Below are 230,686 nucleotides of genomic sequence, written 5' to 3' on the forward strand. Positions count from 1 at the left end.
CTTTAACAGCAAAAAGATGGTTCTTAAATGAGCAGGGATTTATTCAACTTGCTTGACTTGGGGAGTCATACCAACGCCGCAAGCAGCGGCGAGCGTTAGCGAGTCCAGCACCGAAGGTGCGTTGCTGACTTGCCTTGTTAGTTGCTTGCATGACGACGAAACTCGCTGATTAATAATGTTATTAAGGCTATAGGAACCAAGATGGTTACTGCTAGGCCAATTTTGTCGTAATGATAATAAGTGACGCCAGTTTGAATACTCATAATTGGAGCAAGCAAGCCTGCAAGATTAAGCTTCCAGAATTTGGCGCTGCATTTACCAGATTTGCTAAGTAGAAACAGCCAAAGTGTGGTAACTACAATAACTGGTGTAGTTACGAAAACGTGCATAAGCAATTGCATGCCGCTTGGCTCATGTTGAACGAGCCAACCATGAAGAGACAGATAAATTACAGCAGCATAAGCCATATTGATGATTGTTAATAAGACTGCTGAACTAAGGTTTAGCATGATGCTCCGTGCAACTAACGCCCGGCTCACCGGGTAAATTTTTGTTGGCGGCTTTTGTGCGGCTTAATGCACAAAAGATGACAGCGGAAATTTATCCGGTGCAGCCTATTGTTATGCGCCCGCCCACTATGCCTTACCAGTTCTCCTTTTCGGGGCCAGCCTTCACGCATTCAGCAACCTTATCAGACACTCCGCTCAGTGCTTTCTCCGCATCTTTCCACCCCGAACCAAACCATTTCCCAACACGGGAGTATCCTGAATTTCTCATAGAACCGGTACTTTTCTGGAGATACTCTATATTGGTATGACGAATTTTGAACTTTCCATCTTTGGCAAGGAATGTCATGGTGCTCTTGACGTTGTGCGCGAGCATCTTCGACCTATAGTCCACGCGATTATTTGCAGTAATTGACCCATGCTCTACGTCTGCACTTACGATAACAGAGCCTCCCTCGACCTGATCTGACTGTCCTGGGCCAGAGCCAACTCCAAAAAGCCCGTTCCCGGCTGCACTGTCACTAATTCTGACACCTTCATTTCTGACGTTCTGAGCAATGCAAGACTTCGCTATTAACGATATCTCCGCAACAGTTCCTTCCACCTCATGTACTTCACTTTCCACTTCCTCCAAGTATTCCTTTGCAGCAAAACTAACGCAGGGAACAAAAGCCATGAGTGCTATTACTAAGATTTTTTTCATGCGACCCTCCTAGGTCAGCTGGTAAACCGGTGAACTAAGCGCATAACGCTTATTGGGCGGGTCGACCCGCACTTAAACACGGGTTAACCCGTACTTGTAAATTTTATGTTTGCTACATTACCGATCATTTATAAAAAATACAATGATTTGAACCATCACTGTGCTTTGACTTAGCAGAAAGTACGGGGTAACCCGCCTAACAAGGCAAATTTGACATTTCTAAAATAACTGTATACTTAAACAGTGTTTATTTGGAGGTGCTTAATGCAAGAATCATCACCGTTTTTGCAATTCATCGCTGATGAAATGTATACCCGACGCTATGCAAAGCGCACTATAGAAACTTATCTGCATTGGATTAAGTTTTTTATTTTATTTCACAAAAAGCAACATCCAAAAGATCTGATTGAGCAGCATGTAGAGCAGTTTTTGACGCACTTGGCCGTAACCAGAAATGTTGCAGTGCAAACTCAGGCACTTGCGCTTAATGCGTTAAGTTTTTTGTATAAAGAGATTCTTAAGAGACCACTGGCATTAAATCTTAACTTTAATCAGGCAGCTAAACCGCGAAAGTTACCCGTTGTTCTTACTAAGCCTGAGGTTACACAGCTTTTTGCTTGCATGGACCCACAATATTTACTCTTGACACAGCTGCTGTACGGTAGCGGCTTACGGTTAATGGAGGCCGTCAGGTTAAGGGTCAATGCTATCGATTTCGACTATTTGTCTTTGATGGTGTGGCACGGCAAAGGCGGTAAACATCGCAGAGTAACTTTAGCCCCGGAATTAATTGAGCCATTACGCCGCCAAATTACGCTGGTACAAGCGTTTTACCAACAAGATATCCAGACAGCGGAATTTGCCGGGGTATGGTTACCTTTTGCGCTGGCACGTAAATACCCAAGCGCACCAAAAGAGCTTGGATGGCAGTATCTGTTTCCTTCTACCCGTTTAAGTATCGACCCTCAATCTAATGTATTACGCAGACATCATATTGATGAGACGTCATTACAAAAAGCCGTAAGAACCGCCAGCAAAAAAGCAGGCATCTGCAAACAGGTAACGTGTCACACACTGCGGCATTCGTTTGCGACTCATTTACTTGAAGCAGGTATGGATATTCGCACGGTTCAAGAGCAGCTTGGCCATACCGATGTTAGAACAACCCAGATTTACACTCACGTACTTAAACAAGGCGCCAGTGGTGTCAAAAGCCCACTATCACAACTGCTATAAAAAAAGGCGCCGAAGCGCCCTGTTTTACTAACTATTTCTGATTAAAAGCAGTCGCCGGGTATGCGTACCCAGCCTTCCATCAGCACCCGCGCGCTGCGGCTCATTATGGCTTTGGTAACGGTCCATTCTCCATCTACCTTTTCAGCTGCGGCACCTACTTTTAAGGTACCTGACGGGTGGCCAAAGCGCACGGCCTCGCGTGCTTCGCCGCCGGCGGCCAGGTTAACCAACGTACCCGGAATAGCAGCGGCAGTGCCAATGGCCACGGCAGCGGTGCCCATCATGGCATGATGCAGTTTACCCATTGATAATGCCCGTACCAGCAAGTCGATATCTGTCGCTGCTACTTCTTTACCACTGGACGACACATAGCCTTTTGGCGGGGCAACAAAAGCGACTTTCGGGGTATGCTGGCGAACGGCAGCCTGCTCAATGTTATTAATTAAGCCCATTTTAAGCGCACCGTGGGCGCGGATAGCTTCAAATCGATTTAATGCTTTTTCATTGCCGTTTATTGCACCCTGTAACTCGGTGCCGCTATAACCAATGTCAGCCGCATTAACAAAAATAGTAGGAATACCGGCGTTAATCAGGGTCGCTTTAATCCGGCCAATGCCCGGTACTTCAAGCTCGTCGACCAGATTGCCGGTGGGGAACATCGCCCCGCCATCCTCACCTTCGTCGGCTGCCGGGTTTAAAAATTCAATTTGCACTTCAGCAGCCGGGAATGTTACGCCGTCCAGCACAAAGTCGCCGGTTTCCTGTACTTCGCCATTGGTTATTGGTACCCGGGCAATAATGGTTTTACCGATATTGCCCTGCCAAATCCGCACGGTACAAATGCCATCTTCCGGAATGCGATCTTTATCGACCAGGCCGTTGCTAATAGCAAAGGAGCCTACTGCAGCACTTAAGTTACCGCAGTTGCCACTCCAGTCGATAAAAGGGCTATCTATCGCTACCTGGCCGAAAATATAGTCAACGTCGTGGTCGGCTTTGCTGCTTCTGCTTAAAATAACCGCCTTGCTGGTGCTTGACGTTGCGCCACCCATGCCATCGGTATGTTTACCATAGGGGTCTGGGCTGCCAATTACCCGCAGCAGCAAACTGTCGCGCGCGGCGCCCGGCATCCGGGCCGCTTCTGGTAAGTCGTCCAGTTTGAAAAATACCCCTTTCGAGGTTCCGCCCCGCATATAGGTGGCAGGGATTTTGATTTGTGGTACAGACATGAGTACTGACCTCTTTTTACGAAATTTGCTTAGTCCGGGTCGACAACCTCTTTCTGCTCATCACAGCAACTCGCCCTAATGCCTTCGGCAGGGCTCAGACACTCTGTGATGACATAAAGAGGCATCGGCCCTCCCTTGTCAATGTCAGCTTAGCTTGATAGCGAAGGTTGGAATCCCCGACAAGTCGACACAGAGTGTCTGAACGAGCGCGCCAGCAGCGAAGTGACAAATTCGTCTGGAACGAATTTGAACAGCCTCTGGCTGGCCTCCGGCGATGGGCAGGATTGACCAGCGTAATTGCTGTGGCGAGCTTTTCGGGGAGTTGCAACCGAAGCCCCAAAGGGACTATAGCTATCTGTTACCGTTAAACCGCGCCCTGCAAAAAGTCCTGGGCAAAGCGCTGCAGTACCCCACCGGCTTCGTATATCGACAATTCTTCGCCCGTATCCAGGCGGCAGGTTACCGGCACCTGCAGGGTTTCGCCGTTGGCACGGTGAATAACCAGGGTAAGCTCGGCCCGTGGCTTACGCTCACCTGTAACGTCATAAGTTTCTGTGCCGTCAAGCTTAAGCGTTTCACGGGTAGTACCTGGTTTAAATTCCAGTGGCAATACGCCCATACCAATTAAGTTAGTACGGTGAATACGCTCAAAGCCCTCTGCAGCAATAGCTTCTACCCCGGCTAAGCGCACGCCCTTAGCCGCCCAGTCCCGTGATGAACCCTGACCATAATCAGCACCGGCGATGATTATCAGTGGCTGCTTGCGCTGCATGTAAGTTTCAATCGCTTCCCACATCCGCATAACCTTGCCTTCGGGCTCCAGCCGGGTTAACGAACCCTGCTTTACCTTGCCATCCACTATTGCCATTTCATTAATCAGCTTGGGGTTAGCAAAGGTGGCGCGCTGCGCCGTTAAGTGGTCGCCGCGGTGGGTAGCGTAAGAGTTAAAGTCTTCTTCCGGCACCCCCATTTTATGCAGATATTCACCCGCTGCACTGTCCAGCATAATGGCGTTCGACGGTGATAAATGGTCAGTGGTAATGTTATCGCCCAGCACCGCCAATGGCCGCATACCGGTTAAGCTGCGCTCGCCGGCAATAGCACCCTCACCTTCTGTCGCCCAGTATGGCGGGCGGCGAATATAAGTACTTTGCGGTCGCCAGTCATACAGGGGGGAAACCTTGTCACCGTAATCAACATCTACCGCAAACATTGGCTCATACACCCGGCGAAATTGCTCTGGCTTCACGCTTTTTGCCACTACTGCATCAATTTCAGCATCATCAGGCCAGATATCCTTTAAGGTAATAGCGTTGCCTTTATCGTCATAGCCCAGAATATCTTTTTCAATATCAAAGCGGATAGTACCGGCAATGGCGTACGCCACTACCAGCGCTGGCGACGCTAAAAACGCCTGCTTGGCGTATGGATGAATACGGCCGTCAAAGTTACGGTTACCCGACAACACTGCCGTAGCGTATAAATCGCGCTCTACCACTTCTTTTTGAATAACCGGATCCAGCGCACCGCTCATGCCGTTACAGGTGGTGCAGGCAAAACCAACTATACCAAAGCCCAGCTGTTCCAGCTCAGGCAATAAATGCCCTTCTTCCAGATACAACTGCACTGCCTTGGACCCCGGTGCCAGTGACGTTTTAACCCAGGGTTTACGGGTTAAGCCTTTAGCGTTGGCGTTACGGGCCAGCAGGCCGGCAGCGATAACGTTGCGGGGGTTAGAAGTATTAGTACAGCTGGTAATGGCGGCGATAATTACCGCACCATCCGGCATTTTGCCCTCTTCAATCTCGTATTTACCGGCAATACCGCGCTCGGTTAAATCACTGGTCGCCAGCCTGGCGTGCGGGTTGGACGGCCCGGCCATGGTACGGCCGACACTGGATAAATCGAATTTCAGTACCCGTGGGTATTCTGCTGTTGCTAAACTGTCGGCCCACAAACCTGCTGTTTTGGCATAGGTTTCAACCAGTTGCACCTGCTTAGCATCACGACCGGTCAGGGTTAAGTAGTCCAGAGTTTGCTGATCAATTGAAAACATGGCAGCGGTAGCACCATATTCCGGTGTCATATTGGAAATGGTGGCCCGATCGCCGAGGCTTAAACTACGGGCACCCTCGCCGTAAAACTCCAGATAGCTGGATACCACTTTTTGTTTACGCAAAAACTCAGTCAGCGCCAGCACAATGTCAGTGGCCATAATGCCAGGCTGTGCTTTGCCGGTCAGCTCTACCCCGATAATATCGGGCAGGCGCATCCAGCTGGCCCGGCCCAGCATCACACTTTCAGCTTCCAGGCCACCCACGCCAATGGCAATTACGCCCAGTGCATCAACATGTGGGGTGTGGCTGTCGGTACCCACTAAAGTATCAGGAAACGCCACGCCATCCAGTGAATGCACCACCGGCGACATCCGCTCTAAATTGATCTGGTGCATAATGCCGTTACCCGGTGGGATAACATCGACATTTTTAAAAGCTTTTTTGGTCCAGTTAATAAAGTGAAACCGATCGTCATTGCGACGGTCTTCTATAGCCCGGTTTTTTTCAAAGGCATCAGCCTCAAAGCCGGCATGTTCAACCGCCAGCGAGTGGTCAACAATTAACTGGGTAGGCACCACCGGATTTACTTTGGCCGGGTCGCCACCTTTTTCTGCGATGGCATCACGCAGGCCGGCTAAATCTACCAGTGCGGTCTGGCCTAAAATGTCATGGCAAACTACCCGCGCCGGATACCATGGGAAATCCAGGTCATTTTTGCGGTAAATAAATTGCTTTAAAGAGTCGGTTAAGGTTGCAGGATCACACCGGCGCACCAGATTCTCAGCAAATACCCGTGAGGTATAAGGCAGTTTGGCATAGGCGCCGGGTTCAATTGCATCAACAGCGGCCCGGGTATCAAAGTACTCCAGGTTGGTGCCGGGCAGTTTTTTACGATATTCACTATTCATGTTAATTACCGTTCATTAATTGGCTTAACGCTGCGCGGCTCCACACCTACATAATCGGCACTTGGCCGGATGATCCGGTTATCGGCGCGCTGCTCCATTACATGGGCGGCCCAGCCGGTTAAGCGGCTGCAAACAAAAATTGGCGTAAATAATTTAGTGGGAATACCCATATAGTTGTAAGCCGAGGCGTGGAAAAAATCGGCGTTACAAAACAGCTTTTTCTCACGCCACATTACTGCTTCACAGCGCTCTGACACATCATACAAACGGGTGTCACCATTAGCCTTAGCCAGTTTCTCTGACCAGGCTTTAATCACCGCATTGCGAGGGTCTGATTCTGAGTACACGGCATGGCCAAAGCCCATAATTTTTTCTTTGCGCTCCAGCATACCCAGCAGTTTTTGCTCGGCGTCGGCCGGATCTTTCATATTTTCAATCAGCTCCATTGCCGCTTCATTTGCGCCGCCATGCAGCGGGCCGCGTAACGAGCCAATAGCGCCGGTAATACAGGAATGCATATCGCTAAGGGTAGATGCACAGACGCGGGCGGTAAAGGTAGAGGCATTAAACTCGTGCTCCGCGTATAAAATCAATGACGCTTCCATTACCTCGGTGTGCAGGGCTGTCGGCTTCACACCATGCAGCGTCCATAAAAACTGCTCTGCTGTAGAGTTTGCGTCAGTTTCTACCTCAATCCGCTTGTTATGGTGGCTGTAGTTGTACCAGTAGTTCACCATACCAGGGAATATTGCCAGCATCCGATCAGTAATATCCTGCTGCTCAGCAAAACGTTGCTCAGTTTCCAGGTTACCCAGCATAGAGCAACCGGTACGCATCACATCCATCGGATGCGCCGACGCCGGGATCCGCTCCAGTACATCTTTTAATGCCTGTGGTAATGCCCGCATGTTTTTCAGCTTGGTTTTATACTGTGCCAGCTCGCTTTTATTGGGTAATTCGCCTTTCAGGATAAGAAAAGCCACTTCATCAAATTCACAGTTGGCCGCTAAATCTTTTACATCATACCCGCGATAAGTTAAGCCGGAACCGGTTTTACCCACGGTAGAGAGGGCCGTTTTACCTGCCACCTGGCCACGCAGGCCTGCTCCTGATAATGTTTTTGCATTTGCCATTGTCTTGCTCCAATTCTTTACAAAGTCTGTTTAACGCATTTTGCTATCGGGTGCGCCCGCTTTTACTTATTTTTGCCATCACTAAACAGCGCATCCAGTTTCTGCTCAAAACTGTGATAATTTAAAAAGTCGTACAGCTCAGCCCGGGTTTGCATGGTATCAACCACGGCTTTCTGATCACCATTTGCCAGAATAGACTGATAAACATTCAACGCGGCTTTATTCATTGCCCGGAACGCACTTAACGGATACAACACCATCGCCACCCCAACACTGGCCAGCTCGTCTTTGTTAAACAGCGGTGTCTGACCAAACTCGGTAATATTGGCCAATACCGGAATGCTTAATGCGTTAGTAAATGCCTGATATTGTTCCAGGGTATGCACTGCTTCGGCAAATATAGCATCGGCGCCGGCAGCCTCACAGGCTAATGCCCGCTCCAGCGCCGCATCTAACCCTTGCTGAGCTAAGGCATCGGTGCGCGCCATAATAAAAAAGTTTTCATCATCGCGGGCATCAACACTGGCTTTCACCCGGTCAACCATTTCATTTAAGGTGACAATTTCTTTATTTGGCCGATGGCCACAACGCTTTTGCGCCACCTGATCTTCAATATGAAAACCCGCTGCACCGGCCCGGCTCATTTCTTTAACCGTACGAGCTATATTAAAGGCCCCACCCCAACCGGTATCCGCATCAACCAACAGCGGCACGCTGGTCGCGCCGGTAATACGGCGAATGTCTTCACATACGTCATTTAATGAGGTCATACCCAGATCCGGCAAACCAAAAGACGCATTTGCCACGCCGGCACCCGATAAATATATAGCCTGATGGCCACAGCGCTCAGCCATCATTGCCGTGTAAGCGTTAATGGTACCGACTATCTGTAGTGGTTTATTTGCAGTGATAGCGGCGCGGAACCTGGCGCCGGCAGTTTGTGTGTTAGCCATATCAGCTTCCCATTTGTTGAAGTTTTAATTCTATGTTGCGACGCGATGCGGCAATGTGCCGGCGCATCAGTAAATCAGCCAGCTCACCGTCACGGTTTGCAATGGCATTAATAATAGCTTTATGCTCGTCGAACGCCCGCGATACCCGTGGCCCGTTCATACCCAGTTGCACCCGGTACATTCGTACCAGGTAATACAGCTCATCACATAAGATATTAATTAAATAACTGTTTTTGCTGCCCAGAATAATCCGGTAATGAAAGTCCAGATCACCGGCTTCCTGATAATAACTCTCGCCTTCCCTTACCCGTTGTGATGATAAGTGCTGATCGAGCAACTGCCGTACTTCGGCTATTTCTGTATCGCTCATCTGCTCGGCAGCCAACTTGCAGGCCAACCCTTCCAGGTTCTCCCTAAGCTGATACAACGCCAATAAGCCTGCTACAGACAACTTTACTACTCTGGCACCGGCATTCGGGATCCGTTCAATTAAATGGCAGCGCTCTAAGCGTGCCAGTGCTTCGCGCAGCGGTGCCCGGCTTAAGTCAAAGCGGCGCGCCAGTTCCGGCTCACTTATTTTGCTACCTGCAGCGATATCACCTTCAACAATCGCCCGCTGAATTTCCTGTAATACCCGGTCAGCCGCAGTAACCGGTTGCCGTAAGGCAGGATGAACCTGATGCATAAATTGTCGACATAATTATTAACTGCGCCCTTTTTAAGCTTAATTTAATTAGGTGTCAAGCCAAACGCCCATAGATTGTCGACAATTTACGCCTAAAGTCGTATATCTGTCACTGATTATCACAGCAGACAACACCGCAACTGCCACTGATTAATTACACCAGAACAGATTAATTTTTAGACTTTTTACTTATAAAAAATTAACAGCTAATTCAAACATCATATAACCAAATCTTGCCCCTAATTAAGGACAAATACTGCAGGCACGCTATACAGCGGCGAAGAAAACGGGGATAAGCAGGGTATAACCTGAGCAGAAACGGTGGGTAACTTTGCTATAACAGGGAAACGAAGACAAAACAACAGCAGGAAAAAATCAATTAGCTTTACTACACTTGCCTTTACCTTATTTGTAACAGTTTTTCGATAGCGCACGGCTCATTCCCTATGAGCCATTCCCCTAGGCCCAGAACAATTCGGATTGGTTCTGGGCTTCTTTTATCTGCCACTTTCGGCTTGCAACTAACCGCTTAATTGTTGCTAATCAGCTACTTAACCCAGGCTTGCAACGAGAAAACAACCGATAAAAATTGGCGGTAGTCAGCTCAGCCAGGCTGGCAACACTGATGCCCCGAAGCTCAGCTATCGCATCTGCGACCGCGGTAACATATGCAGGTTGATTGGTTTTGCCCCGGTACGGTACCGGCGCCAGATAAGGTGAATCGGTTTCAATTAGCAACCGGTCAAGCGGTAACTTTTTAACGACACCACGCAGCTCATCGGCATTGCGGAACGTCATAATGCCGGAAATCGAGATATAAAACCCTAAATCCAGCGCAGCTTTGGCCATTTCATAATTTTCGGTAAAACAATGCAGCACCCCACCAGCCTGCTCTGCCTGATGAGACTTTAACAAGGCAATGGTGTCCTCGCGGGCATCACGGGTATGAACAATCAACGGCTTATTAACCTGGCGGGCAACCGCTATATGACTGACAAATGCCGCTTGCTGGGCCAGTTTCGATTCTGGCGCATAAAAGTAATCAAGCCCGGTTTCGCCCACAGCCACTACTTTTGACTGTTGGCACAGCTGTAATAACTGCTCCGGATCTACTGTGCCTGTCTGATGCAACGGGTGCTCACCACAGGATACCGATACCTGCGGATAATCGGCAACGGTTGCCGCCATATCATTAAACTCAGCCAGGCTGACCGAGACACACAGCATATGCTCGACCTTGCGCTCAAGTGCTGCGTCAATAACCTGCCGTAAACTCAAGCCAAGTTTATCGAGCTCGAGCCGGTCCAGATGACAGTGAGAATCTACAAACAAAAAATACCTCTTAACTTTTTAGCCTTAACTGTTGTTCCGGCGTTTTCATGCTATTACATGGTATAGGTTGGGTCAGTGCTGTTTTGCATGCCGCCAATCAGCTTTTCAATTTTACTGGCTAAATTGCTTTTATCATCAATAAAGGCGACACCAATTCCCGCCGGGTTAGCACTTTGCGAACCATGAGGCGCAACCCAGGCAACCTTGCCGGTAACTACCATTGGCTCCAACGCGTCAGGCAGAGTGACACTCAGCGCTAATGACTGGCCCATCTTGTATTGCCTGGCCGAGCGGATAAACAAACCACCGTTCTTAAAAAAGGGCATGTAGCAGCGGTACAATTCTTTGTTATCGCTAAAGCCCAGGGTCAGCTCTTCCATTTTGCCTCCGGATGTTGCAACAAGGTTTTTAATTCAGTGAGTAAATCGGTTAATGCTAACGCGCTATTTTGCCCTATTATCCGGGTCGCGTCACGACACCAACGTTGGTATGCCGTTAAAACAGCCTGTTGTTTTAAAAACGCTAAAGGCTGTGCCAGCCGCTGCCTGATATAAAAACTCAGCAACCCGCTTAGTTCAGCCTGGCCGTCCAGTTGCTTAACCGCCGCTGACAGCAGCAGCTTGCCATTAAAATACTCGTCCAGCAATCTCAGGGTGTCGCTCAGACTCTCTGCAGTGCCATTTTCCAGCAAACTCAGCGCTTTTAACGGCGCCCCCTGACAATACTCAAGTAAAAAAGCCGGTGGCGGTTTAGTTATTTTTGTGCTTAGCCATTGTGCTGTATCAGTCTGATTAGCCGCGCTGAGCTGCCATTGCTGACAGCGACTACGAATAGTGGCTGATAACTGTAGATAGTTGCTGGTAACCAGCACAATAAAACAGCCTGCAGGTGGCTCTTCCAGGGTTTTAAGCAACGCATTGGCGGCTGCTTCAGTCATGCTGTCTGCTTTGGGAATAATTGCAACCCGGTTACCATGCTGCTGTGCTGCACCCTGGGTAAAATTGTTTAACTGGCGAATTGCGTCAACCCCAAGATGCTGGGTATCAGTGCGCAGGTGCAATAAATCTGCATGGTTGCCGGCATGGCGTAACAAACAACTTTTACACTGGCCACATGCCCCGTCACTCTGCCGGTTTTTACAAAGTAATACGGCAGCCAGCGCATCAGCTAACGCACTTTTACCTATACCATCCTGGCCGCACAGTACCAGAGCGTGTGCCAGTTGCTGCTGTTTTATCAACGAAAGCATTTGCGAAAACTGCGGTTGAAACCATGGGTAAAGCTCAGCCATCTGCCTGGCCTTTGAAATGCTGTTGTAAGGCATTAATGATGTTTTGCTGCACAATTTCCAGCGGCTGGCTGGCATCAAGGCTGACAATATCAGGCTCGGTCGCGGCAATTTGCAGGTATTTTTGCCGGGTTCTGACAAAGAACGCCAGCTGTTCCTGCTCAATCCGGTCCAGCTCGCCCCGGGCGGCGGCACGGCTTAGCCCCACTGCCGGATCGATGTCGAGATAAAGGGTCAGATCCGGCCGGGTATTGCCCAGCACAGTGCTGCGCAGGTTATTAATCAGCTGCTCATCTAATTGCCGGCCACCGCCCTGATAAGCCCGGGATGACATATCGTGCCGGTCAGCCAGCACCCAGTCACCGCGGTTCAGCGCCGGACGGATCACGTTAGTCAGTAATTGCACCCGGGCCGCATACATCAGCAATAACTCAGTCTGCGGCGCCAGTTGTTCATCGTTATCTACCTGTTTGACCAGATTGCGCAGTTTCTCAGCCAGAGGCGTTCCGCCGGGCTCGCGGGTGCATACAACCTGCACATTCTGTTGCTGCAGCCACTGTCGGATAGTCGCGATAGCACTGCTTTTACCAGCCCCTTCCAGCCCTTCCACCACAATAAATTTACCGGGCTTAGTCATCTTTTTTATCCAAAATATACTTCCTTACCGCAGCATTGTGTTGCTCCAGTGTCTCTGAAAACACATGCGCACCGTCTCCACGGCTGACAAAATAAAAATAGTCGCTGACATCTGGCTGGGCAGCTGCCAGTAAGGCACTGGCGCCAACCAGTGAGATAGGGCCCGGCGGCAAACCATGATGCCGGTAGGTGTTGTACGGGTGCGGATTACGCAAATCAGCGTAAGTTATCCGGCCGCTGTAATCTGTTAAGCCATAAATGACCGTTGGGTCGGTTTGTAGCCGCATATTAGTGTTCAGGCGGTTAACAAATACCGAGCTGACCAGCGGTTTCTCAGCCAGTAAGCCACTTTCTTTTTCAATTAACGACGCCATTATCAGCAACTGATAGCGGTTTTGTAATGGTAACGCGCCCTGCCGTTGCTGCCAGGCCAGCTCAATTTGGTGCAGCAAGGCCTGTTGCGCCCGGGTTACCAGTTGACTGGCAGTGCTGTCTGCGGTGTAAAAGTACGTATCGGCAAATAATAAGCCCTCCGGATGCTGCGGCTTTGCCCCCCAATCGGCCGGCCAGTTTAGCAATGCCAGGATCTGACTGGTGTCATTAATATCCTGGCGTAAAAACTCAGCTTGCTGCAAACGGGTCAACGCCTGTTGAACCGTTTCGCCATCAATAAATGTCAGGCTGAACTGCGCTACCTCGCCGCTGGCAAACAAGCGCAACAATGACAACAAATCCGGCTTGTCCGGTGTCTGATAAGTGCCCTGGCGCACTTTCGCCAAATCGGGCTGCCACTTTAAATACAAGCGCAATAACTGACAGTCCCAGGTTTTAAGCTGGCCCTGTGCCAGCCACTGCTGACAAAGGCCACGGGCACTGGTACCTGCGGGCACAGTAAAGTAGCGCTCTGATATTGCCAGCTGCCGTTGTGCCAGCTGGCTAAAGCCATACCCCACTGCCAATACCACAGCGATGCCGGCCAGAAGCAAGAACACTGCCAGTTTTTTTATCATAAAAATGCGTTACACCAGGTTTTAGCCAGCGCCAGATTTAGCGGCTGGTTATTATAAGACTGCACCGGCACAGGGCCCATCAGCGCATTGCTCAGCACCATCGCATCGACATTAGCCAATTCCGGTAGCTGCCAGTTTACCTGCTCAATATCACGCTGTCGCAGCAGATGACTGCGCATTACACCCGCCACGCCTGCCCTGCTAAGCTCTGGCGTATACCAGCGGCCGTCGCGATGCATAAACACATTAGCGGCAATCGCCTCAGTGATGAAACCCTGTTGATCACAAACCAGCAAATCGTCAACGTGCCGCTCGCTGGCTTCCCGCTTTAGCAGTACCTGCTCCAGCCGGTTACAATGTTTCAGCCCCGCTAACACAGGTTGCACGGCCAGTCGCAGCTCAGCCAACGCCACCTTAACGCCATGCTGTTGCCAGTGGCTATAGTCCGGCAACGCACTGCAGCTGATCACCAGATTGGCGGCTGTCACGCCAAGCGGGCTGTAACCCCGGTTACTTTCACCGCGGGAAATTTGAATTTTCAACACCGCATCGCTTAAGCCTTTAGTTTCAATGGCTGCGGTAACTGCGCGGCTCAGCGCTTGCCAGTCAGTAACATTAATAGCCAGCTGCCGGGCGGTTTCCTGTAACCGTGCCAGATGCAATGGCCACAATTCAGCAAGTCCATGCCTTACCCGGACGGTGCTGAAAAAGCCATCGCCATATAAAAAACAACGATCATTAATGCTGACAGTGTTGATCACGTTACTGAATAACAACAGGGAAATAAAACCGAGTATGCCTTAAATTGCAGATAAAACAAAGGCTGCCGCAGCAGCCTTTGTCTGACAGTATTCCGTTTATAACCGCTTAAACAGAATAGAGCCGTTGGTACCACCAAAACCGAACGAGTTACACAGCGCATACTCAAGCTTTGCCTGACGGGCGGTATGTGGCACATAGTCCAGATCACAGCCATCACTGGGGTTATCCAGATTAATGGTAGGCGTTACCAGCTGATTCTGTAATGACAATACGGTAATAATTGATTCAACAGAGCCAGCAGCACCTAATAAGTGGCCCATCATCGATTTTGATGAACTGACCATCAAATTAGCCGGCTTTGCACCAAAAATAGATTTAATGGCCATAGTTTCAGCAATATCACCGGCCGGGGTTGAGGTGCCATGGGCATTAATGTACTGCACCTGTTCCGGCGTTACTCCGGCATCCTGCAGGGCATTTTTCATTGCCAGCGCGGCACCGGTGCCACTTTCCGGAGGTGATGTCATGTGATAAGCATCACCGCTCATGCCAAAGCCTACCAGCTCGGCATAAATTTTAGCGCCGCGGGCTTTAGCATGTTCATACTCTTCCAAAACCATTACACCGGCACCGTCACCCAGTACAAATCCATCGCGATCCTTGTCCCACGGCCGACTGGCTTGCTCAGGTGCATCGTTACGGGTTGATAAGGCTCTGGCAGCACCAAAACCGCCCATTCCTAATGGCGTAGAGGCTTTTTCAGCGCCACCGGCTATCATCGCATCAGCATCACCGTAAGCTATCATCCGGGCGGCCTGGCCAATATTGTGCACACCCGTGGTACAGGCCGTCACAATACTGATATTAGGCCCCTGCAAGCCAAGGCTTATCGACAACTGACCAGCTATCATATTGATAATGGTTGAGGGTACAAAAAACGGAGATAAGCGTTTTGGGCCGCTGTTAAGTAATTTAGTGTGGTTTTCCTCGATTAATCCCAAACCACCAATACCTGAGCCAATGGCTGCGCCAATACGCGGTGCATTCTGCTCTGTGACTTCCAAACCTGAATCACGAAATGCCTGAATACCTGCGGCCACACCATACTGGATGAACAAGTCCATCTTTTTGGCATCTTTTGCCGGGAAATAAGGTTCTACATCAAAGTTTTTAACCAGACCTGCAAATTTTGTAGTGTAAGCACTGGTATCAAAATGCTCAATAAAACCAATACCACTCTGGGCCTGCTGCATAGCCTGCCAGCTACTGGTTACGTCATTGCCCAACGGCGTTAACATTCCCAGACCGGTCACTACCACACGACGTTTTGCCATCGTGTCCTCCGTCTTAGCAAATTATATCTGTCTTGAAACGAAAACGGGTAGCTAAGCTACCCGTTTTACAAGCTTTTCGCTTACTCAGCGTGGGCTTTAATGTAATCAATCGCCGACTGAACAGTAGTGATTTTCTCAGCTTCTTCGTCAGGGATTTCAGTATCGAATTCTTCTTCCAGCGCCATTACCAGCTCAACGGTATCCAGTGAGTCGGCACCCAGATCGTCAACAAAAGACGCTTCGTTTTTCACTTCGTCTTCTTTAACACCCAGTTGCTCGATGATAATTTTTTTAACGCGTTCTTCGATGTTGCTCATCTTTTCTTCCTTTTTCTCATATAAATCGCAACAATTCGTGCAATTTTGTGTGGCGCTAGTTTATGCGTAAGCTGCAACTGTTGCAAGCATGCTTACCAGCATTTTTTGCTGGTCAAACCTGCTCTGCTTACAGCATATACATCCCGCCGTTAACGTGAATTGTTTCACCGGTAATATACGCTGCCGGTGCCGACACTAAAAAAGCGACTGTTGCGGCAATTTCCTCTGGTTGTCCCAGCCGGTTGGCAGGAACCTGAGAGAATATTGCCTCTTTTTGCTCGTCAGACAGCTCTTTCGTCATATCTGTGTCAATAAAACCAGGTGCCACCGCATTAACGGTAATTCCGCGTGACGCCACTTCCCGCGCCAGCGATTTAGTAAAACCAAGCACACCGGCTTTAGCCGCTGCATAGTTGGTTTGACCGGCATTACCCATAGAGCCCACCACCGATCCGATGGTGACAATGCGACCATAACGTTTTTTCATCATGCTGCGCAAGACCGCTTTACTCAACCGGAATACCGATGTCAGGTTAGTCTGAATAATGTCAAACCACTCATCATCTTTCATCCGCATTAATAAATTATCGCGGGTAATACCGGCATTATTAATCAAAATATCAATTTCGCCAAACTGGTTTTTAATTTCTGTTAAACATTGTTCAATTGAATCGGCATCAGTAACGTTAAGAACCAGACCCTGGCCTTTGTCTGCCAGATAAGCAGAAATAGCGGCAGCGCCTTTCTCTGTGGTAGCCGTGCCTACAACTTTAGCACCCAGTGCCGCCAATTGCTCGGCAATAGCTCGGCCAATACCCCGGCTGGCGCCGGTAACAAGGGCAACTTTGCCTTCCAGTGAGAGTAAATGTGTCATCATTATTCCTGTGTTAGCTGGGTTAATGCAGCGCTGAAAGACGCCTGGTCATTAACTGAACTGCTATTAAGATTTTTATCAATACGTTTAATCAGGCCACTTAGCACTTTGCCGGCCCCTAATTCAATTACATCAGTAACCCCGTTGGCAGCAAGCCATTCAATGGTTTCAGTCCAGCGAACCGGGCTGTATAACTGACGAACCAGCGCATCTTTTACTGCCGCACTGTCGACGGCGATGCTGACATCAACATTATTTACTACAGGTAACTTTGGTGTATTAAAAGTCAGTGCGGCCAGGTCAGTGGCCAGTTGCTCCGCCGCGGGGCGCATCAGCGCACAGTGTGATGGCACGCTAACCGGCAACGGTAAAGCACGCTTGGCACCGGCAGCTTTACACAATTCACCGGCACGTTCCACGGCCGCTTTATGGCCTGCTATCACCACCTGTCCTGGTGAATTAAAATTCACCGGTGCCACTACTTCACCCTGAGCTGCCTCGGCACAGGCGGTGGCGATGGCAGCATCATCCAGCCCAATAATAGCTGACATACCGCCCACGCCGGCTGGAACAGCCTGTTGCATATAATGACCGCGCTGTTCAACCAGCTTAGCAGCAGTACCCAGCGGTAATACTCCGGCACAAACCAGCGCCGAATATTCACCCAGTGAATGGCCTGCCAGATAAACGGGCGTTTCACCGCCCTGTTGTTGCCACAACCGCCAGATAGCAACAGACGCAGTTAACAATGCCGGTTGGGTGCGATGTGTTTCATTTAACTCTGCTTCAGGCCCATTAGCCACCAGCGCCCATAAGTCATAGCCCAGCGCCGCAGACGCTTCGGCGAACGTATCTTTGACAATATCTTGCTGATACAAATCGCTTAGCATACCAACACTTTGTGAACCCTGACCGGGAAAGACAATGGCAAGTTTTTGAGTCATTTTTCTTCCTGCGCGTTTAACCAATACTGAAAATCAAAAAATTAATAACGAACCAATGCAGACGCCCAGGCAAAACCACCGCCAAACGCCTCCAGTAATAAGGTCTGACCGCGTTTAATCCGGCCATCGCGAATCGCTTCATCCAGCGCAGTCGGAACTGTCGCCGCCGAGGTATTGCCATAGCGGTCGAGGTTTATTACCACCTGGTCCATCGACATATCCAGTTTACGGGCAACCGCCGCTATAATCCGCAAATTAGCCTGATGTGGCACCAACCAGTCAATTTCTGACTTATCCATATTATTGGCACTGAGGGTTTGCTCCACCACCTGCGACAACTTGGTAACGGCCACTTTAAACACGTCGTTACCTTTCATGCTACCCCAGGAATTATGGACAGAGCTTTCATCGCCCCGAATGGGATTATCGACATACAATAATTCTGAATACTTGCCGTCGGCGTGAATATGGGTAGATAAAATGCCCGGCTGCTCTGATGCTTCCAGTAATACAGCCCCTGCCGCATCACCGAATAAAATCACCATGGAACGGTCTTCCGGGCTGACTAATTGTGACAGGCAATCTGAGCCAATTACCAGAATGCGTTTGGCAATGCCGGTTTTAATATACTGATCAGCCACACTTAAGCCATAGCAAAAGCCGGCACAAGCAGCAGCAATATCAAAAGCAGGGATAGCAGGAATAGCCAGTTCGCGTTGAATTTCACAGGCTGCACTTGGCAAAGCCCGCGATGCACTGGTGGTGGCACAGATAATCATCTCAATGCTGTCTTTATCTACCCCTGCAGCCTCTATGGCTTTTAACGCTGCCCGGGCGCCCATGGTTGCGACAGATTCGTCAGCACCAATTATCCGTCTTTCTTTAATGCCGGTCCGCTCGATAATCCATTCGTCGGTGGTTTCGACCATGGTTTCCAAATCAGAGTTGGTGCGAACCTGAGACGGGAAATAACTCCCGGTACCAATAATGCGTGAGTACATGCGAACCTATGCTTTATCAATTAATACGTGTTCCAGCCGATCTTTAATTTTAGCAGGCACCTGACGTTCAACCTCACGCACCGCTTGTCGGATGGCACTTAAAAATGCGTCTTTTGTCGCATTTCCGTGACTTTTCACTACAATTCCGCGCAATCCTATCAGACTTGCCCCGTTATAGTGGTCGGGGTTCACCCCCTGATAAAGACTTTTTATAAAAGGTTTCAGTAACCAGCCGAAAAATTGGGCACTGACTTTTTGCCGTAAACTGGTTTCAAAGCGACGTAAAATAAGTTTGGCTACCCCTTCACAGGTTTTCAGCGCGACATTACCAACAAAACCATCACAGACGATAACATCTGCTTTGCCGGAAAATATATCATCGCCTTCAATATAGCCAATGTAATTAATGTCATTGCAGCTGGTCAGCAATTGCGATGCCCGCTTTATCTGATCAGAGCCTTTAATTTCTTCTTCGCCCATATTCAGTAGTGCGACTTTCGGATAGCGGATACCCACTACCTCTTCTGCCATCACTGCACCCATTACCGCAAACTGAAATAAGGTATCCGCGTCACAGTTAACGGTGGCACCCAGGTCCAGCATATAAACCGGGTTACCCTTGCAACTGGGTAAACCGCTGATTAACGCCGGACGCTCGACACCATTGAGCATTTTCAGAACATAATGGGCCATTGCAATTAATGCCCCGGTATTTCCGGCACTGACGCAGGCCTGAACCTGCCCCTGCTCTACCAGATCTAGTGCCCGCCGCATTGATGATTCACGCTTATTGCGCAGGGCAACGGACGGTTTATCAGCCATCCCAACATCGTTAGAACTGGCAACCAGGGTAAGCTGAGGATGGGGAAAACAATCATGAAAACGTAACTGCTGCTGCAACATGTCAATGTCGCCACACAACACTAATTCTAAGCGGGGGAATTCAGCAATCGCTGCCAGGGCGGCAGGAATAGTAGTAAGGGGGCCATGGTCGCCCCCCATCATATCTAAAGCAAGCTTAATTTTGATTGGCTGCACCAGGTGCATCCAGGCTTACTTTACTTTACGGCCTTTGTAGAAACCATCGGCAGTAATGTGGTGACGACGGTGAGTTTCACCAGTTGTTGAATCAACTGACAGCGTAGGGCCAGTTAACGCATCGTGAGAACGGCGCATGTCACGACGTGCACGAGATTTTTTGTTTTGCTGAACAGCCATTGTCTTTCTCCTAAATCACTTTTTTTTCAGTTCTTGCAGTATGGCAAAGGGGTTTGGTTTTTCTGGTTCTGGCCCTATGTCTCCAAAGCTCATCGCATCAGCGCTGATATCGCAATCTGCTGCATCATGCATTGGAAACAGTGGTAATGCCAGAATAAGTTCATCCTCAACCAACTGCCGTAAATTTATTTCGCCATGCTCGTCGCGCTCGATAACATCGTAACGCTCTGGTATTAAAGCCAGCGCGGCATCATCATCCCCTTTCACTGGTGTGTAGACAAACTCACTGTCTAACGCCAGCTTCATCGGCTCGCCACAACGTTCACAGCGTACAGTAACCGGACAAGCCGCCGCGCCGTTTAACACTGCAAGGCCCTGCTCGTCTGTTCCGCACTCAATTCGTACTGCTACTTCGCCTTGTTTTTCAACCAGACTCTCTGCTAACCGGGTTAGATTTTGCAATGGCACTATGCCATCGAAAGTTGACCGCTTTTGAGCAGCTTTCACCGGGTCCAGCGTAACAGGTATTTTCACTTTTTGCATAAGGCGCGCATCATATAGAACCCAACCCCTGCTGTCAAAGGGTTCCCACAGTTTTTTATGCTTTTTATTAACGGCATAAACACCGCACTTTGTACAACATGAACACAGTAGGCATAATAACCTTTTATTAGCCTGCTTTGGAGGTTTTATGAATCAATCTGCGCTGCCCGCACTGTATCTGGCATCCACTTCGCGCTATCGGCAGCAATTACTGGCGAAATTAACTCCACACTTTACCGCAATCAAACCTGAAACCGATGAAACGCCGCTGCCTGACGAAGATGCAACGGCTTTGGTTCGCCGGCTGGCCAGAGCGAAGGCGCAGGCCGTTGCCACCACGCTCAGCGAAGGGCTGGTCATTGGCTCTGATCAGGTGGCCGTATTTAACGGGCAGATTATTGGCAAGCCGCATACCATGGATAATGCCATCAGTCAGTTAAGCCAGTTCAGTGGCCACAGTGTCACCTTTTTAACTGGTCTGGCACTGATTAACGCTGCAACCGGACACTGTCAGCAAGTGGTTGAGCCGTTTACTGTCTGTTTCAGAACGCTCAGTGCTGCCGAGATTACGGCTTATGTTGAACGGGAGCAACCGCTCGACTGTGCCGGCAGTTTTAAAAGCGAAGGCTTAGGCATCAGTCTGTTCAGTGCCATGCGTGGTGACGATCCAAACAGCCTGATTGGTCTGCCGCTGATCAGGCTACTGCACTTGCTCAGAAACGAAGGGATTAATTTATTAACTCAGGGTGGCTGAAACCGCCCGGCCAGTATGCAGACCGCTTAGCCGGGGTAAACTGGTTAAACGTGCGGCAGCAAGGCCGGTAAGTTGTCGATAATCGCTTTTGGCTGAAACTGGCTTAGCACTTCAGCTCCATGCACCCCATGCGTCACGCCAACCCGCGACATATCAATGGTCTGGGCCATTTTCATATCATGACTGGTATCACCTACCATGATGGCATTCGCTGGTTTAATTCCAAGTTGCTGACTTATTTGCAATAACATATCCGGATGCGGTTTCGACTGAGCTTCATCTGCACAACGACTGGTTGCAAAGTAATGACCCAGCCCGGTTTGTGCAAACATCCGATCCAGGCCTTTTCTGGCTTTGCCGGTAGCAACGGCCAACAGAATATTCTGCTCCGCCAGGGTTTTCAGCACCTGTTCTGCACCATTAAACAGCGGTGTCGGCGTTGTATCGTATATAGTGTAGTGATCGCGGTAATGTTCAAACAACTGGCTGCGCTGCGCCTGATTGGTATCGGGAAACAATACTGCAAATGCTGGATCAAGGCTCAAACCAATAATTTGCTTAACCGCATAGCTGCTTGGCACCACCAAACCAGTTAAACCAGCGGCTGCCTGCATTGACGACACAATACGGCCAACTGAATCCATGACTGTGCCGTCCCAGTCAAAAATAACCAGTTTTACTTCGGTTTTACTGCTTTCATCCAGACTACTATTTTCCAAACTTCTATTTTCCACACTACTCTTTTTCAAACTACTTTTTTTCAAACTACTTTCTCGTTAATTTTGTCAGGGCGTTTGCTAATTGCTCGTCAAGGGGGGCTTCAATCCGCATGGTGGTAAGGCTGGCGGGATGAGTAAAGCTCAGGCTTTTCGCATGCAAAAATAACCGGTTTAAACCAATTTGGTTCATCTGAGTGGTAAAATCGTTATCACCATATTTATCATCGCAGGCAATAGGGTGCCCTTTGCAGGCAGTATGCACCCTGATCTGGTGAGTCCGGCCAGTAACCGGAAAGGCTTCAACCAAAGTACCTTGCTGATAGCGCTGCAGGATCCGAAAGCGGGTTTCTGAGGGCTTGCCATTAACTTCGTCAACCTTTACCACCCGTTCACCCGACTGCAGGGTATTTTTACGCAGGGAGTCCGTTACCTTACGAACTTTATTGTCCCAGTCACCACTTACCAGCGCCCAGTATTTTTTTTCAACCGTTTTATCGCGTAACTGGGCGTGTAAATGAGTAAGTACCGAACGTTTCTTGGCGATAAGCAAACAGCCCGACGTATCGCGGTCAAGCCGGTGCACCAGCTCCAACATTTTTGCCTGTGGCCGCAAAGCCCGCATCGCTTCAATCACCCCAAACTGCAGACCACTGCCACCATGTACTGCCATACCAGAGGGCTTGTTCAGTACAATCAGGTCATTGTCTTCAAACAGAATATGGCTTTCAAGCTCACTGACCAGGCTTAACTTGACCGATACCCGATCAGGTTCAGCAGCAACGGTTAATGGTGGCACCCGGACGACATCAGCATGCTGCAGCTTATACTCAGGTTTGACCCGCTTTTTATTAACTCGCACCTCACCTTTTCGTAAAACCCGGTAAATAACACTTTTAGGCACACCTCGAAGCCGTGCCAGCAAAAAATTGTCTATTCGCTGACCGATAAAATCATCTTCGATTTCAATCATTTGTATTGGTAATTTGATTTCATCTGCCATGTGCTTTAAATACTCTGCTAAAATTACTTTTAAGTTGCTATCCAATGCACATTAGTGGGATAATCACCCGGCTAATTATGCCAAAATGTGGCAATTAGGGCGCTCAACGTGACATAAGAGAAATTGTGCGGCACCGTTAGGGGATGTGATCATACCGAAATCGTGGTGAAAACCAACGTTTTTATAGCCCCGGCGTTTAAATAACGCCATTTGCCTGAGGTAATGCTGCGTAATCTGTTACCAATAATGGCAAAACACAATTTCCGGTAACCTGAGCAACAAGAATAATTTGCTATAACGCAACGCCGAACGGCGGTGTGTTTCAGATTCAAACGAAAACAGATAACTATACTGTAAATAGTGACAATTTGGTTCCCTCAGGTATCCCAGTCGGGAGATTGCATTATTTGATGCCTGATAACATCTGAACACCCAGGTGCCCGGTAAGGTTGTGTTGTGGCTGCATAATAGAGTCACCCAACAATGAAAAGAATGCTGATAAATGCTACGCAGGAAGAAGAAATCCGCGTTGCACTGGTTGACGGCCAGAAACTTTACGATCTGGACATAGAAAGTCCGGGACATGAACAGAAAAAAGCGAATATTTACAAAGGTAAAATCACCCGGGTTGAACCCAGCCTGGAAGCGGCGTTTGTTGACTATGGCGCCGATCGCCATGGTTTCCTGCCACTGAAAGAAATTTCCCGCGAATATTTCCCCAAAGGTTATAGCTTCGATGGCCGCCCGAATATTAAAGAAGTGGTTAAAGAAGGTCAGGAAGTTATTATTCAGATTGATAAAGAAGAACGTGGCCAGAAAGGCGCCGCATTAACTACCTTTATCAGCCTGGCCGGGTCGTACCTGGTGCTGATGCCGAACAACCCGCGGGCTGGTGGTATTTCGCGCCGGATTGAAGGCGATGAACGTCAGGATTTAAAAGACTCACTGGGTCAGTTAGACATGCCGGATGGTATGGGCCTGATTGTCCGCACTGCAGGTGTAGGTAAATCCTACGAAGAGCTGGATTACGACTTAAAAGCTCTGCTTAAACATTGGTCTGCGATTACCGAAGAAGCAGCGAAACGCCCCTCTCCATTCCTTATTCATCAGGAAAGTAACGTCGTGTTTCGCGCCATCCGCGATTACCTGCGTCGCGACGTTGGCGAAATTCTGATTGATAACCCGAAAATTTTTGAAGAAGCCAAAGTCTACATTCAACAATTCCGGCCTGATTTTGCCCACCGGGTAAAAATGTATGACGGCGAAGTACCGCTGTTTATGCATTATCAGATTGAAACCCAGATTGAAACGGCGTTTCGCCGTGAAGTGCGTTTACCTTCAGGCGGTTCTATTGTTATCGATGGCACTGAAGCGTTAACCGCCATTGATATTAACTCGTCCAAGGCCACCAAAGGCGGTGACATCGAAGAAACCGCGTTTAATACTAACCTGGAAGCCGCAGATGAAATTGCCCGCCAGTTACGCCTGCGCGATTTGGGCGGTTTAATTGTTATCGACTTTATTGATATGACGCCGGTACGGCACCAGCGGGAAGTGGAAAACCGTTTAAAAGACGCGGTTAAACATGACCGGGCCAGGGTACAAATTGGCCGGATTTCCCGTTTTGGCTTGCTGGAAATGTCACGGCAGCGCTTACGGCCGTCACTGGGTGAATCAGCTGGCCATGTTTGTCCCCGCTGTCATGGCCGGGGCACCATTCGTGGTACTGAAAGCTCAGCATTATCTATTCTGCGTTTAATTGAAGAAGAAGCCATTAAAGATAACACCAGCCAGATCCATGCGCAGGTGCCGGTTTCTGTTGCAACTTACCTGATGAATGAAAAACGTGAGTCGGTAAGGCGCATTGAAAAACGTAATGGCATTCAGATTTACATCATTCCAAATGAACACCTGGAAACACCGAATTATGAAGTGTCCCGGATCCGGATTGATGAAGAGCTGGATGACGTCAGTTACAACATGGTTAAAGCGCCGGAAGTGATCAGTAAACCTTATCAGCCAAGTGTGGAAGTTGTTAAGGAAAAACCGGCAGTGTCAGCCATTAATATTGCCCAATCGGCCCCTGCCCGTTCTGCTCCTGCAGCTGTTACTGCTGCAAAACCTGATTTGTTCAGCAAGCTGAGTAAGTGGTTTAAAGGTTTAATTACCGGCAGTGACCCGAAAACTGAGCATAGCAAAACGTCAAGCCCGCAGCATACAGCTAAGAGGGAAGACGGCAGAACTAACCGCGACAATAGCCGCGGCGCACGTGATACTAATCGCGACAGCAGCAGAGCTGATGGCAAGAGCGACAATAACCGTCGTCGGAATAATAAGCGTCGCCGTCCGGATCAGGCCGACCGGGCAGTTGAGAAAGACGAAACAGGCAGTAACACGGCGGCAGCACCTGCTAAACAGGAGCGTGCGCCCCGTCCTGCCCAGGACCGGAGCAAGCAGCAAGACCACAGGAAAGCTCAGACTGAGCGGGCACCAGATGCGACATCTGCTGAAACCTCAGATGAACCAAAAGAGCGTAGTGTTGCAGCAGAGCGGCGTCAGCGTCGGAATATGCGCAAGTCAGTGCGTCTGAATCAACCGGCTGATAGCACGTCAGAGGTTACTGGTGCTGACAAACCGGCAGTTTCTGAGCAGGAGACACCTGGCAGCGCCCCGGAACAGGTTGTAACCGCTCAGAGCACGCCGGTAACTGAGGCCATTGCCAGTGAGCCGGTTGCCTCTGAAACAACAGTTGCTGAATCAAAAGCCGTTGCCCAGGCTTCTGCTGCAGAACAAAGTACTGACAAAACAGACGCTGCTCAACAGATAGCTGAGACGAAACCTGTCAGCCAGGATGCGTCTGAAACGGTTGCAGAGCAGGATGAAACAGAGTCAGCAGAACCACGCAGCCGCAACCGTCGTTCACCACGGCATTTGCGGGCCGCGGGTCAGAAGCGCAAAAAAGACCAGCAGGACCAGGCTGCGGCTACAGATGGGGTAACAGCTGATAACAGTAAAGCCGATGAGACTTCAGCGATAGCTGAACCAGAAGTTGAGTCTGTATTGGCAACGCAAGCTGAGACTGCAGCGACATCGGATGCGGTAGTTGAAGCGGCAACAGTGACAGAAGCCGCACCTGTAGCTGAAGATAAAGCAACAGATAGTGCTGCAGCCGACGTAAAACCAGCTGATGTTGAAAAAGATAGTGCTGAGGCCAAGCCAAAAGCGCCGGCTAAAGCCAGGGCTAAGCCTGGCCGGCCACGCGGCAAACGTAAAACAGCCGACACTGCTGCTGATGCTGATGTTAGACCTGAGGTAAAAAATACTGCGGATACACCGGCACAGTCAGAGCTGAACCTGGCTCCGGCAGAGCCAGTTGTTACTGAGCCAGCGGCAAAAGCCGAGGTTAAACAGTCTGCACCTCAAACCAGTGCAGCAACACCTGCAGCTAAAGCTGCCCAGGCAAAGCCTGCCAGCCGCTTTGGTAATATGGTAGTAGCTGATATGGCGAAGCCTGAAGCGGCAACTGCAGAGTCTGGCACCGCCGATACGCCAGTTGCAGTAAGTGCTGCAGAGCGCCCGGCGGTAAGTAGCTCGAGCCGCCCGGCAGGTTCAGCATTTGCCCGGCAAGCAGCCAGTGCACCGATGACCAAGCCAGAAAAAGCAGAGTAACAAAAAGCCCCCGGCATCGGGGGCTTTCCTGACTACGTCTGTAATAAAAAGCCAGCCTGAGCGCTGGTTTTTTTATTTAAAAATCGTATTTGGCACTGAACTGCAAGCGATGCATATCACCATCCAGACCTGATTCAACTTCACGGTTGGCCAGCTTATATTCAACACCAAACATCAGTTTTTTGGCCGCCTGATAGATCAGGTTGGTTGTCCAGCTATCAGTTGTTTTCGTCACACCTGCGCCGGTTAAGCCAATATCATTATCAACACTTAAGATTGAATAAACCAGATTACTGCGCCACTGACTGTTCCAATTGTGACGATAGGCAATTGCAAAAGCAGTAGAGTCAATAGCGTCAAGCTCGTTATTGGCATCAAGCACGGCGCCGTTTGCAGTGTTCAGACCAATATAACGGCCAACACCTGAGCCTGTGGTGGCGGTGATCCTGATATCATTATTATTCGCTAACATTATTTTTGCTGTGGCACTTAAACCAAAGGCTGACGTAGTTGTATCAATGGTGGCAGTCTCATAGGCCAGCTGACGCACCAGCGCAGAAACAGACCAGTTACCCCACTCTGTTTTCTGGCCATATTTCAATACCAGATCCGGTGTGGCATTATCGTCGGTAGTGATCCGGCCTCCACCGCCAAATGGTGTTACAGTGGTTTCCGGGTTTTCAATCGCCACCTGGAAATTACCGCTGGTGTAGCGAATCATAGCCTGGCGGGCAAATGGCATGGCATCTGTGTTACCAATGAAGTCGAGCGTATCCGGCAATGCACTCAGGTCCATAAACGTTGTCCAGGTCTGGCCGAATAACCAGCCATCGTAAGTGATAAAAGCCTGACGCAGACGCGGAGAATAACTGTTGGTGATCCGCTCATCACCGCCTGCTGTTACCATAAAGTCGAGTTCAATGTGACCACCAAGGGTTTTACCATTTTCAAGCTGAGTGGTGGTTTTAAAGAAGAAACGCGACTGACGGGCATGAAAATCAAAGGTGCCGCCCTCATCGGCGCCACCCACCGGTGTCAGGCTTGGGATATAGAAGTCACGGCCAATACCGGTCGCAACCTGCCCATCGGAGCTGTCAGTGTACATAGCATCAAGCTTAACGTAACCACCAAAGGTCACATCAGTATCACCAATATTAAAACCATTTGCCTGAACGCTGCCAGCTGATAGTGCCAGCATTATAGCGGTGGTAAGGACACTTAGGGTCTTTCTCTGTCTCATCTGAAGTTCTCCATCTTTATTATTGTAATAACATCTGGTTTGCGTTATCTGGATTTTGACGGTACAACTTTGGGTGACACTCTTTAAGTTCGCAATTAGCCTTTAGTCGCAGTTAGCGAATTGACAAAAGCTTGGCTAGACTATGGTCTAATTTCAATTTGCGCCTGATTTCGTTAGAAAGTAATTAGCTATAAATCATTATTTTAATATTGCAGATCCACAGGGGAAACTATGTCACATCCAAGCCTTTATCCGGTAAGTGCGAAGGCCAAAACCAGAACCCATATCACTGACGATGTTTATCAGGAAATGTACCGCCAGTCGGTCGAGCAGCCTGAAGCGTTCTGGGCTGAACAGGGAAAGCGCCTTGACTGGATCACGCCATTCAACAAAGTTAAAGACACCAGCTTTGAGTTAGGCAACGTTAAAGTAAACTGGTTTAGTGATGGTACCTTAAATGCCAGCTATAACTGCCTGGATCGGCATCTGGCAAAACGGGCCAGTCAGGTCGCATTTTATTGGGAAGGTGACGAACCCGGCGTTCAGAAAACAGTAACTTATCAGCAATTGTATGATCAGGTATGTCAGCTGGCTAATGGCATGAAGTCATTAGGCATTAAAAAAGGTGATCGGGTAACAATATATCTGCCCATGATCCCCGAAGCAGCGGTAGCGTTATTAGCATGTGCCCGGATTGGCGCTGTGCATTCAGTCGTTTTTGCCGGCTTTTCCCCTGATGCGCTGGGCAGCAGAATTGTCGATTGTGATTCCAAATTAGTTATAACCTCAGATCAGGCGCTGCGCGGCAACAGAGCCACCCACTTAAAAGATAATACTGATGCAGCCCTGGGCCACCTTGGTGAGAGTAACCCGGTTCAGAATGTTATCGTTGTTAAACACGTTGGCAAAAATATTGATTTTCATAATGGCCGTGATATCTGGTATCACGAGCTGGTTGCCAGTCAGAGTAAAACCTGTGAACCAGAGCCGATGAATGCAGAGGACCCACTGTTTATTCTCTACACATCCGGCTCGACCGGCAAACCCAAAGGAGTACTGCACACTACCGGCGGCTATCTGGTGTATGCGGCGATGACCCACCAGTATGTATTTGATTATCATGATGGTGACATCTACTGGTGCGCTGCAGATGTCGGCTGGGTAACCGGACACAGCTATATCATTTATGGCCCTCTGGCCAATGGTGCCAGCAGTGTCATGTTTGAAGGCGTACCTACCTATCCCAGCGTAAAACGCATTGCTCAGATCGTTGATAAATATCAGGTCAACATTTTGTATACTGCCCCTACCGCAATCCGTGCCCTGATGGCGCATGGTGACGCACCGGTAGAAGGCGCTGATTTAAGTTCACTGAAAATACTCGGCAGTGTAGGCGAACCAATAAATCCGGAAGCCTGGAACTGGTATTATGAAAAAGTTGGCAGCAGCCAGTGTCCGATTGTGGATACCTGGTGGCAAACTGAAACGGGTGGCATTCTTATCACACCATTGCCCGGTGCGACTGCCTTGAAACCGGGTTCAGCTACCCGGCCCTTTTTTGGTATAAAACCGGCGATTGTTGATAATGAAGGCAATCAACGTGATGGTGTAGCCGAGGGTAATCTGGTCATCCTCGACAGCTGGCCTGGTCAGATGCGCACTTTATATGGTGATCATGATCGGTTTGAACAAACCTATTTCAGTACCTATGCCGGAATGTATTTTACCGGAGATGGTGCCCGACGCGATGAGGACGGCTATTACTGGCTAACCGGCCGGGTTGACGATGTGCTGAATATTTCAGGCCACCGCCTTGGAACCGCAGAAATTGAAAGCTGCCTGGTAGCCCATGATGCGGTTGCAGAAGCAGCCGTCGTCGGCTACCCACATGATATTAAAGGCCAGGGTATCTATGTTTATGTTACCCCAAGGGTTGGCGTTGAGCCCAGTGATGAGCTTACTAAAGCTATCAGAGCCTGGGTCCGGGAAGAAATATCACCAATAGCGACACCAGATTTAGTGCAATGGGCGCCTGCCGGTTTACCAAAAACCCGCTCGGGTAAAATCATGCGGCGGATCCTGCGTAAAATTGCGGCCAATGAACATGATCAGTTAGGCGACATTTCCACTTTGGCTGATCCATCAGTAGTTGATATTTTAGTAAATAACCGTTTAAATCGTAAATAAGTAAAAAAAACAGCGTACACTTACGTTGTTCCAGTTGCAGCAAAAAGGCCGCCATTGCGGCCTTTATAATAATTATAATCCTGGACATGACCGGAGAATTTATATGGCAAAGCTTATTGTTGCTGACGACCATCCGTTGTTTCGCAACGCACTGATTAATGCGATAAGCAGTACCTTTGTCACTAAGGCGACTATTGAAACCGACAGTTTTGATAGCACCTGCACTGCATTGGAACAACACCCCGACACCGATTTGCTGTTGCTTGATTTACATATGCCGGGCAACTGTGGATTTCTTGGCTTAATTCAGTTGCGAAAAAACTATCCAAGCCTGCCCATTGTTGTTATCTCAGCCAGCGAAGACCTGGATGTGATAAGACGGGTCATCGCTTTTGGTGCCTCAGCTTATATTCCTAAGTCGGCTAATCCTCTGGATATCAGTACGGCTCTGAATGCTGTGCTGGCAGGTGAGCTATGGGTTCCGGCTAACCTGCAAAAGGCTGTTTTTCAGGAGCAAAGCACCGCAGAAGATTTAGATTTAGCGGCCAAGGTGGCCCAGCTTACTCAGCAACAATACAAAGTCCTTTACTATCTGACCGAAGGCTGGCTGAACAAACAAATCGCCTACGATCTGCATATTTCTGAGGCAACAGTTAAAGCGCATATTACCGCCATCTTTCGCAAACTAAATTGCACAAACCGTACTCAGGTTGTTATACAGGCCCAGCGACTTACTCTGGAACCACCGGTAGACCGGGCAATGGCCCAGCACCATTAAACCGTCGGCACATCTGCCGCTGTGCTGCTGTGCTGCTGACCAGCCGGTAAAGCCCTGTGCCCATCACACTAGTTACTGTCTGGCAACTGCCTGCTGCGCTTAAGCATTTTAAAATGATTCAGGCTGGCCCGAAGCGCACCGGGTTTAATAGGTTTTGTCAGATACATCAACCCTGCAGCCTTGGCCTGAGCGGCCAGGTCTGCCTGAGGTGATGCAGATACCAGAATGCCCCCTACACTGCCCCAAAACGGTTTAATTTGCTGGTATAAGTCCAGACCATTAGCATGCTGCCCTAACTGATAGTCGATTAACATAACATCAGGCGCTGCTGCTGTCCGGGCGTAAGCCAGCAGTTCCTGCTCGTCATAAAAACACGTTACCTCAGCTATCTGCCACTGCTCCAGCAATACCTTTAACGCAGCAAGGTTAGCAGCATCATCGTCAACACATATCACGGTTAAACCCGGCAGTGGCCGCTGAGGCTGCTGGGTTGGCAATGACAGCTGTGTTCGCTGACGCTGCTGCGCAAGCGGTAAACTGATACTAAACAGTGAGCCATGACCTGGCCAGGAGCGGACATCTAAGGTATGGCCTAATAATTTTGCCATCCGATGCACTACTCCCAGACCAAGACCAACACCCTGCTGGCCTTTGGCAGTGGCATCAATCCGGTAAAAGTCTTCAAAGATCCGCTCTAAATCATAAGATGAAATACCCGGGCCGGTGTCCCATACCTGAATAGTGATTTGGCCATCATGTTTTCTGCATCCAAGCAGGATCCGCCCTTTTGCCGTGTATTTAATGGCATTCGACAATAAGTTCTGCAAAATTCGCCGCAAGTATGTTGAATCTGTTAACACCGTATAGTCTGCTGGTCGTACGGTCAGATGCAGGCCTTTCTGACTGGCAACTAAACGGTACTCATCGGCCAGTTGTGATAACAAATCTTGCAGGGCAACGGGCTGAACATCAGGTTGTAACTTGCCATCATCCAGCTTGGCAATTTCCAGCAGGGTTGAAATCAGCTCCTCTGAGGCTTTGAGTGAATTATCAAGCTGACCAAGAATAGCCTGCTGTTGCTGCTTGTCCGTCGCGCCGCTAAGTGCTGCGGTAAATAGCCTGGCAGCATTTAACGGCTGCAGAATATCGTGGCTGGCCAGCGCCAGAAAACGGGTTTTTGACGCATTGGCAGTTTCAGCTTCTGCTGTTGCCTGCAACAGTTGCTGCTCTGTGGCCCTGCGCCGCCCAACTTCAGCCAGTAACTCATGGTTGATATCTGAAATGGTCTGGGTTCGCTCCTGCACTCTTTCTTCCAGGTGTTGTTTCGCCTCTGCCAGCGCCTGCACTGCTTTCACATGCTCAGAGATATCGGTAAAACTGGTAACGAAACCGCCACCCGGAATTGGATTACCGCGCATTTCTATTACTCTGCCATCGGGGCGGACGCGTTGAAACACATGGGCCGTGCCTTTTTGCATATGGGCAATCCGTTTCTCTACATGCTCGTCAGGTTTCCCCGGGCCACACAGACCACGCTCGGCATTAAGTCTGACAATATCAGCAACAGGCCGGCCAACCCGAACCATGCCTTCCGGATAGCTGAACATTTCCAGGTAAGCTTTATTCCAGGCAACCAGTTTCAGCTCCCGGTCAACCACACTGACCCCCTGACTTAAATGTTCCAGGGTTGAAAACAGTATTTTTCGCGAAAACTGAATAGCCTGAGTGGTATCGTCAAACAAGGTAACCACATCTTCAAAGCCCAGCTGCCGGCCTTCCAGCACGGCATTAACCATGGCCGATGCAGAAGATGCGCCGATAACCCCGGCCAGTTCGCGCTCAACATGCTCTACCAGACCAACACTTGGTAGGTCATCCAGTTGCAGGCTGATCTTATGTTTGCGACCAAATTCGGCCAGGCATTCAATGGCACGGTTACTGCCAACAAAGCGCTCCAGTAAGGTTTTTAAATCCGAATTATGAATGCGGATCCGCCGGGCTGGCGTATCCTGATGGTCGACGGGTAAATTAGGCTTAACAAACGCCACGGCTTGCAGCCGATCCTGCAAATTACCGTGAGTAAACAGGGAAATAATAACGTAGGCAAGAATATTGAAACCAAGCGATATCAACACACCATGACTTAAACTGTCCAGGCTAATGCCAAACATCCCTGTTGGTGACAACCAGGAGATCCCCAGCAAACCCTGCTGCATAATATCGCTGTTAATCACCCCGGCATTGACCAGTTGCGGTAACATCAGGGTATAAAACCACAATACCAGCCCCAATGTTAAACCGCCGTAAACCCCCCAGGCGTTGCCCCTGCGCCAGTAAAGACCGCCCAGCACTGCGGGTGCCAGCTGAATCGACAATGCAAATGCCAGTAAACCCGTTTCAGCCAGTTCATAGTTGCGGGCAAAAATCTGATAATAAAAATACGACAGCCCCATCACCAGCATGATCATTGCCCGGCGCACCAGCAGGATCAGTAAACTGTAATCATGCGGCATGCCTTTACGCCGGTTTGACTGCAGTAAACTTGGCATAACCACGTCATTACTGATCATGGTACTTAAGGCCAGAGTGGCAATAATAATCATCGAGGTACCGGCAGAGAAGCCACCAATAAATACCAGCACACTTAAGCTGTTCCAGCCCGATTGCGCCGGGATCAGCAACACAAAACTATCAGCCTGGCCCAGCATCGCCGGAAACATCTGCATCCCGGCTACGGCAAGCGGCACCACCACCAGGGTGACCAGCACCAGATAGCCGGAAAACCAGCGCCTGGCATGACGCAGGTGATGGTGCGAGACATTTTCAACAAAAGCGACATGAAACTGGCGGGGCAATAAAAACACAGCCGCCATCGCTAACAGGGTTTTGGTAATAAATTCAACCACACCAGAGGTGCTGTAATTGGCCTGCTGGCTGCTGGCATGAGCAGCAAATGCCCTCAGCACATTCTGCTCTTTGTCCAGAATAAAAACATATACCGCAATGGCCAGGGTTAACAGCGCAAACAGTTTAACCACCGATTCAAATGCTATCGCCACCATAACGCCACGGTTTTGCTCGGTTAAGTGCAGCTTGCGGGTACCGAATAAAATAGCGAAAAACGCCATAGCGACAGCACTGAGCAATGCGCTGTCCTGATACCATTTTCCGGAAATATCAGAGAAGTCACCACCGAGCAACACCTGATAAGAGCTGGCAACGGCTTTTAGCTGCAGCGAGATGTAAGGTACCACCACGATCAGACAGATTATTGCTGCTAACATGGCAATATTGCGGCGTTTGCCATAGCGGGCAGAAATAAAATCAGCGATGGACGTTACGTTTTGTTTTTTTGAGACATAAAGCAGTTTAAATAAAAAAGGCTGGCCAAAGATAAACAGTAAAACCGGCCCCAGGTAAATGGGAATATAGTCCCAGCCCCGGGTAACGGCGGTGCCAACTGCGCCGTAATAGGTCCATGAAGTACAATACACCGCCAGTGCCAGACTATAAATCAAGCCTCCATACTTTCGTATAAGCCGGTCATCGGCATGGCGCTCACCCCAGTTGGCAATCCAGAACAATCCACCAACATAAATCAGCGCTAATAAGGCTACAGTCCATGCCGTCACTGCTTTCTCCCGCAATTTTGATAGCGATACTTTGAGCTGCCTGCCCCGCGCTGTCAATCTCTGGCTGGCAGGCTTCGACTAAAGTCGGGCTGGCGCCCGGGGTAACTGCTGCTAGATTAACAATGCTCGATAAAAATAACTAAAGGAGAAATACGATGGCGGACCATACAAATAACGCCCAGTCCTACTGGCGGGCGAATCTTCGCTTGATCATCGGCAGTCTGGTGATATGGGCGCTGGTGTCCTATGGCTTTGGCATTTTGCTGCGGCCTTATCTGGCAGGTATACCGGTGGGCGGCACAGACCTGGGTTTCTGGTTTGCGCAACAGGGTTCAATTCTAACCTTTATCGCTTTGATCTTCTTCTATGCCTGGAGAATGAACAAACTCGATAAGGAATTCGGCGTGGACGAGGAGTAAACAGGATGAGTCAATTTGCAATAAACCTGATATTTGTTGGCGGCTCCTTCGCCCTCTATATCGCAATAGCAATCTGGGCCCGGGCTGGCAGCACTAAAGAGTTTTATGTGGCTGGTGGCGGTGTTAACCCGGTAATGAACGGCATGGCCACCGCAGCCGACTGGATGTCAGCAGCGTCATTTATTTCTATGGCCGGCTTAATTGCCGCCGGCGGTTATGCTAATTCAACCTTTTTAATGGGCTGGACCGGTGGCTATGTGCTGTTGGCCATGTTGCTTGCCCCTTACCTGCGTAAGTTCGGCAAGTTTACCGTACCAGACTTTATCGGTGATCGTTTCTACAGTACCGGCGCACGACTGGTAGCAGTAGCGTGCCTGATCATTGCCTCAGTTACTTATGTAATTGGTCAGATGACCGGCGCGGGTGTAGCGTTCTCACGCTTTCTGGAAGTCAGCAGCGACTGGGGCCTGATTATCGCCGCCATTATCGTATTCCTGTACGCAGTTATGGGTGGCATGAAAGGTATTACCTACACCCAGGTAGCCCAGTATGTGGTATTAATTATTGCCTACACTATTCCGGCAGTATTTATTTCTCTGCAACTGACCGGTAATTTCTTACCACCGCTGGGGTTATTCTCTGAACATACTGAATCCGGCATGCCGTTACTGGCAAAACTTGATGAAGTTGTGCGAGAGCTGGGTTTCCGCGATTACACTGCTGATGTTGATAACAAACTCAACATGGTATTGTTTACCTTGTCACTGATGATTGGTACTGCCGGTTTACCCCACGTTATTATCCGCTTTTTCACGGTACCAAAGGTTGCCGACGCCCGCTGGTCTGCCGGCTGGGCCCTGGTGTTTATTGCCCTGCTGTACTTAACTGCACCCGCTGTAGCTTCAATGGCACGCTTAAACCTGATGACCACCATTTATCCGGCAGGCCCTACCGCAGATGCTATTGAGTATGCAGAGCGGCCAGACTGGATGAAAACCTGGGAAACCACCGGCTTAATTCAGTTTAATGATAAAAATGGTGATGGCCGGATCCAGGTTTATAACGATACACCCGCCTTTGCTGCTACAGCAACAGAGCGTGGCTGGAATGGTAATGAGCTAACCGTTAACAATGACATACTGGTATTGGCTAATCCTGAGATTGCTAATCTGCCAGGTTGGGTTATTGGTTTAATTGCTGCAGGTGGTTTGGCTGCCGCGCTTTCAACCGCAGCGGGTTTGTTGCTGGCTATCTCTTCTGCGATCAGCCACGATTTAATTAAAGGCTCAATCAAACCAGATATCAGCGAGAAAGGTGAACTGATGGCGGCGCGGATCTCTATGGGGGTTGCTATCGTCGTTGCCACCTGGCTGGGTATGAATCCGCCCGGTTTCGCCGCACAGACAGTCGCCCTGGCATTTGGTATTGCTGCCGCTTCTATTTTCCCGGCATTAATGATGGGGATTTTCTCCAAGCGGGTAAATAATGTCGGTGCGATTGCCGGTATGCTGGCAGGATTAATTTCAACTTGTGTTTATATTTTCCTGTACCTGGGTTGGTTCTTTATTCCCGGCACTGCTACTTTTGAAAATATTCCACAAAACTGGCTGTTTGGTGGCACCGGCTATGGCATTTCGCCACTATCGTTTGGTGCTGTGGGTGCAATGATTAACTTTGCTGTTGCCTTTACCGTGTCTGCCCTGACTGCACCACCACCGGTGCGTATTCAGGAGCTGGTGGAAAGTGTCCGCTTCCCGCGTGGTGCTGGCCAGGCAGTAGACCATTGAGTTGCCGTACAGCAGAAAACAATAGCAACTAAAGCAGTTGTCATCTGCTAAGGTTGTGCTAGCAGCGGGCTTTCATCTGAAAGCCCGCCTTTTTAGAAAAGAAGATAAGCAGGTACCCTATGTTGTGGGAATTAATTGCGACAATTTTCGCCGGTCTCGGTGCTGCAGGTATCGCCCTGGCCATCCGCTTTATTAGCAGGAAAAAAGCACCACGCTGGCTGATTCCGGCTTTTGCCGGACTGGGCATGCTAAGTTTTCAGGTACAAAGTGAATATAGCTGGTATCAGCATCAGGCAGGAATGCTACCAGAAGGCGTTGTGGTAGTTCGCACGGTAGAACAGCAGGCAATCTGGCGGCCCTGGAGTTATCTGTATCCGCAGACATTACGGTTTATTGCTGCAGACGTTGCCAAAGCAGCGCCTAATCAGCGTAATTCTGATATCTGGCTGGTTGAGTTATACTTTTTTGAACGCCGCTTATCAGCCAAGCGGGTACCGCAAGTGATCCATTGCCAGCAGCAGGCCCGCACTGACTTCACTGAAAAATTGCAAATCCCGGCTCCGGGGGAAGCAGTGAGTGCCGTCTGGCATAAACTGGCTGACAATGACCCGTTATTGCTGGCGGTGTGTCAACGTCAGTCTGTTTAAAATGTTTGCCAGCTATCTATGAATAACGATTAGCTAACTTTACTGAGGTTATATGGACGTTGCGGAGGTTACGACCTTTCTAGCCAAAACCACCCCGTTTGATCAGCTTGCTACCGCTGAGCTGGCCAACCTTGGCGCCAATATCAATGTGTACTATTGCCAGCAAGGTGAAACGATACAGCTAAGCTCAGAACGGTTAATGATTGTTAGAACCGGCATTTTTGCCCTGTACAGTGATCAGCAAACCCTGCTGACTAAGCTGGAAGAAGGTGACTTTTATGGCTATCAGCTACTGCTGACTGGTCTGAGTGACAACGATAACCTGGTATGTGAAGAAGATGGTCTGGTGTACTGGTTAAATGCTGATGCCTTTCATCAGTTACGCTATCAGTATAAAAATATTGATATTTTTTTCCAGCGTTTATTCGGCCGCCGCCTGCATCAATATAAAGAACAGCAACAAAACTCACGTTTTACCTTAAAAGTAAGTGACATTGTCCAGGCCCGTAAAATTGCAATAGATGGCGGGCAAAGTGTGCAACAAGCAGCAACCTTAATGACGGAGAAAAGAGTATCGTCACTACTGGTTGAGCAGAATGAGCAACTGATCGGCATTATCACCGATCGGGATTTGCGCAGCAGAGTGCTGGCAGCAGGTCTGGCTGCAAATACTGAAGTTAGCCAGGTGATGACCGCCAAACCTCATGTTATCGATAAACATGCCTATTTATTTGAAGCTGTGCAATTGATGAGCCGTCATAATATTCATCACTTACCGGTATTGGACAATCAGCAAAGTTATTCGATGATTACCGCTACCGATATTATTCGCTCCCAGCAGGATCATCCGGTGTATCTGATTGGCGAAATTCATCGGCAAACCAGCGTTGACGGTCTCGAACATTGTTCCAGCCAAATCAGTAGCCTGGCACTGACTCTGGGTAAGCAGCAGGTCCCTGCCCATGAGGCAGGACATATAATTACCACTATTACCGATGCGCTGACCCAGCGTTTAATTGCTCTGGCCCAGCTTGAACTGGGGCCTGCGCCCTGTGTTTTCAGCTGGCTGGCTTTTGGCTCACAAGGCAGAATGGATCAGAGTTTAAATGCTGATCAGGATAATGCCCTGCTCCTGGAAAAAGAGCCTGCGGGTGAGATAGCGGAGTACTTTGCAGCGCTGGCCGATTTTGTTTGTCAGGGACTGGCCCGTTGCGGTATTACCTTATGTCCGGGCAACATCATGGCTTCCAATTCCGCGCTGCGTCTAAGCTTAAAAGGTTGGTCCGGCCAATTTGGTAAATGGGTCAATAGCCCTACCCCTGACGCTTTGTTAAAGGCCAGTATTTTTTTTGATTTAAGGATTATAGAAGGCAGCAGAGGGCTATTTAATGCCTTACAGCAGGACATTCTGGCCAGAACTCAGGATAACGCCCTGTTTTTGTATCATCTGGCACAAACTGCATTACAACGCAGTGCACCACTAAGCTTTTTGCGTAATTTTATTCTGGAGCATGACGGTAAACAGAAAAAAGGCCTGGATTTAAAAAAACGGGGTATCAGCTTAATTACCGATATTGTCAGAGTGTATGCGCTGGCAGCCGGGATCAGTGAAATTAATACCCGCCAACGTTTAGTGCAACTGGCTGCCAGCGGTGTCATGGACAGCAAAGATACCCAGAATTTATCTGACGCCTTTGACGTGCTGGCGCAACTGCGCTGGGACAAACATCAGCATGATCTGGCGCAGGGGCATGATGTCAGTAACTTATTAGATCCCAACGTATTATCTGGTTTACAACGCCATCAGCTTAAAGACAGCCTTACCGTAATCAACGATGCTCAGTCTTCGTTAAAACAACGGTTTTGCCGGGACTTATAATATGCTGGCCTGGTTATCTGATAAAAACTCACCGCTAAGCACAATAGTGCAGACTTTTAATCAGAAAACACTGCCGCCAGGGTCGGTCAGAGCCGCCGACTGCCCGTTTCTGATCATTGATTTGGAGCTAACCGGCTTAAATCCAAAACAGGATCACATCGTCAGCCTGGGTTGGCTGCCGGTGCGCAAGCATGAAATCATATTAAATGAAGCACGGCATTATCTGGTGCAAAGCCCGGTCAGTGTTGGCCAGAGTGCGGTTATTCATGGCCTGCACGACAAAGATTTTCAGCAGGCTCATGATTTGACAGAAGTGCTTACTGAATTGCTACAACGCTACGCAGGCTATATTTTTGTAGCCCACCACAGCCAGCTCGATTGCCGGTTCTTACAAGTCGCAAGTCAGCGTATTTTCGGCAAAATGGCAAAATTCAGCTTTATTGACACACTGAATATCGAGCTGTACCGCCTGCACAAACAGGGCATTGTCATGAAAAAAGATGCGCTGCGACTACCTCAATGTTTAACACGGCATAAACTGCCGCAAAGCGGTCAGCATCATGCACTGGCAGATGCGTACAGTTGCGCTTTGCTGTTACTAAGTCAGCTGAAACATAGCCACGCCGATATCACCCTGGCAGATTTGCAGTTACAAAGCCGATAAGTCAACGGCTTCAGCCAGGCTTTGCCACGCTGCTAAAAAGCGCTACATCCAGGCCTTTCTGCTTTGTTGTAGCTGATAAAGCCCCTGCTCCAGCAATGCCCGGCCATCGGTCTCATTAATAAAAGGGATTTCTAGCGCACCGGATGCCAGTACCAGTTTAACTGAACACAAACCGGCGCGACGCATTAACCAACTTTGCCTGAAGGTTACCTGCTGTAGCTTATATTTGGCAAAACAATAATAATCGACACCGAAATAGCCACGCCGGATATAATAATAATTGTTGTCTGCGGCATAACCATAGCGATACCAGCGCATTACAATCAACAGTGCCCAGAACGACAGCGGCACAACACTAATCAACGCCAGTTCCGGTTGTTGTCGCAACCACAGCGACAGCGGCGCAACAATGGCAACCGGTAACCAGTACAACAACAGGTAGCGCCAGATAAAACGCCGGCTAATGTGGTTGAAAGTGACGCTGCTCAGCTTATTGTCAGGGCAGGCATCGCGCACAAGGTTATGTGCTTGCTTCAAAGTGACTGACGGCACCATAATTTTCTGCTCTGTCGCAATTTGCTGCTGACCATTTATCTGCTCAAAGTTCAAGTTAAGCCGGCCGAGCAACATATCCAGCCAGTCTTGCTTTAGCGCAACACACTGTAAGCGGGACAGCTTCATACTGACTTCATGCCGGGTTAACAAACCACTGCGCCGGATGTAATTCTGCTGTTTTTTATGCAGGGTGTAGCCGTAAAACGTTAATACTGAACCCAGTACCGAAAACAACGTGAATAACAGCATAATCAACATGGTAAGCGACAAGGCATACAGACCAATTACAAACCACGACTGTTGACCAGGGTCGAACAACGCCGGCAAATCGATACCGGCCATTAATAACAGCTCGAGTACTTTGTCAGCAAGCTGATTATAAAAGGGTGCAGCTAAGCCTAAAAATAACCAAATCCGATTATTACTGATCCCATGAATAACTAAATCTGCCAGACTGCGCTGATTTAACAGCTGCTCTGCCACAACAGGTGGCTCAGAGCTCGCCTGCTGCTGCTCGGTAGATGGTGATTCATCTGTTACAGAATGACGCAAATCGAGAATATGCTGTTTTAACGCCTCTGCAAACGGCCGGCTGAGGGCAACTAATCTGGCTTCCTGATGTACGGAACCGGCAGTATCCAGTTGCAAACAAACATAATCGGCCGGACGATAAAAAATCGGCTGCTCCAGTTTAATATTCTGGATCCGGTTAAATGGCAGATTCAGATACTTTTTACTTAGCACCCCTGAGCGGATTTCTACCGTACCTGCTGACAAGCGGTACTGAAAATAATAATACTTTAATAGTGCTGCGCCAGTAATCAGCAGTAACAAACCGGTTAACATGCCAATAGCCAGCCCGGGGTTATCTTTAATCCGGTTAAACAGCAAAATAAAAGGCGGGATCAGATAGACAAACTGGCCGGCAAAAAAGCGAAGCACCGCCACCGCAAAATATAAAATAGCAATCGGTGACACCCGCTGCCATTCTGCCTGGCTGACGGTCTGCTTCAGCTCAGATACAGGAGCTGCAACAGCCTCATTGTTGTTGTTCATCTTGCAAGGCATCCTTATGCTGCAATACAAACTGCCGGATCTGCTGAGCCTGAGTCAGGCTAAGCCCCGGAATCTCAAAAGTGTGTAAAGCGCCACCGGCACTGAACAACTGCAAACGGGCCAGCGAAGCTTTGCGCTCCAATGGCCCTTGCTTTAATTCAATATGCTGTATCCGTACTACCGGCTGGGTGATCATTTTCCTGAAAAAAATACCCGAACTGTAACTGATATCATGCTCACGCAGCGCGAAATGTTTATTTTTATCAGCCTGCCAGCAGTAGAAAGCCCGCAAAACACCGAACAGCGGCACCAACCACAGCGCATGCGTTATTACCTGCATTAGATCAGCAGGTACAGGCCACCATGGCTGCCACCACAACAGCATGATCAGTAGCATTAGGCCAGCAAAAAAACCAGCGTTAACGCCCTGACGCAACAGCCGGTAACGACTGCTCAGTGCCTCAGATTGCAAAGCCTGCAGCGGGGTTATCTGCTCTACTGCCAATTGGTTATTGCTAAAACCGGCTGCATTGCTCATCAATTTACTCCTGGTCGTCAGTGGCAGTGCCGGGCCGGAACTTCAGCTGTAAACCTTTAATAAAATTTCGCAGTACCTGATCCTGACATGCCCGGAAATGCTTATGATCGGCGCGGCGGAAAAACGCACTCAGTTCAGGCTTACTCAAGCGGAAATCAGCCAGGGTCATTACGTCGAGTACATCATCATCTTTGAAATCCAGGGCGATTTTCAGCTTGCGGAAAATAATATTGTTATTTAGTCGTTGCTCAGGCTCTGGTTGCGGCCCGTCTTTTTTGCCACGCTTGTAAATGATAAGCCCATTTAAAAAGCGGGCAAGATCAACATCAGCCATGGCAGCAAACGTACTGTCGTCGTCTTTACTCAACCAGCTGATCATTTGTTCGCGGCTCGGGGTCTGGCCGGCAAGCGCCATAATGTCGCTCATGGTGCTGTTATTATATTCAAAAGCATACCGCAAGCGGCGTAACACATCATTGTTGGTCACAGTGCAATCCTGTTAGAGGCTGTAAAACAACAAAAGGCGCACAACGCGCCCTTTGTTTGTATTAACACACGGAATTACTTCGCGCGGCTACGATATTCGTCAGTACGTGTGTCAATTTCAATCTTATCACCAATATCAACAAACGCCGGTACCATCAGCTCAAAGCCGGTATCCAGTTTTGCCGGTTTCATCACTTTACCGGTAGTATCGCCTTTGGCTGCCGGTTCAGTGTAAACCACTTCACGCACAACGATGGTTGGTAAGTCTACTGAAATCGCCCGTTCATTGTAGAATACAACAGAACATTCCATACCATCAGTCAGGTACTTCAGTGCTTCAGTCATGTTCTCGGCTTCAATTTCGTACTGGTTGTACTCAGAATCCATAAAGACATACATAGGATCAGAGAAGTAAGAATAAGTGACTTCCTTGGTTTCCAGTAATACCTGCTCAAATTTATCGTCGGCACGGTATACCGTCTCCATGCCCTGGGCATTAAGCAGGTTTTTCATTTTCATTTTAACAACGGCAGCATTACGACCAGATTTGTTAAATTCGGCCTTTAAAATTACCATCGGTTCATTGCCAACCATAATTACCTGGCCAGCGCGCAGTTCTTGGGCTGTTTTCATCATTATTGAAATATCTTCATTGTTGGGAAAAATTGGGCGTTATTATAAATTTTTTTTTAGCAAAGTGCACGAGGTTGCTGGCAAGATCTCCATTTGCCAGTAATTGCGCTCGCCACAGCAAGTTATAATCTGCCAGTTGTTGCATTACCGGGTAAAAACTATTCCAGCTATCAGTCAGATCAGAATCCGTATTCCAGCTTAAAAAGCTTTGCCGGGTAATGTCGGCAAGCCCGATCGGCATCTGCCGGCAATAGTGGTCCAAAAAAGCTGCCAGCTTAAGCAGGTGAGCATTTTCCTGCTGGCGATAAATTTGCCAGATAAATGGCCGGCCTGCCCATTGGGCCCTGATGATGGAATCTTCTCCTCTGACAAAATTCAAATCACAGGCAGCTAGCAATAAGTCGTAATCCGGCTGCGCCAGAAACGGTATGACTTTTAAGTAAAGCTGGTTTAGTTGCACTATTGCGCCGCATAACAGCTGCGGATACTGCCTGGCAAGTTCGTTTGCCAGTTCACCTTGCGGGATCACACATAATACGTCGACGGTCAGCTGTTGCCATTGCTTAAGCAAACTGGCTATCTGGCTGTGGCTATAGGCAAACATAGAAATTTTAAGCTCAAACTGCTCAGTGTTCAGCCCGAGTTGTTGCCAGAATCGTTGCTGAGCCTGGTTATCAGCTTTAAAGGCATCGAGCCTTTGCGACAGGTCCTGCTCATACAGCAGGCCCCCGGTTTTATTACTAAACCCAGGGAAAAAGAAATATTTGTTCCCCCCTCCGTGCCCCTGAGGTGAACTGAGGCCATGACACCCCTCAACCCAGGCTTCTGCTGACAAATACTCCAGATTTAACCATAAAGGAGCAGGTTGCTGGCTGGCCATCAGTTGTTTGTAAACATCAGGAATGGTGCAAGCCAGCGCTTCAATAACCACGGCTGCAGGCGTTAATTGTTGCCAGTTTAGCGATGGGCAGTTTTCCTCTGGCCAGAACAGTATTTCAACCCCGGCAATTGTTTGGCTGGCGAGCTCAGGCCTTACCTGCGGACAAATCTGCTTAAAGCTATGCAGATCATCAACCAGTAATTCAACCCTGATATTATGCTCTGCGACCAATTGCCGGCTTAACCGCCAGCATATACCAATATCACCAAAATTATCGACGACCGAGCAGAATACCCGCCATAGCCCGCGTTCGTCAGATTGGTTTAGCTGTTGCAAAAGACTACCTGTTTTCTAATTACAGTATTAACGGCGCTATTATACCCATCGCAATACGCAGGAATAGCCAAAAAATGATTAAAAACAAAATCGTTATCAGCCAGGCCAGCAAAGCTTGCATCAGCCATTTCAAACGCTGTTGCAACTTGTGCCAATAATTAGTTGCATTTGCCGGGGTGGGCTGATTAGCAAACAGCAGTGTTATCAGCATCATATTCAGCATAAAGGCAAAACTGACCAGTGCACTAAGCTGCCAGCGCTGACTGACGTCCACCGGTGCCAGCAGCAACAGATAAACCAGCCAGCCCAGACTGGCCAGGGCCAGTAGTAGCCAGATTGGTTGCAACGGTTGTAATTTACCAGCTAAAACACGATAAAAATTCAGCATTGCAGGCTTTCCTGCTGTCGCAATACTGGCGGATACAATGGCAGAATGCCAGACTCGCCAGCCATATCACCTACCAACCAGATTTCGTTAAACGGATGCGCTTTTGGTAAATGAAGTTTATCGCAATGTGACAGCATGTCCTGCCGGGTCCATAGCGGATTAGCGTTGCGGATAACCAACCAGACATTGTCACTCTGATAATGCTTCTGCGCTTTACTGCTGATGATCCGGTTTAATGCCGTAAGTAGCCTGTGCTCTGGCGGGGTTCTGAGTAATGCCATCAACTCACGGTGAGTCTGGGCACTGATAGCTCTGCCCAGAATATGCATAGCCTCCACTTCACTGCCATATAAGTGGGCAATTTCTAAATCCAGTTTTTTGCCATCGTAATAGCATGATACGTCGGGTCTGGCCGGCTCGTTATGCCAGATATGACGCATTTTAATCCCAAACCGATGCTGATACAGCCGCATAAATATCCGGGCTGCTTCATGCTCCAGTTTAATTTTTTCTTCAGACCCGTTCATAACCTTTAGCTTAACAGGCTTAACTTGCTGCTGTGAAGTAATAACGCCAGATCTCAATAATGACAGGTATCACTGACAACAATAAAATAAAGCCCATAAATATATTAAATATTCGCTGAAATAACGGTTTGGTCAGGACCTTTTTAAGGCCGGCACCAAACACCAACCATACCCCTACACATGGAAAGGCAACCAGTAAAAACGCCAGGGTAATCATCATAACCTGATACCAGTATACGCCGGTAACAGACGTAAAGGCCGCCACTGCACCGGAAGCCATTACCCAGGCTTTACCATTTACCCATTGAAACAGCGCCGCCTGCAAAAAACTGAATGGTTTACTTTTACCGGTAGCAATGGTTTCGGGCCGGGCACTGGCTATCCGCCAGGCCAGCCAGATTAAATACAAAGTACCCAGAATTTTAATCAGCTGATGTAAATGCGGGTAGCGGTCAAAAACCACCCCAAAACCCAACCCGACCAGCAATACCATCAGCGGAAAGCCAAAGCAGATCCCTAACCAGTGCGGCACGCTTTGTCTGAAGCCGTAATTTACCCCGGATGACATGATCATCACATTATTCGGGCCGGGGGTAATTGTCGTTGAAAATGCAAAAAATAGTACTGCTAAAAACAAATCCATGCGGGCCTCAGCTAACGGTTAAAAATCGGACTAAGTAATCTGAAAAACACAGTTGTTAAGTTTACTTTGCTACCAGGCTATTCTCAAACAACCCATCGCCACAGCCATTCTGGGTGATTTTAAAGATTTCAGCTAGTTTTATAAGACGCTGATTTGCTTTAATTAAATTATTAGCTAGACTGATGTGGATAACAAAGGAGAACGTTATGAATAAAATTATTGGTTTAGCGTTAATAGTTGTGGGTGCGGTGCTACTTTATTTTGGTTACAACGCTTATAACTCAGCAGCATCTGAGGTTAGCGAGTTTGTTACAGGCAGCCCAACCGACAATGCAGTCTGGTATCTGGTGGGTGGTGGCCTGGCGGCCATTATTGGCTTAGGTGTGCTGTTTAAAAAATAACCCCAGCGTTAATTTTATAATAATAGAGGCCACGACTGTGGCCTCTATTATTTGCAACGAAGAGTAAAGTTTACTCCTCCGACTTACCCCAGCTATCACGCAAGCCTACAGTGCGGTTAAACACCAGCTTGTCGGCAGCCGAGTCGCGGTCAGCACAGTAGTAACCTTCCCGTTCAAACTGATACGCCTGCTCCACTTTCGCCGCTGCCAGTGATGGCTCAGCAAAACCGTATTTAACCACCAGCGACTCAGGGTTAATTACCGTCAGGAAATCTTCAGCCGCTGCCGGGTTGGCCTCACTGAACAAGCGGTCATACACCCGAAACTCTGCCGGGATAGCATTGGCCGCTTCCACCCAGTGAATAACGCCACGCACTTTGCGGCCATCTGCCGGGTTTTCGCCAAGGGTTTCTGGCAAGTAGCTACATTTTAACTCTACAATATTACCGTCCGCGTCTTTCACTGCTTCATCAGCATGAATAACATAAGCATTGCGCAACCGGACATCCCCATTTAATACCAGCCGCTTGTACTTTTTATTTGCCTCTTCCCGAAAATCAGCCTGGTCAATATACACCACCGGGCCAAATGGCAGTTTACGGCTACCCATGCTTTCATCTTTCGGATGATTAGGCGATTCAAGCCATTCAATACCGTCTGCAGGGTAATTGGTTATCGTCACTTTAAGCGGATCCAATACCGCCATGGCCCGTGGCGCAGCAGCATCTAAATCTTCCCGGATACAGGCCTCGAGCGCACTCATTTCAATCACGTTATCTTGCTTGGTTACGCCAATGCGCTTAGCAAATTCCCGAATGGCTGCCGGGGTATAACCGCGACGGCGCAAACCGGCAATGGTCGGCATCCGTGGATCGTCCCAGCCTGTTACCACTTTCTGCTCTACCAAAGTTTGCAGTTTACGCTTACTCATCACCGCATATTCAAGATTTAAGCGGGAGAATTCAATTTGCTGTGGATGGCAATTAATGCTGATGTTATCAAGGATCCAGTCATATAAACGACGGTTGTCCTGAAACTCCAGCGTACATAGCGAATGGGTAATACCTTCCAGCGCGTCCGAAATACAGTGAGTAAAATCGTACATCGGATAAATGCACCATTTGTCACCGGTTTGGTGATGGTGGGCAAACTTAACCCGGTAGATTACCGGATCCCGCATGCACATAAAGCTGGAGCTCATATCAATTTTAGCGCGTAAAGAACACTCGCCTTCTTTAAAGCCGCCGGCCCGCATTTTGGCGAACAACGCCAGGTTTTCTTCAACAGAGGTATCCCGGGTCGGACTGTTTTTACCAGGCTGGGTTAAATTGCCACGATACTCGCGCATCTGCTCGTTATTAAGAAAACAAACATAGGCCAGCCCCTTGCTGATTAACTCCACCGCGAAATCATGCAACGCATCAAAGTAATCGGAAGAATAGCGGACATTACCATTCCATTGAAAACCTAACCAGTTAACGTCCTGCTGGATTGAGTTAACAAAATCGATGTTTTCTTTTTCAGGGTTAGTATCGTCAAACCTTAAATTACATTGGCCCTGATAATCTTCAGCAATACCAAAATTTAAACAGATAGACTTGGCATGGCCAATATGTAAAAAGCCATTAGGCTCAGGTGGAAAACGGGTCTGTACCGCATTATGTTTGCCACTGGCCAGGTCGGCATCAATAATTTGCCGGATAAAATTGCTGGGGCGATGTTCAACGTCCGCCATAATGAAAAATGTCCTTGTTAATACAAATAATGATAACCAGAATGGCCGGCATTATAACACTGCTGCAGGCAGTAGCTATTGCCTGTCAGTAAAAAACCAGCCATTGTGCTTATGTAAGCTTAATTCAGAGTTACACCCAGCCTCTGGGTTTGGATGCTGTAGGGTACTCTGGCATACCCAACACCCGGTTTAACCAGATAGCATGCGGTGGCAGTTTTTGCCGGGCCATTTGCAGGCGCTGAATAATGGCAGGATGCACACCGGTAGGCGGTAAATCAGGGCCGTAGCGCTGCCGACATTCGTCTTCAAGAAAGCCCATACCATATAGAATACATTCGTAACTTTCATGATTCCATAAACCGCCGGTGTCAACTGCAGCCCGGCTATCGGCTGAGGGCAATGGCTGAATTTCTGTAGCCGATGTTGCCATACCCGGATACCATTGGTCCTGAAAATCATGGGCACTGGGTGGTTTAATCCGCCAGAACGCCAGTTTTGCTTTTAACCGCTCGGTGATCCGCTCTGGTTTTTGTACTTCCCGCCAGAATGCGGTGTCGGTGCGTTTCGTCATGCAGTAATGCATATTAATGAAATCAAGAATTTCATAAAAACGATTGGCCATTAATCTATTGTAACGCCCCGCCAATACCTCCATATCCTGATCATCGAAAGGAAAATGCTCTGCCAGTAACACCGCCCCTAAATCACTCAGGTATAAACCGGTAGATTCAAGCGGCTCGATAAAGCCGCCGGATAAGCCAATGGCCACGCAATTGCCCCGCCAGTTCCCCTGACGCCGACCAACTTTAAAATCAACAAATCTGGCCTGCAAATGCTCAGTACCCGCCCCCTGATACGCGCGCATCTCCTGCTCTGCCTGCTCTTTGCTGATAAACTGACTGGAGTGGACATAGCCAACTGAGCGTTGGTTTTGCATGGGGATATCCCAAATCCAGCCTGCCGAGAGCGCTGTAGCTGTGGTGTATGGTCTTACCATACCGGGGTAAAATTGATCATAAGGTAAGTGCATGGTTACGGCCCGATCACACAGCAACCACTGTGAGCAATCTTCAAAGCCAACATTCAGCTTTTCTTCAATCAGCTTGGCTTTAAAGCCGGTACAATCGACGAATAAATCGGCTGTTATCCGCTGCTGCTGATCGGTGTTAACAGCAACAATTTTATCACTCCCCTGCATCTCAACATCAGCTAAATTCGCCAGGGTGTGCACCACACCGCGGGCGACAGAGAAATCACGCAGGTAATCAGCAAATTTCTGAGCATTCATATGGTAGGCATAGTTTAAACGCGACCCCATATCCCACTTACCCAACATTAGTGGCGCCAGGCCCATCTCACAAATAATCGGTTGCGCCGAGCACGTTTCCATAAAAGGGATGCTGCGATCACTTTTCAGCCAGTCACTACCCGCTCTGTCGATAGGCTGCACCCGCATGCTGGTAAAAGGATGATGATAAAAGCTGTTGTCATTATGTACCCAGTTACAATACTTAATTGACTGTTTAAAGGTGGCGTCCGTGGCCTGCATAAACTCCCGCTCATCGACCCCAACTACCGCTAACAGATGACGCATTGACGGAATGGTAGCTTCACCTACCGAAATCCGCGGAATGTCGGGCGATTCCAGCAATTCAATCTGCACGTTCTGCTCTGTGCCCTGCTTGTTCAGTGCCCCATTCAGATAGGCTGCCGTCATCCAGCCGGCCGAGCCACCACCGACAATCAGTACTTTACGTTGTTGCATTAAGGCTTCCACCACATATTGCGTTTTATAATTTTAATAGTAACCCAGTAACCGGCGTAAACCAGGTGCCGCATATTCTACTAGCTGCTTTTGCATATCAGGTAATACTGAAGGTAACTCTACTTTTTGCCCGGCCAGATTTTCACGATAAGTACCACTTTGCTCCTTATCAGCACCCGCTAGCACCCGCTCCCGCCAGTCTGCTGGCAATTCGGCTAAGCCCAATGGTTGCAATAAATCCAAAAAAAAGGCTTCAGCCTGCGGCGTGTCCAGTTTTTTCAGATGGCTAATCACATCTTCAAAACGAACTAGCTTACTGCCGGTGCCCAGCCAGGCCACCGCGTTATGGGTATAAATTTCATTCAGGGTTGGCGCTTTCTGATAAATACCAAAAATCATCATATTCAGCATTTGCTCTATCGATACTTTGCCGTCTTTTAAATGATCCATTGAACCCTGAAAAGTATCAGACAGAAAAAAACGGGCGCGGGCCAGCACCCAGTCGTACGGGTCACGCACTATAACCAGCTGCCTGACATGTTTCAGGGCAATGGCTGAGCTGTCTGAGAATAATAAATGGCCCCAGCTAAGCTTTGGCTGACTGGCGCTGAAGGCGGCCAGATGTTGTTGTAATATCGGGATCTGAATAAATTGCTGATCATACTGCTGCGCCACCGGCACAAACATTCTGAAGATATTTTTAAGCAGGTGCGTACCGCATTTTGGCACTGAATTCAGAAAAACCGGCTGCTTAAGCTCAGACTGCTGATAGTTAGCATTAATATCATTTAGCGTGTCAGGTTTAGCGCGGATCGTAGGCATGTGACTCTCTTTATATTGTTCTGTGGATATTTTTGATAACCAATGGAAAACTGCCAGGTTGCAAAAAACGCAACTAAGCGCTCAATGCATTACTATGGTTTTACCTCGTTTTTAGCTGCTATGTAAATAAAAATGCCGACATTAGCCGGCATTTTTTAGTATTGACTGCTGCAAATTTAGAACTCGTAAGAGACGTTCATAAATAAACGGCGGCCTAACCAGTCATACTGGCTGTAGAAAGCAGAGGTACCTAAGCGGGTAACACCACCAATGGCACTGACTTTTGGTGGCTCTTTATCAAAGGCATTGGCCACACCAAAGGTGAAATCAACACCTGCATCGCGGAAGTCTTTGGTTACCGAGAATGCGTGATAAATAATCGCATCAGAGTGTAATACCAGCTTAACTTCATCGCCACGGTATGAACCGGTGTCACGATACTCGCCCTGACCATAACGGGTGTAGTTTGACACTTCGCCGGTGTAACGGGCAGTCCAGTTAAAGGTCCAGTCTTCGTAATCCAGCGCTACCATCAGGTTGCCGACATCTTTCGGACTACCAAACTCACCGGTCCGATCGATTGAGTCACTGGTGGCGAATAGCTGCTGTGACGCTTCTAACTGCCGGGTATGCTGATAGGTAGCAGTTAACTGACCAATCGGCGTATCTGTGCTATAGCCTACCTGGAAATCAATACCGCGGTTAACCTGGGTTGCGATATTCAGATAACCACCACGTACATCGGTGATCCGTAAATCGGTCGGGTCACGGTCAAACTGAGTACATAACGGCTCGGTGCTGAATGTTTCTGAAACATAACAGTTACCAACAATCTGGCCGGCAGATAAGTTAGTTACCTCACCGGTAATCTCGATATTAAAATAATCGATTGACGCACTAACATTATGATCAGTGAACTCAGGGATCCAAACCAAACCGATGGTTTTGGCAACGGAGGTTTCAGCCTCCAACTGACCAGCACCACCACCTGTGGTAACGGTTGCAGAAATTGCACCACCACCGAAATCAGCCGGTATACCGTCAGCCGCACAGTTATCAGCGACGATTTCGCTGGTCGTACCTGCTGCTAAGCCATCACCCCAGTTGATACAAGGGTCAATAGCCCGCTGACCAACAAAGCTGGTTTGGTTATTAAGATACAGTTCAAACAAAGCTGGTGAACGGAACGACGTACCACGCGATGCCCGCAGACGGAAACCCTGACCAATTTGCCAGTTTACACCGGCTTTATAGGTGTAATCACTACCATAAGATGATACATCGGTATAACGACCAGACACATTGAAATCCAAAGACTCAACCAATGGCATATCGCGCAGGAACGGGATCTGAATTTCAGTATATACCGCCCTGGTATTGTGCTTACCTTCGGTAATACCGGCTGAGGTCTGACCCCAGGTATTGGCCCGTAAGGTTTCTACGCCTGGGGTATCTTTAATGGAATCACGCTGATAGCTGGCACCTACCACCAAGCCGATAGGACCTGCCGGTAATTCAAACAAATCACCTGTAATATAACCTTCCAGTGATTGCTGTTTATAAACGGTATTACCGGTTTGCTCGCCAAACAGGAAATCACGCACTTCACCGGTAATATTACCAGCCAGGAACTGCGGGTCTAACCAGGGCACATCAACACAAGGTACGCCACGTATCGGGGTTACTTCGCCAACGCAAGAGCCTGAAGCAAAGTTATAAGGTGAAATCGCATCTTCATAAATTAATTGAGACTGATAATCACCATCACTATGGCTATCCTGAAACGCCAAATCCCAGAACCAGTTACCAAAGTCACCATTTAAGCCCAGAACAAAACGACGGTAATCAACTGTTACCTCACCGCCTGAATGGTCGGTAATAGCAGTTGGACTTAACCACTGAGCACCGGTCCAGCCAGCACTTAACGGGTCACCGGCGAAGAAGTCCTCATTATATTTGTAACTCCAGAACTGACGGTAGCCGTTAGTCGTGGTGGTACGACGGTTTAATAACGCCTCACCGTATAACATAACACTGTCGCTTAGTTCATAATCACCTGAAGCATAAGCAGTAATCAGCTCATTTTCCGGAATTAAAGTCTCAAGGTCCTGGAATGGATGGTCAGCGTTGGTAACAGCGTCAGAAGCACGGTCATAAGCAACCGGGAACCAGCCCGGCGGAGTAACCATAAAGTCAGGATTAGATGGATCGGTTGCAAAACCCGGAATATAATTTGCTAAGTCACCATCATAATCAAACTGGGCTTTGGCACCAGCCGGTACGTTACCGCCATCACCCTGGTAGTCATACAACCAGACATGGCCCCATAATAAATCGTTACAGTGGTAACTGCCCGTACGCGGATCTATCGGGTCTGCCCGCTCACCGCTTGCCGGGTCAAAATAATAGCGCTCAGCACAATTAAAGAAGCTACGCTGGCCCTGGGCTAATTCTTGTTGCTTTTTATAATCACCTACTACCCGGAACGAACCGCGGCCAAAAGTCCGGCCATAAGTCGCATTTAACTGATAGTTTTCACCGCCGCTTTCGCTTGGTTGTGAGGTGTTAAAGTTAACTGAACTCTCATCACCTTTTTTGGTAATAATATTAATAACACCGGCAACAGCGTCAGAACCATATAATGATGATGCACCGTCTTTTAAGATTTCAATCCGGTCAATGGCTGATAACGGTAATACGTTCGGGTCAAACGATGATACCTGACCACGGGTACCAGCCGGGCCTGCCCGACGACCATTTAACAACACCAGAGTACGGTTAGCACCTAAGCCCCGTAATGAAATGCTTTCTGAACCGGTACCACCCTCAGTAACAAAAGCAGTAGAGGCTGCAGCCGTGATCTGGTTTGAACCAGCGGCCACGGTTGAGTTACGTAATAACTCACCCAGGTTACTGATACCCTGGCTGGCAGCAGCACTGGCATTTATTATTTCAATAGGCGCAGCCTGATCCAGACCATCATTACGGATACGTGAACCGACTACCTGAATGCGTTCGGTTTTCTCTTCGGCTTTTTCTGTTTCATCGTTTTGCTGCTGCGCTTGCAGACTAAACATTGATGAGGCCAGCACACAGCTGACAGCCAATGCCAGTGGTTTTTTCCTGGTTATTGGAGCAAAGTTTTTCATATGAGCTTCCTGAATGGTTTTTTATTATATTGCGCGCTGCCCGATGACAATACCACACTGTCAAAGTTCAACGACTTCGGGATCTATACTAGTGTCTGAAAAATGAATTGCAATGAAAAATGTGTGTTTACCGCGAATTTACGCTAATTGGTCGCTGGTTCAGTCCGATTAACTAAAAAACCGCCTGCTGGCGGTTTTTTTTAGTTAAGACCTTACTGGCTATTTACCAGCCGGTAACTTCTTTCAGTGCCTGGCCGATATCTGCCAGGCTTTTAACGGTTTTAACACCGGCATCTTCCAGTGCTGCAAACTTTTCAGCTGCAGTACCTTTACCACCAGAGATAATAGCGCCGGCGTGGCCCATCCGCTTACCTGCTGGTGCGGTAACACCAGCAATGTAAGACACGACTGGCTTGGTTACGTGCTCTTTGATATAAGCTGCAGCTTCTTCTTCAGCAGAACCGCCTATTTCACCGATCATAACGATGGCTTCAGTTTTCGGGTCTTCCTGGAACAGCTTCAGAATATCAATAAAGTTAGAACCCGGGATTGGATCGCCACCAATACCAACACAGGTTGACTGGCCAAAACCGTGATCAGTCGTTTGCTTAACGGCTTCGTAAGTCAATGTGCCTGAACGGGATACAATACCTACCCGGCCTGGCTTATGAATGTGACCTGGCATAATACCGATTTTACATTCACCTGGTGTAATAACGCCCGGACAGTTAGGGCCGATTAAGGTAACGCCTAATTCATCACACTTAACTTTGGCATCCAGCATGTCCAGCGTAGGAATACCTTCTGTAATACAAACAATTAACTGAATACCGCTGTTTGCCGCTTCCAGAATGGAGTCTTTACAGAAAGGTGCAGGTACGTAAATTACAGATGCAGTAGCACCGGTAGCATCAACCGCTTCCTGAACAGTGTTGAAAACTGGCAGGCCCAGGTGAGTCTGGCCGCCTTTACCCGGCGTTACACCACCAACCATTTTGGTACCGTAGGCAATAGCCTGCTCAGAGTGAAAAGTACCCTGAGCACCGGTGAAACCCTGACAAATTACTTTGGTGTCTTTATTAATTAATACGCTCATTACTTACCCCTTATGCCTTAGCCGCTGCTGCAACCACTTGCTTGGCAGCACTGGTCAGGTCTGTGTCAGCGATGATATTCAGGCCGCTTTCAGACAGCACTTTAGCACCCAATTCTGCGTTGTTACCTTGCAGGCGAACAACAACTGGTACCTTAACGCCAACTTCTTTCACTGCGCCGATTACGCCTTCAGCGATCATGTCACAACGCACGATACCACCGAAGATGTTGATGAATACGGCTTTAACAGCATCATCAGACAGGATAATTTTAAATGCTTCAACCACGCGCTCTTTGGTCGCGCCGCCGCCAACATCCAGGAAGTTAGCTGGCTTACCACCATGCAGTTTAACGATGTCCATGGTACCCATCGCCAGGCCGGCACCGTTTACCATACAACCAATATCACCACCTAAGGCAACATAGTTCAGCTCCCATGATGCAGCGTGTGCTTCACGTGGATCTTCCTGCGACGGGTCCTGCATTTCTTTTAATTCAGGGTGACGGTACAAAGCGTTGCCATCGATAACCAGTTTGGCATCTAAGCAGTGTAAGTCGCCTGCCGGGGTAATAACCAGCGGGTTTACTTCTAACAACGCCAGATCTTTTTCCTGGAACAGTTTTGCTAAACCCATAAAGATTTTAACGAACTGGTTAATTTGTTTACCTTCCAGCCCTAATTTAAAGGCAAGGTCACGGCCCTGATATGGCTGAGCACCCACTAACGGGTCGATAGCCGCTTTCAGAATTTTTTCCGGCGTTTCGTGGGCAACAGTTTCAATTTCCACGCCACCTTCAGTTGATGCCATAAATACAATACGACGCGAAGCGCGATCAACTACTGCACCTAAATACAACTCCTGCGCAATGTCAGTACAAGGTTCAACCAGGATACGGCTAACCGGCTGACCTTTTTCGTCAGTCTGGTAGGTTACCAGGTTCTTGCCTAGCCATTTTTCTGCGAAGGCTTTGATGTCTTCTTTGCTTTTCACCAGCTTCACACCGCCCGCTTTACCGCGACCACCAGCGTGAACCTGAGCTTTGACAACAAACATATCGCCGCCGATTTTATCTGCAGCTGCTACCGCTTCTTCTACAGTAGCTGCGGCGATGCCTTTAGATACAGGCAAACCATATTGGGCAAACAGTTGCTTACCCTGATACTCGTGCAAATTCATGGCTATTTTCCGTTCATTTGAATATGGAAGCTGCCCGTTATGGTGCAGCCTGATGTTTCGATCGGCGCATATTATAGTGCCAACCGGCGAAATACAAAATGCTGTTGTCGCGAAACAACAGCATTTTTGTGCACTTTTTCTGAATAATTAAATATCCAGTAAAATACGGGTTGGATCTTCCAATAATTCTTTAATGGTTACCAGGAAACCCACTGACTCTTTACCATCGATAATCCGGTGATCGTAAGACAACGCCAGATACATCATTGGCAGAATTTCCATTTTGCCATCGACTACCATTACCCGGTCCTGGATTTTGTGCATACCCAAAATAGCAGACTGTGGCGGGTTGATAATTGGCGTAGACATCAGAGAACCGAATACACCGCCATTGGTAATGGTAAAATTACCACCGGTTAAATCATCCATCGCCAGCTTGCCGTCACGACCTTTTAGTGCCAGGTCTTTAATGGCTTTTTCAATTTCAGCCAGATTCATCTTATCGCAGTCACGTAATACAGGCGTAACCAGACCACGCGGCGTCGATACGGCAATACTGACATCAAAGTAGTTGTGATAAACAATATCATCACCATCGATAGCAGCATTCACTTCAGGGAACCGTTTCAGCGCTTCGGTTACCGCTTTAACATAAAACGACATAAAGCCTAACCGGATACCGTGACGTTTCTCAAAAACGTCCTGGTATTGCTTGCGCAGGTCCATAATCGGCTTCATGTTCACTTCGTTAAACGTTGTCAGCATGGCCGTTGAATTTTTCGCTTCCAGTAACCGGTTGGCAATGGTTTTGCGCAGGCGGGTCATTGGCACGCGCTTCTGAGTGCGATCACCAGTTACCGGTGCAGGCGCAGCACTGGCTGAACCGCTCGATTTGCTGCCACTGGCAACAAATTTTTCAACATCTTCTTTGGTTACCCGGCCGTTTTTACCACTGCCTTTGATTTTGCTGGCATCTAAACCTTTTTCAGAAATCATCCGGCGCACAGATGGGCTTAACGCATCATCATTGCTGTCGTCAGATTTTGCATCAGCGCCAGCCGCAGATTTGGTCTCAGCTTTGCTGTCGGCTTTTGCGTCGGCTTTATCGTCTTTCTTTGCTGATGAGTCTTCTTTCTTATCAGCCGGTGCAGCACCGGCTTCCATTTTACCGATAACTTCTTCTGCAGTTACTGTAGCACCGGTGTCATGAATGATTTCACCCATGACACCGTCAGCCTGGGCAACCACTTCAAGTACCACTTTGTCGGTTTCAATATCAACTAATACCTGATCGCGTGTTACGGCTTCGCCTGCTTTAACGTGCCAGGTGGCAATGGTTGCATCAGCAACAGATTCTGGAAGTACGGGTACTTTAATTTCCACTTTTTCACCTTTTAGCGGTTAGTCTTATTTCGTTCGACCGGCCCGCTAAGCGGGCCGGACAAGTTATTATTTTATGGTCAGAGCGTCATTTACCAGCGCTTGCTGCTGCTTATTATGAACAGACAGATAACCTACCGCCGGCGACGACGAGGCCTCACGGCCGGCATACGTCAGATAGCCTGCTTTAGGGATAGCTGCGCGGAAATGATGCTGACTGCAGTACCAGGCGCCCTGGTTCTGTGGCTCTTCCTGACACCAGACAAAGTCAGTAACATGCTGATACTGGCTAAGCACTTCGAGCATTTCATCATGCGGGAATGGGTATAACTGCTCAACCCGGATAATCGCCACATCGGTTTGTTCGCGCTTACGCCGCTCTTCAAGCAATTCGTAATATACCTTACCACTACAGAAAACGACTCGCTTAACGTCTTCTGGCTTAATGTCATCAATCTCACCGATAACGTTAAGAAACTTGCCCGAGGCCAATTCTTCCAGCGTAGAGGTAGCCTGCGGATGACGCAGTAACGATTTGGGCGACATGACAATCAATGGCCGGCGCATCGGACGAACCATTTGCCGGCGCAGCATGTTAAACACCTGGGCCGGTGTGGTCGGGATACATACCTGCATATTGTGATCAGCACACAGTTGCAGGAATCGCTCTAATCGTGCTGACGAGTGCTCTGGTCCCTGCCCCTCGTAGCCATGTGGCAATAACAAAGTCAGGCCACATAACCGACCCCATTTCTGCTCACCCGAGCTTAAGAACTGATCAATAACAACCTGGGCACCGTTAGCAAAATCACCAAACTGCGCTTCCCAGATCACCAGGGCACGCGGTTCGGCAGTTGCATAACCATACTCAATTGCCAGTACCGCCTCTTCTGACAAGGCAGAGTCAAAAATCTGAAACGGCCCCTGTTCATCACTGATTTTATTCAATGGTGTATAGGTGCTGCCGTCTTCCTGATTATGTAATACCGCATGGCGATGGAAGAATGTACCACGGCCTGAATCCTGGCCAACAAAACGGATCCGGCTGCCTTCAGCAACCGTTACTGCATATGCCAGAATTTCTGCCATACCCCAGTCGATCTTCTTCTCACCCGCTAACATCAGCGCCCGGTCTTCATACACCCGGTTTACCTGACGTTGCAATGTAACACTGTCTGGAACATGGATTGCTTTTTCGCCCAGTGCAACCAGCTTTTCAACCGCCACACTTGCATCGTAGGTTGCGTCCCAGTCATGACCAAGAAATGGGGTCCAGTCAACTGAAGGCTCTGTCATCGGCCGCCATTCATCAACCACACAATCACCTTTATCAAGGGCATCGCGGTAGTTATTGATCAGAGCTTTGACATCATCTTCAGTACATACGCCCTCATCTACCAGTTTCTTAGCGTAGATTTCGCGCGGCGTAGGATGCTTTTTAATCTTCTGGTACATCAGCGGCTGCGTCGCGTTAGGCTCATCAGACTCATTGTGACCATTTCGACGGTAACAGAACAGGTCGATAACCACGTCACGTTTAAAGGTATTGCGATAGTCAACCGCCAGTTGGGCAACAAATACCACGGCCTCTGGATCATCACCATTGACATGGAAAATCGGTGCCTGCACCATCTTGGCAATATCAGTACAGTAAGGAGTAGAACGGGTGTCTTCCGGGTTCGATGTGGTAAAACCAACCTGATTGTTAATCACCACCCGCACTGTGCCACCAACTTTAAAGGCGCGGGTTTGCGATATATTGAAGGTTTCTGCTACCACACCCTGACCGGCAAATGCAGAGTCACCGTGAATAGTGATAGGTAATGCCAGTGAACCGTCGGTACAACCACGGCGGTCTAAGCGGGCCCGAACCGAACCAATCACCACCGGGTTAACAATTTCCAGATGCGACGGGTTAAACGCCAATGCCAGATGGACATTGCCACCTTTGGTTTCAAAATCTGATGAGAAACCCATGTGGTATTTAACATCGCCGGCACCGACAACTTCGTATTTACCGGCAAATTCGTCAAATAATGTTGATGGGTTTTTGCCCAAAACGTTAATTAAGGTATTCAGACGGCCGCGGTGCGCCATACCAATAACAGAATCTTTAGCGCCCTGCTCGCCTGCCCGATGGATCATCGCTTTAAGCATTGGGATCATGGCATCGCCGCCTTCCAGGCCGAAGCGTTTAGCCCCGGGGAATTTAGACCCTAAATACTTTTCCAGACCGTCAGCGGCAACCAGACCTTTTAAAATCTGCTTCCGGGTTTCTTTATCAAATACGGCAGTAGACTGGCTGCCTTCCAGCCGTTGCTGGATCCAACGCTTCTCATCGGTTGAGACTATATGCATGTACTCAGCGCCGATCGAACCACAGTAGGTTTTCTCCAGCGCCTTGTGCAGATCACCCAGTTTCATCGTCTCCTGACCACTGGCAAATGATCCAACATTGAACTCGGTATCGTAATCAGCTTCAGACAGATCGTGGAACGATAATTCCAGGTCGCGAACTCTGGGTTGCTTCCACAGATTTAACGGGTCAAGGTTGGCATGCTGATGACCACGGAAACGATAAGAATTAATCAGTTGCAGCACTTTAACCTGACGCGTGTCAGTGGCGCTGCCTGAGTTAACAACCACCACTTCACGGTGCTTGTTGCGGGCTAAATCGGCAAACTGCTGACGGATATCAGCATGTCGGATTTCAAGATCGACCCCATCGATTTTTGGCAGACCGGCGAAAAACTCCCGCCATTCGTCACCAACACTGGTGGGCTCTGCTAGGTAGGATTCATAGAGTTCATCCACATAGGCCATGTTACCACCGCCAAGATGTGAAGACTCTAACCACGCCTTCATTACACCTTCGTGCATTTAGTTTCCCTTAATTTCTGAGCACCTGGAAAAAGTAGCAAAAAAACCGTCATCTCGCTTGCGAAATGGCCGGTTTTCAAATATTAACCAAAATAAGGGCGCATTACAGCGCCCGGTTTAACAACATCGATTTAATCTGACCAATAGCTTTGGTCGGGTTTAACCCTTTTGGACAAACATTTACGCAGTTCATAATGCCATGGCAGCGGAACACACTAAATGCATCGTCTAAATCATTTAAACGCTGTTCGGTAGCGGTATCGCGGCTGTCAGCTAAAAAGCGGTATGCATGTAACAAACCGGCCGGACCAATAAACTTATCAGGGTTCCACCAAAACGACGGGCATGATGTCGAGCAACACGCACACAAAATACATTCGTATAAGCCATCAAGCTTAGCGCGCTCTTCAGGAGTTTGCAAAAACTCACCAGCTGGCGGCAACTTATCATCGTTAATCAGATAAGGCTTAACTTTTTCATACTGGGTGTAGAACTGGCTCATATCTACCACCAGATCGCGGACGACCGGCAAGCCCGGCAATGGCCGGACTACGATTTTACCGCCCTTACCTTTACCAAGTGCTGATAATGGCGTGATACAGGCCAAACCGTTCTTGCCGTTCATATTTAAACCGTCAGAACCACAGACCCCTTCGCGGCAGCTGCGACGAAACGATAAAGTTGGATCCTGCTCTTTCAGCTTCAGCAGCGCATCCAGCACCATCATGTCCCGGCCTTCCGGATTATCCAGCGTATATTCCTGCATCCGTGGCGCGGTATCAACATCAGGGTTGTAACGGTAAATTGAAAATTCAAGTGTAGTCATTTTAACTGCGCCTCTTAATACGTACGAGCTTTTGGCGGGAAGGCCTCCCGGAACTGTGGCTCCAGGTTAACTTTACGCTTAAACATTGACTCGGTGTCAGGCGTGTAAACACTGTGACACAACCAGTTCTCATCATCACGGTCCGGGAAATCAAAACGGGCATGCGCGCCGCGGCTTTCCGTCCGGAAATTCGCTGCCACAGCAGTTGAATATGCCGTTTCCATCAGGTTATCCAGCTCTAAACATTCTATCCGCATGGTATTGAAGTCAGAACTCTTATCGTCCAACCGGGCAAATTTCAGGCGCTCCCGGATTTCTTTCAACTCGGCCAGGCCTTCAGCCATCGCTTCACCTTCCCGGAAAACTGAGAAGTTAAGCTGCATACATTTTTGCAGGTCTTTCTTAATTTGCACCGGGTCTTCGCCCTGACCGGCTTTGCTGTTTTCCCAACGCTGGGTCCGTGCTAACGCGGCATCAAGATCAGATTGAGACGCTGCACGCGCTTCAGCAGTTGCCGCCAGAGCTTCACCCAGGTGTAAACCTGTGGCCCGGCCAAATACAACAAGATCAAGCAACGAGTTGCCACCTAAACGGTTAGCACCATGTACTGAAACACAGGCTATCTCGCCACAGGCAAATAAACCCGCCACTACTGACTCAGAACCATCCGCTTTCGGATTAATAACCTGGCCGTGCACATTGGTTGGAATACCGCCCATCATGTAATGACAAGTTGGAATGACAGGAATAGGTTCTTTTACCGGGTCAACATGAGCAAAAGTCCGGGAAAGTTCACAAATGCCGGGTAAACGGCTTTCGAGTACTTCTTCACCCAGATGATCCAGCTTTAATTTAATATGAACGCCCCAGGGGCCATCGCAACCACGACCTTCACGAATCTCGGTCATCATGGAGCGTGCTACCACATCACGGCCTGCAAGGTCTTTAGCATTTGGTGCGTAACGCTCCATAAAACGCTCGCCGTCTTTATTCAGCAAGTAGCCGCCTTCACCCCTACAGCCCTCTGTCACCAGGGTACCGGCACCGGCGATACCGGTTGGGTGGAACTGCCACATTTCCATGTCCTGTAACGGCACACCGGCACGCAGCGCCATACCCACACCGTCACCGGTATTAATGTGTGCATTTGTGGTAGAGGCATAAATACGTCCGGCACCACCGGTAGCTAACACAGTTGCTTTCGCTTTGAAATAGACCACTTCGCCGGTTTCAATATCAATTGCCGTACACCCGACAATGGCGCCGTCCTGATTTTTCACTAAATCAAGGGCATACCATTCAGAAAACACCTGGGTTTTATTTTTTACGTTTTGCTGATACAACAAATGCAACAGAGCATGGCCAGTGCGGTCAGCCGCAGCTGCAGTACGTGCTGCCTGCTCACCACCAAAATTCTTTGACTGACCACCGAAAGGCCGCTGGTACACCCGGCCATTTTCAAAACGCGAGAAAGGCAAACCCATATTCTCCAGCTCGGTGATAGCTTCAGGGCCGGTTTTACACATGTACTCGATGGCATCCTGATCGCCGATATAGTCTGACCCTTTAACGGTATCAAACATATGCCATTCCCAGTTATCTTCGTGCGAGTTACCCAGGGCTACAGTAATGCCACCTTGTGCTGATACGGTATGCGAGCGGGTAGGAAATACTTTGGATAATAATGCGCAGGTTAAACCTGACTGGGTTATCTGCAACGCAGCACGCATGCCGGCGCCGCCCGCACCAATAACAATGGCGTCAAACTCTCTTACTGGAATATTCACTTAAGCACCCCACAACACAAATAAGCCGACCGCGACATAACCAAAGGCCAGTGCGTAAAGGAAGAATTGCAAAACTGCACGTAGCCGGGCTGATTTAACGTAATCAGTCAGCACCTGCCATAAACCTATACGGGTATGAACAGCGATAGAGATCAGCGCCAGCAGGGTAAACACCTTCATGGCCATATTAGCAAACAGGCCCTGCCACACTTCAAAAGTCACCACTGGCGTGACTAAGAAGAAACCAAGAATAAACAGGGCATACAAGGTCAGTACTATGGCACTGGCGCGCAACGATACGTAATCCTGGACGCCGTCACGTTTTAAACTTGCCTGATTCAGAACCATAACCATACTCCCGCTAATACTGCTAATACTAACCATAACACCATAATGATATTGGCACTTAAGGTACCTGATTTAAGCTCTTCCCAATGTCCCATATCCATTACCAGGTGTCTAATACCGGCAAGTAAGTGATAAGTCAGCACGGTAATAGTGCCCCAGGCGATAAACTTCGCCAGATGAGATGTCATCAGGGATTGCACGTAATCAAAGCTGGCCTGGCTTTGCAATGAATATGCCCATGCCCAGATAACGAACACCAGAGCGAAAAACATTGCTACACCGGTAACACGATGCAAAATCGACGCTTTGGCAGCTGCAGGTAGAGAGATCGTTGATAAATCTAGATTTACTGGTCTTTGCTTTTTCACAGTTTCTTGCCTATCGATGCTCGTACAGAGCTTAGTTGTTGTTTTAGGTGCTGCAAAAACAGTCACCCGCCGTGGCGATATACTCGTTTTTGTTCAAGCTGGTTCAACAAAAACAATCTGGCTGGTGAACTGATTTTACGCCGGCAATAGTATATATTTCATAAGCGCTTATTACAATTTTTGTTTGGTTTTAGCCGGAAAATTCCGCATGCGAAACATTACACATTCAGGGGTAACTGACAATACTACTAGAGTCGAATACTTATTAAGCAAATACGCATTAAAATTGACTTCTGGGGGCAGTTTGCGAGTAGAATAGCGGCAATACCCTTAGAATCCGAAACTACAACAATTAGGAGAAATCCAATGGCAGATAAAAAGGCCGTCGTGCAGATTGATGGTAAGTCATTTGAGTTACCGATTTATTCTGGCACGGCTGGTACTGACGTAATTGACGTTCGTACGCTCGGGCAGCAAGGTTATTTCACATTTGACCCGGGCTTTATGTCTACAGGCTCCTGCGAATCAAAAATTACTTATATAGATGGCGATAATGGTGTTCTGTTGCACCGTGGTTACCCGATTGAACAATTGGCAGAGCAGTCAGATTATCTTGAATTGTGCTATCTGCTGCTTGAAGGCGAGTTACCTAAAAAGAAAGAATATACCGACTTTGTTACCACTATCACCCGCCATACCATGGTACATGAAAAAATTGCCTCTTTTTTCCAGGGTTTCCGGGTTGACGCACATCCGATGGCGATGTTGTGCGGCGTAGTCGGCGCGTTGTCATCGTTTTATCACTCTGATTTAGACATTAACGACCCACAGCAACGCAAACGCAGTGCCCATCGTTTAATTGCGAAACTGCCAACCATCTCTGCGATGGCTTATAAGTACACTGTTGGTCAGCCTTTTGTGTATCCCCGTAACGACTTAAGCTATTCTGAAAACTTTCTGCACATGATGTTTTCAGTGCCTGCTGAAGACTACAAAGTCAGCCCAATACTGGCCAAAGCCATGGACCGGATTTTTATGCTGCATGCTGACCATGAGCAAAATGCCTCAACCTCTACGGTACGGCTGGCTGGCTCGTCTGGCGCCAACCCATATGCCTGTATCGCGGCCGGTGTTGCTTCATTGTGGGGGCCAGCACATGGCGGCGCCAATGAAGCTTGTCTGAAAATGTTACAACAGATTGGTTCTGTTGATCGTATTCCGGAGTTTGTAGCCCGGGCAAAAGATAAAAACGACAGCTTCCGCTTAATGGGCTTTGGTCACCGGGTATACAAAAACTTTGACCCACGGGCCAAAGTTATGCGTGATACCTGTCATGAGGTTCTGAAAGAGCTGAACGTGAAAGACCCGCTGTTAGACGTTGCAATGGAACTTGAACGAATTGCGCTGGAAGATTCCTACTTTATTGAGAAAAAACTGTATCCGAATGTCGATTTCTACAGTGGTATTATCTTAAAAGCCATTGGCATTCCAACCAGTATGTTTACGGTTATTTTCGCCATGTCCCGCACGGTAGGCTGGATTTCGCACTGGGACGAAATGCTCGGTGAAAAAGGCCATAAAATCGGCCGGCCTCGCCAGCTTTACACCGGTTACGCCAGCCGTGATTTTAAAAAGCTGGACAAGCGTTAAGCTTGTCACAGCAGATAAAAGCGGCGACTTTCGCCGCTTTTTTTATACTCGAATTCCCGTGGCGGAGCTTGCTTAATCACTGGCCAGCGCTGACACTCTTTATACCTTATTATTCTTCTGAGACATTATGCACACCTTCGACCCTGTAAACTTTCGTGGCCAGTTCGAGTTCTTTTTGCAAAACCCTGGCTGGGTTTATCTGGATAATGCGGCAACAATGCATAAGCCAAGGGCTGTTGTCAGCGCGGTAAATGATTTTTATCAGCGCAGCAATAGCAATGTTCATCGGGGTGCCCATAATTTAAGCCAGCACGCCACCCGCTTGTTTGAGCAGGCCAGAGATGACATTGCCGCCTTTATTAATGCAAAGGAGCGTCAGCAAATCATCTTTTGCAGTGGCGCCACTGCAGCACTTAATCAAATTGCATATGGCCTGATGCACACCGTGCTGCAACCGGGTGATCGGGTACTGATTACCGCATTGGAGCATCATGCCAATATTGTTCCCTGGCACCTGCATTGCGTGCGCTTCGGGGTGCAACTGGATGTTGTGCCGTTAACCAATGATTATCAGGTTGACCAGACTGCTTTTGCTCAGTTACTGGAAAAGAAGCCGAAAGTGGTCAGTTTTAGCCACGTTTCCAATGTTCTGGGTCATGTCCAGCCTGTTGCTGAAATGGTACAGCTTGCCAAAAATGCCGGAGCCATAACCGTGATCGATGGTGCCCAGGGCATCGTGCATGAAAAGCTTGACGTCCAGGCGCTCGATGCAGACTTTTATGTCTGGTCATCTCATAAATTATATGGCCCGACCGGCACAGGAGTGCTGTATGGCAAAACTGCCCTGCTGGAGCAACTGACACCAATTTATGGTGGCGGCGAAATGATTAGCGAAGTTCAATTTAGTCACAGCTTATTTAACATTTTGCCGTTTCGGCTGGAAGCGGGAACACCCGATATAGCAGGGGTTATCGGCATGGCTGCCGCCGTGAACTGGCTGCAAAAATTTAACATTGATGAAATTAAAGAATATAAAGCAATGTTATTAAAACAATTTTTTTCAGGGCTTAGTCAGATCCCCGGGCTGGATATTTTGTCATCCCCTGTGCATAATGCGGGTATTGTAACGCTGAATGTACAAGGCGAGCACCCGGCAGATGTAGCAGAACTGCTTAGCCAGCAAGCTGTGGCAGTAAGGGGCGGCCAGCATTGTGCAATGCCGCTGTTCAACCAGCTAAAATTAGCTGGCGCAGTAAGATTCTCATTTGCACCCTATAATACAGAGGCAGATGTAGCAACCAGCCTGCACGCACTAACGCAGGCCGTGGAGATATTAACGGCATGACCCTAGACCAACTACTTGCAGACACCAGGCCGGCGCTCAGTCAGATTTATGCCGAAGATCTACCCGAACTGAGCCAGGCTAAAGACTGGCAGAGTAAATATCGCATTCTGATGTTGCTGGGCCGCAAATTACCGCCCATTCCGGAAAAGATGAAACAACCCTCTTTACTGGTTAAAGGCTGTGAAAGCAGGGCCTGGTTAATGCACTATTACAATCAGCATCAGGACCAGCATTTTTTTGTACTGGACAGCGAAGCCCGGATTGTGAAGGGACTGATGGCTATCATGCTTTGTCTGGTTAATGGCATGAGTAATACCGAATTAAAAAAATTCGAGCTGGAACATGCTTTTGATAAACTAAATTTAAAGCCCTACCTCAGTCAGTCACGTGGCAGTGGTTTAAATGCGATGATGGCCAGTATCAAAGACTGCTGTCGTTAAAACTGAATTACTGGTTCGCTTTAACGGCTATTTTCTTCAGCGCCCTCGACACTGCTGCCAGACCAAAACTGGCGGTTACCACCGTAGTAGCGCCAAAGCCTCCGCTGCAGTCCAATCGCATACTGCTTATTTCGCCGTCACTGGTTTGCTGCGGCGTCTTTTGCTGACATACACTGCCGTCAGCCTGTGGATAGACCAACTGCTCGGTAGAATACACACATTCAATTCCAAAGCGCCGCTTCGGGTTTCTACTGTAGTTGTAATCACGGCGCAACGTATTTCGTACTTTGGCCAATAGCGGATCATTAATGGTCTGGGTTAAGTCAGCTATCTGAATTTGGGTCGGATCAGTCTGACCACCAGCACCGCCGGTACTGATTACACTGATTTTGTTACGCTTACAATAAGCCAGTAACGCAACTTTGGCTTTGATTGAATCAATAGCGTCAACCACGTAGTCCATGTCTGGCGTGATATATTTGTGCAAATTGTCGCTGGCAATAAAATCCTCTACCTGATGAACAATACACTCAGGGTTAATCGCTTTTATCCGCTGCGCCATCACTGCAACTTTGTCCTGCCCCACCGTGTCAGTTAATGCATGCAGCTGACGATTAACATTACTGATGCAAACATCATCCAGATCTATCAGGGTAATTTCGCCAATGCCCGAGCGCGCCAGGGCCTCTGCCGCCCAACTGCCCACCCCACCGATGCCGATAACACAGACATGAGCCTGTGCAAAGGCCTGTAGAGCAGCTGTACCATAAAGCCGGCCAATACCGGCAAAACGAAGTAAGTAATCAGACATTTGTAATGCTTAACCTGTTGCGGTTGTTGTTAGTTGCGGTTTTTGAAAGCTGGGCCAATGCAAGCACCAGGGTTCGGCCCACTTTCGGAATGCACCTGAATGGGTCAGCTGCTGAAAATAACTACCCTGCTCTGGCAATTGCTGATAGCAATACAGCTTACCTGCGACGGAAAAACTGAGCGCAAACGCATGCAGATACACCCGATCAGCTGCAGCGCCCTGATACAGAGTATCTCCGGCAATAGGCGCCCCGACACTTTTTAATGCCACCCGGATTTGGTGGGTTTTGCCACTGTAGGGTTTAATCAGAAATGCCCTCAATGGCATATCGGCAAAGCCCTGACTGATAAAATAACTCACTGCCGGGTTGTGTTGAGTTTGCAGCAGCTTCCAGGCACCACGGCGGGCAGCTGCCATATCGCCTTTCACCCAACCTTGCTTTTTAACAGGTTTAGCCAAACTTAACGCCAGATAATATTTCTGCACCTGCTGAGTACTGAACAGACGGGTAAGTTCAGCCGCTGTTTCAGTGCTTCTGGCCAGTACTATTAGTCCAGAGGTCACTTTGTCCAGTCGATGCACCGGATACAGTTTAAAGCCAAGTGCCTGCTCTGCCTGAACCACCAGACCAGCGCCTTGCTCAGAGTGAAAACTGACACCCGCTGCTTTATTCAAAACAACAAACTCAGCTGTTTGTGCTACCAGCTCAAAGGCCTGGCTCATTGTATATAACTCATTGGCGCTGGTTCAATGCATACTGACGGGCATGTTCCAGATCAGCGGGTGTATCCACCCCGACGGCCGGCGTTTCCAGTGCCGTGTCAACGTGAATAGCTTCGCCTTGCCACAACACCCGCAATTGCTCCAGGCTTTCAATTTGCTCAAGTGCCGATGCGGGCCAGTTAACGTATCGTTGAATAAAGCTGGCCCGATACGCATAAATACCAATATGCCGCCGGTAATGGCTGGCCAAATCATCAGCGACAATACCGTCCCGGTCGTATGGGATCACGCTACGGCTGAAATATAAGGCGTAGCCATTGCGATCTGTTACCACTTTAACAATATTCGGGTTACGAATTTCCGCACCCTGTCGCAGCGGTACCGCCAAAGTAGCCATTTTGGCCCTTTGCTGCCCGGCAAGATTCTCTGCAACCTGACGAATAATTAACGGCGGAATAAAAGGTTCATCGCCCTGCACATTAACAACAATGGTTTCAGCTCCAAGCTGCAATTTTTCAATCACCTCTGCCAGTCGTTCGGTACCCGAATTGTGCTTCGGATCGGTCATACAGACTTCACCACCAAATTCATCAACTGCTGCTGCTACCCGGCTATCGTCAGTGGCTACCACCACCCTGCTGGCACCACTTTTCTGAGCTTGCTGATAAACCCGTTCTATCATGGTTTTGCCAGCGATATCTGCCAACGGCTTCCCAGGTAGCCGGCTGCTGGCGTAGCGGGCAGGAATAACCACTACGAACGCCATTTTTTAACCTCGTCCGCCGTTAATTGTTCAGCGTCATCCGCGATCAGCACCGGAATGTTATTCCGAACCGGATAAGCCAACGCATCAGCCAGGCAAATCAGGCGCTGCGCCGTTTTGTCATATTTTAACTTGCCTTTGCACAACGGACAGGCAAGTATTTCAGTCAGAGCAACGTTTATAGGCATAGTCATTCCAATAATTGGGTAATTTTACTTATAATGTCAGTACTATCATTCGGGCTGAAGAAGGCGTCAACCCTCAGAAAATACCAGTTATCACGGGCAAACTGCTGACATTTTACCGCATCTTTTTCAGTCATCAGTACCGGACCGCTTATCTCAGCAAAATCAGCCGCAGTAAACTGATGATGATCGGCAAAAAAATGCTGGCCGATCACATTAAAACCTGCCTGTCGTGCGGTTATCTGAAACCGCTCCGGATTGCCGATGCCGGCTACCAGGGTAACATCGCAAGCTGAAAGCACGTTACCGGTTAGCAGGCTTATGGCAACATTACCGCTAAGTTGCATCTGATAATCTGCCTGCGAAACCTCACCGGAATTAGCGATGATAATATCGGCGTTTTTCAGGCGGGAGCGCCGCTCCCGCAGTGGCCCGGCCGGCAACAGTAAGCCATTACCAAACCGTCGTTTACCATCTATCAGCACAATTTCAAGATCCCGGGCCAGCCGGTAGTGTTGCAGACCATCATCACAAATAATGATATCCACCTGATGCCGGGATAATAACTCAGTGCCTGCTGCAACCCGGTCTGGGCACACTACTACCGGGCAATTACTGCGCCGGGCCAGCAGCAATGGCTCATCCCCTACCTCACCGGCTTTGCTGTCGGCGTTGACAGCGGTTGGTTTGCTGATTTTCGCGCCGTAACCACGACTGATAATGCCGGCTGTTATTCCGTTTGCCTTTAACTGTTGGCAAAGCCACAGTGTAAATGGCGTTTTGCCGGTACCACCAACACTGATGTTGCCCACTATCACCACCGGCACCGCAAGGTTATGGCTGCGCATGATACCCAGCCTGAACAAGCAACGCCGGATACTGCTAAGTACCCAGTAAATTGCCGACAAAGGTAATAAGATAAGTGTTAACCAGTGCCCCTTTTGATACCAGCTTTGCTCCAGTAGCTTCATTGCTCTGTGCCAAACTGCATTTTATACAACTGGGCATAAGTTCCTTTCGCACTGAGCAGTTCGGTATGAGTGCCCTGCTCAATTATCCTTCCCTGCTCCATTACAATAATCTTGTCAGCTTGCTCAATGGTCGATAAGCGGTGGGCAATAACAATATTGGTGCGGCCCTTCAGTAATTCATCGAGCGCAGCCTGGATTTTCCGCTCTGATTCAGTATCAAGCGCTGAAGTTGCTTCATCCAGCACCAGGATCGGAGCCTGGCGCAGTAATGCGCGGGCAATAGCAATACGCTGGCGCTGGCCGCCAGATAAACTCACGCCGTTCTCACCTATTACCGTATCAAGACCCTGCGGTAATTGACTGGCAAATTCCATTACATGGGCCTTGTCAGCGACTTCGCGCAATGTGGCAGGGTCAACGTGTTCAGCAAGCCCGTAACAAATATTATTGGCAATGGTGTCGTTAAACAGTGTGACATGTTGCGATACAATAGCCATCTGATTGCGCAGCGACGGTAACGTACATTGTCTGATGTTCTGGCCGTCAATACTGATATCACCGCTGGTTAACTCGTAAAACCGCGGCAGCAAACTGGAAATTGTGGTTTTGCCGCTGCCGGAGCGGCCAACCAGCGCTATGGTCTGACCGGCTTTTGCACTAAAGCTAATATCAAACAATACTTGTTTATCATGTCCGGGATAGGTGAAGTTAACCTTTTCAAAGCGAATATCGCCCTGCACATTACTCAGTTTTACTGTGCCGGTATCTTGTTCAACCGGCGTATCCAGCACCGCAAAAACACTTTTGGCTGCTGCCAGGCCCCGCTGAAACTCACTGTTTACCGTAGTTAACTGCTTTAGAGGCCGCAGCATAACAACCATGGAGGTGACAATAGTGGTAAAGGTACCAGCCGAAAGGCTTTCCAGCATTTCCGGGAAACTGGCCATATACACCACAAAAGCCAAGGCAAAAGAAGCAATAATCTGGATAGTTGAGACGCTGATGGCCCGGGTAGCCTCCAGCTTAACATCCTGCTGGCGGGTTAAATTATTAACTTTATAAAAGCGGTCTTTCTCAATTTGCTGACCACCAAAAGATAAAATCACTTTGTGGCCGTTAAGCATTTGCTCAGAGCAGGTAGTGACATTACCCATTGCATTCTGAATATTGCGGCTCAGTAGCCGGAAACGCTTGGAGACAAAACTGACTACCACAGCAATTACCGGCGCTATTAACAGAAAAATCGCTGATAACTGCCAGCTCAGCATAAACATCATCACCAGCAAACCGATAACAAACACCCCTTCACGCAGCAGTACTGACAGCGAGCGCGAAGTCGTTTGTTTTATTTGCTCAGTGTTGTAGGTCACTTTCGAAATCAGCTCGCCGGTAGAGTGCTGATCGTGAAAACTGACTGGTAACCGCATGTACTGTTCAAATAATTGCTGACGTAAGGTTTTGACGACATGAGTGCCCACCCAGTTCAGGCAATAACTGGCAACAAAATTAAAAGCGCCGCGCAAGAAGAAGATAAGTACAATAAAAATCGGCGCGTAACGCAGGTATTCGCTGTTTTTATCATTAATGCCAACGTCAATAAACTCAGGCAGCTTAGAAATAAAATAGACGTCGATCAGGGCATAGCCAAGCATACCCAATGCTGCTGCCAGAAAACCGAATTTATAAGGAAAAACATACCGTAATAAACGACGGGCGGTTCCCGTTTGGTTTGTTTGAGATACTGACAATGGTTAATCCTGCCATTTAAATTTTGCTTATTCTAGCGTGTTGTTGCCAAGGTTTCAGCAATTGGCGGCGGCTTTTCCAGCCAAAACGGCATTCTTTGCTGCCGCCAGCTGCTAACCCGGATATTTTCATCAGTAAACTCAAGGCGAATCGCCCCGTAATCAGCGGTATTAAGCAGCGGTACTCTGAGTAAGGCCAGCCGTTGTTCAACCGCTGTTGCAGGATGCTGATAGCCATTCATAAACGCGGCCGCATTTAACGCCAGCACCGGCCGCACCTGTTCCAGCAAGGCCAGGCTGTTAACTGTGGCACTGCCATTATTTGCCAGCACCAGTATATCCGCCCGTAAATCATCGTTGCCGGCGATAAGTGCCTGCTCTGTCGCCGTGCTGATTTTCCCGGGGATCAGTACCCGCCAGTGACCTATTGTCAGGCGAATAATACAACTGTCAGCGTTATCTGCTATCAGCACCTCTATTGCAACATCCTGATACCTTGTTGGCAGTTCAGAGCAGCCACCGGTTACCAGCTGTTGACTGAATTGCGTCAGGCTACCCTGATCTGACTGATAGTTTGTTAACTTAGCCCACTGCCTGCCGCGCTCGGAGCGCTGCTGACGAAACAGCACAATATCCAGCTGGTGTATACCCTGTTGCCGCAATACCGGGCGCAATTGTTGTTCGGCAATGTCCTGTATTGCGCCGGCAGGAGCAAGATCATAAAGCAGCGCCACTGAGCCACGTTGCAACAGTATAAGCTGGCGCTGACCACTATCCAGCAGGTGCAGCTGCCAGTGCCGGGGTTGAAGCGCACTACCGCTGAGGAAAAGTATGCACAGCGGCAACAACAAAAGTGCCGCTTTTCTGGAATAAATCAGCATAAGTATCAGTAAAACTGCCGTCAGCGCTACCGAAAGAGCAGACGCCTGTGATACAGGCCACCATACTTGCAGGCCGGCACTATGCTCTAACCACCAGAGCAGCGGCATAAAAGCGAGATCGGTAAGCTGCCAGGCCACATTGATATTCAGTCCAACTACGGTCAGAAATAAACTTACCAACAATAACGGGATTGCAATCAGGCTGCACCAGGGCACGAACAACAGGTTTGACAACAACATTAACGGACTGAAACCGCCAAATAGCACTACGCCCAGTAATGTCATTAACAGGCTTAAGACTAAATGAAACAGCAAAAACCACTTTGCCTTTGCCTGCCAGCTGGTGCCGTTTAGCGGATAACGCCATATAACAATAAAAATAATTGCTACAGCCAGCACGGATAACCAGAAACTGGCACTTAGTACCCAGAAAGGCTGAACCAGTAACATTAAAGCAACGAACAACAGCCAGAACCGGCTTAGGGATATATTAACCAACTGACTGCGGCAAATAACCAGAATAGACAGCGCAGTAACGGCCCGTAGCGTAGGAATAGCGAAGCTGGCCAACCAGGCGTACAGCAGTGCCGCCGCAAGCGCACAAATTAGCACCAGCTGCTGCTGACGCCGGATAGCTAACAGCCCTTTACTCCAGCCGCCAAGCCATAATACCCAGCCAAACACCAGACCAATGTGCAAACCTGAAATAGCCAGCAGATGGCCAAGACCTGAATGTTGTGCCCCCTGCCAAAGGGTATCCAAAAATTCACGCTCTCCTACAGCCAACGCTTTAAGTAACGGCTCTGTGCGATAAGGATAAGTAGCCTGCTCAACCCGGGCAACAATCTGCTGACGCACTGAATGTTGCTGCCCGAGTAAAATTTGCGGCCCCCGCGCCACGAAACCGGAGGCTACCAGGCTATTAATATAATAATGTGTCTGGCTGTTAAAACCAGCGGGGTTAGCTACACCATGCACCGGCTTTAAGTGCAACCGCAACCGCCAATACTGACCAGATGCCAAAGCAGGTGGTTGCTGCCAGCGTAATGCTAACCGGTAACCTGCTGCTGGCCCACTGACGACAGTTGCACTAAGCTGAGTATAGTCGGGGTAATGCTTTGGAGTGGTATCGATTTTTACCAACACCGGTGCCCCGGGCAAGTGGAGCATTGCCTGCTGGGCGGCCTGATACTGATGATACTGCCAGCTCCAACTGGCCAGAAAGCTGGCCGCCCCAAGCAACAGCAGCAGATAAAGCCGGCGCCGGATAAACAGCGTTAAAAACAGCATTACAAAAAAAATGCTGAAAAAAGGTGGCACTATCGGCAAAAATAATGACAATAGGCTGGCTGTAATAACTCCGATGCAGAATCCTAGCATGGCCTCTTTCTATACAGGTTAGAATGCCCAAAAAACTATTTAAAAAATATCTACCATCAGCTGAAAAAATCAAGCAACAAAAACTTATAAATTTATTTGGCAGTTTATTACACGATGGTAACCTTTGGCATTTAAACCGACGCTCAGCGCGCGGTGCTTTTGCTGTCGGCCTGTTCTGGGCCTGGATCCCCATGCCGTTTCAAATGGTTGCCGCTGCTGCCACGGCGATCCCGCTGCGGGTTAATATGCCGCTTACTCTGGCATTAGTCTGGACCTCTAACCCGCTTACTATGCCAATTATGTTCTATTTAAGTTATCTGATTGGTACTGTGGTTCTGGCCCGGCCGCTGGAGCCATTTGCATTTGAAGCAAGCATGGAATGGCTGCGCTATAGTATGCATACCATAGGTAAACCGTTTTTACTGGGGTCATTATTAATGGCGATAACGGCCAGTATCAGTGGCTATTTCCTGATTGACTGGCTCTGGCGATTGTCAGTAAAAAAGGCTCAGCTGGCCAAGTTACTGAGAAAAAGAAAAAGCTGACGTGCCAGGCTAAAAACAGGCGCGTCAGGTAATTAGTGCTGACCCAGCACAGCGGCCGGTTCCACTTTGCTGGCTCGCCAGGCCGGATAAAGGGTTGCTAACAGACTTAGCAACAAAGCGATAGTGAACGTCAGGGTGACGTCCTGCCAGCGCAGCACTGATGGCACAAAATCAATAAAATAAATACTCGGGTCAAGTAGCGAACTTCCCAGAAAGCGGGTTAACGACGCAAACAGTTGCTCGATAGTGCTGGCAAGCAATATTCCAAACCCCACTCCCAGCACAGAACCAATTAAACCATTCAACCAGCCCAGTAACACAAAGGTTTTAATCAGCTGACCGGGCGCCATCCCCATGGTCAGTAAAATAGCAATGTCAGCTTCTTTCTCCCGCACTGCCATCACCAGCGTTGCCACAATATTAAAACAGGCCACCATAATAACCAGGGTCAGTACCAGATAAAGAATGGCCCGTACCATTTGAATATCGTTGTAAACATGCCCCTGGCTGCCATACCAGTCTTGCAGATAAACATGATGCTCAAGCAACCGACCAAGCACCCGGGCCATTTGCGGTGCAGCAAATACATCGTCTATCTGAAACGCCAGACCATGCACTTCGCCCTCTGGTACCCCCAGCCACTGCGAAAGTGCATTGATATCCACCCAAACCTGACTGTAATCAAGCTGTCCACCAAGTGAGACAACTGCGCTGACCGTTAAATTAACAGTACGATGACTGGCCAGGCTGCCATCCGCTGCAAAGCGGGGTAACATCAGTTGTAAGTTCTGGCCAACTTCAATGGCCAGCGCGTCAGCTATGCCCTGGCCTAATACTATCTGCCCGGCATCAAGACTGGCCATGCTGCCTCTTGTGACAAACTCAGCAACCGCACTCAACTGCTGCTCGAACTGCAGGTTAATGCCACGTACCTGAGCGGCTTTAACCGCGCCGCTATGCCGCAGCATGCCATTGGCTTTAATAAAGGGTGCGCCGGCTCTTACCCCATCTACACTGGCTAACGTTTGCAGCTTACGTTGCCAGTCGGGTAGTGAGTAATCCACTGCCTCCAGCTCAATATGGGGGATCACTGCCAGTAAGCGCTGCTTTAACGCTTGTTCAAAGCCATTCATCACTGACAGCGCCAGGATCAGAATTGCCACGCCCAGCGCAATGCCGCTAGTGGAGGATGCTGAAATAAAGCGAATAAAACCACTGGTGTGGCGGGTTGAGCGATAGCGTTTTGCCAATTGCCAGGCCAGACTAGCCATGCATCACCTCAAGTTGGCCTTCACGCATCAGGTATTGGGTATCAAGCCGGCCTGCCAGTTCTGTGTCATGGGTTACCACCACAAAACTGGTCGCCATGCTGGCATTAAGCTGCCGTAACAACTGATATATTGATTCTGCCGTATGCTCATCCAGGTTGCCGGTTGGTTCATCAGCAAGGACCAGTGACGGCTGGGTTACCAGCGCTCTGGCAATCGCCACCCGCTGGCGCTCACCACCACTGAGCTCAGCAGGCTTATGATGGCCGCGATGGCCAAGCCCTACCTTATCAATCAGCTCAGACGCTCTGGCAAGTGCTTGCGAGCGTTTTTCACCGCGGATGAACAGTGGCATCGCCACATTCTCCAGCGCGGTAAAATCCATCAGTAAGTGATGAAACTGATAAATAAACCCCAGTTGCTGATTGCGAAGCGCGGCTTTCTTTGCCGAACTCAGGCCTGCCAGAGGCTGACCGGCGATAGCTACCGAACCGCTGTCTGCCGAATCAAGTGCCCCCAAAATATGCAACAAGGTACTTTTACCGGAACCGGAGCTCCCCACTATTGCCACCATTTCGCCTGCGGCAACACTCAGACTGACATTGTGCAGTACCTGGGTTTCTGCCGCACCATCGCGGTAACTTTTACAGATTTGAGTGGCTTCTAATACTTTATTCATCACGTAAAATTTCCGCCGGATTAACTTTAACTGCCCGCCAGGCAGGATACAGCACTGCCAGCAACGTCAGGCCCACTGCACTAAAAAAAATGGTGGCAATTTGTAATGGATTTACCGCTACCGGCAAGGCAATACCGCTGGCCAGTTGTAAGCCAAACACACTTAACACTTCATTAAGTTGCATACACAATATCAAACCAGCCAGCACGCCGAGCACTGCGCCAATCATTCCATTAACGACGCCCTGAAAAGTAAACACAGCAAACAATTGACTGTCTTTCATCCCCAGGGTTTTTAAAATAGCCACTTCGGCTTGTTTTTCCGTAACCATCATTACCAGCGCCGATACAATATTAAAGGCCGCCACGGCAACTATCAGCAACAGCATCAGCCACATCATGGCTTTTTCCATTGCTACTGCCGCAAATAATTTACCCTGGCTTTGCCGCCAGTCGGTAACATCACTGAAGCGCTTACTTTCACTGAGCCGGGCTGCCAGCAGCGGCGCAGCAAAAGGCTCTGCCAGACTCAAACGCCAGGCAGGCTGACGCTGGTTAGCAGGCAGCAGGCGTGCAAGATCATCTAACCGGGTAACCGCCAGCACATTATCAACTTCAGAGCCGGTATCAACGATGCCTATCACTTCAAACAATCGCTGGCGGGGCAACCAGCCAACCGGTGTGTAACTGCCCCCCTGAGCCAGCATAAAGCGCAGTTGCTGACCTCGGCTTACTTCAAGCTGCTCGGCCAGCCCCCTGCCCAATATTACGCCATAGCGACTATCGGCAAAATCCTGCCAGTTGCCCAGTACCAATGCTTGTTGTAAAAATTGAGGAATATGTTCGGCACTCAGGCCCTGCAACATCACCGCATTAAGCTGTCGCGGCGACTGAACCAAAGCTTCTGCCTGCAAAAACGGACTGATGTCCTGCACAGCATCACCTGGTTTTAATTCTGCCTGCCAGGAAGTATCTGCACTTTGCGGTTGCACCACTACATGCGGGATAACGCCCAGGATCCGCTTTTTCAATTCGCCTTCAAAGCCATTCATCACTGAGCTGACCAGCGTTAACGCCATCACACCCAGCAAAATGCCAGCGACGGAAAAAAAAGTAATAAAAGAAATAAAGGCATTGCCCTTGCGGCTCTGGCTGTAGCGTAAGCCCAGCAAAAGGCTGACGGGTAATTGCATGTTAATATTCAGGACTTTGCCTCGGTTAGATGATAAATTAGCTGCAAAAATCGCTGCTGATAATAGTGATTATTAGCCATAATAACAAGCAACCTTAGTCGAGGCCTGTTATGGACCCTATTTTACAGTCATTAACTGACGCTTATCACGATTATTTCAGTGTTGAGCACGATATTGTTGTCAATTGTAAAGTTTTAAACGACCCCCTGCCCTCAGAGCAGACGTTTATCAGCAGTATTCCGGAACCTTTTCTGCTGGCAGGTGAAATGGGCAGTCTTAATATGTCAGCCTTGCGCTCGCTGAACCGGATTGGCGAACTGGCTGATGAGCTGGCCAACTATTTGCAACAACAAGCCCGTAAAATTGACTTGCTGCTGCATTACGTACTGCGCCAGCAAGATAACGCTGAACATCGTCAGGTTACATTAAGCTATGGCGGTGCAGGCTTATGCTTACAGAGCGAACAGCACATACCACCGCTGAGTGTTGTAGAGTTAAAAGTATTTCTGGCTGAAAATGAAGGGGCGATATATTGCCTTGGCCAGGTTATCAGCGCTGAGCAGGCCGGCACTGGCTGGCAAATAAAGGTTGTGTTTCGCCGGATTAGAGATCAAGATCGCGAGCTTATTGTTCGAGCCAGTTTGCATCAGCAATCACGTCAGCTGAAACAAAAGGCGGCGCAGCGCCAGTTGCCGGAATAAGCACCGGTAGCCAGCTTAGCGAAACATTTTTCTCGTGACACTTTTCTGATAAGCATTTTGTATAGGGTTTCAGCGTTCAATGAGTTTTATTACATTTCTACCCCGGATTAAGCACCAGCAGGATCAGATTAGTTGGGGCCAGTTGCATGGCGCTGCACTGCCCTATGCCATTGCGCAACTGGTGCAGGCTGAACCCGCCGTATATCTGTTAGTGGTGCCAGATACTCCCAGCGCGCTGCGGCTAGAACAGGAACTGGCCGTATTTATGCACGACAGTGGTTGCCCGGTGTTAACGCTGCCAGATTGGGAAACCCTGCCTTACGATGTTTTCTCACCGCATCAGGATATTATTTCCCAGCGTCTGAAAACCCTGTATCAGCTTCCCCGGTTAAGCCATGGCCTGGTTATAGTGCCGGTCAGTACCCTGCTGCTAAAAATAAGTCAGCGCAATTACCTGGAACAAGCCAGCTTTTTGATAAAGCAGGGACAGCAGGTTGATTTAACCGCGTTAAAATTGCAGCTTAGCGCCGTGGGTTACCGCGCTGTTGATCAGGTAATGGAACACGGTGAATTTTCGGCCCGCGGCTCAATACTGGATTTATTTCCAATGGGCTGCAACTTGCCGTTTCGGATCGACTTTTTTGATACTGAAGTAGATGGCATCCGCACTTTTGACCCGGATAACCAACGTAGTTTATCTCAGGTTAATTCCATTGAGCTGCTGCCCGCCCATGAGTTTCCTACAGATAAAGCAGCCATCGAACGGTTCCGCTTGCGCTACCGCGAACGCTTTGCCGCGCGCAATGAAAAAGAGTCGTTATATCAGCAGGTAACTCAAGGCATTTTCCCTGCTGGTATAGAGTATTATTTACCGTTGTTCGCCGAGCAGACCGCCAGCTTATTCAGTTTCCTGCCGCCGCAATCTATTGCTTTAACCTTTGGTGACATTGAACACAGCGCTAATCAATTCTGGCATGAATTAAAACGCCGTTATCACGATCGGGCGATAGACAGCATGCGGCCCGTGCTGCAGCCGCAAGAATTGTACCTGCAAACTGACGAATTATTCAGTGAGTTAAATAACTTCAGCCGGATCAAGCTAAGCCGGGCTACCCTGCCCGTAAAACCCGGTCAGCAAAACGCACCGGTATCGGCCCTGCCAGAGCTGAATATCCAGCATCAGTTAAAGCAACCTCTGAGTTTGCTCAGCGATTTTCTGCTGACATTAAAACAACAAAATGGCCGGGCAATATTCTTTGTAGAAAGTGAAGGAAGGCGGGAAAGCCTGCATCAGCTGTTTAATAAAGCCGGTATCCGGGCACCGGAAATTACTAAACTAGCCGACTTTGCCAGCAGTGATGCAGATTTAGTGATGCTGGTCGGCGCGCTGGAACAAGGTACACTGATCAGCACTACGCCGCCGCTGGCCCTGATTAGTGAAAATGAACTGTTTGGCCAGAAAATCAGCCAGCGCCGGCGCCGCAAAAAAAGCCAGCAGGTTTCGACCGATACCATAATCCGCAATCTGGCAGAGCTAAGCGAAGGCCAGCCTGTCGTGCATTTACAGCATGGTGTTGGCCGGTATCAGGGCCTCCAGGTGCTGGACGCCGGTGGCATCAGCGCCGAATTCGTTACCATTGAATACGCTGGCAGCAGTAAGCTTTATGTGCCGGTTTCATCGCTGCACCTGCTAAGCCGCTATTCCGGTAGCGATCAGGATCATGCACCGTTACATAAACTTGGCAATGACACCTGGGAAAAGGCCCGGCGCAAAGCTGCCGAGAAAATCCGCGATGTCGCAGCCGAATTACTGGATGTCTATGCCCAGCGTGCTGCCCACCAGGGCTATGCGTTTAACATCGATCAGGAACAATATGCTGCTTTTGCTGACAGCTTTCCGTTTGAGGAAACCGCCGATCAACAGGATGCAATCACTGCGGTACTGAACGATATGCAAACCCCGCAACCCATGGACCGGCTGGTATGCGGAGATGTGGGTTTTGGTAAAACTGAAGTAGCAATGCGCGCGGCCTTTATTGCTGTTAACGATGGCAAACAGGTCGCTATTCTGGTACCCACCACCTTGCTGGCTCAACAGCATTTTGACAATTTTAAAGACCGCTTTGCCAACTGGCCAGTGCGGGTTGAAGTGTTATCGCGGTTTGTCAGCCCGAAACAGCAAAAGGCAATTTTAGAAGATGTTGCCAACGGTAAAGTCGATATTCTGATCGGTACCCATAAATTGCTGCAGGATGACATTAAACTGCATGACTTAGGCTTATTAATTGTCGACGAAGAGCACCGGTTCGGCGTGCGCCAAAAAGAAAAAATCAAGGCGTTACGTGCCAATATTGATATTTTAACCCTTACCGCTACCCCCATTCCTCGCACCCTGAATATGTCAATGTCAGGTATGCGTGATTTATCTATTATTGCCACGCCACCGGCGAAGCGATTGGCGGTGAAAACTTTCGTCCGGGAATTTGAAGCCGGCCTGCTGCGCGAAGCCGTGATGCGGGAAATTCTTCGTGGTGGTCAGGTTTACTTTTTACATAACGATGTCGCCAGTATTGAAAAAATGGCCGCTGACTTAAGCGAACTGGTGCCAGAAGCTAATATTGCTATCGCCCATGGCCAGCTGCGGGAACGTGAGCTGGAACGGATTATGGCTGATTTTTATCATCAGCGTTTTAATCTGCTACTGTGTTCAACCATAATTGAAACCGGCATCGATGTGCCAACCGCTAACACCATTATAATAAACCGTGCAGATAACTTTGGCCTGGCTCAACTGCATCAGCTACGCGGCCGGGTTGGCCGCTCGCACCATCAGGCATATGCTTACTTACTGACGCCCCCGCCAAAAAGGTTAAGTAAAGACGCCGAAAAACGACTTGAAGCCATTTCTTCGCTGGAAGATTTAGGTGCCGGCTTTGCCCTGGCAACACATGATCTGGAAATTCGGGGCGCTGGTGAATTATTAGGTGACGAGCAAAGCGGACAAATTGAAACTATAGGTTTTACCCTGTACATGGATATGCTGGATGAAGCGGTTACCGCCTTAAAAGAAGGACGCCAACCCAGCCTGGATATGATGCTCAGCCAGCAAAGTGAAATTGATTTAAAAATTCCGGCGTTGCTGCCTGACAGCTATATCCCTGATGTAAACTTAAGATTATCATTTTACAAGAAGCTGGCCAGTGCCAAAGACGAAAGTGAACTTGACGAAGTTCAGGTTGAACTGATTGATCGGTTTGGCCTGCTGCCTGATGCGGCAAAAAACCTGGTAACCCTGACCGAGTTTAAACAGCAGGCTCAGGCGCTTGGTATCCGGCGGATTGAGGCCAACCCGAAAGGTGGCTTAATTGAATTTGCCGATAAAACCAGGGTAGCGCCAGCGTATATTATTGGCCTTATTCAGCAACAAAGCCGGATATTTAAGCTCGAAGGTGGACAAAAACTACGCTTTACTATTGCCAGTCCAGATGCCAAAGACAGGCTGACACTGGTTGCCAATATGCTGGCTGATTTCAGTCAGCATCAGCTGGAGAAATCATGAAGCTCAATGTGATTCAACGTTTTAAACTTGTTGGAATAACAATGTCCGTTTATCTGAAATGTGTGTTTGGTGCTGTGCTGCTCGCGGCAAGTAATACAGCAACTGCTCAAAGCAATGCTGCAGAGCGCTGGTTTGAAATTGAACTTATTGTATTCAGTCCGGCGCGAAGCGCTGACTTAAAAGAACAGTTCGACAACGATGTTACACCCATTCGCCTGAGCAACAGTTTCGATTTAGTCACTGCTCACTATCAGCCACAAATCAACACTTTGCTTGGCACTTTAGTGCGCTGTGCAGAAACAGAACAGATATCAGACCCGCTTTTGCCAGCCAAATTACGAGACTGGCAGCAATGGCAGCCGGTCTATTATCCATTATTTTGCCTGAGCGAGCAGCAGCCTGCAGCCTGGCAACGTACCAGTTTGTTTCCTGAAATCCTGTTAAATAATGAGCTACCGATGCCTGCAAGTTTACCCGTGCAATTGGCTGGCAAATCCGACAATCATATGCCCGTGCCTTATCTGGCACCTCGTTCTGCATTTGGGCTAACCGAGCTGGCTGCTAAAATTAATCGCCAGCCAAACCAGACAGTGCTGCTGCACACTGTTTGGCGCCAGGCTCCCGTTACAGAAAAGCTGGCAGTACCCAGCCGCTGGTTTGCCGGTGCTGATTATTCCGAGTTGGTTGACTACTGGGGTCGGGACCGGCAACAAGCCGCTAACGATGACAGTTCAACAGGCCTTACCTTAGTTGAGAGTCCCCGGCAGGATGACTTATTCAGCGCTATTGATACCTTGCTCGATCAACTGAATGCGGCTGGCAAGCTGGAAGCCTTGCCTGATCAACCGCAAGTTCTCCGGATCAGTGACAGCTTGTCAAACCTGCCTGACAACGTCTGGCAGCTGGATGGGTTGTTTAAATTGCACCTTGATCATTACCTGTTTGTAAATACTGATTTTAACCTGCGACGCTTTGCTGCTGACGGTATGCAAAGTATCAATGTTAAACAAAGCCGGCGGGTTATCAGTGGTGAGCTGCATTATCTGGACCACCCATATCTGGGAATGATTATTCAAATCAGGCGTTTTCAGCCACCAGAGCCAGAAACAGTCGAAGAAATCGATGTCGGCGAAGTTACGGCTTTGCAGCAGTAAACGTCAGGCGTCGCGTTGCTTTAATTAATAGCGCGCCTGAGCTGCCACTGAAAAAACCTTTGGTGGCAGTTGCTTTATTTAAATAAGGAACTAAACTAGCGGCTTAGTTACATATTTACACAAATAACAACGGGTAAGTAACATCGATTTTTCCTACATTAACCTTACTTGCTAACCACAATCAGAGATCAATGGACGACTTAAACTTAAACCCCGAATTTACCCCCGGCCACTATGTGCTGCTGTTACTGTTGCTGGTTTTCGCCAGTGCAGGCAGTACGCTTTTCTCATGGCTAATACCAGAGGCTGCAAACAGCCTGTGGTTAGATGTATTACCTCCGCTGCTGGGCTTATACAGCCTGTTGCTGTTATTCAAAGGGCTCGGGATTATCCGCCTGCCGTCTGCTGCTGTTTACTCGGCAATCCTTACCCCGATAACCCTGGTTAGCTTTTATCAATTTTTGCTGTAGCACTTAATCACAATAGCGTATGATGCGCCCCAAAGCGCTATTGAGGATAACTGATGTCAATTAACTGGTTTCCGGGCCATATGCACAAGGCCCGCAAAGAAATTGCCGAGGTAATGCCGCAGGTTGATATCATTATTGAGATGCTTGATGCCCGCATTCCTTTCTCCAGTGAAAACCCATTAGTTCCTCAACTTCGTGGTAACACTCCTTGTATAAAGGTACTGAATAAAGCTGACTTAGCCGATCCCGCGCTTACTGCCGTCTGGGTAGCCCATTTTGAGCAACAATCTGGCGTGCGGGCAATCCCTATCAGTCAGCAACATCCGGAGCAAATCAAAGCCCTGTTAAAACTGTGCAATGACATGCTGCCAGAGCGTAATCTTGAGGTGCGCCCTGCCAGGGCTATGATTATGGGCATCCCGAATGTGGGTAAATCTACGTTAATTAATACCCTGGCTGGGCGTACTATCGCTAAAACAGGCAACGAAGCCGGGGTTACCAAAGCTCAGCAACGGATAAAGCTTGAAAACAATGTTATTTTAACCGACACCCCGGGCTTTTTATGGCCCAAGCTCAGCCCGCCAACCTGTGGTTACCGTTTGGCAGTAACCGGCGCAATTAAAGATACCGTTTTTGAGTACGCCGACATTGCATTGTTTGCTGCCGACTACTTGTTACAGGTATATCCAAAGGAAGTGATGCAGCGATTTGACCTGACCGAACAGCCAGAAAACGATCTGGCGTTGCTGGATGCTATTGGGTTACGCCGCGGCTGTATGCGCAAAGGCGGCATAGTCGATTTAGAAAAAGCTGGTACTATTCTGATCACTGAGTTGCGCGCCGGCAACCTGGGACCTGTTACCCTGGAAACGCCAGATATGGTCAGCCAGGAGCAAATAGACGCCAAGGCCGAGGAAGCGGCTAAGTCGAAAGACAAAGCAGAGCGCGAAGCTGAGCGAAAGCGTAAAGCACAGCGTAAATACCGCTGATAACTTTCTGCCCCCGACTCATGCTCGCATGGAAATTATTGTTAAAATAATGACAGTTGCTGCTGATACTCAGCAAATTTTTCCTGCTGCTCTGGCTCTAACTCGGCATGCTCTAACTGACTTATCACATTTTTTGCCAGGGCAACATGTCCCTCATCCAGCTGCTGCTGGCTGCGCAGGGCCACCAGCACTTTCAGAATATTCAGCGCCACGCTCATATTATTTGGCGTGATCGAAAAAGCCTGCTCTAACGAGTTAAGCGCGGCATGAAATTTGTTGCGTTTAAAAAACTCTACTGCCATCCGGTTCAGTTGCTGCGGAGTAAAATGCACCGTACTGCGCTCAGCCGCTTCCTGCTCAATATACTTACCCACTACCTGATTTGTCAGTCCGGTGCCGGAGATCTGCCGCTTTATCGCATCCAGAAGTGATACAGCCTCTTCCCGCCGGCCCAGTTCATGCAGTGCTTTAACTTTATCAAGGTTATCTTCAACCGAGGTGGTTGGCCTTAAACTCAGATGATTATCAACAATACTTTCGGCTTTGGTCCGCTCTTCCCGCGCAGTATGCAAGCGGGCCCGGACCACGAGAAACTGATCTTTAAGCTGGTTGACTAACGGTAACTGCTTTTCAAGCTCTGTAAGTATTAACTCTGCCTGGTTCAGCACTTTTACTGCGTCAGCCTTGTCCAGCGTGGTGGCATAATCAATGCCGGAACGCACCACATTCAGCCGTAATAACGGCGAGTCGTGAATTGAATTTCGGGCATTTTTCGCCATGGCAATGGTGGCCTGATACTGGCCGGCATGATCATGATTCAGCCGGGCTAAGTCCAGCAAACGCTTATTCCTCTCAATATTTCTGGGGGCCAGCTGACTGGCTTTTTTGATTTCAGTATAAGCTTGTTCGTAATCCTGCTTGCCAATGTAGTAATGCGCCAGCATATCGTAGGTTGCAAAACGGGTATCGGTTTTATCGGTAAGTTGCTGCAGCATCTCCTGGATTTGTTCCAGTTTATCCTGTTCCAGTAAGGCTTTAATGTAACCCAGATATACCCAGGATATTTTATGGGTTTGTAACAGGTTTTCATAGTAAGCCGCGGCGTCAGTAAACTCGCGTAAATGCAGCAGGCACTCGCCCTTCAGCCGTTTCATCTGCATGTGATATTTACTCAGACCTGAATTGAGTAAATGCCGCTCTGCATAATAAATGGCTTTGCTGTAGTCGTGACGATCAATCGCCTGATACACATTAAACAGCGTTCGCTTAATTTCCAGCGTTGCGGGCAAGCGGTTTTGAACATGTTTGATGCTTAACGGCTTAACCCAGAAATCATCAGGTTGTAACTCAACGATGCTATTAACCAGATCTTCGCTGGTTTCGGCACTTAAAAAAATCAGCACCGTACATTTGGTGACATGGCGTTTAAATTTCAGCTCTTCAAGTAAATGAAAACCATCTTTATCACTTTTTACATTAAACGCGCAAATTACCACATGAAAGGTTGTTTGCTCGCATAGGCGAAGTGCGTAATAGGCATTCTCAGCACACTTAACATTTTCAATACCCAACTCGAACAACGCTGATTTAATGACATTCTGCACCAGTATCTGGTCGTCAATAATCAGTACATTGAGTTTGTCTGAGGCAGTTAATTCTTGTTGTTCCATCTGGCGGTTTCTCATCCCTGCAGTAGGCCGCAATACTGTGGTGGCCAATAAATACAGTTATATTAGCAAGCGGCTATAAATGCAAAGAAAAAATCTGGCTGACAAGCGGTTTTACGGTTACATGCCGGCGTTGCAACAATAAGCCAGCGTTTCCGAACCCTGATATTTATTTTATGCAGAGCATTGTCTGTCAGCATAATCATCCCAAACTCCATAGCTAACAATTTTCCCAACCATGCCAGAGGGCTACCATATGTATTTCCAATTAAGCGTCGTACAAGCAAGCAAAATGCTGCAAAATTTACAGCATATTCTGGATAAAGGCGCCGCCTTTGCTACCAGCAAAAAAGTCGATATGGCCGTGCTGTTAAACGCCCGCCTGGCACCGGATCAGTTTCACCTTATTCGTCAGGTGCAAATTGCCTGCGATACGGCCAAGTTAGGCGCCGCCCGGCTGACCGGCAAGGTAGACAGTGCGCCCAATCATGCAGATGACGAAACCACATTGGAGCAGTTAACTCAGCGGATTAGCGACACCCTGGCTTATCTTGACAGCTTCAGCGAAGCTGATTTTGCTGATTCAGCCACTCAGAAGGTCAGCCAGCCACGGTGGGAAGGCAAATATTTAACCGGTGAAGAGTTTTTAATCCAGCACCTATTGCCGAATATCTATTTTCATATCACCACTGCTTATGCCATTTTGCGCCACAATGGCGTGGATGTTGGTAAGAAAGATTATCTGGGCGCCATGCCTTACAAAGCCTGATTCGTTTATTTCTACCATTAAAAAAGCCGGGCAGTGCCCGGCTTTTTTTGAGTGCTTAGCGCTCCAGCACTATCCGGTACCGGGCTTTGCCACTTTTCAAATGATCCATCGCTTCATTTATCTGAGCAAATTTAAAGGTTTCTACCACCGGCTTAATATTGTGCTGCACGGCAAACTCCAGCATTTTCGCTATGGTAGCCGGGCTGCCCACCGGTGAGCCTGACACACTGCGCTGGGCCATAATTAAATTAAATACACCAATATCCAGCGGTTCCAGCGTGGCGCCGACAAAATGCAGCCTGCCCTTTGGTTTTAAAGTCGACAGGTACAAATTCCAGTCGAGCGCGACATTGACAGTCGAGATAATAAAATCAAAACGGCCGGCTGCCTGCTCAATGTCAGCCGCATTGCGTGAATTAATACAGTGATGTGCGCCCAGCTCTTTTGCTTCATCAGCTTTACTGTCGCTGGAGGTAAAAGCCGTTACTTCGCAGCCCCAGGCCCGCAAAAACTGCAATCCCAGATGCCCTAAGCCACCAATACCAATTACGGCCACTTTATCGGTAGGCTTTACATCGAACTGCACCATCGGGTTAAACACGGTAATACCGCCGCAAAATAGCGGCCCGGCGGTTTTAGCATCCATACCCTCTGGCAGCGGCACCACAGCGGAGGCCTGGGCCCGCACTTTATCGGCAAAGCCACCATGATGTCCTACTATGGTGCCCTGGGCACTGGCACATAAGTTTTGATCGCCACTGCCACAGGTGCTGCACACCTGGCAGTAGCCAGAATGCCAGCCCAGGCCAACCACCTGCCCTTTTTTAAGATGACTTACAGCCTCGCCCACTGCAGCTACCCGCCCCACCACTTCATGGCCCGCCACCAGCGGATAGGCTGACATGCCCCATTCGTTATTCAGCATAGAAACATCTGAATGGCAAATGCCACAGTAATCCACGTCTATCTCTACTTCATTGCGGCCAAGTGCACCAGCTTCATATTGCCACGGCACAAGTTTGCTACCGGCGTCCATAGCGGCATAAGCGTTTATCATGTTGTTTGCTGACATAGTCACTCCTGTTGGTTTTATTCCGTCGTTAGAAGCTATACAGCTAACAGTATTGACCAGATCTGCCACAGTGTATGGAAATATCTGACATTGACTATTTTTTAACCAGCAACACCTGTTTCTTCCGCTGCTTTCAGGTATAATCCGCCGACTTTTTTCGGCAGCACCCATTTTAAGAGACACTATGACTGTACAAACCTTTGATCCAAGCCAGACCACGACATTGGACACCCCGGCCAAAGCATTGGCTAAACAGGTAACACCAGCCCAAAGCCAGGGCAACACCATTGGGTTTGTGTCACTGGGCTGTCCGAAAAACCTGGTCGACTCTGAACGTATTCTTACCCAGTTAAAAAGCGAAGGTTACAACATCGTGCCAAGCTACGACGATGCCCAGCTGGTTATTGTTAACACCTGTGGCTTTATCGACAGCGCAGTGCAGGAGTCGTTAGATACGATCGGTGAAGCACTGGCAGAAAACGGCAAGGTTATCGTCACTGGTTGTCTTGGCGCGCGGGAAGATGAAATTCGACAGGTGCACCCTAACGTGCTGGGTATTACCGGCCCGCACAGCTATGAAAACGTATTAAAGCAGGTACATGAGTTTGTACCCAAGCCAAAATACGACCCCTTTACCATGCTGGTACCGGATCATGGCGTTAAATTAACACCTAAGCATTACGCCTATCTGAAAATTTCTGAGGGCTGCAACCATCGCTGTACCTTTTGCATTATTCCGTCAATGCGCGGCGATTTAGTAAGCCGGCCTGTTGGTGAAGTGCTGGATGAAGCACAGCGTTTAAAAAATGCCGGCGTCAAAGAGCTACTGGTGATTTCACAGGACACCAGCGCCTATGGGGTAGATGTTAAACACCGCACTGGCTTCTGGAACGGCGCGCCGGTAAAAACCTCCATGCAGTCATTATGTGAAGCCTTAGGTGAGATGGGGATCTGGGTGCGTTTGCACTACGTTTATCCGTACCCACATGTCGACGATATTATTCCGTTGATGGCACAAGGCAAAGTACTGCCCTATTTAGATATTCCGTTTCAACACGCCAGCCCGCGCATTTTAAAGCTGATGAAACGGCCTGGGCAAGCTGAGCGGGTGTTAGAGCGGATTAAAAAATGGCGGCAAATCTGCCCCGAGCTCACCATTCGTTCCACTTTTATTGTCGGCTTTCCGGGCGAAACCGAAGAAGATTTCCAGATGCTGCTTGATTGGCTGGATGAAGCCCAGCTTGACCGCGTTGGCTGTTTTAAATACAGCCCGGTAGAAGGGGCTAAAGCCAATGAGCTGGCCGACCCGGTGCCGGACGAAATAATGGAAGAGCGCTACCATCGCTTTATGCAAAAACAGCAGGCAATAAGTGCGGCCCGTTTACAGAGCAAAATTGGCAAAACCATTAAAGTGCTGATTGACGAAGTTGATGACGAAGGCGCCATTGGCCGAAGCCACGCTGACGCCCCGGAAATTGACGGCGCGGTGTATTTAAACGGTTTAACCAACGTTAAACCAGGCGACATTATCGATGCTGTGGTAGATGAAGCCGATGAATATGACTTATGGGCGTCAATCGCTGAATAAAACGCTACCGCTTTAAACAGCTAAAAAGGCAGCTTCGGCTGCCTTTTTTACAAAAATATTTTCTCCTACTATCAATTGGTTAGCGCGTCTAAATATCAGCAGCCAGACACTATGCTCTGGTTAATTGACGATAAATCAGTCAGGTAGCAATAACTTATGAACTTAATCCCAGAGATTGACTGGACTATTGCCGCATTACATATCCGTGACATGCTGATTGCTTTTATTCTGGCGGTAGCTATCGGCTGGGACCGGGAAAAGCAGGAGCGCTCAGCCGGCCTTCGCACCTTTGCGCTGGTTGCCGTGGCGGCCTGTGGTTGTGGATCTGAAATAGTGTACTACCCTTACTGTGGTGAAGCTGGCGTTATCTCGTCTGAATGTACCAGCACATCTTCTACAGCGTTTTAGTCGTAAACAGGCATGTTTCCAGCTGATACTAACAGCTTTATGCCTTAAATCATTTAGTAAATCAAAATTCAGCATAAAAATTGAAATTGCTGCATCCAATGCCTGTAGTCGCTCGTAACTCCCGCTGAAGTTACATTTTTTTGATGTTGAATGTGTTTTTTTAACCAGAATACAGGGGTTTTGTTATGAAAAAATTATTTTATCTGGTATTGCCACTCTTTGTCCTGGCAGGGTGTTTCGATGGCTCAGATGATGAGGTAATCGTTGAGCCACCACCGGTGTTTAGCGCCGACCAAACCTTTGAAGTCAACTTGTCTGGTATGCAGCAGGTGCCAAATGTTGACTCAATTCAAATGGCATCAGCCACGGTAGAGCTAGACACCGATTTAAGGCAAATCCGGGCCAGTATGGACTTGTCTGATGTTGCAAATGTTCAAGCCGCGCATATTCACGATGGTGATTTAGGATTTAATGGTGACGTTGCTTTTGAATTTAGTGCCGGTAGCAACGGTGTGTATACAATTGCCGAAACTGAGGTAAGTGATGCTCTGATAGCTGATTTGCAAAATGGCGAATGGTACATCAATGTCCATACCACCGAGTACCCGGACGGCGAGATACGCGGTCAGATTGTCAATGAAAATACAGTCATCATTACTTTTCCATTATCCGGCCAACAGGAAGTACCTGCGGTAGATACCGCTGCCACGGGTTTTGCTTATGCTGCCGTGGATCAAACTGATTATGATCTTACTCTTACTGTCCGGACCATGGGTGCAGATGATGCCACTATGGCGCATATTCATACCGGCAGAATTGGCACCAACGGCGATGTGCTGGTGGCACTTGAAGCCGCTGAGGAAGACGGGGTTTGGGTTATACCAGCTGATACCATGATCGATGAAGCGACCTTTAACGTGCTGGCAGGTGGCGGTCACTATGTTAATGTCCACACCCCTGCTAACCCGGGCGGTGAGCTCAGAGGGCAGATTATTACCGATAATTTTGTGCTGGCAACATTCCCGTTATCGGGCAAACAGGAAGTGCCAATGGTACAAACCCAGGCAGCAGGCGACGGCTATGCCCTGGTTAATACTGACGATTACATGGTAGAGGTGGTAGCCGTAACAACAGGCGTTGATGATGCTACCATGGCCCATATCCATACCGGTCGTATTGGTAATAACGGTGATGTATTGGTTGGTCTGGTGCAATCTGCAGATGATTTGGGTACCTGGATGACCCCGGAAGATACCCAGCTTGATGAAGCGACGTTTCAGGTACTGGCCTCGGGCGGCCACTATGTAAATGTGCATACACCTGCTAACCCGGGTGGTGAGCTACGCGGCCAGATTTTAACTGACAACTTTGTATTAGCAACCTTTGCTTTAAGCGGTGCGCAGGAAGTACCAGCCGTGACCACCGCCGCATCCGGCATGGGCTATGCGCTGGTCAATACATCTGACTACAGTGTTGAACTGGTTGCACTGACTGAAGGTGTTGACGATGCCACCATGGCACATATTCATACTGGTCGTATCGGCAACAACGGCGATGTATTAGTCGGTCTGGAGCAGGTTATGGACGAGCCCGGTAAGTGGGTTACTCCGGCTGATACCATGATTGATGCGGATATATTTGCGGTGCTTGCCTCTGGCGGTCATTATGTCAATGTCCATACCCCGGCCAACCCGGGTGGTGAACTGCGTGGCCAGATTGTTACCGATAACTTTGTGCTGGCAACCTTTGCGCTCAGTGGTGCTCAGGAAGTGCCGGCAGTAATTACTACCGCAATGGGTGACGGTTATGCACTGGTTAATACCAGCAACTTTGCTATTGAAGTCACTGCACTGACCGAGGGCGTGGATGATGCCACTATGGCCCACATTCATACCGGCCGGATTGGCTTAAACGGTGATGTGTTGGTGGCGCTGGAGCAATCTGCCGATGATGCAGGCAAATGGTCTACCCCGGAAGGTGCCATGATTGACGCTGATATTCTGGCGGTACTGGCTTCAGGTGGTCATTACGTTAATGTGCATACGCCGGCCAACCCGGGTGGCGAGCTGCGGGGGCAGATTGTCGCCAGCGATCAGTATGCATTGATCACCTTCCCGCTGTCTGGCGCTCAGGAAGTCCCTGCTGTCACCACCACGGCAAGTGGTAACGGCTATGCGCTGGTAGGCTTAAGTGATTTCCGGCTGGAGCTACAGGTGCTAACCTCAGGTGTGGAAGATGCCACTATGGCGCATATTCATACCGGTGTGGCCGGTGAAAACGGCCCGGTGCTACTTGGTCTGGAACAAGACCCTGACAACGTCAACCGTTGGATGGCTCCTGCTGAAGCCGCATTAACCCAGAGCATTTTTGATGTGTTGGCCGCAGGCGGTCACTATGTTAACGTCCATACCCCGGAATTTCCCGGCGGTGAAATCAGAGGACAGATTGAGTAACGCTTGAAACTTTTACCAGCGGCGCTGGCTGGCGCCGCTATACTTGCTATATCGTCTTTATTTTCCAGACTAATACAATGGCGTGTCGCAGCTTACAGGAGATTGTTTAAAGGAGTTCAAAGTGAGTAAAACAGCCACACTGTATCGGATGGTAACCGATCAACATATTTGCCCCTATGGCTTGCGTTCAAAAGACCTGTTAGAACGACAAGGTTTCAAGGTTGAAGACCACAAACTCAGAACCAGGGAAGAAACTGACAGGTTTAAAGAAAAGCATGGGGTAAAAACCACTCCCCAGACATTTATTGATGACAACCGCATCGGCGGTTATGACGATTTGCGTGACTATTTTGGCAAGGGCGAAGCCGGTCAAACCGGTACCACCTATACTCCGGTTATTGCAATATTTGCTGTCGCTGCCTTACTAACAATCGCCTTCCAGTATTTTGTATCAGGCGATTATATTTCAATCCGCACCTTAATGCTGTTTATCGCGTTTTCAATGACCATGCTGGCAGTGCAAAAACTTAAAGACTTATACAGTTTTACAAACTCGTTTATCACCTATGATTTACTGGCGATGAAATGGCTGCGATACGGTTATATTTATCCATTTATCGAGGCCTATGCCGGGATCGGTATGATTGCGCAATTGCCGGCACTAGCGGTTGCACCGTTTTCACTTTTTATTGGCACTGTGGGTGCTATCTCGGTAATAAAAGCGGTTTATGTCGATAAACGGGAGCTGAAGTGTGCCTGCGTTGGTGGTGACAGCAATGTACCGCTTGGGTTTGTATCGCTGTCTGAAAACCTGTTTATGATTGCAGGCGGCTTGATTATGTTGCTGTGGTGACCCTGCAGCACGGCCATAGCCTAATAATTCGGTAGTTAGCAAAGCTGACGTGTTCTTACCCATAAAAAGTAGACTTCTGGTTATGCGCATTTGCGCTCTTACTCTGCCGGGCTGACATAGCTAATTGTTGAGTGTCTACGGACACGGTTATAAAATATCTCATTGTACTCGGAGATGCCTGACTTCGCCCGCTCAATCGAGTCGTAGTTTGCTGCAAAAAATCAGTTGCTTAAACCAAAAGGTGATTCCGGATGGTAGCAGGCAATAAAGGCGGCAAGATCTTTGGCGTTATAGGCTTCCAACTGGCGTTGTACCGGAAATACCAGTCGTTCCCTTTTCATAACCTAATACTCCAATTCCTTAATCATGAACATGCTATTCGGGTCATCCGGGTAATCAGCAAAAGGGCCACAAAACTTAAAGCCAGCGCTTTGGTATAAATTGCGGGCTGGCAGGAAAAAGTCCATTGAAACCGTTTCAAGATAAAGCTGACGAATACCGCTATGCTTGGCTTGCCCAAGCAAAAACTGCAATAAGGCGCGCCCTACACCCTGCCCCCGCGCCTCTGGCGCCGTTCGCATTGATTTAATCTCGGCCATCTGGGCACTGTGCTGCTTTAACGCCACACAGCCCACTAAAGCATCACCCTGCCAGGCACTCCAGAAACGAATACCTGGTGTTTGTAGTTTACTGATATCCAGCGCATGGACACTTTCAGGTGGCGAGGTTGCATACATATCGTCTAAGTGGCCCTGCAGTAATTGGATAACCGCTTGCGATTCCAGCCTGCCCGCAACAATGTTCAGCATCTTTAATTAACCGACAACTCAAATACTGCATCAACCGTGCTATTGAAGCTTACCGTTGCTTGTAAATAACGGCCGGGCGCCGCATCGGCGGCATTTAGTCTGGCACCGGTTACCTGGATCATCTCATAGCCGCCACGTTGCCGCTGGCTGTTGGAATTAATACTGTAAATTCTGCCCAGCCTGGCATCAAAGGCATTGGCCAGCGCTTTACCATTGGCTTTAGCATTTTCTGCGGCCATTGCTGTAACTTGTTTACGCAACTCATCAGCTTTAGAAGACTGCAACTGAATGTCCTGTACTTCGTCTATACGAACGCTTAATGCGAAATCAAGCAATTGATTAAGCTGCTCAAGATTAGTCAATTTTAACTTCAACGAGCGATTGGCACGATAACCGACGAGTTGCTGCTGATTGCCGTCGGTATAAATATACTCTGGCTCGGTTAGCAGGTTGCTGGCAGTAACATCGTCGGTTTTAACGGCAAAATCATTCAGCCCGTCCAGTAACGTATTGACCCGCTTATCAACGTCAGCTTTAGCGTCCAGTGCAGTTTTTTGCATACTGGTAACTTCCATTGAAATAACAGCAATATCTGGTGTGGTAGTTAGTTCAGCCGTACCCTGTACCGCAATATGCCGGGTAGCGGGTAAACTGCTGTTGGCGGCTAAGGTGAATGAGCAGATCAGAAACATCAGGCTGCAAAGCGTTTTCATAGTAACTCCTTATTAAGGGGTTGCTGATTTAAAATCTTCTGTCAGGCTGCATTGACAGCATGGATAAAAAATTAGCGACCGACAACATTTTTTCTCTGCAAATCTTTTTAAAATCCTGTATATTGTCGCACTATTTTCAAACCCTAGCTTATTGAGATTACTATGTCAGCAGATTTATCCTTATACAGAAACATTGGTATCTTCGCCCACGTTGATGCCGGCAAAACCACTACTACCGAGCGTATCCTTAAACTGACCGGTAAAATTCATAAGTTAGGTGAAGTTCACGAAGGTGAATCAACCACTGACTTTATGGAACAGGAAGCTGAGCGCGGTATTACTATTCAGTCAGCAGCCGTAAGCTGTTTCTGGAAAGGCCACCGTTTTAACGTAATCGATACCCCGGGCCACGTTGACTTCACCGTTGAAGTATATCGTTCACTGAAAGTATTAGATGGTGGTATCGGTGTATTCTGTGGTTCAGGCGGTGTTGAACCTCAGTCTGAAACCAACTGGCGCTACGCGAACGATGCTGAAGTATCACGTCTTATTTTCGTTAACAAGCTGGACCGGATTGGTGCTGACTTTATCCGTGTTACCGAGCAGGTTAAAAAAGTACTGGGTGCTAACCCGTTAATCATGACGTTGCCTATTGGCCGCGAAGACACCTTTAAAGGTGTGGTAGACCTGTTAACCAAACAAGCTTACGTATGGGATGAATCTGGCCAGCCAGAAAACTATACCACTACCGATGTACCAGCTGACATGGCTGACGACGTTGAAATGTATCGTCAACAGCTGATCGAAACTGCGCTAGAGCAGGACGACGACCTGTTAATGGCATATATGGATGGCGAAGAGCCTTCAGTTGATGACGTTAAGCGTTGTATCCGTAAAGGTTGCCGCGACCTGGCGTTCTTCCCTACTTACTGTGGTTCTGCTTTCAAAAACAAAGGTATGCAGTTATTGCTGGATGCTGTTGTTGAATACTTACCGTCACCAACTGAAGTTATTCCTCAGCCACTGACTGACGAAGAAGGTAACGAGACTGGCCAGCACGCTATCGTGTCAGCTGACGAGCCGTTCCGTGCTTTAGCATTCAAAATCATGGATGACCGGTTTGGCGCTCTGACCTTTATCCGGATCTACTCTGGTGTTCTGAACAAGGGTGACACCATCCTGAACTCTTTCACCGGCAAAACCGAGCGTATCGGCCGTATGGTTGAAATGTACGCCAACGACCGTATTGACCTGACGTCAGCCCAGGCCGGTGACATCATCGCTCTGGTAGGTATGAAGAACAACACCCAGACCGGCCACACCCTGTGTGATCCGAAGCACCCTTGTACCCTTGAACCAATGGTATTCCCAGAGCCGGTAATTTCTATCTCTGTTACGCCAAAAGACAAAGGTTCAGTAGAGAAGATGGGTATCGCTATCGGTAAAATGGTAGCTGAAGACCCGACATTCCGGGTTGAAACTGATGTTGACTCAGGTGAAACCATCCTTAAAGGTATGGGTGAATTACACCTGGATATCAAAGTAGATATTCTGAAGCGTACTTATGGCGTTGAGTTAGTAGTAGGCCAGCCTCAGGTTGCTTACCGCGAAACTATTACCCGTGAAGTGGAAGACAGCTACACCCACAAAAAACAATCTGGTGGTTCAGGTCAGTTCGGTAAAATCGATTACCGTATTCGTCCGGGCGAGCAAAACTCAGGCTTCACCTTCAAATCAACCGTAGTTGGTGGTAGCGTTCCAAAAGAGTTCTTACCGGCTATCGAGAAAGGTTTCGAATCAATGATGGCTACCGGTACCCTGGCTGGCTTCCCGGTATTAGACGTGGAAGTTGAAGTATTCGACGGTGGTTTCCACGCTGTTGACTCATCAGCTATCGCGTTTGAAATCGCTGCTAAAGGCGCATTCCGTCAGACCATGCCAAAAGCCGGTGCACAACTGCTTGAGCCAATCATGAAAGTTGACGTGTTTACCCCGGAAGATCACGTAGGTGATGTAATCGGTGACTTAAACCGTCGCCGCGGTATGATCTCTGGTCAGGAAGCGGGTGTAACTGGCGTACGTATCAAAGCTGACGTACCACTATCAGAAATGTTTGGTTATATCAGTACCCTGCGTACCATGACTTCAGGCCGCGGTCAGTTCTCTATGGAGTTCTCACACTACGCACCGTGTCCGACCAACGTAGCAGACGCTGTAATTGCCAAAGAAAAAGAAAAGAAAGCCGCTGCTGCTAAAAACTAAGCAGTAAGCGCTTTATCAAAAGCCCCGCCAGTGCAAATTGGCGGGGCTTTTTTATCGGTCAATAGCGGGGCTTTGGTTACTATCGGCATTAGTTCGTAGCCAGCGATACCCGAGCCAGGCAGCAGCAACCAGGTATGGCAGCCCACCCGGTACCCACATCAGTAAGCCGGCCAGTTGCTGATCAGCCAGCTGATGACTGGGATAATACAGTAATGTATCGGCAAAAGTCAGAATAGCGCCCAGAAATCCGGTTTGCATCAAGGTAAACAGTAAGGCCAGCAATGCCCAGCTGCGACTACGCTCGTTGCTACTTAATGCAGCCAACCACAACATCGCCGCAGTAAATATAAAACAGAAATGCTCCACTAAATGCCACCACGGGTGCTCCAGTGCCAGCACATAAAAACGTGGGGTATGCCAGAACCAGACCATAGCGGCATGCAGATAAGCCAGGCTCAGTGGATAAGCGCTCAGTTTCAGTAGCGGCTGCCAGACCAGCCGGCCCCAGCGCCCGGTTGCCGCAGCAAATTGCGGCAACGGCAGACTCAGCGCCCACATCGGGGTAATAACCACCATAAACATCATATGCTGCACCATATGGGCGCTGGCACTGGTTTCTGCCAACTGATCCAGTGGTCCGATAGCAGCATAACCGCACAACAGGCAGCCAGCATGAAATAACAACGCGCGCCAAAGTAGCGGTGGTCTTTTAATGCTACCCAGAATATAAACCAGCCAGAACAGGGCCAGCATAACCACGGCCACCAAGGCGGCCCAGAATGTGGCACCGTCGCTTTGCAGCGGGTTGTGCGCCTGCACTGGTAAGCTGATAGCGCCAAGCAACACTAACGTTGCATTGATGATTAACCGTCGTGCTGTTAACTGCATGGCGCAAATACCAGTACCGGCAGGCCGCCGGCAAGCGTTGCTATGGCGGAAGCAAGATACAATACGGTGCTGACATAGCCGGTAAAATGTTTAACACCACCAGTATTTTTATCTTTCCGCTGCTGCAGGCAAGCGCGCCACGTCCGCCAGGCCAGCGCCAGCAGTACGGCTAGCACCAATAACGTTAATAAAAATAAGCTGGCATTAAGCCAGTTAACAGCTCCCTGCTCAGAAGCAGGTGCCGCCAACTGGCAGGCGACGGATAAGCCGGCATACATTGCCACAAACCAGATACTCCAGATTGTCAGGCCGAAAACCAGCTGAGCAGGATGACAGGGGGCAAACCAGGAATAACGGCTCAAAACTGACTCCCCCATCCCAGAGGTAAGATAAAAAACAGCGCCAAACTTAGCCAGTACACCGCCAGATAGTAAAACCACAATGGCTTAATAACCTGCGGCTCGTAGGGCAAGCTGACACTGACATAACCGCGGCCAACTCTCAGTGCCTGAAGCCCTGTTAATACTATTGCCAGTGCCGCATGGCCAAGCAGGTATAACAGCACAACTGTCAATACCGCATCATGGGCGTTATTGCGATAATCCAGTGCTGCGCTGATAAACAGCAACAACAGGACCACGAAATGCAGCATGCCAAACGCGGCGCTTAACCACAGCTTTTGTTGTAAGTGTCTGTCATCACCCTCTGCCAGGCGCTGGCATAGTTTATTGAAAAACCAGACACTGACACACGCTGCCAGCCCGCCCCAACTCAGCCACCAGACCGATATGGGCCCCTGGTCAGGTGCCGTCCATTGCGGCGCAGCGGTCCACAAATAAAACCAGCCGAACAACAGTGACATGTAAAGCGAACCATTCGCCAGTAAGGTAACAATCATCCCCCAGCGTCCCGGGCCATCAATGGTGCGGGATTCATAAGGTAGAGATGAGGGGCGTGACGCTGACTGCGGGGCCGCTAGCGGATGGCCGCCATTCTCCCAGCTCCAGCGTAGCAGCAGTACGATTGCCACAACAAAGCCAGACAATGCAATAGGATACCAACGACAAAGCAGGCAAATACACACGACCGCCAGGGCCAATGCACTGTATAAAGGCCACCACGAATTACCCGGCAGCTGCAGCACTTTCTGCAACTGGGCACTGACCGGTGAGGTGCCGTAAGTTTCACGCAAACCACTGTCAGCATCAGCCAGGCCCTCCTGGCCTGTTCTGATGCGCTCAGCCAGTTGTGGATCCCGCCACAGCGGCTGGCGGCTGCTTACCGAGGGTAAACTGGCGAAGTTATACTGTGCCGGCGGCATATCCAACGCCCATTCCAGGGTGTCGGCCTGCCACGGATTGGCGCTGGCGCGTTTGCCAAACCAGAAATGCAGCAACAGGTCCAGCAACACTAACGCCACCCCTATTGCCATAATAAACCCACCAATTGATGATAACAGGTTCAAACTATCCCAGCCTACTCCGGATTCATAGGTATACACCCGCCGCGGCATGCCGAGCAAACCGGTCAGGTGCATCAATAAAAAAGTCATGTTAAAGCCACCAAACGTCAGCCAGAAACCCCAACGGCCTACTACTGCTGAGGGCATCCGGCCGGAAACCAACGGCAACCAGTAATACAGCCCGGCAATTAATGGGAAAAACATCCCTCCCACCAATACGTAGTGCATATGGGCGACGACAAAGTGGGTGTCATGGACTTGCCAGTTAAACGGTACCAGCGCCAGCATTACCCCGGTTAATCCACCACAGACAAAAATCACCAGAAAGCCACTGATCCATAGCATTGGTAGCCGGAATACCACCTTACCGCGCCATAACGTCGCCAGCCAGGCGAAAACCTGAATTGCCGTAGGTATTGCCACCAGCATGCTGGCGATAGAAAAAAAGGCCTGAGCCAGCTGCGGAATGCCCACAGTAAACATATGATGCACCCAAAGGCCGAAGCTGATAAAGCCGGTTAAAATAATGGCAATGACTATCCAGCGATAGCCAACAATAGGCCGGCCACTGAAAACCGGGATCAGGGTTGAAACAATACCCGCTGCCGGCAGAAAAATAATGTAAACCTCGGGATGACCAAACAGCCAGAACAAATGCTGCCACAGCAGCGGATCGCCTCCCGCGGCCACGGTAAAAAATGGCATACCAGCAGCACGCTCCAGCTCAAGCAGAATACTGGCCAGAATTAACGGCGGAAAACCAAACACAATCATCAGCGCCATCACCAGAATGTACCAGCAAAACAGCGGCATCCGGCTCAGTGTCATACCTTTGGCCCTGCTGCATAGAATGGATACTGTGAGCTCTATACCGGCTGCCATCGCCGATATTTCAACAAAAGTAATTCCCAGCAGCCAGAAATCTGAACCCGGACCGGGAGCAAACTCACTGCTGCTAAGCGGGGTATACATAAACCAGCCGGAAGCAGGTGCTATCCCAAGCAACAAGCTGGTCATAATAATAATGCCACCAAACAGATAGCAGTAATAACCCAAGGCGCTGAGCCGCGGAAACACCAAATCGCGGGCGCCAATCATTTTCGGAATTAAATAAATTGCCAACCCTTCCAGCACCGGAATAGCAAATAAAAACATCATGACAGTGCCGTGCATGCTAAACAGCTGGCCATAGGTTTCAGCATTGATTATATCCTGCTCAGGCAGCGCCAGCTGGGTTCGTAACAACATTGCCAGCACGCCACCCACCAGAAAAAACACCATACCGGTAACCATAAAGCGCAGGCCTATGGTGCCATGGTTTACGGCGGCCAGACTGCCCAAGCCTGGCAAGTTGGCCCAAACCCGGCCAAGTTTACTGGCTAACTCTGCCTGGCCCTGCCTGGTGTCAGTCATCTTTCACTTTCTCCTGTTGCTCAAGACCCGACCTACCGGCATTTTCCAACCACCCGGCAAAATCAGCTGGTTCATGGGCTATCACGGTAAATTGCATATGAGCATGACCAACACCGCAATATTCAGCGCATTGACCGCGATAAGTACCTGATGCGGATGCCTCCAGTTTAAGAACATTTTTGCGCCCGGGTATCAGGTCGAGCTTAACCCCGAGCCTCGGCACCCAGAATGAGTGAATAACATCAGCACTGTGTAACTGCAGATGAACCACTGTATTGACAGGAATATGCAGCGTATCTGTCAGTTGAATATTATGCTCCGGATAATTTACCTGCCAGTACCACTGATGGCCGGTAATATCAATTTGCATGGCATTGTCCGCTGGCAGCGGTATCATTCTTTGCCCCACCGGCACACCGGCTATCAGCAGCACAATAATACTAACGGACGGCAACACCAATCCTCCCCAAATAATCCAGCCGCTGACAACGCTGCTTTCTGCCATATCGTTAGCCCGTCGCTTAATAGCGTAGTGCCATAGCGCTATCACAGCTAGCAACACCAGACTGAAAAAACCAAACATCAGCCACCACAGCCAGGCTACCTCAGCCGCTGCCGGCCCTTGAGGGTCCAGACTGGAAAAAGGCCCACTGCAACCGCTGACAGTCAGCAACAGGATAGCTGACCAGAATACTGCTACACTGTGCTTTAATAACTTACCGGGACAACGAAGTACTGCCGCTGAAAGCCACCTAAAGAACCACTTCGAGAACCGCTTTGAAAGCCACGTTGAAATTTGCGGAGGTACAACATGTCGATGGAACCCATCATCAGCCAAATCAAGGTGTTTGGCCATCCAGTTCATCCGGGACTTATTCATTTTCCGGTCGCGGCACTGCTCGGACTGATTGCCACAGATTTGGCTTATATGTACAGCACCGATCCATTCTGGGCCCGTGCCAGTTTGTGGTTGTCGGGTGTCGGTGCAATAGGTGGCTGGCTGGCCAGCACTGCCGGCCTGATGGATTTGCTGCTGGTAAGCCAGATCAGACGACTGGTCAGCGGCTGGTGCCACGCTATACTGGCGGTCATGTTGCTGTCGCTGGCAACCTTTAACTGGCTGATGCGTCTGCCGGACGCTGCGGCCCAAATCATGCCCAAAGGCCTTTACCTGTCGTTGCTCAGCGGAGTATTGATTATTGCTACCGGCTATCTGGGTGGCCGACTGGTATATGAATACGCAGTAGGAGTGAATATTGACGATATGCTGCAACAAGACGCGAAACCGTAAAATACCGGTCAGCCACTTTGCACCAGTCAGGAGGCAAACCATCGTAATGCCTCCAGTTGTGGTTTTAACAGCACCAGCACAATAATAGTCAGTATCAGCGCCAAAACGATACCCAGTAAACCAATGCTTTTTCCGGTAATACTACTGGCATTTGGTCTGTGGCTATACAAAATCAATAAGCCAGAGCCAACATGACAGAATACCAGGCCGGTAACCAGGGTAAGCTTTAGCAATAACCAACTACTGAAATTACCAGTAAAAGCAAATATCGCGGTTCCGCTAACAATTGCAAGCAAGCCGGCAGGGCTCGCCAGCCGGGTAAACCATACCCGCTCCAGCGTATCAACTTTACTGTCACTTTTCAGACCGGCATCGGGCCGCGATATCAGTATTAACATAACAGATAACGATGCTGCCCAGATGACCAGGCTCGTGATATGCAAAAACAACAACCAGACCATTAACCTATTCCATTGGCGATGGGAAAAACAAGCAGAACCCCAGCTAATATATTAATTAAATGAATGTTTTAATCTATCTATGCACATAACTGTAGCAGACAAATAAGGAAGCGCAGCACGGCAGCTGAAAAACTTCAGCCACCGTCTGGATTAGAAATTAGGCGCTGCAGCAGTGCAAAAGGCTTCTGCTAGCTCACCGTTTTTATTTTAAAGACACTGCAATACAACACAGGCAAAAATAGCAGCGTCAGGATTGTCGCAAACCCTAAGCCGAACATGATAACCACCGCCAGACTGGCAAAGAACACATCGCCCAGTAAAGGTATCATCCCCAGGATTGTGGTAATGGCAGCCATTGCAACCGGCCGCACCCGGCTAACTGCGCTGTCAAATACTGCGTCAAATGCTGCCTTGCCCTCGCTCAGCTCCAGCTTTATTTGCTCGACCAGCACAATACAGTTTTTTATCAGCATACCCGACAAGCTTAAAAAGCCCAGCAGCGCAATAAAGCCAAATGGCGCATTTAACAGTAATAAGCCAAAACTTACCCCAATAATGGCGAGCGGCACACAAGCCCAGATCACCAGGGCACTTCGCAAAGAGTTGAACAGCAGTACCGTTACCACAAACATCATTAAATACCCCAGGGGCAGCGAGCTAAATAGCGCCTTTTGGGCCTTTTGCTGCGCTTCATACTCCCCCCCCCAGCTAAGAAAATATCCGGTTGGCAGAGGGATCGCCTCTATCTGCGCCTGTACTCTGGCTTGCAGTGCCGAAGCTGTGTCGTCAGATAGCGTATCGTGATCTGCCATAACGGTAATGGTTCTTTTACGGTCACGGCGCTGAATTTGTGCATCTTCCCAGACTAAATCAAAACCAGTAACAACCTGGGTTATCGGCACATATCGCTGCAATTTGTTGCTATATACCTGCAAATCGTATAAAGCGTCCAGATTATCCCGCTCGGCCAATGGTGATCTGGCAACAATAGGCAGCAAATGGGTGCCGTCACGATAAATACCTACGGTACGACCGGACATGCTGGTCAGCAGTACGTCATCAATATCCTGCTTACTTACCCCTGCCCTACGGGCCATGGCTTCGTTAAACCTGGGTCGGATAACCTTTGCCCGCTCGCGCCAGTTATCCCTGATACTCACCGCCTGGCCGTCAGCCAGCAAAATTTCTTTAGCCTGCATGGCTAATTTTCGTAATACATCAGGATCGCCGCCACTGAACCTGGCTTCAATTTTAGCCGGCGTAGATGGGCCAACTTCAAGCCGTAATAGCTTATGCTGCACTCTGGGTAGCTGTTCAGTTATGTATTGCCGGGTTTGTTGCATTAATACCGGCAGTTGATCACGATCGTTGGCCCGGATAATCAGCTGACTGTATGCTGCAAAGTTTTTTTCTGGCTGATACGTCAGCATAAAACGTTCGGCACCCCGACCACTGGTACTGGTAACGTGGCTTACCTCATCCAGGGACTTCAGATAATTCATCAGACGCACAGCGTCGTCACTGGCATGCTGAATATCAGTGCCTTCAGGTTGCCATAAATCGACCAGAAAAATAGGGGTATTGGATGGTGGAAAAAATACCTGTTTAACGCTGCCAAAACCGATGACGGCTGCGACCAGCAAACTTAATGTCAGTAAATAAGTGCTCAGCCGATGCTGTAGTGCCAAACGTAAAACTTTACGATAAACGGTAAAGATTGCCCCCTGATACAGCTGCTCTGCTTTGGTATCTGATTGCGGCTTGTCCCTGAATAACAGGCTGGCAAAAAATGGGGTCAGGGTAATTGCGGTTACCCAGCTCAGTAACAACGATACCAATAATACCCAGAACAGGCTGCCGGCAAATTCCCCTGTGGCATCACTGGATAAGCCAATAGGCGCAAATGCCGCAATAGCAATAACGGTAGCACCTAACAAAGGCCACTGCGTTTGTCTGACAATCAGACTGGCTGCATCTGCCAGTTTCAAGCGTCGTTGCATGCCAATCAAAATGCCTTCGGTAATCACAATGGCATTATCAACTAACATGCCAAGGGCAATGATCAGCGCGCCGAGCGACACCCGCTGCAATTCAATATTCATTTGCCGCATGAAAATAAAGGTACCCAACACCGTCAGCAGCAGGATTACCCCAATTAAAATGCCACTGCGAAGCCCCATAAACAGCAGCAGCACCACAATTACGATGGCAACGGCTGCCGCCAGATTCATAATAAAACCGCTCACCGATGTCGCCACTTCATCCGGCTGGTTATAAATAGTATTCAGGGTTATTCCAACCGGCTTATTGTACTCCAGTGTATCCAGCCGTTGCTGCACCTGTTCACCGGCGTCGACCACATTAACCCCGGCAGCAAAGGAAATCCCCAGGGTCAGCGCATTCTGACCATTAAAACGGATAAGCTGGTTCGGAACCTCAGCATTCTCCCGGTAAACCCGTGCCACATCGCCCAGATAAATGAGTTCTGTTGAGTCCGGGCTTGAGATAATCAGACTTTCTAATTCTGCTACCGATTCAAATTCACCCGTTGGATAAATTCGCAGCCGGTCTGGCCCCACTTTAATCGAGCCGGCATTGGCAACCATATTCTGACTTTGCAGCAAGGCTGATAAGGTTTGGGGGGCAATACCTAAAGCCGTTAAGCGGGGCCGCGAAATTTCGACAATAACCTGTTGCTGCTGCACGCCACCCACCGCCACCTTGCCAACACCTGGTACCAGCACCAACTCCCGACGTAAAAAGTCAACGTAATCCCTTAGCTCTTCACTACTATAACCATCACCGCTTATTGCAAATAAAATACCGTAAACATCGCCGAAATCATCTTTAACCTGAGGGCTTTTCACACCAGGTGGCAGTTGGGGTTGTAAATCATTTACCTTGTGACGCAGCTCATCCCAAATCTGCTTTAATTCTCTTGCCCGGTAGGTATCCTTCATCTCTACCATCAGTTGCGACAGCCCCGCCGATGATACGGAGCTGACATGGTTAACGTATGGCAGTTGCTGGATCATATTTTCCAGCGGATAACTGACTTCTTCTTCAACCTGCGTAGGCGACGCTCCCGGATACTGTGTGATAATAAGTGCTTGTTTCAGCGTAAATTGCGGATCTTCCAGCCGGCCCAATCCTGAATATGACACGATGCCACCAAATAACAAAATAGCGGCAAACAACCAGGAAGACGTCCGGTAACGAATAAAATAAAGGGCGAGATCCATAGTTAAAGTCCCCGCTCGCGCACCCAGGGCCTTACCTGCTGTCCTTCTGTCAGCTGTTGGACACCAGCAGTAACAACTTGCTCACCAGCAGTCAGTCCTTCAGTAATGGCTGCTCCGGCACTGGTTAAACTGCTGACCGTTACAGCACGTCGCTGTACCTGGCCATTGTCAGGATTATATATCCAGACATAGCTCTGCTGTTGATTTACCGCGGTATCATCCGGCATAAAAATGGCGCTGGCAGGAATAAACAAGGCATCGACATAAGCGGCATTAATTTTACTGACTTCAGCAATGACGTTCGCAGTCATGCCTGAGAGCACATTAAATTCAGTTGGTGTCGCCATACTGAATACCACTTTAAAACTGTTGGTGGCCGGATCGGCACGGGTATCCCATTCGCGGATCCTGGCCCGGTAGCGATACATCGGATGGGAGTCGAACACCACTTCAGGCTGGTAATCAAAATCTTTGCGAACATTTGAAATGACATCTTCCGGCACCTGGATAACCACATCCACCCGGTCTCTTACCTGCAGCTCCATTATCGGTTGCTGTGCTGCGATATTTTCATGGTTCTCAACCAGTAAGCGGGAAATAATGCCAGCGAAAGGCGCCTGTAACAGGGTATAGCTCAGGGCTGTTTCTGCGGTGGATAAATCAGCCTGCGCGACTTGCAACTGAGCTTTGGCCTCATCAAATACCGCCTGTGATACCAGTTTCTGGGCAATGAGCTGTTCGGCACGGGTAAACTGGGTCTGAGCCAACTCATAGCGTGCCCGCGCCTGATCCAGTTTCAACTTGAAATCAGTGTCATCCAGCCTGGCCAGTAACTCGCCATTTTGTACTTGCTGACCAGGCCGGGCCATTAGCTCAACGAGTTTGCCGCTGACCCGGAAGGTTAAGTTTGCCCGCACGGTTGGCTCTACCACAGCTGGAAACTGCCGCACTGCACCGCCGGCATCGCTGCCAACCTGATGTAATTTAACCGGACGGATCAGCGGTTCAGTCTCAGTTGTTGCCGGCTCACTACAGGCCAGTAATAAGGAGCCAGAGCAGACTATCAGTAAAACCTGTGAAAAACGCCGCATAATATTATTCCTGAACGCTGATGTCGAAAAAGTAAAGCGGCCAGTCTGACAAAACGCAACCGCCTTTCGGGATGCAGAAAAAACAATAAACCGCTTATCAGATTGGACCAGTAATACCAATTAAACATCAAAAAGGGTTCTTTGACAGCAAGTTTTTCTGCAGTAACTCACATTTCCAGTAAGGCCTGTTTCAGTTGTTGCACTTCATCCCTTATAGCAGCAGCCTGCTCAAACTCCAGATCTTTGGCATGTTGCAGCATTTTATGTTCCAGTTGCTTAATTTCAGCCTGCAACTGATAAGGCGTTTTTCCTTTAATCAGTTTTACCTGCTCCGCCACTTTACGCAGTGCAGTCGGTGCAGTTGGTGCCTGGCCTAAATCCATCACATCAGAAATTTTCTTACGGATAGCCGCTGGCTCAATACCCTGTTTTAAATTGTGGGCAATTTGTTTCGCCCGGCGCCGCTCTGTTTCATCAATCGCCCGCTGCATTGAGCCGGTGATCCGATCTGCATACAAAATAGCTTTGCCTTTAAGGTTCCGGGCGGCCCGGCCGATAGTCTGGATCAGTGAGCGGTCTGAGCGCAGAAAACCTTCTTTATCTGCGTCCAGAATCGCCACCAGCGATACCTCAGGAATATCCAGTCCTTCCCGCAGCAGGTTAATGCCAACTAATACATCAAATACACCAAGGCGTAAATCGCGGATAATCTCCATCCGCTCCACCGTATCAATATCTGAGTGCAGATAACGTACCCTGATCTGGTGATCGTTCAGATATTCAGTTAAATCTTCTGCCATTTTTTTGGTAAGAGTGGTAACCAGCACCCGCTCACTCAGTTTGGCACGGGCCAGCGCTTCTGACATTAAATCATCAACCTGCGTTGCAACCGGTCTTATTTCAATCACCGGGTCAACCAAACCGGTGGGCCTGACTACCTGTTCTATCACTTCACCACCAGACTTTTCCAGCTCATACTTTGCCGGGGTTGCTGAAACATAGACCCGTTGCGGCGCAATCGCCTCAAACTCATCAAATTTTAACGGCCGGTTGTCCAGTGCCGAAGGCAGCCTGAAACCATAGTTAACCAGGTTTTCCTTGCGCGAGCGGTCTCCTTTATACATGGCACCAATTTGCGATACCGTGACATGAGACTCATCAATAAACATCAGGCCATCTGCCGGAAAATAATCAAGCAGGGTTGGTGGCGGCTCTCCGTTAGCCCGGCCCGACAAATAACGTGAGTAGTTCTCAATGCCGGAACAGTAACCGAGCTCAACCATCATCTCGATATCAAACTGGGTGCGCTGGGCTATACGTTGCTCTTCCAGTAATTTATTTTCACTTAGTAAGTCTGCCCGGCGCCCGGCCAGCTCCGTCTTAATATTCTCAACCGCCGCCAGAATTTTTTCACGCGGGGTAACATAGTGGGTTTTCGGATAAATAGTATAGCGGGTCACGACCTGCTCAATCGCGCCGGTTAACGGGTCGAAAATACTTATCCGTTCAATTTCCTCGTCAAACAGCTCTACCCTAACCGCCAGTTCATCTGACTCTGCCGGAAAAATATCAATAACATCACCACGCACCCGGTATGTCGCCCGCTGAAACTCAATATCATTGCGGCTGTATTGCAGCTCCGCCAGCCGGCGCAGGATAAAGCGTTGATCAACAATGTCGCCCACTTTTAAATGCAGCAACATTTTCATATAAGACTCAGGATCGCCCAAACCATAAATGGCCGACACCGAGGCGATGATAACTACATCACGGCGCTCCATCAGTGCTTTAGTGGCCGACAGCCGCATTTGCTCAATGTGCTCATTGATAGAGGCGTCTTTTTCGATAAAGGTGTCGGTTGATGGCACGTAAGCCTCTGGCTGATAGTAGTCGTAGTACGACACGAAATACTCTACGGAGTTGTTTGGAAAAAACTCCTTCATTTCGCCATATAGCTGAGCAGCCAGGGTTTTATTGTGCGCCATAATAAGGGTTGGCCGGTTTACCCGGGCTATAACATTGGCCATGGTAAAGGTTTTGCCTGAACCGGTAACCCCTAACAGGGTCTGATGCGCCAGTCCGGCATCAAGCCCCTCGACCAATTTCCTGATAGCCTCAGGTTGATCGCCAGCGGGTTGGTAATCCGACACCAGTTCAAATAGACGGGTCATGCTGACTCCTTTAATTCAAATAATCTGACCCGGTTAAACCAATTAAAGGCAATAGCGGCAGTAAACACATTGGCGACAACACAACCGGCGAAAACACCAATTACTCCAAATAATTTACCGCCAGCCCAGGCCAGAGGCACATAAAATACAAAAAGCCGGATTAAACTGAGCAAAAGCGCATTAACCGGCAAATGCAGCGCATTAAAAGACGAGTTAGTCAGGATGGTGATGCCCTGCAAGCCATACGCGAGGGGGACTATCCACAAAAACCAGCGAATATAGCGCGCTACATCCTGATCGTCGGTAAACATGGATGCAATTGGCCAGGCCAGTGCAGCCAGCAATAGATATATGGCAAACTGCCAGCGAATAATAAAAAAGGTTGTCAACCGGTAAGCCTGCTGCACCCTTGACAACTTATCAGCACCGAAATTCTGACTGATAAATGGTGGCAGGGTCATCGATAGTGCCAACACCACCAATGATGCCAGACTCTCCAGCCTGGCACCAACACCAAATGCCGCTACAGCGGCCGCCCCGTAGCTGGCCATAATAGCCGTTAAAATAGCCATGGCCAGCGGCGTCAGCATATTGGCCCCGGCTGCCGGTATTCCGATACGCAAAATTTTGCGATATATAGGTAGAGCAACTGCAAATGGTTGCCAGCAGGCTATCAGCAAACCACGTTTATACAAAAGCCAGAGGATAAGACCACAGCCCAGTGCCCATGACAGCACCGAGGCTAATGCAGCGCCTTGCATCCCCATCGCCGGCACCGGGCCATAACCAAAAATAAACAGCGGGTCTAATATGGCGTTTACAACCCCGCCTGACGCCATAATTAAGCTAGGAGTCTTGGTATCACCGGATGCTCTGAGCACAGCATTGCCAACCATCGGCATCACCAACAATACTGAACCGGCAAACCAAATCAACATATAATCGTGAATATAGCCGAGAGTTGCGTCACCGGCGCCAAGTAAGCGGAACATCGGATTAATCAGCGCCATCCCCAGTAAACTTAATGCCAGCACCAGATAGGTAGCCAGCCACAAAGCAGCAAGTGAATCAGCCTGAGCTTCTTTATTATGGCCGGCGCCCAGCGCTTTGGCGATAATCGCCGAGGTGCCAATGCTAAGACCAATAGCCAGACTGATTACCGTAAACGTAACCGGAAAGGTAAAACTGATCGCCGCCAGCGGCGAAGTGCCCAGCATGCTGATAAAAAAGGTGTCGACAAGATTGAAAGTCATCAGCGTTAACATTCCGGCCAGAACCGGCACTGTCATACTGCGAAGTGTGCTACCGATATCGCCCTGTAAAATCTGATTGGCTGGCGGCGCCTGGTTACTCATACATCCTGCCTGCTAGAGAATAGGCCGCTATTGTAGTTAAAAGCAGGGTTCCATACCATGGTAAAGCCTTAAAAAGCGAGGTATTCGTTTTAATTGTTCAGAATAAACGCCCACATGCGACAAATAGTTCACAATTCAGCCCCTGCTTATTTTATGCCACCTTGGAGAGTTTAAAGGGAAATGCCTTCAATCTGCATTTTATGTAACATACTGTTTTTATTTAACTTTATTTTTTTTCATTAGTTACTTGACCACCTTGTAAGGCCCATAACACAAGGCTTAGCCACGCCAAATACAGAATAACACACAGACTTATCCACAGCTTCTGTGGGTAACTTTACAGACGCCCGTAACTACTGGCCTGGCAGCAATTACGGAACGTCAGAATTCATATCTGTAGCTAAAAATTTCGCTTCAACAATGTTGTCGTCTATTCAAAAAAACCATTATTTGCTTAAACAATATGCAAGTAAACCCAACAGCGCTAAAACTCCGCAGCAAAGTGTTGACAGTGTCCATAGCTGGCATTAGTATTGCGCCCCGTTGAATGCTGTTCCCCAATAGCTCAGCTGGTTAGAGCGGCGGACTGTTAATCCGTAGGTCGTTGGTTCGAGTCCAACTTGGGGAGCCAATAGCGTCAACAACTGTGCCACTTTTCCCCAATAGCTCAGCTGGTTAGAGCGGCGGACTGTTAATCCGTAGGTCGTTGGTTCGAGTCCAACTTGGGGAGCCAATAGCGTCAACAACTGTGCCACTTTTCCCCAATAGCTCAGCTGGTTAGAGCGGCGGACTGTTAATCCGTAGGTCGTTGGTTCGAGTCCAACTTGGGGAGCCAAAAAATCGCGTCTCAGCTGTTTTTCCTGCTATCTGTCGTTATTTATTCCTTTCTAGTTATTTTTTTGATTTAATTAGCTTTCTATTCTTTTTAGCTAAACTATATTAAGCGTTAGACAAGGAAGCACATTATGTTTGGTGGTCAGGGCTTATGAAAATACTAAAATCCTTATTGGTTGCGCAGTTACTTACCGCAATGATACTGGCAGCAGTTACGGTGTCAGCACTGGTGATATACAGCCAGAAACTAGTGGAAATTCGCGAACGGAATGCGCGTAATACCATTGAGCAAATTTTAGAACATCACCTGTCAGGCGATGCAAAAGTTCTGAGCCGGCAATTAGACCGAAGCTTTGAATTGCAGAGTCTGCGGATTAGTCAGCTGGATGGCACGGTTTTACATGAGCAAAATAATGCCCGCACATCAACTACTGTCGCAATGTGGGCCCTGCAAACCGCTGGCAGTCAGTTCAGGCCGGTTTTATTACGTAATGAAGAGCATGGTATCCAGCTGACTTATCAGCTTAATCACCGACCACTGCTGGCACCGTTACAACAACTTGGCTTTGTATTACTTTTAGCGCCTTTTGTTATTGGCTGGCTTACTGTTATTATTACCAAAAGCAGCCTTAGCCGCAGTTACCGCAAAACATCAAAGGCTGTTAACCAGCTGATCGACGGCTTTATTCAGGACCCGCAAAAAGCAGAGCCTAACTGGAATAATATCCCGTCAGAGTTTTCAGATATTAATGTCGCGTTACAAAAGCTGGCGAACTATAGCAAAAAACAGTATAACGAAATGACCACAGCGGCATATCAGATAGCTGAGGAAGCCTATAAAGATCCGGTAACCGACCTGCCCAACCGCAATCGCTTTGTTCAGTATTATGAGGATCACTGCAAAGTTTCCAAGGAAACTGACTTTGGTGTTTTCGCTATTACCCGCTGTACTGAGCTGCAGAGTCTGAACCAGACCCGGGGCTATCAGGAAGGTGATCAGTATATTAAAGACGTCGCCAATATTGTACGTAAAGTTGCCGATGCCTATAAAGACGCCAAATTATTCCGGCTGAATAGTTCTGATTTCGGCATTTTACTGCCCAGAATAACGCCGAAAGAAGCCGAGAACTTTGCTTTGCAGTTGCAAAGTCGTTTTAATGAATATCAGAAAAACGCAGAGCTCGATTCTATTGCTTACACCGGCCTGGTTACTTATGAAAGTGGTAAAGCGCTGGGCGAGCTGCTGGCGGTGGCCGATACGTCAATCAGCCTGGCCCAGACTAAGCAAACCAATGCCTGGCACTTACAAAAAGATTCGGCAGGCCTTGAAATGGCCAGCAGTGGTTATGGCAATCAGAACTGGCGTAATGTGATTGAAGATGTCTTGAATAATAATCGCATCTCCCTGCTTACCCAGCTAATCCAACCATCAAATCGCTCAGCCAAAGCCTATTCTGAAATTCTTGTGCGTTTTAAAACCCAGGAAAATCAGGTGTTGCCAACCGCGTCATTTCTGGCGATGGCAGAAAAGCTGGATAAAATTATTGCGGTGGACCGGCTAATTATTGAGACAGCATTAACCACTATTAAGAACCGTAACCTGCAAGACCAGTATTTTGGTCTTAATCTGTCGCCGCGTTGTGTACATGACGATCAGTTCGTGATCTGGCTGGAACGGCGGTTGTTAAAAGACGCTCATATTGCAGCAAAACTTATTTTTGAAGTATCAGAATTTGGTCTGCAACAAAACCTGAAAACCAGTAAACGCTTTATTGACATGGTCCACCGAGCCGGGTCGCGCATCACCGTTGAGAAATTTGGGGTTGGTATTACCTCATTTAAGTTTTTCCGGGATTTAAAACCAGACTTTGTCAAAATGGATGGCAGCTATACACGGCATATCGATGAAGATAAAAATAACCAATACTTTATGCGGTTAATGATAGATCTGGCTCACAGAATTGGTGTTGGCGTATTTGCCGAAAGTGTTGAAACTCAGGAAGAGAAACACATGTTGGAGTCTTTATTTATTGACGGTAACCAAGGGTACTACGTCGGCAAGCCGGCGCCAATTTAACCCTTACATTATCTGGCAGTTAACCACTTTGCCTGGTTGGCCCGGTTAACTGCCATAAAAACCTGACATACCCGCCTACCGCGGCAATAACCTTACAGTTTGTTTGGTTGTAACCGCTTTGACATCATTGCATAATACCCGCTTGTTTGCTGTCTGAGCCCAATAACGTAAGCCCAACTATGACCGAATTTCTCCTTCTACTGATCAGTACAGTGTTAGTTAACAACTTTGTGTTGGTTAAGTTTCTTGGTTTGTGTCCTTTTATGGGCGTTTCCTCGAAGCTGGAGACAGCTATTGGCATGGCCCTGGCTACCACCTTTGTGCTGACACTGGCTTCGATTTGCAGCTATCTGGTAGACACCTTCTTACTGGCACCGTTTGAATTGCTGTATTTGCGTACTTTAAGTTTTATTCTGGTTATCGCTGTGGTAGTTCAGTTTACCGAAATGGTCGTTCATAAAACCAGCCCTACCCTGTACCGCTTACTTGGTATTTTTTTACCTCTTATCACAACCAATTGTGCTGTACTCGGCGTAGCCTTATTAAACGTTAATGAACGGCATAACTTTATTAATTCTGTAGTGTATGGCTTTGGTGCAGCAGTGGGATTCTCGATGGTATTAATTTTGTTTGCTGCCATGCGTGAGCGGTTGGCAGCGGCAGACGTGCCGGTACCGTTTAAAGGCGCAGCCATTGCCATGATAACTGCCGGTTTAATGTCACTGGCCTTTATGGGCTTTACCGGTTTGGTAAAAGTCTGATGAGTCTGCTTACTGCACTGTTAATTCTAGGCGGGCTGGCGCTGCTGTTTGGTGGCGTCCTCGGTTTTGCGGCCATTCGCTTTAAAGTGCAAAGCGACCCGCTGGTAGAACAAATAGATGACATTTTACCGCAAACCCAATGTGGCCAATGTGGTTACCCGGGCTGTCGGCCCTATGCCGAGGCCGTAGCCAATGGCGATGAGATTAATAAGTGTCCGCCGGGTGGCGACAGTACTATTCGCAAACTGGCTGATTTAATGGGCGTTGAAGCAAAACCATTAAACGCTGCCCAGACCGTCGCGATAAAGCGGGTGGCTTATATCCGTGAAGATGAATGTATTGGCTGCACTAAATGTATTCAGGCATGCCCGGTAGACGCGATTGTCGGTGCGTCCAAGCTGATGCATACCGTTATTGTCGATGAATGCACGGGTTGTGATTTATGTGTCGAGCCCTGCCCGGTTGATTGTATTGATATGCTGCCGATAACCCCAACGCCAGAGCGCTGGAAATGGGATTTGAAAGCCATTCCGATAACCCAGGTGGAGTAACAGGTGCCGAGTTTATTTCAGCAAATTCAGGCAGGGAAATTATGGGATTTTCACGGTGGTGTTCATCCGCCTACCCGTAAAGCACAGACAGCACAGAAGCCTATTGGTGTAATGCCATTACCTGACCGGTTGTTCATTCCGTTGCGACAGCATATTGGGGTGGCCGGCAACATACTGGTCGCTAGCGGACAACGGGTATTAAAAGGTCAGCCGCTGACCAGTGCTGATAACTCTATGGCCGTGCCGGTACATGCGCCGACGTCCGGCACTATCATTGACATTGGCGATCACATTAGCCCTCACCCTTCTGCTTTACCGGATATAACCATTACCCTGGAGCCGGATGGTCTGGATGAATGGCGCCCGCAGTATCCGCTAAACCTGACGACCAGTGATAACCTGAGTATTCTTGAACGGATCCAGGAAAGCGGCATTGCCGGAATGGGCGGTGCCGGTTTTCCGGCCCATTTAAAAGCCGGCCTGACCCAGCCGGTAGACTACCTGATTATTAATGCGGTTGAATGCGAGCCTTATATCAGTTCTGATGATGCGTTAATGCAGGACGGTGCAATTACCATAGTCAAAGGCATTGATATTCTGTGTAAATTGCTGAACCCCAAAGCAGTATTAATTGGTATTGAAGACGATAAACCCGTTGCCAGCGCAGCGCTTAAAGCCGCCTGTAGTCAGCGCGAACATTATTTTGTTCGTGATGTACCCACAAAATATCCGTCGGGTGGTGAAAAACAACTTATCCAGCTGCTAACCAGTAAAGAAGTTCCCGCAGGCCGCCGGCCAATAGACATTGGTATTGTCATGCTTAACGTTGGCACCGCCTATGCCATTGCGCAGGCAGTGCTGGACGACCACCCCCTGCTGTCGCGTGTTGTAACAGTAACCGGTGAAACACTGAGTCAGCCGCAGAATGTGCGGGCGTTAATTGGCACACCTGTCAGCGATTTACTGACATTCTGCGGCTATCAGCATCAGAGCGACGGGAAAATTATCATGGGTGGGCCGATGATGGGCTTTACATTACCCAACCTGGATGTTCCCATTATAAAAACAACCAATTGCATTCTGGCACCAAGCCAGTATGAGTTGCCAGCCGCTGGCCCTGAGCTTGACTGCATTCGCTGCAGTGCCTGTGCAGATGTTTGTCCTGCCAGCCTGTTGCCGCAGCAGTTGTTGTGGTACAGCAAAGCCAAAGATCCGGCCAAACTTGACGAATACAACCTGTTTGACTGTATTGAATGCGGTGCCTGCGCTTATGTCTGCCCTAGCGAAATTCCTTTGGTGCAGTATTACCGGGTTGCTAAGGCTGATATCAGAGAGCAGCAGCGCGAAGCGGTAAAAGCAGAGCAAGCCAAAGCCCGTTTTGAGGCTCGTAACGCCCGGCTTGAGCGGGAAAAGCAAGAGCGCATGGCACGCAATAAGCAACTGGCACAAGCTCGGGAACAGGCGCAGCAAACTGATAGCAACAGCAATGCTGTGGCAGAGGCACTTGCCAGGATAAAAGCCAAACAAGCCGCGCAAACCACCGCCCCTGCCGACCGTGAGCAGATACTTGCCGAGCGGGAAGCTAAAAAACAACAGGCACGCGCTTATCAGGCAGAAAAGGCGACAAGTAAGGCCCCGCCAGAGTCTGGCCCGGCCTCTGCCAATCTCTCCAGCCCGGCAGATCCAGTGAAAGAGAGCCCGGCAAGTGCAAAAAGTGCAGCGGTTGCGGCGGCTATTGCCAGAGCGAAAGCTAAAAAAGCGGCACAGGCTCAGGCCGATATGCAGGAAAAAGCAGTTGATGCTGAGCAAACTAAACAACCTGAAGCTATTGAGCCGGCAACTCCGCAAGCCGCTACTGATCCGCGCAAAGCGGCCATTGCGGCAGCCATTGCCCGGGCCAAAGCTAAAAAACAAGCTGATAGCGAGAAATCATGAGTTTTAAAATTGCCAGCTCGCCACACAACAGAGTTAACCGCAGTACCGCTAATCTGATGCTGTTGGTCGCAATAGCTGCATTACCGGGTATTCTGGTGCAAGCAGTGCTGTTCGGTTATGGTGTGTTAATTCAGCTACTGTTGGCTATTGTTACCGCCTGGGCAGCTGAGGCGCTGACCATGCAATTGCGGAAAAAACCGGTATTACCGCCGCTGAAAGATCACAGTGCTCTGCTGACAGGCTTACTGCTGGCAATTGCCATACCGCCTTATGCTCCCTGGTGGCTGATTGTTATTGGTACCTTTTTCGCGGTGGTTATTGTTAAGCAACTATATGGTGGCCTGGGTAATAACCTGTTTAATCCGGCAATGGCAGCTTACGTTATGTTGCTTATTGCCTTTCCACTGCAAATGACCCAGTGGTTGCCGCCGGCAAGCCTGCAATCAGACAGTCTGAACCTGTCAGATGCAGTATGTGCGGTTTTCAGCCAGTTCAGTTGCAGTGGTTTTAGTATCAGTCAGTTGCAAACCGGTATTGACGGCATTTCCATGGCAACACCGCTGGACACCTTACGTACAGATTTAACAGCAGGCAAAACATTAACAGAGAGCCTGCAACAGCCAGTTTTCTATGGCATTGCCGGCGCTGGCTGGCTTTGGGTTAATCTGGCGTATCTGGCCGGTGGATTAGTGTTGTTAAAACTTAACGTGATAGGTTGGCGTATTCCGCTGGCGGTGCTGGGCAGCTTATTTATTTTCAGTACCCTCAGCTGGCTGGCTGCCGCCGACAGTAACCCCAGCCCGCTGTTTCAGCTGTTTTCCGGTGCCACCATGCTGGCCGCTTTTTTTATTGCAACCGACCCGGTTTCAGCCTCTACTACCAATAAAGGCCGGTTACTGTATGGCGCACTGATTGGTTTTATGATTTTTATTATCCGTAAATACGGCGGCTATCCGGATGGCGTTGCTTTTGCGGTATTGCTGGCCAACATGGCTGTACCTCTTATCGACTATTACACCCGTCCGCGCACTTATGGTCACAAAGCTAAAGGAACGGGCAAATGATCCTACCCATCTCAAAAAATGCCCTGCTGCTGGCGCTAGTGGCTATAGTCTGTGTCGCTTTGCTTGGTCTGGTCAACCAGCTTACTCAACCGAAAATTGCCGAGCAGCAACTGGCTAATAAATTAGCGGTCCTTAATAATGTGTTACCTGAAAACACCGCCAGCGAAAGCTTACTGGCTGATTGTGTTTTAGTGAAAAATGAAACACTGCTGGGACGCCCTTCACCACAGGCAATTTACCGGTTGCGTGACGGCCAGCAAATCAGCGCCTATGTTGTTGAAACAACGGCACCTGATGGCTACAGCGGCAATATTGATTTAATTGTTGCAGTCACACCTGAAGGAACAGTTTTGGGAAGTCGGGTGCTGAATCATCAGGAGACACCGGGCCTTGGCGATAAGATTGAACGGCGGCGTTCCGCCTGGATTGACAGCGTTAAGGGCGTGCAAGTCAGTGCTGATAACCAGGCAGCCTGGGCAGTAAAGAAGGATGGCGGTCAGTTTGATCAATTTACCGGGGCAACCATTACCCCGCGAGCTGTTGTAAATGCGATATACAATGCAGGTTTACTGGTATTGCAAACGCCCGAGCTGGCAAGCCGGCCTGCGAATTGTGGAGCAAACCAATGAGCGACAACACCAATACACTGCGTGAACTGACCGTACAAGGGCTCTGGCGCAATAACCCCGGGCTTGTTCAGTTACTGGGTCTGTGTCCGTTACTGGCCGTTACCGGTACCGTAACCAACGCTTTAGGCTTGGGCTTTGCCACCTTGCTGGTACTGCTGGGTTCTAACATTGTGGTCTCGCTGGTAAGAAATCTGGTGCCGTCGGAAATTCGTATCCCTGTGTTCGTGTTAATTATTGCCAGTTTCGTTACTGTCATTCAGTTGCTGATGAACGCTTTTACCTTCGGCTTATATCAGTCTCTGGGCATCTTTATTCCGCTGATCGTGACTAATTGTGCCATTATTGGCCGCGCCGAAGCGTTCGCCTCTAAAAACGCAGTTATCCCGTCGGCCATTGACGCCTTAATGATGGGCCTGGGCTTTATGCTGGTCTTAGTGGCACTGGGCGCTATGCGCGAAATATTAGGTCAGGGCACCCTGTTCGATGGTGCCGATTTGCTGCTGGGTAACTGGGCAGCAGTACTAAGAATAGAATTATTCAGCCTGGATACTCAGTTTTTACTGGCGATGCTTCCCCCGGGAGCATTTATTGGCATGGGGCTGCTGATTGCCCTGAAAAACCTGATAGATGCGAAGTTGCAACAACGCCAGGATCAGGCGGTCGGGATTACCCGCGCAAGAGTCACTGGCGCAGCGCAGTAAGAAAGGTCTGGCAACGTGAACAAACAAAAGCGAATTGAAATACTCAGCCGGCTGCGCGCGGCTAACCCTGAGCCGACTACCGAGCTGGAATACAGCTCGCCATTTGAATTACTGATTGCCGTGTTGTTATCAGCACAAGCCACCGACGTTGGCGTAAACAAAGCCACTAAGCATTTATTCCCGGTGGCCCGCACACCCCAGGCCATGCTCGATCTTGGCGTTGATGGCGTGAAGAATTATGTTAAAACCATCGGTTTGTTTAATACCAAAGCCGAAAACGTAATTAAAACCTGCCGTATTCTGGTTGAGCAACACAATGGTGAGGTGCCAGAGAACCGGGAAGCGCTGGAAGCCCTGCCTGGTGTCGGCCGTAAAACTGCCAATGTGGTATTGAATACCGCCTTTGGCTGGCCCACCATTGCAGTAGACACCCATATTTTCCGGGTATCTAACCGTACCAAACTGGCTCCGGGTAAAAATGTCGACGAGGTAGAGCACAAATTGCTTAAAGTGGTGCCGGACGAATTTAAACTCGACGTACACCACTGGCTTATTCTGCATGGCCGCTACACCTGTGTTGCCCGTAAACCAAAGTGTGGGTCGTGTATTATTGAAGATTTGTGCGAATTTAAAGACAAAACCGAATAGGAGTCTGTATGCGAATGCTACATACCATGCTGCGCGTGGGTAATTTAGAAAAATCTATTGCCTTTTATACCGATGTACTGGGTATGAAACTGCTGCGCCAGTCAGATAACAAAGAGTATAAGTATACGTTAGCTTTTGTTGGTTATGGTGATGAAAGCGAGCATACCGTGCTGGAGCTTACCTACAACTGGGGTACCAGCAGCTATGATTTAGGCAATGCATATGGTCATATCGCGCTGGAAGTTGACAATGTGTATGAGGCCTGTGAAAAAATACGGGCTAAAGGCGGTGTAATAAGCCGTGAACCCGGCCCTGTTAAAGGTGGCACCACTGAAATTGCTTTTGTTCGTGATCCGGACAATTACGCGATAGAACTTATTCAGAAGAAAGCCAGATACGAAACCCTATAAAAGCCGGAGCAGACATGACGGATTTAACTAATAAAACAGCTTCAGAACTTCAGGTCAGAGCCGCTACCAGTGATGATGCCGCCACGATTCTGCAGTTTATTACTGAGCTGGCTATTTTTGAGAAAGCCGAAAATGAAGTTCTGACTTCGGTAGAGCTGATTAACCAAACCTTGTTTAGCGCTGATGCCAAAGCACACGCGCTGATTTGTGAAAAAGCCGGTGAGCCAATTGGCTTTGCTGTTTATTTTTATAACTATTCGACCTGGCTGGGTAAATATGGCCTCTATCTGGAGGATTTATATGTTACGCCGGCAGCCCGGCGCACCGGTGCAGGTAAAGTAATTTTTAAAGCGCTGGCAAAGATTGCTGCGGCTAATAACTGTGGCCGCTTTGAATGGAGTGTACTGGACTGGAATGAACCGGCCATTAAATTTTACCAGGCGCTTGGTGCCCAGGCGAAAACAGAATGGATAGGTTATCGCTTAACCGAACAACAAATTAAAGCCCTGGCTAACCATTAAGCATAAGCGCTTGGTTTAACGTTGCAGTACCACTTACTGCAACTGTGCTTGCCTCTCACTGGCGAATTGCTCCAACCGGCTTATCATCTGCTCAGAATACACGCCCTGATAAAGGGCCCTCATACTGCCGTCAAGGTAGCTTTGTTCCAGCACCCGTTGCCAGCGACCAATAGTGGTATCATCAATATCCAGAGAGAACGCCAGATATAGCCGCACCTGACTTAACGGCTGCAACATAACTAACTGATGGCCTGCCTGCTGCATTTGTAATTTTCGCTCGCCGGCACTTGCCTCATTCAGCACTACCAGCTGCACTCTGCCTTTTAGCAGCAAAGTAAAACAATCACCATGATTTACCGTCAAAATAAGATTTTGTCCTTCGGTAAAGCCCAACCGCTTTAAAGCATTTACATGCACCGACTCACGATATTCACATGCCAGATATTTATTACCGGTACCAGTATAAAATTGCTGTCCGGCAAAGTTATCACTGCGGCCATACAAGCCAATGGTGTGCACCTTTAACGGCCCCACCCATTTAAAATAAGGTTCACGTTCGGCATTGCGTACCGTTTCGAATATACCACTGTTGGGCTGGCTTCTGGCTAAACCCAGCGCCCTGGCCCATGGCAGCAACTCGATGGTTGCAGGCTGGTCCAAACGGCTTAGTAGTAACTTAATAAGTTCAACTGTTGCCCCGGCAACATTACCACTGGCGTCAATATATTCTCCAGGGGGGCTGTGTTCGGTGTACAAGCGCAGCACCGGCTGTTCTGCCTGCATGGGCACAGCTAACGCCAAATTTAAAGAGTTAAGCCAGCTTGCTATAAAAAAGAAATAAAGTACAAACTTCGGCATACAAACTACTCCAGCCTGGTTCGCCATTAAACTCATAGCAAATTAATAACATGAAAAAATCAAAATTAAAACATAACACCTAATTATTTAATCCAGTGTAATAGTCACTTTTTCATTTAGCGACATGGCCAGATTATTGTCATAATAAGCCGCTTCATTTATAAAAGTTGGGTACACCGTCGTATCGCCTTCATAACAAATTTCCGTACCATCAAATAACATAAAAATTGGGTCGCCAGGGTTAATCGGCTGATAGTCTTTATCCTGAACATTTTTATGTACCATGCCAAGTCGCTCACCTCGTTCATTCATTGGCAGTTTAATACTGTACAAATAACGGAAAGCTTCAGTTTGCCGGGGCAGTTCTGGCAAGGTGCCATTGTTATACAACTCAACAAAATCAAGAATATGCCGGGTCATCCGATCCATCAGGTCCAATACATCATGGCGCAGCACAGATTGTGGTTGAGGCCCCACTTCCACCAATACCCCATAGCGACCGAGCGTACACATTAATGCATGGTCCTCAGCAGCGAAATGATCTTCATCCCGGGAAATAATGGCCTCCGGCATAACCATTTTGACATAAGCGGCTAACTGATTATAAAAAGGCCCGGCCTGCGTCAGTATTAGGCAGGCGCCCATGTTGCTGGTGGTATTGTGAAGATCAATCAGCAAATCGGTTTTCGCGGCACCTTTGGGGCCAAGTTCAGCATTCAGCACCTTCGCCCGGCTTTGCTCATAGTTGCTCAGTGCCGGGTTGGCCAAATCACTATTTTTAAACTGCCGGTTTAAGTCACTGTGCAAATATCGTTTGTTTGCATAATGCGCTTCCGGATTTGCCCAGACACAACGACAGTCGAAGCTGGCTCTGCTAATCAGCTCAGGCCTGGCCTGGTATTGTTTGATTAAATAGATACCTGAGAATTCATTACCGTGGACACCGCCAACAATGGCGACCTGCTTTATTTTATCCATATTCTCTCCATCACTAATACTCTCAAAGCTTAGTCGTTAATAACTAAGCGTGGTCTATCGTTAAGTAAGTATTATGGCGTTATTGGTAACAAAACAGAACAAAACCGAATAAAAAGCGCAGATTTAATTGTCCGGGGCTGAAGGATAATGATCAGGCAACAAAAGAGTGTTCAGGCAGCAGGCTTGGCCAACTCGTCGATGTCACGGGCTTGTTTAACCAGCTCGTTGTGTAAAATAGCACTGGCCTGAGATACACATTTCCCACACTGACTGCCGACGCCAAGATTCGTTTTCAGATCACGCATAGTACAGGCACCACTGGCAATGTTTTGCTTAATGGCTTTATCTGACACTGCTTTGCATAAACATACGAACATGACGCTGCCCTTTTTCTATCAAGACAGCGCCATATTAATCTAACTGCGAATTGTTATCAATACCATTCTATAAAATTTGCTTAACGGAACAGCACTTTTTCCTGCTGGAACCAGTGCACGCAAAACGCAATCAGTGCTCCCGCCAAAGCGGTAGTTGAGGCAAATATCAGTGCCAGTAAACCATAGTCTGCCGTGCCTTTTAGCAACTCTTTAATCGCCAGCGCAATATTAGTCAGCGGTATTAAAGCCGTTGTAACATCCAGCTCCATACCCGGCGCCATTGCTATCATCAGTGGCACAATAACCAATATAGTCAACGGGCTCATATAATTTTGTGCTTCTTTAAAGGTACGGGCATATATCGATATCGCCAGCAACAACGCGGCAAAAATTGCAGCCGTAGGTAGCAGTAACGAAAACATCAGCACTAAATCAACCACAGTAATGCTGGCCAGCGCTTCCGACACCTTGGATAAATCAGCAAAGGCACTGATTATTGCCCCCCAAACACCGAGACTGACTACCGTTATCAGGGCAGTCATTAAGGCAGTAGTCAATACTGTTAAAAACTTACCAAGAACAATTGCTGTGCGGCTAACAGGACAAATTAACAGGGTTTCCAGCGTGCCGCGCTCTTTTTCGCCCGCGCCCATGTCCACCGCCGGATACATAGCACCACTTAAACACAACAACACCAGAGCGTAGGCCAGAATGGCGCCCATGCTCTCACCAATGTTTTCCCGCTGCTCGGCGGTATTCACCCGGGTAAGCTCAACCGGCTTGAGTATTGCCGTCAGGTTAGCCGGGTCAACGCCGAGCTGGCTCAGGGTGTCGCGCTGTAATTCTTCCGTGTAAGTTTTCAGCATTTCATCGAAATAGTTGTACATGAAGTCAAGCTGCGACGAGCGGTTATAAATTAACTGCCACTCAGTCTGCTGCACTGAGGCTTTACGGCTGGCAAAATCGGCAGGAATAACCAAGGCTACATCAAACTCATCATTACGGATAGCCGCAACCAGTTCTTGCTCAGAGCTTAATGTTGTCTCTACTTTTTTAAAGTTTTTATGGTAAAACAGCGCCTCAGCAAATTGCGGTGCCTGCTGTTCGTTAATAATTACATAACGGTGCTGCTCTTCCATCGCTTTACTGGTGGTCGTCGCCATAACCAGCCCCACGATGCCAAACAACACAGGAAAAATAAGAATAGGCAATAAAATAACGAAAATGAGGGTTTTTTTATCGCGCAGTAATTCTGTTAATTCTTTAAAGTAAACCTGCCACATATTATGCTGCTCCCTGCTGAACCTGATTAGCAATAACGGCTAAAAACGCCTGACGTAGATCGCCGCCCGGTGTCAGCTGTTTAAACTCTGCCAGGCTGCCGGAAAAGCTGCTTAAGCCTTTGTCTATAACCACAACCCGGTCACATAAGGCCCCTACCTCATCCAGATGATGTGTAGAGAAAATTACCGGGGTGCCTTGCGCTTTTAACGATTTAATAAAATCAAGGACCGTTTGCACTGTCATAATGTCGAGGCCGGTAGTAGGCTCGTCCAGAATAACCACTTTAGGGGAATGCACCACGGCGCGGGCAATCGCCGTTTTTTGTTTCATGCCGGTAGACATCGTATCTACCCGCCGATTGGCAAAATTATGCATATCAAGCAGGGTAAACAGCTCATCTATCCGGCTTTTTATTTCGGCTTCTTTCATACCATGCAGCCTGGCAAAATAAGCAACATTTTCAAAAGCAGTAAGCTTGCCGTATAAACCGGTATCCGCCGATAAAAAACCAATTTCCTTGCGGGCCTGAATCGGTTTTTGCAGCACATCAATATCGTTAATAAATACCGAGCCACTGTCTTGTTTCAGTGCGGTAGATAACATGCGAAGTGTGGTAGTTTTACCGGCACCATTTGGCCCCAGCAAACCTAATACTTCGCCATTACCACAGGTAAAACTGACATCTCTTACCGAATGAAACGCTTTTTCGCTGTAACGCACGTCCTGCTTTTCGGTATCCGATAATTTATTGCCTTTGCTGATAGCAAACGCCTTAGCTAACCCTTTTATTTCTATCATTTAAGCTTCCTAATCGTTGCTTGTTTTTCTGGGCCGAAATGCTCTGAAATACGCTGTATTCTGGTAAAAATCATTATACTGATTCTCAGCCCACCAACCGGGTACCCCTAATAACGGTAATGGGGTCAGTTGCTGATTATCAAGAAGTAACTGACAGTTAGCAATTTGTTGCTGCAATTTTTGGTCAATAAAACTGTAAGCATCTGTTAAAGGCCAGTGGCTAAAGCCTGCTGGCACACTTAAAAACAGGCATTTGGCCGTTAAACCAAGAAACGGTGCTGTGGCCATTTCGTATATGGCATGGCCAAAAATAACCGGCCTTACCCCCTGCCACCAGTTGCTGCGCTGTGTAATAAAGGTTTGCTGCCACTGATGCGTGCGCAGCATCTCTGCATGCTGCTGCATGGCTGGCTCCAGGCAGATAACTACCCCGCACTCATCAAATAATGTCAGTTTATTGCGCAGTTTACTGCGCTGCTTTGCCCCGTGTTTGGATATCTCTTCCATATGTAGCTGATTAAGCAATTTTTTTGTCTGGGGAAATAAACACCAAATTAATCCGCCAAAAAAGTCATGCCAGTTTTCGTTACGGGTGGGTACTTGCCCGGTTGCATAAATATACGCTTCGTAATAGCGACCGTCTGCGCTTAGCGCTTCATTATCAACAAACTTTACTTCTGAGGTATGCGCAAACTGATTAAGCCAGGCTATATCTGGCCCGGGGCTTAGCTTGCCAATATTAAAAAACTGCTCCAGATCGGCAAAGATCGGATTACCCGAAATACATCCGGCGTCCCACCATGGTGGCGGCGTAAATCGGTTTTTTACGTCATTTTTTTGCATAGCTTGTATTTTCTGTTGCTGGCACTGAACGTTTTCAGCGCGAATTACTTAGCTAAAGCGCGAAAAAGCGCTTGCAATTTTATACTGGCATGGCACATTCAGGTGGTACGTTTAGACGTACATACTGCCAAACAAAATGTGTTTATTCGAAATTAATTAATAGAGGTTACCATGTGTTCGATATTTGGGGTGCTTGACATCAGTACTGATGTTAAAGCGTTGCGCCAGCAGGCGCTGCAGTTATCTAAGTTATTACGTCATCGCGGTCCTGATTGGTCAGGTATTTGGAATGACGATAATGCCATTCTGGTGCATGAGCGTCTGGCAATTGTAGATACTGAAAATGGCGCCCAACCGCTTATTAATGATAATCGAAATCACATTCTGGCAGTGAATGGCGAGATCTACAATCATAAGCAACTCGAAAAAGAGCTTGCTACGCCTTACCCATTCAAAACCAAGTCAGATTGTGAAGTTATTCTGCCACTATATTTAGAGCATGGCGCAGATTTTATTGATCAGTTGCACGGTATGTTTGCCTTTATTTTGTATGATGCCGAGCAAAGCCGTTATCTTATTGCCCGCGACCACATTGGTATTATTCCGCTGTACTATGGTTATGACGAGAACGGTCAGCTCTATGTCTCATCAGAGCTTAAAGCGCTGGTACCGGTGTGTAAGCAAATTAAAGAGTTTCCGCCAGGCCACTACTTCGACAGTAAAATAGGTGAGCTGCGCAGCTATTATAAGCGTGACTGGCAAAGCTATGATGCGGTTAAAGACAACCCGGCCAGCGAAGCGGAATTAAAAGCCGCGCTTGAGCACAGCGTAAAAACCCATCTGATGTCAGACGTACCTTATGGTGTGCTGTTATCAGGCGGTTTGGATTCGTCTCTGATTTCCGCTATTGCCCAGCAATATGCCAAACGCCGGGTAGAAGATGATGATCAGTCTGAAGCCTGGTGGCCCCGCCTGCACTCCTTTGCAGTCGGCTTGCCGGGCTCACCCGATTTAGTGGCAGCCCAGAAAGTCGCCGATGCTATTGGTACTGTGCATCATACGGTGCACTTTACCGTGCAGGAAGCACTCGATTCACTGCGCGATGTCATTTACTTCCTGGAAACCTATGATGTCACCACAATTCGTGCCTCTACCCCAATGTACCTGATGGCACGGAAAATAAAGGCCATGGGCATTAAAATGGTGTTATCCGGCGAAGGCTCAGACGAGATTTTTGGCGGCTACCTGTATTTTCATAAGGCGCCGAACGCCAAAGAGTTTCATGAAGAAACATTACGTAAGCTGGACCGCTTACATATGTTTGATTGCAACCGTGCTAATAAAGCCATGTCAGCCTGGGGGATTGAAGCCCGGGTGCCGTTCCTGGACAAAGAGTTTATGGATGTCGCCATGCGCTTAAACCCACAGGCCAAAATGTGCGGCGGTGGCAAAATGGAGAAGCATATTCTGCGGCAGGCTTTTGACGGATTGTTGCCTGATGAAATCTTATGGCGTCAGAAAGAGCAGTTTTCAGACGGGGTTGGTTATAACTGGATTGACAGTTTAAAAGCTCATGCAGCCAAGGAAGTCAGCGATCAGCAGATGGCAACCGCCAGCTTCCGCTTCCCGGTTAATACGCCAGATAGTAAAGAGGCATATTACTATCGGGTAATTTTTGAAGAGCATTTCCCGCATGCCGGCGCTATCAGCTGTGTACCGGGCGGAAAATCAGTCGCCTGCTCTACCCCTGAAGCATTGGCCTGGGATGCCAAAATGGCCGAAATGACCGACCCTTCAGGTCGGGCGGTGCGTGATGTGCACTCCCAGGGCTATTAAGCAATAAACGTTGAACAAGGCCACCTTTAGGTGGCCTTTTTTTATTGCTGCACACCTTGTAAATGGCTAAATTTATATTGCAGGATATAGGCGCTGCAGTAAATAACTGGCACAATAAGCACCTGAATTAACCAAACCACTACTTTCTTGCGGCGGCAAGGCAGTCAGACGATGTACACCACCTTGCCAAGGACAGACATGATGCACTTTTCCCCCTACGTTTTAGCCGGTTGCCTGACAATACTGGCAATAGTCCAAAGTTCTGCAGCCGTTGCTGATGAGCTGCATCTGGCCGGTAAATGGCTGACTGATCAAGCCGGCCAGACACTGGTCGACCCACAGAGCTCCGGTTTAACGTTACGCCACGGTGAGCTTATTCATCTGGGCGATAACAGCGCCGCTGTCAATATGCGCAATATATTGCTCAGAATTAACCCCCACACCGGTCAGCTGAACGCGCCACCGGTAAAAATAACCGTTGCCAGCCACCTGATAAATGGCTGCTTTGCCGAACTGTTGGCCGATTACCCGGACTGGGAATCATTAACCTGGGACCGCCAGGACGATACAACGTTAGTAACGGTAACCGAAGACTCATCGGCCTTCACGTTAAGCCCGGCTTGTGCTGAGCGCTATGCAGCAACCAACTCAACGCCCTACCCAACATTGTTGGTGAAAATTAAAACCGATAAAGCGCTGAGCCAGGCTGAAATTGTTGCAGTCAGGCCTGTGCAGTTTCCTGCTGAAGCACAGGTGGGCAGTTTCAGCAATGACGGAATTGAAGGCCTGGCGTTTGACAACACCGGTAATCTCTATCTTGCGCTTGAGAAAAATCAGGCTAACGCACCGATGATTTTTGTAACGCCTTATACTGCTGACTTTTGGAGTAATGAAGATTTCTTAGCCGTACAAGACAGTGGTTTTCGGTTACCGGTACCCGATGCCAACAACCATCCGATTAACGGACTGGACTATCTGGCTCACCCTGATAGCCGCCACCCGGGTTATCTGGTCGGCGCCGCCCGTAACGACGATCATCTATGGATAATTGATATCAGCCAGCAACAAGCGCCATTTGTTCAGAATATCCGTTTTTATGCGCCAACGGTTTCACCAGCCAGCACAACCAACAACGATACCGGCCGCAACAGTGAAAACTGCCCGGCTTATGAAGAGCTGAATAATACGTCGATTGAAGGTGTTGCCGTGGCCGGCAGTCTGGTTTATCTGGTTAACGATCCTTGGCAAAGTCAGTACCCCAAAAACATCCAGTGCCCGACAAATGCAGCGAAGTTTAAACAGTTTTCACCCCTGCTGTTCCAACTGAATATTGATCCACGCTGGTTTATCCAGCCTACGCAGAATAATACGACGCCAAAATAAGGGGCTCCGTTAAACAATCTGTAGTAAAACTAAGCGCTAGGTCGCACCGCTACCTTCTGCTATTATTACCGGCCAGCCGCTGTTGCTTATGCTGTCATCTTACCAGCTGGCCATACTGCTTTAATAACCCTGTTGCAGGACAATCTATGATTAACCACTTTCGTGTGCTTGGCGTTAAAACCAACGCCAGCGATGAAGATATAAAAAAGGCCTATAAACGCCTGGCCAACCGATACCACCCTGACAAACTGCTGGGGCTGACTGATGATGAAAAACAACAGGCTGCTATTCAATTGCAGCGGGTAAAACAAGCCTACGACGTGCTTGCTGATCCAAAGCAGAAATCGGCATTTATCAAAGACTTTAACAACGTTATCGTTACCGACCCGGCCGCCGCCATGCAAGAGCTATGGGACCAGTACTATTAACCAGTACTAATAAGTAATCTGCTATTATTGTCAGGGTTTATTAAACGTTTTAACACATACTGTTTAACCGGAAAAGGTCGTCCCCTCCTATGGCTGCAAAACTTAATTTAACGCGTATTCGCGCTCTGCAAACTGATGCCAGAGAAAATATCGAATCCTATCTGGATCCGGAAACACCTAAAGCGCTGGAGCAATATACTGCAAAAATGAAAGCCGTATTGTTGCAAGACCCGGAACTGTTGGCCTCGCTGCCTGAGTATCTGCCAGTAGCGCTATATGGCAGGGTTAAGTTTGTACCGGCAGCAAAAGCGAAATGGCAACATTGGCTTAGTACCGGCACAGCGCCAAGCTGGGATGATTTCAAAACGTCTGCCGCCTTTAATAATGCCGATATTGAGCTGGTTAAAGCGATACGCGCTTATTCTGAACCATTGCTGATTGAAAGTTGCGCCGTGTTATTTTTAATGGAATTTGGCGATAACAGCAACACAGCAGGTCATAACGAAATAGCAGCAGACAATGATGAACAGCAAAATGATGATAATGACAGCTATGACGATAACGATTATCGTAGCGACGACTTCAGCAATGATGATTACGAAGACTCAGACGAACCCGGTTACGACAACCAGTATGACGAAATTCGCTTTAACAGAGAGAAACCAGAATGACAAATTTAATTGAAATCGCGGTTGCCGAAATTAAAGAACTTGCTGTTATCGAGCCCAAGCAAGCCAGCAAGAAATTTGAGCTTATCGCCAACACTATGAGCGATGAGCAACTGGTTGAAGTTATAGAAAATATAGATATCGTTACTCTTACTCAGATGAACAGTCAGCACGACATTTCATTTCCGTCTATTATTTCTGAGCTAATGAGCCCGGAACGGATCCGCGATATTGTTTGTCAGCAACCACTGTACTGGGAAGAAAAAATTAAGAATAATGCTGATGAATTACAGCAACATACCTTCGATTTTTTAACCTATCTTATCCGAACTCAGGACAGCGAAGAAAAGCAAGCTGAAATTCTTGAGTGCGTTGCCGAAGACCCGGCCGGGCTATTTTACTTATCAATTCCTTTCATTGAGTTGTACCGTGGCGAAGCGGTTTCTGACGATGATGGCCTGCACGATATGCTGCATGATGAAGAAGAAGATCTGGAAGAAGCCGTTCGCTATACCGAACGACAGATGAACGAAGATGCCCACGGTCTGGGTATTGATGACCCACGCAGTTTACTGGCACTGATCCGCCAGCTGGCACCTCAGGTAGAACAGGCCATTAAAGCCCTTATCCGCAATGAAAACTCAGGTTGGGAAGGCATTATTAATAAGTTTGCCACCGAGCTGGTAATGCAGGCCAAAGAGAAAAACCAGGCCAGTGATGAATTTGCTGAAGTGGACGATATGTTCAGCTTTCTCGACTAACCCCGCAGTAAAAGGATAAAACATGCAGTTAATGGTTCGGGATGGCAGTAGCGGCCCTTTTTTAAGCGTTGTTATTAATAAAGCCCTGGCAACAGAGCAATTGAGTACTGCCCAGTTGCAGCAAATTAAAAGTAAAGCCGTGCTGATGAGCCTGAAGTTCGCCGATAAGTTTTACAATAAATATAAAATGCACTTGCTGGAACAGGCGGCTCACGATGTGATTGGCGTGGTCAGCCTCGGCTTACAGGAACTGGCAGATAGCGATCCACAGCGGGCATTACACCTGCTACTGGCACCCGAAGGCCTGGTAAAACCTTTTCAGAAAGGCTGGACAATGCTTAGTACTGTTAGCAGAAAAAGCGGCGCAAAATCACTATATGGTGAAGTAGACGAGCAACTGTTACAGCTACTTTCCAGCCCACCTGATGCGGAAGACTGGTCTGGCTGGCAACATTATCAGCAGGCATTAACCGAGCATCGGCGCAGCCAGTCGATGCAATTGCTGCAACAACAGTTTTATGTCCGCAGCCATTTTGACGAATTTGAACATTTCAGCCTGGAAGAAGTGCTGGCAGAAGTGGTGTTTTATCGGGCACTGACTGGCGGCGACAAAGTGCGGCAGGATTTAAAAAAGCGTCTGCACACCATTACTTTGCAACCGCACTGGTTCAGTGAAACCTTTTTCACAATGCAAACGGAAGCAACACTGGCTGAATTACCCGGAGCCAACGCTGATGCAATTCGCCACGATTTAGGGCAGCATTTTGTACCTGCACTGGTGCGGACACTTAAATTTGCCCGCGATTACCAGGCGTTGGCAAAACAAGATGCCTCACCTGAAAAGCTGGATGCATTTGAGGGTAAGCAAGGTCTAACAAATCCGCTACTGGGCTGGCCACAGTACCTCGAGCTGTAAAACGCTAACGTTGCAGCAGGCCGGAGCCTAATGTCAGGTTACGGCGTTGCGCCGGGCCCATACGGCAAATAGCGAGGCGCTGCCAAACATCAGCAGGCTATAAACGCTGGGCGCGATCGACATCGCCGGGCTTTGCAAAATGCCCGTGGTAATTAACAATGCCAGGGTGCCATTTTGCAGGCCAACTTCCAGACAAATAGTCCGGGCCTGACGTTCCTGCTTTAACAGCCATTTACCCGCGTAGTAACCCAGCAGCATGGTAACAATATTTAATGTCAGTGCTGCGGGCCCTGCCTTGGCAATATAGCGGCCAAGATCATCGCCCAAATCAACAGCAATAGTAACAATAAGAAGCAACAGCACAATAATAGCAAACCTGCTGATCACCGGTTCAGCTGCTTTAGCAAAGGCCGTGAATTTTGCCCGTAACACCATACCTGCTATAACCGGTAGCACGCTAACAATCATCAGAGTAAGCCAGGTTTGCAGCAACGGCAGCTTTAGCGAGGATTCTGCGCCACCATAATAATTAATGGCCCAGGCCGCTAACAACGGTATGGTAAAAGGGGTAATAAAGCCCACTACTGCAGTTAACGATACTGACAAGCCAACATCGGCCTTACTCAGATAACTGTATAGGTTAGAGGTTGTGCCGCCAGGACAAAGCGCCAGAATAAACAAACCTATCGCCAGTTCCGCCTGTAATGAAAACAACGCAATAACCGCTACTGCGGCTAACGGCAATAAAAGTAACTGGGCTAGAGCCCCGGCAATAAAGGCTTTGGGAGCTGCAAATACCCGGCTGAAATCGGCCGGTCGCAAGCTCATGCCAACACCGGTCATGATAAGAATAAGCGCCAGAGGCAATCCGATCTGGGTTAGGGAATTAAACATCAATGTTCCTGTTTTTTAATTCAGATTACCGCAATTAACCTTAGCTGTCAGCTAGCCCGCTTTGGGCGCACTTGCGGTGTTATTTTTTGCCAGCATAGATGCTTCTGCCCTGGCTACTTTCTCACCGACTAACACCGCCCCCCAACGCCGCAGCAATTCAAACCCTGCCAGACAGGCAGTCACCGCCAGCAGAGCCAGTAACATTCCACTCATCCCCAGTCGCTGCTGCTCTGAGTATAAGGTCCAGATAAACTGCCCGACACATAACGTCGCAACGACTAACAGCGTCGGTTTTCGACCAATTTTAGCAACAATAAATACCCCCAGCGGCGCGCCTATTGCCACCACCGGCGCCGCAGCCAGCCAGTTTTCAAATACGCCTGGCGCCAGGCCCTGACCTGAAACGGTTTTAACCAGTACACCCAGTACCGAGGTAAAGGCCATAATAACCACCGAGGTGGGAATAGCGATTTTTAAATCGGCGCGGCATAGCAGCACCAATGCGGTATACAACACCATATCAATACCGACGCCGGTTACAGCGGCTACGGTTGCTCCGGCCAGCACGCCAATCCACAAGCCCAGTTTAAAATCCCAGCGCTCATCAAAATCGGTCATGCCGGTATGGCCGGCAATTTCATTTAAACGAAACAGATGCAGTAAGCCAAAACTGGCCCAGACTATGGCAAACAGCAGTTTAATCCACAGCTCAGGAATATAAGGGGCAATAAAGAAAATACCCAGCGGCGTGCCGAGCAAGGCGCCCAGCATCGCGCCTTTGAGTGTTGCCCAGGCTAATGGCTGACGCCTTGCCAGAATAAAGATTGCGGCACTGGTCATGCCGATAGACTGAATAGCAAAACTGAAATCCCGGCCCAGGCTGGCCGGCAGCTCAAATAGCAGCACTAACACCGGGAAACCTACCGTCCCCCCACCCATTGGCGTAGAGCCAGCTGCATAGCTGCCAACGGCCATTGCCACAGCCATGGGCCAGTGCGCTAAGGCAGTTGGCCAATACCCCATACCAGCCACTAAAAACAGCCATACCCCATAAAAGCAAGCCAGCCAGAGCAACCAAAGCCATAGCTTTTGTTTTAACACCGCTTTTGCTGGCGGGAGTAACGTCATACGACCCATCCTGAATAGGTTAATTTTCTGTTTTTATAACAAAGCTTTAATAGCATTTCCCAGGCCGTCCAGAGTAAGCGGAAACATGCGTTTTGCCATTAGCTGGTAAATCAGATCAATAGAATAATAATGGCTCCACCACTGCTCTGGTTGCGGGTTCAGCCAGACTGCTTTCGGGTACTGGCTGAGTAGCCTCTGCAACCACACTTTACCCGGTAACTCGTTAAAGTGCTCAACACTACCACCCGGATATTCAATTTCGTAAGGGCCCATAGTCGCATCGCCGACAAATATCAGCTTATAGTCGCTGCCGTAGGTATGAATAATGTCGTCTACCTTTACCTGTTCGGTATAGCGACGTTTATTATCGCGCCACACACCCTCATATACGCAGTTGTGAAAATAAAAAAACTCCAGATGCTTAAACTCGGTTTTAACGGCGGCAAACAGTTTCTGGCACTGCTCGATATGGTCATCCATCGAGCCGCCGACATCAAAAAACACTAATAACTTTATCGCATTATGCCGCTCACGGATAAACCGTAAGTCCAGCCAGCCTCCCTGCTCTGACGTGGCCTGAATGGTACCCTGTAAATCCAGTTCGGTTTCTGCACCACTGCGGGCGAACTTGCGCAATTGCTTAAGTGCCAGTTTTATACTGCGGTTATTCAGCTCGCTGTCAGTGTCTAAGTCTTTAAACTCACGCTTATCCCATACTTTTACAGCCCGGCGCGCACCACTTCCTTGCTGGCCAATGCGCACGCCCTCAGGGTTAAAGCCATAAGCACCAAAAGGTGAGGTGCCGCCAGTGCCGATCCATTTATTACCGCCCGCATGTTTTTTTTGCTGTTCTTTTAAGCGCTCATGCAGCGTTTCCAATAACTTATCCAGGCCACCCAGGGCTTGTAGCTTAGCCTTTTCTTCGTCACTTAGCTTGCGCAGTATCTCAGGTACCAACCATTCCGGCGGTATGCTGGCAGCGATATCGACTTGTGCTACACCTTCAAAATAATCGGCAAATGCCCGGTCGAATTTATCGTACTGAGTTTCATCTTTTACCAGGCAGAGCCGTGACAACTGATAAAACGCCTCGGTGTCGGCAAAAACCACCTGCTGTTTTAATGCATTCAGTAAATCAAGCAATTCGGTAATACTGGTTTTTAAGCCGTATTTGCGTAGGGTAAAAAAGAAATCAATTAGCATCTTAGTTGCCCGAGTAACAGGGTGAGACTGGAAACTCGTTTTGGTCGGCGCAGAGTGTCTGAGCGCAGGCGCCAGCCGGAGCGAGTTGCTGCGATGAGCCAAAAGGAGTATTGCAGTCGATCCCGGCGAACAGAGCACACGCTACAACCATAGTTAACGACCTTGTCTTTTTGCCAAAAAAGCCAGCTTTTCTACCAGCGCCACATCCTGCTCATTCTTAAGCAATGCGCCAAACATTGGCATCAGGCCACCTTTTTGCTGTTTGTCGGTGAGCACCTCGGCCGGGATATCTTCGGCCAATAGTAATTTAAGCCAATCTAACAGCTCAGAGGTTGATGGCTTTTTCTTTAAACCCGGCAGTTCGCGCAGTTCAAAGAATATTTCCAGCGCGGTACTTAATAACTGCTGCTGAATATTGGGATAATGCACCGCAACAATCGCCCGCAATGTATCGGCATCAGGAAAGCGAATGTAATGAAAGAAGCAACGGCGCAAAAAGGCATCTGGCAGCTCTTTTTCGTTGTTAGAAGTAATAATAACAATCGGTCGCTCTGTGGCACGAATTTGCTCACCGGTTTCATGGACATAAAATGCCATCTGATCCAGTTCGTGCAATAAATCGTTTGGAAACTCTATATCAGCTTTATCAATTTCATCTATCAGCAGCACCGGGCGTTTTTTAGCCGTAAAGGCCTGCCATAGCTTGCCGGCACGAATATAATTATTAATATCCTGTACCTTGTCACTGCCCAGCTGACTGTCGCGCAGCCGCGATACCGCGTCATACTCATATAAACCGTGCTGCGCTTTAGTGGTAGATTTAATATGCCATTGAATAAGTTCAGTGTTCAGACTTTGTGCCAGCTCTTCTGCCAATCGGGTTTTACCTGTACCCGGTTCGCCTTTAATCAACAGCGGTTTCTCCAGGGTTACTGCAGCATTGACTGCCAGTGACAGTTCGCCAGATACAATATAATTATCAGTACTTTCAAATGCCATCTTGATCCTCTTCAGGCTAAATTTCGGGCTACAATCTATGCTAAAGTGAAATGATATAAGTTATAGCCAAACGCTACTTCACCTTTTATGCTGCTGGCGTATTCTTATAACCAAATTCTTTGTAATTGGAGCTTTTTATGGCAAACGTATTTGCAGACCACTCATTGTCTATCGGCCGTACCCCTTTGGTCAAATTAAACCGCACCGTAACCGGTGGTGCCAATGTTTACGCTAAAATTGAATCACGTAACCCCAGCTTCAGTGTTAAATGCCGCCTGGGTGCAGCCCTTATCTGGGACGCCGAAAAGCGCGGTGTATTAACAGCAGAGAAAGAAATTATCGAACCTACGTCAGGCAATACCGGTATTGCGCTGGCGTTTGTCGCAGCCAGCCGTGGTTATAAATTAACCCTGACCATGCCAGCGACCATGAGCCTTGAACGCCGCAAGCTGTTAAAAGCACTGGGTGCCAATCTGGTATTAACTGAAGGTCCGAAAGGCATGAAAGGCGCAATTGAGAAAGCCCATGAAATTCTGGCTTCTGATCCAAACCGCTATGTGTTGTTGCAGCAGTTTGAAAACCCGGCAAACCCGCAAATTCACGTAGATACCACAGGCCCGGAAATTTTTAATGACCTCGACGGTAAAGTTGATATTTTTATCGCCGGTGTCGGCACCGGCGGTACTATTACCGGGGTAAGCCGCTATTTAAAGCAGGTTAAAAACCTGCCACTTCACAGCGTTGCAGTAGAACCGGTAGAATCGCCGGTAATCAGCCAGGCTAAAGCAGGTGAAGAGTTAAAACCGGGGCCACACAAAATTCAGGGTATAGGTGCCGGCTTTATTCCGGGCAACCTGGATTTAGAGTTGATAGATGAGGTAGAAACCGTCAGCAGTGAAGACGCCATTGCCGCCACTCACCGCCTGATGCGTGAAGAAGGTATTCTGGCAGGTATTTCCTCGGGCGCAGCATTAGTGGCAGCCCAGCGCCAGGCAGCTAAACCGGAAAATGCCGGCAAAAACATTGTCGTTATCTTGGCAAGTGCCGCAGAGCGTTACTTATCCAGCCCGTTATTTGCAAATATTTTTACCGAGCAGGAATTGCAACCCTAAGCTTAATGTTGCTATTACAAAGGCCGCAATATGCGGCCTTTTTTACTTTACAGTTGCTGAAAAAACTTCCACACTGCTTTCCTGGTTATACTAAAAAGGCAGTTGCAGATGAAACTGGTGTACACATTAATACTTAGCCTGTTACTGCTTAGTGCCTGCGGTGAAAAACCTAAAAGTAATGCACATTGGGGCACGCCTGAGCACATCGCCACCGAGTTTTTTCATGCACTTTATAACGATAAAGATTTGGAAAAAGCCAAAAGCTTTTGTACCGAAGAATTTGCCGCTTTACTGGATTCTTACGTCACCCCCCGTCAGGTTGCCAGAACCTTAATGAATATGTCTTATGATACCGTCACCATCGAAGTAAACCGCAGCGGCCAGAACCTGCGTCAGCAATATGATGACGATGCCGATGTGACGCTGGTGTTCAGTGGCGAGCATGACGGCAAACAGGTAGATAACCTGCGAACCGTCAGCCTGATAAAAAAAAGTGGCAACTGGCTGGTCACATCTGTAAAAACTGACCCTTTCAGCAGTACCGCCACCTTCTGACGACGTAACGTTATTGACGGTTGTTACTCACTGTGACTTTTTGGCAAAGAAGTCCCGTAATTGTTGCTGACATGCATCACTTTTTAGCAACTCACCGAAAACCGCCAGCTCAGTAGCAATAGCTTTATCAGCCTTGCGTTTCATTTTCCCTCGTAATAACGCTTTGCTGTGTTGCACGGCGTCAGCAGGCAGTTTGGCCAGCTCAGCGGCTTTAGCTGCTACAAAACCGAGCAACTGGTCACTGGCAACCTGTTGATTAACCAGGCCCATCGCCACCGCCTGCGCCGTATCAAAAGACTCGCCCAGCAACAAGTATTGTGCAGCCCGTTGATAGCCAATCAAATTCGGCAACAACAAACTCGATGCCGCCTCAGGGCACAGCCCCAACTGACTAAATGGCATCTGAAAGCGACATTGTGGCGCAGCATACACCAGGTCACAATGCAGCAGTGCCGTTGTACCAATACCAATTGCCAGGCCAGCGACCGCAGCCACTATAGGTTTAGTAAAGGCGTTAAGCTGATACAAGAAGGCAACAGTAGGATGGTTAGCATCCAGTTCACCGGCAGACAGAAAGTCCTGCAAATCATTGCCACTGGAAAAACAACTCGTCGAACCCTGCAGCACCACGACTTTAATCTCAGGATCACGCTCTGCTGTAGCCAGCGCCTCTGTCAACTGGCGGTACATTGCCAGACTTAACGCATTTTTCTTGTCTGGCCGGTTAAGGCTGAGGGTCAGTACCCCTTCAGCACTCTGGCTAATGCTTACTGTCATAGTATGTCTCTTACTTATGCATCAATTTGGGTAATTGTTATTATGGTCAGTCATTATTCCGGCTGTTAAAAACCCGCAGCGGTGCCTTCACGCCGCGGATCAGCGACCCCCTCCAGAGCATCCGCTTTAACCTCAATTGCATGAATACCAGAATTTAAATCCTGAACCCGGACCTTATAGCCCATCGCTTCCAGTTCAGGTGCCAGTTCAGCCAGCGGTGTGCCGGCTTCCAGCGCAAGATAATCGTTACGATGGGTAAAACGCGGCAAATTTATCGCCTGCTCCAGATTTAACTGCCAGTCCAGCACAGCAACCAGATTCTGCGCAACATAATTTATAATTCTGCTGCCGCCGGGCGAGCCAGTCAGCAGCTTCAGATTGTTGTGCTGATCAAATACCATCATTGGCGCCATTGAACTACGTGGACGCTTTGAGCCTTCAACCCGGTTGGCGACCCGTTTGCCGTCAACCTCTGCCCGTAAACTGAAGTCGGTAAGCTGGTTATTCAGTAAATAGCCGTTGACCATCAGTCCGGAACCAAACACATTCTCAATGCTGGTCGTCATGCTGACCGCATTGCCATATTGATCCACCACTGACAAATGGCTGGTATTTTCAAACTCTGGTGCAGTGGCATCAGCCAGCGGTGCTGCACCTTGCGGTTGCCCTGCGGCCACTGTCTGCAAATTTTTTTCAGGATCAATCAATTTGGCCCTGCTGGCTAAATATGCCGGCTCAAGCAACCCTGCTACCGGTACCGGGCTAAAGTCAGCATCTGCCAGATACCGCTCTCTGTCAGCAAAGGCTAACCTTGCTGCCTGACTAAGTAAATGTACCGCCTGCGCAGATCCTGGTTGCACTTGGTCCAGTTCAAATGCCGACAAGATACCCAGGATCTGTAGTACCGCGATGCCACCAGAGCTTGGCGGTGCCATGCCACATATCTGGTATTGTCGGTAGGGTTGGCATAAAACCTCGCGCTCGACTGCCTGGTAATGCTTTAAATCATCTAATGATATTGCTCCCGGGTTAGTGGCCGCAGTTTGCACCCTTGCTACCAGTTCTTCAGCATTTTTGCCCTGATAAAAAGCAATAACGCCCTCTTTGGCGATAGCTCTGAGGACCCTGGCATAATCCGGATTGGTAATCGTCTGTCCGGCGGTAAGTGGCTGGCCACCGGGATAAAAATAATCTTTAGCCGGCGCCAGGGTTTTCACCCCCTCATTCCAGCCCATGGCAAGATGCCTGGCCATCCGCGGCGTTACGTCAAAACCCTGCTCGGCAGCAGTAATCGCATCATCGAATAATGCCGGCCACGGCAAGCGCCCATATTGTTGATGAGCCATGGCCAGTGCTTTCAATACCCCTGGTACACCAACTGACTTGCCACCGACATAGGCTGCACGCCAATCCAATGGTTTGCCGTTGCTGGTAAACAAGTTACCATCGACGGCTGCCGGAGCAGTTTCACGACCATCGAAACTGGTCAGACGCTGGCCAGCTTTGTGCCAGTGCAATATAAAAGCCCCACCACCAATGCCTGAGCTTTGTGGCTCTACCAGCCCGAGCATTAACTGGGTTGCAATGGCAGCGTCAACCGCACTGCCCCCTTTGGCCAGAATTTTCTGTCCCGCTTGTACAGCAAGCGGGTGCGCGGCAGCCACCATAGCCTGTTTGCTGCGGATAAGTTGCTGATGAGTTAAGCCGGTAGCTGCCTCAGGTTCACGAATTTCCTGCGCTGGCGGTGAACTGACGGCCGCCACATGACTGCTTAGCAACACGCTGATATTAATAAACAACAGATAAAACAGCTTCATATCACGCTCTCTCTTTATGCAGCTTTACACCCTAACCAGAAGCGTCAGCCAGATCAAGCGGCTTCAGCGTTATCAATCAACACAAACCAAAATACCGCTTGATATTACCGATAAATTAGTTTGGGATAACGCTACTTTTACCTTAGATATCGCACTTTTTTTGCGATATTTGATTGTTGTTTAACAGGCGGAATCAGACAAGGCAGTTATGCAGACCTTTCTAAAAGTTAACCGGGCCTATCTCCCATTTTGCGGCTTACTACTGCTGGCGGTTTTGTTATTTATGTTGCCCCAGTCGCAACAGCAGCTATTGGCATATCAGCGGTTTGCGCTGGCAGACGGTGAACTGTGGCGCTTGTTCAGTGGTCATTTGCTGCATTCAAACTTATATCATTTGCTGTTAAATGGTGGCGGTCTACTGATCATCATGTTGCTGCATGCCGGTTACCAGCGCCAGATGTCACTGCTGTGGCAGCTACTGGTTAGTTCATTACTGATAAGCTTGCTGCTCTACTGGCTGAACCCTGAGGTTCAACGTTACGTTGGTTTATCAGGTGTTTTACATGGTTTATTGTTCTTTGGCGCATTACTGGATATTAAAACCAGAAAAACCGGTGGTGTGTTACTTACTGCTGGAATTCTGGCAAAAATTGCTTATGAGCAGTATCAGGGGCCAGACGCTGAACTGGGCCAGCTAATCAGTGCAACCGTGGCCATTGAGGCGCATTTATATGGCGTAATCAGTGGTGCGCTGCTGTTTGCGCTGTTCTTGCTAAAAAGCTGGCTTGCTGGCAACAGCCGCAACAATAAGCACTAGCCTTTTACTAACCGGGCACGGGCCTGCTCGACCACTGCTTTAAATAAGTGACGCTGGCGGCGCAGAAAAATTAAAAACTCCGGATGCCATTGAACACCCAGCACAAAATCTTGGCTGGGGTCTTCCACTGCCTGGATGATGTTGTCCAAATCGTGGCCAACAATCTGTAAATTGTTACCCAGCTTGTTAATTGCCTGATTATGTAGACTGTTAATCCGGGCTTTATCACTCTGGAAAATTTGTTTTAAAGCCGATCCCCGCTCTGTCAGACACAAGGTTTTCAGGGGTAATATTGTCCAGCGATGTGACGTATGCCGGCGCTGTTCTGTCAGTTGCTGAAATAGACTGCCGCCCCGACTGACGTTTAACAACTGGGCGCCGCGACAAATGCCCAACAGCGGCAAGCGTTCAGCCTCTGCTTTTTTAATTACCGCAAGTTCCAGCTCATCACGCGCCGGATCATATTTAGGGTGTACTTCAGCCTTGGCGGCATACAACACCGGATCAATATCATGGCCTCCCGTTATTACTACACCATCAAATAATTTAACATCAACCTTATCTGACGGTCTTATCTGTAGTGGTTTCCCGCCATACCAACGCAAGGCCAGCGCCACCAGAAACCGCGGTCCGAAAGCACCGCGCTCTGGTCCGGTTATGGCAATTACCGGCTTAGCCATGTTTGCTCCACCTTGCTTATCCACGACGCGGTAGTACTATTCAGTTTTGCCAGATGCTGCCGGTAAGCAGCCATACAATCGGCCAACCGCTGATGATCTGCAGCCAGAAACTCAACCTCGGCCCAGCCATCCCAGGCATGCTGCAACCCCCACTCTTTGCGATGAATTTCACAACTGGGCAAACGATAATGAAAAGCTGGCCGCGCTTTAATTAACTTGTCATCCGTTACGGCTCTGACTCGTTTTTGGTCTAAATGCAGGAATAGCGGCAGACAATCCAGAGCCCGGTTACGGCTCGGGTTAAATTCAAGATAATCGTCGATCAGTTCACTTAGTGCCGGCTGATACGCTGAATCGGTAATTTTTTGCTGATATGCCTTTGGATAGGGTTCAATATACGAAGTCAGGCTACGGACAACATCAATATGCTCGCGCTGGCGTAACCAGTCTTGCAGGCACACAAATGCCTGAATGATCTGCCGCAGTGTGGTTGCGTCTGCTGACGGAATTTCCGGATTAAGTTGCAGTCCAAACGCGTACTGCAGCGATTCAGACGAGCCTTTGGCACCGTGCTGATGTAACAGCGCGATCAAATCAATCACCTCATCCAGCCGGGCATAGGGCAATGGCGGCGTCACTAATTCCAGTGGAACCACTTTTTTGGCTACAGCAGCCAGCAAGGACTCCAGCGACTCCTGCAGATTATCTGTTATCGAGTCGGCATCAAAGCTCTGTTCGCCCATTTTGGTTAAACGCTGAAAATCCAGCTCAAGCAGCCAGTCGCCAGCTTTATCGCCGCTCATTTTGTAACGATAACGGCCCGCTGCTGCCAAGTTTAGTTTAAGCTGAGCTGCAACTAACTGCGCTACGTCAGACAGCTCCAGACCACTGAATTCTATTTCAATACCAAATCGCCGGGTTTTACCAGCGTAACTGGTTCGCCAGGGTAAGGCTTGCAAGGGTCGACCGCTCAAAAACACCTCGAGTTCTGTCTTTTAAGCCAGCCTAAGGTAGTAGCCAGGCCTTGTCAATTAGCCGGGCAAGTGCAGCAATGACCGTTACTTTAGGTTAAACTACCTGAGAACCTTCACAGGAAGAGGTTGTTTTGAAAACTATTTTTCGCTCAAGCTGGCCACTGTTTCTGGGTGTCGCCATTGTTGGTATGACTACCGGGCTGCAAAACACCCTGCTTTCTTTACGCGCAGAACTGGAAGGCTTTGCCAGCGTCAGTATTGGTTTGATGCTGACCGGCTATTTTATTGGCTTTTTACTGGGCTCAATCCGGGCACCAAAAATGATTATGAGGGTCGGCCATATCCGTGCCTTTGCTGCATTGGCAGCGATGGCGTCTATCAGTATTTTATTGCATGCTATCTGGGTGAATACTTATGCCTGGTTTGTATTGAGATTGCTATCAGGTTTTTGTTTCTCGGCCATTTTCGTGATTGCCGAAAGCTGGGTAAATGATAAAGCCAACAATCAGAACCGTGGCACCTTATTATCTCTTTACGTTTCGATGTTGTTTGGTGGCATTGGTTTGGGCCAATTTTTAATTACCGTCGGCGACCCGCGCGATTTTATCCAGTTTACCTTAGTGTCAGTGCTGATTAGCGCCGCTGTTATTCCGCTGCTCATTACCAAAACGCCGGCCCCGACGTTTCAGCAGGCAGAAAAAATGCCGGTGCGTCAGTTGCTGAAAATGGTGCCACTGGGCGTACTGGGCTGTTTTATTCTGCAATTTGGCTATGCCTCAATGTTTGGCTTTGGCCCGGTTTATTTCTCCCGGCTGGGCTTGTCGCTACTGCATATTGCCAGCCTGATGGCGATATTTATCTTTGGCTGCCTTTGTATGCAGTTTCAATTAGGTAAACTATCCGATCGCTTCGATCGAAAACTGATTATGACAGTGTGTGGTTTTGGTTCCAGTATTATTGCGATATGGCTGGCACAGCTGACAGCAGCCAGTGGCTGGCAGCTGTATCTTGCATGTTATCTGTTTGGTGCCCTGTTCTTGCCCCTTTATTCGATGGCTATCGCGCATACCAATGATCATCTGGCAAAGCAGCAAATGGTGGCAGCCAGCAGTGTTCTGATCCGGGCAAATGGTCTGGGCGCTATTGGTGGTTTATTGTTATCAGGCGTGTTACTGGATAAATTTGGTAGTGCCGTGTTTTTCTATTTTATTGGTTTGTTACCCGCCCTGGTAGCACTGATGGCGTTCTATCATTACTGTTTCAGGCGTCACACCAGCCAGCGGCCTCACTCCAATGCGGTGTCACCTACCCAGGTAACCCAAACCATGATTAATAATGCGTTAAATGATGATTAAGGCTGCCAGATAGCCGTTTCTGCACTAACGCGCCACACCAGATAACTGGCGTATTCGGCAATCAGCTTGCTGTATAAGTCGTAATTGCTAAGATTAACCGTGAGCATGCAGTTCCAGCTGCAATTCAGTGGCCGGAAAGTCTGGCTGCTTACGGTACTCAGCCCGGCATTCAGCTGATGATACTCAATTAGTTTAGTTACCCGCCAGCCATGAAAGTCGCTGGTAATAAATTGCAGTCGTTGCCGTTGATTTAACCGCTGACTCAAACTGCTGAATTCCTGATAAGTGTTGTCTCCGGCATTAAAGCAATCAAGCACCAACGGCTGTTGCTGCTGGCTTAACAGATATTCCTGATAAGGCTGACAGTAGCGGGTGGTAACAATAACCGGCGCACTCTGCCCACCAAGTACCTCGCCAAGCCGATCCAGTCTGGCCCGGGCGCATGCCGGCATCGCGTCAGCCGAGCCACCACACCCCAGCACAATATAGGTGCTGTTGCTTTGTGGTAAACTACTGCCGCCAATCTGTGCTGCATAATGGCTGCGCACCATATTCGCAAAATAAGTATTGCCAGCCAGATAAAAGCCCAGCAGAAGCAGCCACAGGCCTTTTTTCCTATAAAAAATACAGGCTAACAATAGGCAATACAGGAAAATATTCTGTGGATATAAAAAGGGTTCAAGCAGATCTTTCATCGGTGCCCCTTATCAGCGCGGAGTCCTGCCCTGTAGCTGAACGTTGCAGATATGTATTAAATACGGCGGCATTTAGCAGTGCCCAGGGCAACCAAAGCATACCTGAGGTAATCACATGCCCGGCCAGCATCGCCACCCCCAACAGCAACAGGTTAATAAATAAAACCGTTGACGCCAATGGATGCCGGTTTAACCGGCCGTAACAACTGTAGCAAAACCGGCCAAACGTCATGCAAAATATAAGCCCGCCCGCAACACCATAGAATACCAGCAAATCAACCAGATCAATTTCAACAAAATACTTTTTCAGCAATACGCTGACACCGGCAACCCCGACTCCGAATACTCTGTGCAATAGTTGGTAATGCTGTTCAGTCTGCTGCCAGACCACAGTTAAATACAAGTCGCGGGATGAAAGCAAAATGCCGGCAATGCCACGCTGTTGATAAGCATACGCAAGCTTGTCATATAACCCCGCTGCACGCAGCAGCGGCTCCGCGTACCATATAACTAGTAATACTCCGCACAATGCCAGCAGCAAAAACGCAGCCAATGACCTGGCATACTGCCGGTAAAAACCGGGTTGTACCGCCAATAGTGGTATCGCAGCAACCAGCAGTAAGCTGCCGAGCAAGCCGGTTTTGGTCAGCAGTAACAGGGCACTGCCTATCGTTAACGTGCTAACTAACAGATAGCACACTTTGTGTGCTGGCCAGCTTCGCCATAACAGCCAGCCACTGACAACCAATAACACTGCTGCCAGCTCATTAGTGGAATAGAAAAAACCTTTTACACCCAGAAATGGCTGAGCTACGTTATCCATTGGCTGATATGCAGTGTAACCGAAACCCAGCAGGCCGAGCGTCAGGTTAAGAATAATGACACTGTAACTAATCAGCATCAGCCGATCTGCCATCACCAGAAAAGCGTCGGGATAACGGCGGCAAAATTGCAGTAAAAAACTGAACGCCAGCAGTGGCGCCAATGCTTTAAGCAGTAATGGCACTTCGTAGCCGGCAAACTGCGCTGCGCTATGTTCGCTCAGTGCCGGAATTGTCAGATAGCTGTATACCGGCCCGCTTAGCCCCAACAGCAGCAGGACCGTTAGTAATAACAGGCTTTTGTTGCGCCAGAGTATCAGCTGCCAGACCAGCAGAGTTAACAGCAAACCTTTAAACATCAGCGACCAGGGAAACGCCAAAGTCGTTTGTTGCAACGCGCCACTGATGCTGTCAATCAGCAGAAACCAGGGTGCCAGGTAAAACACCACAAATGCCGGCCAGCTGCCTGTACTGAGCATCGGTCTGCCGGCCAACCGGCTCGGCAGAATTGAGTTTAAAAGAAATGCTGGCAGCATTATTTTTTGAATAACCCCAAGAATCCTTTACTGAACAACCGGATCCGCATACTGCTTAGCCAGGCCATTTTTTGCTTAAGGTAATACCGGCTTTTCAATGTGAACAAGCCAAACCGCCACTGACGGATCAGATCCAGTAAACTTAATGGCTGCTTTTCCATCATCAGCCGGTAGAACATCTGATTCTGTAAATTGCGCTCGCTCATTAACGGGCGGTGCTTGGCAACAAACTGCTTATGCGCATCCAGTCGTTTTGGAGAGTTAGTGATCCTGCCAAGCTCATGACCAACATTAACCTTATAACTGGCATCACTTATTCGCCTGGCGGGCCCGTAAGCTGCCACCACCCGAACCCACATATCATAATCCTGAAATGCAGCCAGCCCCTCGTCAAAACCCTGTAGTTGCAGCATTCGTTCACGCTGAACCAGTGCCTGATTTGATAAAGAATGTAAATCAAGTAAGGCGCTTAACGTCACGACTTCATCCGTGGCAAACAGGGTTTTCTGCACGCTGCCATAATCCCAGATGTAACCCGAGCATACGCAGCTGTACTGTGGATCGTACGCTTTATAAAGGCTACTGAGACGATGTGGTAGAAACTCATCATCATCGTCGATCCCGGTAACAAATTCGCCTCGCGCTTCGTTTATTGCCCGGTTGCGGGCAGCACAGGCTCCTTTGCCTTCAGGTTGCCGGAAAAACCGGACCCGCTCATCATTTATGTATCTGTTGGTCAGGCTCGGCCAGGTATCATCGGTAGACGCATCATCAACAACCAGCAGTTCAAAGTTCGGATAATCCTGAGCCAGTACAGAGTCAATCGCCCGGCATGCCATCGCTACCCGGTTGAAAGTTGGCATATAAACACTGATTAATGGCCAGTTTTGTTGTGAATTCATGCTCGTCATCCTGTTACACTTTACCGGTCCAGTACCACCACAAATAACGCAGTAAACCAAGCTGCCTGCCAATCCGGCTGGGTTGTAATGCCAGCCGGTAGGCCCACTCCAGATTCAGTTTACACCACAGGGCCGGCGCACGTTTCACATTGCCGGTATAAACATCGTAAGTGCCGCCAACGCCCATATAAAAACAGTCTGGGTAGGCCTTTTGTAAGCGCTGGATCAATAATTCCTGTTTGGGTGTGCCCATAGCAACACTGACAATTTTCGGTTTTGTCTGTTGTAACTGCGCAATTAATGCCGCCTCGTCACTAAAATAACCATCGACAGCGCCTGCCAGACTGGTTCCTGCGGCCAGCAGCTTGTCCCGGGTTTGCTCCAGCACTTCGGGTTTGGCACCAATAATAAATACTGGTACCTGATAACGGGCGGCACGCTGCATCAGCTCCTGCCACAGCTCACAGCCCGGGATCCGCTCTACATGCCGCCCCAAACGACGGCGCATTGCCTTCACCACACCAATGCCGTCCGCGTAGCGAATATCAGCGGCTTCAATCACCTCACGTAACTGAGTATTACGGCTGGCTGTCAGCACCTTTTCAGGATTAATGGCAATAGCAGAACCGGCAAATACCGGGCCCTGTTCCGGTACAATAAACTGCAACAGCGCGGCCATATTCTTAAAAGCAGCGACGTTTATCACCCCAATCTTTACCTGCTCTGGCATCGCGGTTTGTCTAGCTTCTGACATAACTTACCTTTCCTGATATAAACGAATAAGTTTAGCGGCGACACCACTGACCAGACATTGCTCAGCCGACGCTCTGGCTGCCAGCTGCATCTGCTGGTAACGCTCAGACGACAATTGCCAGACTCTGGTTAAAGCAAGGTGTAGCTCAGCAATAAGCTGTTGTTCATTCAGTGGCGTTTGCTCACTGTTCTGTGCCACCAGATAGCCGTTCTCCCCTTCCCTAATCTGTGCTCTGGCACCATCGGTAAAGGTAGCAACAACAGGCGTGAAACACGCCATCGCTTCAGCCATAACCAGGCCAAATGACTCATGCCGGGACAAACTGATAAAACAGCGGGCTTGCTGATATAACCCGGCCAGTTCGCTGGCCGATTGCGGGCCTGCTAACCGAACATTTGGATAGAGCCTTACTGCATCAGTAAGCTGACTGTGCATTGGTCCGGCGCCGGCAATCACCACCTTTTGTTGCTGTAATAACGGTAACAAGGCAATTAAGCGGTCTATGCCCTTGTTCTGATCCAGGCTTCCTACAAAAAGTAAGTCTATCGACTTGTTGCTGAACTCCAGCTGAGGAACAGCAGCATAACTATCTGCAATACCGGCAGACAAAACAGTATTTTGCGGACACGGCAGGCAAAACCGGTGTTTCAGCGCATCGCTGGTGAAAATCCAGTGGTTAACTTTAGAGGCACACCAGCGGTACCAGAAACCGGGTGGCTGATATTTATAGATATCACTGCCATGGCAGGTAACCATAATTTTTGCCGCCGGATTACGAAGCACTTTATAAAGTAATGCCAGCCAGATTGTCGGATAAAAAAAATGAACATGCAGGATCTGATATTTGTGTCGGCTCAAGATAAATCGCCAGAGAAAATCAACCAGAAAAACCGGATATTTCAACAGCCGGTTCAGCGTTGAGTCAGTATGCCAACGCATAAAATGATAGCCAGGCTGCAGGGAAGCCAGTGCGTCTACCTGTTGCCGGACGAACTGGCCCTGAAACGGCGCTGAGGGTTTCGGGCCCATGTTAGTAATAATTAACACACTGGATTTGCTATTCAAGGTTATGCTGTCCAAAAGCCGGTATTCCTGACTACAATAAGCGCAACGGTGATTAAAAACACTTATTTTATAGCTAATTAGCTTATATTAACTAATTAACTGTGTACTTAACCAGATTATAAACCGATAGCAGCTGACGACAGGCTGAATAAAGCAGATACGGAACACATATGCCGACAACTGACATAACTTATAGCGTACTACTGGCGATAGCAGCCAGCTTAGTCGCTATTCTGCTGCTACGTCCATTAGCGCCAGGCTTAGGGTTGCTGGATATTCCCAAAGGCCGCAAGCAGCATATTGGTGCGGTTCCATTGATTGGCGGTCTGGCTATATATCTGGCACTGCTGCTGATTTTAGTCAACCATGTCTCGTCGGATATGATGCTTGGATATTATCTGGCCTGCGCGGCGGTGATCGTTGTGCTAGGCGCTTTTGATGATGCGCTGGATTTAAGCGTAAAGTTGCGATTGGCGGTACAGTTAGTGGTAGGTCTGGCGATGATCTACAGTCTTGATTTGCACATTAGTAATCTTGGTAATTTATTCGGGTTCGGTGCTATTGAGCTTGGCATTTTTGGCATTCCCTTCACCCTGCTTGCGGTTATTGCGGCAATTAATGCCTTTAATATGACGGATGGCATTGACGGCCTGGCCGGTTTACTCAGCATGGTCAGTTTCGGCAGTATCGCCGTTTTTATGCTGCTGTGGGGTCAGGCTGAGCACGCGTTGCTACCACTGGTTTTTATCGCGGCTTTGCTGCCATACCTGGCATTTAACCTGGGCTGGGTCAAAAACAAAAAGATTTTTATGGGCGACGCCGGCAGTATGCTAATTGGCCTGACGGTGATCTGGTTGTTGCTGATAAGTACCCAAAGTGAAACGGCCAGTTTCCGTCCAGTTACCGCATTATGGTTAATTGCTGTTCCAATCATGGACATGGTAGCGATAATGCTGCGGCGTATTCTGAAAGGCCAGTCACCTTTTATAGCCGACCGTGAGCACCTGCATCATATTTCACTGCGGCTGGGGCTTAACTCCCGGGAATCATTACTTTTAATCACTGCATTGGCCTGGGTTTTCGCCTGTATCGGGATTATTGGCGAGTATTTACTGGTGCCGGAAGTGGCAATGTTAATATTATTCTCACTGGTGTTTGCGTTGTATATTGGCCTGTTGCAAAATATCTGGCGAATTATCTCTGCCATTCGCCATAACTTCGCCAACCGGCGCTAACCATGCTTCCCAATGCTGACTCCTTTATGAGCACTTTATGCTGAAGAAAATAATAGTATGCTAAAGAAAATAATCGTCGCCAGAGCAACCGCTATGCTGGGCGACCGGCTGGTTAAATTGTTAGCCGCAGCAGTACTAACAATATTTGTGGCGCGGGTTTTAGGCGCAAGTGAACTGGGTGTTTATTCTATAGTAATGGCCTGGAGTGCTTTTTTAGTGCCGCTCACCAGTATGGGGCTAAATAATAATGTTATAAGGCGGATGGTTCAGCAACAAACTGGCCAGCAAGCAATGACCCTGCTGTACAGTGCTGTCACCATCCGGCTGGCACTGGGTTTACTGGGTGGCAGCCTGATGCTGCTTGGGTTTTATCTGCTTTATCCAACCATGTTCACCGGCAATACCGCTTTTGCAATTCCGGTACTGTTTTTACTGCAAAGTTTTTTTGGCTTATTGTTGTTTGAATTCTACCTCAACTATCAGGGTACATTTAGAAGCGTAGCCTACCTGAAAACCGTTATTACCCTGCTCAGTTTCTCGGCCAAACTTGCCCTGCTTTACAGCGGATTTGGCATTGCCAGTTTGTTAATGATAACTGGCATAGAATTTTTGCTGGTGGGTACAGCACAATACCTGATGTACCGCTACAAACAGCAGCCTTTTATGCCAGAAGAGAAGCCCTGGCCCCCCTATCATCCGCGCTGGTTTAGCGCCGCTCAAATTATCCCGTTACTGAAGCGTTCAAGTTGGCTGTGGCTGTCAGCTATCGTAACCGTAGTCTATCTGAAAATTGATATTGTTATGCTTGGGGCCATGGCAGGGTCGGAACAGGCAGGTATTTATGCTGCTGCCAGCAGGCTGTCAGAATTATGGTATGTATTCCCGGCGACGCTTGCTACCCGCTACTACCCCGATATGCTTAAAACCTACCAGCAGGGTATGAACCCGTACTATCTGAAACTGCGCCGGTTCGCACTGCTGTTTTTCAGTGCTGGCTTTAGTATTGCGTTACTAATGACATTTGCAGCGCCCTGGCTTATCAGCTTGCTGTTTGGTGATAATTTTAGCGCAGCGGTCGAAGTGTTGCGCATTCATATCTGGGCGGGTTGTTTTATTTTTGTTCGCTATCTTATCAGCCAGCACCTGGTGATTACAGAACAGGAACCTTTGTCATTGATGAGTCATGGTATGGGTGCTCTGCTTAATATCGGACTTAACTTCTGGCTGATACCGACAATGGGGATTGTTGGCGCAGCGTGGGCAACGCTGGTTTCCTATGCCTTTGCCTCTTTTTTCTTTTTATTTATCTTCGCCAGTACCCGCACTCAGCTTTGGCAGCTTATTACCGTGCGTAAACCTGGCCATCATTAAAGGGTTTTATATGAGCAAACCGCTGTTTGTTGAAATTAAAGGCGTCCAGTTTAGAAATAAAGGTGCTTATCTGATGTTACTGGCATGTCTGGAAGGACTGAAACGTCTGCCGGATTATCAGTTGGTCCTGTCACCCGGGCCAAACTTACCTTACCCAGAACGGGCCCGGCTGGGCGCCTGGCAAAAACTGGCGTTCAGGCGCAAAGGGCTGGATCTGACAGGCTTAATTGCCAAACTCCCCGCCGCAATACGGCGCTTATTCAAACGGTATGGCATGGTTACCGAACGTGACGTCGATATTGTGCTGGAAGCAAGTGGCTTTGCATATGGCGACCAGTGGCCTTTGCAGTTTTTGCAAAATACCGCCAAAGAAGTAAAACGTTTTAAGGCTGCCGGCAAACCGTTTATTTTTATGCCGCAAGCTTTTGGGCCTTTTTCCAGTGAAAACAGTAAAAATGCCATGCGCGACATTATTGAGCATGCCAGCCTGATTTTCGTGCGGGATCCTGTGTCTTTAAGCCACCTGCAAAGTTGTGTAAGCCAGTTGCCAGCGAGCGTGGTGTTAACACCCGATTTTACTGTTGGTTTAATGCCTGTGAGCAATCATGAAGTGCCAACTATTGACAAACCCTATGTGGCACTTATTCCTAACTCTAAAGTTGTGTCTAAATATAACCATGCTGATGCAGAAGCTATGCGCTCTGGTTACATTGCTGCTTTTGCCGCAGCCGCAGACAAACTGACTTTACTGGGCTATCAGGTAGTGCTGGTTAATCACGAAGGACGGGAAGATGCAGAGCTTTGTGCTGAGATTGCCAAATTATCACCCTGTGGTTTGGTGCAAATTGAAGACCCACTGGCTGTAAAAGCATTTATTGGTGGTGCTGATTTGGTAATAAGCTCACGGTTCCATGGCGCCGTAAATGCCTTAAGCCAGGGGGTACCTTGTATAGCCACCAGCTGGAGCCACAAATACCATGCCATGATGAGCGACTTTGCCATGGCTGACTTTTGCGTTGAGGAATTAACGGCAGACAGTTTATGCCTGGCTATTGATTTACTTTTAACCAGCAAAACAGAGTTACTGCCACAACTGGCTGAACGCGCAGCGACGTTAAAACAACGTAACCAGCAAATGTGGCAGCAATTACATCAGCATTTAACGCCAGGTTCAGCCCGCTAGTATTTTAGTCACCGTTACGGCCAAGGTGGACAGCGACACAAAGTGTGTTGTCCACTTTTTCCGGGCCGCCACACATCTCATCATAAGCAGACTGATGCACCAAAAACCCCTGACGTACCACACATTCGGTTAATGCCTGTTTCACCTGCTCAACACTTTGAAACTGTTGTGGTCGGTTATCGTCGTCAACGATAAAGCCTTTGCGGCTGTCAAACACCACTTCTACCAGGTACACACCCATCTCAAAAGAATGGATAGTTAACTCATCAATCCGGACTTCCTGCCGGTTCAGGTGGGCAAGACGATGATAATGCATAGCATGGCTCCACTGTAAGTTGTTAATGTTGTTTATAAGATTGTCCAAATACTGATACGCAGCTGTATACTTAACAGATTAATATAATCATACTGGCCAGAGCCAGACAGCATTAAACTGATTTGTCTGCTTAATATTCATTACTTTACCTGCGCCTTAATATAACGCTACTATCAATAACATTATTCGACATTAGCGATAACAGTTCGCCTCAGAGTTGCGCCATGGATGCCAGTTTTTTTCGTTGTAAGCAGGTTCTCGTTGTTGAAGACAGCGCCCCGGTTCGGGCGTCAGTTAAATCTATGCTGCAAACAATGGGGTTTGAAGCCATTCACTTAAGCCGTGATGCTAACGATGCGTTAAGCCGTTGTCACAACATTCCGTTTGATTTTATTCTGTGCGACTTTAATCTGGGCGACGGTAAAGATGGATATCAGTTGTTTGAAACCCTGAAACAACAGGCGTTAATGCCACCACTTTGCTGCTTTATTATTATCAGTGCCGAAAGCCAGAGGCAGCTGGTACATGGTGTTATTGAACTTCAGCCCGATGACTACATTCTGAAGCCCTTTACCTTTCCTATTTTAAACGAGCGATTAATCCGGGCGGTAAAACAAAAAATCGCGCTGAGAAAAGTGTATTTAAACTTGTTTGAGAATAATGATGCTGAGGCGATTAAAGAATGTGATGCAGTGGTTACCAACAAACCTGAGTTTGCTTATCAGGCGCTGAGGATGAAAGGTGAGTTATTGCTTAAAACTGGCCAATATCAGCAGGCCGAGCAATTTTATAAAAAAGTAATAGCGGATAAAGCCCTGCCCTGGGCCCGGTTAGGCGCGGCTATAGCGGCATTTTATCTGGAGCGCTGGGATGATACAGAGCTACAACTGGCTGATTTAACTCAGTATGACATTACCAAAGTTGAAGCGATGGACTGGTTATCACACCTGATGGTGAAGTATGGCCGGTATGAGGCAGCGCAGCAGACGTTATATCAGGCTGTTTTACTGTCACCGAAAAATATTAAACGCCAACGTACGCTAAGTAATCTGAATGTTATTATTGGCGATAAAGAAACCGCGGCCCGCATTAATGCCAAACTGGTTGCGGCGGCCCGTTATTCTGTAGAAGATTCTGCGGAAAACTACCTTAACCATGCCCGCAGTTTAATTGATGTGGCTTATAGCAAAAACCCGCTTGAGCGTTCGGTCATTCTTCAAAACGCCAGCCAGCTGCTGGACAGTGTTAGTAAACGCTTTACAGATCCATGCTGGCAAAAGGCCATTAATGTAGTACGCAGCCGGGTTCTGGCAGCCAAAGGCATGCTAATTGAAGCACGCCAGCCACTGCTTGACAATGGCGTTGCTGACAAAGCAGAAAAAATGACTATCGATAGTTGCATGGACGCTGCTAAAGCCTATTTTGAACTGGGTGATATTCATAGCAGCCAGTTTTACATTGATAAGTTGGCCGGTTACTTAGTTAATGATGATTATCTGACTGAAACCCAGAAAATTATGCTAAAGATGGAAAAAGTCAGGCATGAGGAATTAAAGGCAACCATTAAACAAATCAGTAATGAAGCTGCCGATGCCTATGAAAATGGCTTTTTTATTCAGGCAGTCAGTCTGTTCTGTGAAACCTTTGATCATATGCCAACAAATACCATCATCGCGCTGAATATTCTGCAAACTGCCAGTAAGTGTGCTCAGATGCCCGCCAAATACCTCCGCTACTGCAAACAAGCTATCAGATTACTTAAATCGACAGTCTTGGAGAAATCCAGTCAGGTTAAATTTCAGCATTATGTCACGCTATTATGTGAACAGTACCCGCAGCTGGTCGTCCGTACCCGCCGGCCGAAAGCCAATAGTTAGAAGAGTATTACATACTCAGTGTTAGAACTTATTTCATCATCAGGCTGTAAGTCCTACAGCATTCAATTAAGCTGATGCTGTCTATTCATTAAGTGCGCTTAATAAAGTATTGAATAAACGCCATATTAATAAGGTGGTAAGTATTTTGCTTGATTATTAATAGGAGCGATGGTTAAACGTATTATCAATGCAATGCATTTCTCCAGAACCTTGGCTGCAATTCAATAACCCTCGCTTAGTTTTAAAGGTTCGTAAATCAATCTATGGAGGTGTGAAAATGAATATTTTACCCAACAAGATTAGTACTGTTAAAACAGCATGTGCTCTGACTATTGCGGCAGTTTTTGCGATGCCCGTGCACGCCGATAACATCAAAGATAAAACCGACGGCAGCTGGGTTGCATTAAATGGCCAGGTGGTAGCGCATACACCAAGCCAATTTACTTTGGATTATGGCGAAGGCACGATTCTGGTGGAAACCGACGACTGGGATTCACTCGGCGATGGCTGGGGCATCAATGAAGGAGATAAAGTAACAGTATATGGTGCTGTTGATGATGGCTTCTATCAATCGAAAAGAATAGAAGCTGGTAGTGTTTATATTAAAGATTCAAACACGATGATTTCAGCGCCATCTTCTGCAGATGAAGAGCCAATGCCGGTCACCTACACTTATTTTTCAGTGCCTGCAGATTATGACCTGCAAGTGGCAGGTACGGTCACTTCAGTTTCGGACCGTAACTTTACCATCGACACGGGTAAACGAAAATTAACTATCGATACGCTCGATATGGGTTACAATCCGCTTGATAACATAGGTGTACAGCAAATAGAAAAAGGCGATTTTGTCAGTGTCTCGGGCGATTTGAATACCAGCATGTTTGACGATGCCTTGATCACGGCTGAAAGTATCGTGTCTTATAACTAGCATAATGTTACCGGGCTTTCTGTAGTCGCCGCGTTTTAAAACATCTAAACCAGAGAGGCCTGATATTGATAAAATATCAGGCCTCTCTTTTAACGCAACGATACTAACATACATGCTGCCAGCATCTTATTTGTCACACTATAATTTTGCCAAAAATCGCTCACTACGGGGCAAATAGTAATTCTCATAATCCAGCGAAAACAGCACTGTGCCAGCCCGGCCAATAATCTCGTGGCGCGGCACAAAACCAATCACCCGCGAGTCAGCGCTGTTATCACGGTTATCACCTAGCACCAGATAATGCCCCTCTGGCACCCGCACAGGTGCAAAGTTAGCCAACCCACTTGATACCGGGGCTAACTTAACGGCATGAGCAATACCACCTAATTGCTCGGTTAACAGCAATTCGTTGCCGGCTTCTGTTTCTACTGCTGGATCCGATTCGGTATAATCTACCTGCTTGCCGTTAATACTCAGCACATTATGCTGCATCGCGACCACATCGCCCGGCATGCCAACGACTCTTTTCACCAAGCGGTTATCGGCAGCTTCGGAGGCAAATATCACAATATCGCCGCGCTTCGGATCAGCTAGCTTCAGCACTGACATGGTACTAAACGGCACGCGCAAATCGTAAGCCATTTTATTTACCAAAATCCGGTCGCCAATTTGAATTGTTGGCTGCATCGATCCTGAAGGCACATCGTTCCAATCGGCAACGGCACTCCTAAATACCAGCATTAAGCCGATAAACAACACAAAACCGCGGTTATTGCGCCAAAACTGTTTTATTTTAACCATAACGTCCTCTGTCTCTAGTTCAATAGCTGCTATGACCTGCCGCCGACGGCAAGGTTCAAATCTGTTGGTGGTTCAAATAATCAATATTTCACTCAAGAAAATCATAACAAACTGATTACAATGAGATATTAAGCCCCGCTTCTGAACGGGATAAACGTGTCTGTTTATTTTACATATCATTTAATAGGGAACTTAAGATGATAATATTAGGCGTCCCCATTTTGTTATTTATCAGTATATATCAGACAGTTTAGCACGCACGGGCCAATATTGGCCCCAAAACTGCTTAGTACCTTTGGGCTACAAATTTACGTAGTCACAATTATATAATCAGACATTAGGATGTTGTTAATGAAAAAGAATTTACTTAAAATCACGTCTATTTGCGCTCTGGCATTTGCCTTACCTGCACACGCTGCTTTAATCGGCGCTGTTGACCGTGACTATGGAAATACAGCAGACAAATATACCCCATCAAGTGTGCTTGCCAATGGTAGCTGTGATAGTGCTCATAGCAACTGGCTGTCTATCACTAACGCAGATTCATGTGGCCGTTTTTACGATGAATTTAATTTCTCTCATATGCTTTATGACAGCATTGACTCTTTTTCACTGACTATCACGTTCTCACACAGTAACAACTCTTTTATGGGGTTTATCCCTACAGAGTTCTGGAATCTGCGCCCGGCATCCTCAGCATCAAATGGCGGTGCTACAGGCCCTTCAATTGGCAGGGTCGGTAGTGGGATAACAACCAGAACCTTTAATTTTGACAACACAATGGACATGTTTAACGATATTGTCGCTAACCAAAGCTTCTTTCTGTGGATGGCCCACGAAGGTTTTGGCCAGCAGAATTTCCGCTTATATTCTGCTTCGCTGGCGGTAAATGGCATCGAAGCTGCTGCGCCAACTGCTGTTCCAACACCAGCAGGTATAGGCTTACTGGGGCTTGGTCTGGCGTTACTTGGCTTCTCGCGCCGCAAAACCAAAAAGTAAGCAGGTTTAACCTGTAGTAATAAAATAAAGCGCCACTTGGCGCTTTATTTTATTATATGACCCGGCCTAAATAAGGTTATCACTTTCCCTCACGCAGGGTTTTCAACTAGCGTTTTCAACCTTTGCAGAGCCTTCGGCCATTTGTCTGACATAAATTGCTCATAGGATGGATCAATTTCCTGCTCAATTTTCACTTCGGTACCGTCCGGCACAGCACGAAAATAGTAATTTTCAAAGGCCGGCGCCCAGCTGCTAACCTGCTCACTATTTAAGTCATCTTTGCCGCCAACCACATACCCCAGGTGCTTAATCGACACAAACTTAAGTGGGTCCAGCTCGGCAATAGTCGCCACCATGCCATCGCCCGATGGCGACAAAAACCGCATCGGCTCCCCCTGCTGCCACTTACCCTCATAGTATGAGCCTTCGCAAAAGGCCGCCGTCCAGATCCGAAAACCGGTATCATCAAACATCCGCTGCCACACCAACTCTATTGGCGCGTTAATCACAATACTGAAGTTTATTTGTTTAACTTTACGCATTGTTCACCTTCGTTCTCTAGTTTGAAGCCAGGCACAGGTTACCAGAATTATATCGACCGTACTGCATTACCGGTATATAGCCTGGTTACCTTAATGACGTTGTTTAATGACATGTTTCGGAGCAGAGCCAAAGGCATTTTTAAACACCCGGCTAAAGTGACTGGGGTCATTAAAACCTAACTGATAACACACCTGACTGATCCGCTCGCCAGTTTGTAATAATCGGTAGGCTTTTTGTAAGCGCAGTTGCTGCTGCCAAACTGCAGGTGTCACCCCAAACGCCAGTTTAAACTGCTGATAAAATTTACTGCGGCTCATGCAGGCTATTTTGCACAAGGTGTTTATTTCTATCGTGTCGCTTAAGTGCTGTTCAATATAAATAAGGACATTGCCAAGCGGCGTTGTTGTTTGCTGCTGACAATTTGCCAGCATCACATCGCGGCTTTGCTGCTGTAATAAGCGGGTTATCAGTTCATTTAATGATAAATCGATCAGGTAATCACGATGCTGTTCGTTTTCACTAAAAAGCGTGATCATTCGCTCCAGCAATTGCTGGGTCTGAATATTATGCTGGCTATGAACTAACTTTGGCACGTACTGAAAAAAATCATCATGACTAATTTCTTGCTGAAAATTAAGGGCATCAACAACGTTACGAATTTTATCGGTACTAATTTCAATCGCCAGGCAGGTAGTGGGTTTATTGAGTGAAGCATCAGGAAAGTCTATAAGCACCTTCTGCCGTGGCGCCAATACAAAAGACTGGTTGGGTAAAAAGGCACTGTGGTAATGACTGTCGGCTACATGCATAATTTTTTTGCCACTAATCATGCCGCAAAAAAGTAACTCACTGGAATGCAACGCCACTTTTTGCGCATCCTGATAAGTATCATAAATACTCAGCTCTGCATGTTCTCCGGCAAAACTTACTTTATTTTCAATAAGTACATCAAGGCGTTGCCGTTTTCTGGAGAGTACAGATGTATTCATAGTATCGCTTAGTGCCTCTGCTTGCCGCTTTTTGGATCTGCTGCTGGACTGATAATCAAAAAGTCTGGACTGGAAATCAAGCCTACGTTAGCCCGCTCAGCTAAGGTTGTCTGATGGCGGTTAAATAAACAATAACTCACCGCTGATTTTAGTCAACAATTTGGACAGAGGACATATCATGATTTATGCAAATCCAGGTACAGCAGACGCACTTGTTAACTTTAAAGCTGAATACGGCAATTACATTGGCGGTGAATGGGTAGCGCCGGTTAACGGTGAATACTTTGACAACATTAGTCCGGTCAACGGTAAGGTGTTTTGTAAAATCCCCCGCTCTGGTAAAGAAGACATAGAGTTGGCGCTTGATAAAGCCCACCAGGCAAAAGCTGCCTGGGGCACGACGTCAGTCACCATACGTAGCAATATTTTATTAAAAATTGCCGATCGGATAGAACAAAATTTAGAAATGCTGGCTGTCGCAGAATCCTGGGATAACGGCAAGGCTATTCGCGAAACCCTGGCGGCAGATATTCCCCTGGCCGCCGATCATTTCCGCTATTTTGCCGGCTGTATCCGGGCTCAGGAAGGCAGCATTGGCGAAATAGATGAAACCACGGTGGCTTATCACTTTCATGAACCATTAGGAGTGGTCGGCCAGATCATTCCGTGGAATTTTCCAATCTTGATGGCAGCATGGAAACTGGCTCCCGCCCTGGCTGCAGGTAACTGCGTGATACTAAAACCCGCAGAACAAACACCTGCTTCTATTCTGGTGCTAATGGAGCTGATTGGCGATTTACTGCCGGCGGGTGTTCTAAATGTTGTGAATGGCTTTGGCAGAGAAGCAGGCGAAGCGCTGGCCACCAGCAACCGCATAGCCAAAATTGCCTTTACCGGCTCAACGCCGGTAGGCTCGCATATTCTTAAATGTGCCGCAGACAATATTATTCCATCCACTGTAGAGCTGGGTGGTAAATCTCCGAATATCTTCTTTAACGATGTAATGGATAAAGATGATGCTTTCCTCAGCAAGGCTATTGAAGGTGCAGTACTGGCTTATTTTAACCAGGGTGAAGTGTGTACCTGTCCGTCACGGTTGTTTATTCAGGAAGATATTTACGAGCAATTTATCGAGCGAATTCTGGCACGCACCTTACAGATAAAACGAGGCAATCCACTGGATAGCGAAACGATGGTGGGTGCCCAGGCGTCGCAAGCCCAGTTTGAGAAAATCTTAAGCTACATTGAAATTGGTAAAAAAGAAGGTGCCACGGTACTCACAGGTGGCGGTATTGAGCAAGTAAGCGCTGAATTTAATGGCGGTTTTTACATTCAACCCACCATACTGAAAGGCACCAACGACATGCGGGTATTTCAGGAGGAAATTTTTGGCCCTGTCATCTCAATGTCGACTTTTAAAGATGAAGCAGAAGCTCTGGCGCTGGCCAACAGTTCAGAGTTTGGCTTAGGCGCCGGCGTCTGGACCCGCAACATGAACCGGGCTTATCATTTTGGCCGGAAAATTGAAGCAGGAAGAGTGTGGACCAACTGTTATCACATGTACCCGGCACACGCTGCGTTTGGTGGCTATAAAAAATCGGGTATTGGCCGCGAAACCCATAAGCTGGCACTCAACCATTACCAGCAAACGAAAAACCTGCTGGTGAGTTACAGTGAAGATCCATTAGGGTTCTTTTAAGCCGTTAAAAAACCTTTAACCACGATGCGGCGCTACTGTTGAGGTAGCGCCGCTTTTTTTGGGTTTGTGGGGTGGCTTAAGAATTACGCAGTTGTCCTAAAAAACTCAAACGAATTTATCAACAAATATAATTTCCCCAGACGCAGTATCAGCTCCCTTTCAAAGTGACATTTGTGATTTATTAGTTTAATAATAGTTAATATTTATTGATATATTGAAATGCTTTGCCTAAAATTCCGCGTAAAGCTGAAAATAAGGATATTGATATGGCGGAGTTTTATATTGCAACCCGGGCGCAGCGCGCCAGTGACATTTTTGCGTCAGATCCCGATTTACTCACCCGTTTTAATGAGTTTAACCGTAGCAGCACTATGGATATGCTGGTTCCGGGTAAACCCTATTTAACCTCCTGCGGCCCGAACGATAGCTTTATTTCCGGACATATGTCGGCCATGCCACTCGCTGCGCAGCAACGTATTGCCCAAACTTATTCTCACTATGAAGAATACACCTTACCTATTGCGCAAACCGTGGATGAACATATTAAGCCAGTAATGGAACGGATTGAGTTACATGGCTTACCAGCATCGGCTGCGGCTATCAGTTTAGCAAGTGAGCAAAGTAGTGCTTTGCAAAAGGCATTAATAAAATATCAGGTTGCGCTGGAAGATTTACATCAAGCCAGCCAGGCCAAAAGCGCGGTTAGCGGAGCTCGAGCCAAAGGCGCTCATAATCCATTGGTCGCTGCCAAAGAAGCAGCAGTTCGTGCGGCACATGCAGATTTGATTACACGCTTCCAAGCCCAGTTAAAGCGCTATGCCGCACTCAACAAAGCCAGCAACACCAAAACCTCACTCGCGAATGTTGATCGCAGCATTAATGTCGCCAAAAGTGGCCGCAATATGCATGGTAATTCAGCGGGTAGCCAGCGCACCGCAAATACCTTGCAGGTCAGCACTTCCCAGCAAGTTGTCGCCCTCAACAACTACGCCCGATACAGCCGTATACTGGGTAATGGCGCTATCCTTGTAGATATTGGATTTCGAGCAAACAAAATTAGAGGTGTAAGTGCAAACGGCGGTGATGGCAGCAGAGAGTTGGTAGTTCAAAGTGCAGGACTAACTGCTTCAATTGGTACAGGGCTTTTAGTAGGTAAGGTAGCAGTAGGTATCGGTATAAAACTGGCATTGGGCCCGGTAGGCTGGGTTGTTCTGATTGGACTAGGTTTATATGCTGGTTACAATGCATCTAAAGCGACTGATGAGTTTGCACAAGAATACTTCGGTGCTAAGTACGATCAAATAACAAGGATGCGCAGGTGAAAGAAGTCCAATTGGAAAACTTTTGGTTGGGCGATTTATTCGCAATATTGCTTATTTCAACGGTTATTTCCTGGTTAATATTTGCTCAGTTTAGTATGCGTCCTATTGAGAAAAAAATGCAGGCCAGCAATAAAGATAAGATTAGCCAATGGGATGGCCCGGGCTGGCGGGTAATGTGGTACGCCTGGGCGATATTTTTACCGATTTGCGGATTTAATAACTCCCGTGATCCGCTGCTCGACCCGGTTGAAGTAAAAAAACATGTCAGTAGAAAAGACCGCATCTTGGCTGCTTGGTTTTTTATTTCGATAACCGGTATGGTATTGAGCGGCCTTATTGGCAGTTATATATGGAAATCTGCCGGGTAAAATCATCACTTTAATTATTAGAAAACCTTTGTGGCAAACAGCGAAACTGAATTTTCATTACTAAACTAAACAATCTTTTCAGGTTAATGTTGGTTTCATCTGTTATTTCCTGGCTGGTTTTTGCAATGTTTAGCATGCGGCCAATAGAGCGCAAAATGAGGGCGGCTCAGAAAGATACAATTAGTAAGTGGGATGGCCCGGGCTGGCGGGTAATGTGGTACGCCTGGGCGATATTCCTGCCAATTTGCGGATTTAATAACTCACGCGATCCGCTGCTCGACCCGGTTGAAGTAAAAAAACATATCAGCAGAAAAGACCGTATCTTGGCTGCTTGGTTTTTTATTTCCATAACCTGGATGGTGTTAAGTGGTCTCATTACCAGTTATGTGTGGCAGTAGCTAAGATTAAAAAAGTGGTGTTTTAGTGCTCCCCAACTTTTATGGGAGAGAACGCAGTGTACGCTGGGGAGCTCTAATCGGGAATGCACCTGGTTTAGGGGATGCCTACACTATCAAATAGTATTGAAAATGCTTACTCCGTTTTTTTAGTCGCTTGCCAGTTCACTGCCTGCCACTGGCCATTTTTACGGATAAATGTACCGCTATTTAAAAAGCGCAGGGTTTCGGCATCTGAGGTGCCGACCAGGGTAAAGGCGACTACGGCCGTATCGCCGTATTGCAGAATTTGCACATCTTCGCTGCTGTAGCGCATGCCTATTTCATCGGGTTTAAGCTCACCGCGGCTGGTTACTGATTGCATCAATTCAGCCTTACCAAAACGGGTGCCGCTTGAGCTGGTGTAAATTAGTTCGTCGGCCCAGTATTTATTATGAATAGCCGGGTCGTTGCGGGTAGCGCCGTCTAAAAACTCGCCGAGCAGTGCGGTAAGTTCGGCTTTATCATCAGCGATGGCAAAAGTGGGGGTAAGTAATGCTGGTGTTAATATTAGCGTAGCAAGCAGTATGCTGGTTTTCATGCACAGTTCCCTGTTTTATATGTCGTTTTCAGAAGTTAGGCTATCACAGTATTTTTCTGCAACAAGTATTTCCATTAAAAAAGCCAGCGGGTGATGCTGGCTTTAACACACGTCATTGACTATTTTACCGGCGACCAGAAAGTGCCTGATTTAAATCAGAGTCACCTGATTTCGGCGTAACAATAAAGCAACCATTACTACCATCACAACTTTCAGTCATATTTTTGCTCATGCCGCCCCAGCTATAAAGACCTTTATGTCGTAATTGGGAAACAACATTGTAAAGTACGGCATCACCTTTAAACTCCTGGCCAATTACCTGAATAATTTCTATATCATAAGATTCTTGCAAATCAGCCACCAACTCTGCAGCCTCGGGTTTTGCTGCTAACGTATGAATTGCCTGCCGTAAAAAAGGCCTTGATTCTTCATGTCCCGACAGCACCAGCTTTTTATAAAGTTCAGCAGCGCTTTCCAAATCTGCTTCAGTAAAGGTGCCCTGATGTTTTAGCCTGGCCAGCAGGAACATCGCATCAACCAGACGCTGCTTGCTGGCTTTTTCAAGCAACAAAAACCCTTCTGAGCGGCTGGCATTATCTGGTTGCTGCAGCAACTGCAATGCTTTTTTGTATTGCGCTGGTGCATGGTTCAACTTAACAGCATCATCCAGTAAGGCCTCAGCGCGTTGCGTGTCCTGAGCCACAACAAAACCTACCTGATACCAATCGGATAGCAAATAAACCGCCATAGGATGGCGATAACTGACAGCCCGTTCCAAATAACTTAGTGCCCTTTGAGGGTCTGCTTCACGACCATCGCCCTTCGCATATACCATACTTAGTAAGGTCATGGCTTCAAAACTACCAAAACGCGCCATGCGATGCAGGGTTCTTATTTCATCGTTACACTTATCATTGCCGCAAGTCATACTATCGTTATCTGGGGCGTTTGATTGTGCATGCACTTCAGACTGTGGCAATATCGAAATAAGGCCTGCCATTAACAATAGTGGGATGATTTTAATCATTTTAACTCCTGTAAATGCAGATTTATTTACCCTTGAGAAAACGCCAGCACACAGTGCTGGCGTTTCTGTTGAAAAGGGCGTTATGGCCGCCCGGTAAGCATTTGCACCAGGTCTTTATCAACTCTTTGTGTAATCACTGTCATACAAGCGTTGCTCGGACTTGAATAGCAGGCATTGTTATAGTTTTTTTTCATGATACCAGTAGTATAGCTGCCGCGGTTACGTAATTGCGTTACCACATTTGTCAGCATATTCGCTGGTTTGAAATCGCGGCCAACAACCTTAATTACTTCCATATCATAGGATTGTTGCAAATCCGCCACCAATTCGGCCGCTGCAGGTTTTGATTCCAGCATCGCAATCGTCTCTTTCAGATAAGGCCTGGACTCCTGATGGCCGGACAACACCAGATTTTTGAAAAGTTGAGCAGCGCCTTCCAAATCAACAGCAGTAAAAGCCCCTTGCTGCTTTAATCTGGCCAGCAGGAACATCGCATCAAATAGTCGTTTTTCACTGGCTTTTTCCAGCAGCGACAAGCCTTCTGCAATGTTGTTTTCATCGGGTTGTTGTAGTAACTGCAGCGCCTTTTTATATTGAGCAGGTGGGTATTCCAGTTTAACAGCCTCGGTTAAAAACTTGTCAGCTTGTTGCAGGTCCTGCGCCACAACTATGCCCTGCCGATGCCACTCAGAAAACAAAAATACTGCCATAGGGTGATCATGATTTACCGCACGCTGTAAAAAGCTTAATGCTTTTTCAGGATCAGCTTCGCGGCCATCCCCGGTTGCATACACCATACTTAACAGCGTCATTGCGTCAAAACTTCCATGCCTGGCAATTGAATGCAATTTTCTTATTTCATCATCACAATTTTGTTCATTACATGCCTGCATGTCTTGCTCAGGGTTATCGGTCTGAGCGTAAAGAGGCAATGAGGATGTTATTGCAAACAGGCTTACCGTTGCTAAAAGCACATTGATTTTTTTCATTTTTATTCCTTTTAAGGCATGTGTTTTATTCTTAATCAGGTTAGTATCCAAAATTGGCACTGTCAACTCTCAATTTATTTAATGTTTACTATATTTTTACTCTCGTCCCAAACTATAGAGCACGAGGTAATTGTCCGTTAACGAGAGGAGTTACTGAAATTTGCGACATAAAAAGTGCCTTTATTATCAATAAATGCATTTTAAATATGATTACGGTATTTTTTAATTATTATTAAAAACCTTTCGCTAGAGTGTGCTTTTACTTGCTCTACCGATTATTATATAAAAATCGTTGGTTAGGGTTATTACATAAAAAGAAAAAGACGCCGCAGCGTCTTTTTTATTTCCATATTAACCAGCTTACATGCTGATGCCGCCGTCGATTTCCACTACCCTTCCGGTGAAAAAGTCGTTTTCGAAAATGTACTTTGCGGTATGGGCTATTTCGCTGGCCTCCCCAAGTCGGCCCACTGGTTTCATTTTCTCTAAACGATCACGCGCTTCTGGTTTCATGGCGTCGGTCATGGCCGTGCGGATAACCCCCGGCGCAATAGCACCGACCCGGATACCGAAACGGCCCAGCTCACGAGCCCAGGTTACAGTCATTGCTACAACACCGGCTTTTGAGGCAGCATAGTTAGTCTGGCCCATATTGCCGCCACGGGCGACACTGGACATATTGATAATGACGCCTTTAGTGCCGCGCTTAACCATTACTGCTGCTGCTTCGCGGCCACACAGGAACACGCCGGTTAAGTTAACGTCGATAACAGACTGAAACTGCGCCAGCGACATTTTGCTGACCAGCTCGCCGTCTTTGTATTTCAGCAGCAGGCCGTCACGCAAAATGCCGGCGTTGTTAATCAGGCCGTCGATGCCGTCAAAATCGCTGTCAATTTGGCTAAAAGTCTCTTCAACCTGGGCTTCGTCAGCAACGTTGGCACTATAAGTATGCACTGTCGTTGTGGCTGAAAGCTCAGCTTTTGCGGCAGCTAGCTGCTCGGCATTCATATCGATTAACGCCAGTTTGGCGCCTTCACTGGCACACATACGGGCCATTTCCAGGCCTAAGCCTTGGGCTCCGCCGGTAATTACGATAGTTTTGTTTTGCAGCTTCATTTATTTCTTCTCCAACATCTTAAAAATACTGGAGAAATCCAGTTTGCCGTTGCCGGCCTGCTGATGCTTCACATATAAACTATGCGCCAATTCACCTAATGGGGTGTTACTGCCGCTATGATTGGCTGATTCCAGCGCCAGACCCAAGTCTTTGGCCATTAAATCAACCATAAAGCCGCCCTGATAATCATTGGATGACGGCACATTGTCCATCACACCCGGGCAAGGATTGTATAGCTCAAGTGTCCAGTTACGGCCTGAGCTTTTCAACATAATTTCTGACAATATTTTGGGGTCTAGGCCATTATTGATACCCATCTGCAGTGCTTCAGAGGTACCGGCCATTAAAATACTCAGCAGCATATTGTTGCAAATTTTTGCCACCTGACCCGCGCCAATCACCCCGGCATGAAACAGGTTTTTACCCATATTGCTCAACACAGTTTTGGCGTTTTCAAAATCCTGTGCCGCACCACCAACAATAAAAGTTAAGGTGCCGGCTTTGGCGCCGCCTACCCCGCCGGATACCGGCGCATCGATAAAGGCAATTCCCTGCTCAGCTAAGCCCGTGCCTACTTTACGGGCGCTTTCAGCGTCAATAGTAGAGCAATCGATAACCAGTGCCTGTTTGCTGATCGAGCTGGCAATGCCCTGCTCGCCCAAATACAGGCCGATAACATGCTTACCGGCAGGTAGCATAGAAATAACATAGTCAACGCCAGCTACCGCTTCTTTAGCCGAGCTCGCCACCTTCGCCCCTTCGGCCTCAACTTGTGCCAGAGCAGCAGCTGATAAATCAAAAGCGACAACAACGTGACCAGCTTTAACCAGATTGATGGCCATTGGGCCACCCATGTTTCCTAAACCGATAAACGCAACTTTAGCCATAATAAATTCCTTGCAGTTGTTCGGGTAAATTAACTATCTAACAAGCCCAGATCTTTTAGCGGGTGCTCATTGTCCGGCCATGGTGAGCTGAACAGCAGCTCAATAACATCTGCAGGTACTTCATCAACCTGCTTATATTTCCAGTCTGGTTTTAAGTCTTTATCAATCAGCAAGGCACGTACGCCTTCCTGGAACTCGCCGAGCTGACCACACTGCACACTGATGCCAAGCTCCAGCCGGAAACTGTCGGCCAGTATTTTGCTCTGACCAAGTTGCAGCAGTTTAAATACAATATGAGCAGTAATCGGGCTGCCATAGGCCAGCGATTGCTTGGCTTTAACCAGCCATTTATCATCACCTTCTATCGCATTGATCGCCTTGATAACCTCTGGCAGGCTGTTAATGTCTTCAAGGGCAGTGATAGCATTCTGATGTGGCCGGATCTGACTTAACGGCATTTTGGTGCGACATTGCTCTTCTGCACTGCGCAACACATCTGATAATTTCTGATGATTAAGGGCGATCGTTTCGCCCCACTTCACCGTTAACAGCTTATCAACCAGCGCCGCTTTATCCTCATGCAAAATAAAATGATCAGCTAAATGAATAAATTTGGCATCAGCCGCATTAATAGAGGCGCCGGTTAACCCTAAGAAAATGCCACAACCCGGCGGCATCCTGTTTAAAAACCAGCTGGCGCCAACATCAGGATACAAACCAATTGCCATTTCCGGCATAGCAATCCGGCTGCTGCCGGTAACTACCCGGTGCGACGCGCCGGCCATCAGCCCTAAGCCGCCGCCCATTACGATACCATTCCCCCAGACCAGCACCGGTTTATCAAAAGTATGGATCAGATAATCCAGGGTATATTCTTTGGTAAAGAACTCTTCTACATAAGGATGATAATAATCCGGGCTTTCTTTCATCGCCTGATATAAATCACGGATATCGCCACCCGCGCAAAAGGCTTTATCACCGGCGCCCTGCAGCAATACCATGGCTATGCTTGGGTCATCCTTCCAGGACTGCATTTGCGGCAGTAACGACTCGACCATCGGCAAACTTAGTGCATTTAACGACTTTTCTGAGTTTAAGGTAGCAACCGCAATTTTTTTGCCATTGTCAGCCGTAAGTTCCTGATATAACACTACGTCTGTGCTCATAATTGTCACCCGTTTACCCAGTTAGCCTGGCGTTTCTCTAAAAAGGCCTGCACGCCTTCAACCTGATCTTTAGTATCAAATAAACCGACAAACAACTCACGTTCTAACGGCAAGGCTGCATTAATATTGCCAGTACGGCCCCGCTGAATAAGCTTCTTACAGGCCGTCACTGCCACCGGGCTTTGGCCAGCCACTTTGTCGGCCAGCGCCAGTGCTGCATCTAGCACCGTTCCTGAGGGAACTACTTCCTCTATCAAACCAATTTGCAGCGCTTTTTCAGCATTAAGCCGCTCGCCGCATAAAATCATCCGTTTTGCCCAGCCTTCACCAACCAGCCATGCCAGATTCTGAGTGCCACCGGCGCAAGGCAGTAAACCTACTTTCGCTTCAGGTAACGCCATTTGTGCTTGTTGTTCAGCAATCCGGATATCACAGGCCAATGCAACTTCCAGCCCTCCGCCCATGGCATAACCGTTAATCGCCGCAATTGACACACCACGAAAGGCGCTTAAGGTTTCAAAAGCTTCGCCAAAAATGCGCGCCATATCACTGGCGACGGCTTTGTCGCCATCGGCAAACACTTTTAAATCAGCGCCAGCTGAGAAAAATTTATCACCCTCGCCGGTGATGACTAACGCATAAATGTTTTTATCGTTGTTAAGGCTTTTAACCGTATCGCGCAGCTCGGTTAAGCTGGCGTGGGTCCAGGTATTGGCTGGCGGGTTTGCCATAGTGATAAGCGCCGTATGACCGCGCTTTTCCAGTTTTAATTGAGCCATTAATGTCTCCTTTTTGTTACCCGAACGTACTCAGGTAAGAAGGAGGATTAGCCTTGTTCTAAAGCGACCGTTGGAGGCCATGGTGCCGACAAATTCTTCAGGAACGAATTTGGACAGCTCTGCTGGCCCGAAGGGTAACTACCATAGACGGCAGTTACAAATCGAGCCCCATGGATGGTTTACGGCGTGTCGCTGTGGACAAGGCGGTTCCTCCTGATGATTAAGTTCATCTTTACGAAAAAATGTTACAGTATGTCGCCTGCAGCTTCATCCAGTAACCGCCGGCCAATAATCAGCCGCATAATTTCATTGGTGCCTTCCAGGATCTGATGCACCCGCACATCACGGAAATGCCGCTCCAGCGGATACTCTTTAATGTAACCATAGCCACCGTGTAGCTGCAGGGCCTGATCGCACACCTGAAAGCCCACGTCAGTCGCAAAGCGTTTGGCCATGGCACAGTAAGCCGTGGCTTCGCTGTCTTTTTGGTCCAGTTTAAACGCCGCTAAGCGCACTAACTGCCGGGCAGCCACTAACTCGGTAGCCATATCAGCCAGTTTAAACTGCAGCGCCTGAAACGCCGCCAGTGGCTTACCAAACTGCTGGCGTTCCAGCATATAATTGCGGGCCGTATTAAGTGCCTGCTGGGCGGTACCAATAGAACAGGTGGCGATATTAATCCGGCCGCCATCCAGGCCCTTCATGGCAAAACCAAAGCCTTCGCCTTCATTACCCAGTAGGTAATGAGCCGGAATACGCACATCTTCAAACGTAATTAAGCGGGTTGGCTGGGCATTCCAGCCCATTTTCTCTTCTGCTTTACCGTAAATTACCCCTTTGGCATCGGCCGGAACAATAAAAGCAGAAATGCCTTTCGGGCCAGCTTCGCCGGTACGGGCCATGACGACCAATACTTCAGTCTCACCAGCACCAGAGATAAACATCTTCGAGCCGTTTAGCACATAATCACTGCCATCTTTTTTGGCAGAGGTACGTAAACCCGCCGCATCAGAGCCTGAACCTGGCTCGGTTAAGCAGTAAGACGCCAGTTTCTGGCCGGTGACTAAATGCTCTACCCACTCGGCTTTAGCATCGCTGGTACCCCAGGTTGCAATCATCCAGGTGGCCATATTGTGAATGGTTAGCATGGCAGTGGTGGCAGTACAGCCCATCGCCAGTTGCTCGAAAATAATCGACGAGTCTAACCGTGATAAGCCCATGCCACCGTCTTCTTCAGCGGTATACAGCGAGCAAAAACCCAGCTCGCCGGCTTTTTGAATAACATCTTTCGGAAAGTGATGATCCCGGTCCCACTGTGCAGCATGTGGCGCCAGCTCTTGTTCAGCAAACTGTTTGGCCACATCAACAAAGGCTTGTTGGTCTTCTGTTAAATTGAAATTCATTTATATACCTTTTCAGGTTGTGGTGTCGGTGCACCTTATAATTTTGTTCAAACCATCTGGGGCTTGGCAGCACACTTTACACGCCGACACGCTATAAACCTTCCCTGGGGCTCGTTTCCGGCCATCCCTGGCCTCCAACGGTCGGCTTAGTAAAGTCTGCCACCCGCCTGGATACTTTAACGCAGGTTAATCGACATATTCGGGCCAGATACCGGAATATCGTCGTCAAACCAGCGGGCAGTAATGGTTTTGGTCTCGGTGTAGAAACGCACCGCCTGCTTACCATAAGCATGCTGATCACCGTAGAACGAGCCTTTCCAGCCAGTGAACGAGAAGAATGGCAGTGGCACCGGAATTGGGATGTTAATCCCTACCTGACCAACCTCAACTTCATGCTGATATTTGCGGGCAGCCGCGCCGCTGGCAGTAAAGATAGAGGTGCCATTACCATATGGGCTGTCATTAACTATTTTTAACGCGTCCTGCAACGTCGGAACCTGCATGGTGGTAAGCACCGGGCCAAAAATTTCCTGCTTATAAATTTCCATGTCGGTGGTGACATTACTGAACACAGTCGGGCCTACCCAGTTACCGTCCGGATAGCCTTCTACTTTGCAGTCTGAGCCATCCAGCACACAGGTAGCGCCTTCTTTTTTACCCTGTTCAATTAACGACAATACCCGGGCACGGGCCTGCGGGCTGATCTGCGGGCCGTAAGCGGCATTAGGATCGGTATAGACACCTGGCCGTACTTTGCCAATGGCAGCGGCCACCTCCGGGATCCACTCTGCAGCGGCACCGACAAATACTGCAACTGAAATTGCCATACAACGCTGACCAGCAGCACCGACAGATGCCCCCACTAAGGCATTAACCACTTGCTGCTTATTGGCGTCAGGCATAATGACCATATGGTTTTTCGCGCCAGCAAACGCCTGAACCCGTTTTAAGTTATCAGTGCCGGTTTTATAAATATACTGGCCAACATTGACTGAACCGACAAACGAAATGGCTTTAATATCCGGGTGGTGCAAAATGGCATCGACCTGCTCTTTGGCGCCATGTACGACCTGCAACACGCCTTTAGGCGCACCGGCTTGTACAAACAGCTCGGCAATCTTGTTGACAGTCATCGGGTCTTGCTCAGACGGTTTTAAAATAAAGGTATTACCGCAGGCAATCGCCATCGGGAACATCCACAGCGGGATCATCGCCGGGAAGTTAAACGGGGTAATACCGGCACAAACGCCCAGTGGCTGAATGTAGCTGTAAGTGTCGATGCTGCGCGCCACGTTCTCTACTGTTTCGCCCATCATTAATGAGGGTATATTGGCCGCCTGCTCTACCACTTCAATACCACGCCAGACATCGCCCTTAGCGTCTTCAACGGTTTTACCCAGCTCCTGACAGATAATGTCAGCGATATCGGCCTGATGTTCTTTTAACAGATGAGCAAAACGCATCATCAGTCGTGCCCGCTCGGATACCGGTACTTCTTTCCAGGTTAAAAAAGCGGCTTTGGCCGATTCAACGGCCCGGGTCATTTCTTCTGCGGTTGCGCAAGGCACCTGGGCTATCACTTCCTGGGTAGCCGGGTTGGTGACGGGGATCAGTTTGTCACTGTTTGAGGTGACGAACTCGCCGTCGATAAAATGCTTAACCTGTTGTGTCATATTGCTTCTCCCGGTTGTTAGGTGTGCCTTCAGCCTGTTATATGTCTAATAAGAGGTTGTGCTGAACGGCGGTATTTCGGTGCAAAGAGATCGGTTGCGATACCCGCTGTGCTCGCCACAGCAACTCTGATTTGTTGCACAAATCTTCAGACACTCTGTGGCTGCGCTATCGGGTTCCCAACCTCACTCCTGTTATTTCTTATACTGCTCTGATTTACAGAACTTCAACGGCTAAGGCCACGGCTTCACCGCCACCAATACACAGCGAGGCCACGCCTTTGCTCAGGCCACGGTTACGCAGCGCATGAATAAGGGTTACAAGAATCCGGGCGCCTGAAGCACCTATCGGGTGACCCAACGCACAGGCACCGCCGTTAACGTTAACTTTGGCTGCATCCAGACCCAGCTCGTTAATTGCCAGCATGGTTACCATGGCAAAGGCTTCGTTAATTTCCCATAAATCGACCTGCTCTTTATCCCAGCCGGCTTTTTGCAATACTTTTTGCATCGCGCCCACCGGGGCTACGGTAAACAGCGCAGGCTCCATTGAGTTAGTACTATGCGCCACAACGCGGGCAAGAATGGTAGCGCCCTGTGCTTTGGCATCCGCTTCACGCATTAATACCAGTGCCGCCGCGCCATCAGAAATAGAACTGGAGTTTGCGGCAGTAATAGTGCCGTCTTTGGCAAAAGCCGGCCGTAAACCAGGGATTTTATCCAGTTTGGCATTGCCTGGCTGCTCGTCCACTTTAAAGGTTACTTCACCTTTGCGGCTCTGGTAGGTTACTGGAGTAATTTCTGCGTCAAAAGCGCCGTTGGCGATAGCCTGCTGCGCGCGGGTGGTCGATTGCACGGCGAAGGCGTCCATCTGCTCGCGGGTTATGCCCTTTTCGTCTGCTGTACCCTGGGCAAAACAGCCCATGGCCTTACCGTCGTAGGCATTTTCCAGACCATCCAGCATCATATGATCTTTAATTTCGCCATGGCCCATCCGGTAGCCACTGCGCGCTTTGGCTAACAAATATGGTGCGTTTGACATTGACTCCATACCACCAGCGACAACTACGTCAGCACTGCCAGCTTTTAGTAAATCACTGGCCAGCATTACGGCCTTCAGACCTGAGCCACACACTTTGTTAATAGTGGTAGCGCCGGCACCCAGCGGTAAACCTGCTTTCAACATCGCCTGGCGCGCCGGAGCCTGGCCTAAGCCGGCAGGCAGCACATTACCCATGATCACTTCACTGACTTTATCGCCGCTTACTCCTGCCTGCTCTAAAGCCGCTTTAATGGCGGTAGCACCCAGTACTGTCGCATCAACGTCTGTTAAGCCACCCATAAAGCCACCCATCGCGGTGCGCTTCGCTGCAACAATTACAATATTTTGTCCGGTATTGTCAGAAGCCATTTTACTCTCCTATCAAGGTTGGCCTGAAAAGATGCCCAAGAGCCTACACCAAATTTACGTTTACGCCAACGTCAACTATCTAACACTATGGTAGTGTTGGCTGTTTATAGTTCGGGAAATGGTGCAGTAAACTGTACAGTCGGACCAGCAAAATCTGGCATTTTTGCTTTACAAAGCCAGCCAAATCGACTTTTTGTTGATTTGCAGCGCCTGCCATCAGCTTTACCTTTACGTAAACTTCACTTATAGTTGATGGCGTTTTTCGGGAAGGCGGTTATGACACAAAAAGAAGAAAAAACCTATAGTATCAGCGAGCTGGCGAAAGAGTTCGACATTACTACCCGCAGTATTCGGTTTTACGAAGATCAGCGGCTGCTTACGCCCCTGCGTAATGGCCAGACCCGCATTTATAGCAAACGTGACCGGGTACGTTTAAAACTTATTCTACGCGGCAAGCGGTTGGGCTTTAGTCTGGCTGAAACCGGGCAGCTGTTTGAACTATACGACGCCGATAAGAGCAGCGTAACTCAATTAAATACCATGCTGAAATTAATTGAGCAGAAAAAAAGTGAACTGCATCAGCAGCTTGACGACATTAAAGTAGTGCTAATGGAGCTGGTAACCGTTGAAAAACGCTGCCGCGATACCTTAGCCGACGCCAAACAATCCAAAACCGCCTAGGCGGTTTCAGCATTTAGCAAACGGGGATTTACCATGATTAGCAGTTACAAAGGCCTTAACTTCGATTTAGGCGAAACCGTCGATATGATCCGCGAACAGGTTAACGCCTTCGCCCGTGAAGAAATAGCCCCACGGGCTGAACACATTGACCAGGTTAACGAATTCCCGAACGAGTTATGGCGTAAATTTGGTGATTTAGGCCTGCTTGGCATTACCGTTGATGAGAAATACGGTGGTTCGGGCCTGGGTTACCTGGAGCATGTCGTGGCCCTGGAGGAAATCAGCCGTGCTTCAGCCTCTGTCGGCTTATCTTACGGCGCCCACTCCAATCTGTGTGTGAACCAGATTTTCCGTAACGGCACTGAAGCACAGAAAATGAAGTACCTGCCTAAGCTGTGCACTGGTGAGCATATTGGTGCGCTGGCAATGAGTGAGCCTAATGCCGGTTCTGACGTGGTCAGTATGAAACTGCGCGCCGAGAAAAAAGGCGATGTATACATTTTAAATGGCAATAAAATGTGGATCACCAACGGCCCGGATGCCCATACCTATGTGATTTACGCCAAAACCGATATCAATGCCGGCAGCAAAGGCATTACCGCCTTTATTGTTGAGCGCGGCACCAAGGGTTTTAGCACTGCCCAGAAACTGGATAAGTTAGGCATGCGCGGCTCAAATACCTGCGAACTGGTATTTGAGGACTGTGAAGTACCAGCTGAAAATATTCTCGGCCAGGAAGGCGGTGGCGTCAAGGTACTGATGAGTGGCCTGGATTACGAGCGCGTGGTACTGGCAGCCGGCCCACTGGGGATTATGCAGGCTTGTATGGACGTGGTGGTGCCTTATATTCATGACCGTAGGCAGTTTGGCCAGGCCATTGGTGAATTCCAGCTGGTACAGGGCAAACTGGCCGATATGTATACCCAGATGAATGCCGCCAAATCTTATGTTTACACAGTAGCCAAAGCTTGCGACCGCGGTGAAACCACCCGTAAAGACGCCGCAGCCGTTATTCTGTACTCGGCAGAGCTGGCCACCAAAATGGCCCTGGACGCCATTCAGTTACTGGGTGGTAATGGTTACATTAACGAATACCCTACAGGTCGATTACTGCGCGACGCCAAGCTTTATGAAATTGGCGCCGGCACCTCTGAAATCCGCCGGATGCTGATTGGCCGCGAGCTATTTACTGAGTCGAACTGATATGACCAAGATCGCTAGCAAAATTAATACGCGTACTGAAGAGTTTCAGAAAAACGCTGAGGCCATGCAAGCCGTGGTCGACGATCTGAACAGCAAAGTACAGCAAATTAAACTAGGCGGCGGCGAAGCATTAATTGCCCGCCACACGGCCCGCGGCAAGTTGTTCGTGCGTGAGCGCATTCAGAAATTGTTGGACCCCGGCTCACCGTTTTTAGAAGTGGGTCAGTTTGCCGGCTGGGAATGTTATGAAGACTATGTGCCAAGCGCTGGCGTAGTTGCCGGAATCGGCCGGGTTAGTGGCGTTGAGTGCATGATTGTCGCCAACGACGCCACCGTTAAAGGCGGCACTTATTATCCGCTTACCGTAAAAAAACATCTGCGGGCGCAGGAAATCGCCGAGCGTTGTCACCTGCCCTGCATTTATCTGGTCGACTCCGGCGGTGCCAACCTGCCGCGGCAAGATGATGTATTTCCCGATAAACTCCATTTTGGCCGGATTTTCTTTAACCAGGCCAATATGTCTGCTAAGGGCATTCCACAAATTGCCGTCGTAATGGGCCTGTGTACTGCCGGTGGTGCTTATGTGCCGGCAATGGCCGATGAGAGCATTATCGTTAAAGAACAAGGTACTATTTTCCTGGCAGGCCCACCGCTGGTCAAAGCCGCTACCGGTGAGGAAGTGTCTGCTGAAGAGCTCGGCGGGGCTGATGTGCATTGTAAAATTTCCGGCGTGGCCGACCACTATGCACTAAATGACGAGCACGCACTGCAACTGGCCCGCAATGCGGTAAGCCGGTTGAACCGGCCAGCGCCGGTGCAAATGGATGTGAAAGCACCGCAAGAGCCGCTATACGATGCTAAAGAGCTGTATGGCATTGTTGGTACCGACTTACGCAAGCCTTTTGATGTCAAAGAAGTGATTGCCCGGATTGTGGATGGCTCAGATTTTGATGAGTTTAAACAATACTATGGTTCAACTTTAGTTTGCGGTTTCGCACGCATCTTCGGCTATCCGGTCGGCATTGTTGCCAATAATGGGATACTTTTCTCAGAATCTGCCCAAAAAGGCGCCCATTTTATTGAGCTGTGTGCCCAGCGCAAAATTCCATTGTTATTCCTGCAGAACATTACCGGCTTTATGGTCGGTAAAAAATATGAAGCCGAAGGAATTGCCAAACATGGTGCCAAGATGGTGATGGCGGTTAGCTGCGCAAAGGTGCCTAAATTTACTGTGCTTATTGGCGGCAGTTACGGTGCCGGCAACTATGGTATGTGTGGCCGCGCCTATGACCCAACCATGATGTGGATGTGGCCTAATGCCCGCATTTCGGTAATGGGTGGCGAGCAAGCGGCCGGCGTGATGGCCCAGGTCACCAAAGACGGCCTGGCCCGTAAAGGCGAAACGCTGTCGGCAGAGGCCGAAAAGGCCCTGAAAAAACCGATTATTGAGCAGTATGAGAAGCAGGGTCACCCCTACTACGCCAGTGGCCGCTTGTGGGATGACGGTATTATTGACCCGGCCCAAACCCGGATGACAGTCGGTCTGGCGTTGGCGGCAGCACTGAATGCGCCAATTGAAGAGACTAAGTTTGGTGTGTTTAGGATGTAATTCTCATAACTTTCGGAGAAATGATGAACCAGGTTTACACCCAAGTAAGTATCGACCAGCGCGGCGTGGCCAACCTGGTGCTTAACCGGCCAGACGTGCATAACGCTTTTGACGATCAGATGATTGCTGAGCTGATCCAGGAGTTGGAAAAGTTGGCCAGCAACGATCAGGTGAAAGTACTACTGCTAAGTGCTAACGGTAAAAACTTCTCTGCCGGCGCCGATTTAAACTGGATGCGCTCGATGGCTGAAAAAGACTACGGCCAAAATCTGGACGACGCTAACGAGCTGGCCATGTTAATGCACAAGCTGGATAAATTCCCTAAACCCACAGTTGCCATTGTGCAAGGAGCAGCCTTTGGTGGCGCTGTTGGCTTAGTGGCCTGTTGTGATATCGCCATTGCCAGCGACAATGCCAGTTTCTGCTTAAGCGAAGTAAAAATTGGCCTTATCCCAGCTGTGATCAGTCCCTACGTTATGCGCGCCTTAGGCGAGCGGCAAAGCCGCCGCTACTTTTTAACGGCTGAGCGCTTTAATGCTGACATAGCCAAACAGTTGGGTTTACTGCATGAAGTAACCAGTGTCAGCGAGCTGGCCGACAAAGCCAATGGTCTAATCGACAATCTGCTGCAAAACAGCCCGGCCGCTATCAGCGCGGCTAAGGCCCTTATTCACAATATTTATAACCGCAAAATCAGCAACAATGTGGTAGCACATACAACCCAGGCCATTGCTGAAATTCGGGTATCAGATGAAGGTCAGGAAGGCCTGAGTGCGTTTCTGGAAAAACGCCGCCCTAACTGGTTAGCGCCTAAGCCACAGGATAATTAACTATGTTTCGTAAAATATTAGTAGCCAACCGTGGCGAAATTGCCTGTCGGGTTATCGACACGGCACACAAGCTGGGCATTCGTTGCGTGGCGGTATATTCAGAAGCCGATGCCAATGCCCGCCATGTCCGGATGGCCGACGAAGCCTATTTGCTTGGTCCTGCGCCCAGTAAAGACTCGTACCTGCGCGGCGACAAAATTATCGACATTGCCAAACAAAGCGGTGCTGAGGCGATCCACCCGGGTTATGGCTTTTTATCGGAAAACGAAGATTTCGCTAAAGCCTGTTCTGATGCCGGTGTGGTATTTATCGGCCCACCAGTCAGTGCCATTACCGCTATGGGTTCGAAAAGTGCCGCAAAAAAAATTATGGCCGATGCCGGGGTACCTTTAGTGCCGGGTTATCATGGCGATGATCAATCTGACGAAGTACTGACTAAAGAGTCTGCCAGCATTGGCTACCCACAGCTTTTAAAAGCCGCTTATGGTGGCGGTGGTAAAGGTATGCGGGTTGTCTGGAAAAAAGAAGAATTTGCTGATGCTTTAGCCAGTGCCCGGCGTGAAGCCAAAGCCGGTTTTGGCAACGACAAAATGCTGGTCGAACGCTATTTAACCAAACCGCGCCACATCGAAATTCAAGTGTTTTGTGACAACCATGGCAATGCGGTTTATCTGGCCGAACGCGATTGCTCTATTCAGCGCCGTCACCAGAAAGTGATTGAAGAAGCGCCGGCGCCAAATTTCAGCGCTGAGCAGCGTCAGGCAATGGGTGAAGCCGCAGTAAAAGCAGCCAAAGCCATTGACTATCGTGGCGCCGGCACCGTGGAGTTTCTATTCGACGAAGACGGCTCCTTCTACTTTATGGAAATGAACACCCGGCTTCAGGTTGAGCACCCGGTAACCGAAATGATCACCGGTCAGGACTTAGTCAAATGGCAGCTGTTAGTGGCCGCCGGTGAAGCCCTGCCGCTGAATCAGGATGAAGTGCAGATTGATGGCCACGCCATTGAAGTAAGGGTGTACGCCGAAGACCCTGATAACGACTTCCTGCCGCAAACCGGTAAGCTAACCTATTTACGCCAGCCGGAAGCCAGCCGCTATGTGCGGGTAGATACTGGCGTGGTAGAAAATGATGAAGTGTCACCCTATTACGACCCGATGATTGCCAAACTGATTGTCTGGGATGAAAGCCGCGACCGCGCCATTGCCCGCATGCTGCGCGCGCTGGACGATTACCGGATTGCCGGCGTCACCACCAACTTAAGTTTTCTAACCAGCCTGACCGAGCATCCGGCGTTTAAAGCAGCCGAGCTTGATACTAACTTTATCAATCACCATCAGGACAAGCTGTTTGCGCCAGCCAATAACGAAAACAATCAAGCGCTGGTGCTGGCAGCTTTATTTATAATGGAGCAGCAAAAGACGCCAAGACCAAGCAGTACCAGCCAAAGCCCCTGGCAATACAGCCATGGCTGGCGTTTAAACGAGACGCCTGCGGTGCTACTGAATTTACTGCACAATGACAAAGCGGAGCAGTTAATCGTTCGCGAACAGCAACAGCACTATGTTATTGAGCTGCAAGGCCAGCAAATTTGCTGTTTAGCTGAGCTGAACGGCGATGAGCTAAGCGCCACTCTGGGCGATCATAAAACTAAGGTACGGGTTAGCCGCTACCAGGACACCATCAGTGTGTTTATCAAGCATCACCGATACGACTTTATTTACCGCACTGAAGTGACGCCAGAGCTTGATGGTAGTGAGCACGCCGGCAGCTTAACCGCGCCGATGAACGGTACTATTGTGGCAATAATGACCAAAGCCGGCGCTAGCGTAAATGCCGGCGAAACTTTGGTGATTATGGAAGCGATGAAAATGGAATACAGCATTAAAGCGCCAAAAAACGGGGTTGTTAATGAAGTATTTTATGCCGCAGGTGACCTGGTTAAAGATGGCGCAGAACTGGTCGATTTTAGCCCGGAGGAAGCATGAGCTTGCAAAAAAGAGTCCGCATTGTTGAAGTAGGCCCACGCGATGGTCTGCAGAACGAGCAAAGCGTCAGTACCACCGATAAAATTGCTTTAATTGATATGTTAAGCACCGCTGGGCACAGTTACATTGAAAGTGGCGCCTTTGTTTCACCCAAGTGGGTGCCACAAATGGCCGACTCAGGTGAGGTATTTGCAGGTATTACCCGCAAAGCTGGCGTGACTTATGCGGCGCTGACCCCAAATTTAAAAGGCTACGAAGCGGCCAAAGCCGCAGGCGCTACTGAAGTGGCAATTTTTGGCGCAGCGTCTGAAGCCTTCAGCCAGAAAAACATTAACTGCTCAATCAGCGAGAGTCTGGAGCGCTTTGCACCGGTGCTGGCAGCAGCGCAAGCAGACGGCATTAAGGTGCGCGGTTATGTATCCTGTGTGGTCGGCTGCCCTTACCAGGGCAAAGTGGCACCTTCAGAAGTGGCCCGGGTCGCCAAATCGCTGATTGAAATGGGCTGCTATGAAGTGTCACTGGGCGATACCATTGGTGTTGGCACACCTAACACTGTTAACGCGATGCTTGATGCGGTGCTGGCTGTGGTGCCGGCAGACAAACTGGCGGTGCATTTTCATGACACCTATGGCCAGGCCCTGACCAATATTTACGTGGCACTGAACCGGGGCATCAGCATTATCGACAGTGCCGTGGCCGGTTTAGGCGGCTGCCCTTATGCAGCCGGTGCTTCAGGCAATGTCGCTACTGAAGATGTGGTGTATTTACTTAATGGTCTGGGCATTGAACATGGCATCGATTTAACTGCACTGGCAAAGGCTGGTTGGTTTATTACCGGCAAGCTTGGGAAACAGCCTAGTTCTAAAGTAGGATTGGCACTTAAGGCTAAGTGCACGCAAACTAGCACATAGTGATTTCGCAGCATCCCGGCAATTGCTACGTGTATTTTTTCTGCGACACGCCGTGAACCCATCCATGGGGGCTCGTTTCCGCCCGTCCAGGGCTTCAACGGTCTCAGAAAAAAACACCTCCGCACTCGCCTGTTCCATCTGAGCAGGTAAGCGCGCAGTGTACTTTAGCCAGAACCGTGTTTTTCATGGATGAAAAACAGGAGCCTACATGGAGGTATTCACGGCGTGTTCTGGCAAAGTTGCACGGAGTGATTACCGGTGATTTAACACATGAGTTTTGTTAACGTTCAGCAACGAACAGAGGACAACAAATGGCAGGGTTTAATAAAGTCGTACATAGCTACGAAGACGCCATGGCCGGCCTGCAGGACGGGATGACCGTGATTGCCGGTGGCTTTGGTTTATGTGGTATTCCGGAAGGCTTAATTGCCCAGATCAAAAAAATGAAAACCAAAGATCTCACTGTAGTATCGAACAACTGTGGGGTGGACGGCTTTGGCCTGGGCATTTTGCTGGAAGACCGCCAAATAAAGAAAATGGTCGCATCTTATGTTGGTGAAAACGCCCTGTTTGAAAAACAACTTTTAAGTGGCGAGCTGGAAGTGGAACTGACCCCGCAAGGTACCCTGGCCGAAAAAATGCGCGCCGGCGGTGCCGGCATACCGGCCTTTTTTACCGCCACCGGCTACGGTACGCCAGTTGCCGAAGGCAAAGAAACCCGCGAAATTAATGGTCGCAACTATGTGCTTGAGCCCGCTATTACCGGCGACTTTGCCATAGTGCGCGCCTGGAAAGCCGACCGTTACGGCAACCTGATGTTTCGGCACACCTCGATGAACTTCAACCCGATGGCTGCCACAGCTGGTAAAATTACCGTGGCCGAAGTGGAAGAGATTGTCGAGCCGGGCGAGCTGGAACCGTCGCAAATTCATACCCCGGGTATTTACGTGCAGCGCGTGATCAAAGGCAGCTTTGAAAAACGCATCGAACGTCGTATGGTGCGGCAAGGTTAAGGAGGCAACCATGGCTTTATCTCGTGAACAGGTAGCAATGCGCGTAGCGCAGGAGCTGCAAGACGGTTACTACGTTAACCTCGGTATTGGTATCCCAACTCTGGTAGCCAACTATGTACCGGCAGGTATTGAGGTCATGCTGCAATCGGAAAATGGCCTGCTTGGTATGGGCCCCTACCCGACTGAGGCAGAGCTGGACGCTGATATGATTAATGCCGGTAAAGAAACAGTCACAGCCATTAAAGGCGCAGCGATATTCAGCTCAGCAGAAAGCTTTGCCATGATCCGTGGCGGCCATGTCGATTTGACGGTGCTGGGCGCGTTTGAAGTGGATCAGAATGGCAACATCGCCAGCTGGATGATCCCGGGCAAACTGGTCAAAGGCATGGGCGGCGCAATGGACTTAGTAGCCGGTGCTATGAATATCGTTGTTACCATGACTCACGCTGACAAATACGGCAACAGTAAACTGCTGCAAAGCTGCACCCTGCCATTGACTGGCGTCGGTTGTGTCAAGAAAATCGTTACCGATTTAGCGGTGCTGGAAGTACGTAACGGTGCATTCCACCTGCTGGAGCGTGCTCCAGGCATTACTGTTGAGGAAATTCAGCAGAAAACCGCTGGCAAGCTGGTTGTTGACGGCGAAATACCAGAGATGCAATTTAACTAAAACCAGCCAATGCTGGCTGCAAATAACCAGGCAGTCCTCTGCATTAGTAAAGCTCTACCCTGAAAGGCGCAAATTTTTTGCGCCTTTTGTTGTATCAGCAAGAATATGCGACAGACCCCAGCCAATAATATTGTTTCAACGCGTGCTTTTAGGGAAGATAAGGGCAGATTATTCTTGTAGGAGTGTGATTACATGTTTCGTTTAACCGCAGTTGCAACCTTATTATTGGCCAGCTTTGCTTCGCAGGCAGGACCCTTTACCATAAAAACGACCAGCACTATTGCTGACAATGCTGATACGTTAATATTGTTGGTTGGCCCTGAACAATTAAATACAAACCCACAACTTGCCGCTATCAGTCAACAGGAAAACTTTACTGCAAAGCATGCTAAAACACTGACCTGGTTATCACCTGCTGCACCCTATGCGCAATTTAAGCGGGTTGTTTTGATGGGTACTGGCGAACCGGAAAAGCTTAGTGCGTATCAAGCCAGCTTGTTGGGCGCCGCTGCTGCCCGCAGCCTTAAAGACTCTGCAGCCAGCAATATTCAGCTTGATGCGTCAATGATTGACCCGGCTATCGGCCAAGCTGAGTTTCTGGCCCAATTTAGTCACGGCGTAGATCTGTCAAGTTACACATTTGACCGTTACTTAAGTGATAAAAAAACAGCCCCCGAGCGTAACCTGTTCCTACTTAGTAGCAATAAAAAAGCGACTGATGAACGCTTAGTTCAACTTAATGCGCTTAGCGAAGGTGTTGCACTGGCACGCGATCTCATTAATGAACCGGCCAGTGGCATCTACCCTGAAACCTTTGTCCAGCAAGCATTAGCACTACGTAAGTTAGGTGCTAAAGTAACAGTGATGGACGAAAAAGCGCTTGAGAAAGCTGGCATGGGCGCTATTTTAGCGGTTGGCCGCGGCAGTGCCCGTCCGCCACGGTTGTTGCTGGTACATTGGGAAGGCAGCAAGCAACAACCGGTCGCCGTGGTTGGTAAAGGTATTACATTTGATACCGGCGGCTATAATCTTAAAACGCAAGCTGACTCAATTTTTCGAATGACCTCAGATATGGCAGGCGCCGCCGCGGTTCTGGGAACTATGCACACATTGGTCAAACAACAGGCACCGGTTAATGTTATTGGTGTTATGGCATTAGCTGAGAATATGATTTCGGACCGCGCCTATTTACCCGGCGATATTGTCAGGGCCGGTAATGGTAAAACCATTGAAATTATTAACACTGATGCCGAAGGCCGGTTGGTACTGGCCGATGCACTCTGGCATGTAGAAACGCAGTATAAACCCCGGGCAATTGTTGATATCGCAACACTGACCGGTTCCAAAGTTACTGCTGTAGGAAATTATTATGCAGGTCTTTTCAGTAACGATGAAACACTGGTTACGCAATTAACACAAGCGGGTGAAAAAGTACATGAACGGGTTTGGCGTTTACCGCTGTCTGATGACATGCTACCTGAGCTAAAAAGTATGAAGGCCGATTTACGTAATACCGGCAGGTCAACGGGCGCTTCTACCGCCGCGTTATTTTTAAATCAATTTGTAAACGACACACCTTTTGCCCACCTTGATATTGCTGGCAATGCGTTAAGCGATAGCAGCAAAGGCTTGCATACTGAAGGTGGTACTGGTTTTGGGGTGCGCTTATTAACTGAGTGGGTGTTAACCACACAATAAACCGATATACACCTGAAAATAATGGTTTTAAATGTTTATTGTTTTAAAACTATTTAATCAAAGCCAGTTTAGTACCTACAGTAAGTAACAGGTACATTCTGGCTTTGTTATTTTAACCAACCGATAAGGCTAACGGGTAAAACGTTTTAATAAACTCGAAGTGTCCCAGCGGCCACCGCCCATTTGCTGTACTTCGCTGTAAAACTGATCAACTAACGCCGTTAACGGCAAATGGCTGCCGTTTTTGCGGGCTTCATTTAAGGCGATGCCTAAGTCTTTGCGCATCCAGTCTACGGCAAAGCCGAAGTCATACTTACCATTCAGCATGGTTTTATAACGGTTCTGCATTTGCCAGGACGATGCGGCGCCCTGGGAAATCACCTCAACCACAGCGGCGCCATCCAGGCCGGCATTCTGAGCAAAATTAAGTGCTTCTGCCAGGCCCTGCACCACCCCGGCAATACAAATCTGATTCACCATTTTTGTCAACTGACCTGAACCGGCCGGGCCCAGCAATTTTGCACAACGTGAGTAGCTCATAATGGCGGTTTCGGCCTGGTCAAACGCCGAAGGCTGGCCACCGAGCATTACCGTTAATACACCGTTTTCAGCACCGGCCTGGCCGCCGGATACCGGGGCATCTAAAAAGCCAATTTGTTTAGTCTCACAGGCAGCACTAAGTTCACGGGCTAACTCAGCTGATGCTGTCGTATGATCAATCAGCACGCTACCAGGCTGCAGGCTTGCCAGCACACCATCGTCTCCATACACTACCGAGCGCACGTCATCGTCATTGCCAACACATAAAAATACCAGCGACGCTTCTGCAGCTGCCAGTGCCGGCGTGCTAGCCTGGCTGCCACCAAATTGATTAACCCACGCTGTTGCTTTCGCAGCTGTGCGATTGTAGACACAAACCTGGTAACCCTTTTGCTGTAAATACCCTGCCATAGGGTAGCCCATCACGCCAAGACCAATAAATGCGACTTTACCTTTGCTTTCAATTGACATAAAAATGACTTATAGCTGTGAAATGATAAGCTGTTAGCTTACAAACTAAGTCTGGGAAAAGAAAGACGGATCCAGCAATCAGAACGTAAAACTGAATTTACAGCATAATCGGGAAGCAGAATGACCAATATACATCAGTTTAAAGTAAAAAATGGCCAGGGTCAGGAAGTGGATCTGGCAACTTACCGCGGTAAAGTCGTGCTTATCGTTAATACGGCCAGCCAGTGTGGCTTTACCCCACAATATCAGCAGCTGGAAGAGTTATATCAGCAATATAAAGATCGCGGTCTGGTGATCCTGGCATTCCCATGTAACCAGTTTGGCAGCCAGGAACCCGGCGATAACAGCGACATTCAGCAGTTTTGTCAGCTGAACTATGGCCTGAGCTTTCCGGTTATGGCTAAAATAAATGTTAATGGTTTAAAAGCATCACCGCTATTCGAGCATTTAAAAGACAGTGCCAGGGGCTTGCTTAAAACACGGGCTATTAAGTGGAATTTCACCAAGTTTCTGATAAACAAGCAGGGTGAAGTCGTTAAGCGCTATGCTCCCCGCACTAAACCCGCCAGCATTGCTCAGGCGATAGAAGAACTGCTGTAACTTTGATCTGGCGCTAATTATGACAACTTCAGCTGATCTACACTTATCTGAAAATAACAGACCGCAAACAAGCGCGAGGCTGCAAATGAAAGTTGCCGTGTTCAGTGCCAAAAAATATGATCAGAAGGGCTTAGGTCAGTGGGCTGATCCAAGCCTGCAATTCAGCTATTTTGAAAACCGCTTAAGTTCAGCAAATGTTAAACTGGCACACGGCTGCCATGCGATTTGTGCCTTTGTTAATGATGATCTGTCGGCGGAAGTGTTGCAGCAGATGTCCGAAATGGGCATTGAAATGGTGGCACTACGTTGTGCCGGTTTTAACAATGTTGACCTGGCTACCGCCAAAGCACTGGGCATCCGGATTGCCAGAGTGCCAGCCTACTCGCCAGAGGCGGTTGCAGAGCACACGGTAGCCATGATGCTGACGTTAAATCGCAAGCTACATAAAGCCTTTAACCGGGTCAGAGATGACAATTTCGCGATTGACGGTTTACTAGGCTTTAATATGCACGGCAAAACCGTTGGTTTAATTGGTACTGGCAGGATTGGCCTGGCTACAGCCCGCATCTTAAAAGGCTTTGGCTGTAAGCTACTTTGCTATGACATTGAGCCGGCAGCGGAGCTGACAAACGACTATGTCAGCCTGAATGAGTTATATGCACAGAGCGATATTATCAGTTTACATTGCCCGCTTACCCCGGCTACCAAGCATATAATCAATACTGATTCGCTGGCCAAAATGCGTGATGGTGTGATGCTGATTAATACCAGCCGCGGTGGCCTGGTAAATACCAAAACCGTAATTGATGGCTTAAAAAGCCGAAAAATTGGTTATCTGGGTTTAGATGTGTACGAACAGGAAGCCGATATCTTTTTTGAAAATTTATCAGAGCAGGTAATAGATGATGAGATATTTAAACGGCTGCTGACCTTTCCAAATGTGCTGATCACCAGTCATCAGGCCTTTTTTACCAAAGAGGCGTTGCAGCAAATATGTACTATTACCAGTGACAATTTAATGGCATTTGCCGGCGGCAGCACCACCGGCAATGAATTAGTGCAATAACGGCTTAATTATTGAATTGCACTCAGTCTTTATCGCTCATAGCATCAAGCAGAGTTTCTGACAGCTCTTCCGGCGTGACCACCACACCAGGACCATCTGAGTCAGGCAGGACGGCAATAGCCAGCTCATCGCCAATTAAACCTGAGGTCCATTTATCCAGCCAGGTTTTTACGTCGATAGATTTGGCAGTACAGTGTTGCCACTCACCTTCAATCCATTGTGCTGCCAGTTCAGCATGTGGCCATACCGGAATGCAACGCTCTTCCTCAGCACTTACTAATACAAAGCCTTCTTCGTCAGTTAAAATCCAGATCTCTTCTAAATCAGCCACGGCCTGAACAAAATATTCATAGCGTTGCTCGGCATCCAGCGAAATGACGCGATTGAGTTCTTCTGTACTTAGTTGATATTCCATCTTGGTTTCCTGCAAAAAATAAAGTGTGCTAATGATGACGGATCTGGCCATATAAAGCCATTAGTAAAACGAATTACCAAAGCTGACGGGCCAAAAATAACAACAATGCATAACGAGCCCCTTTACCCAGCGTAACCAATAATAAAAATAGCCCAAAACGAACCCGCAAAGTGCCGGCAACCAGGGTTAGCGGGTCTCCGACTATCGGTAACCAGGCCAGTAGCAGGCTCCAGCTGCCGTAGCGGTTAAACTGAATTTCAGCTTTGGCTAGCTGCGCCTGGCTTATCGGAAACCAGCGCTTATGTTGAAATCGCAGTAACTCTTTACCCAAATACCAGTTGACGCAGGAGCCCAGGGTATTGCCGCAGGTGGCAGCCAACCACAACCACAATGGCTTATAACCCTGTTGGGCCAAAGCCAGTAACAGTACCTCAGAGGAGGCGGGTAATAAAGTGGCAGCAATAAAGCCGCTGGCAAAAAGTGAAAAATAGCCCAAAAGCATAAAATGATATTAGCCCTGCTTAAAAATCGCAGGCACTGTAGCAGATTGTCAGACTAAGTTAATAATACAGTTAGTAATAGAGCCAGTAATATAGTTAGTGAAAATCCCGCGATTTGCTGGCAAAGGCTGCCAGCTCATGGCTTAAATCGGTCAGCCTGCCGGCTATTACATGGGTTACGTCCCCTTCACGCTCTAAAATACCGTCTACCTGCAGTATTTGCGCCGTTAAAAAAGCCTGTTGCTGAGCCTGAGCTGTGGCCAGCCACACCACCACATTGGCAGTACCGGTTTCATCTTCCAGCGAAATAAAAGTAACCCCGGCAGCAGTGCCGGGCCTTTGTCGCAAGGTTACCAGACCACTTATCCGTACCGGACTTTTATGCCGCACCTCTTTTAATGACTCAGCGTCAATACTGCGCGGCAATTTACCCGCCTTGCGCAGCAGGGCTATCGGATGTTGCTGTAAACTCAGACCGGTAGCGGCATAGTCTTCCAACACCTCGTCTATCTCTGACGGTGCGGGCAAAACCATAGCCTGATATTGTACGGTTTTTTCAGCGACTTCCTGAGCCTCTGAAGCTTTTTTTATATTTTTTGCTGTCAATATCACTGGCTTATTCTGCAAGCTTTCTTCGGCACAGAAAAGTGGCAGGCTCTGCTGCTTATCCAGTAATTGCCAGCGACTGTTGTACCTGTCGCCACTGATCGCTGCTAACGCATTGGCACTGGCCAGTGCCTGTAAATCACTGCTGTTAAGGCCAGCCTGTCGTAACTGGGAAAGTGAGCTATAACCAGCAGCAGGTCGATGCTGCAGTAAGCGCTCAACCCCTGCAGCACTTAACCCTTTTATCTGCCGCAGCCCCAGCCTGATAGCAAAATTCGCTTGTTCTGATTGCAAGGTATAATCACGGCAAGAGCCATTAACACATACCGGTAATACCTTAACCTGATGCCTTTTTGCATCCTGTAACAGCTGCGACGGGCTGTAAAACCCCATCGGTAAGCTGTTAAGTAATGCCGTATAAAAGGCCGCCGGATAATAATGTTTTAGCCAGGCCGAAATATAGGCCAGCACAGCAAAACTGGCCGAATGCGACTCGGGAAAACCATATTCACCAAAACCACAAATTTGCTGGTATATCCGCTCAGCAAATTCCTGCTGATATCCGCGCTTCAGCATGCCGTTTATCAGCTTATCTTTAAATTGCAGTAATTCTCCGGTTTTTTTCCAGCTGGCCATTGCCCGGCGCAACTGATCAGCCTCACCGCCACTAAAACCGGCGGCTACCATAGCCAGCGCTATTACCTGCTCCTGAAATATCGGTACCCCCATGGTGCGGCTTAATACCTGTTCAACCTCTTTTGACGGATAGCTTACTGGCTCGATGCCATTACGCCGTTTTAAATATGGATGCACCATATCGCCCTGAATAGGCCCGGGCCGGACAATAGCAATCTGCACCACTAAATCGTAATAACAGGCCGGTTTTAACCGCGGTAACATGCTCATTTGTGCCCGTGATTCAATCTGAAATAAACCCACGGTATCGGCTTTTTGGATCAGCTGATACACCGCCGGATCATCGCCAAGCGCGTTGATACCGGCAATACTTAGCGAACGTTGATAATGCCGTTTAACCAGCTGAAAACATTTACGAATGGCCGTTAACATCCCCAGCGCCAGCACATCAACCTTCAGCAGTTCCAGTGTTTCTAAATCATCTTTATCCCACTGGATCACGGTTCTGTCGATCATAGCCGCATTTTCCACCGGTACCAGTTCATACAGCGGCCCTTCAGAAATGACAAAGCCGCCTACGTGCTGCGATAAATGGCGGGGAAACCCGCGCAGCTCATCCACTAACTGCACAAGCTGGCGGGTTGTCTCGCTGTCAGGAGCCAGCCCCAGTGCTCCCAATTGCTGCTGCCAGGGGGTAACAGGATTACGCCGCTGAATATTTTTGACAAGGAAATCCAGTTGGCTTTCCGGCAATCCCAGTGCTTTACCAACATCCCGCAGAGCACTTTTAAAGCGATAACTGATAACAGTAGCAGCCAGAGCAGCGCGCTCCCGGCCGTATTTCTGATACAAATACTGAATCACTTCTTCGCGCCGTTCATGTTCGAAATCTACGTCAATATCAGGCGGCTCCTGACGCTCTTTTGATAAAAACCGTTCAAACAACACCTGAATTTGCCGCGGATCAACAGCCGTGATTTGCAGGCAATAACACACCACTGAATTAGCCGCCGAACCCCGGCCCTGATATAAAATATTGCGACTTTGGGCAAACTGCACCAGATCGTAAATGGTCAGAAAAAAATATTCGTAATTAAGTTCGCTAATAAGGGTCAGCTCTTTTTCAATCAGCGCCTGTACCCTTTGTGGTACGCCGTCGGTAAAGCGTATTTTGCTGCCCTGAACAACCAGCTGTCGCAGATAACTGCTGGCGGTTTGCCCTGCTGGCACCAGCTCAGCCGGATACTGATACTTAAGCTCGCTAAGATTAAAACTGCAGCACCCGGCAATAACCGCGGTTTCATTCAGCCAATTGTCCGGAAATAACTTAGCCAGCTTGGACAACGGCCTGAGTGCCCGCTCGGTATTGCTTAGCAGCTCACGCCCCAGTTCACTAACCGGTCTGCCGGCCCGGATGGCGCTGACGCAATGCTGCAGTGCCAGCCGGCCGGGCTGATGCATTAAAACAGCACCACAACACATCTGACTAAGCTGGAACTGGCTGGCCAATTGCTGACAATACTGATTAAATTGCGGCTCGTTATGGCTTAAATAGCGCCGCATTGCCAGCCATAACCGGCTGGCATGATACCTGGTAAGCCAGCTACCCCAATACTGATCGCTGGCATTATCTCCACTTGGCAACCATAAAATAAAACAGTGCTTTACTGACATTAAATCCCATTCTGTCAGCTGATAATCACCTTTGCGGCTGCGCCTTCTGGCATTAGTGATAACCCGACACAGCTCGCTATATGCCGCTTTAGTCGGGCATAACAACACCAGCTGCAGCTTATCCAGCATAAACACACTGCCAACAATTAACTTCAGTGCAAGTTGCTGCTCATTAATTGCCCGATAGGCCCTAACCACACCGGCAACTGAACATTCATCTGTTATTGCCAGCGCCTGATAGCCCAGCGATGCGGCCTCGATTACCAACTCTTGCGGACTGGACGCACCTTGTAAAAAGCTGAAATGGCTTTGACAAAACAGTTCAGCATATTGCATTGCCGTTACCTGCCTTGATATTAACTAAACAAACCATGGATAAACCATTGCTGACTTACCGTTCGGAACAGCCATAACCACTGGCCTTGCTGATTGCGACCAATATAGTAATCACGCTGCGCACCCAGTTGCCAGCCATCAGGACACAACCGCTCGGGCCCCTGGTTAATTGTTACGGCTTCTGTGAGGGGTTGTGGTCTGGTAAATAAAAATGCTGGCCGAAGTGGCAAAACCGCCTGCCCGATTGCCCCCTTTGTCAGTGGCAGACTGCGCTTACTGGCCATCTCGGGCAAATGTTGATCCTGCAGGGTTAAACCGCTGACCGCAGCATGGCCTAAACGGGCCTGCAACAATGATATCAACTGTAATGCCGACATTCTGGCCTGATGCTGATTAAATAATGCTTCAGTAGTGTGCTGCTGGCCGGCAAAATGATTAACATCCAGCTGCAGGCCATACACCGGTTCCGGCAAAGGCAGGTTTTCTAGTTGTAGCTGACATAACGCCAGCCAGGCCTGGGCTTTATATTCGCCCTGAGCAGAGCCGATACTCAGCTTAAGCGGCGGATTATCGCGAAAAAATAAACTAAGCAGCAGTTGATAGCACTGACAATTGGTCCGTCTTAGTTGCTGCTCCAGTTGCTGCAGTAGTTTGGCTAGCGGTTTAATCAGTACATTACTGTCGCTGATGTCATACAGCAGTTCCATATAACGGCTGAAACCAGGCTCAGGTTGGAAATACTCCAGCGCATGATAGTAATCGCCCCGCAACCGTCCCAGATAACTCAGCAACTGACTGTCGAAGCGCCGGGCCAACTCTGCCGGTGGCAAAGACTGTAACTGACCAAGGGTATGGATCCCCAGCCGGATCATTTGCTGCTGCATTGCTGGCGAGAGCTCTGTTGCACTTAGCGGGCTGCTGTTCAGCGCTTTATCAAACAGCCGGTTATCAACAGTAATTAACCCAGCCTGCTGATAAGCCAGACATTTAGCCGCATAAGGCGTTGCACCACAGCTATACTGATAACGGTAAGTCAGCGCAGAGAGTTTTGCGCTCAGTTCCTGCCAGTAAGGTTTAAGCCCGCCATACAGCTGCAACATGCCTTCAAGACGCAGAATAAGCCCAGCGGGTTTATCTAAGGCAATATCACTGCTTACCTGATACAACTGCTGGGCAACGTTGTGCAGAATTTTAGCTTGCTGCTCTGGCTGATAGGGCAGCAGCTGCAAATCCGGACACAGCGCAGCAGCGCTGGCCAGGCCCATGTGTTGTTTAAGGCCGGCCTTAATCGCCGCAGGATTTAACTGCACTAACTGATGCTGCAGATCAACCAGTGCAACGGGCAATTGACGGTCGCTTTCGGCTGAAAGTTGCAGATGATCCAACTGCAGTGCCGGAAAATGCAGATATATAAACAAAGCCATTTCAAACAGCCTGGCGCAGTGGCTCAGCAGCAGTTCCGGTTAAGCACAATACCGGCCATTTCTGTTGCATACTTATTCGAAACGGCGCTGCCGGCCAACTGCCTTTCCGTTTAAGCACAGTTAATTGCAGTCCCTGTGGATCCGGCTTAAGGCTGATACTTAAATTAACTGGCAGGCTAAGTGCCTGACTGCTATGCCTGAACACAATCATGCTGGCGGCGCCCTGTTCTGCAGCGAGTTGTAACCGTCGGGCCTGAGCTAAACTGATGACCGCAGGCCATAGCAGCACGCTGGCGCAACAGCCACTTTGCAGACACTGCTCAGCCGCCCATAACGCCTGTTGTTGTGGCGAAAGCTTTTTTACAGATTGAGGGTTTTTAGCCGGCTGAGTCAGCTTAGCCAGTTCATCTGAGCTCTGGCCAAAAGCCGGTTGCTCGCCCGGGGTGATGATCAGCAACTGGCTTAACTCAAGCCCGCTTCCGGCCAGCATATCGGCGCAAAGCTCAGCCGGCGGTCCAATAAATACCAGTAAACGCTGGCTCTGCTGTTGTTGCTGTTGTAAATAAGGTAACAACAGACGCAGCTCACCTATACCGGCTTCGGTTTGAATATCAATCAGGCCGGTTGCCGGCAAGCCACCACCTAACTGCTGATCCAGTTCAGGATATCCTGACGCAACAGCCCTGTAGGCCAACTGCTGGCTATCGCCTTGCCATAATAACTGGCGTCGGGCGAGTTGATCTAATAAGGTAGACATACATCACCATATATACTGTATATATAAACAGTATATATGGCTTTTTGCAGGATGCAATATCCAGCGCTATCACTTTCGTTGCAACAGAGTTAACACTTCATAATGGCTGCTATGGGCGAACATATCAAACAGCTGTACTTTCAGTAATTTGTATTGGTTTAATCTGGTTAAATCGTCCGCCAGGGTTTGGGCATTACAACTGGAATAAAGCAGCCAGCCAGGGGAAAGCCGTTCAATATCCTGACATAACGCAGCCCCTAAACCGCGCCGTGGCGGGTTTACCACCAGTAAATCAGGGGCCTTTGCTGCGGCATTGGCAAAGGCCGTAGCATCCAATGCCTGAAAGCTGACATTTGTTAATCCCATTTCTGCTGCTGAGCGTGTAGCACTGGCAATGGCTGCCGGGGCAATTTCAATACCCTGCAGGCTTTGATCATTCTGCACCAAATGAAGGCCAAAACCACCCACTCCGCAAAACAGGTCCCATATTTGATTGAACTGACCGTTTTGCTCCTGCAGTTCAGCAGCCCATTGGGCGGCATTAAGATACAAGCTGGCCGCTACTACCGGCTGGGTCTGAAAAAAACTTTGCGGCTGTAAATAAAGCGGTACCTGATTTAATTGCTCAGCCAGCACAGTTTGCTTGGTTAAAACAATTTCTTCCGCGCCTTCCAGGATGGCCGCTGCTGCTGGCTGCAAATTCACCGAGCAAAGCTCAAGTTCTGGCAATTGCTGCTCTAGCCAGGGCAAATGTTTGGTTACAGAGGCCAGACAGTTTTTTGAACGCAGCACAAGCCGCAGCATAAAGCGGCCACTGTGCAGGCTTTGGCTAAGTAAAATATATTTCAGTTCACCACGGCGGCTGGCAATGTCATACGGGGTAAGAGTAGCACGGCGGATAAAAGCTTTACACAAGGCAAAAACCGGCACAAAGCTCGCTGGATATAACGGGCAATCGGCTAAATCGACCTGCTCACCCCGGGCATTGATAATACCCAGCACCGGATTAGTGACACTGCCCAGAACGACCATTTTCGCTTTGTAGCGAAAACCCTGCTCTTCACTTGCAATTGGCGCTAAGACACTCTCTGGCTGCATTGGAGCCATTAGCTCATTCAGATGCTGCTGTTTATCGGTCAGTTGCTGCGAGTAGGGTTTTGCCAGCCATTGGCATGATTGACAGCGGTTAGCCTGAAAATGGTGGCAATACATTTAATAATCACTTTACTGACAAGCGGAAAATTAGCTTGGCTTATTCTACCTGTTCATTTTTTTGAAATATAGCCGGCAAATAATAGCAGATTAAATTGCAACCCTGCATTAACACAACAAGCCTGCTAGACTGAAAATACCTGCATTATGCGAGGAGCAAAATGGAATTAGACAAAAATAACCAGGAGCAAGGTGTTATCGATAGTTTTCAACAGGTACGCCGCCAGACATTAGCGTTAACAGAGGGCTTATCTGCCGAAGATATGGTGGTGCAGTCTATGCCCGATGCCAGCCCGTTAAAATGGCATCTGGCTCATACCAGCTGGTTTTATGAGCATTTTATCCTGCAACGCTTTAGCAAAAATTATCAGTGCTTTAATACTGATTATCAGTTTCTGTTTAACTCTTATTACGATGCCGTTGGCCCACGCCACGCCAGACCAAACCGTGGCTTGCTAACCCGCCCTGCTATCAGCGATATTCTGGAATATCGCCAGCATGTGGAAACGCATATGCAGCAGCTACTTGCTCTGGGGCAACCCGATGTAACTGAATTACTGACAATAGGCTTACATCATGAAATGCAGCATCAGGAGCTGATGCTAACCGACGTGCTGCATTTGTTGTCAGCCAATCCGCTGGCTCCGGCCATGCAGCAAACCCCACCACCAGCCAGTCTGTCCGGTTCTGCTCAGCCACTGCCAGCACTTCAAATGTTAAGCCATGATGGTGGCTTGCTTAAGGTTGGCGCAGCTGAGCAGGGTTTCAGCTACGATTGTGAAAAGCCCCGTCATCAATACTTTTTGCAGCCATTTAAACTGGCCAGCCGTCCGGTTACAAATGGTGAGTGGTTGCAGTTTATTGACGATGGCGGTTATCAGAACCCCTTGTTGTGGCTGTCTGACGGCTGGCATTACAGCCAGCAATATAACTGGCAGGCACCGTTATACTGGCAACGGCAGCAGCAACAATGGTGTAGTTTCAGTTTACGTGGCTTACAGCCTTTGAACCTGGCCGCGCCGGTATGCCATATCAGTTATTATGAAGCAGACGCCTTTGCCCGCTGGGCTGGTAAGCGTTTGCCCCGTGAACAGGAATGGGAAGTGATTGCCGAGGCGCAGCCAGAGGCCCTGACCAATGCTAATTTTCTGGAGCAACATATCTGGCAGCCTACCTCTTGCGATAACCAGCCAGGTTTTCAAAAGTTATTTGGCGATGTCTGGGAATGGAGCCAAAGCCCTTACAGCCCTTATCCTGGTTTTAGTGCGGCCCAGGGCGAGCTTGCCGAATATAACGGTAAATTTATGGCCAATCAATTTGTGCTTCGTGGTGGCTCCTGTGCCTCGCCACGCCAGCAATTACGCAGCAGTTATCGTAACTTTTTTCATCCCCACCAACGCTGGCAGTTTAGCGGACTCAGATTAGCAGAGGATCAATAATGTCATCAGCTCAGTCAATGTTTTATACCAACGATTTAACTACCGGCCTCATTTCACCACTGATGGATCTGGATTTTGCCGACGACGTATTAACCGGCCTGGCATTACCGCAAAAACAACTTCATGCAAAATACTTTTATGATCAGCAAGGTTCAGACTATTTTGATCAGATTTGCCAATTACCAGAGTACTACCCTTACCAGACTGAGCTAAACCTGCTGCCAAAGGTGGCCAAAGAATTAGCTGGCATCTTAACCAGTGACTGCACCATCGTCGAATTCGGCGCTGGCTCGCTGGTAAAAATTAAGCCATTGCTCAATGCAATCAACAGTATCCGTCAGTTTATTCCGATTGATATCAGTGGTATTCATCTGGAGATGGCCTGCCAGCAGTTACAAACTGATTTTCCGAAGCTTGCAGTCAAGCCGGTGGTGGCAGATTTTTGCTACCCGGTAACGCTGCCGGCGTTTGGCCACCAGCAAAAAATCGGCTTTTTCCCGGGCTCGACCATTGGCAATTTCTGCCCGGCGCAAGCAGCCAGTTTTTTAGAAAACGCCCGCTGCACCCTGGGGCCTGATAGCAGTCTGCTTATCGGGGTAGACACCAAGAAATCTCCTGTTTATCTGCACCGTGCTTATAACGATGCAGATGGCATTACCGCCCGCTTTAACCGCAATATTTTAACCCGGATTAACCGTGAACTGGGTGCCAACTTTAAGCCGGAGAATTTTGAGCACTATGCTTTTTATAATGCCGGCCAGGGCCGGGTGGAAATGCATCTGGTCAGTACTGCGGAGCAAGTGGTTGATGTATTTGGCAGTGCGGTCGCCTTTGCCGCCGGCGAAAGTATTCATACTGAAAACTCCTATAAATACACTCCGGATGAATTTTGTCAGCTTGCCCGCTCAGCCGGCTGGCAGGTAGAAAGAACCTGGCTGGCCGATAAAGACTTATTCGCTGCCTACCTGCTGCGAAACCCCGGTTAGCGCAGGTACGCCGCTTACCTGGATGGTAACACTGGCCGCACCGCCTAAATCATCCACTACAGATAAAGTGATTAAACCAGGCCTGCCCTGCCAGAACAGGGTTTCGCCTGGCGTTACTGCCCCCAGATAACGCTTATCAGCAAACCAGTGGGCCCGGCTAACCGCACCATCAAAGCTTGCTTGCAGAGCAATTTGTTGCTGGCCAACAGGCTGTTTAATATCATCTGCATGCTGTTCGCTGACCAGGTAAGTCAGCTGAGCCTGCGGCGAGCGGATTTGAGGTGGCTGACGAGTTAACTGCAACCTGTCCGGGCAAGCCTTTTGATATTGTGGCGGTTTCGCTAACATAATTCCGGCCTGCTGCATCGCTTTACTAATATCAGATGGCCAGAACTCAAACACCTTAAGCTCGGTAACGCCCGGCTGATGCGAACAGGCCCTAAGCCCGCTACTTAGTTCAACAGGTACGGCCCGGTGTACCTCTGAAACCTTTATTGGCGACACTCCAGGGATAAACCAGCCGGGTTCAGTTTGCGGGCAATGTTGATTAGGCAAGTCGCCACTGCGACTGCAAAGCGCCACTTCTTTCAGGTTTAACCCAGCCGAATGACTAAAAAGCTTCTGATTTTCTACAGGATTTTTCGGTAATAACTCAAGCAATTCAAAAAAAAACGGTCCGGCTGCGGAACGCCCAACCAGATTAGGATTACTGCTGCCATCAAAATTACCTAACCATACCGCCAGCACATAGTCTCCGCTTAAGCCAACAGCCCAGGCATCACGAAACGCATAGGAGGTACCGGTTTTCCAGGCAACAGGGGGTTGTGCAGTCAGCTCACCGAGTAAACCGCTTTGCACTCTGGGGTGCTGGCGCAGCATATCCAGCGTTAAAAATGCCGCTTCCGGGCTTATCAACTGTTTAACCTCAATGTCTTTTTGCGGTTGCTTTTGCCAGGCTAGTGGCTGCCACTTGCCACCGTTACCTAACATCGCATACAGTTGTACTAACTGGGCCATGCTTAGCTCCATGCCGCCCAGCACTAAAGCTAAGCCATAGTGGCTGGCAGGCTGGGCTAACGGCACTCCGGCGGTATTCAGCCACTGGTAAAAGTCAGGTTGCTGCAGCTGAGCCTGCAGCTGTACCGCTGGTAAATTACGGCTGTTAATCAGTGCTGCCGTGGCCGACAATGGCCCGGCAAACTGCCGGTCAAAATTTTCAGGATTAAAGCTGCCGTAACGTCGCGGCAGATCTGTCAGCAGGGTTTTCGGATGGATCAGTCCCTGCTGCAACGCCAGCCCATAAACAAAAGGTTTTAAAGCTGAACCTGGCGAGCGGGCAGCCGTTACGCCATCAACCTGGCCTGCAATCACTTCATTATAAAAATCAGCCGAGCCCAGCCAGGCCTGGATCTGCATAGTACTGCGCTTTATCAGTAACACGCTGCCATTGTTGATACCTGTTGCCTGCTGTCGCTGCAAATAGCGGCCTAGCTGTTGCTCAAAACGTTGCTGCAATGGTAACTGCAGGCTGGTGTAAAAGCGGCCCTGCTGCTGGCCCTGCGCGCGCAGCTGATTAATAAAATGGGGGGCCTGCTGCGGGATATCGGCCCGGTTTAAATACTGCAACGGCAAAGTTAACGGTAATAACTGAGCTGTCAGTTCAGCGGTCTGTTCAGTTTGCTGTTGCCAGATAGCAGTCAGCCGCTGCCGGGCCAGCTCGAGCTGCTGCTGACCGCTACTGCTAAGCGGACTGCGCTGATTAGGATTTTGCGGAATAACACTAAGCGCGATGGCCTCGGGCAACGTTAGTTCACTGGCTTCTTTGCCGAAGTAAATCAGACTGGCAGCGGCAACGCCTTCAATATTGCCGCCATAAGGCGCATAGTTAAAATAGGCTTCCAGCAACTCGGCTTTGCTGAAATGGCGCTCCAGATACAGCGCGTAAGCAATCTGATGCAGCTTGCCTGTAATATAACTGGTGTTCAGCTTAAACCGCAACCGCGCCAGCTGCATGCTGATGGTCGAGGCGCCCTGACGCCGGCCATTTTTAAGCACGCCCTGCCAGAAAGCCCGGGCAATTGCACTGAAATCAAGACCAAAGTGGTGATAAAAGTCGCGATCTTCGTATAAAATTGTCGCTTGCTGAATAGCCGGCGCAATTTCGTTTAAAGGGAGCTTTAACCGGTAACGCTGATCGTCTGCCAGCTGCAGACTAAGCAGCTCGCCATCGGCGGCAAAATAGGCACTGCCCTGCTGATAACCGGCATATAAATCCGGTTTGGCCGATACAGCCAATAACAATGCCACCAACAGTAATACCATGCCGGCGGGCAGCAACAACCAGTGCAGCAGCCATTTCAGGCGGGGCTGCCAGCCAGACTGTCGTTGTTGCACTTTCATCTGCCAGTGGCCTTAACGGGCCGTTGACACGACGAAACGACCCGATGCAGTATTGCCATAAACCCTGCTGTCATACATCGACTCCGCCGCTGCTGCAGGCACGGTAAAGTTACCGGCTGCCGTCACTTTTACCTGATAACGCAGCTCAGTCATTTGCGGCCCAAAGCTGGCGTAATAAACCAACCTGTCTTCCCGGACATCTATGTAATCGGCGCGCCAATGGCTCTGCTCCCGGGCAACTGAACTTCTGATAATACTGAAACCGGCTGGTATTAAATCAATAACGGCAATATTGTTATGCCAGCTGTTGCTGGTACTTCTTATCCGCAGCCTTACCGTAAGTTCATCGCCCTGACGCGCTTCGCTGACCACTTCACCGGAGCTGTTTAAGTAGTCGCGCACTATTTCTATCTGCTCAGCGCGGGGACTGGCTGGTGGCGTTTTGGCAAAGCCACTTTCACTAACTGCATAAAACAGCGGCGCGCTGCTATTGCCAGCAGCGCGGTCAATAAGCAATTTCTCTGCATCACTGCTAAAAGCAAACCGCGGTAAACTACTGCGGTTATCGGCCGCAGTCAGTTCAGTGCGCTTACCGGCAGCATTGAGCTGATATAACTGAGGTGCAGCCGCCTCGGCTACATTCTGCAGCTGACTGTATGCTGCCAGCGCCAATACTGCATATGATGAACCAATGGTGTTGTACTGATTATCAAATACCGGTTGTAACAGGGTGACAATATGCTCGCCATCCAACGCTTTGGCTTGTTCAGGAAAATGTCTTGCCAGCAGGTACACATACTGTGCATCCAGACTCAGCTGCGGCTGAAACGCCGGGTTAGCAAACGGCGGCAGCGGACTAGCAAGTCGTTGCGCTTGCCGGCGCTGCAAATATGCCTGCTGCATGCCCGAACTTTGCCCCAGCCGGTAATTACCAATTAAGCCTAACGCCACAGCTGGCTGCTGCATCAGCTGATAGCTGGCCGCCATATATATGGCCGTAATATCCGTTTGCCAGGCCTGCTGATGCTGCTGTTGCAGCCGCTCATGCAATTCAACCAGATAGTTGGTGGTAACAATACCGCTGCGGGTCAACAGATAAATCGCATTGGCTCGTAGCCGGGCCTGATACAAATTGGCGCCACTTTGCCGGGCCACATTATGCAGGTAACTCAACCCCTGCTGATACAGATAGTCTGGCACGGCCAGCCCCTGTTCGCGGGCAGCCAGTAAAAAGTGCATAACATAAATACTGGGGAAATCGGCCGAAGAATACCCGCCAGGCCAGAAGCTGAAGCCACCATCACTTTGCTGGCGCTCTGACAGCTTTTGAATTAACACGGCAAACTGCTGTTGCACCAGCGACAAACGAGCCTGGTACCCCGACTGCTGCACCAAGCCCAGCCAGGGGAATACCTGAGACACCACCTGCTCGGTGCAACCATGCGGATAGTTTGCCAGATAATCGGTAAAGCTTTCTGCCAGCACCAGCGGATTAGCAGATGCCGCTACATGTTGCCGGGCAAATTCACTGTATAGCGGATAACGGGTGTTAAGGGTCAGCGGCATTTTGTCGCTGTATCCGGCGTTAAGAGTTGTCTGATAATGACTGGCCGGCCGGATACTTAAACTGACATCCCGGCCAGACTCCTCCAGCAATTCAGCTTGCTGATAGCGGGCGGTGAATCGAATATCAAAGCTGCCCGGGGTAGTGCCGGCCCTGACACGAAAACGGGCACTTTGCTCACTGCCTTCACTAATATTCAACTGTTGTTGCAGCGGGCTAAGTGCTGTTAAACCTTCAGGCAGGCTCAGACTGACGGTAATACCGGCATTTTCGCCTGAACCTTTTACGCCATTGGCAACAGAAACATTTACCTCAAATTCGTCGCCCGGTGCAGCACTTTGCAGTACCTCTGGTGTTAACACAAAGGGCCCCCGCACCTTAGTGTCAGCACTTGCAGCGCCAAGTGCATTATCACTGACAGCTACCGCCATCAGTTTTAAATTACCACTAAAACTGGCCGGCACCTGTACCTGTTGTTGTTGCAGCCCGGGACCTGCTTTCACCAGACCTAACCAGAATACGCCGGGTTGTTCGGCGCGCCTTGCAAACGGGTTCAGGTTTTTAGCCAGCATCATCTCGGCTGCCATCGCCATCCGCTCACGATCATCACCACCCACGCCGGCCAGCTGACGCTGCAGCAAGCTGAACTCCGGTAAAATTAAATCCAGCATCTGCATGCTACGTACCTGTAGCGCTCGTTTTTGTAAAAAATGGCCCAGCGGGTCGGGCAACTGATATCCGGCAACCTGCAAGATGCCCTCGTCTACTCCGTAAATCAGCATATCAGCCGGCTGACTTGTCTGATAACTGACATTGAACGGTTTGCCCGGCCTGACTTCGCCAGGCGCCTGCAAGGTAATGGCAATCTGACGCCGGCTACGGTCAATATTAAAGGGCACCACGGCATAACTTAACGGGCTGACAAACAGCTCGGCTGAATCTGCCGCCCGGACAAAACTGACGTTAATGTAAGCATTACCCTCCAGGCCTTCAGGTAACTGAATGCGCTGAATGCTGCTGGTAGTGCTGGCGCTAAACCAGCTGAATGCATGAACTTTATCGCTTTCAATACTGATTAAACCACTACCGGTGTATGGTGCGGTAATATTCAGCTCTATCCAGTCGCCCGCTTTATAATCGGTTTTATCCAGCTTGACCGTTAATGCCGCATTTTTCTCCAGCATGGCCGCGATATTGCCAACGCCCACCACGCTAAAGGCCAGACTACCCAGTACTGTGCCGCTACTGTCAGTTAGCTGCAGCTCAAAATCACCTGCGGTATCAGTGGGTAATGCGTAATCGGTGCCATCCTGGCTAATACTGAACGGGGTTTGCTGCAGTGCAATATCCTGCACAATACTCTGGTACTGATAGGTACCGTCATTTTGTTTTACCAGGCTGGTCACCGGCCGCTTTTCAATCAGCTGTAAGCTGAGGTCACTTAGCGCAATCTGGCTCAGGTTATTATCAATAGCAATAAAGTTAATGCTGCGCTGTTGCTGCTTTTTCAGATAACCCAACTCGCCATCCGCTTTTACTGCCACTACTTGGGCCAGAGGCGACAACAGGCTGGTTAACCGATGCCGCACACTACGACCACCGCCGGCCTCAAAGCCTTCACTGGTTACCACCAACTGATAAGTACCGCCGCTGTATTGCTCCAGCCCCAGGGCAAAGGTAGCCTGGCCGTCAGCATCGGTTTGCTGCTCATCCAGCTGCTGCCGCACCCGCTCTGGATTAACATCAGTTTGCTGCGGACTGAGTATCTGATAATCAGGGTACTCACTGAAAATGAAACTACGGGGAATAAGCTCCAATGTGGCAGCAACACGACGCTGCTGCGCTGGCGTACCAAACAAATTATCCAACTGCACCTTTACTGCTAAATCAGCCGGGTTTAACCAGCCCTTCACCGGGGCGGGCTCGGTGCCCTGAACAAACTGACTGCTGATCTTCATGCTGTCTGGCTGAAATTCTTCCACTGCAAAACTTACCGATCCCAGATGGCGCTGGGTATTACCTTTACTGTCGAGCAAACTGACACTGGCATGATAGTTACCAGTGTCACTGTGCGCCTGGGTATCCAGGCTAAAGGTATGCATACCACGGCCACTCAGGTTAAACTTTTGCTGCCAGAAGGTATTGCCCCTGGGCCCCTGCACCTGAACTTTAAGTGGCAAACCTGAGTCAGCATTGCTCAGATCACCATGGCGGATTATCGCAGCCAGCTTTACCTGCTCGCCCGGACGGTAAATGCCCCGGTCACTGAACATATAAGCCGTTAAACTTTTGCTATCTTCAGGGCTCTGGTACTGACCGCTGGTATTAAATTTTGAGTAATCCAGCTGGCGGCTGTAGCGGTCGAAAGGGATAAAGCTGGTATCAACGATGCCATTGCTACTGCGACTAACCCGGTATACCACCGGCTGCTGTTCACGCTGAAAACTGTTCGTTTTACCAAAGCTGACTGAACCGCGAGCATCTGTTTTTGCACTAAACAACGGCACGCCATTACGGCCAAGCAATGCAACGTCTGCGCCCGCTACCGGTTCGCCATTAACCAGCGACAATACAAACATCTGTTGGCTGCTGTCACTGTTATGCTTTACCAGCAGGCCTAAGTCGGTAACCAGCACCAGTCTTTTGTCCAGTTGCTGACCTTCAGTATCCGGACGAGCCGGATCAAACTCACTTAATTCAATAAAAAACAGCCCCATCCCGGCTTGTTGCAAGTATGGTGTCAGTGACAGCGCCTGATAGCTGGCCTGTTTTTGCGACCCATTATTTACGGTGTAGGTATGTTGCTGCAAACTGGTGATATTGCTTTGGTTAAACTGGTAATGCTGAAAATAAGGCTGGCTGATATCGCCGCCGGTCTGGGTAATCAAATGGTTTAGTTGCTCTGGCAACAGCTTATGCAGTTTTACCCTTACCCCTTTAACACCGCGGCTCAACAATTGTAATTTCTGTTCACCACTAAGGGTGAGCATGGCACCTTCACCGACAATTTTCGCTTCTTTCGGATAAGCAGGCGCCCGCACGACCGCCCGGTACTCGTTGGCTAGGGTAAAATCACTAACCGACTGCAGCCCCGCCGGCACACTGACAAAAACATGCTGGCCCGCTGGCAAATCCAGCTTAATACTAAAGGCATCGTCATGCGCAAGTGCAGTAGGCATCAGTTGAAAATTCAGCAGGCTGGCCTGCTGCAATACGGTGCTGTTAACCTCGCCAGGCGCCCAGTAATTTGAATTGCGCCGCGGATGTTTTGGCAGAACATACAGCTTTAATTTACTTTGCAGCTCAGCCCGCTCTAGCCGGTCGGTAAAACTTAATAGCAACATTTGCTCCGGTTGCTGCTCAGGATCGCGGACAATTTCGGTTTTCAATTCACTGACTTTCAAAAAGCTGCCTTTATCCGGCACCAGCAACTGTGCTTCGGTGGGCTCCGTGGTTTTGCCATCACCATTCGCTGCTGTTACGCCGGCTTTCAGTTTAAGTGTTAAATATTGCTCCTTCGCCGGCAGCGTCAGGTTGACAGACTGCACATAAACCTCACGCCCGGTTTTATCGGTGGTTAAACTGAATGCCAGTGCCTGCGGCTCAGTATTGCTGTTGGCTCCATCTGGCCGCATCAGCATCGTCAATTGCTGCTCAACTGATGTCAATTCAACCGGATGACTAAAACTAACAGTTGCCACTACCTGTCGGTTAGCCGGCTGTGCCGGGTCCTGATAAAAACGAAGCCGGTTAATTTCAGCTGTAAGCGGCACCGTTGCAAAATGGTATTGCTGCTGCGCCAGGTTAATCTCGGGGTTAAAAATACGCTTTTCCAGCTTAACCGTATACTTCTGCCCGGCAGGCCAGGCTTTGTCGGGGGTAAAGGTCAGAGTATTGTCGTCCTGCCACAGCCATTTACCGGCAACAGCCGGGCTTATAGTTACGCCCTCACTCAACACTTCACCTATCAAGTCAAGCCGCGCAGCAGATAACACCGGGGCTGGCATAGATGTATCGACAGGCCTGCCTTGCCTTCGCGGTTGCGGCAAAGGGCTTGGGGCGTCATCTGCCGTCGGAAAGTCGTAACTAAATTGCAGCATTACCGGGGTTGGCTGCTCAATATCGTCCTGATAATGGCCAAGCTCAGGGGCGCTAACTTCTGCAGTTACCAGCAAGGGTTTAGGTAACTGCTGGTAGTAGTAATAGCCCGCCACCATCGCCAGTATAACTATCAGCAGCAGGGTTACCGTGCCCCAGAAACGGCCGGGCCGTAGTTTAGCTGTTTGGGTTAAATCTGCCAGCCAGTGCGGAGCGGTCCAGCGGACAGAGCCAAAAATAGCTCGAAAAATATTAGTAGCAGAGGAATCGGAGGCAGGCATAACCAATCCTTGTTATTGCAGGGTCAATAAAAGCACAGATAACGCCGAGTATAACCGGCGAAAATTAATCACTGATGAACTATAGCAGTTTCGGCTTACCGGCTTAACCGCGTGTTAGTAAAGAGTTGTTATAGCAAAGAAAAGCGTTGAAGTGGTTTGTATTGCAAGCTGCCATCACACTGGGCTGACTGATAAAGTGCAAATTCACTGATGGTCAAGGTTAACGGAGGTACTGCGAGAGTGCCATCATAGCTGCCATGGCGCGCCAGCGTTACATGCGGCCGGTATTTGTCATGGATGTCGTTAAACCCCTCTGCTTTACAAAGCGCAGCAACCTGCCGTTGCAAGTCTGTCAGCGCTGTCGGAATTTGTGACGGCGCAAAATAAAGAATATCCGGTTTAGCAAAGCAGGCCAGATAATCCAGCGTCAGCGTAAAGGCCGGGCTGTCAATCTGGCTGGCAGCAGCAATCAGCCGCTGTTGCTGCTGCGCATCGACCTCGCCTAAGAAAAACAAGGTCAGATGCAGGTTATCGCTGGCAACGGCTTTGGCCTCTGGACACAGGTTAAGCGCCTGTTGCTGATACGCCAGCAACTGTTGTTGCTGTGTATCTGAGAATTTTAGGCTGAAAAACAGCCTTGCCATCAGCCTTTGGCCCGCCGGCTGGCTTTCGGTTTGCCGCTACCGCTGTTCGCAGGCCTGGCAGCTGTGCCGGACTGATTGCCAGATAAGTTGTCAGCTGCCTTGGCAAACGGTTTTTTAGGCTGTTGCTTGCGTTGGCCGGCAATCGCCTTTGCCGCCGGGTTTAAGCCGGTATGGCGACTCAGCGCCGGCTTACCGCCTTTAACTGGCTTTTTAAACTGCTCGTCCTTGCTCTCTTCCGGCACTAAACAGCCTTTACTGCGGCCAATCAGGTGCTTTAAACCCATCTTAATCAGGGCTTCGCGAATTTGCGGCCAGCCTTTAGGGTCATGATAGCGCAATATGGCTTTATGCAGCCGGCGCTGCCGCTCCCCTTTGGGAACCGCTACCACCTCAGAATTCGCTTTATTAATGTTTTTCAGCGAGTTCATTTCAGTGTGATAAATGGTGGTGGCATTGGCCATTGGGCTGGGGTAAAAGTTCTGTACCTGGTCCAGCTTAAAATCACGCTCTTTTAACCACAGCGCTAAATTCACCATATCCATATCGGTGGTGCCCGGGTGGGCGGCAATAAAGTACGGAATTAAATACTGCTCTTTGCCGGCCTCTTTACTAAAGCGGTCGAACATTTCTTTAAATTTGTCATAAGCGCCCATACCCGGCTTCATCATCTTCGATAATGGGCCCTCTTCGGTATGCTCCGGGGCTATTTTTAAATAGCCGCCAACATGGTGCTGCACCAGTTCGCGCACATAGTTCGGGTCTTCTACGGCCAGGTCGTAACGCACACCGGAGGCAATCAGCACCTTTTTAATCCCAGGCAAATTACGGGCCTCGCGGTAAAGCTCTACCGTCGGGCTTTGGTCGGTATCCATATGCTCGCATATCGTCGGATACACGCAGGAAGGCCTACGACAGGTTTGTTCGGCTTTCGGGTTTTTACAGCGCAGTTTGTACATATTGGCGGTGGGGCCGCCCAAATCGGAAATCACCCCGGTAAAACCCGGCACTTTGTCGCGAATGTCAGCAATTTCCTGCATTATCGACTCTTTTGAGCGACTTTGAATAATCCGGCCTTCATGCTCGGTAATCGAGCAGAACGAGCAGCCACCAAAGCAGCCGCGCATTACGTTTACCGATGTTTTAATCATCTCGTAGGCCGGGATCTTTTCCTTTCCATATACCGGGTGTGGTACCCGCTGATACGGCAGACCAAATACCAGGTCCATCTCTTCAGTGCTAAGCGGAAAGGCTGGCGGATTCACCCAGATATGTCGGTCGCCGTGGCGCTGCATAATCGCACGGGCACAACCCGGGTTGGTTTCCTGGTGCAAAATACGGGATGCATGGGCATACAATGGCTTATTAACGCTTACCTGCTCAAAGGCCGGCAGCTTAACGTAGGTTTGCTCCCATGGCTTTTGCCGCGCCGGTTGCACCATTATTGGCTTGGCCTCTACTTCAGCCGGCTTGCTTAAATCGATACCGGCTTTGGCAAACTCAGAATAGCTGCTGCAGCCAACATCATCTGCGCCGTAAGGGTTAGAAATCGGGTCTATTTTGCCAATTTTATCAATGGCGGTAGAATCCACCCCGCGCCAGCCCGGCAATGGTTCTTTGCGAATAACCGCGGTGCCGCGTACGTCTTGTATTTCGCTAATCGGCACACCCGAGGCAATCCGGTATGCCACTTCAATTAATGGCCGCTCGGCGTTGCCGTAAATTAAAATATCGGCCTTGGCGTCAAATATTACCGAGCGGCGAATTTTTTCAGACCAGTAATCGTAGTGGGCAATCCGGCGCAGGCTTGCCTCAATACCGCCGATAATCACCGGCACGTCTTTATAGGCTTCTTTACAGCGCTGGGTGTACACAGTAACGGCCCGATCCGGCCGCTTGCCGCCAATATCGCCCGGGGTATAGGCATCGTCGTGGCGCAGCTTTTTATCGGCGGTATAACGGTTAATCATCGAGTCCATATTGCCGGCCGACACGCCAAAGAACAGGTTCGGCTTACCCAGGCGCATAAAATCATCTTTGCTGTGCCAGTCTGGCTGGCAAATCAGCCCCACCCGGTAACCCTGGGCTTCTAACATCCGCCCAACTACCGCCATCCCAAAGCTCGGGTGGTCAACATAAGCATCACCCACCACCAGAATAACATCGCAGCTGTCCCAGCCAAGTACATCCATTTCTTTGCGCGACATCGGTAAAAACGGTGCGGTGCCATAGCACTCGGCCCAGTATTTCGGATAAGAGAATAAATCACGCTCAGGCGCCATCCGTGCTACAGGGGCAGATTTGCGGGAAACGATAGCAGCAGTGGACATAAATTAAGCACCTGAGTGAAGCAAGGGCGCGTATTATACAAGGTGTCGTGGGGAAAGGCGAATGGTGGGAATGAGGATTTACATTTACCGATAAACCAAACTAGGTCAAGGCTTTATTTTCTGGAACCTTTGGGGTCAGATCCAATTGTTACATTTACAGTTCACCTAAACCGCTTTACCGCCGCCGAATAAAGCTGGTTAATTTCGAACTTATATTACACTCAACGACAAGCTGAACGTGGTCAAGGATTTAATCGCTGCAAAAGCTAAGGTCGCAATAATGCGCCCATACAGTAGTATGCTGCAATCGCGAGCTTAATGCGCGGCCAGCTGGTGGTAGAACTCGGGGTTGTCCTGAATAGTAGCCAGCACTTTGGCGGCCAGTCCGGTTGGGTTACGGCGCTTGCTCTCCCAGCTTTTAATGGTATCCACACTGGTGCCGAGCGCCTGCGCTAATTGCGCCTGAGTAATGTCTAAGCTTTCACGCAGGGCTTTAACATCGGCCACTTCATAGCGGGTTACCCGGCTTGCTTGTTTGCGGCCTTGTTTAATCTCCACCGCTTCAGTCAGAGAATCCTTTAAATCGTTAAAGATACTCATACTACACCTCGCCTTTAAGTAACTTGGTTAACTGCTTTAACTCAGCTTTTTCAGCTGCAGTCAGGCTGTCTTTATCGTTTTTAGCATAGGCCAGCAGCATATAGATAACTTCTGCCGTTGCCAGAAAATAGATGACTCTGGCGCTGCCACTTTTACCCTGCCCATCAGTTGCCATCCGCACCTTGCGTAGCCCACCTGTACCAGCAATAAGATCGCCCTTCATCGGCTGAGCAATAAGCTCTTGCTGCAGTACCCTTAGCTCGTCATCAGTAGCAATTTGCTTGATCTGCTTGGTAAACAGTGATGTTTCGATAAACTCGATGGCATGCCATGTCAAAACTTACCTCCTTGTAAGTCATTGATGATGTACATAGTACACCTTGTGAGTTAGTTGTCCAGGTAAATACTAGTGGCCAGAAAACTGAGGGCGCAGTGATGCGCCCCTAATTTGGTGATACGTTATTACAGATGGTAATAGCTTGTACTGACAGTCTAGAAAATGCCTTAGTACTTTTTATACACCTCGCCTCTTGGTTTAGCGTCGAGGATAAGAACTTCTAACTCTGTATCATTTATTCTGTAAACAATGCGGTGATGACCAACTCGGTATCTGTATGTATCAACATAACCGGTTAATAAAATAGCACCATGCAGTTTAGGATTTTCTGCAATCTGTTCTAAAGCGGAGATGACCCGGTCGCGGATATGAGGATGAAGCTTTTTAATGTCTTTTTTCGCTTCCCTGTGAAGTATGACATTGTAACTCATTTATGCTCCTTTTTTAGCAGCAGCAAGTTCTTGTTTTAAATCCGATAACGATGAAGTTTGCTTAGATGCTTTCTGCTGACTCATTTCGAGCGTTCGCTTTGCAAGCTCTGCCCGCTGTTCTGTATTTAGTTGCTTGTCATTTTGCTTCGTCACAGACCTAAATCCTTCTTAAAATCTGTCAGACTTTGAGAACCGCTCAAATCTTTACTGCGCTCGTCAACAAAGCTGACATCTGAGCTATTGTCTAATTGATCAAGAAACCACTCGTATTGTTCTGCTGTCAGGATAGCGCCCACGGGTTTTCCTTGCTGGGTCAGAACCAGTTCGCTTTTCTGAGCGCCCAGAGCATCAACAAAGCTCTTAATAGCTTCTAAGTCAGTGATTTCTGTTTCGTTATAATTTTCCATTCTTTACTCCACTAAATTGGAATGAGGTAGATACTGCCAAAATAAAAACCTAATATCAAACAATATTTAAACAATAAATTCACACCCTAATAATTTCCCCCGGCAAAACTTGTTGAATGCTTTAAATCGTTTCAGCTTCCGGATTTTTTTGCGCCAGACAGTCAAACTGCTGAGCCTTATCGCCACTGAATTTTCCGGTTTCTAAAAAATGCAGTACCTGCTTTATAACTTTTTGCCGTTTCATCAGAAACGGGTGCGATACATTAACGGTAATCAGGGCACACATGCCTTGTACTTTGGTGTTTTCCACCGACACTTTGCCATCATCCGGATTGGGTAGAAAGTTAGACAATAACAGGTTAATAGAACTGGAGCCGGCAATGATACCCAGCTCAAAGTTTACCGGCCCGAGTTGTTTTGGTACGTCCTGCTCCCCGGTGCCCAGCTGCATGCCGGCCGGGCCGTTAAATGCTTCAAACCCCGGTAGATCCTTAATATTATCGACCACCTGGCTGCCCTGATTGGGCGGCCCCATCATAACTACCCTGCCCAGCTCTGGAATTTCGTTGTCCTGTAGATACTGACGCAGCAAAATGCCACCCATTGAATGGGTTACAAAATGAATTGCGTCACTTTGCTTATCGCGACATTGCGCCAATGCTGGCTCAATCGCCATTGGCGCCAACACTTCAATGGTGTGCTTACGAGAAGGATAATCTACATTTAGCGTATGATACCCTGCATCATCCAGGGACTGCTGCATGGTCTCCATAGCGCTGGCACTGCGGGCCAGGCCATGCAATAGCACCACACAGTCTTTCGCTATGATGTTAAATGACATAAGCAGCAAGATAGCTGGCAATGTATATCGGACAACGCTGTTTTTATCTGTTGGTAACATGGCTAAAAGCCGCATTGCTGTTTAAGGGCGTCAATGTCTTCTGTTGTCAGGTTTCGTTGCTGCGGATTCAGGGCAAAATACATTACCGAGCTAGTGCTGTCGGTGTGGCCCAGGCCCAGAGCATGGCCAAATTCATGCGCTAAGGTAAGTTGCAGTGCTGCTGGCGTGCTATATGCAAAAATAGTCATTTTGCGCTGCGTCGACGTTATTTCCATGATACCCACCTCTGATACCCGCAGCGGCTGCTGATCGGCTAAAAGTGCATTACGATCGGCTACTGTGTCATTCAGATATTCGTGCTCTCGCTGCAACTGGGCCTGTTGCTGATTTAACTGGTCAGCCTGTCGCTGCAATTGCTGCTGACGCTGTTGTAACACCTGCTGTTGTTGCTTCAGCGCCGCCACGTTACTCTGGTTGGCATTGGCTGCTTGCTGCTGGAACTGAGCAATATTGGCGGCCAACTGCTGGTTTAATTGTTCAAACTCGCGCTGGCGTTGCTGTAATTGCTCGCCTTGCTGCCGTAACGTCGCCGCGCGCTGAACAATATTAGTGTCGTAGCGCGAAATATTGCGCTCCAACAGCGCTTGTTGCAGCAAATTCTGCTGCCGCTCATCATAGCGAAAATTAATCGGAAAACCATTTACGCTGTCATAACGAAACAACTCTTGCCCGAATGCAGCGTTCCATTGTGCGGCAGCATTATGCGCTGTCTGTTCGGCCTGCTCTGCAGTCAGGGAAAATGCCGGATCAAGCTGGCCAATCCGCCACAGCACTGGTATCTGACATAACCGCTGCTGCATAGCCTGCTCGGCCCGCTGCTCCAGCACCTGCGGCACTGTCCGCTTGGCGCCCGCCAATGCGGACAACAATAAATAGCTGCCCAGCAACAGCAGCGACAAAAATACCAGTCTGGCGAGCATTATATAACCTCGTCGTTTGTATCAATATCTGGCTATTAAACCACAAAATTATGGGGTATTTCACTGCAGCAAAATAAAGTACACGGCCTAATCCTAATCAAAGAAACATAAAAAAGCCTGCGACGGTTAAGCGGCAGGCTTTATTGATTTTTACGAAGCTAAAACATGGCTATATTAGCTTGTAGACAAAATGCCAAGGTTAAGAGTGGCGGTGTGCTTTTCTGGTGAAGCGGATACTTAGTAAGCCCAGGCCAAGAATTGCCAAAGTACCAGGAGTTGGAACATTAACCGCAGAGTTTAGCCCAACAACAATGTTGTCAACTTCAAATGCCCGAGTCGTGGTGTTGATCATTCTGAAGGCGGTGAACTGCTCAGTTGCATCGAAAAAGATATTAACATAACGATTAGAGCCATCCCGATCGCCGGAAATCAGTTCTAACATGCTGGAAGTTATTCGCAGTATTGCCGGGCAAACCAACTAACTGGCGTTAAATGCCACCATTGAGGCTGTCAGAGCCGGAGAGTCGGCCCGATAATAAGTAACTTAGCGCTGCAATAGTAAGCTTTCATCGATGGCAATGAAGCGGCTGGCAGCGTTGATCAGCGCCAGCGCCGTTAAGCCTGGTACACCGTAGACCTCTACTTCGGTTTGGTATTGGTTAATCAGTTTATCGGCGAGTAAACCAAAATCGCCATCGCCGGAAACCAATACCAGCACATCACTGTGCTGGCCATATTCTATCGCATCAAGCGTAATGCCAACGTCCCAGTCTCCTTTGGCAGAGCCGTCGGCGCGCTGAATATAAGGTTTCAGTTTTACCTCAAATCCAATGGCCCGCAAAATATTCTGAAACTGGCGCTGTTTTTCATCGCCGCGATCAATGGCGTACGCAATCGCTTTTACCACGGTGCGTCCGGCAGTTACCTGCTGCCAGAATGCGTTATAGTCAAAGTTCCGGCCAAAAACCTCACGACTGGTGTAGTAAACATTTTGCACATCAACCAGAATAGTGACCCTGTTCATCGCTTTCCTTACGTTACAAAGAGAACAAAGTAACTGGCCGGCCCGGTCGGTGCAACCTTTAAAATATCCGGCGCTTGATGCCAGCACGTAACCGGCGTAACCTTTAGTAACTAATGCCAAGGAGCTGCCTGTGTATCAATTATTTATTGCCAATAAAAACTATTCATCCTGGTCTCTGCGTCCATGGTTACTGATGCAGCAATTAAGTATTCCGTTTGATGAGAAGTTGCAGCAGTTTCAGGCCGATAATTATCAGAACTTCCGCCAGTTTTCACCTACCGCAAAGGTTCCCTGCCTGCACGATGGTGATAACGTGGTGTGGGAATCACTGGCAATAGTGGAATATCTGGCAGAGCGCCATGTCGGTGTTTGGCCGGCAGATCCGCAGGCGCGTAATTATGCCCGCTGCGCGGCCAGTGAAATGCATGCCGGTTTCAGTACCTTACGCAATGTCTGTACCATGAACTGCGGCGCCCGGGTGCAATTGCACAACCCACCGGCTGCGCTGGCAACCGAACTGGCCCGGTTGGACGAGCTGTGGCAACAGGGCTTAAACCAGTTTGGCGGGCCTTTTCTGACCGGAACCTCTTTTACCGCAGTGGATGCCTTTTTTGCCCCGGTGGCCTTTCGGGTGCAAAGCTTTGATTTAAAATTAAGCGAAAATGCTATGGCCTATGTTCAGCTGCTACTTGAGTTGCCAGCTATGCAGGCCTGGTATCAGGCTGCGCTGCTGGAAAGTTGGCGGGAACCCGGCCATGAGGCGGAAGTGGGCTTGTATGGCACTATTATTAAAGACTACCGGCAAAACTAATGCCCCAAACCCGTTGCGCCAGCTTTCAGCTAAAATATGCTAAAGCTGACTTAACCAAACAAGCCGGTCAAAGCAAACTGTAGTGAGGAAATAATGAATAAAAACAGTAGTGGTGCCCAGGCTTATCAGCAGCAGGAACAAGGCTATCGCGATAAAGCCTTAAAAATGTATCCATGGGTGTGTGGCCGTTGTGCCCGTGAGTTTGTTTACTCCAACTTGCGGGAACTGACAGTGCATCATATTGACCACAATCATAGCAATAATCCAGCTGATGGCAGCAACTGGGAACTACTGTGTATTTATTGTCATGACAATGAACACAATAAATTTCATGAGTTTGTTATGTACGGCGGCACGACAGAGCAAAAAGTCGCCGCGGCCACTCATAACCCGTTTGCTGATCTTAAAGCCATGCTTAATAAAACCAGCTAACCAGCAGTACGTGCCGCCATAAGCCTAGTGGCGTATGGCGATGTCAGGAGCAGTATCAATCTCGCCTTCCTGATTGATGACAGCAAACCTGTCACCCGATCGTAAAAAGGCCAGATTGCCCGAGGTAGCGTGACGAACAAACGATAATTCGTAACCAAAACGTTGTAGTTCGGCCGCAGAAAATTTTTGTGCCAGATTAAGTTCATCCCAAAACGGTTGCAGTTCCCTAGTCGACTGGCGCCTTTCAATAACAGCAGTTTGCATTAGGTATTTACCTTGTATATTCAGACGAACGTTTAAGGTTGAACAACTTATAATCAACCCAACCTGACTTGATGAAAAATTAGTCAGTATCAGCTTACAAAACTTTTATTGCAGTTATACAGACGGCACTGACGAACGGTTTAGTTTTCTGATAAACGGTAGCGCAACGTTCGCTACACACTTTAGTATTGCAACTCGCGCATTCGCCAATTTAACGCTACTATCTTTTAATAACATTAATATCAACTAATAAAAGGTTGATTGAAAGCGATACTATCCGTAGCAGATGGTTGTATTGATGGCAGTAAAATTTATTTTAATAATCGCGCTAACACAACGTCTTGTTAAAAAGCTGGCAAAAAGATTAATCTCAGCATGGCTACCCGCCTGCGCCGTGCTTTGGTCTGGCTTGCTACCCTTTGCCATACATGCAGATCAGGCTGCTGGGTTGCAGCAGCCAATACCCTATTGTGTAGACCCGGATTGGCTGCCTTACGAGGCGATCAGAGACGGTGCTCATGTCGGGATTTCTGCCGACTATCTGCAGCTAGTTGCCCAGAAAACCGGATTACTGTTTCAGTTGATCCCTACAACATCCTGGCAGGAGTCACTGCAGTATTTGCAGGAAGGCAAGTGTCAGTTGTCACCAATGCTTAACCGCTCTGCCGCCCGTGATCAATATCTCAAATTTTCAGACGTTTATTTCCGCTCTCCAAACGTATTAGTATCACTGCGCCAGCAACCCTTTTTACAAAGCATTGAGAACATCGGAAACCGCTCATTAGCCGTTCCCCGCGGCTACCGGCTGTTAGAATATATTAAACGTTACTACCCGCAGACGCCGCTGGTACTGGTTGACAATGAACCGGCCGGATTGGAAGCCGTTGCCAGCGGTAAAGCCGATTTATTTATCGGCTCGTTATATTCAATAAACAGTCAGGTCCAGCAAAAATCCCTGTACCAATTGAAGATAGCGGGCTGGGTAGGATTGGAAGATGAACTGAGGTTTGGCGTATCAAAAGACTATCAGCAACTGGTGCCACTAATTAATGAAGCATTAAGTAGTATCAGTGAGCAGGAACAAATCAGTATTTACCAGAAGTGGACCCGGATAGATTTAATTACTGTTACCAATTACCAACTACTATGGCAGCTAGGCGGTATTGCCCTGATTATTATCCTGTTGCTCAGTATCTGGAACTACCGCAGCCGCTACTTTAATCAGCGGCTACAACAACAAAATAAAAAGCTGGAGCAATCGCAACAGCAACTGGAAAAAGCGGTTAGCGAACTGGAGTTTTTATCAAATCATGATCCGCTGACCCGGCTATACAACCGAAACCATTTTGACAGAACGATGCAACGGGTGCAGCGTCGTTCAACACAATCCCAGCAAACACTCAGCCTGATTGTTATTGATATTGATTATTTTAAAGATATCAATGATAAGCATGGTCATAGTATTGGTGACGCAATATTGCGTGAATTGGCAGAAATTTTACTGGCAGAAGTACGCGAACATGATCAGGTAACCCGCTGGGGCGGCGAAGAGTTTGTTATTTTATGCCAGCACACTACCGCAGCCGAAGCCAGAGCGTTATGCCAGCGGATTACCGGCGCGATCAGCCACTACACTTTTAGCAGCAATATTAAGTTAAGTTGCAGTTTCGGGGTAGCCGAGCAAACCCCGCTGGAAAACCTGCTGCAGTGTTTTGAACGGGCAGATAAAGCGCTGTATCAGGCCAAAGAAGCTGGCAGAAACCAGATTTGTCTGGCCTGAATCTACACTAGTTTTTAATTACCCCACCAAATTCAAAAATATTTAATTTACATTAAATTATTATTTGCTATATTTTGGCAACTAAGTTTAAACTGGAAAAGCCATGGCTGAGGTTAAACTCTGGCGCTTGCCAACACTGCTGCTGGTGTTAAGCGTAATTTTTCTGACAATTTTCTCACAACAGGTAATGGCAGACATGTTTAGTTGGCTGAAAAAATACGATGTACATTTATCTCCCCCAGTGCGTGGCATTGTTACCCTCGATGGCAAACCGGTTGCCGGTGCCCAGGTAATGCGCGAGCTGACTTATGACTCAGATTTTATCGATAAAACCGTTACGGCTGCAGACGGTAGCTTTAGTTTTCCTGAAAAAAATATCCGCTCGCGTAAGCCAGGTAGCCTGCAGGAAATGCGAACCCGGCAGGTTATCAGCCTGCAATACCAGAATAAGCCTTACCTGTTGTGGTATCTGACAACATCCAGTATCACTCCGCAGCAAGCGATAGTACAAAAACTCTCATCATTACAATGCGATTTAAATAATGAAGAGCTGGAGCAGGTGTTTACAAATTACGAAAAGCCGGATTTTCCTCACAGCACATTCAGCATTTGCCGCTGGAACGACGAACTACTTACTAAGGTAACTGAATAAGGATATCACTTGTGGCCGCACTAACTCCCCGTGTCGCTGCCGAACTGGCAGATATTGTTTATCAGATTGAACGCCCTTCCGCATCGGGCATTTACCGCCTGAATATGGCTAATTATGAGCTTCGAAATTGCTTTAGCTTCGATTTGTCTGCCGGGCCGGTACGAGGTGTTTCAGGAGGTAGCCTATTTAGCCTGTTTAATAAAACCACCGGTTTTGCGTTAGTGGGTAAAGGAATAAATAATTTTGCCAGCGATTATGTAGTTGCCATTCGCGGTACAAAGATAAACCGTGACTGGCTGACAAACGCTAATATCGGCGTTACCGGTGGCGACAACAATACTATGGTGCATGCTGGCTTTAACAAGGCGTTTCAGTCTATGAAACTGGCGCTGGAGAAGATTTTAGCCCCGTTATTATCAGGCAATCCGGGGGCAACAGTGCATTGTGTCGGTCATAGTCTGGGCGGCGCGTTGGCGTCTCTTACCGCAGACTGGTTAAAAAGCAGCTACCCATGCAATGTAAATTTATACACTTTTGGCGCGCCGCGGGTAGGTATGCATGCTTTTGCAAAAAAACACAGCGGCAGCGTCAATGCCATTTACCGGTGCACCCATGGCGCAGATCCGGTGCCAATGATCCCACTGTGGCCTTTTATCCATGCGCCTTACGCCGGCACTGAATACCGGCTGGACAGTGGCTCTGGTATTAGTGTCCAGGCCCATGGCATGGCGGAGAATAAGTCGCCCGGCTATCTGAATACCGCAAACAGTCGCAACTGGCAAACCCTCAATAAACGCTCCTCAGCCAATTTAGAGCAGATCCGGCTTAAATATAAAAACCGCAATCAGGCGTCATTTTCTACCTACTGGGCAGATAAACTCAGTGGCGCGCTGATCACCTTGTTGAAAGATGCAGGATATTACACCGCTGTAATGGCCCAGGCCGCCATTGGCACAAGCTTAACCTTCTACGATATGCTGGCCCGCTCACTGGAAAGTATTGCCAAAGCATCAGCAAAATTTGCAGAGCAAGCCAGAGGCTTACTGGGCCATATGCTGGTATTTGCCCGCCAGGCAGTTACCACCGTTACTGAACTTAGCTTTAAGTTTATTCGCTGGGTATTTGATAAAACCCTGACGGCCCTCTACCGCAGCGCCCGCGATGCGGTAGATAGCATATTATAGAGAGAAGCAGCGCCCGCGATGCGGTAGATAGCATATTATAGAGAGAAGCAGCGCCCGCGATGCGGTAAATAGTGTGTTATAAAGTATAAGATTTATATTTATACGCAATTGCCGGCTTATTCGGCAGTTTCCGATCTGGACAGCTGCCATGGCCATTTGCCGGTTAATTCAACCTCAAGGGTAAAGCTTAAAAACGTCCGGATCAGCACCACCAGCGCCAGCACACCCACCGTAGTGAATGTTAACTCTACTGCGACGGTATGAATAATATCGGCTGCAATCAAAAACTCCAGCCCTAACAAAATGCCGCGGCCCAGCCGCTGGCGGATCTCTTGCTGAATTGACCGTGGTGAATCGCCTTTAAGTAACCTGATAATGCCGTGTAAAAGTGAATACACCGCAATAACAGTAATAATCCCAATACCCAGCAGTTCAATCGCTACAGCGCACCACTCAGGCCAGTTACCCAGTAAACCTGTCATTCCGTCAGCCAAATTACCTCCGTTAGCTTTGCAGCATGTGTAATGTCTTCTGTAAGCATAGCCTAAGCAGATGGCAGTTTTATCTGTATTGGTTTTTACCAGGCTTTGAGCCTGTCGCCGGCTACTGCTATCACGATCTCAGTATTGTTTGCAGGTAGTCAAGATGTAACGGCATTTTGTCAGACAGTTCAGCAATTTTCTGGCGCACATTATTCATGTAGTTATCCAACTGGGTATCTGACATGGTATTGATCATCTGCATCGTATGCTGAGGTAATGAGCCTTGCCCCACCAAAACACTTAACCAGCTACCTTCAGTAAACACATCATTGTGCTCATGATGCACGTATCCTGTTTTTTGATATAGGTCCAGTTTATGTTGCAGACTGTCTGGCAGTTCCATATTCTGACAATCTCGCCAAAAAGGTTCATTTCTTCTGTTGTTTAAATGGTAATGAAGTATCACAAAATCCCGTATTTTTTCCATTTCAGCAGCAGCTTCCTCATTGAACTGTTTAGCCAACACCGCATTTGTTTCTGCATTTGGAAACAGCAGAGACAGACGGGTAATGGTTTTTTGGATCATATGAATACTTGTTGACTCCAGCGGCTCGAGAAAACCGCTGGATAAGCCTACCGCGACACAGTTTTTCTCCCAAAACCGCGCTCGCATTCCGGCATTAAACTTGAGCATGCGCGGCTGTGCCAGCGGCTGACTGTCTATTTGTGACATAAGCAAAGATTGAGCCTGCTTGTCATCCATATAAGCACTTGAGTAAACAAGGCCATTACCTACCCGGTGCTGCAAAGGGATCCGCCACTGCCAGCCTGCTATTTGTGCCTTCGCCCTTGTATAGGGCACGAAATTATCGTCAGTAACAGCCGTTGCTACAACTTGCGCCCTATCGCACTTCAACCATTTTTGCCAGGAAATAAATGGTACACCCAAAGCACCACCTAACAGCAATGATCGAAAACCGGTACAATCTATAAAAAAATCACCTTCAATAACTCTGGTATCATCTAACCGCAGTGATTCAATATGTCCGGTAATCTCATTTAAACGAATATCAGTTATGTCTGCTTCTATATGCGTTATGCCACGACTGGTGGCGTACTCTTGTAAATATCTGGCGTACAGGCCTGCATCAATATGATAGGCATAGCCCGCCCCGCTAAACAGCGAACTGATGCTTGGATCAGGATGACAAAACTTTTTCTTTCTCGCGCACGTCGAGGCTAAAAAATGATCTTCTATGTTGGCCTGAGGGTGGTTCTTTTGCCAGCGCAGCCAATAGTGATAGAACGGCAAGCCCTGACCATGATCGCCAAGACCGCTGAAACCATGAATATACTCGCTTCCAGCTCTGTTCCAGTCGACGAAATTAATTCCTAACTTAAATGTGGCTTTAACTTTTTTCAGAAAGTCTTTCTCATCAATACCTAACAATCGATTAAAATGGACAAACCCAGGAATGGTCGCTTCACCAACGCCAACAGTACCGATAGTAGGTGACTCGATTAAGCACACATCAAAGCCTGCCCGGCCGAGGGTTTTAGCCATTAGCGCTGCAGTCATCCAACCGGCTGTGCCACCACCGGCAATAACGATTCTTTTCCACATACCTTTACACCATGTAATCTGTCATACCGGAGTGACAGTGATTAACCTGTTTAAACAATCACAATGCCAGCAGCTCACTGTGTTTTTTAAAATTCAGGCCACACCTGCGGATAAAGTCACTTAAGGCCTCTACTTCCTGCTGATAAAAAGAATAATCAACCGATGGCTCCCTGTTTTTGACAGGAAAAACACCATAGCCTGCCAGCATGCATGCCCAGGATTTAGGTTGATAGCTCCCCATCAATTTGTACTTATGCATATCCGCAGCGAAATCCGGACTGTGCTGCCAAAGCGTTAAAATTTTGCTTAAGGTAGCGGAAATGTTGTTATTTGCGGCATTCGCCAACCAATAGTCGCTATCGGTTCTTTGGTTCATTTTGTAGTGGCAAACCACATAATCTCTGATGCCGTCAAATCGGGCGTTAATATCTGAATTAAAGGCTTCTTCAAATTTATTTGTAAACTTACCCTTCTGAAAATAATCAATAAACTGAGCAATGGTATTAAATGAAAGCGCAATGGCGGTAGCTTCCAGCGGTTCGATAAACCCTTGCGATAACCCTACAGCCAGACAGTTTTTATGCCAGTGTTTTTCGACCCGCCCTACTTTCATCTTCAAATGCCGGGCAGCAACATCACTATCTAATAAACCCAGATGCTGCCTCAGTTCAGTTTCAGCCTGATTGGCATCAATAAAGTCGCTGCTATAAACATAACCATTACCAAAGCGATTGCGCAGTGGGATCTGCCATGCCCAGCCATTCGACAATGCCGTGGCTGTTGTTTCAACCGGCAGCACAGCTGATATTGTGGTTGGCATAACGACTGCCGAATCATTAAATAAATTATCTTTAAAACTTAAATAGCTGACTTTTAATGCTTTTTGCATCAGCAACGCCTCAAAGCCTGAGCAATCGATGAAAAAGTCGGCGGCGAGTAAAGTACCATCGCTGAGTTTGACAGCGCTCAGCCTGTCATCGTTATCAACTATGACATCAGCCACATTTCCGTAGACTCTGGTAACACCTTTGCTTTGGGCATTTTCTGCCAGAAACTGCCCTAAAAGGGCGGAATCAAAGTGATAGCCATAGGCAACGCCAAAAGGAAAAGACTCAGCAGGCAACGGCCCCAGATTCTGTCTGGCTAAATATGTCTCCAGAAAATAGTTATCCGGATGAGCATCTACATCATAGCCCTGCATTCTTGCCTGAATATTCCTGAAAAAAAGCGGAACCGTAAACACATCATCGGTTTGTGCTGCAAAAGGATGAAAATAAGACTCGAAACCGCTAACAGCTGACCATTTATCAAAAGTAATTCCATTTTTGTAAGTGGCATTGCAGCGTGGCATCCACTGTAGATCTGTGACACCAATAGCATCAAAGAACAATTTTAAATGCGGAGTACTGCCCTCGCCTACGCCAATGATCCCTATCTGTTTCGACTCAACCAGACAAATTTCAGTGCCAGGCCATTTACAGGCTAATAAGTTAGCCGCCATCCAGCCGGCTGTGCCTCCGCCAACAATCAATACTTTTTCAGGTTTGGATCCGTTATCTGACATTAAAGTTTACTCATCTGAATTTTAGCCATTTTTTATTTTTGTAATTTTTTTATAAAGTAGTCTTTGACTGACCTTACATACTCAGGCGACATCTCTCCTAATATATGCAGCTGATGCGCTGGAATATAGGAGGCAGGGTCAACTCCTTGCCTGAATAAATAATGATCAAACAAGCAGCGCCATGCATTGCGTTGTCTGGGGGTCATATCACGCATGGCTAAAATTGCAATTTTCAGACTATCTGAAAAGTTTGGCGAGGTTGCATCAGGCGCAAACGAGCCATTCCACCAGTAATTTATCAGCGCGTTAACCTTGTCCAGCGACTCAACATAATGCCACCAGAGCATCGGTATAAATAACGCATCACCGGGTCCCAACTCTACAGAACAGGCGTTTTGTAATGCCGTTTTGAATCTCGGATAGCGAGCAAAATCCGGCTTACGAAGGTTAACCATACTTACTGGCACACCTGCCGGCGTAAACTCCAGAGGGCCAGGGTACAGGTTACTGGTTTGCTGCGGCGGAAATAGCACAAACCGACGCCGCCCTGCTACCACACAGGCAACGTTATCAGTACCGTCATAATGGGTATCCACTACCCCGGCATTGCCAAGCCATAAACGCGGTTGTACATCGGGAAAATAAGCCGAGGGATTATCAGCAACTAAACCGGGCAGAATATCTTCAGTTAATGCGCTTTGCATCGATAAGGCAGGGCCAGAGTCCTGATCTGCAAGTTCGAGTAAGCGTCTCATCAACAAATCCAGCCGCTCTTCTGCACTGACAAAGGTAAAACCTGTCAAATCGTCATTATAAAAAAAACGCTTATCTGTGCCGACATCTGCATTAGCAGGCGCAGCAGAAACCGTCACTTTTTTCCCACTATAAAACCGGGAAAGGTAAGCAGTAAAATCGTTATCAGATTTGTTGGCTGCAGCCACTAGCGGCCAGTCGGCAGCAAAACCACGAAGTACGGCCGGCTGTTGCTCCGGTACGACTTCATCAAAAAACTGCCGGGCTGACAAATCCCGAAATTCGGCAATTGCTTTAACGTTGTTAATAAATTCGATGTCCGCATCCCCTGTTAAATTAGTCGGGCGCTTGCTTTGTCACTCTCAGTTTCTGACTGTTATTTCTGCAGTCTGGCAATAAAGTAATCTTTTATCTTTCTGACATCTTCGGCCGATAAATTACCGAGAATATGCTGCTGATGCTCCGGAATATATGAGCCTGGATCGATCTCCTGCTTAAATAAATAGTGATCAAACATACAACGCCAGGCATCACGTTGTTTTTGAGTTAAGTTGCGCATTGCCAGCAAAGCGATATTCAAACTATCAATAGCGCTGGGTGAAACCGCGCCCGGTGCAGAAGAACCATTCCACCAGTAATTCATTAATCCATTCACTTTTTCCAGTGATTCAACATGATGCCACCAGAGCATGGGAATAAAAATGGCGTCACCTGGCCCTAGTTCAACACTGTAGGCCTCAGCCAGAGCATGCTTGTACAGTGGATAACGTTCATGATCAGGTGTGTTCAGATCCACCAGACTGGTGGGTGCACCCGCCGGGGTGAAGTTGAGTGGGCCGGGGTACAGATGACACGTTTGTTCAGGAGGAAACAGAATAAATCGACGACGGCCAGCAACAACACAAGCAATGTTATCTGAGCCATCGTAATGAGCACTGACGATGCCTTCATTGCCAATCCAGAGCCGTGGCTCCAGGTTAGCGAAAAAGTCGGACCGGTTTTCATTAACCAACCCGGGTAAAATATCGCTGATAACGGCGTTCTGCATCGAAATAGCGGGATAAAGGTCTCTTTCGACCAGCTCTAACAAACGACCTAAGAATAAGTCGACCCGCTCTTCACCACTTAAATAGTTTATATCGGTCAAGTCATCGTTGTAATAAAACCGCTTATTGGCAGAGGGCGGTGCCACCACCATTTTGGCCTTTTTACCGGTATAAAACTGAGTCAGATAAGCAACAAAATCAGCGGGCGACTTGTTGGCAGCCGCAACTATTGGCCAATCTTTAGCGAAACCACGAAGCACTATCGGCTGCTGCGCCGGCGCAATCTGCTCAAAAAAATGTGCTGCACTGATTGTCGAAAATTCTGCAATAGTTTTGAATGTTGTCATGGACTTGCCTGCACACCTTTCGCATTGATTACGTTCTGGTTTTTATCAGTTAAGCTACTTATCTTGTTACTTGGGCCGGACAATGCGCCTGAATATAATCATGATGGCCTGGCATTTTCATCACCGTAGCGCGGATATTCTGCACATTTTCAATTAGCGTATTGGCTAAGCTATGCTTGTCAAAAGCATCCAGTAACGGGTGATACTTTTGCGGGCGTATTTTCATCCCCTCTAAAATAGAGCACCAACTATCAGTAGAGAAAAACTGGCCGGGGGTATGCTCTATCTGCCCTCTTTTTCGAAACAATGCTATTTTTTCTTCTAACGACTCTGGTAACGGCATATTCTGACACCAACGCCAGAATTCAGTATCATCCCGACCCGACGTACAGTAATGCAAAACAATAAAATCGCGGATTTCCAGATAATCAGCATCGATTTTTTGATTAAATGCGAGTTCAGTGTAGGAGTCAAAATCCCTGTCAGGAAAATGTTTTATAAAATGGATTAAGGTTTTATATACCAGATGAATTGCTGTCGATTCCAGTGGTTCTAAAAACCCGCCGGCCAGTCCCAGAGCAAGACAGTTGTTATGCCATATTTTCGTTCGCTTACCTGTTACAAAAGGAATAATTCGGGGCTCATTCAGTAAGGTGCCGCTCAGCCGGCTCAGTAAGGTATTAACAGCTTCGTCATCGCTGGTAAACTGACTGGCAAACACATAACCATTACCTGCGCGGTGTTGTAATGGGATCTTCCAGGCCCAGCCAGCATTAAGAGCAGTGGCGATAGTATAAGGAACCGGCTTACCAACATTCTCAGTCTGGACAGCAACAGCGCGGTTACAGGGCAAATAATTTGACCAGTCTTCAAAGCCAACGTCCAGTGCCTGCGCAATCAGTCGCCCACTAAAGCCGGTGCAGTCAATAAAGAAATCGCTGTTAAGCTTAACGCCATTATTCAGCGTCAGCCCCGAGATAAAGCCGTTGGGATCAACATCGACGTTTTCTACCGTTGCTTCTATTCTGGTTACCCCACGCTTTATGGCAAGCTGGCGTAAATATCGCGCCACCAGCACCGCATCCAGATGGAGTGCATGAGCATAGCTTGATAATACCCAGTTTTCAGGCTGCGGCGGGCGCAGCATAAAGCGCTCATTTTCGGCCATAATAGCGGCGGCAGAATGGTCAAGCCATTGGGTTTGGCCGCCATCGGCCAGCGACTTTAACCAGGCCTGATAAAAATCAAAGCCGTTAATATCTTTGCCAACCCGGCCAAACGGGTGAAAATAATTTGCTCCCGGCGTCAGCCAGTCATCAAAACGGATACCCAGTTTAAAGCTGGCGGAGGTCGCCTGAATAAATTCTTGCAGATTAATCTGGCAGACCTGCAGAAAATCCATAATTGACGGTACTGTCGACTCGCCAACGCCAATACTTGCAATATCAGCGGATTCAACAACAGTGATCTTAATATTACTGCCCCTCAGTGCACTGCAAAGTAAGGTGGCCGCCATCCAGCCAGCCGTGCCCCCGCCAACAATACAAATGGATGCTAATGATTTCTGCGATAGGTTCTGCGATGATTTGTGCATAGTACAACCGTCTTTTTTCAACCACTATAAGCGCCTTTATGACTGAAAGTTACTACGAGCAGTCAAAAATAATTGAACTGCGCCATGTTGCCATGGCGCAGTTCAGGCGGCTACTGCTGTCATCATTAATCAGAAAACAGCACGAACAGTCAACGCATACCGGCGATCTGTGGTGAAGGTAAAGGCATCCGTTTTTGTACCCTCCTGGTTTTGCTGATACTGTGTTTCGGTATCAGTTCCCAATACGTTGTTAACCTGCAACCCCACTTTGATGTTGTCGTTGATAGTGTAAAACAAACTCGCATCCATCATTCCCTGAGCCTTAGAGTAGGCCGGAACAAACTCTTCAGACTCCCGCAGTGTTAACAGGTATTCTGAACGCCAGGTATACGCCAGACGAAACGCGAAATCATCATTTTCATACATGCCGACAATATTGACATTCTGATCAGAGTATCCCTGTAGTGGCAGGCCGGTAAACTGTCTGAAAGTATTGCGGTTATCACTGATCGGCACACCAGCACCATTAAACTGAATTGGCCGGGTCGGGTTAGTATTCGGATCTTCCAAACCGTTCTGATCAATATAGGTATAGTTAAATTGCATACCTAAACCACTCCACATCCCCGGTAACATATCGTAAAACTGGGTATAAGAAAGCTCATAACCACGAATCGTTCCTGAGCCGGTATTATCAGGCCCGTAAGCCGACACCGGATAGGACGTGCCATCAACCTCAACCTCGGTCGAAAATTGTTTATTGCGGATTATGTTTGACAGTCTTTTGTGAAATAAACCAAGTGTCAGTGAACCCACCTGTGAGAAATACCACTCTGCGGTCAGATCCAGGTTAACAGATTCTTCCGGCTCTAAGAACGCATTGCGGGCATTGGCACTGATTTCAATATTTGTCAGGTCAACTGTAGGGTTGGTTGCTTCATCTTTGCCTTCATCCGGGTTCTGATATACCTCTTGATAATCCAGGCTAATTACCATTTTATTGGCCGCATCAACCAGACTTGGGTAATACAACCCTTTCGAGGCGCCGAATCTGACAATAAAATCTTCAGTTATACCAAAATTCAGATTTAAGCTTGGCAGTACGGTCGTGTAGTCAGTACCGTCGATGGTACTGGCAAAGCTCTCACCTGACGCCAGGGCAAAAATACTGGGGTACTGATTCTGCATCACCTGATAAAGCGAACCCGTCTCGTCGGTACCGCGGCGGGACGTGGCAGGTAAACTGATCCCGCCGGTAGATTGCAGTTTATAGTTAACATAGCGCAGACCGACGTTACCAGAAATGTAAACGTCAAGCTTATCAATTTCAAAGTCGCCACGGACATAAAATTCGGTACGCTCGGTGTTGCTTGAACTGATATGACGCGGTGCAAAATGACTGAACACCCGATCAGCTAAGTCTTCATAAGGTAGTGCACAACCGCCACTGCCATCCATTGCGGTGCCTTGGGCAATCCAGCTACCGCAGCCATCACGTAAGGTCTGGACGTAATTTTCTGCCAGGTTCATCTGCGGAAATAAAAAGCTATCGTAAGGGCCAACCAGAGTATTGCCGTTATTATGGTCCGAGAAATCAATACGGTCGTAAAGCTCCGGCACTACTTGCGGCGAAGCATTGTAAGATGCCTGGGCATTCCACGGTGTACCCAGCGCCTGCCAGCCTTCATAGTCGGTATTGCGAACTGTCAGCTCCTTTTCAGAATAATATAGTCCGGCTTGTATTTTGGTAAAGGTACCGGCAAGTTTGTACTCAACATCCAACTGCAGCGTGTCTGAGTTGGCCTCATTATGCTCTTCCTGCTGCATACCATTAGAGATCCGCAGAATAGGGTTAGTATTCGGCTCTACGTCTGCGGGGTTCGAGGTATTTTCATTCAGATACTCGATGGTGGGAGATGAACCACGCAAATCGAGAAAGAACGGCGCGTATTGCGCAGTCTGATTACCGTTAATTCGTGAGGTAACAGAGTTATTGTGGACGATCTGCTCTGAATCAACATGCTGATAATCAACAACCACGGTTAAAATATCGGTCGGTTTAAACACCAGATTTAACGAGGTGTCTTCAACAGTACTTTCGTTGTAATTATAGCGGGAGCGAAATTGCAGCGGCAATTCCGGCTCATTTGAACGGCCAACACCGGAGGTCAGGTAGCCATTGTTGTCAACGGTCAGCGGCCGGCCCTGGTCGCCCTCATCGAACCATTGAATCGCATTCGGCGCATAGGGCAAAAAGCCGCGATCACCCGATGCGATGACATACTCCCGCCAGGTTAACGAGGCATCAGAATTAATATGCTCTAACGTCATCGTAATTTTCTCGTCAGCACTCTGCCACTGTAATGCTGCTGTCAGCCCCTGACGTTTACGATCATTTTCCGCAGTAGTCATAGTGTAGCTGGCGGGAGCATACCAGGTTACACCATCTGGCTGACCTTCTAATGCTTGTCCCTCAAATTCAGGAACATAAGCAGCCTGATCTTCCTGGGTATATTGAACGGTGTCTTCAAAGCCTGGTCCACAGGCACGCCAGTCTGCCGCACCCGGAATACAGGGATTCGAGTATAAACCGGCGACAATACCAGGGCTTGGTGTGCCCCACTCATCATAAGAAAAGGTATCTACCGGGCCACGGCTGTGATAGTTACCCAGGCCAAAACCATCACCGCGGGTTCTTAGCTCTGAATCCGATACTGCAACCAATAATCCAAACTTACCGGAATCTGTGTCCCAGTTATCAGAGAACAGTGCACTAAAGGAAGGTGTGGCCTCTTTGCGGTAATCACCATAATTTGCCTGCGCGCTGACTGCAAACATCCGTTCGTCAGAATCAAATGGCTTGCGGGTAATAAGATTGACGGTGCCGGAAATACCACCTGAAATAAGGTCGGCTGTCTGGTTTTTTACTACCTCTACTGCACTTAGCAACTCGGCTGGAAAGTCTTCATAGCTTAAGCCGCCGTAGGGGTTGGCACTGAATGAATCACGGCCGTTAATTTCGCTGCGAACCCGGTCTAAACCACGAACCAGCACGCTGGTTCCCTCATCGGCGTAATGTTTTGGATCATCAGAAGAGGCAAAACGCTCTATGGTAACACCGGGTAAACGTTGCAAGGCTTCAGTGACTGATTTATCCGGCAAAGCACCAATATCCGTGGCGGTAACCACATCTTTTACCGTGTCAGCATAACGCTTCAAATCCTGGGCTGATTGCATACTGCCCCGGATCCCTTTTACTTCAATTACTTCAACTGCTTCAGCATTTTTCTGGGCAATGACACCGCTGTCATTCTCAGGCAAAGTTTGTGCCGCCAGCCACATTGGGCTTATCCCCAGCAAAGCTGCAGAAATTGCCAGGCTTAACCGGGCCTTTTTAATTCCGCACTTGTTGTTCTCGCTCAGTAATTCAGACATAGTTTAAGTCTCTTCTGTTCTTGTTGTTATCCATCCAGGCTGCCAACAAGCTTACTGCTGACATAGCCGTTACATTATTATCTTGCTCTTCCCGGTAAACCCGACATCACTACCAAATACGCCAGACTCAAATGTTACTTTGTACCATAGAGTTCAAAAAGTAAACATTAATTAGCGAAAAAACAGCTTTATATAGCATCTAATTCTAGACAAGCTTGCCGTTATTGCTTATTAATATGTTACCAAGTAACAACAGAAGCCCTTTTGTTATGCATTATGTAGGTTATTTTTTACTGCTAATCCTAAGCGCAACGCCGGCTTTCGCAAATACAGACTTACCCATTCTGCCATTTCCGGCAGAACTGACCCGCCAACAAGGCCAGTTTCAGCTTAGCAACGAGTTTGCAATCAGCCTGCCTGATAACAACTCCACACTTAGTGCAGCAACTGAGCGTTTTAAGCAGCGACTGAGCCAGCGGACCGGACTGAGTTTTAATGCTGAAGCCCCGCCTGTTTTACTATTACAGCTGACAGGACCTGAATCCTATGAAAAGGTGCCAGCGGCAGAGATGAATGAATACTATCAGCTGCGGGTAACGCCAGCTAAAATTGAGCTGCAAGCCCCGGCGACCACTGGCTTACTGCGCGGTCTGGAAACTTTACTGCAACTGGTCCGGATCACCGATGATGCCGTGACTATCCCGGCGCTGACCATAATCGACCAGCCCCGTTTTCGCTGGCGCGGCCTGCTACTGGACCCTGCCCGCCGCTTTTTGCCTGTGCCCACCCTGAAGCGTCAGCTGGATTTAATGGCGGCAGTAAAACTTAATGTGCTGCATTTACATTTAACCGATGATCAGGGCTGGCGCTTTGAATC

205 protein-coding genes and 3 tRNA genes (1 of these 208 cut by a window edge) are annotated in these 230,686 nt (G+C 48.6%); 79 read left to right on the forward strand and 129 right to left on the reverse strand.

Annotation, left to right across the window (positions count from 1 at the left end; genetic code table 11):
• Nucleotides 1–137: 137 nt before the first annotated feature.
• Complete coding sequence (locus tag KQY15_RS04565; protein ID WP_011627594.1) at nucleotides 138–509, reverse strand: hypothetical protein; 372 nt, start codon at nucleotides 507–509, stop codon at nucleotides 138–140.
• Nucleotides 510–642: 133 nt separating this feature from the next.
• On the reverse strand, nucleotides 643–1,209 hold the full coding sequence (locus KQY15_RS04570) for a hypothetical protein (RefSeq protein WP_217667690.1): 567 nt from the start codon (nucleotides 1,207–1,209) through the stop codon (nucleotides 643–645).
• 264 nt (nucleotides 1,210–1,473) lie between these two features.
• Here KQY15_RS04570 and KQY15_RS04575 point away from each other — a divergent pair, with 264 nt between their 5' ends.
• Nucleotides 1,474–2,445, forward strand: a complete 972-nt coding sequence (locus KQY15_RS04575; protein WP_217667692.1) for an integron integrase — start codon at nucleotides 1,474–1,476, stop codon at nucleotides 2,443–2,445.
• 41 nt (nucleotides 2,446–2,486) lie between these two features.
• On the opposite strand, the gene prpF is transcribed toward KQY15_RS04575, so the two are convergent.
• The 19 genes from prpF to yceD form a co-directional block, all read right to left on the reverse strand.
• Nucleotides 2,487–3,674, reverse strand: a complete 1,188-nt coding sequence (gene prpF / locus KQY15_RS04580) for a 2-methylaconitate cis-trans isomerase PrpF (protein ID WP_217667694.1) — start codon at nucleotides 3,672–3,674, stop codon at nucleotides 2,487–2,489.
• A 364-nt stretch (nucleotides 3,675–4,038) separates the two neighbouring features.
• On the reverse strand, nucleotides 4,039–6,639 hold the full coding sequence (gene acnD, locus KQY15_RS04585; RefSeq protein WP_217667696.1) for a Fe/S-dependent 2-methylisocitrate dehydratase AcnD: 2,601 nt from the start codon (nucleotides 6,637–6,639) through the stop codon (nucleotides 4,039–4,041).
• A 5-nt stretch (nucleotides 6,640–6,644) separates the two neighbouring features.
• Nucleotides 6,645–7,772, reverse strand: coding sequence for a bifunctional 2-methylcitrate synthase/citrate synthase (gene prpC, locus KQY15_RS04590; RefSeq protein WP_217667698.1), 1,128 nt, complete (start codon nucleotides 7,770–7,772; stop codon nucleotides 6,645–6,647).
• A gap of 62 nt (nucleotides 7,773–7,834) precedes the next feature.
• On the reverse strand, nucleotides 7,835–8,725 hold the full coding sequence (gene prpB / locus KQY15_RS04595) for a methylisocitrate lyase (protein ID WP_217667700.1): 891 nt from the start codon (nucleotides 8,723–8,725) through the stop codon (nucleotides 7,835–7,837).
• A 1-nt stretch (nucleotide 8,726) separates the two neighbouring features.
• A complete protein-coding gene (locus tag KQY15_RS04600; RefSeq protein ID WP_217667702.1) occupies nucleotides 8,727–9,410 on the reverse strand; it encodes a GntR family transcriptional regulator in 684 nt (227 codons plus the stop codon).
• A 543-nt stretch (nucleotides 9,411–9,953) separates the two neighbouring features.
• Nucleotides 9,954–10,742 carry a TatD family hydrolase gene (locus tag KQY15_RS04605; RefSeq protein ID WP_217667704.1) on the reverse strand — a complete coding sequence of 263 codons (789 nt, stop codon included), beginning with the start codon at nucleotides 10,740–10,742 and terminating at the stop codon, nucleotides 9,954–9,956.
• 53 nt (nucleotides 10,743–10,795) lie between these two features.
• Nucleotides 10,796–11,122, reverse strand: coding sequence for a PilZ domain-containing protein (locus KQY15_RS04610; RefSeq protein ID WP_217667706.1), 327 nt, complete (start codon nucleotides 11,120–11,122; stop codon nucleotides 10,796–10,798).
• The gene (gene holB, locus KQY15_RS04615) at nucleotides 11,110–12,033 is read right to left on the reverse strand and encodes a DNA polymerase III subunit delta' (protein WP_217667708.1); all 924 of its coding nucleotides are present in this window, start codon (nucleotides 12,031–12,033) and stop codon (nucleotides 11,110–11,112) included. The genes KQY15_RS04610 and holB overlap by 13 nt, the downstream gene beginning before the upstream one ends.
• Entirely contained in the window at nucleotides 12,026–12,667 is a 642-nt protein-coding gene (tmk, locus tag KQY15_RS04620) for a dTMP kinase (protein ID WP_217667710.1), read from the reverse strand. The genes holB and tmk overlap by 8 nt, the downstream gene beginning before the upstream one ends.
• Nucleotides 12,660–13,676, reverse strand: coding sequence for an endolytic transglycosylase MltG (gene mltG / locus KQY15_RS04625; RefSeq protein WP_217667712.1), 1,017 nt, complete (start codon nucleotides 13,674–13,676; stop codon nucleotides 12,660–12,662). Before mltG ends, tmk begins: the two co-directional genes overlap by 8 nt.
• On the reverse strand, nucleotides 13,673–14,452 hold the full coding sequence (pabC, locus tag KQY15_RS04630; protein ID WP_254795440.1) for an aminodeoxychorismate lyase: 780 nt from the start codon (nucleotides 14,450–14,452) through the stop codon (nucleotides 13,673–13,675). The genes mltG and pabC overlap by 4 nt, the downstream gene beginning before the upstream one ends.
• An 81-nt stretch (nucleotides 14,453–14,533) precedes the next feature.
• Nucleotides 14,534–15,772, reverse strand: coding sequence for a beta-ketoacyl-ACP synthase II (gene fabF, locus KQY15_RS04635; RefSeq protein WP_217667714.1), 1,239 nt, complete (start codon nucleotides 15,770–15,772; stop codon nucleotides 14,534–14,536).
• 80 nt (nucleotides 15,773–15,852) lie between these two features.
• Entirely contained in the window at nucleotides 15,853–16,089 is a 237-nt protein-coding gene (gene acpP, locus KQY15_RS04640; protein WP_008223041.1) for an acyl carrier protein, read from the reverse strand.
• Between the two features lie 127 nt (nucleotides 16,090–16,216).
• Nucleotides 16,217–16,963, reverse strand: a complete 747-nt coding sequence (gene fabG / locus KQY15_RS04645) for a 3-oxoacyl-ACP reductase FabG (RefSeq protein ID WP_217667716.1) — start codon at nucleotides 16,961–16,963, stop codon at nucleotides 16,217–16,219.
• Nucleotides 16,964–16,965: 2 nt separating this feature from the next.
• Nucleotides 16,966–17,907, reverse strand: a complete 942-nt coding sequence (gene fabD, locus KQY15_RS04650; protein WP_217667718.1) for an ACP S-malonyltransferase — start codon at nucleotides 17,905–17,907, stop codon at nucleotides 16,966–16,968.
• Nucleotides 17,908–17,948: 41 nt separating this feature from the next.
• On the reverse strand, nucleotides 17,949–18,908 hold the full coding sequence (locus tag KQY15_RS04655; RefSeq protein WP_217667720.1) for a beta-ketoacyl-ACP synthase III: 960 nt from the start codon (nucleotides 18,906–18,908) through the stop codon (nucleotides 17,949–17,951).
• A gap of 6 nt (nucleotides 18,909–18,914) precedes the next feature.
• On the reverse strand, nucleotides 18,915–19,955 hold the full coding sequence (gene plsX, locus KQY15_RS04660) for a phosphate acyltransferase PlsX (protein ID WP_217667722.1): 1,041 nt from the start codon (nucleotides 19,953–19,955) through the stop codon (nucleotides 18,915–18,917).
• A gap of 6 nt (nucleotides 19,956–19,961) precedes the next feature.
• Entirely contained in the window at nucleotides 19,962–20,126 is a 165-nt protein-coding gene (rpmF, locus tag KQY15_RS04665) for a 50S ribosomal protein L32 (protein WP_019675618.1), read from the reverse strand.
• 15 nt (nucleotides 20,127–20,141) lie between these two features.
• Nucleotides 20,142–20,669 (reverse strand): 23S rRNA accumulation protein YceD, encoded by a 528-nt coding sequence (yceD, locus tag KQY15_RS04670; protein ID WP_217667724.1) that lies wholly within the window; start codon nucleotides 20,667–20,669, stop codon nucleotides 20,142–20,144.
• Nucleotides 20,670–20,817: 148 nt separating this feature from the next.
• Here yceD and KQY15_RS04675 point away from each other — a divergent pair, with 148 nt between their 5' ends.
• Complete coding sequence (locus KQY15_RS04675; RefSeq protein WP_302850298.1) at nucleotides 20,818–21,423, forward strand: Maf family protein; 606 nt, start codon at nucleotides 20,818–20,820, stop codon at nucleotides 21,421–21,423.
• A gap of 44 nt (nucleotides 21,424–21,467) precedes the next feature.
• Here KQY15_RS04675 and KQY15_RS04680 read toward each other — a convergent pair whose 3' ends face one another.
• On the reverse strand, nucleotides 21,468–22,157 hold the full coding sequence (locus KQY15_RS04680) for an HAD-IA family hydrolase (RefSeq protein ID WP_308160226.1): 690 nt from the start codon (nucleotides 22,155–22,157) through the stop codon (nucleotides 21,468–21,470).
• Nucleotides 22,158–22,188: 31 nt separating this feature from the next.
• A complete protein-coding gene (rluC, locus tag KQY15_RS04685; protein ID WP_217667726.1) occupies nucleotides 22,189–23,142 on the reverse strand; it encodes a 23S rRNA pseudouridine(955/2504/2580) synthase RluC in 954 nt (317 codons plus the stop codon).
• 483 nt (nucleotides 23,143–23,625) lie between these two features.
• Between rluC and rne the strand changes: the two genes are divergently transcribed.
• A complete protein-coding gene (gene rne / locus KQY15_RS04690; RefSeq protein ID WP_254795441.1) occupies nucleotides 23,626–26,811 on the forward strand; it encodes a ribonuclease E in 3,186 nt (1,061 codons plus the stop codon).
• Between the two features lie 76 nt (nucleotides 26,812–26,887).
• On the opposite strand, the gene KQY15_RS04695 is transcribed toward rne, so the two are convergent.
• Nucleotides 26,888–28,051 (reverse strand): DcaP family trimeric outer membrane transporter, encoded by a 1,164-nt coding sequence (locus tag KQY15_RS04695; protein ID WP_217667728.1) that lies wholly within the window; start codon nucleotides 28,049–28,051, stop codon nucleotides 26,888–26,890.
• A 231-nt stretch (nucleotides 28,052–28,282) separates the two neighbouring features.
• Here KQY15_RS04695 and acs point away from each other — a divergent pair, with 231 nt between their 5' ends.
• Together acs and KQY15_RS04705 are read left to right on the forward strand one after the other, a co-directional pair.
• Entirely contained in the window at nucleotides 28,283–30,238 is a 1,956-nt protein-coding gene (acs, locus tag KQY15_RS04700; RefSeq protein WP_217667729.1) for an acetate--CoA ligase, read from the forward strand.
• A gap of 103 nt (nucleotides 30,239–30,341) precedes the next feature.
• Complete coding sequence (locus tag KQY15_RS04705) at nucleotides 30,342–31,016, forward strand: LuxR C-terminal-related transcriptional regulator (RefSeq protein WP_217667731.1); 675 nt, start codon at nucleotides 30,342–30,344, stop codon at nucleotides 31,014–31,016.
• Nucleotides 31,017–31,084: 68 nt separating this feature from the next.
• Here the strand turns inward: KQY15_RS04705 and KQY15_RS04710 are convergent, their stop codons facing one another.
• Entirely contained in the window at nucleotides 31,085–34,648 is a 3,564-nt protein-coding gene (locus tag KQY15_RS04710; RefSeq protein ID WP_217667733.1) for a PAS domain-containing hybrid sensor histidine kinase/response regulator, read from the reverse strand.
• 155 nt (nucleotides 34,649–34,803) lie between these two features.
• Here KQY15_RS04710 and KQY15_RS04715 point away from each other — a divergent pair, with 155 nt between their 5' ends.
• The 5 genes from KQY15_RS04715 (at nucleotide 34,804) to KQY15_RS04735 (ending at nucleotide 40,044) form a co-directional block, all read left to right on the forward strand.
• Nucleotides 34,804–35,067 (forward strand): DUF4212 domain-containing protein, encoded by a 264-nt coding sequence (locus tag KQY15_RS04715; protein WP_217667735.1) that lies wholly within the window; start codon nucleotides 34,804–34,806, stop codon nucleotides 35,065–35,067.
• Between the two features lie 5 nt (nucleotides 35,068–35,072).
• On the forward strand, nucleotides 35,073–36,854 hold the full coding sequence (locus tag KQY15_RS04720) for a sodium:solute symporter family protein (RefSeq protein WP_217667737.1): 1,782 nt from the start codon (nucleotides 35,073–35,075) through the stop codon (nucleotides 36,852–36,854).
• 119 nt (nucleotides 36,855–36,973) lie between these two features.
• Nucleotides 36,974–37,501 (forward strand): hypothetical protein, encoded by a 528-nt coding sequence (locus KQY15_RS04725; protein WP_217667739.1) that lies wholly within the window; start codon nucleotides 36,974–36,976, stop codon nucleotides 37,499–37,501.
• Nucleotides 37,502–37,553: 52 nt separating this feature from the next.
• Nucleotides 37,554–39,380, forward strand: coding sequence for a DUF294 nucleotidyltransferase-like domain-containing protein (locus KQY15_RS04730; RefSeq protein ID WP_217667741.1), 1,827 nt, complete (start codon nucleotides 37,554–37,556; stop codon nucleotides 39,378–39,380).
• Nucleotide 39,381: 1 nt separating this feature from the next.
• Nucleotides 39,382–40,044, forward strand: coding sequence for an exonuclease domain-containing protein (locus tag KQY15_RS04735; RefSeq protein WP_217667743.1), 663 nt, complete (start codon nucleotides 39,382–39,384; stop codon nucleotides 40,042–40,044).
• Between the two features lie 42 nt (nucleotides 40,045–40,086).
• Here KQY15_RS04735 and KQY15_RS04740 read toward each other — a convergent pair whose 3' ends face one another.
• From KQY15_RS04740 to KQY15_RS04775, 8 genes are all read right to left on the reverse strand, one after another.
• Nucleotides 40,087–41,655, reverse strand: a complete 1,569-nt coding sequence (locus tag KQY15_RS04740; RefSeq protein ID WP_217667745.1) for a PH domain-containing protein — start codon at nucleotides 41,653–41,655, stop codon at nucleotides 40,087–40,089.
• Nucleotides 41,639–42,193: a PH domain-containing protein gene (locus tag KQY15_RS04745; RefSeq protein ID WP_217667747.1), complete on the reverse strand. Its 555-nt coding sequence runs from the start codon at nucleotides 42,191–42,193 to the stop codon at nucleotides 41,639–41,641. The genes KQY15_RS04740 and KQY15_RS04745 overlap by 17 nt, the downstream gene beginning before the upstream one ends.
• A 4-nt stretch (nucleotides 42,194–42,197) precedes the next feature.
• Nucleotides 42,198–42,680, reverse strand: a complete 483-nt coding sequence (locus tag KQY15_RS04750) for a YehS family protein (protein ID WP_217667749.1) — start codon at nucleotides 42,678–42,680, stop codon at nucleotides 42,198–42,200.
• A gap of 74 nt (nucleotides 42,681–42,754) precedes the next feature.
• Nucleotides 42,755–43,315, reverse strand: coding sequence for an elongation factor P (gene efp, locus KQY15_RS04755; RefSeq protein ID WP_443627107.1), 561 nt, complete (start codon nucleotides 43,313–43,315; stop codon nucleotides 42,755–42,757).
• Nucleotides 43,316–43,328: 13 nt separating this feature from the next.
• A complete protein-coding gene (earP, locus tag KQY15_RS04760; protein WP_217667751.1) occupies nucleotides 43,329–44,528 on the reverse strand; it encodes an elongation factor P maturation arginine rhamnosyltransferase EarP in 1,200 nt (399 codons plus the stop codon).
• 19 nt (nucleotides 44,529–44,547) lie between these two features.
• Complete coding sequence (locus KQY15_RS04765; RefSeq protein WP_217667753.1) at nucleotides 44,548–44,916, reverse strand: hypothetical protein; 369 nt, start codon at nucleotides 44,914–44,916, stop codon at nucleotides 44,548–44,550.
• Nucleotides 44,910–45,443: a hypothetical protein gene (locus KQY15_RS04770; protein WP_217667755.1), complete on the reverse strand. Its 534-nt coding sequence runs from the start codon at nucleotides 45,441–45,443 to the stop codon at nucleotides 44,910–44,912. Before KQY15_RS04770 ends, KQY15_RS04765 begins: the two co-directional genes overlap by 7 nt.
• A 19-nt stretch (nucleotides 45,444–45,462) precedes the next feature.
• Nucleotides 45,463–46,086, reverse strand: a complete 624-nt coding sequence (locus KQY15_RS04775; protein WP_217667757.1) for a LysE family translocator — start codon at nucleotides 46,084–46,086, stop codon at nucleotides 45,463–45,465.
• A 206-nt stretch (nucleotides 46,087–46,292) separates the two neighbouring features.
• On the opposite strand from KQY15_RS04775, the gene KQY15_RS04780 reads away from it, so the two are divergent.
• Nucleotides 46,293–46,487: a DUF3185 family protein gene (locus KQY15_RS04780; protein WP_217667759.1), complete on the forward strand. Its 195-nt coding sequence runs from the start codon at nucleotides 46,293–46,295 to the stop codon at nucleotides 46,485–46,487.
• A 70-nt stretch (nucleotides 46,488–46,557) separates the two neighbouring features.
• Here the strand turns inward: KQY15_RS04780 and glnS are convergent, their stop codons facing one another.
• From glnS to sdhC, 12 genes are all read right to left on the reverse strand, one after another.
• On the reverse strand, nucleotides 46,558–48,222 hold the full coding sequence (glnS, locus tag KQY15_RS04785; RefSeq protein ID WP_217667761.1) for a glutamine--tRNA ligase: 1,665 nt from the start codon (nucleotides 48,220–48,222) through the stop codon (nucleotides 46,558–46,560).
• A 130-nt stretch (nucleotides 48,223–48,352) separates the two neighbouring features.
• Entirely contained in the window at nucleotides 48,353–49,987 is a 1,635-nt protein-coding gene (locus KQY15_RS04790; RefSeq protein WP_217667763.1) for a tryptophan halogenase family protein, read from the reverse strand.
• A gap of 33 nt (nucleotides 49,988–50,020) precedes the next feature.
• Complete coding sequence (locus KQY15_RS04795; RefSeq protein WP_217667765.1) at nucleotides 50,021–50,809, reverse strand: hypothetical protein; 789 nt, start codon at nucleotides 50,807–50,809, stop codon at nucleotides 50,021–50,023.
• A gap of 176 nt (nucleotides 50,810–50,985) precedes the next feature.
• Nucleotides 50,986–53,958 carry a TonB-dependent receptor domain-containing protein gene (locus tag KQY15_RS04800; protein WP_217667767.1) on the reverse strand — a complete coding sequence of 991 codons (2,973 nt, stop codon included), beginning with the start codon at nucleotides 53,956–53,958 and terminating at the stop codon, nucleotides 50,986–50,988.
• A 223-nt stretch (nucleotides 53,959–54,181) separates the two neighbouring features.
• A complete protein-coding gene (gene sucD, locus KQY15_RS04805) occupies nucleotides 54,182–55,054 on the reverse strand; it encodes a succinate--CoA ligase subunit alpha (protein WP_217667768.1) in 873 nt (290 codons plus the stop codon).
• Nucleotides 55,055–55,064: 10 nt separating this feature from the next.
• Entirely contained in the window at nucleotides 55,065–56,231 is a 1,167-nt protein-coding gene (sucC, locus tag KQY15_RS04810) for an ADP-forming succinate--CoA ligase subunit beta (protein ID WP_217667770.1), read from the reverse strand.
• 147 nt (nucleotides 56,232–56,378) lie between these two features.
• Nucleotides 56,379–57,614, reverse strand: a complete 1,236-nt coding sequence (odhB, locus tag KQY15_RS04815; RefSeq protein ID WP_217667772.1) for a 2-oxoglutarate dehydrogenase complex dihydrolipoyllysine-residue succinyltransferase — start codon at nucleotides 57,612–57,614, stop codon at nucleotides 56,379–56,381.
• A 66-nt stretch (nucleotides 57,615–57,680) separates the two neighbouring features.
• Nucleotides 57,681–60,491 carry a 2-oxoglutarate dehydrogenase E1 component gene (locus KQY15_RS04820; RefSeq protein WP_217667774.1) on the reverse strand — a complete coding sequence of 937 codons (2,811 nt, stop codon included), beginning with the start codon at nucleotides 60,489–60,491 and terminating at the stop codon, nucleotides 57,681–57,683.
• A 103-nt stretch (nucleotides 60,492–60,594) separates the two neighbouring features.
• Entirely contained in the window at nucleotides 60,595–61,317 is a 723-nt protein-coding gene (locus KQY15_RS04825; RefSeq protein WP_217667776.1) for a succinate dehydrogenase iron-sulfur subunit, read from the reverse strand.
• 14 nt (nucleotides 61,318–61,331) lie between these two features.
• Nucleotides 61,332–63,104: a succinate dehydrogenase flavoprotein subunit gene (sdhA, locus tag KQY15_RS04830; RefSeq protein WP_217667778.1), complete on the reverse strand. Its 1,773-nt coding sequence runs from the start codon at nucleotides 63,102–63,104 to the stop codon at nucleotides 61,332–61,334.
• On the reverse strand, nucleotides 63,105–63,452 hold the full coding sequence (sdhD, locus tag KQY15_RS04835; protein ID WP_217667780.1) for a succinate dehydrogenase, hydrophobic membrane anchor protein: 348 nt from the start codon (nucleotides 63,450–63,452) through the stop codon (nucleotides 63,105–63,107).
• The gene (gene sdhC, locus KQY15_RS04840; protein ID WP_217667782.1) at nucleotides 63,443–63,820 is read right to left on the reverse strand and encodes a succinate dehydrogenase, cytochrome b556 subunit; all 378 of its coding nucleotides are present in this window, start codon (nucleotides 63,818–63,820) and stop codon (nucleotides 63,443–63,445) included. The genes sdhD and sdhC overlap by 10 nt, the downstream gene beginning before the upstream one ends.
• 366 nt (nucleotides 63,821–64,186) lie before the next feature.
• Here sdhC and gltA point away from each other — a divergent pair, with 366 nt between their 5' ends.
• The 3 genes from gltA (at nucleotide 64,187) to KQY15_RS04855 (ending at nucleotide 67,255) form a co-directional block, all read left to right on the forward strand.
• On the forward strand, nucleotides 64,187–65,470 hold the full coding sequence (gene gltA / locus KQY15_RS04845) for a citrate synthase (RefSeq protein WP_217667784.1): 1,284 nt from the start codon (nucleotides 64,187–64,189) through the stop codon (nucleotides 65,468–65,470).
• A 127-nt stretch (nucleotides 65,471–65,597) separates the two neighbouring features.
• A complete protein-coding gene (locus KQY15_RS04850) occupies nucleotides 65,598–66,815 on the forward strand; it encodes an aminotransferase class V-fold PLP-dependent enzyme (RefSeq protein WP_217667786.1) in 1,218 nt (405 codons plus the stop codon).
• Nucleotides 66,812–67,255: a SufE family protein gene (locus KQY15_RS04855; RefSeq protein ID WP_217667788.1), complete on the forward strand. Its 444-nt coding sequence runs from the start codon at nucleotides 66,812–66,814 to the stop codon at nucleotides 67,253–67,255. Before KQY15_RS04850 ends, KQY15_RS04855 begins: the two co-directional genes overlap by 4 nt.
• A gap of 7 nt (nucleotides 67,256–67,262) precedes the next feature.
• On the opposite strand, the gene tcdA is transcribed toward KQY15_RS04855, so the two are convergent.
• The 7 genes from tcdA to KQY15_RS04890 are packed head-to-tail and all read right to left on the reverse strand — an operon-like array spanning nucleotide 67,263 to nucleotide 74,675.
• Complete coding sequence (gene tcdA / locus KQY15_RS04860) at nucleotides 67,263–68,066, reverse strand: tRNA cyclic N6-threonylcarbamoyladenosine(37) synthase TcdA (RefSeq protein ID WP_217667790.1); 804 nt, start codon at nucleotides 68,064–68,066, stop codon at nucleotides 67,263–67,265.
• 9 nt (nucleotides 68,067–68,075) lie between these two features.
• On the reverse strand, nucleotides 68,076–68,789 hold the full coding sequence (locus tag KQY15_RS04865; RefSeq protein WP_217667792.1) for a pseudouridine synthase: 714 nt from the start codon (nucleotides 68,787–68,789) through the stop codon (nucleotides 68,076–68,078).
• 10 nt (nucleotides 68,790–68,799) lie between these two features.
• A complete protein-coding gene (gene kdsB / locus KQY15_RS04870; protein ID WP_217667794.1) occupies nucleotides 68,800–69,555 on the reverse strand; it encodes a 3-deoxy-manno-octulosonate cytidylyltransferase in 756 nt (251 codons plus the stop codon).
• Nucleotides 69,543–69,740, reverse strand: coding sequence for a Trm112 family protein (locus tag KQY15_RS04875; RefSeq protein ID WP_217667795.1), 198 nt, complete (start codon nucleotides 69,738–69,740; stop codon nucleotides 69,543–69,545). Before KQY15_RS04875 ends, kdsB begins: the two co-directional genes overlap by 13 nt.
• Before the next feature lie 2 nt (nucleotides 69,741–69,742).
• Complete coding sequence (lpxK, locus tag KQY15_RS04880; protein ID WP_217667797.1) at nucleotides 69,743–70,708, reverse strand: tetraacyldisaccharide 4'-kinase; 966 nt, start codon at nucleotides 70,706–70,708, stop codon at nucleotides 69,743–69,745.
• Nucleotides 70,705–72,456, reverse strand: a complete 1,752-nt coding sequence (msbA, locus tag KQY15_RS04885; protein WP_217667799.1) for a lipid A export permease/ATP-binding protein MsbA — start codon at nucleotides 72,454–72,456, stop codon at nucleotides 70,705–70,707. The genes lpxK and msbA overlap by 4 nt, the downstream gene beginning before the upstream one ends.
• Before the next feature lie 32 nt (nucleotides 72,457–72,488).
• Complete coding sequence (locus tag KQY15_RS04890) at nucleotides 72,489–74,675, reverse strand: DNA internalization-related competence protein ComEC/Rec2 (protein WP_217667801.1); 2,187 nt, start codon at nucleotides 74,673–74,675, stop codon at nucleotides 72,489–72,491.
• Nucleotides 74,676–74,737: 62 nt separating this feature from the next.
• On the opposite strand from KQY15_RS04890, the gene KQY15_RS04895 reads away from it, so the two are divergent.
• Entirely contained in the window at nucleotides 74,738–75,259 is a 522-nt protein-coding gene (locus KQY15_RS04895) for a DUF2062 domain-containing protein (RefSeq protein ID WP_217667803.1), read from the forward strand.
• Between the two features lie 32 nt (nucleotides 75,260–75,291).
• Here KQY15_RS04895 and KQY15_RS04900 read toward each other — a convergent pair whose 3' ends face one another.
• Genes KQY15_RS04900 through KQY15_RS04910 form a run of 3 tightly spaced genes read right to left on the reverse strand, consistent with a single transcriptional unit; the run spans nucleotide 75,292 to nucleotide 78,398 of the window.
• The gene (locus tag KQY15_RS04900; RefSeq protein WP_217667805.1) at nucleotides 75,292–76,530 is read right to left on the reverse strand and encodes a lipoprotein-releasing ABC transporter permease subunit; all 1,239 of its coding nucleotides are present in this window, start codon (nucleotides 76,528–76,530) and stop codon (nucleotides 75,292–75,294) included.
• Nucleotides 76,523–77,206, reverse strand: coding sequence for a lipoprotein-releasing ABC transporter ATP-binding protein LolD (lolD, locus tag KQY15_RS04905; RefSeq protein WP_217667807.1), 684 nt, complete (start codon nucleotides 77,204–77,206; stop codon nucleotides 76,523–76,525). The genes KQY15_RS04900 and lolD overlap by 8 nt, the downstream gene beginning before the upstream one ends.
• Nucleotides 77,199–78,398: a lipoprotein-releasing ABC transporter permease subunit gene (locus KQY15_RS04910; RefSeq protein ID WP_217667809.1), complete on the reverse strand. Its 1,200-nt coding sequence runs from the start codon at nucleotides 78,396–78,398 to the stop codon at nucleotides 77,199–77,201. The genes lolD and KQY15_RS04910 overlap by 8 nt, the downstream gene beginning before the upstream one ends.
• Nucleotides 78,399–78,508: 110 nt before the next feature.
• On the opposite strand from KQY15_RS04910, the gene KQY15_RS04915 reads away from it, so the two are divergent.
• From KQY15_RS04915 to ylqF, 5 genes are all read left to right on the forward strand, one after another.
• Nucleotides 78,509–79,099 (forward strand): PilZ domain-containing protein, encoded by a 591-nt coding sequence (locus KQY15_RS04915; protein ID WP_217667811.1) that lies wholly within the window; start codon nucleotides 78,509–78,511, stop codon nucleotides 79,097–79,099.
• 79 nt (nucleotides 79,100–79,178) lie between these two features.
• Entirely contained in the window at nucleotides 79,179–82,658 is a 3,480-nt protein-coding gene (mfd, locus tag KQY15_RS04920; RefSeq protein WP_217667813.1) for a transcription-repair coupling factor, read from the forward strand.
• Between the two features lie 41 nt (nucleotides 82,659–82,699).
• The gene (locus tag KQY15_RS04925) at nucleotides 82,700–83,812 is read left to right on the forward strand and encodes a CsiV family protein (protein ID WP_217667815.1); all 1,113 of its coding nucleotides are present in this window, start codon (nucleotides 82,700–82,702) and stop codon (nucleotides 83,810–83,812) included.
• A 191-nt stretch (nucleotides 83,813–84,003) separates the two neighbouring features.
• Nucleotides 84,004–84,282, forward strand: a complete 279-nt coding sequence (locus tag KQY15_RS04930; protein WP_217667817.1) for a hypothetical protein — start codon at nucleotides 84,004–84,006, stop codon at nucleotides 84,280–84,282.
• 53 nt (nucleotides 84,283–84,335) lie between these two features.
• Nucleotides 84,336–85,271 (forward strand): ribosome biogenesis GTPase YlqF, encoded by a 936-nt coding sequence (ylqF, locus tag KQY15_RS04935; protein WP_217667819.1) that lies wholly within the window; start codon nucleotides 84,336–84,338, stop codon nucleotides 85,269–85,271.
• Between the two features lie 41 nt (nucleotides 85,272–85,312).
• Here ylqF and KQY15_RS04940 read toward each other — a convergent pair whose 3' ends face one another.
• The gene (locus KQY15_RS04940; RefSeq protein WP_217667821.1) at nucleotides 85,313–86,941 is read right to left on the reverse strand and encodes a response regulator; all 1,629 of its coding nucleotides are present in this window, start codon (nucleotides 86,939–86,941) and stop codon (nucleotides 85,313–85,315) included.
• Between the two features lie 253 nt (nucleotides 86,942–87,194).
• Here KQY15_RS04940 and KQY15_RS04945 point away from each other — a divergent pair, with 253 nt between their 5' ends.
• Complete coding sequence (locus KQY15_RS04945) at nucleotides 87,195–87,707, forward strand: DUF1993 domain-containing protein (RefSeq protein WP_217667823.1); 513 nt, start codon at nucleotides 87,195–87,197, stop codon at nucleotides 87,705–87,707.
• Between the two features lie 55 nt (nucleotides 87,708–87,762).
• Here the strand turns inward: KQY15_RS04945 and ahr are convergent, their stop codons facing one another.
• Complete coding sequence (gene ahr, locus KQY15_RS04950) at nucleotides 87,763–88,779, reverse strand: NADPH-dependent aldehyde reductase Ahr (protein ID WP_254795443.1); 1,017 nt, start codon at nucleotides 88,777–88,779, stop codon at nucleotides 87,763–87,765.
• Nucleotides 88,780–88,963: 184 nt separating this feature from the next.
• Here ahr and rimO point away from each other — a divergent pair, with 184 nt between their 5' ends.
• From rimO to KQY15_RS04970, 4 genes are all read left to right on the forward strand, one after another.
• Complete coding sequence (rimO, locus tag KQY15_RS04955; protein ID WP_217667825.1) at nucleotides 88,964–90,367, forward strand: 30S ribosomal protein S12 methylthiotransferase RimO; 1,404 nt, start codon at nucleotides 88,964–88,966, stop codon at nucleotides 90,365–90,367.
• 156 nt (nucleotides 90,368–90,523) lie between these two features.
• Nucleotides 90,524–90,775, forward strand: a complete 252-nt coding sequence (locus tag KQY15_RS04960) for an MgtC/SapB family protein (protein WP_217667827.1) — start codon at nucleotides 90,524–90,526, stop codon at nucleotides 90,773–90,775.
• 185 nt (nucleotides 90,776–90,960) lie between these two features.
• Nucleotides 90,961–93,228, forward strand: coding sequence for a CHRD domain-containing protein (locus KQY15_RS04965; RefSeq protein ID WP_217667829.1), 2,268 nt, complete (start codon nucleotides 90,961–90,963; stop codon nucleotides 93,226–93,228).
• A 121-nt stretch (nucleotides 93,229–93,349) separates the two neighbouring features.
• Nucleotides 93,350–94,081 (forward strand): MauE/DoxX family redox-associated membrane protein, encoded by a 732-nt coding sequence (locus KQY15_RS04970; protein WP_217667831.1) that lies wholly within the window; start codon nucleotides 93,350–93,352, stop codon nucleotides 94,079–94,081.
• A gap of 344 nt (nucleotides 94,082–94,425) precedes the next feature.
• Here the strand turns inward: KQY15_RS04970 and KQY15_RS04975 are convergent, their stop codons facing one another.
• Nucleotides 94,426–94,890, reverse strand: a complete 465-nt coding sequence (locus tag KQY15_RS04975; protein ID WP_217667833.1) for a GNAT family N-acetyltransferase — start codon at nucleotides 94,888–94,890, stop codon at nucleotides 94,426–94,428.
• 2 nt (nucleotides 94,891–94,892) lie between these two features.
• Nucleotides 94,893–95,603 carry an SIMPL domain-containing protein gene (locus KQY15_RS04980; protein ID WP_217667835.1) on the reverse strand — a complete coding sequence of 237 codons (711 nt, stop codon included), beginning with the start codon at nucleotides 95,601–95,603 and terminating at the stop codon, nucleotides 94,893–94,895.
• A 156-nt stretch (nucleotides 95,604–95,759) separates the two neighbouring features.
• Between KQY15_RS04980 and fusA the strand changes: the two genes are divergently transcribed.
• Entirely contained in the window at nucleotides 95,760–97,865 is a 2,106-nt protein-coding gene (gene fusA / locus KQY15_RS04985) for an elongation factor G (RefSeq protein WP_372449312.1), read from the forward strand.
• 51 nt (nucleotides 97,866–97,916) lie between these two features.
• Here fusA and KQY15_RS04990 read toward each other — a convergent pair whose 3' ends face one another.
• From KQY15_RS04990 to coxB, 4 genes are read right to left on the reverse strand one after another with little or no spacing between them, the layout of a single operon-like run.
• The gene (locus KQY15_RS04990) at nucleotides 97,917–98,753 is read right to left on the reverse strand and encodes a cytochrome c oxidase assembly protein (RefSeq protein WP_217667839.1); all 837 of its coding nucleotides are present in this window, start codon (nucleotides 98,751–98,753) and stop codon (nucleotides 97,917–97,919) included.
• Nucleotides 98,744–99,115, reverse strand: a complete 372-nt coding sequence (locus KQY15_RS04995) for a hypothetical protein (RefSeq protein ID WP_217667841.1) — start codon at nucleotides 99,113–99,115, stop codon at nucleotides 98,744–98,746. Before KQY15_RS04995 ends, KQY15_RS04990 begins: the two co-directional genes overlap by 10 nt.
• Complete coding sequence (gene ctaD, locus KQY15_RS05000) at nucleotides 99,112–101,628, reverse strand: cytochrome c oxidase subunit I (RefSeq protein ID WP_217667842.1); 2,517 nt, start codon at nucleotides 101,626–101,628, stop codon at nucleotides 99,112–99,114. The genes KQY15_RS04995 and ctaD overlap by 4 nt, the downstream gene beginning before the upstream one ends.
• A complete protein-coding gene (coxB, locus tag KQY15_RS05005; RefSeq protein ID WP_254795445.1) occupies nucleotides 101,621–102,301 on the reverse strand; it encodes a cytochrome c oxidase subunit II in 681 nt (226 codons plus the stop codon). Before coxB ends, ctaD begins: the two co-directional genes overlap by 8 nt.
• A 138-nt stretch (nucleotides 102,302–102,439) precedes the next feature.
• On the opposite strand from coxB, the gene KQY15_RS05010 reads away from it, so the two are divergent.
• On the forward strand, nucleotides 102,440–102,919 hold the full coding sequence (locus KQY15_RS05010; RefSeq protein ID WP_217667846.1) for a DUF2231 domain-containing protein: 480 nt from the start codon (nucleotides 102,440–102,442) through the stop codon (nucleotides 102,917–102,919).
• Between the two features lie 26 nt (nucleotides 102,920–102,945).
• On the opposite strand, the gene KQY15_RS05015 is transcribed toward KQY15_RS05010, so the two are convergent.
• The 5 genes from KQY15_RS05015 to KQY15_RS05035 all read right to left on the reverse strand — a co-directional run bounded on the left by KQY15_RS05015 (nucleotide 102,946) and on the right by KQY15_RS05035 (nucleotide 111,239).
• Nucleotides 102,946–103,317 (reverse strand): hypothetical protein, encoded by a 372-nt coding sequence (locus KQY15_RS05015; RefSeq protein ID WP_217667849.1) that lies wholly within the window; start codon nucleotides 103,315–103,317, stop codon nucleotides 102,946–102,948.
• 251 nt (nucleotides 103,318–103,568) lie between these two features.
• Nucleotides 103,569–106,622, reverse strand: a complete 3,054-nt coding sequence (locus KQY15_RS05020; protein WP_217667851.1) for an efflux RND transporter permease subunit — start codon at nucleotides 106,620–106,622, stop codon at nucleotides 103,569–103,571.
• A 2-nt stretch (nucleotides 106,623–106,624) separates the two neighbouring features.
• Nucleotides 106,625–107,713 (reverse strand): efflux RND transporter periplasmic adaptor subunit, encoded by a 1,089-nt coding sequence (locus tag KQY15_RS05025; RefSeq protein ID WP_217667853.1) that lies wholly within the window; start codon nucleotides 107,711–107,713, stop codon nucleotides 106,625–106,627.
• A 167-nt stretch (nucleotides 107,714–107,880) separates the two neighbouring features.
• Nucleotides 107,881–109,884: an excinuclease ABC subunit UvrB gene (gene uvrB, locus KQY15_RS05030; RefSeq protein ID WP_217667855.1), complete on the reverse strand. Its 2,004-nt coding sequence runs from the start codon at nucleotides 109,882–109,884 to the stop codon at nucleotides 107,881–107,883.
• A complete protein-coding gene (locus KQY15_RS05035; RefSeq protein WP_217667857.1) occupies nucleotides 109,881–111,239 on the reverse strand; it encodes an MATE family efflux transporter in 1,359 nt (452 codons plus the stop codon). Before KQY15_RS05035 ends, uvrB begins: the two co-directional genes overlap by 4 nt.
• Before the next feature lie 554 nt (nucleotides 111,240–111,793).
• On the opposite strand from KQY15_RS05035, the gene KQY15_RS05040 reads away from it, so the two are divergent.
• The 13 genes from KQY15_RS05040 (at nucleotide 111,794) to KQY15_RS05100 (ending at nucleotide 121,370) form a co-directional block, all read left to right on the forward strand.
• Nucleotides 111,794–111,870: transfer RNA gene (locus tag KQY15_RS05040), tRNA-Asn, on the forward strand.
• 25 nt (nucleotides 111,871–111,895) lie between these two features.
• Nucleotides 111,896–111,972: transfer RNA gene (locus KQY15_RS05045), tRNA-Asn, on the forward strand.
• Nucleotides 111,973–111,997: 25 nt separating this feature from the next.
• Nucleotides 111,998–112,074: transfer RNA gene (locus KQY15_RS05050), tRNA-Asn, on the forward strand.
• Between the two features lie 150 nt (nucleotides 112,075–112,224).
• Entirely contained in the window at nucleotides 112,225–114,150 is a 1,926-nt protein-coding gene (locus tag KQY15_RS05055) for an EAL domain-containing protein (protein WP_217667859.1), read from the forward strand.
• 179 nt (nucleotides 114,151–114,329) lie between these two features.
• Nucleotides 114,330–114,911 (forward strand): electron transport complex subunit RsxA, encoded by a 582-nt coding sequence (rsxA, locus tag KQY15_RS05060; RefSeq protein ID WP_217667861.1) that lies wholly within the window; start codon nucleotides 114,330–114,332, stop codon nucleotides 114,909–114,911.
• Nucleotides 114,911–115,462 (forward strand): electron transport complex subunit RsxB, encoded by a 552-nt coding sequence (rsxB, locus tag KQY15_RS05065; RefSeq protein ID WP_217667863.1) that lies wholly within the window; start codon nucleotides 114,911–114,913, stop codon nucleotides 115,460–115,462. Before rsxA ends, rsxB begins: the two co-directional genes overlap by 1 nt.
• Nucleotides 115,463–115,465: 3 nt before the next feature.
• On the forward strand, nucleotides 115,466–117,397 hold the full coding sequence (rsxC, locus tag KQY15_RS05070; protein ID WP_217667865.1) for an electron transport complex subunit RsxC: 1,932 nt from the start codon (nucleotides 115,466–115,468) through the stop codon (nucleotides 117,395–117,397).
• On the forward strand, nucleotides 117,394–118,461 hold the full coding sequence (gene rsxD / locus KQY15_RS05075; protein ID WP_217667867.1) for an electron transport complex subunit RsxD: 1,068 nt from the start codon (nucleotides 117,394–117,396) through the stop codon (nucleotides 118,459–118,461). The genes rsxC and rsxD overlap by 4 nt, the downstream gene beginning before the upstream one ends.
• Nucleotides 118,458–119,090, forward strand: a complete 633-nt coding sequence (rsxG, locus tag KQY15_RS05080) for an electron transport complex subunit RsxG (RefSeq protein WP_217667869.1) — start codon at nucleotides 118,458–118,460, stop codon at nucleotides 119,088–119,090. Before rsxD ends, rsxG begins: the two co-directional genes overlap by 4 nt.
• The gene (locus KQY15_RS05085) at nucleotides 119,087–119,791 is read left to right on the forward strand and encodes an electron transport complex subunit E (protein ID WP_217667871.1); all 705 of its coding nucleotides are present in this window, start codon (nucleotides 119,087–119,089) and stop codon (nucleotides 119,789–119,791) included. Before rsxG ends, KQY15_RS05085 begins: the two co-directional genes overlap by 4 nt.
• Nucleotides 119,792–119,806: 15 nt before the next feature.
• Nucleotides 119,807–120,439, forward strand: a complete 633-nt coding sequence (gene nth / locus KQY15_RS05090) for an endonuclease III (RefSeq protein ID WP_217667873.1) — start codon at nucleotides 119,807–119,809, stop codon at nucleotides 120,437–120,439.
• Between the two features lie 8 nt (nucleotides 120,440–120,447).
• On the forward strand, nucleotides 120,448–120,849 hold the full coding sequence (gene gloA / locus KQY15_RS05095) for a lactoylglutathione lyase (protein ID WP_217667875.1): 402 nt from the start codon (nucleotides 120,448–120,450) through the stop codon (nucleotides 120,847–120,849).
• Nucleotides 120,850–120,863: 14 nt separating this feature from the next.
• The gene (locus tag KQY15_RS05100) at nucleotides 120,864–121,370 is read left to right on the forward strand and encodes a GNAT family N-acetyltransferase (RefSeq protein ID WP_217667877.1); all 507 of its coding nucleotides are present in this window, start codon (nucleotides 120,864–120,866) and stop codon (nucleotides 121,368–121,370) included.
• Nucleotides 121,371–121,403: 33 nt separating this feature from the next.
• Here the strand turns inward: KQY15_RS05100 and KQY15_RS05105 are convergent, their stop codons facing one another.
• From KQY15_RS05105 to KQY15_RS05130, 6 genes are all read right to left on the reverse strand, one after another.
• Nucleotides 121,404–122,228: a substrate-binding periplasmic protein gene (locus KQY15_RS05105; protein ID WP_217667879.1), complete on the reverse strand. Its 825-nt coding sequence runs from the start codon at nucleotides 122,226–122,228 to the stop codon at nucleotides 121,404–121,406.
• A gap of 87 nt (nucleotides 122,229–122,315) precedes the next feature.
• Nucleotides 122,316–123,206: an aspartoacylase gene (locus tag KQY15_RS05110; protein WP_217667881.1), complete on the reverse strand. Its 891-nt coding sequence runs from the start codon at nucleotides 123,204–123,206 to the stop codon at nucleotides 122,316–122,318.
• 170 nt (nucleotides 123,207–123,376) lie between these two features.
• Nucleotides 123,377–123,583, reverse strand: a complete 207-nt coding sequence (locus KQY15_RS05115; RefSeq protein ID WP_217667883.1) for a bacterioferritin-associated ferredoxin — start codon at nucleotides 123,581–123,583, stop codon at nucleotides 123,377–123,379.
• 80 nt (nucleotides 123,584–123,663) lie between these two features.
• On the reverse strand, nucleotides 123,664–124,866 hold the full coding sequence (locus KQY15_RS05120; RefSeq protein WP_217667885.1) for an ABC transporter permease: 1,203 nt from the start codon (nucleotides 124,864–124,866) through the stop codon (nucleotides 123,664–123,666).
• A gap of 1 nt (nucleotide 124,867) precedes the next feature.
• Nucleotides 124,868–125,665, reverse strand: coding sequence for an ABC transporter ATP-binding protein (locus tag KQY15_RS05125; RefSeq protein ID WP_217667887.1), 798 nt, complete (start codon nucleotides 125,663–125,665; stop codon nucleotides 124,868–124,870).
• 9 nt (nucleotides 125,666–125,674) lie between these two features.
• Entirely contained in the window at nucleotides 125,675–126,508 is an 834-nt protein-coding gene (locus tag KQY15_RS05130) for a DUF3025 domain-containing protein (protein ID WP_217667889.1), read from the reverse strand.
• 171 nt (nucleotides 126,509–126,679) lie between these two features.
• On the opposite strand from KQY15_RS05130, the gene asnB reads away from it, so the two are divergent.
• The 6 genes from asnB to atcC all read left to right on the forward strand — a co-directional run bounded on the left by asnB (nucleotide 126,680) and on the right by atcC (nucleotide 132,500).
• The gene (asnB, locus tag KQY15_RS05135; RefSeq protein WP_217667891.1) at nucleotides 126,680–128,344 is read left to right on the forward strand and encodes an asparagine synthase B; all 1,665 of its coding nucleotides are present in this window, start codon (nucleotides 126,680–126,682) and stop codon (nucleotides 128,342–128,344) included.
• A gap of 198 nt (nucleotides 128,345–128,542) precedes the next feature.
• Complete coding sequence (locus tag KQY15_RS05140; RefSeq protein WP_254795447.1) at nucleotides 128,543–129,727, forward strand: hypothetical protein; 1,185 nt, start codon at nucleotides 128,543–128,545, stop codon at nucleotides 129,725–129,727.
• Between the two features lie 146 nt (nucleotides 129,728–129,873).
• A complete protein-coding gene (gene atcJ, locus KQY15_RS05145) occupies nucleotides 129,874–130,155 on the forward strand; it encodes a cold adaptation protein ActJcold adaptation protein ActJ (RefSeq protein ID WP_217667893.1) in 282 nt (93 codons plus the stop codon).
• Between the two features lie 89 nt (nucleotides 130,156–130,244).
• Nucleotides 130,245–130,826: a cold adaptation protein AtcA gene (gene atcA, locus KQY15_RS05150; protein ID WP_217667895.1), complete on the forward strand. Its 582-nt coding sequence runs from the start codon at nucleotides 130,245–130,247 to the stop codon at nucleotides 130,824–130,826.
• Nucleotides 130,823–131,584, forward strand: coding sequence for a cold adaptation protein AtcB (atcB, locus tag KQY15_RS05155; RefSeq protein WP_217667897.1), 762 nt, complete (start codon nucleotides 130,823–130,825; stop codon nucleotides 131,582–131,584). Before atcA ends, atcB begins: the two co-directional genes overlap by 4 nt.
• Before the next feature lie 22 nt (nucleotides 131,585–131,606).
• Nucleotides 131,607–132,500 (forward strand): cold adaptation protein AtcC, encoded by an 894-nt coding sequence (gene atcC / locus KQY15_RS05160; protein ID WP_217667899.1) that lies wholly within the window; start codon nucleotides 131,607–131,609, stop codon nucleotides 132,498–132,500.
• Nucleotides 132,501–132,533: 33 nt separating this feature from the next.
• Here the strand turns inward: atcC and KQY15_RS05165 are convergent, their stop codons facing one another.
• The 4 genes from KQY15_RS05165 to KQY15_RS05180 form a co-directional block, all read right to left on the reverse strand.
• Nucleotides 132,534–133,394: a bile acid:sodium symporter family protein gene (locus KQY15_RS05165; RefSeq protein ID WP_217667901.1), complete on the reverse strand. Its 861-nt coding sequence runs from the start codon at nucleotides 133,392–133,394 to the stop codon at nucleotides 132,534–132,536.
• A gap of 51 nt (nucleotides 133,395–133,445) precedes the next feature.
• Nucleotides 133,446–134,522, reverse strand: coding sequence for a sulfite exporter TauE/SafE family protein (locus tag KQY15_RS05170; protein ID WP_217667903.1), 1,077 nt, complete (start codon nucleotides 134,520–134,522; stop codon nucleotides 133,446–133,448).
• A gap of 33 nt (nucleotides 134,523–134,555) precedes the next feature.
• Complete coding sequence (locus tag KQY15_RS05175; protein WP_217667905.1) at nucleotides 134,556–135,725, reverse strand: vWA domain-containing protein; 1,170 nt, start codon at nucleotides 135,723–135,725, stop codon at nucleotides 134,556–134,558.
• Nucleotides 135,726–135,878: 153 nt separating this feature from the next.
• The gene (locus tag KQY15_RS05180) at nucleotides 135,879–136,724 is read right to left on the reverse strand and encodes an AAA family ATPase (RefSeq protein WP_217667907.1); all 846 of its coding nucleotides are present in this window, start codon (nucleotides 136,722–136,724) and stop codon (nucleotides 135,879–135,881) included.
• A gap of 137 nt (nucleotides 136,725–136,861) precedes the next feature.
• Between KQY15_RS05180 and cysK the strand changes: the two genes are divergently transcribed.
• Together cysK and KQY15_RS05190 are read left to right on the forward strand one after the other, a co-directional pair.
• Nucleotides 136,862–137,836 (forward strand): cysteine synthase A, encoded by a 975-nt coding sequence (gene cysK / locus KQY15_RS05185; RefSeq protein WP_217667909.1) that lies wholly within the window; start codon nucleotides 136,862–136,864, stop codon nucleotides 137,834–137,836.
• A 108-nt stretch (nucleotides 137,837–137,944) separates the two neighbouring features.
• Nucleotides 137,945–138,391, forward strand: coding sequence for a hypothetical protein (locus KQY15_RS05190; RefSeq protein ID WP_217667911.1), 447 nt, complete (start codon nucleotides 137,945–137,947; stop codon nucleotides 138,389–138,391).
• A 27-nt stretch (nucleotides 138,392–138,418) separates the two neighbouring features.
• On the opposite strand, the gene KQY15_RS05195 is transcribed toward KQY15_RS05190, so the two are convergent.
• Together KQY15_RS05195 and ggt are read right to left on the reverse strand one after the other, a co-directional pair.
• Nucleotides 138,419–139,168, reverse strand: a complete 750-nt coding sequence (locus tag KQY15_RS05195; RefSeq protein WP_217667913.1) for an enoyl-CoA hydratase-related protein — start codon at nucleotides 139,166–139,168, stop codon at nucleotides 138,419–138,421.
• A gap of 65 nt (nucleotides 139,169–139,233) precedes the next feature.
• Nucleotides 139,234–140,985 carry a gamma-glutamyltransferase gene (gene ggt / locus KQY15_RS05200; RefSeq protein WP_217667915.1) on the reverse strand — a complete coding sequence of 584 codons (1,752 nt, stop codon included), beginning with the start codon at nucleotides 140,983–140,985 and terminating at the stop codon, nucleotides 139,234–139,236.
• 208 nt (nucleotides 140,986–141,193) lie between these two features.
• Here ggt and rrtA point away from each other — a divergent pair, with 208 nt between their 5' ends.
• Nucleotides 141,194–141,802, forward strand: coding sequence for a rhombosortase (gene rrtA, locus KQY15_RS05205; protein ID WP_217667917.1), 609 nt, complete (start codon nucleotides 141,194–141,196; stop codon nucleotides 141,800–141,802).
• On the opposite strand, the gene KQY15_RS05210 is transcribed toward rrtA, so the two are convergent.
• The gene (locus tag KQY15_RS05210) at nucleotides 141,799–142,482 is read right to left on the reverse strand and encodes a gamma-glutamyl-gamma-aminobutyrate hydrolase family protein (protein WP_217667919.1); all 684 of its coding nucleotides are present in this window, start codon (nucleotides 142,480–142,482) and stop codon (nucleotides 141,799–141,801) included. The genes rrtA and KQY15_RS05210 overlap by 4 nt on opposite strands.
• Entirely contained in the window at nucleotides 142,467–143,456 is a 990-nt protein-coding gene (locus tag KQY15_RS05215) for an amidoligase family protein (protein ID WP_217667921.1), read from the reverse strand. The genes KQY15_RS05210 and KQY15_RS05215 overlap by 16 nt, the downstream gene beginning before the upstream one ends.
• A 131-nt stretch (nucleotides 143,457–143,587) precedes the next feature.
• Between KQY15_RS05215 and KQY15_RS05220 the strand changes: the two genes are divergently transcribed.
• A complete protein-coding gene (locus KQY15_RS05220; protein WP_217667923.1) occupies nucleotides 143,588–144,811 on the forward strand; it encodes an MFS transporter in 1,224 nt (407 codons plus the stop codon).
• Here the strand turns inward: KQY15_RS05220 and KQY15_RS05225 are convergent.
• The 5 genes from KQY15_RS05225 to KQY15_RS05245 are packed head-to-tail and all read right to left on the reverse strand — an operon-like array spanning nucleotide 144,808 to nucleotide 149,599.
• Entirely contained in the window at nucleotides 144,808–145,506 is a 699-nt protein-coding gene (locus KQY15_RS05225; RefSeq protein ID WP_217667925.1) for a YdcF family protein, read from the reverse strand. The genes KQY15_RS05220 and KQY15_RS05225 overlap by 4 nt on opposite strands.
• Entirely contained in the window at nucleotides 145,490–146,806 is a 1,317-nt protein-coding gene (locus KQY15_RS05230; RefSeq protein WP_217667927.1) for an O-antigen ligase family protein, read from the reverse strand. Before KQY15_RS05230 ends, KQY15_RS05225 begins: the two co-directional genes overlap by 17 nt.
• Before the next feature lie 56 nt (nucleotides 146,807–146,862).
• Entirely contained in the window at nucleotides 146,863–147,765 is a 903-nt protein-coding gene (locus KQY15_RS05235) for a glycosyltransferase (protein WP_217667929.1), read from the reverse strand.
• A gap of 13 nt (nucleotides 147,766–147,778) precedes the next feature.
• Entirely contained in the window at nucleotides 147,779–148,519 is a 741-nt protein-coding gene (locus KQY15_RS05240; RefSeq protein ID WP_217667931.1) for a WecB/TagA/CpsF family glycosyltransferase, read from the reverse strand.
• Nucleotides 148,520–148,522: 3 nt separating this feature from the next.
• Nucleotides 148,523–149,599: a glycosyltransferase family 4 protein gene (locus KQY15_RS05245; RefSeq protein WP_254795449.1), complete on the reverse strand. Its 1,077-nt coding sequence runs from the start codon at nucleotides 149,597–149,599 to the stop codon at nucleotides 148,523–148,525.
• A gap of 155 nt (nucleotides 149,600–149,754) precedes the next feature.
• On the opposite strand from KQY15_RS05245, the gene wecA reads away from it, so the two are divergent.
• From wecA to KQY15_RS05260, 3 genes are read left to right on the forward strand one after another with little or no spacing between them, the layout of a single operon-like run.
• Nucleotides 149,755–150,819, forward strand: a complete 1,065-nt coding sequence (wecA, locus tag KQY15_RS05250; protein WP_217667933.1) for a UDP-N-acetylglucosamine--undecaprenyl-phosphate N-acetylglucosaminephosphotransferase — start codon at nucleotides 149,755–149,757, stop codon at nucleotides 150,817–150,819.
• Between the two features lie 57 nt (nucleotides 150,820–150,876).
• Nucleotides 150,877–152,190 carry a flippase gene (locus KQY15_RS05255; protein ID WP_254795452.1) on the forward strand — a complete coding sequence of 438 codons (1,314 nt, stop codon included), beginning with the start codon at nucleotides 150,877–150,879 and terminating at the stop codon, nucleotides 152,188–152,190.
• A gap of 10 nt (nucleotides 152,191–152,200) precedes the next feature.
• Nucleotides 152,201–153,373, forward strand: coding sequence for a polysaccharide pyruvyl transferase family protein (locus KQY15_RS05260; protein WP_217667935.1), 1,173 nt, complete (start codon nucleotides 152,201–152,203; stop codon nucleotides 153,371–153,373).
• 4 nt (nucleotides 153,374–153,377) lie between these two features.
• Here the strand turns inward: KQY15_RS05260 and KQY15_RS05265 are convergent, their stop codons facing one another.
• On the reverse strand, nucleotides 153,378–153,689 hold the full coding sequence (locus tag KQY15_RS05265) for a DUF6482 family protein (RefSeq protein WP_217667937.1): 312 nt from the start codon (nucleotides 153,687–153,689) through the stop codon (nucleotides 153,378–153,380).
• 224 nt (nucleotides 153,690–153,913) lie between these two features.
• Between KQY15_RS05265 and KQY15_RS05270 the strand changes: the two genes are divergently transcribed.
• Complete coding sequence (locus KQY15_RS05270; RefSeq protein WP_217667939.1) at nucleotides 153,914–155,566, forward strand: tetratricopeptide repeat-containing response regulator; 1,653 nt, start codon at nucleotides 153,914–153,916, stop codon at nucleotides 155,564–155,566.
• A gap of 277 nt (nucleotides 155,567–155,843) precedes the next feature.
• A complete protein-coding gene (locus tag KQY15_RS05275; protein WP_217667941.1) occupies nucleotides 155,844–156,494 on the forward strand; it encodes a hypothetical protein in 651 nt (216 codons plus the stop codon).
• Nucleotides 156,495–156,632: 138 nt separating this feature from the next.
• On the opposite strand, the gene lepB is transcribed toward KQY15_RS05275, so the two are convergent.
• On the reverse strand, nucleotides 156,633–157,295 hold the full coding sequence (gene lepB / locus KQY15_RS05280) for a signal peptidase I (RefSeq protein ID WP_217667943.1): 663 nt from the start codon (nucleotides 157,293–157,295) through the stop codon (nucleotides 156,633–156,635).
• Between the two features lie 351 nt (nucleotides 157,296–157,646).
• Here lepB and KQY15_RS05285 point away from each other — a divergent pair, with 351 nt between their 5' ends.
• A complete protein-coding gene (locus tag KQY15_RS05285) occupies nucleotides 157,647–158,294 on the forward strand; it encodes a hypothetical protein (RefSeq protein ID WP_217667945.1) in 648 nt (215 codons plus the stop codon).
• Between the two features lie 89 nt (nucleotides 158,295–158,383).
• Here KQY15_RS05285 and KQY15_RS05290 read toward each other — a convergent pair whose 3' ends face one another.
• Nucleotides 158,384–158,836, reverse strand: coding sequence for an SRPBCC family protein (locus KQY15_RS05290; RefSeq protein ID WP_217667947.1), 453 nt, complete (start codon nucleotides 158,834–158,836; stop codon nucleotides 158,384–158,386).
• Between the two features lie 90 nt (nucleotides 158,837–158,926).
• A complete protein-coding gene (locus tag KQY15_RS05295) occupies nucleotides 158,927–159,826 on the reverse strand; it encodes an AraC family transcriptional regulator (protein WP_217667949.1) in 900 nt (299 codons plus the stop codon).
• 178 nt (nucleotides 159,827–160,004) lie between these two features.
• Between KQY15_RS05295 and exaC the strand changes: the two genes are divergently transcribed.
• From exaC to KQY15_RS05315, 4 genes are all read left to right on the forward strand, one after another.
• Complete coding sequence (exaC, locus tag KQY15_RS05300) at nucleotides 160,005–161,525, forward strand: acetaldehyde dehydrogenase ExaC (RefSeq protein WP_217667951.1); 1,521 nt, start codon at nucleotides 160,005–160,007, stop codon at nucleotides 161,523–161,525.
• A gap of 266 nt (nucleotides 161,526–161,791) precedes the next feature.
• Nucleotides 161,792–162,847: a hypothetical protein gene (locus tag KQY15_RS05305; protein WP_217667953.1), complete on the forward strand. Its 1,056-nt coding sequence runs from the start codon at nucleotides 161,792–161,794 to the stop codon at nucleotides 162,845–162,847.
• The gene (locus KQY15_RS05310) at nucleotides 162,844–163,215 is read left to right on the forward strand and encodes a hypothetical protein (RefSeq protein WP_217667954.1); all 372 of its coding nucleotides are present in this window, start codon (nucleotides 162,844–162,846) and stop codon (nucleotides 163,213–163,215) included. The genes KQY15_RS05305 and KQY15_RS05310 overlap by 4 nt, the downstream gene beginning before the upstream one ends.
• A 125-nt stretch (nucleotides 163,216–163,340) precedes the next feature.
• On the forward strand, nucleotides 163,341–163,613 hold the full coding sequence (locus tag KQY15_RS05315; RefSeq protein WP_217667956.1) for a hypothetical protein: 273 nt from the start codon (nucleotides 163,341–163,343) through the stop codon (nucleotides 163,611–163,613).
• 133 nt (nucleotides 163,614–163,746) lie between these two features.
• Here the strand turns inward: KQY15_RS05315 and KQY15_RS05320 are convergent, their stop codons facing one another.
• The 10 genes from KQY15_RS05320 to KQY15_RS05365 form a co-directional block, all read right to left on the reverse strand.
• The gene (locus KQY15_RS05320; RefSeq protein WP_217667958.1) at nucleotides 163,747–164,190 is read right to left on the reverse strand and encodes a nuclear transport factor 2 family protein; all 444 of its coding nucleotides are present in this window, start codon (nucleotides 164,188–164,190) and stop codon (nucleotides 163,747–163,749) included.
• Between the two features lie 124 nt (nucleotides 164,191–164,314).
• Complete coding sequence (locus tag KQY15_RS05325; protein ID WP_217667960.1) at nucleotides 164,315–165,217, reverse strand: tetratricopeptide repeat protein; 903 nt, start codon at nucleotides 165,215–165,217, stop codon at nucleotides 164,315–164,317.
• 80 nt (nucleotides 165,218–165,297) lie between these two features.
• The gene (locus KQY15_RS05330; protein WP_217667962.1) at nucleotides 165,298–166,206 is read right to left on the reverse strand and encodes a tetratricopeptide repeat protein; all 909 of its coding nucleotides are present in this window, start codon (nucleotides 166,204–166,206) and stop codon (nucleotides 165,298–165,300) included.
• Nucleotides 166,207–166,566: 360 nt separating this feature from the next.
• Complete coding sequence (locus KQY15_RS05335; RefSeq protein WP_217667964.1) at nucleotides 166,567–167,325, reverse strand: SDR family oxidoreductase; 759 nt, start codon at nucleotides 167,323–167,325, stop codon at nucleotides 166,567–166,569.
• Nucleotides 167,326–168,213, reverse strand: coding sequence for a 3-hydroxyisobutyrate dehydrogenase (mmsB, locus tag KQY15_RS05340; protein ID WP_217667966.1), 888 nt, complete (start codon nucleotides 168,211–168,213; stop codon nucleotides 167,326–167,328).
• 29 nt (nucleotides 168,214–168,242) lie between these two features.
• Nucleotides 168,243–169,379, reverse strand: a complete 1,137-nt coding sequence (locus tag KQY15_RS05345) for an enoyl-CoA hydratase/isomerase family protein (RefSeq protein WP_217667968.1) — start codon at nucleotides 169,377–169,379, stop codon at nucleotides 168,243–168,245.
• Nucleotides 169,380–169,384: 5 nt separating this feature from the next.
• Complete coding sequence (locus KQY15_RS05350) at nucleotides 169,385–170,158, reverse strand: enoyl-CoA hydratase (RefSeq protein WP_217667970.1); 774 nt, start codon at nucleotides 170,156–170,158, stop codon at nucleotides 169,385–169,387.
• A gap of 245 nt (nucleotides 170,159–170,403) precedes the next feature.
• Entirely contained in the window at nucleotides 170,404–171,561 is a 1,158-nt protein-coding gene (locus KQY15_RS05355; RefSeq protein ID WP_217667972.1) for an acyl-CoA dehydrogenase family protein, read from the reverse strand.
• Nucleotides 171,562–171,737: 176 nt separating this feature from the next.
• On the reverse strand, nucleotides 171,738–173,234 hold the full coding sequence (locus tag KQY15_RS05360) for a CoA-acylating methylmalonate-semialdehyde dehydrogenase (protein WP_217667974.1): 1,497 nt from the start codon (nucleotides 173,232–173,234) through the stop codon (nucleotides 171,738–171,740).
• Between the two features lie 214 nt (nucleotides 173,235–173,448).
• Entirely contained in the window at nucleotides 173,449–174,642 is a 1,194-nt protein-coding gene (locus KQY15_RS05365; protein WP_217667975.1) for a thiolase family protein, read from the reverse strand.
• 276 nt (nucleotides 174,643–174,918) lie between these two features.
• Here KQY15_RS05365 and KQY15_RS05370 point away from each other — a divergent pair, with 276 nt between their 5' ends.
• The 9 genes from KQY15_RS05370 to KQY15_RS05410 all read left to right on the forward strand — a co-directional run bounded on the left by KQY15_RS05370 (nucleotide 174,919) and on the right by KQY15_RS05410 (nucleotide 185,245).
• Nucleotides 174,919–175,323 carry a MerR family transcriptional regulator gene (locus KQY15_RS05370; protein ID WP_217667977.1) on the forward strand — a complete coding sequence of 135 codons (405 nt, stop codon included), beginning with the start codon at nucleotides 174,919–174,921 and terminating at the stop codon, nucleotides 175,321–175,323.
• A 33-nt stretch (nucleotides 175,324–175,356) separates the two neighbouring features.
• Complete coding sequence (locus KQY15_RS05375) at nucleotides 175,357–176,526, forward strand: isovaleryl-CoA dehydrogenase (protein ID WP_217667979.1); 1,170 nt, start codon at nucleotides 175,357–175,359, stop codon at nucleotides 176,524–176,526.
• A gap of 1 nt (nucleotide 176,527) precedes the next feature.
• A complete protein-coding gene (locus tag KQY15_RS05380; protein ID WP_217667981.1) occupies nucleotides 176,528–178,135 on the forward strand; it encodes a carboxyl transferase domain-containing protein in 1,608 nt (535 codons plus the stop codon).
• 23 nt (nucleotides 178,136–178,158) lie between these two features.
• A complete protein-coding gene (locus KQY15_RS05385; RefSeq protein WP_217667983.1) occupies nucleotides 178,159–178,965 on the forward strand; it encodes an enoyl-CoA hydratase-related protein in 807 nt (268 codons plus the stop codon).
• 2 nt (nucleotides 178,966–178,967) lie between these two features.
• Nucleotides 178,968–180,953 carry an acetyl/propionyl/methylcrotonyl-CoA carboxylase subunit alpha gene (locus tag KQY15_RS05390; RefSeq protein WP_217667985.1) on the forward strand — a complete coding sequence of 662 codons (1,986 nt, stop codon included), beginning with the start codon at nucleotides 178,968–178,970 and terminating at the stop codon, nucleotides 180,951–180,953.
• Nucleotides 180,950–181,864 carry a hydroxymethylglutaryl-CoA lyase gene (locus tag KQY15_RS05395; RefSeq protein ID WP_217667987.1) on the forward strand — a complete coding sequence of 305 codons (915 nt, stop codon included), beginning with the start codon at nucleotides 180,950–180,952 and terminating at the stop codon, nucleotides 181,862–181,864. The genes KQY15_RS05390 and KQY15_RS05395 overlap by 4 nt, the downstream gene beginning before the upstream one ends.
• Before the next feature lie 311 nt (nucleotides 181,865–182,175).
• On the forward strand, nucleotides 182,176–182,877 hold the full coding sequence (locus tag KQY15_RS05400) for a CoA transferase subunit A (protein WP_217667989.1): 702 nt from the start codon (nucleotides 182,176–182,178) through the stop codon (nucleotides 182,875–182,877).
• A gap of 10 nt (nucleotides 182,878–182,887) precedes the next feature.
• Nucleotides 182,888–183,547 (forward strand): CoA transferase subunit B, encoded by a 660-nt coding sequence (locus tag KQY15_RS05405; protein WP_217667991.1) that lies wholly within the window; start codon nucleotides 182,888–182,890, stop codon nucleotides 183,545–183,547.
• Nucleotides 183,548–183,739: 192 nt separating this feature from the next.
• A complete protein-coding gene (locus KQY15_RS05410) occupies nucleotides 183,740–185,245 on the forward strand; it encodes a leucyl aminopeptidase (protein WP_217667993.1) in 1,506 nt (501 codons plus the stop codon).
• A gap of 129 nt (nucleotides 185,246–185,374) precedes the next feature.
• Here the strand turns inward: KQY15_RS05410 and KQY15_RS05415 are convergent, their stop codons facing one another.
• Nucleotides 185,375–186,256, reverse strand: coding sequence for an NAD(P)-dependent oxidoreductase (locus tag KQY15_RS05415; RefSeq protein WP_217667995.1), 882 nt, complete (start codon nucleotides 186,254–186,256; stop codon nucleotides 185,375–185,377).
• Nucleotides 186,257–186,376: 120 nt separating this feature from the next.
• Here KQY15_RS05415 and KQY15_RS05420 point away from each other — a divergent pair, with 120 nt between their 5' ends.
• Both KQY15_RS05420 and KQY15_RS05425 read left to right on the forward strand, forming a co-directional pair.
• Complete coding sequence (locus KQY15_RS05420; protein WP_217667997.1) at nucleotides 186,377–186,856, forward strand: glutathione peroxidase; 480 nt, start codon at nucleotides 186,377–186,379, stop codon at nucleotides 186,854–186,856.
• 85 nt (nucleotides 186,857–186,941) lie between these two features.
• Nucleotides 186,942–187,922 (forward strand): 2-hydroxyacid dehydrogenase, encoded by a 981-nt coding sequence (locus tag KQY15_RS05425; RefSeq protein ID WP_217667999.1) that lies wholly within the window; start codon nucleotides 186,942–186,944, stop codon nucleotides 187,920–187,922.
• A gap of 22 nt (nucleotides 187,923–187,944) precedes the next feature.
• Here the strand turns inward: KQY15_RS05425 and KQY15_RS05430 are convergent, their stop codons facing one another.
• From KQY15_RS05430 to rlmC, 6 genes are all read right to left on the reverse strand, one after another.
• The gene (locus tag KQY15_RS05430) at nucleotides 187,945–188,337 is read right to left on the reverse strand and encodes a DUF2750 domain-containing protein (RefSeq protein ID WP_217668001.1); all 393 of its coding nucleotides are present in this window, start codon (nucleotides 188,335–188,337) and stop codon (nucleotides 187,945–187,947) included.
• Nucleotides 188,338–188,410: 73 nt separating this feature from the next.
• The gene (locus tag KQY15_RS05435) at nucleotides 188,411–188,839 is read right to left on the reverse strand and encodes a YqaA family protein (protein WP_217668002.1); all 429 of its coding nucleotides are present in this window, start codon (nucleotides 188,837–188,839) and stop codon (nucleotides 188,411–188,413) included.
• 94 nt (nucleotides 188,840–188,933) lie between these two features.
• Nucleotides 188,934–192,089, reverse strand: coding sequence for an error-prone DNA polymerase (locus KQY15_RS05440; protein WP_217668004.1), 3,156 nt, complete (start codon nucleotides 192,087–192,089; stop codon nucleotides 188,934–188,936).
• Nucleotides 192,090–192,109: 20 nt separating this feature from the next.
• Nucleotides 192,110–193,513, reverse strand: a complete 1,404-nt coding sequence (locus KQY15_RS05445; protein ID WP_217668006.1) for a Y-family DNA polymerase — start codon at nucleotides 193,511–193,513, stop codon at nucleotides 192,110–192,112.
• Nucleotide 193,514: 1 nt separating this feature from the next.
• A complete protein-coding gene (gene imuA, locus KQY15_RS05450; protein WP_217668008.1) occupies nucleotides 193,515–194,270 on the reverse strand; it encodes a translesion DNA synthesis-associated protein ImuA in 756 nt (251 codons plus the stop codon).
• 69 nt (nucleotides 194,271–194,339) lie between these two features.
• On the reverse strand, nucleotides 194,340–195,482 hold the full coding sequence (gene rlmC / locus KQY15_RS05455; protein ID WP_217668010.1) for a 23S rRNA (uracil(747)-C(5))-methyltransferase RlmC: 1,143 nt from the start codon (nucleotides 195,480–195,482) through the stop codon (nucleotides 194,340–194,342).
• Between the two features lie 161 nt (nucleotides 195,483–195,643).
• On the opposite strand from rlmC, the gene egtB reads away from it, so the two are divergent.
• Both egtB and egtD read left to right on the forward strand, forming a co-directional pair.
• Nucleotides 195,644–196,921, forward strand: a complete 1,278-nt coding sequence (gene egtB / locus KQY15_RS05460; RefSeq protein ID WP_217668012.1) for an ergothioneine biosynthesis protein EgtB — start codon at nucleotides 195,644–195,646, stop codon at nucleotides 196,919–196,921.
• Nucleotides 196,921–197,907 carry an L-histidine N(alpha)-methyltransferase gene (gene egtD, locus KQY15_RS05465; RefSeq protein WP_217668014.1) on the forward strand — a complete coding sequence of 329 codons (987 nt, stop codon included), beginning with the start codon at nucleotides 196,921–196,923 and terminating at the stop codon, nucleotides 197,905–197,907. The genes egtB and egtD overlap by 1 nt, the downstream gene beginning before the upstream one ends.
• On the opposite strand, the gene pbpC is transcribed toward egtD, so the two are convergent.
• From pbpC to KQY15_RS05530, 13 genes are all read right to left on the reverse strand, one after another.
• On the reverse strand, nucleotides 197,872–200,307 hold the full coding sequence (gene pbpC / locus KQY15_RS05470; RefSeq protein WP_217668016.1) for a penicillin-binding protein 1C: 2,436 nt from the start codon (nucleotides 200,305–200,307) through the stop codon (nucleotides 197,872–197,874). The genes egtD and pbpC overlap by 36 nt on opposite strands.
• A 12-nt stretch (nucleotides 200,308–200,319) precedes the next feature.
• Entirely contained in the window at nucleotides 200,320–206,250 is a 5,931-nt protein-coding gene (locus KQY15_RS05475; protein ID WP_217668018.1) for an alpha-2-macroglobulin, read from the reverse strand.
• 128 nt (nucleotides 206,251–206,378) lie between these two features.
• Nucleotides 206,379–206,894, reverse strand: a complete 516-nt coding sequence (gene thpR, locus KQY15_RS05480; protein WP_217668020.1) for an RNA 2',3'-cyclic phosphodiesterase — start codon at nucleotides 206,892–206,894, stop codon at nucleotides 206,379–206,381.
• Nucleotides 206,894–209,173 carry a YgiQ family radical SAM protein gene (locus tag KQY15_RS05485; protein WP_217668515.1) on the reverse strand — a complete coding sequence of 760 codons (2,280 nt, stop codon included), beginning with the start codon at nucleotides 209,171–209,173 and terminating at the stop codon, nucleotides 206,894–206,896. Before KQY15_RS05485 ends, thpR begins: the two co-directional genes overlap by 1 nt.
• A gap of 363 nt (nucleotides 209,174–209,536) precedes the next feature.
• The gene (nadS, locus tag KQY15_RS05490) at nucleotides 209,537–209,821 is read right to left on the reverse strand and encodes a NadS family protein (RefSeq protein ID WP_217668022.1); all 285 of its coding nucleotides are present in this window, start codon (nucleotides 209,819–209,821) and stop codon (nucleotides 209,537–209,539) included.
• A gap of 1 nt (nucleotide 209,822) precedes the next feature.
• Nucleotides 209,823–210,158, reverse strand: a complete 336-nt coding sequence (locus KQY15_RS05495; protein WP_217668024.1) for a type II toxin-antitoxin system RelE/ParE family toxin — start codon at nucleotides 210,156–210,158, stop codon at nucleotides 209,823–209,825.
• A 167-nt stretch (nucleotides 210,159–210,325) separates the two neighbouring features.
• Entirely contained in the window at nucleotides 210,326–210,589 is a 264-nt protein-coding gene (locus KQY15_RS05500) for a type II toxin-antitoxin system RelE family toxin (RefSeq protein WP_217668026.1), read from the reverse strand.
• The gene (locus KQY15_RS05505) at nucleotides 210,590–210,742 is read right to left on the reverse strand and encodes a hypothetical protein (RefSeq protein WP_217668028.1); all 153 of its coding nucleotides are present in this window, start codon (nucleotides 210,740–210,742) and stop codon (nucleotides 210,590–210,592) included. It lies immediately after the preceding gene.
• Nucleotides 210,739–210,996 (reverse strand): type II toxin-antitoxin system Phd/YefM family antitoxin, encoded by a 258-nt coding sequence (locus KQY15_RS05510; RefSeq protein ID WP_217668030.1) that lies wholly within the window; start codon nucleotides 210,994–210,996, stop codon nucleotides 210,739–210,741. Before KQY15_RS05510 ends, KQY15_RS05505 begins: the two co-directional genes overlap by 4 nt.
• Before the next feature lie 121 nt (nucleotides 210,997–211,117).
• Nucleotides 211,118–211,837, reverse strand: a complete 720-nt coding sequence (locus tag KQY15_RS05515; RefSeq protein WP_217668032.1) for an esterase/lipase family protein — start codon at nucleotides 211,835–211,837, stop codon at nucleotides 211,118–211,120.
• A gap of 62 nt (nucleotides 211,838–211,899) precedes the next feature.
• The gene (locus KQY15_RS05520) at nucleotides 211,900–212,817 is read right to left on the reverse strand and encodes a matrixin family metalloprotease (RefSeq protein ID WP_217668034.1); all 918 of its coding nucleotides are present in this window, start codon (nucleotides 212,815–212,817) and stop codon (nucleotides 211,900–211,902) included.
• A 199-nt stretch (nucleotides 212,818–213,016) separates the two neighbouring features.
• Complete coding sequence (locus tag KQY15_RS05525; RefSeq protein ID WP_217668036.1) at nucleotides 213,017–213,259, reverse strand: PEP-CTERM sorting domain-containing protein; 243 nt, start codon at nucleotides 213,257–213,259, stop codon at nucleotides 213,017–213,019.
• 102 nt (nucleotides 213,260–213,361) lie between these two features.
• Complete coding sequence (locus KQY15_RS05530; protein WP_254795454.1) at nucleotides 213,362–213,961, reverse strand: NYN domain-containing protein; 600 nt, start codon at nucleotides 213,959–213,961, stop codon at nucleotides 213,362–213,364.
• A gap of 10 nt (nucleotides 213,962–213,971) precedes the next feature.
• Here KQY15_RS05530 and KQY15_RS05535 point away from each other — a divergent pair, with 10 nt between their 5' ends.
• Together KQY15_RS05535 and KQY15_RS05540 are read left to right on the forward strand one after the other, a co-directional pair.
• On the forward strand, nucleotides 213,972–214,652 hold the full coding sequence (locus KQY15_RS05535; protein ID WP_217668038.1) for a glutathione S-transferase family protein: 681 nt from the start codon (nucleotides 213,972–213,974) through the stop codon (nucleotides 214,650–214,652).
• Between the two features lie 93 nt (nucleotides 214,653–214,745).
• On the forward strand, nucleotides 214,746–215,084 hold the full coding sequence (locus KQY15_RS05540) for a YajD family HNH nuclease (RefSeq protein ID WP_217668040.1): 339 nt from the start codon (nucleotides 214,746–214,748) through the stop codon (nucleotides 215,082–215,084).
• Nucleotides 215,085–215,108: 24 nt separating this feature from the next.
• On the opposite strand, the gene KQY15_RS05545 is transcribed toward KQY15_RS05540, so the two are convergent.
• Complete coding sequence (locus tag KQY15_RS05545; protein ID WP_217668042.1) at nucleotides 215,109–215,348, reverse strand: hypothetical protein; 240 nt, start codon at nucleotides 215,346–215,348, stop codon at nucleotides 215,109–215,111.
• 298 nt (nucleotides 215,349–215,646) lie between these two features.
• Between KQY15_RS05545 and KQY15_RS05550 the strand changes: the two genes are divergently transcribed.
• The 3 genes from KQY15_RS05550 (at nucleotide 215,647) to KQY15_RS05560 (ending at nucleotide 218,964) form a co-directional block, all read left to right on the forward strand.
• Nucleotides 215,647–217,128: a diguanylate cyclase gene (locus tag KQY15_RS05550; RefSeq protein ID WP_217668044.1), complete on the forward strand. Its 1,482-nt coding sequence runs from the start codon at nucleotides 215,647–215,649 to the stop codon at nucleotides 217,126–217,128.
• A 103-nt stretch (nucleotides 217,129–217,231) separates the two neighbouring features.
• On the forward strand, nucleotides 217,232–217,780 hold the full coding sequence (locus KQY15_RS05555) for a DUF6795 domain-containing protein (protein ID WP_254795456.1): 549 nt from the start codon (nucleotides 217,232–217,234) through the stop codon (nucleotides 217,778–217,780).
• Nucleotides 217,781–217,791: 11 nt separating this feature from the next.
• A complete protein-coding gene (locus tag KQY15_RS05560) occupies nucleotides 217,792–218,964 on the forward strand; it encodes a lipase family protein (RefSeq protein WP_217668046.1) in 1,173 nt (390 codons plus the stop codon).
• A 116-nt stretch (nucleotides 218,965–219,080) separates the two neighbouring features.
• Here KQY15_RS05560 and KQY15_RS05565 read toward each other — a convergent pair whose 3' ends face one another.
• The 7 genes from KQY15_RS05565 to KQY15_RS05595 form a co-directional block, all read right to left on the reverse strand.
• Nucleotides 219,081–219,458 (reverse strand): DUF1622 domain-containing protein, encoded by a 378-nt coding sequence (locus KQY15_RS05565; protein ID WP_217668048.1) that lies wholly within the window; start codon nucleotides 219,456–219,458, stop codon nucleotides 219,081–219,083.
• Between the two features lie 118 nt (nucleotides 219,459–219,576).
• Nucleotides 219,577–221,070 (reverse strand): tryptophan halogenase family protein, encoded by a 1,494-nt coding sequence (locus KQY15_RS05570; protein WP_217668050.1) that lies wholly within the window; start codon nucleotides 221,068–221,070, stop codon nucleotides 219,577–219,579.
• A 58-nt stretch (nucleotides 221,071–221,128) separates the two neighbouring features.
• Nucleotides 221,129–222,634, reverse strand: a complete 1,506-nt coding sequence (locus KQY15_RS05575) for a tryptophan halogenase family protein (RefSeq protein ID WP_217668052.1) — start codon at nucleotides 222,632–222,634, stop codon at nucleotides 221,129–221,131.
• Nucleotides 222,635–222,666: 32 nt separating this feature from the next.
• On the reverse strand, nucleotides 222,667–223,659 hold the full coding sequence (locus KQY15_RS05580; RefSeq protein WP_217668054.1) for a cupin-like domain-containing protein: 993 nt from the start codon (nucleotides 223,657–223,659) through the stop codon (nucleotides 222,667–222,669).
• A 104-nt stretch (nucleotides 223,660–223,763) separates the two neighbouring features.
• Nucleotides 223,764–224,780, reverse strand: coding sequence for a cupin-like domain-containing protein (locus KQY15_RS05585; protein ID WP_217668056.1), 1,017 nt, complete (start codon nucleotides 224,778–224,780; stop codon nucleotides 223,764–223,766).
• Nucleotides 224,781–224,838: 58 nt separating this feature from the next.
• The gene (locus KQY15_RS05590; protein ID WP_217668058.1) at nucleotides 224,839–226,374 is read right to left on the reverse strand and encodes a tryptophan halogenase family protein; all 1,536 of its coding nucleotides are present in this window, start codon (nucleotides 226,372–226,374) and stop codon (nucleotides 224,839–224,841) included.
• Nucleotides 226,375–226,503: 129 nt separating this feature from the next.
• The gene (locus tag KQY15_RS05595; RefSeq protein ID WP_217668060.1) at nucleotides 226,504–229,809 is read right to left on the reverse strand and encodes a TonB-dependent receptor; all 3,306 of its coding nucleotides are present in this window, start codon (nucleotides 229,807–229,809) and stop codon (nucleotides 226,504–226,506) included.
• Nucleotides 229,810–230,078: 269 nt separating this feature from the next.
• Between KQY15_RS05595 and KQY15_RS05600 the strand changes: the two genes are divergently transcribed.
• Nucleotides 230,079–230,686, forward strand: partial view of a family 20 glycosylhydrolase gene (locus KQY15_RS05600; protein WP_217668062.1) — the start only. It continues 2,563 nt past the right edge of the window; the window shows 608 of its 3,171 coding nt (coding positions 1–608); the start codon lies at nucleotides 230,079–230,081; its stop codon lies beyond the right edge, outside the window.

It is taken from the genome of Arsukibacterium indicum, from assembly GCF_019100565.1.
In the GTDB taxonomy this organism is placed as follows: Bacteria; Pseudomonadota; Gammaproteobacteria; order Enterobacterales; family Alteromonadaceae; genus Alishewanella; species Alishewanella indicum.

What these genes read in the sequence shown, in the direction of transcription:
- KQY15_RS05435 (WP_217668002.1), bottom strand. Translation starts at nt 188,839, where the DNA reads ATGCTTTTGGGCTATTTTTCACTTTTTGCCAGCGGCTTTATTGCTGCC.
- lolD (WP_217667807.1), bottom strand. Translation starts at nt 77,206, where the DNA reads ATGAATAAAGTATTAGAAGCCACTCAAATCTGTAAAAGTTACCGCGAT.
- KQY15_RS05230 (WP_217667927.1), bottom strand. Translation starts at nt 146,806, where the DNA reads ATGCTCAGTACAGGCAGCTGGCCGGCATTTGTGGTGTTTTACCTGGCA.
- KQY15_RS04575 (WP_217667692.1), top strand. Translation starts at nt 1,474, where the DNA reads ATGCAAGAATCATCACCGTTTTTGCAATTCATCGCTGATGAAATGTAT.
- rimO (WP_217667825.1), top strand. Translation starts at nt 88,964, where the DNA reads ATGACTGTACAAACCTTTGATCCAAGCCAGACCACGACATTGGACACC.
- KQY15_RS05380 (WP_217667981.1), top strand. Translation starts at nt 176,528, where the DNA reads ATGACCAAGATCGCTAGCAAAATTAATACGCGTACTGAAGAGTTTCAG.
- KQY15_RS05120 (WP_217667885.1), bottom strand. Translation starts at nt 124,866, where the DNA reads ATGTGGCAGGTTTACTTTAAAGAATTAACAGAATTACTGCGCGATAAA.
- KQY15_RS05575 (WP_217668052.1), bottom strand. Translation starts at nt 222,634, where the DNA reads ATGTCAGATAACGGATCCAAACCTGAAAAAGTATTGATTGTTGGCGGA.
- mltG (WP_217667712.1), bottom strand. Translation starts at nt 13,676, where the DNA reads ATGATAAAAAAACTGGCAGTGTTCTTGCTTCTGGCCGGCATCGCTGTG.
- KQY15_RS05295 (WP_217667949.1), bottom strand. Translation starts at nt 159,826, where the DNA reads ATGAATACATCTGTACTCTCCAGAAAACGGCAACGCCTTGATGTACTT.
- KQY15_RS05365 (WP_217667975.1), bottom strand. Translation starts at nt 174,642, where the DNA reads ATGGCTTCTGACAATACCGGACAAAATATTGTAATTGTTGCAGCGAAG.
- KQY15_RS04720 (WP_217667737.1), top strand. Translation starts at nt 35,073, where the DNA reads ATGAGTCAATTTGCAATAAACCTGATATTTGTTGGCGGCTCCTTCGCC.
- KQY15_RS04730 (WP_217667741.1), top strand. Translation starts at nt 37,554, where the DNA reads ATGGACGTTGCGGAGGTTACGACCTTTCTAGCCAAAACCACCCCGTTT.
- ggt (WP_217667915.1), bottom strand. Translation starts at nt 140,985, where the DNA reads ATGAAGCTGTTTTATCTGTTGTTTATTAATATCAGCGTGTTGCTAAGC.
- KQY15_RS05085 (WP_217667871.1), top strand. Translation starts at nt 119,087, where the DNA reads ATGAGCGACAACACCAATACACTGCGTGAACTGACCGTACAAGGGCTC.
- thpR (WP_217668020.1), bottom strand. Translation starts at nt 206,894, where the DNA reads ATGGCAAGGCTGTTTTTCAGCCTAAAATTCTCAGATACACAGCAACAA.
- cysK (WP_217667909.1), top strand. Translation starts at nt 136,862, where the DNA reads ATGGCAAACGTATTTGCAGACCACTCATTGTCTATCGGCCGTACCCCT.
- tmk (WP_217667710.1), bottom strand. Translation starts at nt 12,667, where the DNA reads ATGACTAAGCCCGGTAAATTTATTGTGGTGGAAGGGCTGGAAGGGGCT.
- KQY15_RS05350 (WP_217667970.1), bottom strand. Translation starts at nt 170,158, where the DNA reads ATGGCTCAATTAAAACTGGAAAAGCGCGGTCATACGGCGCTTATCACT.
- KQY15_RS05595 (WP_217668060.1), bottom strand. Translation starts at nt 229,809, where the DNA reads ATGTCTGAATTACTGAGCGAGAACAACAAGTGCGGAATTAAAAAGGCC.
- KQY15_RS05270 (WP_217667939.1), top strand. Translation starts at nt 153,914, where the DNA reads ATGGATGCCAGTTTTTTTCGTTGTAAGCAGGTTCTCGTTGTTGAAGAC.
- KQY15_RS05115 (WP_217667883.1), bottom strand. Translation starts at nt 123,583, where the DNA reads ATGTTCGTATGTTTATGCAAAGCAGTGTCAGATAAAGCCATTAAGCAA.
- nadS (WP_217668022.1), bottom strand. Translation starts at nt 209,821, where the DNA reads ATGAGTATCTTTAACGATTTAAAGGATTCTCTGACTGAAGCGGTGGAG.
- KQY15_RS05550 (WP_217668044.1), top strand. Translation starts at nt 215,647, where the DNA reads ATGGCAGTAAAATTTATTTTAATAATCGCGCTAACACAACGTCTTGTT.
- KQY15_RS05010 (WP_217667846.1), top strand. Translation starts at nt 102,440, where the DNA reads ATGTCGATGGAACCCATCATCAGCCAAATCAAGGTGTTTGGCCATCCA.
- KQY15_RS05485 (WP_217668515.1), bottom strand. Translation starts at nt 209,173, where the DNA reads ATGGCGCCTGAGCGTGATTTATTCTCTTATCCGAAATACTGGGCCGAG.
- acnD (WP_217667696.1), bottom strand. Translation starts at nt 6,639, where the DNA reads ATGAATAGTGAATATCGTAAAAAACTGCCCGGCACCAACCTGGAGTAC.
- KQY15_RS04790 (WP_217667763.1), bottom strand. Translation starts at nt 49,987, where the DNA reads ATGCAACAACGTAAAGTACTGATTGTCGGTGGTGGCTCGGCCGGCTGG.
- KQY15_RS04740 (WP_217667745.1), bottom strand. Translation starts at nt 41,655, where the DNA reads ATGAACAACAACAATGAGGCTGTTGCAGCTCCTGTATCTGAGCTGAAG.
- KQY15_RS05555 (WP_254795456.1), top strand. Translation starts at nt 217,232, where the DNA reads ATGGCTGAGGTTAAACTCTGGCGCTTGCCAACACTGCTGCTGGTGTTA.
- KQY15_RS05345 (WP_217667968.1), bottom strand. Translation starts at nt 169,379, where the DNA reads ATGAGCACAGACGTAGTGTTATATCAGGAACTTACGGCTGACAATGGC.
- KQY15_RS04825 (WP_217667776.1), bottom strand. Translation starts at nt 61,317, where the DNA reads ATGACTACACTTGAATTTTCAATTTACCGTTACAACCCTGATGTTGAT.
- glnS (WP_217667761.1), bottom strand. Translation starts at nt 48,222, where the DNA reads ATGGCGGACGTTGAACATCGCCCCAGCAATTTTATCCGGCAAATTATT.
- KQY15_RS05180 (WP_217667907.1), bottom strand. Translation starts at nt 136,724, where the DNA reads ATGGCATTTGAAAGTACTGATAATTATATTGTATCTGGCGAACTGTCA.
- KQY15_RS05275 (WP_217667941.1), top strand. Translation starts at nt 155,844, where the DNA reads ATGAATATTTTACCCAACAAGATTAGTACTGTTAAAACAGCATGTGCT.
- KQY15_RS05440 (WP_217668004.1), bottom strand. Translation starts at nt 192,089, where the DNA reads ATGCAATATGCTGAACTGTTTTGTCAAAGCCATTTCAGCTTTTTACAA.
- KQY15_RS04975 (WP_217667833.1), bottom strand. Translation starts at nt 94,890, where the DNA reads ATGCTGAACATTGTTGCGGGCAGGCTGGAATCGCAAGCGGTTATCCAA.
- egtD (WP_217668014.1), top strand. Translation starts at nt 196,921, where the DNA reads ATGTCATCAGCTCAGTCAATGTTTTATACCAACGATTTAACTACCGGC.
- KQY15_RS04910 (WP_217667809.1), bottom strand. Translation starts at nt 78,398, where the DNA reads ATGCAATTACCCGTCAGCCTTTTGCTGGGCTTACGCTACAGCCAGAGC.
- KQY15_RS05405 (WP_217667991.1), top strand. Translation starts at nt 182,888, where the DNA reads ATGGCTTTATCTCGTGAACAGGTAGCAATGCGCGTAGCGCAGGAGCTG.
- KQY15_RS05515 (WP_217668032.1), bottom strand. Translation starts at nt 211,837, where the DNA reads ATGTCATTTAACATCATAGCGAAAGACTGTGTGGTGCTATTGCATGGC.
- KQY15_RS05385 (WP_217667983.1), top strand. Translation starts at nt 178,159, where the DNA reads ATGAACCAGGTTTACACCCAAGTAAGTATCGACCAGCGCGGCGTGGCC.
- acpP (WP_008223041.1), bottom strand. Translation starts at nt 16,089, where the DNA reads ATGAGCAACATCGAAGAACGCGTTAAAAAAATTATCATCGAGCAACTG.
- acs (WP_217667729.1), top strand. Translation starts at nt 28,283, where the DNA reads ATGTCACATCCAAGCCTTTATCCGGTAAGTGCGAAGGCCAAAACCAGA.
- KQY15_RS04855 (WP_217667788.1), top strand. Translation starts at nt 66,812, where the DNA reads ATGACCCTAGACCAACTACTTGCAGACACCAGGCCGGCGCTCAGTCAG.
- plsX (WP_217667722.1), bottom strand. Translation starts at nt 19,955, where the DNA reads ATGCACCTGGTGCAGCCAATCAAAATTAAGCTTGCTTTAGATATGATG.
- KQY15_RS05475 (WP_217668018.1), bottom strand. Translation starts at nt 206,250, where the DNA reads ATGCCTGCCTCCGATTCCTCTGCTACTAATATTTTTCGAGCTATTTTT.
- KQY15_RS04925 (WP_217667815.1), top strand. Translation starts at nt 82,700, where the DNA reads ATGTCCGTTTATCTGAAATGTGTGTTTGGTGCTGTGCTGCTCGCGGCA.
- KQY15_RS05225 (WP_217667925.1), bottom strand. Translation starts at nt 145,506, where the DNA reads ATGAAAGATCTGCTTGAACCCTTTTTATATCCACAGAATATTTTCCTG.
- asnB (WP_217667891.1), top strand. Translation starts at nt 126,680, where the DNA reads ATGTGTTCGATATTTGGGGTGCTTGACATCAGTACTGATGTTAAAGCG.
- KQY15_RS05290 (WP_217667947.1), bottom strand. Translation starts at nt 158,836, where the DNA reads ATGCGTAAAGTTAAACAAATAAACTTCAGTATTGTGATTAACGCGCCA.
- sucC (WP_217667770.1), bottom strand. Translation starts at nt 56,231, where the DNA reads ATGAATTTGCACGAGTATCAGGGTAAGCAACTGTTTGCCCAATATGGT.
- KQY15_RS04940 (WP_217667821.1), bottom strand. Translation starts at nt 86,941, where the DNA reads ATGGAACAACAAGAATTAACTGCCTCAGACAAACTCAATGTACTGATT.
- KQY15_RS05390 (WP_217667985.1), top strand. Translation starts at nt 178,968, where the DNA reads ATGTTTCGTAAAATATTAGTAGCCAACCGTGGCGAAATTGCCTGTCGG.
- KQY15_RS05445 (WP_217668006.1), bottom strand. Translation starts at nt 193,513, where the DNA reads ATGGCTTTGTTTATATATCTGCATTTTCCGGCACTGCAGTTGGATCAT.
- KQY15_RS05355 (WP_217667972.1), bottom strand. Translation starts at nt 171,561, where the DNA reads ATGAATTTCAATTTAACAGAAGACCAACAAGCCTTTGTTGATGTGGCC.
- prpF (WP_217667694.1), bottom strand. Translation starts at nt 3,674, where the DNA reads ATGTCTGTACCACAAATCAAAATCCCTGCCACCTATATGCGGGGCGGA.
- KQY15_RS04770 (WP_217667755.1), bottom strand. Translation starts at nt 45,443, where the DNA reads ATGAACGGGTCTGAAGAAAAAATTAAACTGGAGCATGAAGCAGCCCGG.
- gloA (WP_217667875.1), top strand. Translation starts at nt 120,448, where the DNA reads ATGCGAATGCTACATACCATGCTGCGCGTGGGTAATTTAGAAAAATCT.
- KQY15_RS05375 (WP_217667979.1), top strand. Translation starts at nt 175,357, where the DNA reads ATGATTAGCAGTTACAAAGGCCTTAACTTCGATTTAGGCGAAACCGTC.
- KQY15_RS04960 (WP_217667827.1), top strand. Translation starts at nt 90,524, where the DNA reads ATGAACTTAATCCCAGAGATTGACTGGACTATTGCCGCATTACATATC.
- KQY15_RS05025 (WP_217667853.1), bottom strand. Translation starts at nt 107,713, where the DNA reads ATGCGGCGTTTTTCACAGGTTTTACTGATAGTCTGCTCTGGCTCCTTA.
- rpmF (WP_019675618.1), bottom strand. Translation starts at nt 20,126, where the DNA reads ATGGCTGTTCAGCAAAACAAAAAATCTCGTGCACGTCGTGACATGCGC.
- ahr (WP_254795443.1), bottom strand. Translation starts at nt 88,779, where the DNA reads ATGTCAGCAAACAACATGATAAACGCTTATGCCGCTATGGACGCCGGT.
- KQY15_RS04980 (WP_217667835.1), bottom strand. Translation starts at nt 95,603, where the DNA reads ATGAAAACGCTTTGCAGCCTGATGTTTCTGATCTGCTCATTCACCTTA.
- KQY15_RS04695 (WP_217667728.1), bottom strand. Translation starts at nt 28,051, where the DNA reads ATGAGACAGAGAAAGACCCTAAGTGTCCTTACCACCGCTATAATGCTG.
- atcC (WP_217667899.1), top strand. Translation starts at nt 131,607, where the DNA reads ATGCAGTTAATGGTTCGGGATGGCAGTAGCGGCCCTTTTTTAAGCGTT.
- KQY15_RS05105 (WP_217667879.1), bottom strand. Translation starts at nt 122,228, where the DNA reads ATGCCGAAGTTTGTACTTTATTTCTTTTTTATAGCAAGCTGGCTTAAC.
- KQY15_RS04775 (WP_217667757.1), bottom strand. Translation starts at nt 46,086, where the DNA reads ATGGATTTGTTTTTAGCAGTACTATTTTTTGCATTTTCAACGACAATT.
- KQY15_RS05240 (WP_217667931.1), bottom strand. Translation starts at nt 148,519, where the DNA reads ATGTCAGAAGCTAGACAAACCGCGATGCCAGAGCAGGTAAAGATTGGG.
- exaC (WP_217667951.1), top strand. Translation starts at nt 160,005, where the DNA reads ATGATTTATGCAAATCCAGGTACAGCAGACGCACTTGTTAACTTTAAA.
- mmsB (WP_217667966.1), bottom strand. Translation starts at nt 168,213, where the DNA reads ATGGCTAAAGTTGCGTTTATCGGTTTAGGAAACATGGGTGGCCCAATG.
- KQY15_RS05170 (WP_217667903.1), bottom strand. Translation starts at nt 134,522, where the DNA reads ATGACGTTACTCCCGCCAGCAAAAGCGGTGTTAAAACAAAAGCTATGG.
- KQY15_RS05265 (WP_217667937.1), bottom strand. Translation starts at nt 153,689, where the DNA reads ATGCATTATCATCGTCTTGCCCACCTGAACCGGCAGGAAGTCCGGATT.
- KQY15_RS04610 (WP_217667706.1), bottom strand. Translation starts at nt 11,122, where the DNA reads ATGGAAGAGCTGACCCTGGGCTTTAGCGATAACAAAGAATTGTACCGC.
- gltA (WP_217667784.1), top strand. Translation starts at nt 64,187, where the DNA reads ATGGCAGATAAAAAGGCCGTCGTGCAGATTGATGGTAAGTCATTTGAG.
- egtB (WP_217668012.1), top strand. Translation starts at nt 195,644, where the DNA reads ATGGAATTAGACAAAAATAACCAGGAGCAAGGTGTTATCGATAGTTTT.
- holB (WP_217667708.1), bottom strand. Translation starts at nt 12,033, where the DNA reads ATGGCTGAGCTTTACCCATGGTTTCAACCGCAGTTTTCGCAAATGCTT.
- sdhD (WP_217667780.1), bottom strand. Translation starts at nt 63,452, where the DNA reads ATGGTTCTGAATCAGGCAAGTTTAAAACGTGACGGCGTCCAGGATTAC.
- KQY15_RS04850 (WP_217667786.1), top strand. Translation starts at nt 65,598, where the DNA reads ATGCACACCTTCGACCCTGTAAACTTTCGTGGCCAGTTCGAGTTCTTT.
- prpB (WP_217667700.1), bottom strand. Translation starts at nt 8,725, where the DNA reads ATGGCTAACACACAAACTGCCGGCGCCAGGTTCCGCGCCGCTATCACT.
- KQY15_RS04945 (WP_217667823.1), top strand. Translation starts at nt 87,195, where the DNA reads ATGTATTTCCAATTAAGCGTCGTACAAGCAAGCAAAATGCTGCAAAAT.
- KQY15_RS05400 (WP_217667989.1), top strand. Translation starts at nt 182,176, where the DNA reads ATGGCAGGGTTTAATAAAGTCGTACATAGCTACGAAGACGCCATGGCC.
- KQY15_RS04570 (WP_217667690.1), bottom strand. Translation starts at nt 1,209, where the DNA reads ATGAAAAAAATCTTAGTAATAGCACTCATGGCTTTTGTTCCCTGCGTT.
- KQY15_RS04930 (WP_217667817.1), top strand. Translation starts at nt 84,004, where the DNA reads ATGGACGACTTAAACTTAAACCCCGAATTTACCCCCGGCCACTATGTG.
- KQY15_RS04875 (WP_217667795.1), bottom strand. Translation starts at nt 69,740, where the DNA reads ATGCCTATAAACGTTGCTCTGACTGAAATACTTGCCTGTCCGTTGTGC.
- KQY15_RS05035 (WP_217667857.1), bottom strand. Translation starts at nt 111,239, where the DNA reads ATGAGTAACCAGGCGCCGCCAGCCAATCAGATTTTACAGGGCGATATC.
- KQY15_RS05305 (WP_217667953.1), top strand. Translation starts at nt 161,792, where the DNA reads ATGGCGGAGTTTTATATTGCAACCCGGGCGCAGCGCGCCAGTGACATT.
- KQY15_RS05130 (WP_217667889.1), bottom strand. Translation starts at nt 126,508, where the DNA reads ATGCAAAAAAATGACGTAAAAAACCGATTTACGCCGCCACCATGGTGG.
- tcdA (WP_217667790.1), bottom strand. Translation starts at nt 68,066, where the DNA reads ATGTCTGATTACTTACTTCGTTTTGCCGGTATTGGCCGGCTTTATGGT.
- rsxA (WP_217667861.1), top strand. Translation starts at nt 114,330, where the DNA reads ATGACCGAATTTCTCCTTCTACTGATCAGTACAGTGTTAGTTAACAAC.
- KQY15_RS04895 (WP_217667803.1), top strand. Translation starts at nt 74,738, where the DNA reads ATGCCCAAAAAACTATTTAAAAAATATCTACCATCAGCTGAAAAAATC.
- KQY15_RS04990 (WP_217667839.1), bottom strand. Translation starts at nt 98,753, where the DNA reads ATGCAGTTAACAGCACGACGGTTAATCATCAATGCAACGTTAGTGTTG.
- KQY15_RS05500 (WP_217668026.1), bottom strand. Translation starts at nt 210,589, where the DNA reads ATGAGTTACAATGTCATACTTCACAGGGAAGCGAAAAAAGACATTAAA.
- KQY15_RS05320 (WP_217667958.1), bottom strand. Translation starts at nt 164,190, where the DNA reads ATGAAAACCAGCATACTGCTTGCTACGCTAATATTAACACCAGCATTA.
- KQY15_RS05015 (WP_217667849.1), bottom strand. Translation starts at nt 103,317, where the DNA reads ATGTTAATACTGATATCGCGGCCCGATGCCGGTCTGAAAAGTGACAGT.
- KQY15_RS04655 (WP_217667720.1), bottom strand. Translation starts at nt 18,908, where the DNA reads ATGTACTCACGCATTATTGGTACCGGGAGTTATTTCCCGTCTCAGGTT.
- KQY15_RS05590 (WP_217668058.1), bottom strand. Translation starts at nt 226,374, where the DNA reads ATGCACAAATCATCGCAGAACCTATCGCAGAAATCATTAGCATCCATT.
- rsxG (WP_217667869.1), top strand. Translation starts at nt 118,458, where the DNA reads ATGATCCTACCCATCTCAAAAAATGCCCTGCTGCTGGCGCTAGTGGCT.
- KQY15_RS04765 (WP_217667753.1), bottom strand. Translation starts at nt 44,916, where the DNA reads ATGCTGAATTTTTATCGTGTTTTAGCTGGTAAATTACAACCGTTGCAA.
- pbpC (WP_217668016.1), bottom strand. Translation starts at nt 200,307, where the DNA reads ATGAAAGTGCAACAACGACAGTCTGGCTGGCAGCCCCGCCTGAAATGG.
- fabF (WP_217667714.1), bottom strand. Translation starts at nt 15,772, where the DNA reads ATGGCAAAACGTCGTGTGGTAGTGACCGGTCTGGGAATGTTAACGCCG.
- KQY15_RS05325 (WP_217667960.1), bottom strand. Translation starts at nt 165,217, where the DNA reads ATGATTAAAATCATCCCACTATTGTTAATGGCAGGCCTTATTTCGATA.
- efp (WP_443627107.1), bottom strand. Translation starts at nt 43,315, where the DNA reads ATGATGAAAACAGCCCAAGAACTGCGCGCTGGCCAGGTAATTATGGTT.
- KQY15_RS05420 (WP_217667997.1), top strand. Translation starts at nt 186,377, where the DNA reads ATGACCAATATACATCAGTTTAAAGTAAAAAATGGCCAGGGTCAGGAA.
- wecA (WP_217667933.1), top strand. Translation starts at nt 149,755, where the DNA reads ATGCCGACAACTGACATAACTTATAGCGTACTACTGGCGATAGCAGCC.
- uvrB (WP_217667855.1), bottom strand. Translation starts at nt 109,884, where the DNA reads ATGACCCGTCTATTTGAACTGGTGTCGGATTACCAACCCGCTGGCGAT.
- KQY15_RS05165 (WP_217667901.1), bottom strand. Translation starts at nt 133,394, where the DNA reads ATGTTTAATTCCCTAACCCAGATCGGATTGCCTCTGGCGCTTATTCTT.
- KQY15_RS04600 (WP_217667702.1), bottom strand. Translation starts at nt 9,410, where the DNA reads ATGCATCAGGTTCATCCTGCCTTACGGCAACCGGTTACTGCGGCTGAC.
- rluC (WP_217667726.1), bottom strand. Translation starts at nt 23,142, where the DNA reads ATGGCAGATGAAATCAAATTACCAATACAAATGATTGAAATCGAAGAT.
- KQY15_RS04820 (WP_217667774.1), bottom strand. Translation starts at nt 60,491, where the DNA reads ATGCACGAAGGTGTAATGAAGGCGTGGTTAGAGTCTTCACATCTTGGC.
- kdsB (WP_217667794.1), bottom strand. Translation starts at nt 69,555, where the DNA reads ATGGCGTTCGTAGTGGTTATTCCTGCCCGCTACGCCAGCAGCCGGCTA.
- KQY15_RS05395 (WP_217667987.1), top strand. Translation starts at nt 180,950, where the DNA reads ATGAGCTTGCAAAAAAGAGTCCGCATTGTTGAAGTAGGCCCACGCGAT.
- KQY15_RS05315 (WP_217667956.1), top strand. Translation starts at nt 163,341, where the DNA reads ATGTTTAGCATGCGGCCAATAGAGCGCAAAATGAGGGCGGCTCAGAAA.
- KQY15_RS04965 (WP_217667829.1), top strand. Translation starts at nt 90,961, where the DNA reads ATGAAAAAATTATTTTATCTGGTATTGCCACTCTTTGTCCTGGCAGGG.
- KQY15_RS04735 (WP_217667743.1), top strand. Translation starts at nt 39,382, where the DNA reads ATGCTGGCCTGGTTATCTGATAAAAACTCACCGCTAAGCACAATAGTG.
- KQY15_RS04725 (WP_217667739.1), top strand. Translation starts at nt 36,974, where the DNA reads ATGTTGTGGGAATTAATTGCGACAATTTTCGCCGGTCTCGGTGCTGCA.
- ylqF (WP_217667819.1), top strand. Translation starts at nt 84,336, where the DNA reads ATGTCAATTAACTGGTTTCCGGGCCATATGCACAAGGCCCGCAAAGAA.
- KQY15_RS04915 (WP_217667811.1), top strand. Translation starts at nt 78,509, where the DNA reads ATGGACCCTATTTTACAGTCATTAACTGACGCTTATCACGATTATTTC.
- KQY15_RS04745 (WP_217667747.1), bottom strand. Translation starts at nt 42,193, where the DNA reads ATGAGCAATGCAGCCGGTTTTAGCAATAACCAATTGGCAGTAGAGCAG.
- ctaD (WP_217667842.1), bottom strand. Translation starts at nt 101,628, where the DNA reads ATGACTGACACCAGGCAGGGCCAGGCAGAGTTAGCCAGTAAACTTGGC.
- imuA (WP_217668008.1), bottom strand. Translation starts at nt 194,270, where the DNA reads ATGTCTACCTTATTAGATCAACTCGCCCGACGCCAGTTATTATGGCAA.
- lepB (WP_217667943.1), bottom strand. Translation starts at nt 157,295, where the DNA reads ATGGTTAAAATAAAACAGTTTTGGCGCAATAACCGCGGTTTTGTGTTG.
- KQY15_RS04780 (WP_217667759.1), top strand. Translation starts at nt 46,293, where the DNA reads ATGAATAAAATTATTGGTTTAGCGTTAATAGTTGTGGGTGCGGTGCTA.
- KQY15_RS05190 (WP_217667911.1), top strand. Translation starts at nt 137,945, where the DNA reads ATGAAACTGGTGTACACATTAATACTTAGCCTGTTACTGCTTAGTGCC.
- KQY15_RS04865 (WP_217667792.1), bottom strand. Translation starts at nt 68,789, where the DNA reads ATGAGCCAGGCCTTTGAGCTGGTAGCACAAACAGCTGAGTTTGTTGTT.
- atcJ (WP_217667893.1), top strand. Translation starts at nt 129,874, where the DNA reads ATGATTAACCACTTTCGTGTGCTTGGCGTTAAAACCAACGCCAGCGAT.
- KQY15_RS05370 (WP_217667977.1), top strand. Translation starts at nt 174,919, where the DNA reads ATGACACAAAAAGAAGAAAAAACCTATAGTATCAGCGAGCTGGCGAAA.
- KQY15_RS05285 (WP_217667945.1), top strand. Translation starts at nt 157,647, where the DNA reads ATGAAAAAGAATTTACTTAAAATCACGTCTATTTGCGCTCTGGCATTT.
- KQY15_RS04705 (WP_217667731.1), top strand. Translation starts at nt 30,342, where the DNA reads ATGGCAAAGCTTATTGTTGCTGACGACCATCCGTTGTTTCGCAACGCA.
- KQY15_RS05520 (WP_217668034.1), bottom strand. Translation starts at nt 212,817, where the DNA reads ATGCTCGCCAGACTGGTATTTTTGTCGCTGCTGTTGCTGGGCAGCTAT.
- KQY15_RS05100 (WP_217667877.1), top strand. Translation starts at nt 120,864, where the DNA reads ATGACGGATTTAACTAATAAAACAGCTTCAGAACTTCAGGTCAGAGCC.
- KQY15_RS04800 (WP_217667767.1), bottom strand. Translation starts at nt 53,958, where the DNA reads ATGAAAAACTTTGCTCCAATAACCAGGAAAAAACCACTGGCATTGGCT.
- KQY15_RS05360 (WP_217667974.1), bottom strand. Translation starts at nt 173,234, where the DNA reads ATGACACAACAGGTTAAGCATTTTATCGACGGCGAGTTCGTCACCTCA.
- KQY15_RS05570 (WP_217668050.1), bottom strand. Translation starts at nt 221,070, where the DNA reads ATGTGGAAAAGAATCGTTATTGCCGGTGGTGGCACAGCCGGTTGGATG.
- KQY15_RS05525 (WP_217668036.1), bottom strand. Translation starts at nt 213,259, where the DNA reads ATGTTAGAACTGATTTCCGGCGATCGGGATGGCTCTAATCGTTATGTT.
- rlmC (WP_217668010.1), bottom strand. Translation starts at nt 195,482, where the DNA reads ATGTATTGCCACCATTTTCAGGCTAACCGCTGTCAATCATGCCAATGG.
- KQY15_RS05540 (WP_217668040.1), top strand. Translation starts at nt 214,746, where the DNA reads ATGAATAAAAACAGTAGTGGTGCCCAGGCTTATCAGCAGCAGGAACAA.
- KQY15_RS05410 (WP_217667993.1), top strand. Translation starts at nt 183,740, where the DNA reads ATGTTTCGTTTAACCGCAGTTGCAACCTTATTATTGGCCAGCTTTGCT.
- prpC (WP_217667698.1), bottom strand. Translation starts at nt 7,772, where the DNA reads ATGGCAAATGCAAAAACATTATCAGGAGCAGGCCTGCGTGGCCAGGTG.
- fabG (WP_217667716.1), bottom strand. Translation starts at nt 16,963, where the DNA reads ATGACACATTTACTCTCACTGGAAGGCAAAGTTGCCCTTGTTACCGGC.
- KQY15_RS05235 (WP_217667929.1), bottom strand. Translation starts at nt 147,765, where the DNA reads ATGAATTCACAACAAAACTGGCCATTAATCAGTGTTTATATGCCAACT.
- yceD (WP_217667724.1), bottom strand. Translation starts at nt 20,669, where the DNA reads ATGCAAAAAGTGAAAATACCTGTTACGCTGGACCCGGTGAAAGCTGCT.
- KQY15_RS05175 (WP_217667905.1), bottom strand. Translation starts at nt 135,725, where the DNA reads ATGCTAATTGATTTCTTTTTTACCCTACGCAAATACGGCTTAAAAACC.
- KQY15_RS05195 (WP_217667913.1), bottom strand. Translation starts at nt 139,168, where the DNA reads ATGACAGTAAGCATTAGCCAGAGTGCTGAAGGGGTACTGACCCTCAGC.
- KQY15_RS05255 (WP_254795452.1), top strand. Translation starts at nt 150,877, where the DNA reads ATGCTAAAGAAAATAATCGTCGCCAGAGCAACCGCTATGCTGGGCGAC.
- KQY15_RS04900 (WP_217667805.1), bottom strand. Translation starts at nt 76,530, where the DNA reads ATGGCTAGTCTGGCCTGGCAATTGGCAAAACGCTATCGCTCAACCCGC.
- atcA (WP_217667895.1), top strand. Translation starts at nt 130,245, where the DNA reads ATGGCTGCAAAACTTAATTTAACGCGTATTCGCGCTCTGCAAACTGAT.
- KQY15_RS05585 (WP_217668056.1), bottom strand. Translation starts at nt 224,780, where the DNA reads ATGACAACATTCAAAACTATTGCAGAATTTTCGACAATCAGTGCAGCA.
- KQY15_RS05125 (WP_217667887.1), bottom strand. Translation starts at nt 125,665, where the DNA reads ATGATAGAAATAAAAGGGTTAGCTAAGGCGTTTGCTATCAGCAAAGGC.
- KQY15_RS05210 (WP_217667919.1), bottom strand. Translation starts at nt 142,482, where the DNA reads ATGGCTAAGCCGGTAATTGCCATAACCGGACCAGAGCGCGGTGCTTTC.
- KQY15_RS05330 (WP_217667962.1), bottom strand. Translation starts at nt 166,206, where the DNA reads ATGAAAAAAATCAATGTGCTTTTAGCAACGGTAAGCCTGTTTGCAATA.
- KQY15_RS05020 (WP_217667851.1), bottom strand. Translation starts at nt 106,622, where the DNA reads ATGGATCTCGCCCTTTATTTTATTCGTTACCGGACGTCTTCCTGGTTG.
- sucD (WP_217667768.1), bottom strand. Translation starts at nt 55,054, where the DNA reads ATGAGCGTATTAATTAATAAAGACACCAAAGTAATTTGTCAGGGTTTC.
- KQY15_RS05425 (WP_217667999.1), top strand. Translation starts at nt 186,942, where the DNA reads ATGAAAGTTGCCGTGTTCAGTGCCAAAAAATATGATCAGAAGGGCTTA.
- KQY15_RS05140 (WP_254795447.1), top strand. Translation starts at nt 128,543, where the DNA reads ATGATGCACTTTTCCCCCTACGTTTTAGCCGGTTGCCTGACAATACTG.
- rsxD (WP_217667867.1), top strand. Translation starts at nt 117,394, where the DNA reads ATGAGTTTTAAAATTGCCAGCTCGCCACACAACAGAGTTAACCGCAGT.
- rsxB (WP_217667863.1), top strand. Translation starts at nt 114,911, where the DNA reads ATGAGTCTGCTTACTGCACTGTTAATTCTAGGCGGGCTGGCGCTGCTG.
- KQY15_RS04795 (WP_217667765.1), bottom strand. Translation starts at nt 50,809, where the DNA reads ATGCCTACGATCCGCGCTAAACCTGACACGCTAAATGATATTAATGCT.
- fabD (WP_217667718.1), bottom strand. Translation starts at nt 17,907, where the DNA reads ATGACTCAAAAACTTGCCATTGTCTTTCCCGGTCAGGGTTCACAAAGT.
- KQY15_RS05430 (WP_217668001.1), bottom strand. Translation starts at nt 188,337, where the DNA reads ATGGAATATCAACTAAGTACAGAAGAACTCAATCGCGTCATTTCGCTG.
- KQY15_RS05110 (WP_217667881.1), bottom strand. Translation starts at nt 123,206, where the DNA reads ATGGATAAAATAAAGCAGGTCGCCATTGTTGGCGGTGTCCACGGTAAT.
- lpxK (WP_217667797.1), bottom strand. Translation starts at nt 70,708, where the DNA reads ATGAAGCTACTGGAGCAAAGCTGGTATCAAAAGGGGCACTGGTTAACA.
- mfd (WP_217667813.1), top strand. Translation starts at nt 79,179, where the DNA reads ATGAGTTTTATTACATTTCTACCCCGGATTAAGCACCAGCAGGATCAG.
- KQY15_RS05415 (WP_217667995.1), bottom strand. Translation starts at nt 186,256, where the DNA reads ATGTCAATTGAAAGCAAAGGTAAAGTCGCATTTATTGGTCTTGGCGTG.
- KQY15_RS05545 (WP_217668042.1), bottom strand. Translation starts at nt 215,348, where the DNA reads ATGCAAACTGCTGTTATTGAAAGGCGCCAGTCGACTAGGGAACTGCAA.
- KQY15_RS05335 (WP_217667964.1), bottom strand. Translation starts at nt 167,325, where the DNA reads ATGAAGCTGCAAAACAAAACTATCGTAATTACCGGCGGAGCCCAAGGC.
- rrtA (WP_217667917.1), top strand. Translation starts at nt 141,194, where the DNA reads ATGCAGACCTTTCTAAAAGTTAACCGGGCCTATCTCCCATTTTGCGGC.
- atcB (WP_217667897.1), top strand. Translation starts at nt 130,823, where the DNA reads ATGACAAATTTAATTGAAATCGCGGTTGCCGAAATTAAAGAACTTGCT.
- KQY15_RS05260 (WP_217667935.1), top strand. Translation starts at nt 152,201, where the DNA reads ATGAGCAAACCGCTGTTTGTTGAAATTAAAGGCGTCCAGTTTAGAAAT.
- KQY15_RS05055 (WP_217667859.1), top strand. Translation starts at nt 112,225, where the DNA reads ATGAAAATACTAAAATCCTTATTGGTTGCGCAGTTACTTACCGCAATG.
- rne (WP_254795441.1), top strand. Translation starts at nt 23,626, where the DNA reads ATGAAAAGAATGCTGATAAATGCTACGCAGGAAGAAGAAATCCGCGTT.
- KQY15_RS04715 (WP_217667735.1), top strand. Translation starts at nt 34,804, where the DNA reads ATGGCGGACCATACAAATAACGCCCAGTCCTACTGGCGGGCGAATCTT.
- KQY15_RS04675 (WP_302850298.1), top strand. Translation starts at nt 20,818, where the DNA reads ATGAATCAATCTGCGCTGCCCGCACTGTATCTGGCATCCACTTCGCGC.
- KQY15_RS05510 (WP_217668030.1), bottom strand. Translation starts at nt 210,996, where the DNA reads ATGGAAAATTATAACGAAACAGAAATCACTGACTTAGAAGCTATTAAG.
- KQY15_RS04565 (WP_011627594.1), bottom strand. Translation starts at nt 509, where the DNA reads ATGCTAAACCTTAGTTCAGCAGTCTTATTAACAATCATCAATATGGCT.